Source organism: Methylobacterium endophyticum (genome assembly GCF_050591105.1).
Taxonomy (GTDB): Bacteria; Pseudomonadota; Alphaproteobacteria; order Rhizobiales; family Beijerinckiaceae; genus Methylobacterium.
This window is the reverse complement of the sequence record NZ_JBNHES010000003.1, coordinates 1-221,100: the sequence shown is the minus strand read 5'-3', so window position 1 is coordinate 221,100 and position 221,100 is coordinate 1. Positions and strand designations below refer to the sequence as shown.

Here is a 221,100-nt window from a genome sequence, read left to right as displayed (position 1 = left end):
CGCAACGCAAACTTCTTGAATTCCTCGAGCATGGACGTCTCTCCGCATCGAGCCGTGCGGGGCTCGGATCCGGGCGGACACTAGGAGCGGCGAGCCCTCACCGGCAAGCTGCGCGGGAGGCTATCCACGCCCCATCGCGGCGACGGTCACGACGGGATGTCAGCGGCCGGCGAGGCCGGCACCGGAGCGGCAAGATCCTGCCGGGCCCGGCGCCGATACTGCGCCGCGCCAAACGGGATATAGGCGAGATAGATCGTGCTTACCGCCACCATCGCCTCGAACGGGAAGCTGATGAACAGCCCGAACACGGCGACGCCCGCGAGGAAGATCGGCAGCACCCAGGCGCGGGGCACGCGCTTGCCCATGGTCTTGCCCGAGTAGGTCGGCACCGTCGAGACGACGAGCAGCGCGATGGCGAGCACGTAGACCAGCACGATCGGCGCGGCCCAGCCCTCGAAGGAGAGGCCGAGGAAATGCAGGTAGATCGGCAGCATGGCGGTCAGCGCGCCCGCCGGGGCCGGCATGCCGACGAAATAGTCCTTCTTCCATTCCGGCCGGTCGGGATCGTCGAGCATGGCGTTGAAGCGGGCGAGCCGCAGCGCCATGGCGATGGCGAAGATCAGCGCCACGATCCAGCCCACCGAGCGCAGGTGGAAGAGCGCGAAGCCGTAGAGGATCAGCGCCGGGGCGCAGCCGAAATTGACGAAGTCGGCCAGCGAATCGAGCTCCGCCCCGAAGCGGGAGGTGCCCTTGAGCAGGCGGGCCACGCGCCCGTCGACCCCGTCGAGCACCGCCGCCACGATGATGGCGATGGCGGCCGGCTCGAACTTGCCCTCGAAGGCGAGGCGGATCGCGGTCAGCCCGAGGCAGAGCGCCATCAGGGTGATCATGTTGGGCGCGATCATCCGGAACGGCACCGGCTTGAAGCGGCGCGGCTTCGGCTCGTTCGGATCGGGCTCGAAGGGCGGGAAGAGGTCGTCCATGGCGGACCTCGCGTCAGATGCTGCGGAAGAGGCGCTCGGGGCCGGGCGCGAGGTCCGCGAGCACCGTCTCGCCGGCCACCGCCTTCTGGCCGAGCCCCACGAGCACGCGGGTGCCGGCCGGCAGGTAGACATCCACCCGCGAGCCGAAGCGGATCAGGCCGAAGCGCTCGCCCGCCGCCAGGGTGTTGCCCGCCCCGACGAACCCGACGATGCGGCGCGCCACAAGGCCGGCGATCTGCACCACGCCGACGCGCACGATGGCACCGCCCTGCGGGCTCTCGACCACGAGGCCGTTGCGCTCGTTGTCCTCGCTCGCCTTGTCGAGCTCGGCGTTGAGGAACAGGCCCGGCGTGTAGTGGATCTGAGCGATGCGGCCGGCCACCGGCATGCGGTTCACGTGGCAGTCGAACACGTTCATGAACACCGAGATCCGGGTCATGGGCTCCTGCGGCAGGTCGAGCTCGGGGGGCGGCAGCACGGTGGCGATGAGGTTCACCCGCCCGTCGGCCGGGGAGACCACGAGGCCCTCGCCCACCGGCACCACCCGCTCGGGATCGCGGAAGAAGTAGCAGACCCACAGGGTCAGGATCAGGAAGATCCAGCCGAAGAACTGCGAGAACGTGCCCGCGAGCACGGTGAGCACGATGCCGACCAGGATGAAGGGATAGCCCTCCTTGTGAATCGGCACGAGCACCCGGCGGATCGTCGCGAAGAGGTCGTTCATGAAGCCTCGGCTACTTCGGTCGGCGGCAGCGGATGATAAATTCCGTTTCTGCCGCGCGGATGGCAGTACCCGAAAGGCGCGTCAACCATGCATATGGGTCAGTTCGCTTTCCATAGCGAAGCCCCGCGAACCGATCCGGTCGCGGGGCTGACTCAGCTATGCAGCGAGGGGCGTTTCCGGGCTCCACTCACAATCATCACTCGTGGCGCGACTAGGCATATATACATTGAGATCGCGCGCGCGACGCACTAGATTAAAGTGTATTTCGTCTTTTGGATCGAACATAGTTTGAATTTTCATAGAAAAAAATAAGTGAACGAATTTTTCCATCACCGGTTGAGCTTTGTGTTCTTTCAGCTCCAATTCAGCGACCTCCTCAACCCGCGACAAAACCTCCTGAGGGTCTCTGTGAAAGGTTGCGAAGAAAGCAAAAAGCCGCAGATGCTTTTCGCTGAGCACAGACATGGTTCTAGCCCCAGCCTCACACCGGGAGAAATGCTCAGGAGTCATATCTAGAAATTCTGCAAGCGATCTTGCTTTAACCCCTAGAGAATTTCTGATAAATCTGATTTCTTCGCCATTGAACTTTCTTGGATGGAGCACACGACAACGCACAACGGCACAGATTAGCCCTACTACATCGGGAATTGTGACAATTTCTTCACCTGTCACAGGATCATTTTCCACGATCGCGCTACTGGCAAGCGTCACCTTAAAGGGCGCACCAAGAGTGTCCACGTTGTATTGCGGCACAACACGAACGCTGGTCGCCAGTTCATGCTGCGTCATTGTCTACATCCTTCTTCTCAATCCGCCTCACGTCTCGCACTCGCACGCTCAGCGTCTCCGTCACAACCAATACGATGATGATGAGCGATCGGCCGTCGCAGTCCTCACCCTCAACGACCCATTCGGCGCCGGGCTCATCAAGTTTTTCCGACCGGACCACGCGTCCGACGCGAAAAGCGTGCCTGATGTCAATCAAGCTCACCCGCGCTCGGCGCAAAGCATCTGCCGAATACGAGAACGCTGCCTCGCACGGGAGGTAAGTCCGCGCGTAGTCTTGCAACCATACGGTCTCGATACTGGGCTTGCGTCTGCGCTTCGCCACCATCTCCGCCCTCCTTGTGACACCGGCATGATACAAGACGGCTGGGCTCGAATCAACAAAAATGTTGATCAAAGGTCAAGATTTTACCTCCGGCGCGCCTTGGTGGCGTTTTCACTCAACTCGTCGCTCCCTTGGGACAAAAGCAAATCCGCTGTCACTCTGCCGCCTTTAAGGCCAACCTACTCCGCCGGCATGGTCTCGGGCATGCGCTCATGCCCGACCGGCACCGACGATCCCGAATCCGGCGCCTCCGCCCGCTGGAGCGCCTCCTCGGCCTCCGCCGCCTCGCGCTGGCGGTTCCACATGGCGGCATAGACCCCGCCCTTCAGGAGCAGGCTCGGGTGGTCGCCGCGCTCCACCACGACGCCCTGGTCGAGGACGAGGATCTCGTCGGCATCGACCACCGTCGAGAGCCGGTGGGCGATGACCAGCGTGGTGCGCCCTCGGGCGACGCGGTCGAGCGCGTCCTGGATCTCGCGCTCGGTGAAGGAATCGAGGGCCGAGGTCGCCTCGTCGAGGACGAGGATCGGCGGTCCCTTCAGGATCGTGCGGGCGATGGCGACGCGCTGCTTCTCGCCGCCGGACAGCTTCAGCCCGCGCTCGCCCACCGGCGTCTCGTAGCCCTCCGGCAGGCTCTCGATGAAGCGGTCGATCCGGGCGAGGCGGGCGGCCTCGCGCATCTCCGCCTCGCTCGCCTCCCAACGCCCGTAGCGGATGTTGTAGCCGATGGTATCGTTGAACAGCACCGTGTCCTGCGGGACCATGCCGATGGCCGCGCGCAGGGAGTCCTGCGTCACCGTGGCGATGTCCTGGCCGTCGATGAGGATGCGCCCGCCCTGCGGCTCGTAGAAGCGGAAGATCAGCCGCGAGAGCGTCGACTTGCCCGCCCCCGAGGGCCCGATGATGGCGACCGTCCGGCCCGACGGCACCTCGAAGGAGACGCCCCTGAGGATCGGCCGGTCCGGGTTGTAGGCGAAGCGCACGTCCTCGAATCGCACCGTCCCCGGCCCGACCGCGAGGGGGGCCGCGTCCGGCCGGTCCGCGATCTCGGGATTGCGGTGCAGGATGCGGAACATGTCGTCGATGTCGATGAGCGCCTGTTTGATCTCGCGATAGATCATGCCCATGAAGTTCAGCGGCATGGAGAGCTGCACGAGCATCGTGTTGACGAGCACGAATCCGCCGAGCGTGGTGCGACCGGCTAAGATGTCGCGCGCGGCGAGCCACATCACCGCCGTCATGCCCATGGTGAAGATCACCGCCTGTCCGGCGTTGAGCACCGCGAGGGAGACGTAGGTCTGCGTCGAGGCCTTCTCGTACTTCGCCATGGAGGCGTCGTAGCGCTCGGTCTCGCGCCGCTCCGCGCCGAAATACTTCACGGTCTCGTAGTTCAGCAGCGAGTCGACGGCCTTGGTGTTGGCGTCGGTGTCGGAGTTGTTCATCCGGCGCCGGATCTCGATGCGCCATTGCGTCGCCTTCCAGGTGAAGGCCAGATAGGCGGCCACCATCACGAATACGACCGCCGAGTAGAGCCAGTTGAACTCGTAGGCGAGGATCCCGAGGATCAGCACGAACTCGACGATGGTCGGCACCAGCGTCAGCACCACCAGGCGCGACAATTCCTCGATGCCGCCCCGGCCGCGCTCCAGCACGCGGGTGAGGCCGCCGGTCTTGCGCTCCAGATGGAAGCGCAGCGACAGCCGGTGCATATGCGCGAAGGTCTGGAGCGCGAGCTGCCGCACGGCATGCATCGCCACCTTGGCGAAGAGCCCGTCGCGCACCTGCGTCAGGGCCGCCATCGCCACCCGCGACAGCCCGTAGAGGCCGATCAGCAGCATCGGCGCGGCGAACAGCCCCGTGGGAAGCGGCGCGCCGTCCTTGTTGCCGGTGGCGGCGACGAGGGCGTCGGTGGCCCATTTGAAGGTGAAGGGCGTCACCATCGTCGCGAGCTTGGCGACGAGCAGCAGCCCGAACGCCAGGTAGACGCGCCGCTGGAGGTCGGGACGGCCGTGGGGCCAGAGATAGGGCCAGAGCCGGCGATAGGTCGCGGCGAGGCCGGGACGCTCGGGCGGGGCGGCCTCGCCCTCCGGCGCGGGCGCGGGGGTGGATGTCATGACGCGGGGGTGATCCGGGATGTCGGGCTTGAGCGCTGCATATAGGCCGCCGCGCGCGCCGCCGCACCCGTCCCGCCGTCTCCCCGGCCGCCGCAGCCCGCGCGGCTCAGCCGCGCCCGCCCTTTCCGTCCTTGGGCAGCACGAAGATCTGGCCGGGGAAGATCCGGTCCGGGTCGCGGATCTGCTCCTGGTTGGCGTCGTAGATCACCGTATAGCGCAGGCCGCTGCCATAGACCCTGCGGCTGATCTGCCAGAGATTGTCGCCGCGCGTGATCCTGGCGGTGGCGATCTCGGCGACGAAGGCGCCCCCGGCATTCGCGGCCGGCGTCTCGGCGGCGCCGGAGGCGACGGCGAGGGCATCGGCCGCCTTCGGAGCGGGCTTGCCGGGAGCCGCCGGAGCGGCCGCCTGCCCGGAAGCGCCCGGAGACGGAGCGGCGTGCTCCGGCCTGACGCCGGGGGGCGGCACGGCCGCGACCGCCTTGCCCGCTCCGGCGCGGACGCCCTCCCCGGCCGGCTCGCGCGCGGCGGTGCGGGCCGCGCTCTCGGGAAAGACGAAGGGCACCTCGGCGCGCGTCCTGACCGCGCCCGTGACCGGATCGACCTGATCGACCCGGACCCGGTAGTCGCCGGCCGCCACGCCCTTGCCGATGGTGAACACCACCTTCCCGTCCGGCCCGACGCTCGCGGGCGCCACCAGGGTGTCGTTCAGGTAGAGCCGCACCGTCGCGCCGGGCGCCGCCTGCCCGGTGACGTAGAGCCGGCCGCCCTCCTGCGCGTCCACGCTGACGATCTTGAGGGGCGGCGCCTTCTTCGCGGCGGCGTCGGCACCCGCCGCCGGAGTCTTGCCGCCGGCATCCTTCGCAGCCTGGGCCGATGCGGCCTTGTCCGCCCCGGCGGGGGCCTTCCCGGCCGTCTGCGCGGCCCTCGCTTCGGAGGACGCGCCGGGAACCGTCGGCGCTCCCGTGGCCACCTCCGGCTGAGACAGCACCACGGTCGGGCTGTCGGGCGAGCTCAGCGCCACGAGGGGGCGCGTCTTGCGGTCGGGCGAGACCACCACCGCGACCGATTGCGGGGAGCGCGTCTCGCGGCCCCGCTCGTCGGTGAGGCGCAGCACGATCTCGCTGTTGCCGGGGCCGAGCGCGGGCGGAACCAGCGCGAACTGGCCGTTGGGGTCGGCCAGCGCCCTGGCCACCGGCTTGCCGTTCACCAGCATCTCCACGGCGGTGTTGGGCAGCCCGCGCCCGGCCACCACCGTCTCGCCCGTGGGCTCGACACGCACCAGATCGAAGCTCGGCGCCTTCGCGTCGACGGCCTCCGGCTTCGACGCGTCCGGCTTGCTCTCGGTCGACGTGGTGTCGCCCGGCTTGCCGGCGGAGGCCGAACCGGCATTCTCCTGCTTCGCCGCGCTCCCCAGCGCGGTATCCGCGCGGCTTCCGCCGGGCCTATCCAACTCGGTGGACGGCTTGGCCGTCTCCTGTCCCGCCGGGGCGAAGGGGCGCTTCAGCAGCTCGGCGCTGCCGAACAGGGCGACGATCAGGGCGAACCCGCCGGCGAGACCGACGAGGGCGAGGACGAGATTGCGCCGTAACTCAGCCGTCATCGCCTGCCCATACCCTCGCATCCATCCCGGCGGCCCGCGTCGCAGGCCGCCCTAAATCCGTCGACTGTTCCGCGCATATTACCGTATAGGGCCCAGGCACCAAGCCGCGCGCCGGCCGGCGCAGCCGAATGCCGCGTGAATTCAGCAGTTTGGCACAGGTCTTCCGGGCAGGGCCCCGTGGAGGCCGGTGGCGGATGGTGGAGGCTCGCGGGATCGGCGCCCCATCGCCGCGCGGGCTTGGTATGATGGTTGCTGCTTCGCTCGGAGGAGGCCGGATGGCGCCGGTGAGAACGGTCTGTGTCTATTGCGGCTCCGGCTTCGGCAAGGATCCCGCCTTCACGCGCGCGGCGCGGGACCTCGGCGCGGCCCTGGCCGAGGCGGGGATCGGGCTCGTCTACGGCGGCGGCAATGTCGGGCTGATGGGCACCGTGGCCCAGGCGGTGATCGACGGCGGCGGCCACGTCACCGGCATCATCCCCGACTTCCTGAAATCGCGCGAGCGGATGCTCGACTCGATCCAGGAAACCATCGTCGTCGGCGACATGCACACCCGCAAGCGCCTGATGTTCGAGCGCTCCGACGCCTTCATCGCCCTGCCCGGCGGCATCGGCACCCTGGAGGAGCTGGTCGAGCAGATGACCTGGGCGCAGCTCGGCCGGCACGCCAAGCCGATTCTGCTCGTCTCCACCAACGGCTTCTGGACGCCGCTGCTGACGCTGATCGACCACATGCTCGGCCACGGCTTCATCCGCGCCGGGCTGGAGCTCAACTACCTCGTGGCCGAGAACGTCGCCGACGTGATCCCGATGCTGCGCGAGGCCGTCGCCGGCGCGAAAACCTCACCCGAGGCGGACGCCTTCGTCGCCGGGCGGCTGTGACGCGTCACGCCATCGGCTGCGGCAGCGTGCGCAGATCAACGGGGACCGACGGATCGATCTCGCCGATCAGGGCCGGCTTGAGGTCGTAGCGCTCGGAAACAGATTCCAGCGCCGCCACGGCGTCGGCGTTGACGCCCCAACGGGCCACCGTCGCGACGAAGGCGCGGGTCGTCATCAGGGTCACGGGGAAGTCCACGTCGAGAAAGAGGGTCGCGACCTTGCGGTCCTCGTAGAGCACCACGGCCGAACCGGATTCGGCCGGCTGCCAGTGCCCGACGAACTCGCGCAGCGCCTGCTCGCCGGAATCGCGCAGGGCCGATTTCAGCAAGGCGTCCTCACGCGGTGTCCGCTCTCGCGCGCGGAGCGCCTGGACGCCGATGCCGACCACGGTCTCGACCTTGAGCGCCGCCTCGCCGAGCCCCTCGATCCACGCCGCGATCTCGGCGGCGAAGGGCTTCGTCAGGTCGCCCACAACCTCGTCCTCGACCCGGTCCACCAGCACGATGCGCCGGTTGAACCCACGCAGGGTATCGAGCAACCCCGCCGCCGCCAGCCGGATCAGCGGCCCGGCATCGGCCACGACGATGGGCTGGCGGTCGGCGGGCGCGATCATTTCGCCACCGTCCAAGTGGTGGTGCCGTCCTTGTTGTCCTTCACCGTGACCCCGAGGGCGGCGAGCGCATCGCGGACATGGTCGGAGGCCGGCCAGTCCTTGGCGGCGCGGGCGACCCGGCGCTGCTCGATCAGCGCCTCGACCCGAGCCACGTCCACCCCCGACGCGGCGACCCGCGCGGCGGCGCGGGACGACCGCGTGGGCAGCAGCAGCCCCATCAGGTTCGCGCCGGCCTTCAGGTCGGCGGGGGCGTCGAGGCGGTGCAGCTCGGCCAGCGCAGCCGGCGTGTTGAGGTCGTCGAGCAGCGGCTCCACCAGCGCGGCACCCGCCTCGGGCGCGGCCGCCTCGTCGCCGACGATCTCGTACCAGCGTTCCAGCATACGGCCGGATTCCTCCAGCCCCCGCAGCGTCCAGTCGATCGGCTGGCGGTAATGCGTCTTCAGCATCGCGAGCCGCACGACCTCGCCGGGCCAGTCCTTCAGCACCTCGCGGATGGTGACGAAGTTGCCGAGCGACTTCGACATCTTCTCCCCCTCCACCTGGAGGAAGCCGTTGTGGAGCCAGACATTGGCCATCACGTCCGTGCCGAAGCAGCAGCGCGACTGCGCCACCTCGTTCTCGTGGTGGGGGAAGATCAGGTCGATGCCGCCGGCATGGATGTCGAAGGTCTGGCCGAGATGCTTCCACGACATCGCGGAGCACTCGATGTGCCAGCCCGGCCGCCCCGGCTCGGCGATGCCCGCCGGCGAGGGCCATGACGGCTCGCCGGGCTTCGAGGGCTTCCACAGCACGAAATCGAGGGCCGAGCGCTTGTAGGGCGCGACCTCGACGCGGGCGCCCGCCTCCATCTCGTCGAGCGGCCGCTTCGAGAGCGCGCCGTAATCGGGCATCGAGGGCACGTCGAAGAGCACATGCCCCTCGGCGACATAGGCGTGGCCGGCCGCGATCAGCCCCTCGATCAGCGCGACCATCTCCACGATGTGATCGGTGGCGCGGGGCTCGACGAAACGGGGGCGCTCGCCCGGAACGTTCACGTCCTCGGGCAGCAGCACGCCGAGCGCCCGCACGTCCTCGTGGAAGCTCTTGAGCGTCCCATCCGTCAGCTCGCGGATGGTGATGCCGCGCTCGGCCGCGCGCAAATTGATCTTGTCGTCCACGTCCGTGACGTTGCGGGCGTAGGTGACATGCGCCTCGCCGTAGAGGTGGCGCAGCAGGCGGAACAGCAGGTCGAAGACGATGATCGGGCGCGCGTTGCCGATATGGGCCGCGTCGTAGACCGTCGGGCCGCAGGCGTAGACCCGCACGTTCGACGGGTCGATGGGCGCGAAGGGCGCCTTCTCGCGGGTCAGCGTGTTGTAGAGGCGCAACATCGCGGCCATGAAAGCTCTATCCGTACTCTGACGCCGGGGCGCGTCGCGCAGGGCTGTTGCCCGAAGGCGACGGCCCCCGACTCCGACCTGCGCTACCTCAAATCCGCGTTCATTTCGAGAACGTCGCCGTCCTCACGGCAGCGCGGCGACGACGATCGCCGCAAGCCTTTGTTTACCGAACCGGCGGACTTTCCCTCGAAACACATGAAGCACACGCGCAAGGACGCCCTCATGCGACGCTCGGCCGCCCTCCTCGCCGCCGCCCTGATCTCCGCCCTCGCCGCTCCGGCGACGGCCGCCGACGGACGGACCCCGGCCGCCGGCCGCTCCGCCGTCGAGAAGACCTTCCTGATCCCCGCGAGCGAGGGCTACGGCGTCGGCGAGTGCCTGACGAGCCCCGGCAGCGAATGCGGCCAGGTCGTCGCCAATGCCTGGTGCGAGGCGCAAGGCTTCGCCTCGGCCCAGTCCTTCGGCGTCGCCGCGCAGGACGAGTATACCGGCGCCATCACGCCGCCGCCGGTCAGCGCCCCGCCGAGCGAGAAGCCGCTGAAGATCACCTGCCAGGATTGATTTTTTCCGGCCGCAGCGGGTGCCGTGAGCCGGACGTTGCGGCGCCATCCCGCACCCTCTATGTACAGATCCACGTACACGACGAGGGTGCGGTGACGCAGGTCGGCCTCAGCGAACTCCGGCGCAATCTGGCGAGCTATCTCGACCGGGTCGAGAGCGACCGGGCCGAACTCGTCGTGACGCGGCAGAACCATGAGGACATGGTGATCCTGCCGCTCGCGGAACTCGAGCATATCCGCGAGACGCTGCATCTTCTCGGCACCCCGGCCAATGCCCGCAGGCTGAGCGAGGCCGTCGCCCAGTTGGACGCCGGACGCGGCAGCGAACGCGACCTGATCGAGCGGTGAAGCTGGTCTGGTCCGACGCGGCCTGGGAGGACTATCTGCACTGGCAGGCCGCCGATCCCGCCATCCTCGACCGGGTGAACGCGCTGATCAAGGAAGCCCGGCGCACGCCCTTCGCCGGACTCGGCAAGCCCGAACCGCTGAGAGGAAACCTGAGGGGCTGGTGGTCGCGCCGGATCACCGGAGAGCATCGGCTGGTCTACCGCGTCTCCGGCACCGGCCCCGAACAGGCGTTGGAGATCGCGCAATGCCGCTGGCATTACGCGTGAGGCGCTCAGCCCTTCAGCGCCTCGGCGCATTTGCCGGGCGCCTCGGTGCCCCAGGGCATCAGCGGCACGGCCGAGGTCGAGTTCTTGGGCGAGCCCTGGATGACCTTGTCCGAATAGACCATGTAGATCAGCGTATTGCGCTTCACGTCGCAGCCGCGCACGATCTGCATCGACTTGAAGATCAGCGAGCGGCGCTCGCTGAACACCACCTCGCCCTGCTTGAATTTATCCTTGAACTTCACCGGCCCGACCTGCCGGCAGGCGAGCGAGATGTCGGAGACGTCCTCGGCGAGCCCCAGGGTGCCCTTGATGCCGCCTTTCTCGGGCTGCGTGTACCAGCAGGCCACGCCCTCCACCGCCGGATCGTCGATGCCGTAGACGACGAGCTTGTCGTTGGGCGTCAGCGGACGCCAGACCGTCGACTTGTCGAAGATCCGGTCCGGCTCCTGCGCCGCCGCCGGGCCTACGAGCGCCGCCGCCGCGAGCGCCATCGCCGCCGGCCGCCTGAGACCTCGAAGCCACATCATCCCGTCATTCCCCCGTTCGCGAAACCGGAGCGCATGTAGGGATGCTGATCCGCCGCCACGAGAGCGTTAAAGCAGGATAGGATCACCCGATGCACATCACGGCTGGCAACGGCGAATGAATCGCGTCCTCACGGTCACGTTTTCCAGAGCCCTCTTCCGCGCGCGGACCCTTCTGGGCGCGTTCGCCATGGCGCTCGTCGGTATCGCGGCGGCACCCGCTTCGGCGCAGACGACGCCCGCCCCCCAGGCGCCGAACGTCTATGCCTGCCAGCGCTACAAGGCCGAACTCGCGAGCATCAACAACGAGGCCAGCACCGCCCGCGCCCTGCAAAGCGAGATCGGCCGGCTCGAAGCCTATTACCGCACCCTCAACTGCGAGGGCGGCAAGTTCCTGTTCTTCGACACGCGGCCCCCGCAATGCGGCGCCGTCGAGCAGCGCATCCGCGCGCTCAACGCCGGCTACGGCAGCGGCAGCACGGAGGTGTCCGCCGCGCGCCGCCGCCAGCTCCAGGGGCAGATCGCCGGGGCCTGCTCCGGCGTCCCGGAGGGCGTGAGCGTGCATAACGGCGAGACCTATGCCAGCGGCGGCGCCCAGGTGATCTGCGTGCGCACCTGCGACGGCGCCTTCTTCCCGATGAAGAACCTGCCCGAGGGCCGCTCCGGCGCCGACGAGATGTGCCAGGCCCTCTGCCCCGGCACCGAGGCCGCCGCCTACTCGATGCCCTACGGCGACAACGCCCTGAAATCGGCCGCCACCGTGAAGGGCAGCCGCGCCTATGTCTCCCTGGCCAACGCCTTCAAGTTCCAGAAGGATTACGTACCGAACTGCTCCTGCAAGCGCGAGGGGCAGAGCTGGGCGCAGTCGCTGGTGAAGGCCGAGAGCATGCTGGTGCGGCACAAGGGCGACATCTTCGTCACGCCCATGCAGGCGGAGGCGCTGTCGCGGCCGAACCCGAAGGTGCGCCTCACTCTCGTCGGCCGCGCCGACAAGACCGCCGCCGCGCTGGCCGCCGACGCCGCCGTCAGGGCCGGCGACGCTCCCGCCCCGGCCGAGCCCGCCAAGGCGGCCGGAGGGGAGGGCCAGACCGCCGCCCACGAGCGCGGCGCGGTTCGGATCATCGCCCCCGGCATCGTGGCGACGCCCGCCCGATAGCGCCCCGGCATCCGGCCGCCGCCGGCCTCTCGCGTTTGACCCTCGCGTTTCGGGAACCATATCGGCCCGACGCCGTTCGGCTCGCCCGGACTCGAGACGCGAGATGTACCTGATGCGGACGACCCGCCTGCTCCTCCTCACCGGCACCGTGCTGCCGAGCCTCGTGCTCGGCGCCGGCGCGGCCCTCTCGCTCGGTTCCGGGCCTCATGACGCGATCGTGATCGCGCAGGGCGGCCCCGGCATGGAGCGCGAGCCGCGCGGGGGAGGCGGCGAAGGACCGCATGGTGGTCCCGGCGGCGGCCCGCGCCCGGAGCGCGCCGCCCCGCCCGAGCGCGCGGCGCCCCCCGCCCCTCGCGAGCGGCCCGAACCGCGCCCGGAGCCGCGCCCTGCCCCGCCCGCCGCCCGCGAGCCGGCCGAGCGCCCCGCGCCGCCGGTCCAGCGCGAGCGGCCGCCCGCCCCGGCGGAACGACCCGCGCCGGCCCCCCGGCAGGAGGCGCCGCGCCCGACACCGCTGGCACCCGAGCGTCAGACCCGCGAGCCCCCGGCCGAGCGCCCCGCGCCTCCAGCGGCCCGGCAACCGGCGCCCGAGCGGCCCGCTCCCGCCGAGACGGCACCGCCGCGCCCGGCGCCGGCTCCCCGCGCTGCACCCGAACCGGCCCGTCCGCCCGAGCAGCCCCGCCCGGCGACCCCGCCGGCCGCGAGCGAGAAATCCGCCCCCAACGCCGCGCCGGGCGTGCCCAGTCGCCCGGTCGGCCAGCCGCCCGGCGTCACGACGGGACCGGCAGGTGTGGTCGGTCCGAACGGGCAGGTGCCCGCGGGAGCCCCGCACGGGGATCCCGGCGGCAAGGCCGTGCCTCCGCCGCCGCCCCCCGCGCCGGGCGAGCGCGGCACCGGCCAGCGCGGCGCGCCGCCGAACGCGGCGCCGGGCGTTCCCGGCACGCCCGTCCAGGCGCCTCCCGGCGTGGTCAAGCAGGATCCGAACGCCGGCGCCCCGCCTCCCAAGGGAACGCCCCCCAACATGCAGCCCGGCGTGCCCGGCCGTCCTGTCGGCGAGCAGCCCGGCGTCACCACCGGACCGGCGGGCGTCGTCGGTCCGAACGGGCAGGTGCCCGGCGCCTATCCTCCGAACGGCGGACCCGGCGGCCCCGGCCGTCCCGGCGCGCAGCCGGGCTATCCGCCGGGCCCGCCCGGCGCCTATCCCACGGGCCGGGTCGACGACCGCGACGGCGGCTTCAACCGGCCGGGGCGGCCGGGCTACGTCCCCGGCGGCTTCCGTGACGACGACGAGGACGTGCGCGACTATTCCCGCATCCAGCGCGACCGCCGCGAGTTCAACGAGGACGGCCGCACCTATATCCGCGAGCCCGGCCGCATCATCGTGCGCGACCGCGACGGCTACTTCATCCGCCACGACGAGAACGAGCGTTTTCGCGATATCGACAGGCGCGCCTTCCGCAGCGAGCGGCGCGGCAGCGACACCTACACCTATCTCGACCGCCCCGGCGGCGAGCAGATCGTCACCGTGGTGGACGACGACGGGCGCATGCTGCGCCGCTACCGCCGCTTCCGCGACGGCCGCGAGGTGATGATCATCGACAACGGCTATGGCGGCCCGCGCCGGCCGATCTACGAGGACGTGGTCGACCTGCCGCCGCCCGACATCCGCATCCCGCGCGAACGCTACGTGGTGAACTACGAGGGCGCCGACGAGCGCTCCGTCTACGAGGCCCTCTCCGCCCCGCCGGTGGTGGCGGTGGACCGGCGCTACACCCTCGATCAGGTCCGCTACAGCCCGCAATTGCGGGCGCGGATGCGCAGCGTCGATATCGACACGATCAATTTCGACTCGGGCTCCTTCACGGTGACGACCGATCAGGCGCAGCGGCTCTCGACCATCGCGGCGGCGATCAACCAGGCCGTGCGCGCCAATCCGCAGGAGGTCTTCCTGATCGAGGGCTATACCGACGCCGTGGGCTCGGACGTCGACAACCTGTCCCTGTCGGACCGCCGGGCGCAGTCGGTGGCCACCGTGCTCACCCAGCAATTCCAGGTGCCGCCGGAGAACCTGACGACGCAGGGCTACGGCGAGCAGTACCTGAAGGTGAACACGCAAGCCGCGTCCCGCGAGAACCGCCGCGTCACCGTCCGCCGGATCACGCCGCTGATCCAGCAGGGCCAGGCGCAGGCCGCGCCGCCGCGATAGGGAGCGGGCGACGGGTCGGACCGGCGGGCGGTTGTCACCGGCCGCCGGCCCGAGAATGTTGACCGACGGCGCCGGGACGGCGCATGCCCCGAAGGGGAGCGACGCGGACACGGACCGGGCGATCATGGACATCCCGAGGGACGAGCCCGGCGAGCGGCTGATCGAGGCCGGCACGCCGGCCTTCCGCCGGACCGCCCTGGCGCTCGCCGCCGCCGGATTCTCCACCTTCGCAGTGCTCTACGGCGTACAGCCGTTGCTGCCGGTCTATGCGGATGCCTTCGGCGTCTCGCCGGCCGAGAGCAGCCTCGCCCTGTCCCTACCCTGCGCGATGCTGGCCGTGGCGCTGCTGGTGGTCAGCCCGCTCTCGGAGGTCTGGGGCCGCAAGCCGGTGATGACGGTCTCGCTGTTCGCCTCCGCGCTGCTGACCGTCGTCGCCGCGATCGTGCCCGACTGGCACGGGTTCCTGGCGCTGCGCGCGCTGACGGGGCTCGCCGCGAGCGGGTTGCCCGCCGTCGCCATGGCCTATCTCGGCGAGGAGATGCACGGGCGCGCCATCGGCCTCTCCATGGGCCTGCTCATCGGCGGCAACGCGCTCGGCGGCATGGCCGGGCGGCTGATCGCCGGCATCATCGCCGACCACGCCTCCTGGCGGATCGGCCTCGGCCTCATCGGCGTGCTGGCGCTGCTGGCGGCCATCGCGTTCAAGGTGGCGCTGCCGCCCTCGCGCCGCTTCGTGGCCCATCCGATGCGCTGGCGCGAGGTGCCGGGCACCTTCGGCCAGCATCTGCGCGATCCGGGCCTGCCCTGGCTCTTCGCGGAGGCGTTCCTGCTGATGGGCGGCTTCGTCTGCGTCTACAACTACATCGGCTTCCGCCTGCTCGAGCCGCCCTTCTCCCTGAGCCAGACCGCCATCGGCGCGATCTTCGTGGTCTATCTCTTCGGCACCTTCAGCTCGGCCGCGACCGGCGAGATCGCCAGCAGGCTGGGGCGGCGCAAGGTGCTCTGGCTCGCCATCACCTGCGGGCTGGCCGGCATCGCTATGACCCTGTCGGGCAACCTCGTCGTCATCGTCGCGGGGGTCGTCGTCGTCACCATGAGCTTCTTCGGCGCGCATTCGGTGGCGAGCAGCTGGGTCGGGCGGCGCGCCCTGCGGGACCGGGCGCAGGCCTCCTCGGTCTATCTGTGCATGTACTATCTCGGCTCGTCCGTGCTCGGCACGGCCGGCGGCTGGGCCTTCGCCCATGCGGGCTGGGGCGGGGTGGTGGCGTTCTTCGCGAGCCTCTACGGGCTGGCGCTGGCCATCGCGATCCGGCTCGCGCGCCTGCCGCCGATGACCGCCTGACGGGGACCTCCGCGATGAACGCACGCAGCCACGAGAGCCGGATCGCCGGCCAGTTCGGCCCCCAGGCGCGGGCCTATGTCGAGAGCGCGGTCCATGCCGGCGGCGACGACCTCGCCCGCATCGCGGCGCTGGCGAAGGCCCGGCCGGGCGCGCGGGTGCTCGATCTCGGCTGCGGAGGCGGGCATGTCGCCTTCGCCGCCGCTCCCCACGCGAGGGACGTCACCGCCTACGACCTGTCCGACGACATGCTGGCGGCGGTCGCTCAGGAAGCCGAGCGGCGGGGCCTTGCCAACATCGCGACCCGGCAGGGCGCGGCCGAGCGCCTGCCCTTCGCGGACGCGGATTTCGACATGGTCGTCACCCGCTTCAGCGCCCATCACTGGCGCGACGTTCCGGCGGCGCTGGGCGAGGTCCGGCGGGTGCTGGCGCCGGAGGGGCTCGCGGTCTTCGTCGATCTCGTCGCCCCCGAGGACCCGCTCCTCGACACGCATCTCCAGGCCGTCGAGCTGTTGCGCGATCCCTCGCATGTGCGCGACTACGCGCTCTCGCAGTGGCTCGCGATGCTGGCGGCGGCGGGGCTCGCGGCCGGCACGGTGACGCGGCGGCGCCTGCGCCTCGATTTCGCGAGCTGGATCGCGCGGATGCGCACGCCGGACATCCACGCGGCGGCGATCCGCTCGCTCCAAGAGGGCGCGGCCGACCCGATCCGCCGGCATTTCGCCATCGAGCCGGACGGCACCTTCAGCGCCGACACCGCGACGATCGAGGCGCGCAAGGCCGCGATCGCCTGAAAGCCCGGCCGGCCCGTTGACCGCGGGGCGCGGGGCACCCATCTTCGGGCGGTCCCGTCCCCGACCAGAGGAAGCCCGGCGCGCGAAGCGACCCCGGCTCTGCGTTCCCGCCGAAGTGCTCGAACTCGCCGTCGCCGTCCTGCTGATCGCCCTCAACGGGGTCTTCGCGCTGTCGGAACTCGCCGTGGTGTCGTCGCGGCGCGCCAGGCTCTCCGCCATGGCGGAGGAGCGCCGCTCGGGCGCGGCCGCCGCGCTGGCGCTTTCCGAGGATCCCGGCCGCTTCCTCTCCACCGTGCAGATCGGCATCACCCTGATCGGCGTCCTATCGGGCGCGGTCTCGGGGGCGGCGCTGGGCGAGCGTCTCGCCGTCATCCTGCTCGACCTCGGGATGACCAAAGGCTGGGCCGAGCCCCTGGGATACGGCCTCGTCATCGCGATCATCACCTATCTGTCGGTCATCATCGGCGAGCTCGTCCCCAAGCACATCGCCCTGCGCAACCCGGAAGCCGTCGCCTGCCTGGTCGCGCCGGGGATGCGGCTGGTGGCGCGGGCGGCGCTCCCGGCCGTCTGGCTCCTCGACGCCTCGACGCGGGCGGTGTTCCGCCTTCTCGGCCAGTCCACGGACAGCGCCAGCTCCGTCACCGAGGAGGAGCTGCGCACCCTGGTGGCCGAGGCCGAGACCGCCGGCGTCATCGAGACGGGCGAGCGCCGCATGATCGCGGGGGTGCTGCGCCTCGGCGACCGGGCGGTGCGCGGCGTGATGACCCCGCGCACGGACGTGACCTGGATCGACCTCGGCCGCGACGAGGCGGAGACCCGCGCCCTGCTGCTCAGGAGCCCGCATTCGCGCCTGCCGGTGGGGGACGGCTCCTCCGACAACATGCTCGGCGTCGTGCAGGTGCGCGACCTCGTGGCGATGCTGGCGGCGGGCGAGCGCCTCGACCTGCGCGCCCATATCCGCAAGGCCCCGATCCTGCCCGACACCGTCGATGCGCTGGCCGCGCTCGCCGCCCTTCAGGAGGCCGACGTGCCGATGGCGCTGATCCACGACGAGTACGGCCATTTCGACGGCCTGGTGACGCCCGCCGACATCCTCGACGCCATCGCCGGCGCCTTCCGCTCGGAGGACCCGGAGCCCGAGGCGTTCCGCCGGGAGGACGGCTCCTGGCTGATCGCGGGCTGGATGCCGGCCGACGAGATGGCCGACCTCATCGGCATCCGGCTCGACCCCTCGCGCGACTACGAGACCGCCGCCGGCCTCATCATCGACCGCCTCCAGCGCCTGCCGGAGACCGGCGAGACCTGCGACATCGCCGGCTGGCGCTTCGAGGTAGTCGACCTCGACGGGCGCCGCATCGACAAGATCATCGCCACGCGGCTCCCGGCGGACGCCGACGCGTAGCGGGCGGCATCCGGCGTCACGGCCGACCGGGTTGCCGCAGGGCCGTCAGGCGCCCTTGCCCAGCCCGGCGAGAAGCTCGTCCAGTTGCCCGAACTGCTCGGGGGCTGCGTCCTCCATGCCGACGAAGGATGCGTCGAGCGCCTCCTTCGTCGGATAGAGTTCGCGAAGGACCAGCAGCGTCCCGCTATCCTCTTCCTCGAAGGTCACGGTGGTGACGGCGCCGTCATCGCTCTCGTCGTTGGTCCAGACGAGGCGCGACGGCGGCGTCACCTCGACATACTTGCCGAAGAAGGCCCTCGCATTCGCCGCGTCGTGTCCGAAGGTGATGCGATACCCGCCGCCGGTGCGGACATCCATCTCGCAGGACAGCATGGGCACCGGGCTCGATCGCGGCGCCCACCACAGCTTGAACAGCTCCGGCTTGGTCCAGGCGTCGTACACGAGGCGGACCGGGGCATCGAAGGTCCGCCGCACCACGAGCTCGCGCTCGGACCCGCGTTCGACCGCCGTGCGGCTGTCACCCACTCTGTTGCCCATCGTCCCTCTCCTTCCGTTTCAGAGCCGCGACCACGACATCGAGCGCGTCGAAGCGTGCGTTCCAGATCCGGCGGCGCCCCTCGATCCAGGCTGCCTCTTCCTCCAGCCCGCGCAGGCCGAGCCGACAGGTCCGCACGCGCCCGACCTTCTCCGTCGTCACCAGCCCGGCCTGCTCCAGAACGCCGACATGCTTCTTCATGCCCGTCAGGGTCATGTGGAACGTGTCGGCAAGCTCGGTGATCGAGGCGTCCCCGCTCCCGAGCCGTTCGAGGACGCCGCGTCGCGTGGCGTCCGCGAGGGCGGCGAAGGAGGCGTCGAGACGAGCCGTGCAAAACTGAACCATCCGGTTCAGTTTTAGGGCCGTTGCCGGCGCGGCGCAAGAGGGTGGGGTCGGGCTTCGGGAAGACGGCGTTTGGTTCGTCGCCGATCACTCGACGCGGTGGCAGCAGACGCAGATCTTGTTTCCGTCCGGGTCGCGAAAATAAGCGCCGTAATAGCCGGCGTGATACTGCGGCCGTAGGCCCGGTTTTCCGTCGCAGGTTCCGCCGTGCTCGATCGCCGCCGAGTGACATCGGTCCACGTCGGATCGGTTCTCGGCAAGGAATGCGATCATTTGACCGTTCCCCGCCGAAGCGGGCCGCCCGTCATAGGGGCGCGTTATGATGAAGAGAGGCCGATCGGCCGACGGGGATTTCCAGCCTGCCCAGGTTTCGTCGGCGAATTTCAGTTCCAGCCCCAATACTCCGAGCACTGGGTCGTAGAAGCGGCGCGCGGCAGCCATGTCGGCGACACCGAGGGTTGCATGAGAAAACATCGTCGGCCTCGGCATAGAAGACTATAGGGCAGCTTACGGGCGAACGGGACCGAACGCAGCCGGCACCGAGCCTCGGCGTCCGCCCGTCACGCCGCTTCCCCCGCAAGCCGCCGCGCCGCCCGCTCGCGGCCGATCAGCGGCAGCAGGCCGGCGAGGTCGGGGCCGTGGTCGAGGCCGGTGAGGGCGAGCCGCAGCGGCATGAACAGCGCCTTGCCCTTGGCGCCTGTGCGCTCGCGGACGGCGGCGCTCCAGCTCTTCCAGGTCTCCGGCCCCCAGGGTTCCGGCGGCAGCGTCTCGGAGGCGGCGGCGACGATGGCCGCATCCGCGATCACCGGCGCGACGGGGCCGGCGACGACGCGCCACCAGTCCGCGGCCTCCGCGACCTTGCCGAGATTGGCCCGCACCGCCTCCCAGAAGGCCGCGGCGGCCTCGTCCGGCACGCCCATCGCCGAGAGCCTGGCGGCGGCCTCCTCCACGGGCATGGCATGGAGCAGGCGCGCGTTGAGCCCGTCGAGCTCGTGCGGATCGAACCGCGCGGGCGCGCGCGACGTGCGGGCGAGGTCCACGAGGGCGGCGAGCTCGTCGAGGCCGGCGACGGCGCGGATCGCCTCCGCCGAGCCGGTCAGCACCGCGAGCGAGCGCACGGCGGCGGGTTCGTAGCCGGCCTCGCGCAGGGAGCGCAGCGAGAGGTGGCCGAGGCGCTTCGACAGCCCCTCGCCATCCGCCGTGGTGAGCAGGTTGTGATGGGCGAAGACCGGCACCGGGGCGCCCAGCGCCTCGAAGATCTGCACCTGCACCCCGGTATTGGTGACGTGGTCCTCGCCACGGATGACATGGGTGATACCCATCCCGGCATCGTCCACCACCGAGGGCAGCGTGTAGAGATAGCTGCCGTCCTCGCGGATCAGCACCGGATCGGAGAGCGAGGCGCAGTCCACATGCGATTGGCCCCGCACGAGATCGTCCCATTCGACGGTGCGGTGGTCGAGCTTGAACCGCCAATGCGGCCTTCGTCCCTGCGCCTCCAGGGCGGCCCTGTCGGCATCGCCGAGAGAAAGAGCGGCCCGGTCGTAGATCGGCGGCAGGCCCCGGCCGAGCTGGCGCTTGCGGCGGCGCTCCAGCTCCTCCTGCGTCTCGTAGCAGGCATAGAGGCGCCCCTTCGCGCGCAGCCGGTCGGCGGCCTCGTCATAGGTCGCGACCCGCTCCGACTGGCGCGCGCGCGCATCCGGCACGATCCCGAGCCAGGCGAGATCCTCCTCGATCGCCGCCGCGAAAGCCTCGGTCGAGCGCTCGCGGTCGGTATCGTCGAGGCGCAGCAGGAAGCGCCCCCCGCGCGCCCGCGCGAACAGGACATTCAGGAGCGCCGGCCGGGCGTTGCCGAGATGCAGATAGCCCGTCGGCGAGGGGGCGAAGCGGACGAGCGGTGCCGATGAGGGAGCCATGCGCGCATGTCCTAGCCGATTTTTCTCCGATGACGACGCCGGCGCGGCGCTTTTTCCGACACCCTTGACGGAGCCGCCCCGCCCGCCCTAGAAGGCCGCTGGTTCGGGTGCGTAGCTCAGCGGGAGAGCATTCGCTTCACACGCGAAGGGTCACAGGTTCGATCCCTGTCGCGCCCACCATTCCCCCTCCGGCCGCATATCCCCCAAGCACGGCTCCCCCAAGCACGGCATCATGTCGCGCCGTCTCGGCCATGGCGGCCACATGCCGGAAACATCCCGTTGCGATGCTCCCCTCGTTCCGTGGGGGAGAGATCTCGTGATAGTCTGCGTTCGGTCCGGGGCGTCGTCTCCGCGCGACGAGGTGGGGACGGCCCGTTCATGAAGGCGCAGGATCACGGTCAGGAGATCCCGCCGCCGCCGCGCAAGAGCCCCTTCGTCCTCGCCGGGATCGGTGCGTTGGCGCTCCTCGCCTGGGGCGGCTACGGCCATTGGCGGATGCAGGGCGCGGCGGCCGAGACCCAGCGCAAGATGCGCGACTTCGTGCCGAGCCTGCGCACGGTGGCCGTGGAGCGCACCACGGCCCCCGTCGACCTGACGCTTCCCGGCGAGACCCAGGCCTTCGCCCGCGCCGCGATCTTCGCCCGCGCAACGGGCTACATCGCCGAGCGCCGGGTCGATATCGGCAGCCGGGTAAAGGCCGGCGACGTGCTCCTCAGGATCGCCGCGCCCGATCTCGACCAGCAGCTCGCCCAGGCCCAGGCCCAGCTCGGCCAGATGGAGGCGCAGCTTCTCCAGGCCAAGGCCATGGTCGATCAGGCCAAGGCCAATGTCGGCCTCGCCAACGTCACCAACACCCGCACCTCGACCCTGGCGACCCAGGGCTGGGCCTCCCGGCAGACCGCCGACAACTCCCAGGCCGGCGTGCTGAGCCAGACCGCGAACCTCGCCTCGGCGGAGGCCGGGGTGAAGGTCGCGGAGGCCAACATCAAGGCGCAGGCCGCCACCGTCGACAGGCTGAAGGCGCTCGCCGGCTTCAAGGACGTGACCGCGCCCTTCGACGGGGTCGTGACCACGCGCGGCGTCGATATCGGCGATCTCGTCAAGGCGGACGGCTCCGGCACGCCGCTGTTGAGCATGGACCGAGACGACGTGCTGCGCATCGTCGTCAACGTGCCGCAATATGCCGCGACGGGGGTCGAGCCGGGCGTTCCCGCGACGCTGAGCGTGCCGCAGATGCCCGGCCGCAGCTTCGCCGGGCAGGTGGAGCGGAGCTCGGTGGCGCTGCTCACCGCCTCGCGCACCCTGTCGACGCAGGTCGACGTGCCGAACCCGGACGGCGCCCTGCGGGCCGGGCTCTACGTCTACGTGACCCTGAAGATCCCCCGCCCGCAGCCGGTGGTGACGGTGCCCGCCGAGGCGCTCGTCTTCAACCAGAAGGGCACGCAGGTGGCGGTGGCGCGCGAGGACGGCCGGGCCGAATGGCGCCCCGTCCATGTGAAGCGCGATTTCGGGCGCAGCATCGAGCTCGATACCGGGCTCTCCGGCGACGAGCGCGTCGTGCTCGGGCCGCCGGCGGACCTGCGCGACGGGCAGCGCATCGAGCGCCGGCCCGATCCCCAGGACGGCAAGGCCGTGCACGCCGCCTCGCGCTGAGGCGCGCCCTCAATTCACCCGGACGAAGAGCTTCATCTTCGGGTGGATGGCGCACAGCACCTTGAACAGCCCCTTCTCCGGGAAGGCGATGGCGGTGCGGCTGCCGGGCGCCTGATCGCCGGAGTCGAACTTGAACGTATCCGAATCCACGTAGAGATGGTGCAGCAGGTCGTTGTCGTCGTTGATGATGGTGACGGCCTCCCCGCGCGCGAGGATCACCGTCTCGGGGTGGAAGGCGCGCCCCTTCTGGGAGACGACCTGCCCCTCGGCCCGCAACTGGGTGACGAGCTGGCACCCGGCCAGGATGCCGGCGACCAGGGAGGCGGCCGTGACCGCCGCGAGCCGCGCCGAGGCCGCGCCACGCGAGGATGACCCTTCGGTGTCTCGAGACATGACCCCTCGCGCGCAGGCTCGGATACCGGCGTCCCGCCGTTTCCGGCGTTCGATCGCCCCGGCCGCAAGCGTAATCCGAAACGATGAAGAAAAGACTTCCGGACGAGCGTGACCGTACCGGTTCAGCAGATTCGCGAGCGCCGGCACGATAAGCGCGCCTTAACACATCATGCCTAGCGTGCTCGCTGGCATATCAGGGCAGCTCGTTTCGATGTCACGGGAACGCAATGCATCGAAGGCGGACGACGCTTCGATGCGGCGATGGAGGCTAGGGCGCCCGTTCGGCGCGATCCTCGGGACGATCCGCGGCCATATCCTCGTCGCCTTCCTGGCCATGAGCGCCATCACGGGCAGCGTCGGCGCGCTGGCGACGATCACGATCAGGGAAACGGGCGCACTCGCCGAGCGGACCTACGACCATTCGCTGATGTCGATCAACTACGCGCGGGCGGCGGCGGCGGATTTCGCCAAGATGCGCACCGCCCTCGCGCGCCGCGCCATGACCCAGGATCCCGCCATCCGGGCCCGCCTGGACGACGAGCTGACGGAACTCGACAAGGCGCTGGCGGAGGATCTGGTCATCGCCGTCGAGCGGGCGCAGACGGAGCGCGCGGCGCGGGCCGCGAACGCCGTCCAGGCGGCCGTGCTCGCGTGGGACGCGATCCGCGCCACCGTCACCGCCCATGGCGGCTCGTCCGCCGATTGGGACGCCCTCGACGAGAAGGCCGCCCAGGTCGACGGGCAGATCGACCTCCTGGTCAACTACACCGCCGGAGACGGCTTCCAGTACCGGCAGACCGCCCGCAAGGTGGTGGCCCAGGAGCTCGAGGCGAGCGTGCTGGCGACGATGGTCGCCGTGGCGCTGTCGGGCCTCGTGGCCTGGCTGCTGATCCGCCGGATCACCGGCCCGCTCGCCGCCGCCTCGTCCGCCGCGCAGCGCATCGCCGGCGGCCATCTCGACGATCCCATCGAGAGCGGGCAGCGCGACGAGATGGGCGCGCTGCTGCGCGCCATGGCCGCCATGCGCGACAACATCCGGGCGATGATGGAGCGCGAGGTGCTCCAGCGGCGCAGCGCCCAGTCCCTTCTCGCGGACGCCCTCGAAACCTCGCGCGACGGCGTCGTCGTCGTGGATTCCGAGGGCCGCATCGTGCTCGCCAACGCCCAGGCGGCCGACTTCTTCCCGAACGGCAGCGCGGATGGCGGCGATCCGGCGAAGGGCGTCGCGCTCTCCCTGATCCCGAGCGGCGAAGGGGAGATCCAGATCGCGGACGGCCGCTGGCTGCGGGTCAGCCGCAGCGCCACCCAGGCCGGCGGCTTCGTCGCCATGTGCAGCGACATCACCCTTCTGAAATCGCAGAAGGAGTCGCTCAAGGCGACCAATCTGCGTCTCGACGCGGCCCTGGACAACATGACCCAGGGCCTCTGCCTCTACGACGCCCAGGACCGTCTCATCGTCGTGAACCGGCGCTACGGCGAGATCTACAATCTCGCGCCCGGCACCATCACCTGCGGCATGCACGCGACGGAGGTGGTCGATCTCTGCATCACCGCCGGCAACCACCCCGGCCTCGACGCCCGCGACGTCATCTTCGCGGATGTCGACAGCGGCCTCGGATCGCAGGAGGCCCGCACCTACATCCAGCATCTCGGCGACGGCCGGGTGATCGCCATCGAGAAGCGCCCCACGGACGAGGGCGGCTTCGTCGCGACCTACGAGGACGTCACGGAGCGCCGGCACGCGGAGGCGCGCATCGCCTTCATGTCCCGCCACGACACGCTGACCGACCTGCCGAACCGGCACATGCTGGGCGAGCATATCGAGCAGGCCGTCGCGCAGGCGGGCCGCGACGGCGGCTTCGCGCTGCTGCAACTCGACCTCGACGACTTCAAGCCCGTCAACGACGCGTTCGGCCAGGCCGTCGGCGACGAGCTGATCCGCGCCGCCGCCAATCGCCTGGCGGCCTGCGTGCGCGAGATCGACGTCGTCGCGCGCCTCGGCGCCGACGAGTTCGTGGTGCTCCAGAGGGGCATCGAGCGGCCGGAGGATTCGGCCGTTCTGGCGCGCCGGATCGTCGAGATCCTGAGCGCGCCCTACGCGCTGTCCGATCACACCGTCACTGTCGGCGTCAGCATCGGCATCACCGTCGCGCCGGGCGACGGGATGATCGCCGAGAAGCTGCTCAAGAACACCGCCGTCGCCCTCGACCGCGCCAAGGCCGAGGCGCGCGGCTCGTTCCGCTTCTTCGAGCCCGACATGGACGCCCGGCTGCAAGAGCGCCGGCAGCTCGAGCACGACCTGCGCGAGGCGGTCGCGAACGAGGCGTTCGAGGTCTACTATCAGCCGATCTACGACCTCGGGTCGGAGCGGATCGGCGGTTTCGAGGCGCTGCTGCGCTGGCGGCACCCGGTGCGCGGGCCGGTCTCGCCGGCGGTGTTCATCCCGGTCGCCGAGGAGATGGGGCTCATCACGCCGCTCGGCGAATGGGTGCTGCGCAAGGCATGCGCCGAGGCCACCCGCTGGCCGGAGGACCTGAAGATCGCGGTGAACGTCTCGGCCGTGCAGTTCTCCTCGGCGAATCTCGTCGACGCCGTCTGCGACGCGCTCGGCCAGAGCGGCCTCGTCGGCCGGCGCCTGGAGCTCGAGATCACCGAGTCGGTGCTGGTCGCCAACCCGCACAGCACCACGGCCATCCTGCACAGCCTGAAGCAGCTCGGCGTGCGCGTCTCCATGGACGATTTCGGCACCGGATACTCGGCGCTGAGCTACCTGCGCAGCTTCCCCTTCGACAAGATCAAGATCGACCAGTCCTTCGTGCGCGACCTCTGCGAGCCGGACGGCTCGGGCTTCATCGTGCGCGCGGTGATCGGCCTCGGCGCGAGCCTCGGCATGACCACCACAGCGGAGGGCGTCGAGACGGAGGAGCAGCTCGAGCGCCTGCGCGACGAGGGCTGCGACGAGGTGCAGGGCTATTTCTTCAGCCCGCCCGTGCCGGCCTCGCAGGTCGCAGGCATCCTCGAGCGCTGGAACCGGACCTCGATCCGGGCGGTCGCCTGACGGGAAACCCTGTCAGGACGATTTCGGAACCATCCCGCACGGCATTCCGTTGAACGACGCTTGAGTTCCACGGAGTCGATCGATGTTGAAAGGCGGCCTTTTGTGGCTGATCGGCATTCCCCTGCCGATCATCCTCTTGATCTACTTCTTCACGCCCTGGCTTCACTAGAGTATGTTCAGGAGAAGTGGGTTCCGGTTCTCCGTCCGGACATACGGGAGAACAATGACTGAGAGACTGTCAGGCGTTTCTAAAAGCGCCTGACAGTCTCTCAAAGCAGTCGCGACAGGCCGCGCCGATCTCTCGCATCGGCGCGGCCTTGTTCCGTCGCGTTACTCGGCAGCGTCGAGGCGCGGCCGTTCGATCTGGCCGCGATCGCGCTTGACCAGCTCGGCCGTCAGGAAGGCCACCTCCAGCGCCTGCTCCGCGTTGAGGCGCGGGTCGCAGTAGGTGTGGTAGCGGTCCTGGAGGTCGTCCGCCGTCAGGGCGCGGGCGCCGCCCGTGCACTCGGTGACGTCCTTGCCCGTCATCTCGAGATGCAGGCCCCCGGCGATGGTGCCTTCCGCCCGGTGGATGTCGAAGAACGCCTCGATCTCCGTCATCACGCGCTCGAAGGGCCGCGTCTTGTAGCGCCCGGCGGCGATGGTGTTGCCGTGCATCGGGTCGCAGGCCCAGACCACCTTGCGGCCGGCGCGCTCCACCGCGCGCACGAGGTTCGGCAGGTGGTCGCCCACCTTGTCGGCGCCGAAGCGGCAGATGAGCGTCAGGCGGCCCGCCTCGTTCTCCGGGTTCAGGAGATCGATGAGGCGCACGAGCCCCTCCCCCGTCATCGACGGCCCGCATTTGAGCCCGAGCGGGTTCTTGATGCCGCGCGCGTACTCGATATGCGCGTGATCGGCCTGCCGGGTGCGGTCGCCGACCCAGAGCATGTGCCCGGAGGTGGCGTACCAGTCGCCGGTGGTGGAATCGACGCGGGTCAGGGCCTGCTCGTAGCCGAGCAGCAGCGCCTCGTGGCTCGTGTAGAACTCCGTCGCGCGCACCTCCTGATGCGTGTCCGGGCTGATGCCGATGGCGCGCATGAAGTCGAGCGCGTCCGACATCCGCTCGGCCACGTCGGCGTAGCGCGAGGATTGCGGCGAATCCTTCACGAAGCCGAGCATCCAGCGCTGAGCGTTGTCGAGATTGGCGTAGCCGCCCGTGGCGAAGGCCCGGAGCAGGTTCAGCGTCGCGGCGGACTGGCGATAGGCTTCGAGCTGACGGCGCGGATCGGGAACCCGCGCCTCCTCGCTGAAGCCGATGCCGTTGACGATGTCGCCCCGGTAGCTCGGCAGGGAGACGCCGTCCATGGTCTCGGTGGGCGAAGAGCGGGGCTTGGCGAACTGGCCCGCGATGCGGCCGACCTTCACCACCGGCGACGAGCCGGCAAAGGTCAGCACCAGCGCCATCTGGAGGAAGACGCGGAAGAAATCGCGGATGTTGTCGGCGGAATGCTCGTCGAAGCTCTCGGCGCAGTCGCCGCCCTGGAGCAGGAACGCCTTGCCCTCTGAGACGCTCGCGAGCGAAGCCTTCAGCTTGCGCGCCTCACCTGCAAAAACCAACGGCGGAAAGCTCGCGAGCTGCGTCTCCACGGCGGCCAGTGCAGCGGCATCCGGATACTCGGGCACCTGCTGGATCGGCAGGTTCCGCCAAGTCTTCGGTGTCCAACGCTCGCTCATGACCGACTCCCGTCCACTCCTCGTCCGTATCGCGCGGCGGATCGCGCGGGGTTCCTCCCGGAAAGCGCGGCTTATAGGAGGGATCGCCCCGCGAGGCGAGACCCTATCCGGCATGCGTGGGGCACGGGGCCGGACGACGGCGCGGCCGGCCCCATTCGGCGAAGAAGGGACGATGGCCGGGGCCCCGGCGGACGAGCCCCTGACGGAACCGATCCCTCCGGGCCGCCTCTCAGTTCGGGCGATAGGTCAGGTCGTAGCTCGATGTCACGGTCACGAACATCGTCTCGCCGTTGCCGCCCCGGCTCTGGACGTTGCTCGCGACCCTCACGTTCTGCAAGCGGCAGTCGGTCTTGAAGACCTGCCGGAGATTGTCGCATTCCCTGGCGGCGGCCTGATAGAGCGCCACGCGGGCGGCTTCGATCTGCTTGATCCGATCCTCGGCATCGGCACCCGCCGCGCGCGGCACGTTGAGGCTTATCGAACTCTCCACCCGGAGCGGGGCGATCCGCGCGGGAGCCGGGATTTCGGAGCCGGCGGGCGGTCGAAACCCGTCGGCCTGCGCCCATGCGGCGGCAGACGGGACCGAACCCGCCAGACCTGCGACAAGGCTTGCGATCAGCACCCGGTTGAATCTCATGAGCGTCGGCGTCTCCCGTGACGGGGGCAGGATCGGATCTATCCGTGTCGATCCTCGCAACGCAATCCGGCGCCTTTTACGCAGTCCCGCCGTTCAGCCGCCCTGGCCGTCCTCGACCTCGATGCCGTGCTCGGCCAGCACCCAGAAGATCGCCTCGAGATCCTCCGCCGACACGTCGCGGGGGGGCAGCGCCTCCTCGAGGTCGTCATAGGTCAGCGAGCGCCTGCTCTGGGCCTCGGCCTTGGCGAGAAGGGCGTCGATGGCGCGGCGGATATCGGCCGGCAGGCTCGCATGGGTCGGCAGGCGATAGGTGTAGGCCGGGCGCAGCGCATCGGCCAGCAGGCCGTCGATGACGGCCTGGCGGCGCGCATGCGCGTCGTCGCGCTTTCCCGTCTCTCTCTTGCCCGAGTCGCCCTTGCCCATGAGCCTGATATGGCTCGGCCATTCGCCACGTCGAGCCCCCGATCGGGCGCTTGTCCCTCGGCCGTCAGGCCGGCCGCCTCGGAGCGGACGGGACCTTCATCGTCACCAGTTCCTCGCTCGCCGTCGGATGCACCGCGACGGTGCGGTCGAAATCGGCCTTGGTGGCGCCCATGGTCACGGCGATGCCGGCGGCCTGGATGATCTCGCCGGCATCGTGGCCGACGACATGGACGCCGACCACCCGGTTGCCGGCGCGCTCGACCACGATCTTCATCAGGGTCCGTTCCTCGCGGCCCGAGAGCGTCGCCTTCATCGGCCGGAAGCTCGCCTTGTAGACGTCGATCTCGCCGAACGCCTTCCAGGCACTGTCCTCGTCATGGCCGACGACGCCGATCTCCGGCGTCGAGAACACGGCGGTGGGGATCAGGCCGTGGTCGACGCTGGTCGGCTTGTCCCCGAACACGGTGTCGGCGAAGGCGTGGCCCTCGCGGATGGCGATCGGCGTGAGGTTCGCGCGGTTGGTGACGTCGCCCACCGCGTAGATCGAGGGCACGCTCGTCTTCGAGAAGACGTCGACCGGGATCGCGCCGGCCGGGTCGACGGCGATGCCGACCGTGTCCAGGCCGAGCCCGGCGGTGTTCGGCCGCCGGCCGGTGGCGACCAGCACCTGATCCACCTCGATCGCGCCGCCGTCGTCGAGATGGGCGAGGATGCCGCCCTCCCCCCGCTCCAGGCGCGTGAGATGGCGGCCGAGGCGCAGGTCCATGCGGTGCGCGTAGGCCGCGTCGAGGGCGTCGCGCACGTCCTCGTCGAAGCCGCGCAGCAGCTTGTCGCCCCGGTGGACCAGCGTGGTGCGGCTGCCGAGATTGGCGAAGACCCCGGCGAACTCGACGGCGATGTAGCCGCCGCCGACGACGAGGATGCGCTTCGGCTGCTCTTCGAGCTCGAACACCTCGTTCGAGGTGATGGCGAGCTCGGCGCCCGGAACGACGGGCTGGTGGACCGGGGTGGCGCCGGTCGCCACCAGGATCACGCGGGCGCTCACCCGCGTCCCATCCGCGAGCCGGACCGCGTGCGGCCCGTCGATCACGGCGCGCTGCGGCACGATCTCGACGCCGGAGCGCCTGAGATTGGCGTCGTAGAGCCCTTCGAGCCGCGCCACCTCGGCGTCGCGGCGGCTCTTGAGCACCGACCAATCGAAGCGCGGCGCGCCGACCTCCCAGCCGAAGCCGGCGGCGTCCTCGAACTCCTCGGCGAAGCGGCCGGCATAGACCATCAGCTTCTTCGGCACGCAGCCCCGGATCACGCAAGTGCCGCCGACCCGGTATTCCTCGGCGAGCCGCACGCGGGCGCCGTAGCTGGCGGCGATGCGCGCCGCGCGCACCCCGCCCGAGCCGCCGCCGATGACGAAGAGGTCGACGTCGTAGGGCTCGCTCATCGGATGGTCCCGTCCTCGGAAACGCGCGGGAGGCCCTCCCGCAGCCAGGAGATGGCAGCGCCGAGCCCCGCCGTCCACCAGGCCTGCCATGCGCCGTGCTCGACGAAGGCCACCGCCGCCGCCGCCGCGACCAGCGCGAGCGCCGTCGCGCGGGCGCCGGGCGGCCATCCGGCGAGCGCGCGCAGGGCCAGCATCAGCACCAGCGCCGCGAGCATGGCGCCGGGCAGGCCGAGCTCGGCCCAGACCTGGAGGAAGCTGTTATGCGGGTGGCCGACGGCGAGAAGATCGCGCATCTCCGATTCCAGCCGCTGCGCCACGGGGGCCTCGGCGAAGCGCGCGGATATTCCGTAGCCGGCTCCACGCCAGGGATCGGCGGCCACCGCCGCGCCGAAGCTGCGGGCGATGGCGACGCGGGCACGGGAGGAGGACTGCACCAGCCGTTCATGCGCGGCCTCCGGCATGAAGCGCTGCAACAGGTCGCCCTCCACGGGCGCGAGCGCGACGCAGAGCCCCAGCCCCAGCCCCACGAGCCCGATCGAGAGCCGCCTCGGCAGGACACGGGCGAGCGCGAAGACCGCGAGCCCCGCGACGAGCCCCATCTTCGCGGCGCCGCTGACGGACACCATGATCGCGACCAGGGACGCGACGAGGACCGCCGTCCCCGCGACAGGGCGGCTTTTGGCGAAGGCGGCGAAGGCGAGGGGGCCGGCGAGGACCAGCAGCGTCAGGACCGGGCGGTTGAAGACGAACTCGGCCACCCGCATCCCGAGGGCCTTCTGCACGGGCAGGCCGCCCAGCATCCCGAAGGCCACGTAGAGCGCGGCCAGAGCCGTGCAGAGGGCGGCGGCGGGAACGGCGAAGGACGGCAGGCGCCCCGGCGCGAGACGGGCGAGGAGATAGGCGGCGAGCAGCGTCGGCGTGAATTCCCCGGCGCTGCGCAGCGAGACGGCCGGGAACGGGCTCCAGGCGAAGGAGATCAGGCACCAGCCGAGGAAGGCCAGGACGGCGAGCCCGAGGGGCGTCGTCAGGGGTCGGCGCAAGGCCGCCAGCGTCGCGCGCCGGTCCTCGACCAGCCCGGCGGCCAGGAACGCCAGCGCCGCCAGCCCGACCACGAGGGGGCTGGAGCGGTTCGCCAGCGCCATCGCCAGCGGCAGGGCCGCGAGCAGCGCCGCCCCGCAGGCGCTCAGGCGCGCGGATGCGCTCACGCTCGCGCTCCCGAAGGCGTCGGAGCTCCTACTGCATCTGGTGGCCGCGCTTGCTCATCTCGGCGCGCACGCGGACCATGGCGTATTCGGAGACCTCCTGGGTCCAGGTCTGCATGGCCTGCACCATCTGGTCGAGGACCTGCGGCTGGGTCGCGACGTAGCGCTTGCCCGATGGCGAGCGGAAGAAGGCGGCGATGTCCGAAAGCTCCGCCTCGCTGAGCTGGTTGGCGTAGATGCGCGCGGCGGTATCGATCATCCGCTGCTTCTGGAGCTCCATCTCCGGCTGGAGGCCCTTGAGCACCGCGTCGAGATCGTCGGTCAGCTCCGGCCGCGTCACCGCCTGCTGGCGGATCTGCTGGTCGAAGGTCGGCAGGATCGAATCGAAGGAGCGGGCGAGGCCGGAGCCGAGCATGACCTCCTTGGCCAGCGCGAGGTGGTTGGCGCTGAGTTGCGGGGTGACGGCGGCAGGCGTCGGAGCCGCGGGCTTCGCGGGCGCGGCGGCCTTGGGGGCGGCACCCGGCTTGGCAGTCTCGGCAAGCGCAGCGGGAGCGCCGGCGAGAAGGCCCGCCAGGGTGGCGGCGAGGAGGCGGCGGCGGGACATGACGGATACTCCGGACGGTCTAGGGCAGTTTGTTTCGTCGGCTAGATATCGGAGAGGTCGCCGAGCACGCTGACCTCAGCGGTCCCGCCGACATCGGCGGCCAGGATCGCGGCGGCGGCGATGCCGAGGAACAGGCCGTGCTCGACGACGCCCGGCACCGCCCAGAGCGCGGCGGACAGCCCTTCGGGATCGGGGATGCGCCCGAGCCGGGCATCGAGGATGCGGTGGCCGCCGTCTGTGGCGAGCGGCGCGCCCTGCGCGTCGAGCCGCAGGCGCAGCGTGCCCGTGCAGCCCGCCCGGATGATCGCCAGCTCCACCGCGCGCTGGGTCGCGACGAGCCCGAACGGGTTGACCTCGATCGGCAGCGGGAAGGCGCCGAGGGTCTCGACGCGCTTGGCCGCGTCCGCGATCACCACCATGCGGCGGCTCGCGCAGGCGACGATCTTCTCCCGCAGCAGGGCGGCGCCCCCGCCCTTGATGAGGCGCAGTTGCGGATCGACCTCGTCGGCCCCATCGATGGTGAGGTCCAGCTCGGGCAGCTCGTCGAGGGTCGCGAGCCGGATGCCGGCGCGGGTGGCGGCGGCGAAGGTCGCCTCCGAGGTCGGCACGCCGACCACGTCGAGGCCGCCGCGCACGCGCTCGCCGAGAAGCTCCACGAAGACCGCGGCGGTGCTGCCGGTGCCGAGGCCGAGGCGCATGCCCGGCCGGACGAGATCGAGGGCGCGCGCGGCGCAGGCGCGGCGGAGGTCCGGCCCGCTCATCGCGCCGTCTCGGGGCTCGGTGTCGTCGTCGCTGTCACGGGGGCGGCTCCCTGGCTGAGCGGGCGAGGCCCTAGCACGAGGGCCGCGCCTGGCAAAAGCGGTTTGGCGGCGTTACGGGCGCGCGCCCTGCGCGGGTGTCGCGCTCGGCACCGGACGGCCGGGCGAGGGCGCGGCGGGCGCCTCGGCCGAGGACGGGTTCGCCTGGGGCGTGCAGACGACCACCTCCTCCTTCACCTGCACGTAGCAGATGCTCATCTCGCCGGTGCGGTAGTTGACGCGGAAGACCCCCGCCTCGCGGGTGTGCCGGGAGGCGACGAGGCCGTATTCGGAGGGCGTCTGCGCGCCCGCCCCCTCGCCGGAGCCGAAGCAGAGGGTCTGGCCGATGCCGCCGCTCTCGCGCAGGCCGTACTGGCAGGACGTCACCTCGCCCGTCACCTTGTCGACCCGGTAGACCCGGTTCAGGTCGATCTGCGGGGCCGGCACGAACTCGTAGGACGCGGCGAGCACGGGTGTCGCGACGAGCGCCGCGAGGATCGACGGGACGATGCGCATGGGGGGTCTCGAAGGGTCGGGCGCCTGCTCTGGCCAGGATTTCGGGCATCTCTGGGGCGCCGGGCCGCGCGCCGACGCCCGGCGACGCCGCCGCCTGTTGCCCGGCACGTCCCTCCCGCGTAGCACGGCGGCGACCGCCGCAAAGGATGCCGCATGACGAGCCTGCCCCCCATCGCCGTGTTCGACCTCGACGGAACCCTGGCCGAGACGGCGGGCGATCTCGTCGGCACGCTCAACGTCCTGCTGGCGCGCGAGACCCTGCCGACGCTGCCCCTGGCGGAGGCGCGCGACATGATCGGCGCTGGCGCCAAGGCCCTGATCCAGCGCGGATTCGCGGCGGCCGGCGAGCCCCTGCCGGCGGACAAGCTCGACACCCTGTTCCACGACTTCCTGGAGCATTACGGCGCGCATCTGTGCGACCATTCCCACCTCTATCCCGGCGTGGTCGAGGCGCTGGATGCCTTGACGGCACGGGGCTTCGCGCTGGCGGTCTGCACGAACAAGATCGAGGCCCACGCGGTCGAGCTGCTGGGTGCGCTCGGGATCGCGAACAGATTCGCGGCGATCTGCGGCCGCGAGACCTTCCCCTATTTCAAGCCCGATCCGCGCCACATCACGCTCACCGTGGAGCGCGCCGGGGGCGATCCCGCCCGCGCCGTGATGGTGGGGGATTCGCGCGCCGACATCGAGGCGGCGAAAGCGGCGGGTATCCCGGTCGTCGGCGTGACCTTCGGCTACACGGACCTGCCGGTGGCCGAACTCGGCGCCGACCGGGTGATCTCGCATTACGACGCCCTGGCGGAAGCCGTGCGCGAGCTCGTCCCGGCGGCCTGAGCCGCCGGGGGCCGGGTCAGGAGGCGGGAGCGGCCGCTCGCGGCGCCTCCAGGTAATCCGAGGGCGCCTTCACGTCGCCCCGCCGCAGCAGCGTGTAGAGGAAGGGCACGAAGAGCAGCGTCGAGGGCGTGCCGAACGCGATGCCGCCCATCACCGCGCGGGCGAGCGCCGCGTTCTGCTCGCCGCCCTCCCCCGTGCCGAGCGCCATCGGGATCAGGCCGAGGAACATGGCGCCGGCCGTCATCAGCACCGGGCGCAGCCGGGTGTCGCCGGCGAGGATCGCGGCCTCCATCGCCGAGCATCCCGTCGCCTCGCGGTGCTCGCGGGCGAAGGTGACGAGCAGGATCGAGTTGGCGCTGGCGATGCCCACCGACATGATCGCCCCGAACAGCGAGGGGATCGAGAAGGTCGTGCCGGTGACGAACAGGCTCGCCACGATCCCGCAGAAGGCGAGCGGCAAGGCGGCCAGCACCACGAAGGGGTCGCCCCAGCTCTGATAGTTCACCGCCATCAGCAGGTAGACGGCGACCAGCGCGATGGCGAGGCCGACGCCGAGCCTGAGGAACGCCGAATCCATGTTCTCGATCTGGCCGCGGATGGTGATCCTGTCGGGCGCGGGCAGTTTGGTCTGCTCCTCGGCGACGATCCTGCGGAGTTCCCTGGCCACCGAGCCGAGATCGGAATCCTGCACGGCGGCGTAGACGTTGAAGGTCGGCGAAGTGTTGACGTGGTTGATGACCGTCTGCCCGCCCTCGCGCCGCAGGGTCGAGACGCTGGAGAGGAGGGTCAGCACGCCGGGCCGGTCGGCATTGGCCTGCACGAAGAGCGGCGTGTTCTGGAGGGCGGTGAGCGAGTCGTTGCGGTATTCCGGCGTCTGCACCCAGAGCTGGTAGGGGATACCGGTCTTCGGGTCCGACCAGAAGTTCGGCGTCACCTGGAATGAGCCCGACAGCGAGACGTTGAGCCCGTTGGCGACCTGCTGCTGCGTCAGCCCGAGCTCGGAGGCGAGGCGCCGGTCCACGTCCACGAAGAACTGCGGCGTGTTCACGATCTGGTGGAGATGCACGTCCACCGCGCCGCGCACGTCCTTCACCCGCTGGACGATGCGCTGGGCCACCTCGAGGTCCTTGGCGGTGTTGCGGCCCGAGACCTGGATGTCGATCTGCGCCAGCGTGCCGAAATTGAGGATCTGGGTGATGATGTCGGAGGGCTGGAAGTAGACGGTGAGGTCGGGGAAGCGCTCGTGGAGGACCTCCCGCAGACGCTTGGTGTAGACCGCGACGTCGCCATGCTCCTCCTTGAGGTTGATGAGCATCTGGCCGTCGTTGTAGGCGACGAACGAGCCGTCCGAGAAGGCGAAATTGTAGTTGTTCGAGGGCAGGCCGAGATTGCTCAGCACCTGATCGATCTCGTGCTCGGGGATCACCTCGCGCACCGTCGTCTCGACCTCGGCGAAGACCTGATCCGCCGTCTCGATGCGCATGCCCGGCCGGGTGCGCAGATGCATGGTGATCTGGCCCGAGGCGACCTGCGGGAAGTAGTCCTGCCCGACGAAGCCGAACAGCACCGCCGTCCCCGCGAAGACGACCCCGACGAAGGCGAGCGTGCGCAGGCGCGCCCGCACGACCACATGCAGCAGGCCGACATAGCTACGGTGGAACCGCGCGAAACGCGCCTCGAATCCCCGGCGGAAATTGCCGGCGAGGCGGAAGACGGGCCGCGTCAGGGGGCCGAACGCGCGGGCGATGCGTCCCCGGCGGGCCGGCTCGGGAGGCGTCTCCCCGTGATGCTCGGCGTATTCCTTCGCGACGAGCACGTCGATCAGCACCGGCACCAGGGTGCGCGAGAGGACGTAGGAGGTCAGCATCGCGAACACCACCGCCAGCGCCTGCGGCGTGAACAGGTATTTCGGCGTGTCGGTGAGCGCGAAGACCGAGGTGAAGGCGGCGCAGATCGAGAGCGTCGAGATCAGCGTCGGCTTGGCGATGCTGGCCGCCCCCTCCACCACCGACTCGCGGAAGGGCCGGCCCTCCTCGAACAGCCGGTAGGTGTTCTCGATCGCCACCGTGGCGTCGTCCACGAGGATGCCGACGGCGAGCGCCAGCCCGCCCAGCGTCATCACGTTGATGGTCTGGCCCATCGCCGCGAGCAGGCTCAGCGAGGTCAGGATCGAGAGCGGGATCGAGATCAGCACGATGATCGTCGACCGCCAGGAGCCGAGGAAGAGCAGGATGGTCAGGCCGGTGAGGCAGGCCGCGATCGCCGCCTCGTGCACCACCCCCTCGATCGCCGCCGAGACGAAGACCGACTGGTCGAAGAGCGGCTTGAGGGTCATGCCCTCGGGAGCGGCGGCGCGGATGTCGGGGAGCGCCTTCTTGACGTTGTTGACCACGTCCAGCGTCGAGGCGGTGCCGTTCTTGAGCACACGCATCAGCACGGAGGGCAGGCCGTCGGTACGCACGATGTTGACCTGTGGCGGGCCGCCGTCGCGCACATGGGCCACGTCGCGCACCAGCACGGGCTGGCGGTCGACCACCTTGATCGGGATCTCGTTCAGCGCCGCGATGGCCTCCGGCGTGGCGTTGAGGCGGATCGGGTATTGCTGCTCGCCGATCTTGGCGAGCCCCGAGGGCACCGTGAGGTTCTGGGCCGTCATCGCGTTGGTGACGTCAAGCGGCGTCAGCCCCAGGGCCTGGAGCGCCTGGAGGTCGAGATCGACCATGATCTGGCGCGGCGCGCCGCCGAAGGGAGAGGGCAGCGTCGAGCCGGGCACCTGCGTCAGGCGCTGGCGGATGCGGTACTGCGCGTAGTCGTAGACCGTGGTCAGGCTGTCCTTGGCCGAGGCCAGCGAGAGCTGGATCACCGGCACCGACGAGGCCGAGAAGCGCAGGATCACCGGCGGCTGCACGCCCGGCGGCATGGTCGCGCGGATGGAGTTCGTGGACGAGACCACCTGCGCGATGGCGAGGTCGATGGAGACGCTCGGGTCGAAATAGACCTTCATCACCGAGGTGCCCTGGAGGCTGGTCGATTCCATCCGGGCGATGTTGTTGACGTTGTTCGAGATTCCGTACTCGGAATAGGTCGTGATCCGCGCCTCCATCTCCGGCGCGGAGAGCCCGTTATAGGTCCAGACGATCACCACCACCGGGATGTCGACGGTGGGCAGCACGTCCTTGGGCGCGACGACGATCGCGGCGCCGCCGCCGAGCATCATCAGCACGGCGAGCACGTAGACGGTGATGCGGAACTTCAGCGCGTACTGGACGAGGCCCATGCGGTCTCCGCGGTCCCGGCATCCGCGGAACCTTCGCATCGTCGATGCGTCCGCGCACCGAGCCAGCGGATTGTTGCCACAGGATGTCTCGACGCGGGAGCGGGCGGTGCATGGACGCCGCAGGGGACGGCCGGAACGCCTTCGTTGACCCGACCGCACGGCGCGCATATCGTTACATGTAACGACGCGAACAGAAGGAGGGCGCCGTGCCGACGCCGCTCAGCGAACGGGTCCGCAAGCGTCGCGCGGCATTGCGCGCATCGGGCCTGAGACCTCTTCAGATCTGGATCCCCGATACGCGCCATCCGGGCTTCGCGCAGGAATGCGCCCGTCAGGCGGCGCTGACGGCGGAGGCCGATGCCGACGACGACGGCCTTCGGGACTTCCTGGACGCCGCCCTGAGCGATCTGGATCACCCCGAGGCATGAGGCGCGGCGATCTCGTCACCGTCGCCATGGCCGGTGATTTCGGGAAGCCGCGTCCAGCGCTCGTCATCCAGTCGGATCGGTTCGCGGGCACCGCGACGGTCACGGTGCTGCTGATCTCTGGCACGCTGATCGACGCCCCGCTGATACGCGTGACGGTCCAGCCCGCGCCGGGCAACGGCTTTCGCAAGCCCTCCCAGATCATGGTCGACAAGGCCATGACCGTGAGGCGCGAGAAGCTCGGCGCTCCCTTCGGACGCCTCGACGACGCCGCGATGGTCACGGTCAACCGCGCGCTGGCGCTGCTCTTCGGCTTCGCCTGATCTCCGCTCCCCGGACCGGAGACGGCCCGACCTGACGAACGCCTACAGTCTTTCCCCCTCGGATCGCGGCGCATCCTCTGGCGCCTCGGGCTTCGGCTTGTCCTTGCCCTTGTCCTTCCCCGGCAGCGGCGGGCAGATGCCCCTCAGCGCCGTCCAGTCGGCATCGCTCAGGATGCGGCGCCCGGCCGCGTCCGGGCCCGCGAGCGCCCGGATCGCGGCGGCGCGCTCGCGGGTGAAGGGGTGGCTGCGCAGAAAGGCGCCGGTCTCGCTGCCGTCCTTGGCGATCCGCTCCAGAATCGAGGCCAGCGCCGCGCCGTCGCCGCCGGCCCGGTTCATCATGGCCACGGAATAGGCGTCGGCCGCCCGCTCCGCGTCGCGGCTGTAGCCGGCGGCCAGCGCCGCCTGCCCCACCGCGACGATGACGGTGGAGCCGGTGAGGTCGCCGAGGACCAGGCTGAGCAGGAAGGACGAGCCCGAGGTCTGGATCAGCGCCCGCGTCGGATCGCGCGCAGCGGCATGGCCGAACTCGTGCGCCAGCACCCCGGCGAACTCGTCGGGGGTGCGCGCCTTGGCGATGATGTCGGAGAGCACCACGATCCGCGCCCCCGGCAGGGTCAGCGCGTTGGCCTTGGCGTGCCGGCGCACCACCACGCTCAGTCCGGGGGGCAGCGCCTGTCCCGCCGTCATGCGCGCCACGAGGGCGTCGAGCACCGCCTGGCCGGCGGGCTCCGCGCAGAGCGGCGGATCGCCGAGGATGCGCACCACCTGCCCGTCGACGGCCTCGCCGAGCTTCGCCTCCACCGGCGCGGGCACCAGCGGCGCGATGAGCGCGGCGAGCAGCGGCATGCCGTAGACCGCCGCCGCCAGCACCGAGAGACCGGCGGCGACGGACCACCCCACGATCCGCAGGGTCCCGTGGGTGCCGTCCTCCGCCTTGCGCAGGTCCGGGCAGCGGGTCGGCAGCACGGCGGCGAGCGTCGCGTCCTCGAACTCGACCCGCGCGAGACTGCCCACCACGCCGATCCGCATGAGCGGCGGCAGGGTCTCGGAGGCGCGGATGTCGATCGGGTTCCAGTCGTGGAAGATGCCGGCGCCCGAGATCACCAGCCTGTCGCCGAGCCTCAGGGTGACGGGATGCGGGCGGGCGCTGACGCCATCGAAATACGAGCCGGCGGCGACGATCTCCTGCGCCACCGTCAGAACCCGATCTCGAGGGCGCCGCCGACATCCAGCGCATCGGCGAGACCCTCGTTGAGGCCGCTGCCGGGGCCCCGGCTCGAGGCGAGGATCTCGTTCAGGGCGCCGGCATCCTCGATGACGGTGGATGTCGCCACCGCCGCCCAGAGCCGGGCCTGGATGATGCGGATATAGAGCACCGCGAAGAGCAGGGCGCCGCCCAGATAGGCGACGAAGACGCCAAGCGCGAGAAATCCATGGAAGACGCTGGCGCCGTTCCCGCCCCCCATCCCGGTGGCGACGAGGGCGAGCAGCAGCCCGACGACGCCGAGCATGGCGATGAAGCCGAGGATCGAGAGGAAGTAGAGGATATAGGGCCAGTAGAACTGCCGCGCCTTCAGGGTCGAGCTCAGGCGCACCGGCCCAAGGCTCGCCGCCGCCATGAAGACGCGCGTCTCGCGCGCCCGGTAGAACGGCACCAGCAGCGCGGCGACGGCGGCCCCGATCGGCAGGACGAAGCCCGCGACGACGATCGCCGTCGCCACCGCCGTACCGGCATAGGCGGGGTTCATCGTGAGCTGGCTCGCCTTGCCGCCGGCCTTCGGCACGAACAGGTCGGTCGGGATGCTGAACTTCGTCGCCACGAGGAAGAAGGCGAGGCACGCCACCACGGGCAGCAGCGTCACGGCGTAGAACAGGAGCCAGTAGGGCAGGATCGCGGTGCCCGTCGCGGAGGACGACATCCGGCTGGTGCCGATCAGGGTGTGGCCGATGCGGTAGCGCTCCAGGCTGGCGCGCATGAAGGGGAAGGCGAGGCCCAGCGTCAGCACCGTCAGCAGCGACCAGCCGGCGGCGAGCCCCGCATAGGTCCAGGCCGAGCCGTCCTGGCCGAGCCTTATGCCCCGCCAGAGGGTGCGCCCGGCCCGGTAGCGGCGCCCGCGATAGACCGCGAACTGGCCGAGCAGGAACAGCACCGCGAAGGAGATGACGCCGCCGAAGGGCGCGAGTTTCGGGCTCAACAGCGATACCGCGAAGATCGCGATGTAGATCGGCACCAGGATCGCCAGCGCGACGAGGAAGCCGAGGAACAGCTCCTTGCCGGTGCCGGTATACTCGCCGGGGCTGCCGTCGACGGTGGTGCGGCTCCAGAAGAAGCGCCGCAGGTTGGTGATGTACCAGAAGCGGTAGATCCCGAAGGTGACGAGCGAGAGCAGGAAGCCCTTCACCGCGATGCCGGTGAGGCCCGCGAGCGTCCTGTCGAAGGCGATCACGCCCGTGCGGCCCCCTGGCTGGGCCGTGTCGCCGGATAAGGAATTCATGCCGCACCCCCGCATCTTTCGGGGACACTAATCCGCGATTCCCCGGCGCGGCCAGCCCAAAGCGGCACGCATGGCGGCCGGCGCATGCGCGGCGTGCGGCCCGTCACGCACCGGCGGAGAAGGGCGGGCTCAGCGCAGCAGAGCCCCCTTGTCGACCTTGAGGGCCGCCGCGATCTCGTCGAGCGCCTTGTGCTCGACCTCGCTGATGCCGCCGAAATCGGCGACGTCCGCCGCGATCAGGAAGATGTCCTGCCGCTGGCTGAGGGACCGGTCCGCCACGCCCTCGCAGAAGCGCAGGTTCTCGACCCGCCCGGCGCGGGTCTTGGCGCGGGCGATGCCCTCGTAGAGCTCCTGCTCGATGCGCAGGGTGTCGTAGGATTTCTGGAGGATCGGGTTGGCGCGCATGCCGGCGATCGCCGCCTCGATCTCTTCCTCGTCGACCTCGCCATCCGCCAGGATCACGTTCGCGGCGGCAGAGACCGAAGCCTCCAGGAAGACCGCGTCGCCCGCGTAGGACATGATGGTGCGGCCGAACCGAAGGATCGCGTCCTGAAAGATGCTCATGCCCACCTCCCGTATGGCGGAGGAGTGGCACGGATCGCCACGGTCAAGTCAAGAGCCGGCGCGCCGCCGCCGGCCCGCATCCTCAGGCGATGCGGGCGGAGCGCTCAGCAGCAGCGGAAGCCGCTGGTGTTGCCGACGCCGAAACGGGCGTTCTCCCGGTTGCGGAAGAACTCCAGCTCCGTCATCGGCGCCTTGTCCGGGTGGGTCTTGCGGACATGGGCGGCGTAGGCCTCGTAGTCCCCCTGCCCGACCATGAGCCGCGCGCCGTCGCAGACGCATTTCGAGAACGCCTTCAGCCGGTCCCGGAAGTCCTGCGGCGACGCCATGGCGCTCACTCCGCCGGGACGGCGGCGGGATCGGTCTCCAGCGCCGTCCAGCGCGAATCGCGGAAGGCGCGCACGCAGGCGAGGATGCCGAAGCCCGCGATGGCGAGCACGAGGCCGATGAACATCGCGCAGAGCACGGCGTCGATCCGGTCGTTGAGCAGGATCTGGTTCATCTGGTCCATGGACTTGGCCGGGGCCAGCACCTTCCCCTCCTTGATGGCCGCGCCGTATTTCTCGGCATGGGCCAGGAAGCCGATCTTGGCGTCGGGGGAGAACAGCTTCTGCCAGCCGGCCGTGAGGGTGCAGATGCACAGCCACACGGTCGGGATGATGGTGACGAAGGCGTAGCGCTCGCGCTTCATCTTGAAGATCACCACCGTGCAGAGCGTCAGCGCCACGGCCGCGAGCATCTGGTTCGAGATGCCGAACAGCGGCCACAGGGTGTTGATGCCGCCGAGCGGGTCGGTCACGCCCTGGTAGAGGAAGTAGCCCCAGGCGGCCACGCAGATGCCGGTCGCGAGGATGCTCGGGCCCCAGGCGGTCGTCTGCTTGAAGGCGGGCACCGCGAGCCCGATCAGGTCCTGCACCATGAAGCGGCAGGCGCGGGTGCCGGCATCCACCGCCGTGAGGATGAAGAGCGCCTCGAACAGGATGGCGAAGTGATACCAGAAGGCCATCATCGCCTTGCCGCCGATGGCGGAGGAGATGATGTGCGCCATGCCGACGGCGAGCGTCGGCGCGCCGCCGGCGCGGGAGACGATGGTGGTCTCGCCGACATCCTTGGCGGTCTGGACGATGGTCTCCGGCGAGATCGCGAAGCCGAGGCCGGTGACGGCCGCCGCCGCCGTCTCGGGGCTCGTGCCGAGGAGCGCGCCGGGGGAGTTCATGGTGAAGTACACGCCCGGATCGATGACGCAGGCCGAGACCAGCGCCATCACCGCGACGAAGCTCTCCATCAGCATGCCGCCATAGCCGATGAAGCGGGCATCGGCCTCGTTGCCGATGAGCTTCGGGGTCGTGCCCGACGAGATCAGGGCGTGGAAGCCCGAGACCGAGCCGCAAGCGATAGTGATGAACAGGAACGGGAAGAGCTGGCCGGCCCAGACCGGGCCGGTTCCGTCCACGAACTTCGTCACGGCGGGCATCTGGAGATGCGGGGCGACGAAGGCGATGCCGAGCGCCAGCCCGACGATGGTGCCGATCTTGAGGAAGGTCGAGAGGTAGTCGCGCGGGGCGAGCAGCAGCCAGACCGGCAGGATCGAGGCGACGAAGCCGTAGCCGATCAGCATCCAGCAGAGCTGCGTGCCGGTGAAGGTGAAGGCCGGGCCCCAGACCGGATGGTCGGCGACCGAGCCGCCATAGACGATGGCCAGCATCAGCAGCACGAAGCCGATGATCGAGACCTCGCCGATCTTGCCGGGCCGGATGAAGCGCGAATACACGCCCATCAGCAGCGCGATCGGGATCGTCGCCATCACGGTGAACGTGCCCCAGGGGCTGCCGGTGAGCGCCTTGACCACGATCAGCGCCAGCACCGCCAGCAGGATCACCATGATGAGCAGGGTGCCGATGAGCGCGATGATGCCGGGGATGGTGCCGAGCTCGGCCCGGATCAGCTCGCCGAGGGAGCGCCCGTCGCGCCGCATCGAGACGAACAGCACCATGAAGTCCTGCACCGCGCCGGCGAGCACCACGCCCGCCAGGATCCAGAGCAGGCCGGGCAGGTAGCCCATCTGCGCGGCGAGCACCGGGCCGACCAGCGGGCCGGCCCCGGCGATGGCCGCGAAGTGGTGGCCGAACAGCACGGTCTTGTTGGTGGGCACGTAGTCGAGCCCGTCGTTGTGGCGGACGGCGGGGGTGGCGCGCTTCGGATCGAGGCGCATCACATGCTCGGAGATGAAGAGCGAATAGTAGCGGTAGGCGATCAGGTAGACGCAGACGGCGGCCACCACGATCCAGAGGGCGTTCACCGACTCGCCGCGTTGCGTCGCCACGATGGACAGCGCGGCCGCCCCCAACGCCCCTACCAGGGCCCAGGGCCCGTGCTTCTGAATCGCGCTCATCGGCGTCCCGCTCCGTGTCCCGGCTCTTCGAGGCCGGGATTTCCCCTGTTCTGGCAAAATTTCATCGCCAGGAAAATACGGTATTTCAGCAACATGACGACAGCCGGGGGAAGTTGTCGCGCGGCCCCGTCCGCTGCGCCGCCCCGGTTTGACCCGTCCGGCGGCGGCCCCTAGACCGCGCGGGCCGAGGGCGCGCGAATCGGCCTGCGGGCGATGGAGACGGCGATGGCGAAGGTGGCGTTCCTGGGGCTCGGCGTCATGGGCGGCCCGATGGCGGGGCATCTGGCATCCAAGGGCTACGAGGTCACGGTCTACAACCGCACGGCGTCGAAGGCGGAGGCCTGGGCGGCCAAGCACGGCGGCGCCCACGCGCCCACCCCGCGCGAGGCGGTGCGCGAGGCCGAGATCGCCTTCGCCTGCGTCGGCAACGACGACGACCTGCGCGGCGTGACGCTCGGCGAGGACGGCGCCTTCGCCGGAATGCGGCGCGGCGCGGTCTTCGTGGACCACACCACCGCCTCGGCCGAGGTCGCCCGTGAGCTCGCCGGCATCGCCGACGGCCACGGCATCGGCTTCATCGACGCGCCGGTCTCGGGCGGGCAGGTGGGCGCCGAGAACGGCGTGCTCACGGTCATGTGCGGCGGCGATGCGGCCACCTACGCCAAGGTCGAGGGTGTGATCGCGGCCTACGCCCGCGCCTGCCGGCTGATGGGCCCGGCGGGCTCCGGCCAGCTCACCAAGATGGTCAACCAGATCTGCATCGCCGGGCTGGTGCAGGGGCTCTCCGAGGGCATCCATTTCGCCAAGCGCGCCGGGCTCGACGTCGAGGCGGTGCTCGACGTGATCTCGAAGGGGGCCGCCGGCTCCTGGCAGATGGAGAATCGCGGCCGCACCATGGATGCCGGACGGTTCGACTTCGGCTTCGCGGTGGACTGGATGCGCAAGGACCTCGGCATCCTGCTCGACGAGGCGCGCCGCAACGGCGCCTCGCTGCCGGTGAGCGCCCTCGTCGACCAGTTCTACGCCGAGATTCAGGGCATGGGCGGCAACCGCTGGGACACGTCGAGCCTCATCGCCCGGCTGGAGCGGAAATGATCTGCGCCATCGCGTCGGCGTCCTCGGGGTCGATCCAAGTCCACCCCTCGCCCATCTGGTGGCGGAACCAGGTGAACTGGCGCTTGGCGTAGCGTCGGGTATCGCCCTGCCCGCGCGAAATGGCCTCCTCCAGGCTCAGGCCGCCGTCGAGATGCGCGATCAGCCCCGGCACGCCGTGGGCGCGCATGATCGGCAGCAGCGGGTCGAGTTTTCGCTCGCGCAAGCGCGCCACCTCGTCGAGGGCTCCCCCGGCGATCATGGCGCGGAAGCGCGCGTCGATCCGGGCCCGCAGCACCTCGCGGTCGGGGGCCAGGAAGATCTTCTGGAGCGGCCGGCCGGAGAGCGCTCCGGGAATACGCTCGCCATGGAACTCGGAGATCGGGCGCCCGGTGGCGGCGAAAATCTCCAGCGCGCGCATGATCCGGGCCCGGTCGCTCGGGCGAAGGGCGGCGGCGCCCTGGGAATCGCGCTCGGCAAGCGCCGCGTGCAGGTCCACCGTCTCGCGGCCCTCGCACCAGGCGCGGATCTCGGAGCGGACCGCCTCCGGCACCGGCGGAAGGTCGGACAGTCCCTCCTCCAGCGCGCGGAAATAGAGGCCGGTGCCGCCGACGAAGACCGGCAGGCGGTCTCCGATCCCGGCGAGCAGCGCCGCGACCTCGCGGGCGTAGCGGCCTGCCGAAAAGTTCACCGCTCCGTCGACATGACCATAGAGACGATGCGGCGCCCGCGCCTCCTCGGCTACGTCCGGGCGGGCGCTGAGGACGCGCAGATCGGCGTAGACCTGCATCGAATCGGCATTGACGACGATCCCGCCGTGACGGAGCGCCAGCGCCGTCGCCAGGGCCGACTTGCCCGAGGCCGTGGGCCCTGCGATGAGGATCGCCGCCGGCCTGTCGGCTTGCATCGGGTCGGCTTGCGGCACCAGCGGACAGATCCTCGATGACCCTCGTCGCCGTCCTGATAGCAAACCCCGCGACGCCCGCCATCACCGACGCGGTGCTGGGGGAGGCCCGCGCCGTCCTCGCCACCGCGCATCAGCCGCGCATCCTGCACGGCGAGGTCGCGGCCGAGATCCTGTTCGAGGGCGATGCGGGCGCGGGCGACCGCCTGCGCGAGGCGCTCTCGGGCGAGCCCGTCGACGTGGCGGTGGTGGAAGCCGGCGCGCATCGCCGCAAGCGCCTTTTCCTGGCCGACATGGATTCGACCATGATCGAGCAGGAATGCATCGACGAGCTCGCCGACGTGGTCGGCCTCAAGGAGCACGTCGCCGCCATCACCGAGCGGGCGATGCGCGGCGAGATCGCCTTCGAGCCGGCGCTGCGCGAGCGCGTGGCGCTCCTCAAGGGCATCTCCGCCGCCGTTGTCGACGCGCTGATCCGCGACCGGCTGACCCTGACGCCGGGGGGCCGGACGCTCGTCGCGACCCTGAAGGCGCATGGCGCCCATACCTGCCTCGTCTCCGGCGGATTCGGCCTGTTCACCGGGCCGATCGCGGACAAGATCGGCTTCCACGAGCAGCACGCCAACCGCCTCGTCCTCAGAGACGGGCATCTGACGGGGGAGGTCGAGGAGCCCATCGTCGGCAAGGCGGCCAAGCGCGAGACCCTGATCGCGCTGCGCGACAAGCTCGGCCTAAGCGCCGCCGACACACTGGCCGTGGGCGACGGCGCCAACGATCTCGCCATGCTGGGCGAGGCGGGGCTCGGCGTCGCCTTCCATGCCAAGCCCGCCGTCGCGGCCGCCGCGCATGCGCGGATCGACCACGGCGACCTCACCGCGCTGCTCTATCTCCAGGGCTACGCGGCGAGCGAGTTCTCGGAATAGGGGAGCGGCTCCTACTCCAGCCCCACCGCCACGAAGCGCACGTCGCCGCCGGCGCTGGCCACGAGCAGCAGCACCGATTTGCGGCCCTCCTTCTTGAGGGCGTCGACGCGCTTGGTCACGTCGGCCGGGGTCGAGACCGCCTCCTGGCCCACCTCGACCACGACCTCCCCCGGCTGGATGCGCTTGTCGGCGGCGGTGGAGTTCGGGTCGACGCGGGTGACGACGACGCCCTTCACGCTGTCCTTGATGTTGTAGCGCTTGCGCAGCTCGTCGGTGAGCCCCGACAGGTTGAGGCCCAGCGCCTGGCGCACGGCGCTCTCGGGCTCCGGCGCCTTGGCGTTGGCGACCTGGGTCTTCTCGCCGTCCTCGAGGCGGCCGAGGGTGACGGGCTTCGTCACCTCGGCGCCTTTGCGCACCACCACCACGTCGATGGTCTTGCCGACCGGGGTCGAGGCGACGATGCGGGGCAGGTCGCTCGACTGCTTCACGGGGGCGCCGTTGAACTTGACGATCACGTCGCCGACCTCGAGCCCGGCGGTCTTGGCCGGCCCCTTCTCGTCGACGCCGGCCACCAGCGCGCCGCGCGCGCCGCCCTTGAGGCCGAGCGCCTCGGCGGTGGACTCGTCGACCCCCTGGATGCGCACGCCGAGCCAGCCGCGCCGGACCTCGCCGAACTCGCGGAGCTGGTCGATCACGGGCTTGGCCGTGCCCGAGGGAACCGCGAAGCCGATGCCGACGGAGCCGCCGGTAGGCGAGAGGATCGCCGTGTTGATGCCGATGACCTCGCCGTCCATGTTGAACAGCGGACCGCCGGAATTGCCCTTGTTGATGGCCGCGTCGGTCTGGATGTAGTTGTCGTAGGGGCCGGACTCGATGTTGCGGCCCCGCGCCGAGACGATGCCGGCCGAGACCGAGCCGCCCAGCCCGAACGGGTTGCCGATGGCGATCACCCAGTCGCCCGGCCGCATCTTGTCGGAATCGCCGAAGGGCACGGCGGTGAGCGGGCGCTCGGGCGTCGGCTTCACGCGCAGCACCGCGAGGTCGATCTTCGAATCCTTGCCGACGATCTCGGCCTTCAGCTTGGTGCCGTCGTGCAGGATCACCTGGATGTCGTTGGCGTCGCCGATGACGTGGTTGTTCGTCACCACGATGCCGGAGGCGTCGATGACGAAGCCGGAGCCGAGGGAGTTCGACTTGCGCTGCTGCTGGCGGGGCGCGTCGTTGTCGCCGCGCTCGCCGCCCCCCGGACCGCCGCGCCCGCCGCGCTTGTTGAAGAACTCCTCGAACAGGTCCTCGAAGGGCGTGCCCGGCGGAAGCTGCGGCATGGCGCGGCCGGCCTTGGCGTCCACCGTGGTCGAGGCCGAGATGTTGACCACCGCGTCCGTCACCTGATCGGCGAGGTCGGCGAGGGACGGCGGACCCTTGGCGAAGGCCGGCGTCGTCAGCGCGCTTCCCGCCACCGTCAGCCCGACGGCGAGGGCGGCGACGGCGGAGCGGGCGCTGCGGCCCAAGGAGCGCGCGAAGGGGCGCATGAGGGGGCGCGCGGAAACGGCGCTCGCGAGGGGATTCATGGTCGGCCTCATCAAGGATCGTTCCCGGTTGTGTGTGCCGCCGTCGCCGGTCCGGCGCGGCGATCTTTGCATGTCACGCAAGGCCAACAGGCCGGCGCCGCCCATAGATCGGACGGCGCCGCTCCGGTTCAAGGGCGCGCGGCGTCGGCCGCCGGCTTGGCGCGGCCCTGTGGGTCGTTGAAGTAGCGGAAGAATTCCGAGTTGGGGCTGATGACGAGCCGCGTGTCGGAGCCCTTCAGGCCGGCCTCGTAGGCCTGCATCGAGCGGTAGAAGGCGAAGAAGCCGGGGTCCTTGCCGAAGACCTCGGCGAGGATGCGGTTCTTCTCCGCGTCGCCTTGGCCGCGCAGCTCCTCGGACTTCTGGTTCGCCTCGGCCAGGATCACGGTGACGTCGCGGTCGGCCTTGGCCTTGATGGTCGCTGCGATCTGGTCGCCGTTGGCGCGGATGTCGGCGGCCTCGCGCTTGCGCTCGGTCTTCATGCGCTCGTACACGGCCGAGGAGTTCGCCGCGGGCAGGTCGACGCGGGTCATGCGCAGGTCGACGATCTGCACGCCGAGCGACTTCGCCTGACGGTTCACGTCGTCCTGGATCTCGTTCATCAGCCGCATGCGGTCGGTCTTGACGATGGCGTCGCGGGTCGAGCGGGCGAGCACGTTGCGCAGCGAGGAGTTGGCGAAGCTCGCCAGACGCTGGTTGGCGAGCCCGAGATTGCCCACCGACTGGTAGAACTTCAGCGGGTCGACGATCCGGTAGCGGGCGAAAGCGTCGACCTCGAGGTTCTGGCGGTCGGCCGTGAGCAGCGCCTGCACGGGCAGGTCGAGATCGAGCACCCGCTTGTCGAAGATGACCACGTTCTCGATGAAGGGCCACTTGAAGTAGAGGCCGGGCTTCTCCTCGCCCGTCTGGTTGAGGACGGCGCGCACGCGGCCGAACTGGAGCACCAGGGCCTGCTGCATCTGGCCGACGACGAAGACGGAGGCGTAGAACGCCACCGCCGCCGCCGCGGCGAGGACGAGGAGGCCGGTGCGGAGGGTCTGTCCGTTCATCGCGCCGACCCTCCCTGCGAGGCGCCGCGCTCGAGGAGCGGCAGCACCGGAAGGACGCCGGCGGCGGCCGCGCCGTTGGCGCCCGTTCCGCCCTGATCGATGATCACCTTGTTCACGGAACCGAAGACCTTCTCCATGGTCTCGAGGAAGATGCGCTCGCGGCTGACGGCGGGCGCGACCTTGTAGGAATCGTAGACCTGCTGGAAACGCGCCGCCTGGCCGGTGGCGTCCGCCGTCGACTGCGTCTTGTAGGCTTCGGCCGCCTGGACGACCTGCGAGGCACGCCCCCTGGCCTGCGGGACCTCGCGGCTGGCATAGGTCTTCGCCTCGTTCTGGACGCGCTCGGCGTCCTGCTGGGCGGCGTTCACGTCGATGAAGGCGGGCCGCACTTCCGGCGGCGGGTTCACGCTGACGAGCTGGACCACCTCGATGCGCACGCCCGCGCCGTACTCGTCCAGCGCGTTCTGGGTGATCTCCTTGACCTCCTGGGCCACGCTCGACTGCTCGTTCGTGAGGATCGCCTGGATGTTGCGGCGGCCGACCACCTCGCGCATGGCGCTCTCCGCGATGGCCTTGATGGTGCCCTCCGGGTTCTGGAGGTTGAAGACGTAGTCGGACGCCTTCAGCGGGTTCACCCGCCACTGGATCTCGAAATCGAGGTCGACGATGTTCTCGTCGCCGGTGAGCATCAGGCTCTCCTCGGGCAGGTCGCGCGAGCGCGCCTGGCCGCCGATGCCGGCGCGGTAGCCCACCTGGATGGAGTTCACCTGGCCGACATTCGGCTTGACCACGCCGCCGACGGGCGCCGGGAAGTTGTAGCGCAGGCCCTCGCCCTTGGATCCGACATAGCGCCCGAAGATCGTCTCGATGCCGACCTGGTTCGGGGCCACCGTGTAGAACCCGGTGAGCAGCCAGACGCCGACGCCCAGCGCCGCCACCAGCACGATGCTCTTGCCGCCGCCGAAGGAGCCGCCGGGGAGGACGCCGCGCAGGCGGTCCTGGCCGCGCCGCAGCAGGTCTTCCAGGTCGGGCGGGGTCTTGCCGCCGCCTCCGCCGCCGCCCCAGGGACCGCCGCCGTTGCCGCTGCCGCGGCCCCAGGGTCCTCCCCCGCCGCCACCGCCGCTCTGATTGCTCCAAGGCATTCTTGCCGTCTTCTCCTTAGCCGCAGCGCATATCCGCGAGAGGCGCCTGCCGGCGTCCCCGATGACATCCGCCCCCTGTCCGCCCGCCAGCACGCCCGGACGCAAATCCGGGCCGAAGCGACCGCAATCCTCGTCGAAAGCCGCAGGAAGGACCGTTTCCGGCGCCCCGCACCTGAGTGAGACGGCTCCGTCCTGTCAAGGCGCGGTGTCTCGCGAGGCAAGTGGGCATCGGAACGCCCGGCGGCAACCGCGACCGGACGCCCCTTTTGCCCATCGCGAGCCGGCCTTTCAGCCGACCCTCTCGAGATCGACGAACGAGAAGGCGTGTTCATCCTGCTCGGCGGCCGGATGAGACTCGCGGAAGGTCTCTCGGAAGGCAGCGCGGTCGAAGGCGGGAAACAGGGTGTCGCCCTCCGGCGCCGCGTCGACCTCGGTGAGATGGATGCGCCGCGCGCGCGGCAGCGCCAGCCGGTAGATCTCGGCGCCGCCGACGATCATCAGCTCGGGCGCCCCGCCGCCGGCCGCGAGCGCGCCCTCCCAGTCGTGGACGACCACGGCGTCCGGTGCCGAGAAGGCGGCGTCGCGGGTCAGCACGACGTTGAGCCGGCCGGGCAGCGCCTTGCCGAGGGAAGCGAAGGTCTTGCGGCCCATCAGGATGGGCTTGCCCATGGTGAGCGCGCGGAATCGGCGCAGGTCGCTGCGCAGGCGCCAGGCGAGGCCGTTGTCGCGGCCGATCACGCCGTTCCTCGCGACGGCCACTACGAGCGAGAGGTCCGGCATGGCGCTCATACGGCCACCGGCGCGGCGATCGCCGGATGCGGATCGTAGCCCTCGATGGCGATGTCCTCGTAGCGGAAGGCGAAGAGGTCGCGCACCTGCGGGTTGAGCACCAGGCGCGGCAGCGGCCGGGGCTCGCGCGCGAGCAGCGTCCGCGTCTGCTCGAGATGGTTCAGGTAGAGATGCGCGTCGCCGAAGCTGTGGACGAAATCGCCGGGCTCCAGGCCCGTCGCCCGCGCCATCATCGCGGTCAGGAGGGCGTAGCTCGCGATGTTGAAGGGCACGCCGAGGAAGACGTCGGCCGAGCGCTGGTAGAGCTGGCAGGAGAGCCGCCCCTCGGCGACGTAGAACTGAAAGAGGCAGTGGCAGGGCGCCAGCGCCATCCTGTCCAGCTCCGCCGGGTTCCAGGCGCTGACGACGAGCCGGCGCGAATCGGGGTTGCGGCGGATCTCATCCACCACCTGCGCGATCTGGTCGACGCTGCCGCCCTCCTTGGTCCAGGAGCGCCACTGCTTGCCGTAGACCGGCCCGAGATCGCCGTTGGCGTCGGCCCACTCGTCCCAGATGGTGACGCCGTTCTCGCGCAGCGCCCGCACGTTGGTGTCGCCGGCGAGGAACCAGAGCAGCTCGTGGATGATGGAGCGCAGGTGCAGCTTCTTCGTCGTGACCAGCGGGAAGCCCTGCGCCAGATCGAACCGCATCTGGTGGCCGAACACGGAGAGCGTGCCGGTGCCGGTGCGGTCGTCCTTGCGCACGCCCTCGTCGAGGATGCGCTTCAGGAGGTCGTGATAGGGCTGCATCCGTCTCTCGCGCCTGTCGGAGAGGGCTCTATAGACGCCGCCGGGCGCGGCTCAAATCCGCGCCTCACGGCAGGCCCGGCCAGAGCAGGTAGGCAATGAGCGCGAGGTTGCTCCAGCCGTGCAGGCAGATCGAGGGCCAGAGCCGCCCGGTCCGCCAGCGCAGCCAGCCGAGCATGAGCGCGAGGGGCAGCAGCGAGACCGGCCGGGCCAGCCCGAAAGCGGAGACATGCGCGGCCGCGAACAGGACCGCGGTGACGGCAATCGCGGCGGCCGGAGACAGAAACCCGCGTGCCTGCGCGAAGACCTCGCCGCGCAGCAGGAGCTCCTCCGCGACGGGCGCCAGCACGACGGCGTAGACGAGCCAGGCCGCGACGGTCCCCGGACCGAGCGCGGGCGAGAGACGCACGCCCTGCCCGAAGGCCGCGCCGAAGACCTCCGCCGTGCCGGTCACCCAGGCGATGTGGACGAGGGGCCAGGCCAGGAGAATCGCGAGCAGGAGGCGCGGGCGCATCCCGTTCGGCTCGGTGCGGTCAAGACCGAGACGGCGGCGCCAGCCGGGCCCGTGCCGCCGGAAGGCGACGCCGATGACGAGGGCGACGAGGACGAGCTGGCGCCCGACATCGACGGCGATCTCGCGGGCGGCGAGCCGCGCCATGCCGAGCTGGGGGCGCTGTCCGGGGGCGAGGAAGGGGTCGATCCCGTCGAGGAGATCGGCGCCGATCCGCACCGCCGCCAGCGCGACGAGGCTCGCCGCCCCGAGGGAGGCGACCACCGTCGCGACCAGCCCCGCGAGGCGGAGCGCGACCCTGCCAGGACGGGGCGCCTGCGCGCTTCCGGCAACAGCCGCATCATCGGGCAGGGAGGCACCATGATCGGGCTTCAAAACCGACGCGATCCCCCCTATATTCGTCCTTGCCGGTCGCAAGGCCGGCTATGGCGATAAACGGTCTTCGGAATAAACCTATCGGACCCGGGGGCGGTACCCGGCGCCTCCACCCGAGCCCAGGGCATTCGGACGCGGAACGCGTGTCGAGAATTTGGGCTTCGGCGGGGGCGAAATAGGATCGACGAGGGCGTAAAGGTTGATCTTTCGCTCGGCATGGTTCCGCCGTTATCGGGCCTTTGCAATAGTTGCCAACGACAACTTTGCTCCGGTGGCGGTGGCCGCGTAAGCGGTCCCCAATACCAAATTAAGTCCTAGCGGGTAGCTCCGCATAGGCGGGGTTCGGAGGCACCTGGCAACAGAAGCCTCCACTTCGATTCCCTTACGTCCGGCGCGCTCCACCGCTCGCGGCCCGGCCGGCAGGCAAGACCGGACACAGCGCGACCGCCCATGGCAGACGATCTCATCCGGTACGATCTCCTGGTGCAGGACGCCCTCCGCGGCGTCGTCCGCAAGGTGCTGAGCGACGCGGCCCGCGACGGGCTCGCCGGCGAGCATCACTTCTACGTCTCCTTCCGCACGGAGGCGCCGGGAGTGCGCATCTCGCAGCGCCTGCGCGAGAAGTATCCCGAGGACATGACCATCGTCCTCCAGCACCAGTTCTGGGACCTGTCGGTCGGCGAGCATTCCTTCGAGGTCGGCCTCTCCTTCTCCGGCGTGCCGGAGCGGCTGCTGGTGCCGTTCGAGGCGCTGTCGGGCTTCTTCGACCCTTCCGTCCAGTTCGGCCTCAAGTTCGACCTCAACGAGGGGGGCGACGCCGCCTCGGCCGCCCCCGCCGCCGTGCCGGCCGTCAAGACCGGCCCGCGCGGGGCCGCCTCCGAGCCGAGCGAGACCAAGCCGCGCGGCGCCGGGCTCGCCGCCATCGGCAATGCCGGCCCGAAGGTTGTGCCGGCATTGCCGGCCGCCCAGAACGGCGGTCCGCCGGCCGAGCCGGAGCGCCCCGCCGCCCGCAAGGACGAGGACGGCCAAGGTAGCGAGGCCGGAGCCGAGGTCGTCAGCCTCGACGCCTTCCGCAAGAAGAATTGATGTCTATCGCCGCGTGACCTGCATTCCGAGGCCGTTGGCGGGCCTCAAGGTCACGCGGTGCAGCGGCGTGACCGGCGGATGATCGGCCGGCAGGGCGAAGGCGACGGCGCGCGCCACATGCGCCAGCACGATCACCGCCTCCTGCACGGAAAAGCCCTGCCCGATGCACACGCGCGGCCCCGCGCCGAAGGGCAGATAGGCGAACCGCGCGATTTCCTCGCGCGCCGCGCCGAGAAATCGCTCCGGCACGAAGGCGGCCGGGTCGTCCCAGAGCCGGCGATGCCGGTGGAGCACGTAGGGCGCCACCATCACCACCGAGCCGCGCGGGATCTTGATGCGGCCGAGCCGGTCCTCCGCCTTCGCCTGCCGGCTCAGGAAGGGCACGGGCGGAAACAGGCGCATCGCCTCCTCCACCACCGCCCTGGCGAAGGGCAGATCCTCCACCGCGAACCCGCCCTCCCCCGTGCCGGCGGCATCGACCTCGGCACGCAGCCGCTCCGCCGCCTCCTCGTCCTGGGAGAGGCAGTAGAGCGCCCAGGTCAGCGCGTTCGCCGTTGTCTCGTGGCCGGCGGCGATGAAGGTCACGATGTTGGCCTTCACCTCCAGGTCGGTGAGGCCCTCGCCGGTCTCGGGATCCTGGGCGGCGAGCAGCAGCGTCAGCAGGTCCCGAGGGGCCTCGTCCCGCGCGATCAGCACGCGGCGCCGCTCGATCAGGGCGTCCACCACCTCCTCGAAGAATCGCGCCGCCGGGCGCGCCCTCAGGCGCCCGATGCGCGGCACGAAGGCCGGCACGCCGAACACGTCGAGGGGATCGATGGGGCCGACCGCCTCCAGGAAGCGGGTGATGGCGCGCCCGAGCGCATCGGGATCGCTCGGCAGACCGTGGGTGAAGATCGTCCGCTCCAGCACGTCGAGGGTCACGCGGGTCATCTCGAGGGCGACGTCCACCCGCGCCCCGTCGCGTCGGACCAGCCGCCGGGCGAGGCGGGCGCCGGCCGCGTTCATCGCCTCCGAGAAACCGCGCACCGTGCGCGCAGAAAAGATCGGCGCGAGGGTGCGGCGCTGGAGGCGCCATTCGTCGCCCTCGGCGGTGAGCAGGCCGTTGCCGAGGCCCGGCGCCAGCACGCGGCGCTGGAGGTCGTCCTTGCGGTAGTTGGCGGCGTTCTCGACGAGGACGCGGCGGATCAGCTCGGGATCGCTGACCACGGTGACGCGCCCCATGGCGCCCTCGGCCGCGACGATCGGCGCGGTGAAATGGTCCTCCATCCAGGTCGCCACGGGATTGGCACGCACAGCCTTGAGGAAGGCGAACAGGCCGAGCGGCTCGCGCAGCGGCGCCGGTACCGGCGGCCGGAAGCGGCTTCTCCCCGGAAGCGGTGTTTTCCCCGAAAGCGTCGTGGCGGACATCGGCGCGATCCTTGCCAGTCTCGGGCGGGCGTGGTGCATACATGGCCGGCCGGAGCGCAAGACACGCCGGCCGCTTTGTCAGACGCCGGCAAAACCGGCATCGCGCTTCGCTGACGCCTGCCGTAAGTAGGGCCCACCCGAAGACCGACGTAGAGGCCAAGATGGCGCAGCAGACCACGGCGCAGCAGAGCCCCGAGACCGCGACCCGCACCGAGTCCGACACCTTCGGCCCGATCGAGGTTCCCGCCCACCGCTACTGGGGCGCGCAGACGCAGCGCTCGATCCAGAATTTCCGCATCGGCACCGAGCACATGCCGGCCCCGCTGGTGCACGCGCTGGGCCTCGTGAAGCAGGCCGCCGCCCTCGTGAACAAGGATCTCGGGCAGCTCGACGCCGGGATCGCCGACGCCATCGCGGCGTCGGCCGCCGAGGTGGTCGCCGGGCAGCACGACGACGAGTTCCCCCTGGTCGTCTGGCAGACGGGCTCGGGCACCCAGTCCAACATGAACGCCAACGAGGTGATCGCGAGCCTCGCCAACGAGAGCCTCGGGGGCAAGCGCGGCGGCAAGTCGCCGGTGCATCCGAACGACCACTGCAACCGTGGCCAGTCCTCCAACGACACCTTCCCCACGGCGATGCACATCGCCGCCGCCCGCGAGATCAACGACCGGCTGATGCCGGCGCTGACCCATCTCCACGGCGCCCTCGACGCCAAGGCGAAGCAGTTCGAGACGATCGTGAAGATCGGCCGCACCCATCTCCAGGACGCGACCCCCGTGACCCTCGGCCAGGAGTTCTCCGGCTACGCGCAGCAGGTGGCGCTCGGCGGCTCGCGCATCGCCGCGACGATGCCGGGGCTGCTGGCGCTGGCGCAGGGCGGCACGGCGGTGGGAACGGGCTTGAACGCCCACCCGAAATTCGCCGACGCCTTCGCCGCCAAGGTGGCGGAACTCACCGGGCTGCCCTTCGTCTCGGCGGAGAACAAGTTCGAGGCGCTGGCGACGCACGACGCCATGGTGTTCGCGCAGGGCGCCCTCTCCGCGTTGGCGGCGGGCCTGTTCAAGATCGCCAACGACATCCGGCTGCTCGGCTCCGGCCCGCGCTCGGGCCTCGGCGAGCTGTCGCTGCCGGAGAACGAGCCCGGCTCCTCGATCATGCCCGGCAAGGTCAACCCGACCCAGTGCGAGGCCATGACCATGGTCTGCACCCAGGTCATCGGCAACGGCACCACGGTGGCGATGGCCGGCAGCCAGGGCCATTTCGAGCTCAACGTGTTCAAGCCGGTGATCGCCAACGCCCTGCTGCAATCGGTCCGGCTGCTCGCCGACGTGGCGGTGAGCTTCGCGGACAACTGCGTCGTCGGCATCAAGGCCAACGAGGACAAGATCGCCGACCTGATGAGCCGCTCGCTCATGCTGGTGACGGCGCTGGCGCCCTCCATCGGCTACGACAAGGCCGCGGAGATTGCTAAGACGGCTCACAAGAACGGCACGACGTTGAAACAGGAAGCCCTTCGCCTCGGTTACGTCACCGAGGAGGAGTTCGAGCGGGTCGTGCGCCCCGACACGATGCTGGCTCCGAGCGTGGAGTAGAGACCGACCCGGACGCGCGGCACCGTGGCCGCGCCGCCTCGACGAGGAGGGCAGGCCCATGGCCGAGATCATCAACCTGAAGCAGTGGCGCAAGGCGCGCGAACTCGCCGAGAAGAAGGCTCAGGCCGCCGCGAACCGGGCGACCTTCGGACGTACGAAGTCGGCTAAGACCGTGGCCGAGGCCCGCAAGCGGGCCGAGGCCGCGCGTCTCGAAGGACACCGGCTCGGCGAGGACGATCCGAAGGCGTGACGAACGGGGTCGTCAAGCGGTCGGTGATGATCGCCGGCCATCGCACCAGCGTGTCGCTGGAGGCGCCGTTCTGGGACGCGCTGCGCGACATCGCGACCGCGCGCGGGCTGTCCCTGGCCGCCGTCATCGGCGAGGTCGACGCGGGCCGGAACGGGCAGAACCTGTCCTCGGCCATCCGGGTTTTCGTGCTGGCAGCGGTGCGGGCATCGGTCTGAAGCGAGGGCTCAACGGCGGATTCCGAGCAAGCTGCGCGAGGCCGGCGCACCGAATGTCTTGCGGAAGTCATTGGCAAAATGCGCCTGGTCGGCGAAGCCGGCCCCATGCGCCGCATGCGTGAAGGTGCCGCCCTCGACGATGGCGCCGATGGCGCTGCGCATCCGAGCCCAGGCGCGATAACGCCGGAACGGCACCCCGACCTGCTCGGTGAACAGGTGCTGCATGCGCGACGCGGAGAGGCCCACCGACGCGGCGAGGCGTTGCGCCGACATCGTACTGTCCTGCCGCTCGCGCAGGCGTGAGACGACCCACGCGATCCGGTCGTCCAGGGGACGAACGGCACGGCGGCCGGAAAAGGCCGACAGATCCGCGAGCGCCGCCCCCGCCCATCGCGTCGCCTGTCGATCCTCATAGAGCGCGCGCAGGGCCCTGATCTCGCCACGTTGCCCGACCAGCGCGCCGCCGGTCTCCCGCGCGTCGAGGACCAGCGGCGCCAACGCGGCGGAGCCGTCCGAATCGGGCTCCCGGTAGACCACGCCCAGCGGATCGCCGCCGAGATCGAGTTCATGCGCCACACCGGCCGGGACGAAGGCCGTCCGGCAGGTAATCCAGGGCTCTCCCCGCATGCGGATGCGGAAGCTGCCATAGAGCCCGGCGAGATAGACCGGCGCGCCATGGGCGTGGCTGGCGTTGTAGGCGAGAGGGCCGGCGAAGAGCGTGTGCCCGCCCTCGACATGCCAGAGCGGTCCGAGCACATCCGCGCCGCCGGCAGCACGTTCGTTCAATCCCGCTCTCCCTGCCTCTGCTACGGGCCCATGACGGCACTTTGCCCCGGCCCGATGCTCAAGGGAAATTCGCGCGATGACCCACCTCACCCGCCGCGGCCTCGCGGGCTCCCTCGTCGCCGTGTTGGCGCTCCCGAGCCTCGGCCTGCCCGCATCGGCACACGGGGCGCTGCTCGGCGCGGAGCCGGCGACGCATCATCGCATTCGCCTGGGCGATGTTGAGGTGACGACGATCCCCGACGCGGCGGTGATGATCGACGGCCCCTGGCCCATCGTCGGGCAGGACCGCGACAAGGCCGATGTCGAGGCGCTGATGCGCGAGAACCGGCTTCAACCGAACCGGTTCAAGCCGGGCTTCACGCCCATCGTCGTCAACACGGGCCGGGAGGTCGTGCTGTTCGATACCGGCAACGGCGCCGTCGGCTTCGTGCCCCGCCCGGCGGGCGGGCGGCTGGCGGCGCTGCTGCGCCCGGCCGGCTTCGCTCCCGAGGACATCGACGTGGTCGTCCTCACCCACTGCCATACGGACCATATCGGCGGCCTGATGGAGGGCGACCGGCGGGTCTTCCCGAACGCGCGATACGTGCTCGGCGCCGACGAATACGCCTTCTGGAGCAAGAACGAGCCTCTCTCGGCGCCGCCCGAGGACAATACGTACAAGTCGGCGCTCGTATTCCGCTCCCACCTGCTGCCGCTCGCGGAGCGGACCACCTTCCTGAAACCCGGCGACGAGGTGGTGCCGGGCATCCGCGCCGTCGCCGCCTTCGGCCATACGCCGGGGCATCTCGCCTTCCATGTGGAGAGCGCCGGCAAGCGCCTGCTGGTCTGGGGCGACTGCGCCCATCACGAGGTCGCCTCGCTGGCGCACCCGGAGTGGCACGCCGTCTTCGACATGGACAAGCAGCAGGGGATCGCCACGCGAAAGGCGATCTACGACATGGCCGCCACCGACGACCTGCTCGTCGCCGGCTACCACACCTCGTATCCCTCGCTCGGCTACGTCGCCCGCCAGAGCACGGGGTATCGCTGGATCCCGCTGACCTACCAGCTCGATCCCTGAGAAACTACTCCGCCGCCATCGGGGCGCGCGTCGCCAGCCCTTCCAGCGCCTCGGGCTTCGGGCCGCCGGTCGCCCAGTCGAGCAGCTCGACGGTGTGGACGATCGGGATGGCCGTACCCTTCCCGATCTGGGTGGCGCAGCCGATATTGCCGGTGGCGATGAGGTCCGGCCGGGTCCGCTCGATATTGGCGACCTTGCGGGCGCGCAGGGCGCTCGCGAGTTCCGGCTGGAGGATGTTGTAGGTCCCCGCCGAGCCGCAGCAGATATGGCCCTCGGGCACCTCCTTCACGGTGAAGCCGGCCTGCTTCAGCAGCGCCTTCGGCTCGGTGCGCAGGCCCTGCCCGTGCTGCATGGAGCAGGCGGAGTGGTAGGCGACCACGAGGTCGGTGTCCTCCACCGGCGGCATCAGGCCGATCTCGGTGACGTATTCGGTGACGTCCCTGGCGATGGACGAGACCCGGCGCGCCTTCTCGGCATAGGCCGGCTCGTCGCGGAACATGAAGCCGTAATCCTTGATCGTCGTGCCGCAGCCCGACGCCGTCACCACGATGGCATCGAGCCCAGACCCGTCCATCTCGGCGATCCAGGCATCGATGGCACGCCGGGCGAAGGCGTGGGACGAGTCGTCCTTGCCCATGTGATGCGTGAGCGCGCCGCAGCAGCCCTCCCCCGCCACATGCACCACCTCGACGCCGTGGCGCGTCAGCAGGCGGATCGCCGCCTCGTTGAAATCCGGCCGCAGCACGCTCTGCGCGCAGCCGCGCAGCAGCGCGACCCGCCCTCTCCTGCCGGCCGGCACCGTCTCGCCCTGGATCAGGGCGGAGATGTCGCGGGCGGTAGTGTCTGCGGCGAAGGTCGCCGCCCTGTCGGTGGGGTTGCGGGTGGGGAGTTCGGCGGGGGCGAGGTCGAGCATCGCCGCGAGCCGGTTGCCGACACGCGGGATCGCCGCGAGCAGGGGCCGCAGCGGGCTCCCGAGCTTGGCCCCCAGCAGCGCCAGCCGGAAGCGGTTCGGATAGGGCAGCACCTGCGCCAGCACGGCGCGGAGCCAGCGGTCGGCGAGGGGGCGCCGGTAGGTCTCCTCGATATGGCCGCGGGCGTGGTCGACGAGGTGCATGTAATGCACCCCCGACGGGCAGGTGGTCATGCAGGACAGGCAGGACAGGCAGCGGTCGACATGCTTGACCACCTCGGCGCTCGCCGCCTTGCCCCCCTCCAGCATGTCCTTGATGAGGTAGATGCGCCCGCGCGGCGAATCGAGCTCGTCCCCGAGCATCAGGTAGGTCGGGCAGGTGGCGGTGCAGAACCCGCAATGCACGCAGGTCCGCAGGATCTTCTCCGACGCCGCCATGGCGGGATCCGCGAGCTGCGCGAGACTGAAATTGGTTTGCACTGATCCGATCCCCGGCCACGCCCCTCCCGCTTCCGGGAGAGGGGGTTCCTCATAGTCCCGCGTACATCCGCCCCGGATTGAACACCCCGGCCGGGTCGTGCGCCGCCTTGATCCCCTGCGTCACCCGCATCAGCGGTTCTGGCAGCGGCTCGAACACCGGCACGGCGGCGCGCAGCGCGTCGGGGGCGCGGATCAGCGTGGCGTGGCCGCCATGGGGCCGGATCGCCGCGCGGATCGCCGCCGCGCCGGCATCGCCGGAGGCGTCCATGGCGAGCCAGATCAGGCCGCCGCCCCAATCGTAGAACCAGCGTCCGGCGCCGATGGCCGCCGTGACCGCCGGCCCCTTCGTCGGCGCCACCGAGAGGCGCCAGACCGCCTCGCCGGTGCCGGCGAAGGGCGCCGCGTCGCGCACATGCCGCCAGAGCGCGGCGCCGGCCTCTCCGTCGACGGTCTCGGGAGCGCCGAAGCGCTTCAGCAGGCGCGACAGCTCGCCGAGACGGTAGGTCACGGAGTCCGAGAACCCCTCGATCCGCAGCAGCGTGCGGGCGCTCTCGCCGTCGATGCCGGCGGGCAGATGCGCCGCGCCGGTCAATTCGAAGGGCGAGCCGAGGCCGGCACCGAGCGCCTCCACCGCGCGGGCATCGTCGAGGCCGGAGAAGACCAGCGTCGCCACGCGCTCCTGCACGGGCAGCACCTTGAAGGTCACTTCCGTGAGGAAGCCGAGCGTGCCCCAGGCGCCCGCCATCAGCTTCACGAGGTCGAGCCCGGTGACGTTCTTCATCACTCGCCCGCCCGACTTGATCGCCTCGCCGCGCCCGTTGACGAAGCGCACGCCGATCAGGCTGTCGCGCGCGGCCCCCGCGTTGATGCGCCGGGGGCCGGAATTGTTGATCGCCGCCACCGCCCCGAGGGTCGGCTTGCCCGCCGAGCCCATCAGGGCGCGATGGTCCACGGGCTCGAAGGGCAGCATCTGCCCCTTGGAGGCGAGCAGCGTCTGCACCTCGGAGAGCGGCGTGCCGGCGCGGGCGGAAACGACCATCTCGGCGGGTTCGTAGAGGGTGATGCCGGCGAGCCCGCGCGAGGAGAGGGTCGCCTCGTCCTGCGCCGGGCGGCCCATCCCCGCCTTGGTGTTCCCGCCGACGAGCCTCAGGCGCTCGCCCCGGCCGGCGGCCTCGCGGACGATTCGCGCGGCATCGTCCTCGCTCGCCGGTTCGTAGAGACGCATGGTTTCCTTGCCGCGTTTCCTGCCACGCGGACGCTCGATCGGCACCCGTCGCGCGGGGGATCATGCTGGTTCGTGGAATCGTTTCAAGGGGCCAGGATGCCGCCGGAGCGACGGATCGGGCCGGGCGCCTACTCCGCCGGAGCCGGGTGGGCCGGCCGGAAGCGCGCCTCGATCAGCGAGCGCAGGCCGGCGATGTCGAAGGTCCAGACCAGGGCGGCATAGAGCGCGGCACCGAGCGGCACGCACAGGCCGAGCGCGCTCGCCGGCGGCAGGTCGCGGAAGGGCGAGAGGGCGAGCCCCATGGCGAGGCTCGCGGCGACCGCGCGGCCCATGTCCCGCCAGGGCAGGTTCAGCGGCTCGGGCCCGGTGAGCGCCCGGAAGGCGAGCCAGGCGAAGGCGACGGCGAGCCCGAGGGTCTGCGCCATGGCGATGCCCGCCGGCCCGAACAGCGGCGGCAGCACCAGGAGCCCGATGCCGTTGCCCACGAGACCGGCGAGGGCGGCGGCGATCACCGGCAGGGTGCGGCGGCGGATCTGGAAGATCGGGTTCACCGCGTAGTTCATGATCGCGAGACAGAACAGGCCGGGGATCAGAAGCGCCGCGTAGAGCGAGAACGGCCCGCGATAGGCTTCGGGCACCACGAGCGCCTGGAGCGCCGGCAGCACCGCCCAGAAGCCCACGGCGCAGGGCAGCAGCAGCGTCACCACGGTGGCGGCGTTGCGCCCGACCTGGCGCTCCGCCTCGGCCCGGCCGTGATGCTCCTCGGCCCGCACGGCGAGCTGGAACAGCAGCAGGTCGAGGGCGGTGCCGAGCGTGCTCAGCGAGCGCGAGGTCACGTCGGCGGCGAGCGCGAAATAGCCGGCCTCGGCGAAGCCCGCCTGCGCCGCCAGCGTCCCCCGGTTCACGAAGGGCATGATCTGGTAGATCGCGTTGGCGGCGATGAGCGGCAGCCCGTAGATCATGAACAGGCGCCAGGTCTCGCGCATCCGCACCCGGACGACGGGGCTCTGCGGATCGCGCAAGGGGCGCATCAGGATCGCCACGGCGAGGAGCTGGCTGACGCCGGCCGCCGCGAGCACCCAGGCCGGCTGGGGCAGATACCAGGCGGCGCCGGCCATCATGGCGAAGGACAGCACGTTCTTCACGGCGACGAGGCCGAGATAGAGCCTGCCGTCGAAGCGGGCACGCGCCAGCGCGGCGTGATAGTCGAACACGCCGATACCGAGCGCCGCCGTCGCCGTGCCGGCGAGCACCGCCACGCGGCTGTCCGGCCCTGCCTCGACCCCGAGCCCGGCGCAGAGGAGCGCGGCGGCCAGCAGGAGCAGGCCCAGGGCGAGATAGGCGCGGTCGAGCCCGTGGCGGATCCAGGGCTCGTCGGTGCGCACCCGGCCCGAGTAGAACCGCGTCGCGGAAAGCCGCAGCCACTCGAACAGCACCGTGTTGGCGACGATGGCGCCCGCCGTAGCGAGGGCGAAGCGGCCGAAATCGGCGGGGCCGAGCAGCTTGGCGATCAGCAGGCCGAGGACGAAGCTCAGGCCGGCATTCATGACGAAGGCGGCGATGACGGCCATGCAGGAGCCCCGAACGCCGTCCCGCCGCATCACGGAAGGCGGCCCGGCATCGCCGCTGTGTAGCGGCCGCGCCCAAAGATTCCCCTAATCCGGCCAAAGCGCGGCGTGCCGCCGATGGGATGGAGATCCGGCGCGGAAGCGACCCTCCTCGTCCAAGGCTCGGAGCGCAAATCTGTAATCACGGCACCAAAACGGCCTGAATGACGGCGCTCTTGATTTTTATACAGTATTTGAGATAATGATCCGCGCATCTTTCAATATGCGATCGCGATCCGTCGCGGCATATTCAGTTGACGCGACAGCGAAATCGTGATCGGCGCGGCCGAGATCGGACCGCCCGCCCCCATCGAAGGACGAGACGATGACATCATCCCGGCTCATCGCGATCGGCGCGATGCTTCTGCTCGGCGGCCCCGCCCTGGCGCAGGGCACGGCGGCGCAAAGGGCGGCCTGCACCCCCGACGCGATGCGCCTGTGCGCCGCGCATATTCCCGATGCCGGCGCCATCGCCGCCTGCCTGCGCGGGGCCGGCCCCCGCGTCAGCCCGGCCTGCCGCACGGTCATGGGCGAGGCGCCCGCGCCGGCGGTGGCCGAGGCGCGCCCGCTTCCGCCCCGGACCGCAGCGCGGCGGGAGGCTCCGCCGAGGGTGGGAGAGGCGTCGCCGTCCCGGCGGCGGGCCGTCGCAGGCGGGATCGCCGAGGCACGCGTCCTCCGGCGCCCGGCCGCCACCCGCGTCCGGCGGCAGGAGGGACGCTACGCCGAGCATCGCCCCAGGCGGCGCTTCGCCGGGCTCGGCCGCTACGGCAGCGAGATGGCAGAGGCCCGCTACTGGATGCGCACCCTCGGCGGCATGAGCCTCGGCTCGGCCGTCGCCGGCTACCTGCCCCCCGAGATGAGCGGCCTCTCCATGGAGACGATCGCCGGCATGCTCGAATAGCGCATCGGCCGGCGGATACGGCGTCGGCGCCCTACCGGGCGCCGAGGTCGCGGGCGAGGCGGAAGCCGTTGGCGTAGTAGCGCACGTCGTGATCGTAGCGGAATCGCGCGGAGGAGCGGGCGGCATGCGCCTTGGTTCCGAAGGACCCGCCCCGGAGCACCCGCAGCTCGCACTGGCCGCCGCGCCGGGCCGAGCCGTCTGCGGGCGCGCCGCGATAGCCGGCGTTCCAGCAGTCGTCGACCCATTCCGCCGCGTTGCCGGCGGTGTCGTAGAGGCCGAAGGCGTTTGGCCGGAAGGAGCCGACGGGGAGCGTCGCGCGGGCGGGCGCGGCGCTGCAATCGTCGCAATTCGCCTTGCCGGTGGAGACCGCAGGCCCCCAGGAGAACGGCGTCTTGGAGCCGGCGCGGGCGGCGTATTCCCATTCCGCCTCGCTCGGCAGGCGGTAGCTCTGCCGGGTGCGGGCCGAGAGCCATTTCAGATAGGCCTGGACCTCGTCCCAGCTCACGTCGATCACCGGCCGGTCGCCCCGCCCGAAGCCGTGATCGTCGATATCGGCCTTGCAGGCGCCCGCCGCCGCGCAGGCGTCCCATTGCGCGAAGGTCACCTCGTGGCGGCCGATGGCGAAGGGCTTGGCGATGACGACGCGGTGGGGCGGCTTCTCGTAGTCGCTCTCCGTCGAGCCCATCACGAACTCGCCCTCGGGCACCACCACGAGCTCCGGGCAGGAATCGCAATCGCGGAAGGTCTCGCCGGGCTGCGGGAGGCCGGAGGCGGTCTGCGCGGCGGCCGCGGGTTCGGGCGGCCCCAGGCTCGGCGAGCGGGAGGACGCCTCGGACGCGGCGGCGGCCGGCGCCGCATCGGCCTTGGCCGGCAGGAAGAAGAAGTCGTCGAGGAGCGAGGAGACCACCGAGGGCACCTGCCGCCCGCCGGTCGCCTTGGCGACGTTCATGCGCGTCTGAGCGAAGACCTGCTCGGCCGTGGCGCCGCGCATGTCGAACTGCTTCAGGAACTCGCCCAGGAAGACGCTGGCATCCTCGCCGCCGTCGAGGCGCCGGTCCTGGGCGGCGTTCAGCATGGCGAGGGTGCCGTCATGCAGTTCCAGGGCCGCCGGGGAGCCGCCCCTGCCGCCTCCCGAATCCACGGCGGTGCCGTCCACGATCAGGATCTTGACCCCCACGCCCCGCGCGGTGAGGTCGGACTCGACGGCGTTGAGATCGATGCCGGCCTCGCGCATGGCGTCCCCGCGCGCGAGATCGGCATCGGCCGGCAGGATGACGTTGCTCTGGCCGATCCGCGCCATCGGCCCGTGGAAGAAGACCAGCGCCGCGCCGCCGCGCGGGAGCTTCGCGGTGAAGTCGCGCAGCGCCGCCTTCATCCGCACCCGATTCGGGTCGGAGACGGAGGTCGTCGCGAATCCGGCACGGGCGAGGGCCGCCTCGACGGGCTGGAGATCGAATCGCCGGTCCGCACCGGATGTGGAGATCAGGAGGCCGAAGCGCGGCGCGGCGGCCGTCTGCGCCTCGGCCACGTCCCGGCCCGCCCACAGGCAGCACAGCGAGCAGAGAATCCAGAACGCCCGTCGCGCCATTCCGCACCGTTCCCGATCACGCCGCCACCGCTCCGGCCGGCAGGGTGCGGGCGGGACGGGAGACGGCCCATGCGTCATTCCGACGCATATCGTCTCCGATCCCCGTCGCCGCGCGGTGCCGGCCGCGCGATCTGTTTACAGTCTTTGCGGGCGGGCGGACACTGATCTTGGACATCGGGACGGGAAGGACAACGGCCATGCGCTTCGGTCGGCTGCGGAACCTGATTTCGGTCGGCATCGGTGTCTGCGGGGTCGCGGGGGCGGCCTGGGCCGAGCCCGCCCCGCCGGGGGCGCAGAACTCCTCGCCCCCCGGCGCGACGGTCTATTTCGTCGACGTGAAGAACGGCTCGGTGATCGCGCCGTCGACCACCCTGCATTTCGGCCTGCGCGGCATGGGCGTGGCGCCGGCCGGGCTCGCCAAGGACAATTCCGGCCACCACCATCTCATCATCGACAGCGAGTTGCCGAAGCTCGGCGAGCCGATCCCCAACGACGAGAACCACCTGCATTTCGGCGCCGGACAGACCGAGGCGGTAGTGACCCTGCCCCCCGGCGAGCACACGCTCCAGCTCCTGCTCGGGGACCACAAGCACGTCCCCCATTCGCCGCCGGTGATGTCGGAGCGGATCAAGGTGACGGTGCAGGAGCCCGGCACGCCGGGGGGCGCCGCGCAGCGCCACCCCTCCCCGCCGGGCGCGAAGGTCTACATCGCCAGCCCGCGCGACGGCGGCTACGTCTCGCGCACGCCCCTCATCCGCTTCGGCCTCGTCAACATGGGCGTGGCGCCGGCGGGCTTCGCCAAGGCGAATACCGGCCACCACCATCTGCTCATCGACACGCCGGTGCCGCCCCTCGACAAGCCGATCCCCAACGACGAGAGCCACCTGCATTTCGGCGCCGGACAGACCGAGGCGAAGGTCTCGCTGCCCCTCGGCCAGCACACGCTGCAACTGCTGCTCGCCGACGAGAACCACGTGCCGCACGATCCGCCGGTGATGTCGAAGCCGATCCGCGTCACCGTCACCGCATCGGGCCACGGGCCGCGCGCACGCTCGCGCCGCCACCGGCACTATTGAGCCGGCGGAGGCGGCGATGACCGGGTGGTCGCCAGCGGGACGGGGATGGCCGCGCCTTCTCGGCGCGGCGCTGCTCCTGCTCGCGCTCTGCGCCGCCGGCCGGGCCGCCGAGCGCCGCACCGCGCTCGTCATCGGCAACTCGGCCTATCGCAACGTGCCGACCCTGGAGAACCCCGTCCGCGACGCCCGCGCCATGGCCGCGATGCTGCGCGAGACGGGGTTCGATTCGGTGACGCTGAAGGAGAACCTCGACAGCCTCGACCTCAAGCGCGCCATCCGCTCCTTCGTGATGGAGGCCCGCAACGCCGAGATCGCGGTGGTGTATTTCGCCGGGCACGGGCTGGAGGTGAACGGCATCAACTACCTCATCCCCACGGACGGGAAGCTGAAGACCGATTTCGACGCCGAGGACGAGGGCGTCTCGCTGGAGCGCATCATCACCGCCGTGGAGCCGGCCAAGCGCCTGCGCCTCGTCATCGTCGACGCCTGCCGCAACAACCCGTTCCTCAACACCATGCAGCGCGCCATCGCCTCGCGGGCCGTCACCGCCGGGCTCGCCAAGGTCGAGCCGGCCGTCAGCGACACGCTGGTGGCCTTCGCGGCACGGGCCGGATCGGTGGCCGACGACGGCAGCGGCGACCACAGCCCGTTCACGGCGGCGCTGCTGAAGCACCTGCCGGAGCCGGGGCTAGACATCCGGGTCGCCTTCGGGCGCATCCGCGACGACGTGCTGCGCAGCACGGGAGGCCGGCAGGAGCCCTTCGTCTACGGTTCCCTCGGCGGCTCCACCATCAGCCTCGTGCCGGCGATCGTGGCGCCCGCGCCGCCCCAGCCCTCCCCCGCCGAGGCCGATCGCGAGATCCGGCGCGACTACGAGTTCGCCGAGCGGATCGGGCGGAAGGAAGCGTGGGTCTTCTTCCTCAAGGCCCACCCGACCGGCTTCTTCGCCGAGCTGGCCAAGGCGCAGCTCACCAAGTTCGAGGCGCCCGCCGCCGAGACGCCGAGGAACGACGCTCCCGACCGCACCCGCGTCTCGACGATCCGGCCGCCGAGCGCGGCACCTCCCGCGATCATCGAGAGACCGCCCGTTCCGGTCGAAGCGCCGCCGCCCCCCGAGCCGGCGCCCCTCTCCGGCTGCGAGCGGGAGGGCCGGGAGCTGGCGAGGCTGCGCTCCAACCCGATCCGCGAGGAGATCCAGCGGCTGTCGGGGGGCCTGACCTGCGACGGGCTGCGGGCGCAGGTCGCCCGCCTTCTGGAAAGCGTCGCGCCGGACGACGCCCCCGTGGCGCCGCCGGAGCGGCCGAGCGCGCCGGTGCCGGTTCTGCCGCCGCGCCCCGCCGCCGCGCCGCCAGCCGTCGCGGAGGCCGGCGGCGATTCGCGCTCCTGCCGGGCGGAGGCGCTGACGCTCGCGGAGTTGCGCGCCTCGCGCGATGCCGGCGCCCTCGGCCGGTTCGCGCGGAGCCTGCGCTGCGAATCGCTCAGGCCGCAGGTGCAACGCCTGCGCGAGAGCCTCTCCGACGACTGAGAGCGGCCTTCAATCGCCCTCGACGATCTCCAGGGTCCGCAAGATCGCCATGCCGACGGTCTCGGCATCGGCCATGCCCTCGGCAGTGGCCGGCAGGACGGCGACGGTCTCCAGCTCGCGGAACGCCGCCTTGCCCACCGCCACCTTCAGCACCGCCCCCTGGACCGGATCGTCATGGGCCGCGATCGCCACCACATGGCCGGCGGCCTCGCCGAACACGCGCGCCGGCGGCATCTCGTCCGCCGGCTCGTCCGGGAGAGGGGGCTGGGGCACCGGACGCGTGCCGAAGACGGGACGGATCACGTTGGTCATGCCCGCCTCATACGCCAAGCCGAGGCGCAATGGTGCGGCGGCGGCCGAAAAACCGCGACGAAGCCGCCGCCTCGTCAGGCCCCGCCCGTCGACGGACCCATGCCGATACGGCGCCGGGCCGCGCCGAGAAGCGTCGCGACCGCGATGGCGCAGACGACGCCCATGAGCCCGAGGCAGCTGATGGTCTTCGCGGGCTCGCCCCTGCCGAGGATCACGGCGAGGCCGATCGGCAGAAGGGCGGCGGCGAGAAGCAGATGCATGGACGATCCCCGGTCGATGTCGGGGCGACCCTAGCGGGCAATCGTTAACCATAACTGGCCGGCTCGGGCGCCGATGCGATGGACGCCGCACCGCACGGGTGTCGGCACGCGGCTAGGACCATACCCCAGGCCGTCCGGCAACAGCGCCGCCGCACGCAGCGGCGGCGTTCCGGGTCTTCTGCGAGGCCGCGTCGAGTTTGCGAACCGAAAGACGTGGCCGTCCCTGCCCATCGCAGGGCCAGACCGCTCACGAGGCGGGCGAAACAGCGGCGCACAGGACCGAGGACCGCGCCCAAGGCCGGGATAACGCTGTCGGATGATGGAAGATCGAGAATTGCGCCGATCTGCGCAACAGCGGCCTGCCACAGGCCGGAACCCTCTCAAACCGCGCCGGATCTCAAGAGGGAGGATGGTGGAGCCTAACGGGATCGAACCGATGACCTCTTCCATGCCATGGAAGCGCTCTCCCAGCTGAGCTAAGGCCCCACTCATTCCGCCCGCGGAGCTGGAGTTCCGCGGCCGTTCCGCGCCGTCCGACCCTGGGGGCCGCCCGGCGAGGGCGGTTCTATAGGCGCCTGCCGGCCGGGACTCAACCCCCTTTTTTCAGCCGGCGCACCCAATTTATCGGAGGCGGGCCTTCAGCCCTCCTCGTCGTTCTCCACGTCGCCGTCGATCAGGTCGGCCACGTCGTCGTCGCTGTCGTCCTCCTCGAGGAAGGTGTCGTCGCTGTCGCCGCTCGAATCTCCGTCGCCGTCCGCATCGTCGTCGGAGCCCGTATCCGCGCCGTCCTCCTCGGAGGCCTCGACCTCATCGAGGGAGACGATCTCCGGCCCGGCCTTCTCGTCGAGCTCCTCGTCCTCGTCGTCGGCCTTGGCCGCGAGGGCGGGGGCCGCCATCCGGCCGCCGGCGGCCGCCTGGTAGACCGTTCCGCATTTCGGGCAGACCGCGGGGGAGCGGTCGAGATCGTAGAACTTGGCGCCGCAGCTCATGCATTGACGCTTCAAGCCGAGTTCCGGTCGGGCCACGGGCGAAACCTCTGATAAAGGACGGTCTTTTGGGGAGGGGCCCCGTTAGTCGCGCGGCGCGCCCGTGTCAATTGAGGCGACGGGGCGACGCAGGACGCCGCCCGCCTCCGCGAGCGGACTTGCCGGATCCGATCTCGGCGAAGGACCGACATCCCAGGGCGTCAGTACGCTCGGCGACGAGGCTAGGGAACCGGGCCGGACGAAGGCCCCCGACCCGCACGGACGGCGCTCGGGATGACGCGGCGGGGCGCGCGTGATAACCGGCCCCGACATGCCGGACCGGAGAGGGCGCTCGGGGGCCGCGGGAGTCGTCCCGCGCGCCGCGCGGCCTCCCGCGAGGCCATCGCCGCAACCTCGGACCTGACGAAGAACGCCCGTGTCGCACGATTCCGAGCCGACCCCCCTCACCGCCGCGCCGGGCGCCCCCTTGCGCGGCTCGCTGCGCCCGCCGGGCGACAAGTCGATCTCGCACCGGGCGATGATCCTCGGCCTGCTCTCCATCGGCGAGACCCGCGTCGAGGGCCTGCTGGAAGGCGACGACGTGCTGCGCACGGCATCCGCCGCCCGCGCGCTCGGCGCGTCCATGGAGCGGCTCGGCGAGGGACGCTGGGTCGTGCGCGGCGTCGGCATCGGCGGGATGTCGGACCCGGCCGAGACCCTCGATTTCGGCAATGCCGGCACCGGCTCGCGCCTGATGATGGGCGTCGTCGGCGGCCAGCCCGTCACCGCGACTTTCGACGGCGACACCTCGCTGCGGAAGCGCCCCATGCGGCGCATCCTCGATCCGCTGGTGCGGATGGGGACGCAGGTGGTGAGCGAGGCCGAGGGCGGGCGCGTGCCGCTGACCCTGCGCGGGCCCCGCGAGGCGATCCCGATCACCTACGAGACCCCCGCCGCCTCCGCGCAGATCAAGTCCGCCGTGCTGCTCGCCGCGCTCAACGCGCCGGGGGTGACGACGCTGATCGAATCCGCCGCGACCCGCGACCACACCGAGCGGATGCTGCGGCTGTTCGGCGCCGAGGTCTATGTGACCCCCCACGGCGAGGGCGGCCACGGCCGCGCCGTGATGCTCACCGGCCAGCCGACGCTGCGCGGCACCGACGTGATCGTGCCGGCCGATCCCTCCTCGGCGGCCTTCCCCCTGGTGGCCGCCCTGATCGTGCCGGGCTCCGACGTCACCATCCGCGGCGTGATGATGAACCCGCTGCGCACCGGACTCATCACCACGCTCCTCGAGATGGGCGCCGAGATCGAGCGCACCAACGAGCGCGAGGAGGGCGGCGAGCCCGTCGCGGACCTGCGCGTGCGCACGAGCCGCCTCAAGGGCGTCGACGTGCCCCCCGAACGCGCCCCGGCGATGATCGACGAGTATCCGATCCTCGCGGTGGCCGCCGCCTTCGCGGAAGGCGTCACCCGCATGAACGGCCTGCACGAGCTGCGCGTGAAGGAATCCGACCGGCTCGCGGCGGTGGCCGCCGGGCTCGCCGCCAACGGAATCGACCACGCCATCGAGGGCGACGACCTCATCGTCACCGGCGACGGCTCCGCCCCGCGCGGCGGCGGCACGGTGGCGACCCATCTCGACCACCGCATCGCCATGGCCTTCCTGGTGCTCGGCCTCGCCACGCAGGAGCCCGTCACGGTGGACGACGGCGCCATGATCGCCACGAGCTTCCCGAGCTTCCTGCCGACCATGGCGGAACTCGGCGCCAGGATCGGCTGAGACCGCATGCCCATGGTCATCGCCATCGACGGGCCCGCCGCGTCGGGCAAAGGCACCCTCGCGCGGCGGCTCGCCGCCCATTACGGGCTGCCGCATCTCGATACGGGGCTGCTCTATCGCGGCGTCGCGCTCACCCTGCTCGATGCCGGCTTCGCGCTGGAGGACGAGGCCGCCGCCGCACGCGCCGCCGCCGCCCTCATCGCCGACAGGCTCGCGGACCCGCGCCTGCGCGAGCGGGCCATGGGAGAGGCGGCCTCCCGCATCTCCTCCGTGCCCGCCGTGCGCGCGGCGCTGCTCACCTGGCAGCAGAGCTTTGCCGGCAATTCACTGGGCGCCGTGCTCGACGGGCGCGACATCGGCACGGTGGTCTGCCCCGATGCGCGGGTGAAGCTGTTCGTCACCGCCACCCCGGAGGAACGCGCCCGCCGCCGGCACCGGGAGCTGTCCGCGCGGGGCGAGGAGACGACCCTCGCCGCCATCCTCGCCGACATCCGCGCCCGCGACGCCCGCGACGCGGGCCGCAGCGCCGCGCCTCTCAAGATCGCCGAGGACGCCCATGTCCTCGACACCACGGACATGGATGCCGATGCCGCCTTCGCGGCGGCGAAGGCCGTCGCCGACCGGGCGCGCTCGCATTGACCTGAACTCCGGGGCCGGCGCGGAGGAGCGCGCGGGCGCCATCATGTGCCGCGCGGCTTGGCCCGGCGCGTCGGGGGCTCCGCCAGCGGATCGTCCGGCCAGGGATGGCGCGGATAGCGCCCGCGCATCTCCGAGCGCACGGCGCTCCAGGAACCACGCCAGAAGCCCGGCAGGTCGCGGGTGATCTGGATCGGGCGGGAGGCCGGCGAGAGCAGGTGGAGCACCAGCGGCACGCGTCCGCCGATGACCGGGTGCGTATCGAGCCCGAACAGCTCCTGCACCCGCACCGCGAGCACCGGATCGCCCTCGGCCCCGTAATCGACGGCGATGCGCGAGCCGGTGGGCACCTCGACATGGGTCGGCGCCTCGCGGTCGAGCCGGGCGCGCAGCTCCCAGGGGAGCAGGCCGTGCAGGGCGTGGCCGAGATCGTCCGCCGTCACCGCATCGAGGCCGCCGCGGCCGACGAGATGCGGGGCGAGCCAATCCGTCGCGGTGCGGGCGAGCGCTTCGTCCGACAGGTCGGGCCAGGGCTCGCCCTCCGCCGCCCGCAGGAAGCGCACCCGCGCCCGCCACTGGCTCAGCGCCGGCGTCCAGGGCAGGCGCTCGATCCCGAGACCGGCGACGCCCCGCGCCAGAATCGCGGCGGAGTCCGCGTCGGCCGGCACGGGCAGGGTGCGCTCGCCGAGGCTGATCGCGCCGAGGCGCCGTCTCGCCCGCGCCCGCAGAGCGCGTGCCTCCGGGTCGAAGGAGACCTCGGTGCCGCTCTCGATCCGGTCCGCGAACAGCGCCTCGATCTCCTCGCGGGCGATGGCGGCGGCGGCAAGAACGCGGGCATTGGCGGCGGCGCCCACCACGTCCGCGATCACCAGGAACGGCTCGCGGGCCAGCGCCGAGGCGGGATCGAGCCGGGCGGCGCGGCCGTTCGCCATGACGAACTCGCCGTCGCGGCCGCGCCCCTTGGCGATCCGGTCCGGGTAGGCGAAGGCCAGTAGCGGGCCGATGGCGGCGGGCTCCGCGCGGGCCCCCTCGCCGCCGGCCTGCCGGGCCCAGCCGACGGCGAGGCGGCGCATGTCCTCCGCCCGGCCGCCGCGCTCGCGCCGGAAGCGCTCGACGCGCTCGGCGACGTCCGCCCCGTCGCCGCCGAGCCCGCGCTCCACCAACACCGCCGCGATCTCGGCGGCGGCCTTCGCCCGCCCCTCGGCGGCGGCGGCGATCACCATGCGGGCGAGGCGCGGCGGCAGCGGCAGGGCGCGCAGGCGCTGGCCCGTGGCGGTGAGCCGGCCGTCCGCGTCGAGGGCCGCGAGGTCGGAGAGCATGGCGCGGGCTTCCGACAGGGCCGGAGCCGGGGGCGGGTCGAGGAAGGCCAGGCTCCTCGGGTCGGAGACGCCCCAGGCGGCGCAGTCGAGCAGCAGCCCGGCGAGGTCGGCGGCCAGGATCTCGGGCCGCGCGAAGGCATCGAGGGCGTTGGTCGCCGCCTCCGGCCAGAGCCGCCAGCAGATGCCGGGCTCGGTGCGTCCGGCGCGGCCCCGGCGCTGGTCGACGGAGGCGCGGCTGGCGCGGGCCGTGACCAGCCGGGTGAGGCCGAGGCCCGGCTCGTAGAGCGGCACCCGCGCGAGCCCCGAATCGACCACGATGCGCACGCCCTCGATGGTCAGCGAGGTCTCGGCGATGCTAGTGGCGAGCACCACCTTGCGGCGGCCGGGCGGCGCGGGCGCCACCGCCCTGTCCTGGACCGCCGCGTCGAGGGCGCCGTAGAGCGGCGCGATCTCGATATCCGCCTCCACGCGGGAGGCCAGCCGCTCGGCGGTGCGGACGATCTCGCCCTGGCCCGGCAGGAAGGCGAGGACGGAGCCCGGATCGGCGCGCAGCGCCCGTAGGATCGCGTCCGCCATGGCATCCTCGATCCGCGTGTTCGGATCGCGCGGCAGGTGGCGGGTCTCCACCGGAAAGGCACGGCCCTCCGACTCGATCACGGGTGCGTCGCCCAGAAGCGAGGCCACCCGCGCCCCGTCGAGGGTCGCCGACATGACGAGCACGCGCAGATCCTCGCGCAGGGCGCCCTGCGCGTCGAGGGCAAGCGCCAGGCCGAGATCGGCATCGAGCGAGCGCTCGTGGAACTCGTCGAACAGCACCGCGCCGATGCCCGACAATTCGGGATCGTCGAGGATCATGCGCGTGAACACGCCCTCGGTGACGACCTCGATCCGCGTCCTGGCGGAGATCTTCGAGCCGAGGCGCACGCGCAGGCCCACCGTGTCGCCGACGCGCTCGTTCAGCGTCGCGGCCATGCGCGCGGCGGCGGCGCGGGCGGCGAGGCGGCGGGGCTCCAGGAGCACGATCCTTCGCCCTGCGAGCCAGTCGGCATCGAGCAGAGCAAGGGGCACCCGCGTGGTCTTGCCGGCGCCCGGCGGCGCCACGAGCACGGCGGCGTTGCGCGTCTCCAGCGTGCCGAGGAGGCGCGGCAGCACCGCGTCGATGGGGAGAGCCGTGGGTGAAGGGGGCTTGGGCGGCATGACGGGCGTTGGTGCGATGTCCGGCGGCCGGGAGCAACCGTTTCCGCAACGCCGACGCACGTCGACAGCGGCGGAACAATCCCGCTCGGCCAGGCATCCGGCGATGACGAATTCGTGTCGCCCGGCGACGGAACCCGAAGCCGGCGAAGGGCTTATCGGGCGGACGCGGCGCCCTTCGACGCCGGGCAACGGAAGGATTTCATGACCAGGATCGCCCTCACCCTCGCCGGCGGACTCGTGCTCGGCGGCCTCGGCATCGGCGCGGCGTCGGCCGCTCCGGCCATGCCCGCTCCCGGCATCGTCGGCGGCGACGCCCCCCTGGTGGAGGTGTCCCACCACCGCCGCCACTGGCGCCACCATCACCGCGCGATGCGCCATCATTCCATGCGCGGCAAGATGTTCCACGGCGATCCGAACTCGCGCAACCCGAGCCAGCCGGGCATCGCCCAGCGCAAGGGCACCACCTCGGGCGGCCCGCGCTTCTGAGGGTTTCCAGGGAACCGATCCAGCATCCAGAAGGCCGGTGCCCATGGCGCCGGCCTTCCTCACGGCGAGGACAGGGCGGCGCCTTCTCCCCAGGCGAAATCGGGCCGCCCGCCTGAACCGCGCGCCGGGCTCTGCTATGAGGCGGGCATGGCCGCTCCCGCCGTCCGCATGACCGATACCAAGCCCGCCGCGAACCGTGCGCCGGACCCCGGCCCCACGCCGATGATGGCGCAGTATATCGAGATCAAGGCCGCCAATCCGGGCAGCCTGCTCTTCTACCGCATGGGCGACTTCTACGAGCTGTTCTTCCGCGACGCCGAGATCGCCTCGCGCGCGCTCGGCATCGTGCTGACCAAGCGCGGCAAGCATGCCGGCGACGACATCCCGATGTGCGGCGTGCCGGTGGAGCGCTCCGACGACTATCTGCACCGCCTCATCGCCCAGGGCCACCGCGTCGCCGTCTGCGAGCAGACGGAGGAGCCCTCGGAGGCGAAGAAGCGCGGGCCGAAATCGGTGGTGCGCCGCGCCGTCGTGCGGCTCGTCACCCCCGGCACCATCACCGAGGACCGGCTGCTCGATCCGGCCCGCGCCAACCTGCTGCTCGCGGTCGGCCGCCGCCGGGTCTCGGAGTCCGAGTTCGCCTACGGGCTCGCCGCCCTCGACATCTCGACGGGACGCTTCTCGCTCAACGAGGTCCGCGCTGCGGATCTCCCCGGCGCCCTCGCCCGGCACGACCCGCGCGAGATCGTGCTCTCCGACGCGATCCACGCCGATCCGGCCCTCGCCCGGCTCTGGCAGGAGCTGCCGGCGGCCGTCACGCCGCTGGCCCAGGCCGAGCTGGAGCCGGCCACCGCCGAGCGGCGCATCCGCGAATTCTACGGCGTCGCGACGCTCGACGGCTTCGGCAGCTTCTCCCGCGCGGAACTGGCGGCGGCGGGGGCAGCGCTGCTCTATGTCGAGCGCACCCAGATCGGCGCCCGCCCGGCCTTGCAGCCGCCGGCCCGCGAGGCGGGAGGCTCCACCCTCGCCATCGACGCCGCCACCCGCGCCAATCTCGAACTGACCCGCACCCTCTCCGGCGAGCGCACGGGGAGCCTGCTCGACGCCATCGACCGCACCGTCTCGGCGAGCGGCGCCCGGCTGCTCGCCGAGCATCTCGCCGGACCGCTCACCGATGTCGGCGCGATCCTGCGGCGGCAGGAGGCGGTGGCGTTCCTCGTCGAGGACGGCGCGCTCCGCCGCGCCTTGCGCGACGCCCTCGCCCGCGCCCCCGACATCGCCCGCGCGCTCTCCCGCGTGGGCTTGGGCCGGGCGGGTCCGCGCGATCTCGCGGCCCTGCGCGACGGGCTCGATGCCGCCGTCGCGCTGGCCGAGCGGCTGTCCCTCGCCGCGCTTCCCGCCGATCTCGGCGCCCTGCGCGACACCTTGGGCGAAGCCGATCCGTCGCTGGCGGAAGTCCTGCACGCGGCGCTCGCCGACGAGCTTCCCCTCAACCGCCGCGACGGCAATTTCGTGCGTGCCGGCTACCACCCGGAGATCGACGAGGCGCGCCTCCTCGGCCAGGACTCCCGAAAAGTCATCGCCGGGCTCCAGGCGCGCTACGCCGAGGAGACCGGCTGCCGGACGCTCAGGATCAAGCACAACAACCAGCTCGGCTACTTCATCGAGGTGCCGCAGGCGGTGGGCGAGGCCTGCCTCAAGGGGGTGTTGCGCGAGACCTTCGTGCACCGCCAGACCATGATCGACGCCATGCGCTTCACCAGCGTGGAGCTCGGCGACCTCGAGAGCCGCATCGCCGGCGCCTCGGACCGGGCGACGGCGCTGGAAGCCCAGGTCTTCGAGGATCTCGCCGGGCGCGTCATGGCGCAGGCGGCGGGAATCGCGCGGGTGGCCGACGCGCTGGCCGCCCTCGACGTGGCGGCCAGCCACGCGGAACTCGCGGTGGAGCTCGACTGGTCGCGCCCGCTGGTGGACGACGGGCTCGCCTTCGCGGTGGAGGGCGGTCGCCATCCCGTGGTGGAGGCGGCCCTGCGGCGGCGGGGCGAGCCCTTCATCGCCAATGCCTGCGACCTCTCGGGCGAGGGACGCGGGCGCATCCGGCTCGTCACCGGCCCCAACATGGGCGGCAAGTCGACCTTCCTGCGCCAGAACGCGCTCATCGCCGTGCTCGCCCAGATGGGCGCCTTCGTGCCGGCGTCCCGCGCGCATCTCGGGCTGGTGGACCGGCTCTTCTCCCGCGTCGGCGCCGCCGACGACCTCGCGCGCGGGCAATCGACCTTCATGGTGGAGATGGTGGAGACCGCCGCCATCCTGAACCAGGCGAGCCGGCGCTCGCTCGTCATCCTCGACGAGATCGGGCGCGGCACCGCGACCTTCGACGGGCTCTCCATCGCCTGGGCCTGCCTGGAGCACCTGCACGAGGTGAATGCCTGCCGGGCGCTGTTCGCCACGCATTTCCACGAGCTGACGGCGCTGGGCGAGCGCCTGCCGCGCCTCGACAACGCCACCCTCAAGGTCGCCGAGCACAAGGGCGAGGTGGTCTTCCTGCACGAGGTGGTGCCCGGCACCGCCGAGCGCAGCTACGGATTGCAGGTGGCGCGCCTCGCCGGCCTGCCGGCGGCGGTCGTGACGCGGGCCGGCGCAATCCTCAAAGGTCTGGAGAAGGCCGAGCGCAGCCGTCCGGGACGCCCCAAGATCGACGACCTGCCGCTCTTCGCCGCCATCGCACCCCCCGAGCCGCCGCCGGCGGAGCCGGATGACGGGCTCGGCGCGGCCCTCGATGCCATCGACCCCGATTCGCTCACGCCCCGAGAGGCGCTCGACGCCCTCTACCGGCTCAAGCGCGACCGCGCGGCGCGGGGGTGAAGCCGTCGATGGCGGAAAGCGACTCGCGGCGCCCTGCCCGGCACTCGGCGAGGGCGGCGAGGACGCTCGCCACCACGCGCTCGGAATAGGGCTTGGCGATCACCCCGAGCGCGCCGGCGAAATCGTCCGGGATGCGCTTGGCGTTCGCCGTCATGAAGACCACGGCGATGCGCGGATCGGCCCCGAGCGCGCGGGCGACCTCGATCCCCGTGGGGCCGTCGACGAGATGGATGTCCACCAGCGCCACGTCGGGCACGCTCGACAGGCCGAGCGCCACGGCCTCGGCGCGGTTGCCCGCGACCCCGACGGTCTCGTAGCCGAGATCGTCGAGCAGGCATTCGAGCTCCAGCGCGATCAGGACCTCGTCCTCGACGACGAGGATGCGGAGGGGCTGTGCCCCGCTCATGGCGCCTCCCGGTTCATGGCGACCTTACCTGGGGCGGCCGCACCGGACGGCAACGCACGCGAGACCCTCCGCCGGCACGCTCACGGCGCCTCGTCGAGCGGAATGCCGATCTCGACCCGCGTGCCGGGGCCGGCATCGTGCCAGGCGATGGCGCCGCGCAACTGCCGCACCACCATCTCCACGAGGCTGCGGCCGAAGCCGGCCGGATCGGCCCGGCCCGCCGGCAGGCCGATGCCGTCGTCGGCGATCATCAGGCGCAGATGGCCCTCGTCGCGCCGCGCCGTGATCGTCACGCGCCCGACCCTCTCGCCGGGAAAGGCGTGGCGCACGGCATTGGTGGCGAGCTCGTGGATCATCAGGGCCAGCGGCGCGGCCATCGCCGCCGAGACGGCGATGGACTCGAAGGCCGCCTCCACGGTGGTGCGGCCGCCGTCGATGCCCGCGGTCAGGTCCGCCATGAAGTCGGCGGCGAAGTCCTTGAGGTTGAAGCGGGCGGCGTCCCCGGCCGAGTAGAGCATGCGGTGCGCCGTCGAGAGCGCCCCGACGCGCTCGGCCATGCCGAGGAGCGCCTGGCGGGCCTCCCCCTCGGGGGTGCGCCGGGCCTTGAGCAGCATCAGCGAGGAGATCACTTGGAGGTTGTTCTTGACCCGGTGGTCGACCTCGTGGAGCAGCGCCGTCTTCTGCTCCAGCGCCGCCGTGAGGTCGGCGGTGCGTAGCCCCACGAGACGCTCGAGCTCGTCGTTGGTGCCGCGCATGGCCCGTTCCAGACGGTTCTTGTCCGTCATGTCGGCCTGGGCGGAATAGAAATGCGTGACCGCGCCGGACGCGTCGCGCACCGGGCTGATCGTCATCGCGTTCCAGAAGGGCGTGCCGTCCTTGCGGTAGTTGAACAGCTCGACCTCGACGGGCCTGCGGGCCGCCACGGCCTCGCGGATCCGTTCGAGGGCGGCGGGATCGGATTCGGGCCCCTGGATCATCCGGCAGTTGCGGCCGATGAGCTCGCGACGCTCGTATCCCGTATGGCGGAGGAAGGCGTCGTTGACCCACACGATCGGATGATCGGGCCGGACAGCGTCGGTCATCACCATCGGCGTCGGGCTCGCCGCGAAGGCGGCGGCGAGCGCGTGGCCTTCGAGCTCCTCGGCGTCCCGGCGATCCCCGCTCATTGCTCCGCCGCCGTGACGGCGGCCGCGCGCGAACGGGCGCGACGACGCGGGACAGACCGTCCGCGATACCTTAACCCAACGTCCATCATGCTGCCCCACGGCATCCGTGTCTCACGGGCCCGGCGCGCGCATCGCGATACGGCGCAAGACGGCCACGATTTTTTCGGATCAAGGCGCGTGAGCGCGAGGAGTTCCATCCCATGGCCCTCAAACCGGCAGACGGCGCGACGGTCCGCAAGTTCCGCCTGCGCGACATCGTCGAGGACAAGCGCATCGCGCTGATGCTGGCGCTGGGGTTCTCCTCCGGCCTGCCGCTGCTGCTGGTGCTCGGCACCTTCACGCTGCGGCTCGCCTTTTCCGACATCAACGTGAAGGCCATCGGGCTGTTCAGCTACGTGGCGCTGCCCTACTCGCTGAAGTTCCTCTGGGCGCCGATGATCGACCGGGTCGACGTGCCGCTGCTTAGCCCCCGGCTGGGGCGGCGGCGGGCCTGGATGGTGGCGACGCAGGTCGCGGTGGCCGCCTGCCTGACGCTGATGGCCTTCTCCGATCCGGGCACGAACCTGGCGCTGCTCGGGATCGGCGCCTTCCTGGTGGCCTTCTGCGCCGCGACGCAGGACGTGGTGATCGACGGCTGGCGCATCGACGCGGGCGGCACCGAGTTCCAGGGCATCCTCGCGGCGACCTCGAATCTCGGCTACCGCCTCGGCCTCATCACCGCCGGCGCGGGGGCGCTGTTCATCGCCTCCTCCGGGGGCTGGACCCTCGCCTATCTCATCATGGCGGCGCTGATGGTGGTGGGGCTCGTCGCCGCGCTGCTGGCCCCGCCCTTCGACACCGCGCGGCAGCCGCTCCCCGAGGCGGAAGCCGACGCGACGCCGCATACCCGGCTGTGGTCGATCCGCCGCGCCGTGCTGGAGCCGCTGACCGAGCTGCACGGCCGCATGGGGCCGGCGCTGTGGGGCGTCCTGATCCTGGTGGCGCTCTACCGGATGCCGGATTTCGTCTCCGGGGTGATGGCGAGCCCGCTCTACAAGACGCTCGGCTTCGACCTGAAGGAGATCGCCGCCGTCACCAAGCTCTACGGCATCTGGGTCGGGATCGCGGGCGGGTTCGCGGGCGGCTGGGCGATGGCGCGCTTCGGCATGTTCCCGACGCTCGTGACCGGCGCCTTCCTGGCGGCCTCCTCGCACCTGTCCTTCGCCTGGCTCTCGATGGGGGGGCCGGAGGTGTGGCGGCTGGCCCTCGCCATCTCCATCGAGAACTTCTGCGGCTCCTTCGCGGGGATCGCGCTCATCGCCTACATGTCGAGCCTGACGACGCCGGGCTACGCGGCCACGCAATACGCGCTGTTCTCCTCGCTCTACGCCCTGCCGGGCAAGCTCGTGGCCGGCACCTCGGGCTTCATCGTGGCGGCCTACGGCTATCCGGTGTTCTTCGCCATGACCTCGGCGGTGGGCATCCCCGTGGTGCTGCTCTGCCTCGCGGTCGGGCGCGTCCCGAAGCCGGCGCGGGTGGATCCCGAGGACCACGCGGAGCACGATGCGGGGAACCCGGCGGCCTCCCCGGAGCTTTCTTCCGCCGGATCGGCGGCTGCACCGATGGGAACGCGATCATGAGCGACCTCACCCTGGCCCATACCGGCTCTTCCGTCGCCGCGATCGACGCGACGGCGACGCTGAGCGACGAGGACCTCGCAGCGCTGCGCCGGGCAGTGCGCGCCCTGGAGCAGCCGGGCCTCGCCGCGCGGCTCTCGGCCGCCGCCGGGGCACCCCTCGACCTGATCGGCCGCTCGCTGCCCGCCCCCGTGGCGGACGCCGTCGCCCGCTCCACGGAAGCAGCCATGCGCGGCGCGCTCCGGGTGGCGCTGCGGACGCTGCCGAGGACGCAGGCCGCCGCCGGAGGCACCGAGATCGAGCCGGCCTCCCCCGGCAGCGCGGGGGTGCTCTCGCGTCTGATGAAGTCCAGCGAGGCGAGCCACAAGGCGATGGCGGCCCTGTCGGGGGCCGTCGGCGGCGCCTTCGGGCTCGCGACCCTCGCGGTGGAGCTGCCGGTCTCCACCACCCTGATGCTGCGCTCCATCGCCCAGATCGCGCGGGAGGAGGGCGAGGACATCGAGACGCCGGAGGGCGCGCTCGCCTGCGTGCAGGTCTTCGCCCTCGGCGGACGCGGGGGCAGCGGCACGGGGCTCGCCGAGAGCGGCTATTTCGCCGTGCGCACGGCGCTGGCCAAGACCATGTCGGAGGCCGCGCGCTATGCCGGCAGCAAGGCGCTGCTCGACGAGGCGGCGCCGGCGCTGATCCGCTTCTCGGCGCAGATCGCGGCGCGCTTCGGCATCGTGGTGTCGCAGAAGGTGGCGGCGCAGGCCGTGCCGATCCTCGGCGCGCTCGGCGGGGCGGCGGTCAACACCGCCTTCATGAACCATTTCCAGTCGACCGCGCGAGGACACTTCACCATCCGCCGGCTGGAGCGCGCCTACGGCAAGGAAAGCGTCCGCGCGGCCTACGACGCCGAGAAGGCGCTGCTCGGCATCGCCTGATCGTCCGTAAGCCGCAGCCAAGCGGGAGACGCCTCGCGAAAAATGCTCGGCAACTGGGAAATGGTGGCGCGGCTGACGCTCGCGGCGGTGATGGGCAGCGTCATCGGGTTCGAGCGCGAGCGGCTGCTCTGGGCGGCGGGCCTGCGCACGCACATGCTGGTCTGCGTCGGCGCCTGCCTGATCATGCTGGTCTCGGCCTACGGGTTCTCCGACGTCCTCGGCCAGGCGCATGTGGTGCTCGACCCCTCGCGCGTGGCGGCACAGGTGGTCTCGGGGATCGGCTTCCTCGGCGCGGGCACGATCCTGCTGCGCGGGGAGGTGGTGAAGGGCCTCACCACCGCCGCGAGCCTCTGGGCGGTGGCGGCCATCGGGCTCGCGGTGGGCGGCGGCCTCTACGTGCCGGCGCTCGCCTCGACCGTCCTCGTCATCGCCATCCTGGCGGGGGTGAAGCCCATCGAGGAGCGCTGGCGCGAGCGGATGCAGGGGCGCACCCTGCGGCTCGTGGTGCGGCAGGGCGAGATGTCCCTCGACGTGCTCCACAGCCTCACCGGGGAGCGCGCCTCGCGGGTGCGGCAGTTCATCGTCCGCCCCTCCGGCACGGACGGCATGGAGGAGGTCGTCGTCTCCTTCGTGCGCCTGTCGCAGACGAGCGTCGACGCCATCGCCGCGACGCTGCGCGCGCAGCCCGGCGTCGAGACGGTGGAGAAGATCTAGGCCGCTGTCCCGTTGCCGAGGAACAGCCGGTAGGCCGGGTTGCCGGTCTCGTCGACGCAGGGGTAGCCGAGCGCCTCGATGGCCGCGTCGAAGCGGGCGCGCTCGGCCTCCGGCACCGAGATGCCGGCAAGCACCCGGCCGTAATCGGCGCCGTGGTTGCGGTAGTGGAACAGGGTGATGTCGAAATCCTCGCCGAGCCGGTCGAGGAACTTCATCAGCGCCCCCGGCCGCTCCGGGAACTGGAAGCGGTAGAGCCGCTCGTCCGGCAGGCCGCTGGCGCGGCCGCCCACCATGTAGCGGATATGGACCTTGGCCATCTCGTTGTCGGAGAGGTCCTGCACCCCGTAGCCGGAGCCCGAGAGCGCCGCGATCAGCTCGTGCTTCTCCGGGACGCCGCCGGGCAGGTTCACGCCGACGAAGATATGCGCCTGCGCCCCTTCCGCGTGGCGGTAGTTGAACTCGGTGATGGCGCGGGGCCCGAGCGCGGCGATGAAGGCGCGATAGGCGCCCGGCTTCTCGGGGATGGTGACGCCGAGCAGCACCTCGCGCTGCTCGCCGATCTCGGCGCGCTCGGCGATGTGGCGCAGGCGGTCGAAATTGAGGTTGGCGCCCGACGAGACGGCCACCAGCGTGCCGGTGCCGCCGTTCTGCGCGGCCCAGAGCTTGGCGCCGGCCAGCGCCAGGGCGCCCGAGGGCTCGGAGACGGCGCGGGTGTCGTCGAAGATGTCCTTCACCGCCGCGCACATGGCGTCGGTGTCGACGGTGACGACCCCGTCGAGATGCTGCCGGCAGAGCCGGAAGGTCTCGTCACCCGCGCGGCGCACGGCGACGCCCTCCGCGAACAGGCCGACGCTCGGCAGCGTCACCGGCTCGTTGGCGTCGAGAGCCGCCTTCATGCAGGCGGCGTCGTCCGGCTCGACCCCGAAGACCTTGGTCTGCGGGCGCAGGTACTTCACGAAGGTGGCGATGCCGGCCGCCAACCCGCCGCCGCCGATGGGCACGAAGATCGCCTCGATGGGGGCCGGGTGCCGGCTCATGATCTCCATGCCGATGGTGCCCTGGCCGGCGATCACGTCCGGGTCGTCGAAGGGATGCAGGAAGGTCATGCCGTCGGCGGCTTCCCGGCGTCTCGCCTCCTCCAGCGCCTCGTCGAAGGTGTCGCCGTGGAGCACGACTTCGGCGCCGCGCGCCCGACAGGCGTCGACCTTGATGGCGGGCGTGGTGCGCGGCATCACGATGACGGCGCGGGCCTTCAGGCGCTGCGCCCCGAGGGCCACCCCTTGCGCGTGGTTGCCGGCCGAGGCGCAGACGATGCCGCGCGCGAGCTGCTCGGGGGAGAGCCCCGACATCTTGTTGTAGGCGCCGCGCAGCTTGAACGAGAACACCGCCTGCAAATCCTCGCGCTTGAGCAGCACAGGGCGCTTCAGGCGCGCGGAGAGGCGCGGCATCGGATCGAGCGGGCTCTCGACGGCGACGTCGTAGACGCGGGCGTCGAGGATCTTGCGGATGTAGTCGGTCACGGCATGTCCGGGCGGTCGGGATCGAGCCGGAGATAGACCCTCGCTCCGCGCAATGCGAGCCGGCTTGCCCGCGCCTGCGTCAGAGCAGCCGGTCGATCAGCGCCGCGAGCCAGACCAGCGCGGCGATTCCTTGCGCGAAGAAGGCTCCGGCGGAGGCCAGATCCTTCACCGTGCCGATGGCGGCATGGTGATCGGGATGGAGATGGTCGCAGAGCTTCTCCACCGCCGTGTTGAGGAACTCGGCCGAGAGCATCAGCAGCAGGCTCGCGACGAGCGCGACGCGCACCCACAGCCCCGAGCCGAGCAGCAGCGCCAGCGGAAGCCCGAAGGCGAGCAGGACGAGTTCCAGCCGCACGGCCCGCTCGGTGCGCGCGCCGTGCAGGAGCCCGCGCCAGGAATTCAGGAAGGCGATGTAGAGCGCGTGCATGGAGCTAAGGGCCGTCCGGCGCGGCCCGCGCGATCCAGCGGGCGAGGATCGGGCCGGTGACGAGCACCACGAACAGCCGCAGGGTCTGCACCGCCAGCACGAAGGACACGTCCGCCGTCGAGCCGACCGCGATGATCGCCACCGAATCGAGGCCGCCGGGGCTGGTGGCGAGGAAGGCAGTGAGGAAGTCGATGGGCAGGATATGGGTCAGCGCGACGGCCCAGCCTCCGCAGAGCGCGATGACTCCGAGGGTCGCCGCAAGGATGCCGGGGAGCGCGTGGATCGTCTCGCGCACGGTCTCGCGGGTGAAGCGCAGGCCGACATACCAACCGATCACCGCATAGGCCGCCTCCAGCAGCGGCCCCGGCAGGTCGATGCGGGCGAGCCCGCTCGCATGCAACAGCGAGCCGATCACCATCGGGCCGATCTGCGCGCCGGCCGGCAGCTTCAGAAGAACGCCGGCCATGCCCCCGACGATGGCGACGGCGAGCGTCGCGAGCACGGAGGCGAGCTCCGGGTCGGCCGAGCCGCCGCTCGCCGGCGGGGCCGTGGCGATCAGCCGGGTGACGATCGAGGCCGAGAGCACCACGGCGACGACGCGCACATACTGCATGAAGGCGACGAGGCGCGGATCGGAGCCGTAATCCTCGGCCATGGCGACCATGGCGGCGGCGCCTCCGGGGGACGAGCCCCAGGCGGCGGTGGTGCCGGGCAGGACGCGCAGGCGCGTCAGGACCAGCCCGACGACCGCGCCGGCCGCCACCGTCAGCAGCACCACGACGAGCATCACGGGCCCGTCCGTCACCAGCATCCGCGCGGTGTCGGTGGTGACGGCATGCGCGACGAGGCAGCCGATGATCGCCTGCGCGCCGAGGAAGGCCGGGCGCGGCATGCGCAGGTCCGCCCCCGAGGCGCCGAAGGCGATGGCCGCCAGCATCGGCCCGAGCAGCAGCGCGGCGGGAAACCGCGCCATGGACAGGCCGGCCGCCAGGAGGCCGGACAGGGCGAGGAGGGCGGCCCAGGAGAGGAGGGTGCGATGGGTGGGCAAGAGGCTGTTCGGGGAGACCCGGTGTCGGCTTGGGCGCTACACCGGATCGCTCACGCTGTCACGGCGCCTCGCCCTCGCGGCAGGCGACGGTGCCGGCCGGGGCCTGCCCGCGCAGGAAGGCGGCGAGATGGGAGAGCCCCGCCGCGCGCGGATCGCTGGAGCGCCAGACCAGGGCGATGGTGCGGCCCGGCCCGTCCGCGTCGAAGCCGCGCAGGGCCACCAGCCCGCTCGGGTCGGGTCCCGAGGGGACGGCCAGCGCCGGCAGCAGGGTGTAGCCGGCCCCGGCCGCCACCATGGAGCGCAGGGTCTCGAGGCTGGTGGCATGGCGCCCGGCGCCGTTGCCCGCCCCGCAGGCCGCGACCGTCTGGTCGCGCAGGCAGTTGCCCTCGTCCAGCAGCAGCAGGTCCGGCCCGGCGATGTCGGTGGCGCGCAGCGCGCCTCCCTGCGCGAGGGCGTGGTCGGAGGGACAGGCGAGCCAAAACGGCTCCACGAAGAGCGGCGAGACGCTCAGGCCCGAGGTCGGCAGCGGCAGCGACACCAGGGCCGCGTCGATGCGGCCGTCGCGCAGACCGTCGAGGATCTCGGCGGTGCGCGCCTCGCTGAGCGCCAGGGAGAGCAACGGGTATTCGTCGCGCAAGGGCCGCAGCACCAGCGGGAAGAGATAGGGCCCGAGCGTCTGGATCGCGGCGAGCACCAGGCGGCCGGTGAGCGGCGCCCCCCGGCCCTCGCTGGCGAGGGCGAGCAGGCGCTGGGCCTCGGCCAGCACCGCGCGGGCCTGCCGGACGATGACCTGCCCGGCGGGCGTCAGCAGCACCCGCCGGTTCGAGCGTTCGAACAGCACGAGGCCGAGGGTGCCCTCGAGCTTGCGCACCTGCACGCTCAGGGTCGGCTGGCTGACGTTGCAGCGCTCGGCGGCGCGCCCGAAATGCCCCTCGTCGCAGACGGCCACCACGTATTCGAGGTCGCGCAGGGAGAGGCCGGCCAGATTCATAGGCCATGCCTATCATGTTCTTTGCGACGATGCATTTGCCAGCGATCCGGCGGAGCGTCATAAGGGTTTCCGAGAACGGTTCCAGGCTGGATGCGCGATGGCGCGTCGCCTAGGCGCCGTCCGTCACCTTCGAGGAGAGTTCACCGCATGAGCGAGCATCGCCCCACGCTGACGACCCGGCAGGGCCATCCGGTCCGCGACAACCAGAACACCCGCACGGTGGGCGAGCGCGGCCCGGCCACCCTTGAGAACTACCAGTTCATCGAGAAGATCACCCATTTCGACCGCGAGCGGATCCCCGAGCGGGTCGTCCATGCCCGCGGCGCCGGCGCCCACGGCTATTTCGAGGCCTACGGCAAGATCGGCGACGAGCCGGCCTCCAAGTACACCCGCGCCCGCGTGCTCAACGAGACCGGCGTGAAGACGCCGATGTTCGTGCGCTTCTCCACCGTCGCCGGCGCCAAGGAATCGCCGGAGACCGCCCGCGATCCGCGCGGCTTCGCCGTGAAGTTCAAGACCGTCGACGGCAACTGGGACCTCGTCGGCAACAACCTGAAGGTGTTCTTCATCCGGGACGCGATCAAGTTCCCCGACATGATCCACGCCTTCAAGCCCGATCCGGTGACGAACCGGCAGGAGGCGTGGCGCTTCTTCGACTTCGTGGCCGCGCACCCCGAATCGATCCACATGGTGACGCATCTCAAGTCGCCCTGGGGCATCCCCGCGAACTACCGCGAGATGGAGGGCTCGGGCGTCAACACCTACAAGCTCGTCAACGACCAGGGCGAGGCGGTGCTCTGCAAGTTCCACTGGATCCCGAAGCAGGGCGTGCGCAACCTGACCTCGCCGGAAGCGGCGAAGATCCAGGGCGAGAATGTCGGCCACGCCACGCAGGACCTCTACGACAACATCGCAGCCGGCAACTTCCCCGAGTGGGAGTTCGCGGTGCAGATCATGCCCGACGGCCCGAACGAGCACCTGTCGTTCGATCCGCTGGACGACACCAAGCTGTGGCCGGTGGAGGACTTCCCGCTGCGCCCCTGCGGCCGGATGGTGCTCGACCGGGTGCCGGACAACTTCTTCGCCGATGTCGAGCAGTCGGCCTTCGGCACGGGCGTGCTCGTGGACGGCATCGACTTCTCGGACGACAAGATGCTCCAGGGCCGGACGCTGTCCTATTCGGATACCCAGCGCTACCGCGTCGGCGCCAACTACCTGCAACTGCCGATCAACGCGCCCCAGGCGGGCGTGAAGGTCCATTCGAACCAGCGCGACGGGCAGATGACCTACACGGTCGACGCCCACGGCAAGAACAAGCACATCAACTACGAGCCCTCCACCATCGGCGAGGGGCTCGCCGAGGCGCCCAAGCGCAAGGAGTACCATCAGCCGGTGTCGGGTGAGCTCGGCCGCTACCAGACCAGCCGCACCGAGGACGACTACACCCAGGCCGGCGTGCGCTACCGCTCCTTCGAGGCGTGGGAGCGCGACGACCTGATCGCCAACCTCGTCGACGACATGAAGCAGTGCCCGGAAGCCATCCAGCTTCGGATGGTCTGGCACTTCTCCCATGCCGACGCCGATTACGGCCGCCGTGTCGCGGAAGGCGCCGGCATCGACCTGCAAAAGGCTCTCGCGCTGCCGCCGCTGCCGGGCCGCGCCGCGCCGGGCAAGCGTCTCGTGCAGGAGACCTTCACGGACGGCACGCCCGCCCACAAGGTCGCCGCCGAGTAGGCCTCGCGGCTTTTCGCGAAACACCGTCAGCCCGTCCGGCCTCCTGGCCGGGCGGGTTTTTTGTTTCTTGAGCTTCTCGCGGCCGCCGCGAGAGGTTGGCATTGCCTCGCCCCGGCCGATAGCGCGACCGTATGCTCTGCGGCCGTCGCTACCTTGCCGCCAGCCCCGAAAGCTGGCGGGCTTTTTCATTGCGTCATTGGAACTTGCGCTTCTTGAAGGCCGCAACGTCCACCGCTGTCAGCTTGAACCATTCGCCGTTCGCCCGACGATCTTCAAAGCGAAGATGCCAGTAGGCTTCAATGCCGGGCGGATCGTCGGTTCGGATCGTGTGGAATAATTCGGCCTTGTCGGGCAAAGCAATGGTGATTTGTTTGAAGCGTCGTTCGACGTCGTCGCTGCGGCCGATCTTATAGAAGTCGCCAGATTTAATGAGATATACGAACCCTTCGACCGGCTTCGATGAGAAGCGTGGCGTAGTTGGCATTGAAGCGACCGCAGGAAGCATCGATGCAATGTCAGCGTAAGCGGGGTCTTCGGTCACACGCTTTGCTAAGGCGGCAACAAGTTCGTCGCGTCGTCCGAAATGGCGCTTTATCGTGTTGTCAGGGGGAATTTTGGGATTGGACCGGCGATACAGCATCAATTCGTCGCGCGTCGGCAATCGGCTAAAGTGCCGGATACCCGCAATAACACCATTCAACACGTCGTCGGGATCGAGCTTTCCGGTCCAATCGTTCGGCTCAAACCCGGCTTCCTTGAGCGCATCGCTCCATCGTGCCCAATGCCGACCGCGCCATTGGTGTTCAGTAATGCCCGTCTCTTTGGCGAACAGCTTTTGCCCCGGAGCCTGCCCGCCATTTGCCGAAGCTAACCGTCGGATCTCTTGAAGGATGAAGTCGCGCATACCGAAAAATTAGATCGTAGTTGCGTCGAACGGAACTACGATCTTAACCGTTTCCAGCGCTCGTTCGGCATGGTGTAGGTTGTGGGCAGATTTGCCGATGCGCAAATTTTCTCAATAAAATCAATGTTTTTTGATAGCAGAGGAGGGGGCTCCAGGGATCGCAGCGGCTTCTGGAGGGCTCCTTCGAGGCTGCTTTCGCAGCGCCTCAGGATGAGGTCCAGGATGGGAGAACGAGACCTCTCGGCCGAACTCTGATGGCGGAAATACGAGGCCGCCGACGCGGACCGGAGGGGTCAGGCCGCGCGGCGCGCCGCCTCCAGCGTCAGGCCGATGCCGACGGAGCCGAAGGTGTCGCCCTCGACCACGCGGGCGCCGGGCAGGCAGGCGACGATCGCCGCGCGCACATGCGGCACGCGGGTCGATCCGCCCGTCAGGAACACGGCGTCGATCGCCGCGCGTCCGAGCCCCGCCTGCCGCAGGCAGCCCTCCACCCGCTCGGCGATGCGCCGGGCGAGGGTCTCGGTCTGCGCGGCGAGGCTGGCGCGGTCGACGCCGGCGGCGAGACCCGTCTGCGCGAAATCGAGCGCGATCCCGGCCGTGCCCCCGTCCGACGCCTCGATCTTGGCCGCCTCCACGGCGGCGGCGAGGGCATGCCCGCGCTCTGCCTCCACCACCGCGCGCAGGCGCGAGACGAGATCGGGCCGGGCGCAGTCGCGCACCGTCTCGTCGATCTCGCGCAGGGTCTTGGCGTTGTAGAGCCGGTTGATGCTCGACCAGGTGGCGAGGTCGTGGAAATAGCCGCTCGGCACGTCGAGCTCGCGCCGCTTCATGGGGCTGCCGAGGCCGAGCAGCGGCATCACCGTGCCGAGGCTGAGCTGGCGGTCGAAATCGGTGCCGCCGATGCGCACGCCGTCATTGGCGAGGATGTCGTCGGCGCGCTCGGCGCGGGCGTGGCGCTCGGGCGAGAGCCGCACGATGGAGAAGTCCGAGGTGCCGCCGCCGATATCGGCGATGAGGGCGATCTCCTCGCGCGTCACCGAGCGCTCGTAGTCGAGCGCCGCCGCGATGGGCTCGTACTGGAACGACACCGCGCGGAACCCCACCGCCGCTGCGATCTCTGCAAGCGTGTCCTCCGCCCGCCGGTCGGCCTCGGCGTCCCCGTCGACGAAATGCACCGGGCGGCCATGGACCACGGTGTCGAGGGCCTCCCCCGCCTCGGCCTCGGCCCGCGCCTTCACCGCCGCGAGGTAGCGGGCGATGACGTCGCGGAAGCGCAGGCGCTCGCGGCCGAGCGGTGTCGTCTCCTCGATCAGGCCGGTGCCGAGCACCGATTTGAGGCTGCGCATCAGGCGGCCGGGCCGGCCGTCCACATAGGCCGCCATCCCCGCCCGGCCGATCACCGGCTCGCGGCCCGGCTCGAAGAAGATCGCGCTCGGGATCGTGACATGCGTCCCTTCGAGGCGCGCCAGGGTCGGCACCCCCGAGACGATGCGGCCGAGGGTCGTGTTGGACGTGCCGAAATCGAGGCCACAGGCCGCCATCGGAAAGATCTCTGCCAAGGGTCGAGGGGCGGGTGCCCTACAGGGCCGGAGTCCCGAGGTCCAGGGGCCGGCGTCGCGGGGCACCGTTGCGCGGAGGCGATGCGGGAGGGGCGATGGGGATGGAGCGATGCAAGAGCATTGCCGGGGGCTGGCGAAGCCGGGCCACCGCTCCACCTTGGGCGGACCATCCCGCCAGCCGGAGCCGCCATGCCCCTCGTCGTCCCCGTGATCCTCGGCAGCGTCCGCTCCGAGCGCCAGGGCATCCGCGCCGCCCGCTTCCTCGTCGGCAAGCTGGAGGGCCGGGGGCACGAGGCCCCGCTCGTCGACCCGGCGGAGCTGAAGCTCCCGCTCCTCGACAAGATGTACAAGGAGCATCCGAAGGGCGCCGCGCCCCCGGTGCTCGAAGGGCTCGCGGCGCTGCTGCGGCGGGCGGACGCCTTCGTCGTGGTCTCGGGGGAGTACAACCACTCGATCCCGCCGGCCCTGTCGAACACGCTCGATCACTTCCTCGAGGAGTATTTCTGGCGCCCCTCGGCGATCTGCTGCTACTCCGCCGGCCAGTTCGGCGGCGTGCGCGCGGCGATGCAGCTGCGCGCGATGCTCGCCGAGCTCGGCACCCCGAGCATCCCCTCGCTGCTGCCGATCCCGCGCATCGGCAAGGCCCTCGACGAGACGGGCAAGCCCGCCGAGGAGTGGCTCGGCAAGGCGGCGGGCAAGTTCCTCGACGAGCTGACCTGGTACGCCGAGGCGCTGAAGGCGCGGCGGGCCCAAGGCACCCCCTATTGAGGCACCCCGTATCAAGGGCGGGGCCGGCCTTGGCACCGCGCTTGCCCTGCCGTCGCGACAGCGCGGAGACGACATGAGCGACATCGGCCGGACCGTCCGAACCCTCCTTGCCAGCGTCGTGAAGGCGGCGCTGATGGGAGACGACCGCGCCAGCCTGCTCTGGCGCGAGGAGGCGGTGCGCGCCCTCGATACCATCCGGGCGCAGGCCGGGGCGGCCGCCGCGTTGACATTCGACGGGCTCTGGGTGCTCGCCGTGCGGGAGGCGGAGGCGCCCGAATACGCGGACCAGGAGGGGCGGGTCTCCTTCGGCCTGCCGGTCCAGTGCCCCTTCACCCTGCCCGAGCTGCTGGCCCCCGGCTTCGATGTGGACGCGGCGGTGGAGCGGGTGCGCAAGTCCGCCGCCACGGGATGACGTGGTGCGGGATGACGTGTTGACTGGCGCCCCCGCGCCGTTGCCCGCGAGGCGCGGGGCGACCATGTAGGACGGGCGCGGGGCTCCATCGCATCCGCCCCTCCCCCAACCCAGGCGCGCGACCCGGCGCCGCGAGCGACGGTATCTTGGCCAGACGCATCCCCAAAGGCCCCTCTCTGCCCAAAGGCCCCCCTCTGCCCAAAGGCCCCGCGCTGCGGAAGCGCCGCGCGGCGGAACCCGGCGAGCCGCACGAGGCGGCCCTTCCCACGCGCGAGCAGATCCTCGCCTTCATAGCCGGCGCGCAGGAGAAGGTCGGCAAGCGCGAGATCGCGCAGGCCTTCGGCATCAAGGGGTCGGACCGGATCGGGCTGAAGCGCATCCTGAAGGAGATCGAGGAGGACGGCCTCATCGAGCGCGGGCGCGGCGGGCTCGGCAAGGCGGGGCGGCTGCCCTCCGTCGTCGTGGCCGATATCCGCTCGCGCGACCGGGACGGCGAGTTCCTGGCCTTCCCCGCCGAGTGGGACGCGGCCCACGGCAAGCCGCCGGTCATCGTCGTCTCGCCCCCGCGCGGCGGGCGCGGCGCGCACCGGCCGGCGCCGGGCATCGGCGACCGCGCCCTGATCCGCGTCGAGCCCGATCCCGAGCGCGAGAACCGCTACGCCGGCCGCGTCGTCAAGGTGATCGGCAAGAACAAGGCCGCCGTCATCGGCGTCTTCCGGGCCGGCGCCCAGGGCGGGCGCATCCTGCCGGTGGAGAAGCGATCCCAGGGCAAGGAGATCCTGATCCCGCCCGGCGAGGAGGGCGAGGCGCGCGACGGCGACCTCGTCAGCGTCTCCGTCGAGCGCGAGACCCGCTTCGGCCCCCCGCGCGGGCGGGTGCGCGAGCGTCTCGGCTCGCTCGGCTCGGAAAAGGCCGTGAGCCTGATCGCGCTGCATCTCCACCACATCCCGCACGTCTTTTCCGCAGCGACCCTGGCGGAGGCCGACGCGGTGAAGCCCGCGACGCTCAGGGGCCGCGAGGACTGGCGCTCCGAGCCACTGCTGACCATCGACCCGCCCGACGCCAAGGACCACGACGACGCGGTGATGGCGTCTCCCGATCCCGACCCGGAGAATCCCGGCGGCTTCGTCGTCACCGTCGCCATCGCGGATGTCGCGGCCTATGTGCGCCCCGGCAGCGCCCTCGACCGCGAGGCGCTGGAGCGCGGCAACTCGGTCTATTTCCCCGACCGGGTCGTGCCGATGCTGCCAGAGCGCATCTCGAACGACCTCTGCTCGCTGCGCGAGGGCGAGGACCGCCCGGCCATCGCGGTGCGCATGGTGATCGCCGCCGATGGCACCAAGCGCCGCCACAGCTTCCACCGGGTGACGATGCGCTCGCGCGCCAAGCTCTCCTACGCGCAGGCGCAGGCCGCCATCGACGGGCATCTGGACGAGACCACGGGTCAGTTGCTGGAACCGGCGCTGCGCCCGCTCTGGGCCGCCTACGCGGCGTTGAAGGCGGCGCGCGACAGGCGCGGCCCCCTCGCCCTCGACCTGCCCGAGCGCAAGGTGCTGCTCGGCCCGGACGGCGCCGTCGACCGGGTGATCGTGCCGGAACGCCTCGACGCGCACCGGCTGATCGAGGAGTTCATGATCCAGGCCAACGTCGCCGCCGCCGAGACCCTGGAGGCCGCCAAGCAGGCCCTGATCTACCGCGTCCACGACGAGCCGGCGCTCGAGAAGATGCGCGCGCTCGGCGAGGTGCTGGCCTCGGTGGGCATCAAGCTGCCGAAGGAGGGGGCGCTGCGGCCGGCGCTGTTCAACCGCATCCTCGGCACCGTGGCGGAGACCGAGCACGCGACCTTCATCAACGAGGTGGTGCTGCGCTCGCAGGCCCAGGCAGTCTACGCCGCCGAGAATCTCGGGCATTTCGGGCTGAACCTGCGCCGCTACGCGCATTTCACCTCGCCGATCCGCCGCTATGCCGACCTCGTCGTCCACCGCGCGCTCATCGCCGCCTGTGGGCTCGGCAAGGACGGCCTGTCGCCGGATGTGTCGGCGGCCGAGCTGGCGCAGATCGGCGAGCAGATCTCGGGGGCCGAGCGCCGGGCCATGGCAGCGGAGCGCGAGACCATCGACCGGCTCATCGCCCACCATCTCGCCGACCGCGTGGGCGCGGTCTTCAACGGCCAGATCGCGGGGGTGACGCGGGCCGGGCTGTTCATCAAGCTCGACGAGACCGGGGCGGACGGCTTCGTGCCCATCTCGACCATCGGCGCCGAATATTTCCGCCACGAGGAGGCGCGCCACGCGCTGGTCGGCGAGCGCAGCGGCGAGACGTTCCGCTTAGGCGACCGGGTGGAGGTCAAGCTGGTAGAGGCGGCGGCCGTCGCGGGCGCGCTCCGCTTCGAGATCCTGAGCGGCGGCAAGCCCCGCTCGGGCAAGGGGGCGGGCAAGACGGCAAGCATGCCGAACGCCCGCGCGAAGGGCCCCCGGCCGGCGCCCCGTCCGAGCGAGACCCGCCATCGCGGCAGCCGCCGGCCGAAGGGGCGGTGAGGGCAGCACCGTCAGGATTCGCAATCCGCTCGAATGCAGCGGGCCTGCTCGAATGAAAGGGAAGCGACCACAGTAAAGATCGTCCCGTTCTTGTCAGCGGGCCTTTCCGTCGCGGACGAACACGATGTCGCCCATCCCCTCCTCGTAATGGATCAATCCCGCTTCTCCGGTCAGAACCATCACGCCCGAAGACAGGAAGCCACCTCCGAGCATTTCGACCGTCGGCATATCCCAATCTTCATAGCCGCTCGCAAATTGACGGCGATCGAAATCGCAAACGACGATGCCAGGCATGCCATCGGCGATCACCTCATCGCCGATCTTCATCACCTGCCCCGCAGCATAGTTCATCGGATCGCATCCTGTGGCGGGTGCATGGTCGCATGGAATGCTCCTGCCGGAATACGGAAATCAGCCAATTAAGCCGGCTCGATATCTAAGTCGAAACGGTAGCGGACGCCGTCCTTGACCCTGCCCATCCGGCGGATAAGACGAAACTCCGAGCTGGCGCTAATCGCGAGACGCTTCCCATGCGAGTTCCTCTCGCCGCCGCCCTCGGCGCGCTCGCCCTCCTCGCCGCCGTCCTGCCGGCGCGTGCCGAGGACCGGCGGGACTGGGCGCGCACGGTGTCGGCCCACATCGTGCGCTTCCTGAAATACCCGCGCTCGGAGAGCCGGGAGGGCCAAGCGGGCCGGGCGATGGTCGGCTTCAAGGCCGACCGCGCGGGCCATGTCCACGACGTCGCCATCGCCACGAGCAGCGGCCGTCCCATCCTCGACCGCGCCGCCGTCGCGGCGGTGAAGGCGGCCGATCCCGTGCCCGCGCCGCACTGGCTGAGCGGAAACGAGACCATCTCGCTGGTGCTACCGGTCTCCTTCAAGCGGTGAGACGATGGGCGCCGTGGACAGGCGCCCCGCCGCTCCCTAGGACTCGTCTCCCTAGGAGTCGTGGCCATGACCGAGACCGACGCCCTCCCCCGCAGCGGAATCGTCCCCTCCATGATGCGGGGCTTCCGCTGCCGCTGCTCGCATTGCGGCGAGGGGCGCATGTTCGGCCGTTTCCTCAAGGTGCGGCCGAAATGCGAGTCCTGCGGCCTCGAACTGCGCCACCACCGGGCCGACGACCTGCCGCCCTATGTGGTGATCTTCATCGTCGCCCATATCGTCGGCTACCTGATCCTGGAGACGGAGCTGCGGCTCGACGTGCCGCTCTGGGTCCAGCTCGCGATCTGGCCTCCGGTGACGCTGGTGCTGGCGCTTGCCCTGCTCCAGCCGGTGAAGGGCGCGGTGGTCGGCCTGCAATACGCCCTTGGCATGCACGGCTTCGCCACGCTACCGAGCGGGGCGCGGCCGAACCTGGATGCCGCCGGGGAGGCGACGGGTGCAGCCATCGACGGACGGATCTCGCCGGCCCCCCTCGCCTGACAAGGCGGCCCCGCGCGTCCTGAGACCGCGCGACGCCGCGACCCTCATCGTCATCGACCGGCGCGGACGAAGCCCGAAGATCCTGATGGGCCGGCGCAACCCCGGCCTCGCCTTCATGCCGGGCAAGTTCGTCTTCCCCGGCGGCCGCATCGAGCCCGGCGACCGCAGGATGCCCGTGGCAGGCGCCCTGCCCGAGCGCAGCGAGAGCGCACTCCAGGCGATGATCGCCAAGCCGCCGCTGCATCTCGGCCGGGCGCTGGCGCTGGCCGCCCTTCGCGAGACCTACGAGGAGACCGGCCTCCTCGTCGGCACCACCGATTACGGGCCGCCGGAGCAGGCGCCGGAGGGGTCGTGGCGGGCCTTCCAGGCGCATGGCGTGATGCCGGACCTCGAAGCCCTGCATCTCGTTGCCCGCGCCATCACGCCGCCCGGCCGCCCGCGCCGCTTCGACACCCGCTTCTTCGCCGTCGACCGCACCGGCGTCGCGGCCGAGGCGCCGGGCGTCGTCTGCGACACCGCCGAGCTCGTGGAGCTCGCCTGGGTGAAGCTCGCGGACGCCCGCAAGCTCGAGCTGCCCTACATCACCGGCGTCATCCTCGACGAGCTGGAGGCGCAGATCGCCGGCGGGTTCGCCCCGCACCGGCCGATCCCGTTCCATTTCCAGCGCCACGGCAAGCGGGAGCGGGTGCTGATCTGAGCCCCGTGGACGCCGCGACCGAGATCCGGGCCCGCAATGCCGCCATCACGGCGGCGATCACCTGCGTCGCGGTGGTGGGCATCGGCCTGAGCCTGACCATCCCGCTGCTCTCCATCGCCATGGCGCGGATGGGCGCGTCGAGCACCCTCGTCGGCGTCAACACCGCTGTCGCCGGGCTCGCCAGCATCCTGACCGTGCCCTTCGTGCCCCGGCTCGCGGCGCGCGTCGGCGTGGTGCGGCTCCTGCTGGCGGCAATCGGGCTCGGCGCGGCTTGCCTCGCCGCCTTCCCGCTGCTGCCCTCCCTCGGCGCCTGGTTCGTCATCCGCTTCCTGTTCTCCACGAGCCTGGGGGCGCTGTTCGTGCTCTCCGAGTACTGGATCAGCGAGGCGGCGCCCCCGGCCCGGCGCGGGCTGGTGATCGGCATCTACGCCACCGTGCTCTCGGTGGGGCTCGCGGTGGGGCCGGCGCTGCTCTCGCTGCTCGGCACGGAGGGGGCAACGCCCTATCTCGCCGGGGCCGGGCTGTTTCTCGCCGGGATGCTGCCGCTCCTCCTCGCCCGCGGCCTCTCGCCGGGCATCGCGCACGACCCCGCCCTGCGATTATCCGGCTATCTGCGCCTCGCGCCCACCGCGACGCTGGCGGCCTTGGTCTACGGCGCCGTCGAGACGGGGGGATTCGCCATCCTGCCGCTCTACGCACTGCGCTTCGGCCATGCGCCGGAGACGGCGGCGGGACTGGTGAGCGCGCTGGCGCTCGGCAACGTGGTCTTCCAGATCCCTCTCGGCTGGCTCGCCGACCGTATCGACCGCCGCATCGTGCTGGCCGCGGCCAGCCTCGGCGGGGGGCTGCTGGCGGCGCTGATCCCCCTCGCGGCGGCCTCCGCGCCGCTGCTCGTGGCGCTGCTCTTCGTCTGGGGCGGGCTCGTCGGCACGCTCTACACGGTGGGGCTCGCCCATCTCGGGGCCAGCGTGAGCGGGCCGGCCCTGGCCGGCGCCAACGCCGCCTTCGTGATGCTCTACAATGTCGGGCTGATGCTCGGGCCGCCGGTGATCGGGGGCGGCATGGACCTGATGCCGCCGCACGGCTTCGCGGTCGCCGTCGCCGCGGTGGTGCTCGCCTACGCCGCCGGGCTCGGCGCGGCGCTGGCCCGGCGGCCGCGATAGCTCCCAGCCGGGCGCCTCGGCCTTGACGCAGGCTCCCCGATCGGGCATTGAGCCGCCCGTATTCGGCCGGGCCCTCCCGGCCCTTTTGCGTTTCGCTCTGATGCGGAATGCCGCACTCGCTTCAGGAGCGTCCGCCATGGCCAAGGCCGTCACCGTCAAGATCAAGCTCATCTCGACCGCCGACACGGGTTACTTCTACGTCACCAAGAAGAACTCCCGCACGCAGACCGAGAAGCTTTCCATGAACAAGTACGATCCGGTCGTGCGTAAGCACGTCCCGTTCAAGGAAACCAAGATCAAGTAAGCCGCCCGTCACGCGGACCGGCCGAAGAAAAAGCCGCCCCGGAGACGGGGCGGCTTTTCGTTTGCGCGGATGAACCGGCTATGATGGCGGCCGCTTGCTCGGTGCCGGCGGCCTACTTGCCGCTGGGAGCCGCGCCGCTGCCCGTCGCCGCGTTGCCGCTGTTGTCGCCGCCCGGCGCGCCGGTGGTGGCGTTGTTGTGGCTGTTCGGGGTCGTCTGGGCGAGGGCGGCGCCGGTGGTGGCGACGGCGAGGGAGAGGGCCAGCGCGGCGGCGCCGAAGGTCTTGATGGTCATTTGAAATCCTGTTCACGAGACCGGCAGCGGCCGGCTTGGTGACAGATCCAACCGATCATCGGCGATCCTGTTCCGATATTTTCCGGCTCCTCACCTGACGGCGCGGTCCGGCTCAGGCGGCCTGCGCCTCGACCCGGTTCCGGCCCGCGCCCTTGGCCCGGTAGAGGGCGAGGTCGGCGCGCTTGAGGAGATCCTGCGGGCCGGCATCGCCGGGCTCGCGCACCGACACGCCGATGGACACCGTGACCGGGATGCTGCGGGTGGCGCGCTGCACCGAGAAGGGCTGCGCCTCGATTCGCTCGCGGATGCGCTCGGCGATGACGCGCGCCTCCGCCAGCCCGGCATCGGGCAGGATGATGACCACCTCCTCGCCGCCGTAGCGCGAGACGATGTCGATGCCGCGAGTGAGCAGACGGACCCGCTCGGCGAAGGTGCGCAGCACCTCGTCGCCGGCCTCGTGGCCATAGGTGTCGTTGATCGCCTTGAAGCGGTCGATGTCGAGCATCAGGGCCGCGAGCGGGCGCTGGCGCAGCGCCGCGTCGCCGAACAGCGCGCCGAGATGGCTGTCGAGATAGCGCCGGTTGTGCAGCCCCGTGAGCCCGTCGGTGACGGCGAGTTCCATGGACGCCTGCACGGCGCCGCGCAGCACCTCCGAGAAGCGCTTGCGGCGAACCTGGGTGCGAACGCGCGCCAAAAGCTCGTTCCGGTCGATGGGCCGCATCAGGTAATCGTGCACGCCGAAATCGAGCCCGCGCACGATCCGCGCGCGGTCGTGCTCCTCGGCCAGCATGATGATCGGCACGTTGCGGGTGCGGTGGAGCGAGCGGAGCTGGCTGCACAGGCGCAGCCCGTCGTGCTCCTGCGCGTCGAGGCTCACGAGGATGACGTCGAACTGGCCCTCCGGCGCCTTCATGAGCGCCGCCTGCGGGTCCGCCTCGACGGTGACGGTGTGGTGCTGGCTGAGCGCCGAGACCATGCGCTCGGCGGCCGCCCGGCGGCTCTCGACGATGAGGATGTTGGCGTTCTGGCCCGTCTCGGCGGCGGCGGCGGCGAGCGGATCGCCCATGCCGAAATCGCGCGAGGCCATGGCGCGGCTGCGCAGCTCGTCGGTCATCGCCTTGAGCCGCACGAGGCTGCGCACCCGCGAGAACAGCGCGGTGTCGTCGATGGGCTTGGTGAGGAAGTCGTCGGCCCCCGCGTCGAGGCCCTTGAGCCGATCGGAGGGCTGGTCGAGGGCCGTGACCATGACCACCGGCAGATGCGCGGTGATCGGGCTCGCCTTGAGCCGCCGGCAGACCTCGAACCCGTCCATGCCCGGCATCATCACGTCGAGGAGGACGATGTCGCAGAGGCCCTTCTCGCAGATCGCGATGGCGTCCGGGCCGTTCATGGCCGCGACCACGTCGAAATACTCCAGCGAGAGCTTGGTCTCGAGGAGCTTCACGTTGGGGAAGAGATCGTCGACGATCAGGACGCGGGCGGACATCGAACCTCGCCGTTGGTGCGTGGCCCCGCGTACCGCTCAGCCAGCGTCGCCAAGATACTGGCGAACCGTTGCCAAAAACTTCGCGACCGAGATCGGCTTCGAGAGATAGGCCTGGCAGCCACCCTCGAGGATGCGCTCCTCGTCGCCCTTCATGGCGAAGGCGGTGATGGCGATGACCGGGATGTCGCGGATCGCCTCGTCGTCCTTGATCCACTTCGTCACCTCGAGGCCCGAGACCTCGGGGAGCTGGATGTCCATGAGGATCAGGTCGGGATGGTGGGCGCGCGCCAGCTCGATCGCCTCGACGCCGTTGGCGGTCTTAAGCGTGGCATAGCCGTGCGCTTCGAGGAGATCGTTGAAGAGCTTCATGTTGAGCTCGTTGTCCTCAACGATCAGCACCGTCTTGGGCATGAGGCATTGTTCCAGGCGCGCGGGGCGCTCATCCTCGACGGACATTCCGGCCCGCCGCCCCGTCGTGATACGTGACACATGTTGATGAAACGCAAATCGATTCAAGCCCCTGATCCGGCAGAACATCTGGCGCTCGACGTTCTCAACTGGTTGATCGCCGACGAGGAGCGCCTCGGGAGCTTCCTGAATGCCTCCGGGATCGACCAGAGTAACCTGCGTCAAAGCCTGCGCGCGCCCGGCTTCCTCGGCGCGGTGCTCGACCATGTGATGGGCGACGAGGCCATGCTGCTGGCCTGCGCCGATTCGCTCGGGATCCGCCCGGAGCGGATCGCGGACGCCTGGCGGCGCACGGCCCCGCCCGAGCCGGACGATCCCTTCTGATGCGCCTCTCGCGATGAGGCCGCTCTGCCGGGACTGCCTGTCGGAGCAGGGCGAGGGCGCGCGCCGCTGCGCCGCCTGCGGCTCTCCGCGCCTGATCGTCCATCCCGAGCGCGACCGGCTCGCCATCGCGCATGTGGATTGCGACGCCTTCTACGCGGCGGTGGAGAAGCGCGACGACCCCACCTTGCGCGACCGGCCGGTGATCGTCGGGGGCGGCCGCCGGGGCGTGGTCTCGACGGCCTGCTACATCGCCCGCATCTCCGGCGTGCACTCGGCCATGCCGATGTTCAAGGCGCTCGCCGCCTGCCCCGACGCGGTGGTGATCCGGCCGGACATGGAGAAATACGTCCGCGTCGGCCGGCAAGTGCGGGCGATGATGCTCGACCTGACGCCGGCCATCGAGCCGGTCTCCATCGACGAGGCCTTCCTCGACCTCTCGGGCACCGAGCGCCTGCACGGAGCGAGCCCGGCCCTGACGCTGGCGCGCTTTTCCGCCCGCGTCGAGCGCGAGATCGGCATCAGCGTCTCCATCGGGCTGTCGGACACCAAGTTCCTGGCCAAGATCGCCTCCGATCTCGACAAGCCGCGCGGCTTCTCCATCCTCGGCCGGGCGGAGGCGGAAGCCTTTCTCGCCGACAAGCCGGTGACGATCCTGCCCGGCATCGGGCAATCGGCCCGCGCGCGGCTCGCCGGTCTCGGCATCGTCCGCGTCGGCGACATCCTGCGCGCCGATCCGCGCCGGCTCCACGAGGCGCTCGGCCGCGACGCCGCCCGCCTCCTCGCCCTGGCGCGGGGCGAGGACGAGCGGCAGGTCCGCACGCATCGGGAGGCGAAGACCGTCTCGGCGGAGACGACGCTTCCCGCCGATCTCGCGAGCTTCGCGGCGCTGCGGCCGGTGCTGTGGCGGCTGTGCGAGAAGGTCTCGGGCCGCCTCAAGAAGGGGGACGTGGCGGGCGCCAGCATCACCCTGAAGCTCAAGGACGGCGGATTCCGGCTGCGCACCCGCACCCGCGGCGGCCTGCCGCCGACGCAGCTCGCGGGCCGTCTGTTCGCGGAAGGCGAGGCGATGCTGCGGGAAGCCTGCGACGGCACGCCGTTCCGGCTCGTCGGCATCGGCGCGGGCGATCTCTGCGACGCGGTGCACGCCGACCGGGGCGACCTCGTGGACGAGGGCACCGCCGAGACCGCCCGCCGCGAGGCGGCGCTGGACCGCGTGCGCGAGAAGTTCGGAGCGGGCGCGATCCAGCGCGGGCTGGTCTTCTCGCCCGCGACGGAGGGCGCGGCGCGGTCCTCGTCCGGCGAACGCGCCCCCGAGACCCGCTCACGCTCCTGAAGAGACGCCCCGGCCGAGACTCGACCGGATCGCGGCGGCGAGCGCCCGCACCCCGGCGGAGACGGCCGGCGAGCCGGCGCGGGCAAGCAGCACGATCTCGGAGTCGGGCAATGCCGGAAGCCCGAGCGCCGGGCCGGAATCGGGGATGCCGCCCGACGCGATCCGCCCCATCGGCGCGACGCCGAAGCCGGCCCGCGCGCCCGCCGCCAGGGCGGCGCATGAGCCGGCGACGAACGCCTCCCGCCAGGGGATGCGGGCCTGATCGAGATGGCGGATCGCGGCCGCGCGCACGCCGCAGGGCGGCTCCAGCATCGCCAGCGGCAGAGGCACCCCGGCAGGTGGCGACCAGTCCTCGGCCGCGCGCCAGCCGAGCGGATCGGTCCCGAGCAGCTCGCCTTCGGGGCCGCCGGCCTCGCGCCGCACCACCACGGCATCGAGACGCCCGGCCTCGAATCCCGCATGCATGTCGAGCGAGCGGCCGAGCCGCACCTCGATCAGGGTCTTCTCGGGCAGCACGGCGCGGAGCTTGCCCAGCAGGGGCTCCAGCGAGAGCCCGAGCGCATGGTCGCTCGCCCCGATGGCGAAGCGCGCGGTGGGGGCATCGCCGAATTGCAGGGCCTCGTCATGGGCGGCGAGCAGCCGCCACGCCTGGGCGAGGAAGGCGACACCGTCCTCGGTGGGGCGCACGAAGCGCGGTGTGCGCTCCAGAAGCCGGCGGCCGAGCGCGCCTTCGAGGGATTTCAGCCGCTGGCTCACCACCGGCTGCACCGTGCCGGCCGCTTCGGCCGCGCGGGTCAGGTTGCCGAACTCGGCGGCGAGCACGAAGAGGCGGACGGATTCGAGATCGAGCATGATAGCGTTTCGTTATGGTAGTCACATTCAGCCATAGCGTTCTGCTTTTCGAGCCGCCGCGTCAAGTTGGGCTTCCACGAAACGCAGGAGGCCCCCATGCCCATGATCACCATCCGTTACGTCACGCCCTCGCCCCGGCCGGAGCTGCGCAAGGACATCGCCGCGCTGGCCTCGCGCCTCGGCGCCGAGCGCCTCGGCAAGGACCAGGGCGTCACCGCCGTGCTCGTCGAGGAGGCCGATCCCGCCGGCTGGTTCATCGCCGGGCGTCATCCCACGGAGGCCGGGCTGTCGGCCTTCTGGCTCGACATCAAGATCACCGCCGGCACCAACGTGAAGGGCGAGACCACAGCCTTCGTCGCCGCCGCCTTCGAGGGCATGCAGGCGCTGCTCGGGCCGCTGCACGAGGAGAGCTACGTCCTCGTCCACGCAGCGGACGGAGACGCCTACGGCTATGGCGGGCGCACGCAGAACGGCCGCTGGGCCGCCGCCCAGCCGGGCTGAGCGCCGGGGCGGGCGCTACTGAGCGCAGGGCTGGGCGGGCTTCTGGGCCTTGTCGAGATCGAGGGTCGTCATGTCCCCGACGATGGCGAAATCGCCGTAGTCGAGCTTCAGCGCGCCGCTGACACCGTTCTCGTAGAGGTCGAAGCCGAGGGTGTAGATCGGCGTGCGCTCGCCCTCCCCTTGCGTGAAGTAGCTCAGCGTCACCGGCCAGCGCCGGATGCCGGCCATGGCGCCCTCGCGCAGCGGTTTGTCGCGATCCGCCTGCGCGGCGCTGGCGGGGGCGGCGACCTCGCGGCCGATCACGGCGAGGGTGTCGTAGACCTTGTGGCCGTCGTCGGAGCCGTCGAAGACCTTCAGCGAGAGCGTCGACTGCCCGGCCCGCGCGGCCTGGACCAGCCGGCGCATATGCGCGCTCGGAAAGATCACCTCGCCCGCGTCGCGGAACTGCTCGCGCTTGGGCTCCTTCAGCGTCACCTTGAGCCCGTCCCCGAGGGCGGCAGTGCCGTCCACCGAGGAGCTCGGGGCGCCGTTCACCAGGGTGGTGGTCTTGAAGCGGAAGTCGCGCCCGTCGCCGCCCTCGAAGGTGGTGTTGCGCAGGTCCGAGGTGCGGCTGCCGCCCTCGCCGCTGTCGAGCACCGTGACCTGCCGCGTCTGCATGGTGTAGCCGCGGCAGGCATCCCCCCGGAAGTCGATGACGATGCGCCCGCGCGCGCCGTCGAGGGCGCGGGCGCCGCCGCTGGAGGCGAGCGACAGATCGTAGACGGCCTTGTGGCTCGCCAGCGTGACGGGCTCCGCCTGTCCGGGCGCGGGCGCTTCCGGCGCGGCCGGGGCGGCCAGCGCCGGGCCGGCGAGCAGGACGAGAAGGCTGGCGCAGGCTGGACGCAGGCTCATGACGGCTCCCGAGGCATGCCCCGCCGGACGCTCCCGGCGGATCGCACGACGGACAGGCTGACGATCAAAGCGGGCAAACTTCGGGCCGCGCGCGCCCCCGCCAGGGGCGACCTCCTGTTGATGACCCCGGCGCAGGGGAGGTTCCGGGACGCCCCCCGCATTTGCCGGCGCCGCCGACAGGTCTAGATTCTTGGAGAACGAAGAGTTTTCCGGCCTTCGCGGGCCCTCGGGAGGGCGCATGCTCAGCGGATCGGCCCTGTTGCGGATTTCCGTGCTGCTCGTCACGGCCGGGCTGCTCGCCGCCCTCGTCCAGTATTTCTGGCCGCACGGTGCGGCCGAGACCAGGCCCGCGCCCCCGGCCGCCGTCGCCCCCGCTTCCCCGGCGCCGCGCCCGGAGGTCAAGCGCGTCGACCCGGCGCCGCAACCCGCGCCCGCACCTCAGGCCGCCCCCGCGTCTCCGCCTCCGCCGTCGGCCGTGCCGGCGCCCCCTCCCCCCGTCGCCGTGGCGCCCCCGCCTCCCGCCGCCGAGCCCCCGCCGGACCCGGCCGCGCAGGCGGCCGACGCCGCCGCTCCCCGCGCGGTGGGCCTCGTCGATCTCAACACGGCCTCCGTCGCCGACCTCAACCGGCTGCGCGGCGGCGGCGCCATCGGCCGGGCCATCGTGCAGAAGCGGCCCTACACCGCCATCGACCAGTTGCTGAGCAAGCGGGTGCTCTCGCGGGCCACCTACGAGCGCATCAAGGATCAGGTGACGGTGCAGTGACGGGCCGCCGCGCGACTGGCGCGGGCCCTCCCGCTTGGCCTATGCTGGCGGCAACGCGCGATCCCGAAAGGGACGAACCAAGGACGCGGCCAAGGAAACGGCAATGCTGAACCCGACCGGAAACCCGATCCTGCGCGACGATCTCGGCGTGCAGGAGACCTCCGAGACCGACAACATCGTGCGTTGGGACGGCGAGCGGCTCTATGTCGAGCACGACGTCTACCACAACGGCCAGCTCGTCCACCGCAAGTACCGGCGCAACGTCACCGAGCCGGTGGCCCGCGCGCTGCTGGAGATCGTCAACCGCACCCGCCAGTGAGATCGCGCGGCGCCGGGCTCGGGCTGCTCCTGGCGCTGCTGCCGACGGGCGCCGCCACCGCCGAGACCACCGTCCGCTATGTGGCGCCGGAGCGCTTCACCGACGCCGAGAACCGCTGGGGCTCGGGGCCGAGCCTGCGCGCGACGCTCGCCGAGATGACCCGCCTGCTGGAGGATCTCGGCCGCCGCCACCTGCCGCCGGGCGAGAGCCTCGACGTCACCGTGCTCGACATCGACCTCGCCGGGTTCGAGCGCCCCGCCTTCGGCATGGCGCAGAGCCTGCGCGTGGTGACGGACGCCACCCCGCCGCGCATCCGCTTCTCCTACGTCCTGCGCCGGGGCGGGCGCCGGATCGCCGCCGGCGAGGAGAGCCTGGGCGACATCGACTTCATGCGCGACGCCAATCCGCGCTTCTCCAGCGGCGGTCTCTATTACGAGCGCGCCCTGCTGCGGCGCTGGTTCCAGACCCGCTTCCCCGCTCGGGCCGGGGGCTGAGCCCGCCCGACACGCTACCGACGCAGGACGCTGCCAAAGCTCGGGCCGGATCTCCGCTACACGGATCACCGGAATGCGTGTCGCCCTCGTCGCCAACGCGGCCGCAGGCTCGTTCCCGCCGGGCGGGGCCGACGCCGCCCTGCGCGACCACCTGTCGGCGGCGGGCGTCACCGTCGCCGCCTCCCCCGGCGCCGAGCTGCCCCTGCCCGAGCGCATGCGGGCCGCCGCCTCCGTTCCCGGCATCGACGCGGTGGTCGCCGCCGGCGGGGACGGCACCATGGCCTGCGCCGCCTCGGTGCTCGCCGGCCGGAGCCTGCCGCTGGGGCTCGTGCCGATGGGCACCATGAACCTGCTGGCCAAGGATCTCGGCCTGCCCCTCGACCTGCCCGGAGCGGCGGCGGCGATCGGCGCCGGCCGGGCCCGCCGCATCGATGTCGGCGAGGTCAACGGCGAGATCTTCCTCATCAACTCCGTGCTCGGCATGCCCGCCCGGATGGCCAGGCACCGCGAGGCGCAGCGCGGCCGGGAGGGTCTCGCGGGCGCCCTGCGCATGGCGGCGGGGCTCTTCCGGCATGCCGGCCGCTACCCGAGGCTCGCGGCCACCGTCGCCATCGACGGGACCACGCGGCACGGACGCTTCGGCGCCCTGGTGATCGTCAACAACGATTACGACGAGGCGCCGGGCCGCTTCCTCACCCGCACCCGCCCGGACGGCGGCCGGCTCACGCTCTATCTCCTGCCGCGCCTGTCGAGCTGGCGGGTGCTGCGCCTCGGCGCGGGCTTCGCCCTCGGCGCGTGGCGCGGCCTGCCCGGCCTGGAGCGCCACCCGGTCGAGGAGCTGACCATCTCCACGAAGGCCCGCTCCCTGCGGGTGATGAACGACGGCGAGGTGCTGCTGGCGACGCCGCCCCTGCGCTATCGCATCCATCGCCGGGCCCTGGCCGTTCTGGTTCCTGCGGACGCCGCGAGGGCGGGCGCGGGAGACACCACCGGATGAGACGCATCGCCCATATCTCGGACCTGCATTTCGGCCGGACCGACCCGGCCGTGGTCGAGGGGCTGGTGCGCGACCTCGACGCCGACAGGCCGGACCTGATCGTCGCCTCGGGCGACTTCACCATGGCGGCGCGGCGGGTGGAATACGAGGCGGCGCGCGCCTTCATGGCGAGGCTGCCGAAGCCCTGGATCGCGGTGCCCGGCAACCACGACATCTCGCCCTTCCACCTGATGCAGCGCTTCCTGCGGCCGTTCTCGCGCTACCGGCGCTACATCGCCAACGACACCGAGCCGACCTTCCAGGACGGGGAGATCGGCGTCGTCTGCCTCAACACGGTGCGGAGCTGGGCGCCCGAGCAGGACTGGTCGCAGGGCAAGATCCGCCGCCGCCAGATCGCGCTCGCCGAGGCGCGGCTGCGGGCGATGCCCGAGCACCTGTTCAAGATCGTCGTCGGCCACCACCCGTTCATGCCGCCCCCCTGGGACGAGGAGGCCCGCCTCGTCGGCCGCGCCGACAGGGCGCTCGCCACCTTCCGGCGCTGCGGGGTCGGGCTGACGCTCGCCGGCCACCTGCACCGGCACTACGCCCGCTTCGCGGTGGCCGACGGCGAGGGCCCGGAGCGGGTCGAGGTCGACGCCGCGAGGATGGAGGGCAGCCGCGACCGCCTGCTCGCGGTGCAGGCGGGCTCTGCCACCTCGACGCGGCTGCGCGGCAACGAGCCCAACGCCTATAACCGCATCCGCATCGAGGACGGCCGCGCCACCGTCACCGTCCGGCTCTGGACCGGAAGCGGCTGGGCGGACGCGGGCTAGAGCCGCATCCGATCGCCTCGCGGCAGATCGCGTCTCCACGCCTCTGTCGTGTCGCGCATTCTCGCGCCGAACCGGCGGCCACTTCGGCGGAATGCGCTCTGGCACGCCCTTCGTGGACAGGCGGGCGGCGGGCCTCTATGCGCTTGCCTCCAGATGCCCCCCGCCTCCCGCACCCGCCCCGGCCGATGGGCGCCCTGACCGACCTGATCCGGGCGCTGCGCCCGAACGAGCGGCGCCAACTCGCGCTGATCGCGCTGGGGCTGGCGCTGGCCGCGCTGCTCGAGGTCGTCGGCGTCGCCTCGGTGGTGCCGTTCCTGACGCTGGTCGGCGACCCGAAGGCCGCCGAGCGGGTGCCCTACCTGATGAGCGCGCGCGCCGCGCTCTCGCTCACGGACGACCGCAGCTTCCTCATCGCGGCGGGCGTGGCGGCGCTGGCCGCGATCCTGACGACGAGCGTCGTCAACGCCCTGCTCACCTATCAGCAGCTCCTCTTCACCCACCGGGTCGGCTACGGCCTCGCCCGGCGCCTGCTCTTCCGCTACGTCGGCCGCGACCGGCTGTTCTTCGCGCGGGCCAACAGCGCCGAGCTCGCCAAGAACGTCTTGAGCGAGACCGACCGCCTCGTCGTCGGCGTGCTGACGCCGGCCACCGTCATCGCCTCGCGCGCGGTCTCGGCGCTCGCGGTGATCGCCTTCCTCGTCGCCTACGCGCCCCGCCTCGCGCTGATCCTCGGGGCCGGATTCGGCGGGCTCTACGTGGCGCTCTACCTCGTGATGCGCGCGCGGCTCGGGCGGCTCGGGGCGCGGGCGGTGGCCGACAACGAGCGGCGATTCCGCGTGGTGCAGGAGACCCTCGCGACGCTGACCGAGCTGAAGCTCTACGGCCGCGCGGAAACCTTCGCCGCCCGCTTCGACGCGCCGGCCGGCGCCTATGCCTCGGCCACCGCCGAGAGCCTGCTCACCGGCCAGACGCCGCGCTTCGTCATCGAGGCGCTGGCCTTCGGCGGCGTGGTGGTGGTGGTGCTCTACGCGCTCTCGCAGGGGCTCGACACCGCCGGCATCCTGCCGCTGCTCGGCCTCTTCGCCTTCGCCGGCTACCGGATGCTGCCGGCCTTCCAGAATATTTTTACATCCGTCTCGCTGCTGCGCTTCTATCTGCCGGCGGTGCGGCTCGTGGTGGACGAGCTTGCCGACGAGCCCTTGCCCGCGCCGCGCACGCAAACGCGCCTGCCGTTCCAAAAAGAAATCCGGCTGGAGGGCGTCGGCTTCGCCTACGAGCCCGGCCGGGCGGCGCTCTCCGATATCAGCCTGACGATTCCCGCGCGCAGCACGGTGGGATTGGTCGGCCGCACCGGCTCCGGCAAGTCGACCCTCGTCGGGCTGATCCTCGGCATCCTGGCGCCGACGAGCGGACGCATCGCCATCGACGGCGCCGCCCTCGAGGCCGGCACCCTGCACCCCTGGCAGAACCGCATCGGCTACGTGCCGCAGGACATCGTGCTGGTGGACGGCAGCGTCGCCGAGAACATCGCGCTGGGCGTCCCGGCGCCCGATCCGGCGGCAGTGGAGCGCGCCGCCCGGCTCGCGGGGGCGCATGATTTCGTCGCGGCGCTCCCCGAGGGATACGCCGCGCCGGTGGGCGAGCGCGGCGCGCGGCTCTCGGGCGGCCAGCGCCAGCGCATCGGCATCGCGCGGGCCCTCTACCACGAGCCCGACGTGATCGTGTTCGACGAGGCGACCTCGGCGCTCGACGGCGAGACCGAGGCCGCCCTGATGGCGGCGCTGGCGACGCTCGCCGGCACGCGCACCCTCATCCTCATCGCCCACCGCCTCACCAGCCTCGCCCATGCCGACATCGTGCATGTGCTGGAGGGCGGGCGCCTCGTGGCCTCCGGCCCGCTCTCCGAGGTGACGGCGCGCCTCCAGCCTGAGCCGGCCTGAGCCATGTGCGGCATCGCCGGGCTGATCGATCCGCGCCTCTCCGCCGACGCCCTCGCCGACGCCGCCGGCCGCATGGCCGACGCGGTGAACCGGCGCGGACCGGACGGGCGCGGCGTCTGGCGCGAGGGCGCCGTGGCGCTCGGCCACCGGCGGCTCGCCATCCTCGATCTCAGCGCGGCCGGCGCGCAGCCGATGCTCTCCGCCGACGGCCGCTGGGCGCTGACCTATAACGGCGAGCTCTACGACGCCCCCGACCATCGCCCGGCGCTCGCGGCGGAGGGCCACGCCTTTCGCGGCACCTCGGACACCGAGGTGCTGGTCGAGCTGATCGCCCGGCACGGCGTCGCCGGGGCCCTCGGCAAGGTCGAGGGCATCTTCGCGCTCGCCGCCTACGACCGGGCCGAGGGCCGGCTGCACCTCGCCCGCGACCGCATGGGCGTGAAGCCGCTGTTCTACGCGATCCAGGGGGACCGCCTGCTGTTCGGCTCCGAGCTGGCGGCGCTGGCCGCCGCTCCGGGGCCTGCGTTCGGCATCGATCCGGCGGCGGTGTCGAGCCTGCTGCGCCACGGCTACGTGCCGGCGCCGGGCGCGATCTTTTCCGGCCTGCGCAAGCTCATGGCGGGCCGCGTGCTGTCCTGGCGCCCCGGCGAGGCGCCGCGCGAGGAGACCTATTGGAGCCTCGACGACGCCATCGCCGCCGAGCCCTTCGCGGGCAGCGCGGAGGAGGCGGTCGCGCATCTCGAAACGCTGCTCGGCGCCGCCGTGGCGCGGCAGATGGCGAGCGACGTGCCGCTCGGCGCCTTCCTCTCCGGCGGCATCGATTCCTCCCTCGTGGTGGCGCTGATGGCGGCGGCCGGGGCCAGGCCCCGCACCTTCGCGGCCGGCTTCACCGAAGACCCGCGCTTCGACGAGAGCCCGCACGCGGCGGCGATCGCCCGGCATCTCGGCACCGAGCACACCACCATCCCCATCGGCGAGGCGCAGGCCCTCGCCCTGGTGGAGCGGCTCCCGAAAATCTTCGACGAGCCGCTCGCCGACCCCTCCGGCCTGCCGACGCATCTCCTCTGCGCCGCGACGCGGGAAGCCGGCCTCGCCGTGGCGCTCTCCGGCGACGGCGGCGACGAACTCTTTGCCGGCTACGATCGCTATGCCCTCGCCACCCGCTTCGCCCGCCGGATCGAGCCGGTGCCGCGCCCTCTCCGCCGCCTCGCGGCCGGCACGGTGCGGGCGATGCCGGACGCGCTTGTGCGGGGACTGGCCCGCGCCCTGCCGGAGCCGTGGGGCGGCCCCGATGCCGGCGACCGCCTGCGCAAGGCCGCCGCCCAGCTCCCCGGCAGCGGCTTCGACCTCTACCGCCGCCTGTTGACATTGAACCCGGACGCGCGGGCGCTGGCCGACGGCACGCCCGGCCTGCCGAGCCCCATGGACGAGGCGGGCAACCTGCCGCTGCTCGCGCGCATGCGCCGCCTCGACAGCCTCGCCTACCTGCCCGACGACGTGCTCGCCAAGGTCGACCGCGCCAGCATGGCGGTGGGGCTGGAGGCGCGCGTGCCGCTCCTCGACCGCGCGGTGGTGGAGTTCGCCTGGCGCCTGCCGGCCGACCTGCTGGTGCGCGGGGCCCGAGCCAAATGGCCTTTGCGCGCGGTGCTGGCGCGGCATGTCCCGCCGGCTCTGTTCGAGCGGCGCAAGCAGGGGTTCGCGCCCCCGCTCGCCGCCTGGCTGCGCGGACCGCTGCGCGCCTACGCGGGCGATCTGCTGCTGGCGCCCGATACCGGCGGCGGCTTCCTCGACCGGGCCCTGGTGCGGCGGCGGCTGGAGGAGCATCTTTCGGGAACGCACAACCATGCGGTGGGCCTGTGGCCGCTCGTGACCTTCGAGGCATGGCGGCGATACGGGCTCGGGAACGGAGGGACGAGGGGATGAACGGCACCGTCGAGATCGAGGCCCCCGACGGCACCTCGGCGACCATCGCGCTCCAGGGCGCCGAGCCGGTCTCCTGGCGCGTCGGCGGCACGGAGTATCTCTGGAGCGGCGACCCGGACCACTGGAACCGGCACGCGCCCTGGCTCTTCCCCGTGGTCGGCGCCTCGGCCGGCGGCATCGTGAAGGTCGACGGCCGCGACTATCCCATGGGCCAGCACGGCTTCGCCCGCGACCTGCCCTTCGCCATCGTCGCGCAGCGTCCCGACGCGGTGACGCTGCGGCTCGAGGACGGGCCAGAGACGCGCCGGCATTATCCCTTCGCCTTCCGCCTCGACATCGAGGCGAGCGTGCGCGTCGGCGGGCTCGATTTCGCCGTGCGGGTCGGGAACACCGGCACCGTGCCGCTGCCCTATGCGCTCGGCTTCCATCCGGCCTATCCCTGGCCCTTCGCGGGGGGCGAGCGGAAGGCCGGCGGCGGCTATGCCGTGGTGTTCGAGACGCCAGAGCGCGCGAGCGTGCCGGAGATCGCGCCCGGCGGCCTCATCGCCGCCGAGGAGCGGCGGATCCCGATGGAAGGCGACCGGCTGCCGCTCGATCCGGACATCTTCAAGGAAGCCCTGGTCTTCCTCGACGCCAACAGCCGCAGCTTCCGCTTCGAGGCGCCGGGGGGCGAGGCGATCCTGATGGAGATGGAGGAGTTTCCCCATCTCGCCGTCTGGACCAAGCCCACCGCGCCGTTCCTCTCCCTCGAATGCTGGACCGGCTATGCCGACCGGGCCGGGTTCTCGGGCGCGTTGTCCGCGCGCGCCTCGCAGCGCCTGCTCGCCCCCGGCGCATCCGCCGCGCATGGCGTGCGCGTGAGCCTGAAGGGCTGAGCGCTGACCCGCCGGATCTGGATCGCCCGGCCCGAGCCCGGCGCCTCCCGGACCGCCGGACGCCTCGCCGCCCTGGGCTTCGAGGCACTGGTCGCGCCGGTCCTGCACCTGCGTCACACCGGCGCGGCGATCCCCGATGCGGACTACGCAGGGCTGGTCGTCACCAGCGCCAACGCCGTCGATGCACTCGCTCAGGGCGGCGGCATCGCGACGCTGCGCGGAAAGCCGGTCTTCGCGGTGGGCACGCGCACGGCCGCGCTCGCCCAGGCCGCCGGGCTGACCCCCGTGCACGACGCGGGCGGGGACGCCGCCGATCTCGCCCGGCTGGTGACGTCGCGCCTGCCGCCGGGCGCGGCGCTGCTCCATGCGGCGGGCGCCGAGCGCAAGGCCGAACCGGGGGCGTGTCTCGTCGCGGCGGGATTCTCCGTGACGGCCCTCGTCGTCTACGAGGCCGCCGCCGCCGAGACCCTGCCGCAAGCCGTTCTGGCGGCACTCGAACGGCCGGACGGCCTGCACGCCGCGCTCCACTATTCCCGGCGCAGCGCCAGGATCGCCCTCGACCTCGCGCACAAGGCCGGGCTCGGCGCGCGTTTCCGTCACATCCGGCACCTCTGTCTCTCGCGCGATGTCGCGGAGCCACTGGAAGAGGCGGGCGTACCGATCCATTTCGTCCCGGCGCGACCGAACGAGGAAGCGCTTCTCGCCGGCCTCGCCGACGCGCTATGAGCACCGCCCGGCATCGGGCCTCGCGCGGGCGGGGCTCAGGGTGCTAGGAGGAGAAAAGACCTCGGGCTCCCGTTCAGGGAGCCACCGGGGCGCCGTCGGAGACCGGGCTCGGGCCCGACGACGACGTCCGCCGCCGACAAGGGAGTTCAGGGGCCGTGACACTACCGCCGAGCGACGCCAAATCCCCTGACGCGAAGTCCCCCGACGCCAAGTCCCCTGAGGCAAGGGCTTCCGGCGGGCCGAAGTCCGGCGCCGGGCCGGATCCCAAGGCCGCCCCCAGAGCCGATTCCAAGGCCGCCGCCCCGACGGGCGCGGCACCGAAGGCCGACCCCGCCAAGACCGCTTCCCCGGCGGCGGAAGCCGCCAAGACCGCAACTCCGGCGGCGGAGGCCATGAAGACCGCCGCCCCGGCGGCCGGGGCCGGAAAGACTTCGCCCGGCACGCCCCCCGCCGCGGGCAAGGCGCCCGGACCGGAGACCGCCAAGCCCACCGCCGCCACTGGCCCCGCAGTCTCCGGCGCGGCGAAACCGGCCACCGCCGACGCGACATCCGGCGCTCCCGGAGCGGGCACCTCAAAGGCGGAACCCCGGCTCTCGAACGGCCCCAAGACCGGATTCGTCGGTGCCGGTGCCACCGGCGGCCGGCCGGGCGAGGCGGTGACGGACGGCCCGATCATCGACCTCAAGGCCAAGCGCATCCCCGACCCCGTCACTGCCGCGCCGAAATCCGCGCCGCCGAAATCTCCCGAGCCCAAATCGGCAGAACCCAAGTCGGCCGAACCAAAATCCGCCGAGCCTAAGGCCGCCACCGCCGCGACGATGCCCGCCGCCGAGCCGGCGGCCGGCGGGTCGCGCGGCTTCGGCTCGCTGGCGGCGGCCGGCCTGATCGGCGGCGTCCTCGGCGCCGGGCTGCTCTTCGCCGTGGAGCAGGCGCGCGGCCCCGGCGACGCCGCCCGCTTCGCGGCCCTCGACCAGAAGATCGCGGCGCTCGCTCCGAAGGACGCGCTCGCCGCCCTCGACAAGCGGATCGCGGCGAGCGAGACCGCCCTCAAGCCCCTGCCGGAGGCGGTGCGCAACGCCGACGCCACGGCGAGGCAGGCCCTGGCCAAGGCCGGCGGAAGCGCCCAGCCCGGCGCCGCCGCGCCGGACGGGGCCTCCGCCGAGCAGGGCAAGGCCGCCCCGCCTCCCGCCGACGTCGCGGCCCGCCTCGACAGCCTGGAGCAGCGCGTCGCCGCGCTCCAGGAGGAGCCGGGCAAGGAGCAGCCGGCCGATTCCGCCCTGAGCGCCACGCAGGCGGGCGAGGACGGCAAGGCGCTCGCCACCCTCGACGCGCGGGTGAAGGCCCTGGAAAGCGGCCCCGGCAACGGCAAGCCCGCTACCGAATCCGACCTTCCGTCCAAGCTCGCCGCCCTCCAGAGCGATGCCGAGGCCCGCGCCAAGGCCGATCGGGAGGCCGACGCGGCGCTCGGCCAGCGGCTCGACCAGCTCCAGCAGAGCCTCGATGCCCGCGTGAAGGCGGCGACCGAGGCGGTCGCCACCGCCACCGCCGCCGCCAGGCAGACGGCGGAAGCCGGTCGCAGCGAGGCGCAGGAGGCGGCCAAGGGCGTCGAGCGCCAGTTGCAGGAGCAGCGCGACCGGATCGCCGATCTCGACAAGGCGGTCGCCCGGCGCGCGGACGCCTCGACGGTGCAGGCGGCCCTGCGGGTGGTCGCGGCCGACCGCATCGCCTCGGCGCTGCGCAGCGGCGCGCCCTACGCGGACACGCTGGCGGCGCTGCGCGGCTTCGGCGGCGATACCTCCGGGCTCGATCCGCTCTCGCCCTTCGCCGGCACCGGCGCACCGACCCCGGCCCAGCTCGCGACCGAGTTCCGCGCCATCGCCGAGCGGATCGCGGCCAAGCGCAAGGCCGCGCAGGCCAGGAGCGTCGCCGAGACCGGCGACATCAAGCAGCGGCTGTTCAGCATGGCCGAATCGATCGTGCAGGTCCGCAAGGTCGACACCCCGGCCGCGTCGGAGGCGCAGGCCGGCGGCGATCCCACCGCCAAGGTCCAGGCCGCCCTCGACAAGGGCGCGCTCGGCGAGGCGGCGGCCGCCTTCGATGCCCTGCCGCAGGAGGCGCGCGCCGAGGCGGGCGATTTCGGCGCCCGGCTGAAGGCACGGGCGGCGGCGGGAGCGGCGGCGCAGACGCTCGCCGCGGACGCCTTCAAGGGCCTGAACGCGCCGCCGGCTTCCGAACCGGCGCGCTAGGATGACCGCCCGCCTCCGGCTCTCGGCCTTCGCGAAGCCCTCTCCCCGCGCGAAAACCTCTTCCGCCATGCTCGCCCGCCGCACAGGCGCGGCCGACAGGAGTTCCTGATCCCATGTGGCGCGCCCTCGCCTTCCTGGCCCTGCTTGCCCTCGCCGCCTACGGCGCCGTCTGGATCGCCGACCGGCCCGGCTCGGTCACGATCGTCTGGAACGGCTACGAGGTCGCCACCAGCCTCGCCGTCGCCCTGGTGGGGGTGCTGGTCGCCGCCCTGGTGCTCGGCTTCGTCTGGGCGGTGGTGCGCGGCATCATCACCCTGCCCGAGGGCATCGTGCGCGGCTCCCGCGAGCGCCGGCGCGCGAAGGGCTACTCGGCCCTCTCGCGGGGCATGATCGCGGTGGGATCGGGCGATCCGCTGGCGGCGCGGCGCTTCGCGGGGGATGCCGAGCGGCTGCTCGGGCCCGAGCCGCTGGCGCTCCTGCTGACCGCGCAGGCCGCGCAGATCTCCGGCGACCGCGAGGGCGCCGAGAACGCCTTCCGGCGCATGGCCGACGAATCCGAGACCCGCGTGCTCGGCCTGCGCGGTCTCTATGTCGAGGCGCGCCGGCGCGAGGACGAGGGCGCCGCCCGCGCCTACGCGGCGGAGGCGGCCCGGCTCGCGCCCGCCGTCACCTGGGCGAACGAGGCGGTGCTCGAGGCGCAATGCGCCGACGGCGACTGGAGCGGCGCCCTCGACACGGTCGAGCGGCGCGGCTCGCTCGGCCTCATCGACCGGAGCGTCTCGCGGCGCCAGCGCGCGGTGCTGCTCACCGCCGCCGCCCAGACGCACGAGGCCGGAGACCCGGATGTCGCCACCGAGCGGGCGCTCGCCGCCGTCAAGCTCGCGCCGGATCTGGTGCCGGCGGCGGTCATCGCCGGACGGCTGCTCGCCCGCCGGGGCGACCTCAGGAAGGCGGCCAAGATCGTCGAGACGGCCTGGAAGGCGGGCCCGCATCCCGACCTCGCCAAGACCTACCTATCCCTGCGCACGGGCGATTCCGTGCGCGACCGCCTGAACCGCGCCGAGACGCTCGCCAAGCTCTCCTCCTGGGATCCGGAATCGCGCCTCGCCATCGCGCAGGCGGCCTTCGACGCCCGCTCCTTCGGGCAGGCGCGCGACGCCATCCGGCCCCTGCTGTCGGACCGGCCGACGGTCCGCGTCTGCCTGATGATGGCGCGCATCGAGGAGGCCGAGCACGGCGCCGGCTCCGGCAAGGCGCGCGAATGGCTGGCGCGGGCGGCGCATGCCCCGCGCGACCCGATCTGGATCGCGGACGGCATCGCCTCCGAGACCTGGGCCCCGGTCTCGCCGGTGAGCGGGCGCCTCGACGCCTTCGTCTGGAAGGCGCCCCCCAACCTGCTCTCCGGCCCCGCCGCCGAGGCGGAGGACGAACCGGAGGACGAGGTCGTCACCCATGCCGAGCCCTCGCGGATCGCAGCGGCCCCGGCCGCTCCCGAGCAACCCGCAGCACCGCCGGCCGGCGTCCCGGTGGCGCCCCCCGCCGACATGCCCGCCAAGGATCAGAAGCCCGGCGAACCGCGCAGCTATCTCTACGGCTGAGCCCTCTCGGGAGGAGGGCATGGCGCAGGGCGGGACGCCACCGGCGGGGGAGCCTTAAAGGTCGATTCACCCCGGCCGGGTAAGGCTTCGTTGACCCAGTTCTTGCGTAACCGTGTGCCATGCCCTCATCCGCCGAGGATGCGCCGGACCTGTCCGGCCTCATCGAACTGTCGCGGGTCGAGCATCTCGACCTGAAGCCGGTGATCCTGCGCGTGCGGACGGACCTGTTCCTCCAGGGCGCCCCGCGCGACCGGGACGGGATCGCGGCCTTCGAGGCCCTCGCCTGCGGGCTGATCCCCACCGTCGACGACGAGACGGCCCTGGTGGTGGCGCGCAAGCTCGCCCCCGCGACGGCGACCCCAGAGGCGGTGCTGGCCAGCCTCGCCGAACGCGGCGGCGCCGTTCGCGACACGGTCGTGGCGCTGGCGCCCGCCCTCACGGACACGCTCCTGACCGCCGCCGCCAAGGACGGCACCTCCTTCGAGGCTGCGCTCGCCGCCCGTGCCGATCTCGACCGGACGCGCCAGGGCGCCCTCTCGGCGAGCGGGGGCGCCGCCGTCGACCTCGCGCTCGCCCGCAACACCGGCTTGTCGCTGCGCGCGGACGTGGTCGGGCGCCTCGTCGCCCGCGCCCGCACCGCGCCGGAGCTCGCCGCCGCGCTCCTCGGCCGCACCGACCTCGCCGCCGCCGATCTGGCGCCGCTCTTCCTCCAGGCCGGAGAGGCGCAGCGATCGGCCATCGCCCAGGCCGTCGAGGCGGTGGCGGCGCTGCGCCCCTGCCCGCCGGCGCCGCGCGAGATCGGCGCGATCCTCACCGGGCTGTCGGGCAAGCGCGACGTGCCGGGCTTCGTCTCGGTGCTCGCGGAGGCGCTCGGACTGCCGGGGTCGTTCCTCCAGGCCGTCACCGACGCGAGCGCCCGCTACGAGCTGCTGACCCTGGCGCTGCGCGCGGTCGGGCTGCACGAGGAGGAGGCGGTCTATGTCTTCCTCACCCTCAACGAGGCCGTGGCGCGCTCGGCCGACCGCGTGTTCGCCCTGGTCCGGCTGTTCCGCACCACCACGCGCCCGGCCGCGCGCGATCTCCTCTCGGCCATCTGCGACCGGCCGCTCGCGGAGCGCACGGCGCGGGCGGACGCGCACAAGCCCTACCACGCCCCCGACGCGCAGAAGCCGCGCGCGCCCGAGCGGGCGCCGATGCGCCCGGCCCTGCCCGGCCGCATCCGCCAGCAGGGAAGCTGATCGGCCCCTCACGGCAGCCGAACATCGTACCGCTCCCCGCATCAGGGCGGGGGCCGGCGTCACGATGCGCGCAAGAGGGCCAGGGCGGTCAGCGGGCGACGGATCGTCCCGCCGGGCGCTGCGGGCCCTGCCATCCCGGCAGGCGGTCGGCCTCGCCGAGGGTGTCGCGCGAGGGCGGCGGCTGGCCGGCGAGGACAGCGAGCCCCTCGCGCGCGGCCCGCTCCCGCACCTCCGGCGGCAGAGCGGCGAGGGCGGCGGGCAGGCTCGCGGCGAGATCCGGCAGGCTCCTGGCCACGGCCCGCAGATCCGTGCCGACGCCCGGCACCGGCGTCTCCACCGAGGGCAGCCCGGCGACGAGATCGCGGGCGCTCGGCAGGCCCGGCCCTGCGCCGTTGCGCTGGGCGGCGAGATAGGACAGGGCGCCGATCACCAGCGCGGCGCGCAGCAGGAACGACATGGCCTTCGACCGCGTGGACGGCGTTGCGGCCCGGCGGATGCGGCGGGCCTTCGCCCTCCACCCTGCCCTCCGGGGGTGAAGCGCCGGTCAATGCCGGCGGGTTTCGCGCAAGATGGTGAACGGGACCGCGACAAGTCGATCGGAGGCCGGAGGTGCGTTTGGTTACGGAGCGGAAAGCATCCGGGCAGGCGGCCCATGTCCCGCAACCATCGCTTAAGTCGCCTCTGCGAGGGTCCGCATAGTCGTTCGAAGTCTCGACAGGGGCGCGGACGGGCCGAGTTTCGGGCCCTCAAGCGCCGTGCGTGGTTGTATTGCGTACCTACACCCTTCTCGCAACGCTTCTCGACAGCCGGCTCGCCAGCTTCGTGCACGAGTCGGTGGCCGACGATCCGGCCGTGCGCTTCCGGCATGAGCGCTTCCTGGTCTCGCGGCTCGCCACGGGCGCCGTGACGATGGCCGGCCTGCCGCTCTATCTGGTCTGGCGCGGGGTGCCCTCGGGCATCGAGGCGGTCGGCATCGCGAGCCTGTTCCTGCCAATCTGCGCCGCCGTGCTGCTCTCGCGCACCGGGCATCTCTGGATCGCCCACGCGCTCTCCTCCGCCGGCCTGACCGGGCTCGTGGTCAGCCTCGCCGCGCTCACCGGCGGCGTCAGCTCGGCCGCCGCCCTCTGGATCGTCGCCATCCCCCTCGAGGCGGTGATGTCCGGCTCGCGCCGGGCGACGCTGGCCGCCTCGATCATCGCGGTGGCGGGGGCCCTGGCGCTCGCCTTCAGCGGCTGGTGGGTGCCGGACGTGCCGACCCTCGGCCTCTCGGCGCAGGTGGCGATGCCGGTCTTCGCCATCACCGCCATCGGCCACATCGCCGCCCAGGCCCTCGAGCACATGCGCAGCGAGAGCCGCGTGCGCGCCAAGATGCGCGACAACGAGGCGCGCGACCGCATGCTGCTCTCGGCCATCGACGACCTCGTCACCTGGCACGACCGCAACGGCCGGGTGCTGGAGGCGAGCGCCTCGGCCGCGAAGTTCATCGGCGCCCCGGCCCCGCGCCTGCGCGGCCACGGCCTGCTCGACCGCGTCCACGTCGCCGACCGCCCCGCCTTCCTCCAGGCGATCAGCGACGTCGCGGCGAGCGGCCGGCCGGCCACGGTGCAGGTCCGCCTGCATCTCGATGCCGGCGCCGAGCGGGCGGACGGCGCGCGCGTCATCCATGCCGAGATGCGCGCCCACCGCACCGAGGCCGAGATCTCCGGCGAGCCGTCCTCGACCGTGGTCGCCGTCACCCGCGACGTCACCGAGCACCGCCGCTACGCCGAGGAGCTGGAGCGTGCCCGCGCCGACGCCGAGCGCGCCAACGAGGTCAAGACCCGCTTCCTCGCCAATGTCAGCCATGAGCTGCGCACGCCGCTCAACGCCATCATCGGCTTCTCGCAGCTCCTGGCCGGCGAGGGCGCGATGGTGCTCGGCCCCGAGCGGGCGCGCGAATACGCCGGCATCATCGGCCAGTCGGGCCAGCACCTTCTGGAGGTGGTCAACACCCTCCTCGACATGAGCCGGATCCAGAGCGGCAATTTCGACTACGCCCCCGAGACCGTCGACATCGCCGCCCTGGTGCGGACCTGCTGCGACCTGATGCAGCTGCGCGCCGACGCCGCCGGCATCACCCTGGTGCGCGGCCGCGACGCGGCCCCCGTCGAGATCGTCGCCGATCCGCGCGCCTGCCGGCAGATGCTCATCAACCTGATCTCGAACGCCGTGAAGTTCACCCCCGCCGGCGGCCGGGTGGAGGTCGCCCTCCACCGGACGCGCGCCGGCCTCGAGCTGTGCGTCTCCGACACCGGCATCGGCGTGGCGCCGGCCGATCTCGCCCGGCTCGGCACCCCGTTCTTCCAGGCCGGCGGCGGCTACGGCCGCAGCCACGAGGGCACCGGGCTCGGGCTCTCCGTGGTGCAGGGTCTCGTCGGCCTGCACGGGGGCGCCATCGCCATCGCCAGCGCGCCGGACGAGGGCACCGCCGTCACCGTCTCGCTGCCGGCCGAATGCCGCAAGCCCGGCGGCCTGCCGGCCCCGGCGCCCATCACCACCTCGCCCCGCCGCATCGGCGCCGCCCTGTCGGCGGAGCGCGTCGTGCGCCTGCCGCTGGGGCTGTTCGACGCCGAGCCGGAGGCGGACATGCGGCCGGCCTCGGAAGCCTCGGTTCCGGCGGCGTTCCGGCGGGCCGGATGAGCGGAGAGCGACAGGAAGCGACCATGCGCGAACCGACGAGACCGCGGGACTTCCGGGAGATCAGCCTCTCCGGCGAGACGCGTCCGGCCGTGGCGGCACGGCGCCGGCCGGCGCCGGGCCGGGCGGCCTCCGCCGCCGGCGGCGCGGGTGCGGCCGTCCTCGGATTCCTCGGCGGCACGCTGCGCCTCTGCCGCGCCCGGCCGGGCGAGGTGGTCGGCTCGCTGGCGGCCCTGGCGGCGGTGAGCGCCGTGGCGCTGAACGCCCTCGGCTCCCAGGTCGGCCCTCACCCGGCGCCGATCCTGCCGAAGATGGCCCTGAAGGAGACGCCCGCCCGCAAGGCGCCGGCCGACAAGCCGGCCCAGGCTGCCGCCGCCGAGCCGGCCCCCGCCAGGGCCCTCCCCGCGAAGGAGACGGCTCCCGCCAGGACCGCGCCGCAGAAGCCCGACGCCATCGCCGACCTGCTGCGCGCCGACGAGACCACGGCCTCCGTGACGCCGAAGCCCGAGCGCTCCGTCATCCAGGCGCAGAAGGCCCTGGCCAAGCTCGGCTACGGCCCGCTCAAGGCCGACGGCGTGATGGGCGCGAGCACCCGCGCGGCCATCGAGAAGTTCGAGAAGGACCGCAAGCTGCCCGTGAAGGGCGAGGCCGGCGGCCGCACCCTGCGCGAGCTCGCCGCCCGCGCCGGGCTTCCTCCGGGCTGATCGCGCCGGGCCGATTGCACCGGGCGGCGCCCCGGTGCATGCCGGGCCCATGCCCCGCCTGCGCTCCGATTTCTTCGTCGCCGCCCATCTGCGCCGCCTGAACGGCCTGACCATCCCGGCCGTGCAGCGCCGCCGGGGCTCGCCGGAGGCGGGCGCCATCTTCGTCAAGGTCGACCGTCTCGACGGCACCGCCGACCTCTACGGCCCCGCCCCCCAGGCGCTCTTCACCGACGCGGATTCGGGCGACCGCCGCTTCTCGGCCCTCGTCTCGCGGGGCACGCCCCTCGACGTGGAGGAGCGGCTGGCGAAGGAGATCCGCTTCGACGAGGATCTCTGGATCGTCGAGATCGACGACCGCGAGGGCCGGCACTTTCTCGACCTCGCCGACTGAGCGCGGCACCGCCGTCGGGTTTTACGATTGCGGCGGATGCGTTTGGCGCAGCCCGGCGCCCCTCCCCCCTCTGCGGGAGAGGGTGGCCCGCGAAGCGGGTCGGGAGAGGGGAACGACCTTTCCGGACACGGCGCTCCCCTCACCCGACCCTCGCTCACGCGAGGCCCACCCTCCCCCGCAAAGGGGGGAGGGAGAGACCGTGGAGCGCATCGACCGGAAGCCATTCCTCGCGGCCGGCCCCCTCCCCTGACCTCTGCCTATCGCCGCCCCGCTTGACGGCGCGCATCACCTTGGCTCATTGATATAGCATAAGCTATAATGATGAGCCTGGGAGAATTCCGATGCCCTACCACCCACCGCTCCGGCGATGCAGGGCGCGGCGCGTCCTCGCCCTGGCCGCGCTCTGTCTCGTCGCGGCCGGGGCGGCGGCCGCCGAGGGCCACGCGCCGGGCGACATCGACAGCGAGCACCTGTTCGGCTTCACGGAAGGGTCGGATCTCGGCGCGCCGGGGGAGATCGAGCTCGAATGGGACGTGACCGGACGCGCCGGAAAGCGGGCCGGCCGCTTCCGCGCCCTCGACAGCGGCATCGCCCTGAAGATGCCGCTGACGGCCGATTTCCGGCTCGCGCCCGGCCTCACCTTCGCGGCCCACGACACCGCCCTGGCCGGAGCGCCGGCCCGGACGAGCGGCGGGCTCAACGGTGCCGTGCTGGAGACCCGGCTGCGGCTGCTCGACCGCCGCGCGGCGCCGTTCGGGCTGACATTCAGTGCCGTGCCGTCCTATGCCGGCATCGATGGCGGCTCGGGGCTCGCGGCGACGGGCTTCGGCGGCGAGTTCGGGCTGCTGGCCGACGCCGAGCTGGTTCCGGGGCGGCTGGTGGCGGCGGTGAACGCCGGCTTCGGCCTCTCGGCCACGACCCTCAACGCCACCGGCGAGCGCTTCCCGGTCTCGGGGATCGAGATCGCCGGAGCGCTGGCCTACCGGGCCGAGCCCGGCCTCTTCCTCGGCGGGGAGATGCGCTACGCCCGCGCCTATGAGGGCCTTACCCTCGACCGGCTGGCGGGGGAGGCGTTCTATCTCGGCCCGACCCTCTACGCCGTCCTGTCGCCGAGGACCTGGATCTCGCTCACCTGGAACGTCCAGATGGCGGGACGGGCCGCCGGAGAGCCCGGCCCCCTCGATCTCTCCGTGTTCGACCGCCACCAGATGCGGATGCGGGTCGGCTACACGTTCTGAGCGCCCCTACCCCCAGAGCGCGGCCTGCGGCGGGTGGATCAGGCTGCCCTCGAAGAGCAGGCCCGGCTCGCGGTCGCGGGCGAGAAGCAGCGGGCCGTCAAGGTCGACGTAATCGGCATGGTGGGCGAGCAGCATCGCCGGCGCCATGGCGAGGGAGGTGCCGACCATGCAGCCGATCATCAGCGAGAGCCCGCGCGCGCGCGCCTCGTGCGCGAGCATCACCGCCTCGGTGAGGCCGCCGGTCTTGTCGAGCTTGATGTTGATGGCGTCGTAGCGCCCGGAGAGCGCGTCGAGCCCGGCGCGGTCGTGCAGGCTCTCGTCGGCGCAGATCGGGATCGGGCTGGCGATGTCCGCGAGCGGCGCGTCGGCATCGGAGGGCAGCGGCTGCTCGATCAGGCCGACCCCCGCCGCGAGGCAGGCCGCGAGATTCGCCTCCAGCGTCTCCGGCCGCCACGCCTCGTTGGCATCGACGATGAGGCGCGAGTCCGGCGCGCCCCGGCGCACGGCGGCGATCCGCTCGGGATCGCCCTCGCCGCCGAGCTTCACCTTGAGGAGCGGGCGATGCGCGGCGGCGCGGGCCGCCGCCTCCATGCTCTCGGGCGTGCCGAGGCTGAGCGTATAGGCCGTGATCGCCGGCCGGGGCGCCTCCAGCCCCAGGATCTCCCAGGCCGGGCGGCCGAGGCTCTTGGCTTCCAGGTCGAGCAGCGCGCAGTCGAGCGCGTTGCGCGCGGCGCCTGGCTTCATCCGCTCGGCGAGCTCCGCGCGGGTGATCCCGGCGGCGATCGCCTCGCCTTGAGCCCGGATCGCCTCGGCGACGCCCTCGACGGTCTCGTGGTAGCGCGCATAGGGCACGCATTCGCCCCGGCCCGCGACGGCGTCGTCCTCGATCCGCACTGTCACCACCACCGCCTCCGTGCGGCTGCCCCGCGCGATGGTGAAGGCCCCCGCGATCGGGAAGCGCTCGACGGCGACGACGAGGCACCGGCTCATGCGGCTGTCCCGGTCTCGGGGAACTCGGCGAGGAGCCGGTCCACCAGCCCCTCGACGCCGAAGCGCACCGGGTCGGTGGCGGGCAGGCCGTATCCCGCCTCCAGCTCGGCGAGCAGCGCCCGCGCGGCCGGCTCGTCCAGCGCCTGCGTGTTCACGGCGATGCCGGTGGCGCGGATGTCCGGGTTGGTCAGCCGGCCGAGCTGGACGTTGAGGTCGATCACCTCGCGGATCGTCGGCAGGGCGTGCTTCACGCCGCGCATGGTGGTGCGGGTCGGCTCGTGGCAGACGACGAAGGCATCGGCCTGGGCGCCGTGCAGCAGCCCGAGGCTCACCCCCGCGAAGGACGGGTGGTAGAGCGAGCCCTGCCCCTCGATGAGGTCCCAGTGGTTCGGATCGGCGGCGGGCGAGATCGACTCGACGGCGCCGGAGATGAAATCCGCCACCACGGCGTCGATGGCGACGCCCCGGCCGGAGATGAACACGCCGGTCTGGCCGGTGGCGCGGAAATCCGCATCGAGGCCGCGCGCGCGCATGCCCTTCTCCAGCGCGAGCACCGTGTACTTCTTGCCGACGGAGCAGTCCGTCCCGACGGTGAGCAGGCGCTTGCCCGGCCGCCTGGTGCCCTTGCCGGTGGGGAAGGTCTCGGCGGAGAGCCGCACGTCGTGCAACGCCCGGCCCCCGGCTTGCGCGGCCTCGGCGATGGCCGGCACCGAGCCGAGCCGGACATGCAGGCCGCTCGCCACGTCGAGCCCGGCATGGAGCGCCTTCACGATCTCGTCGACCCAGTGCGGCGGCAGCACCCCGCCGGCATTGACGACGCCGATCACCATCGTCTTGCAGCCCTTGGCGACGGCCTCCTCCAGGGTGAGATCGGGGATGCCGAGATCGGCGGCGCATCCGGGCAGGCGAAGCTGCCCGACGCACCATTCGGGGCGCCAGTCGGCGATGCCGAACGCGGTCTTGGCGGCCAGCCGGTCGGGCACGTCGCCGAGGAACATCAGGTAGGGCGTGGCGATCTGCATGGGTCTCGTCCGTGACCTCGGCGCGGGGCGGGCGGCCCTTTGTATGGGGCGGTGCCGCCGGGCTGGCAATGCGCCGCGGCCCGGCATCAGCCATGCGGGCGCGGCACGTATCGGCGCCCTTGCAAATGCCTTGCCCGCGCCGCCCCCGTCCCGAGGACGGCCTTGCGGCGGCCGGCGAGTTGGGGTGTTCTCGCGGCCTGCACTCCAGGAGACGCTTGCGCGATGAGGATGTACGGCAACTGGCGCTCGGCGGCCGCCTTCCGGGTGCGCGTCGCGCTGAACCTCAAGGGCATCCCCTGCGAGGAGATCTTCATCGACCTCGATGCCGGCGACCAGCACGCGCCCGCGTTCCGGGCGATCAACCCGCAGGGGGCGGTGCCGGCGCTGTTCGACGGCGACGGACCGCCGCTGACGCAGTCGCTCGCGATCCTCGACTATCTGGAGGAGACCCATCCGAACGTGCCGCTGCTGCCGGCCGATCCCCGCGAGCGCGCCCGCGCCCGCTCCCTGGCGCAGCTCGTCGCCTGCGACACGCATCCGCTCTACGTGCCGCGCGTGCGCACCTACCTGATGGAGGAATACGGGCTCCCGAAGGAGCGCATGCTGGATTTCGTGCGCCACGTCTTCGTCACCGGCCTGACCACGCTGGAGACCCGGCTCTCGACGGAGGACGGCACCGGCCGCTTCTGCCAGGGGGACGCGGTCAGCCATGCCGATCTCTGCCTCGTCAGCCTGTGGGTCGGCACCGGCATCTTCGGCGTGGACCGGGGGCCCTTCCCCACGGTGGGGCGCATCGCCGAGAGCTGCCTGTCCCTCGACGCCTTTGCCAGGGCGCATCCGCTGAAGCAGCCCGGCGCGCCGGCGCCCTGAGCGGGGCGCGGGCCGGGGACGAGGCCGGCCTCCCTGGAATCCTTCGGGATTGATGCCTAAGCTCGGAACAGCGCGGGGCAACCGCGCGAGGGGGGAGTCGCGGACGCATGGTACCGGGGGAGAACGAGAGCGGGCTGCATCGCATCGTGGTCGTCGGCGGGGGCGCCGCCGGGCTCCAGATCGCGACCCAGCTCGGCGACAGGCTGGGCGCGAGGCGCAAAGCCCATGTCACCCTGGTGGACCGGGCACGCACCCATATCTGGAAGCCGCTGCTGCACGAGGTCGCCGCCGGCAGCCTCGATGTCGGGCATCACGCGGTCGATTATCTCCACCACGCCCACGAGCATCATTTCCGCTACCGTATCGGCGAGATGACCGGGCTCGACCGGCAGGCCCGCACCATCCAGATCGCCGCGAGCAAGGACGCGGAGGGGCGCGAGGTCACGCCCGTGCGCGACATCCCCTACGACACGCTGGTGATGGCGGTGGGCTCCACCATCAACGATTTCGGCACCCCCGGCGTGGCGGAGAACGCCATCGCCCTCGACACCCAGGAGCAGGCGCTGCGCTTCCACCAGCGCCTCATCAACGGCATGCTGCGCGCCCATACCCAGGCCGGGCCAGTGCGGCCGGGGCAGCTCCACGTCACCGTGATCGGAGCCGGCGCCACGGGCACGGAGCTCGCCGCCGAGCTCCACCGCACCACGCGCCACGTCGCCGCCACCGGGCTCGACAGGATCGACCCCGACAAGGACCTCAAGATCACCCTGGTGGAGGCGGCCGACCGCATCCTCCCCGCCGTGCCCGAACGGCTCTCGGCGGAGGTGATGACGCTGCTCGCCGGCATCGGCGTCGACGTGCGCACCCGCGCCCGCGTCACGGAGGTGCGCGCCGACGGGGTCGCGCTGGCCGATGGCGGCTTCATTCCCTCGGAGCTGGTGGTGTGGGCGGCCGGCGTGAAGGCGCCCCCCTTCCTGCACGAGATCGGCGGCCTCGAGACCACGCGCAACAACCAGCTCGTGGTGACGCCGACGCTCCAGACCACCCGCGACCCGGACATCTTCGCCGTCGGCGACAACGCCTATCTGGTGGAGGCCGGCACCGACCGGGCGATCCCGCCCCGCGCTCAAGCCGCCCACCAGCAGGCGACCTACCTCGTCAGGGAGATCCCCCGGAAGATGGCCGGCGAGCCGCTGCCGCCGTTCAAGTACCGGGATTTCGGCTCGCTGGTCTCGCTCGGGCACTACAGCGCGGTGGGCAACCTGATGGGCTTCATCCAGGGGAAGAACATGTTCATCGCGGGGCTCTTCGCCCGCGTGATGTACCGCTCGCTCTACAAGATGCACGAGCGCGCCCTGCACGGCACCGTGAAGACCGCCCTCGACGCCATGGCCCGCACCCTCACCCGGCGCACGGTGGCGCGGGTGAAGCTGCACTGACGGCGCTCACGCCTCGAGCAGGCCGTCGAGGGAGGCGAGGACCGCGCGCGGGGCGAGGTCCGGGTATTCGTCGGGCGCGCCCGAGCGGTTGATCCAGACGGGGACGAAGCCGAAGGCGGCCGCCCCCGCCACGTCCCAGCGGTTCGAGGAGCAGAACACGACCTCGCCCGGCGCGAGGCCGAGCCGCTGCTCCACCAGGGCGTAGGCGCGCGGGCTGGTCTTGAAGATTCCGGCCCGCTCCACGGAGATCAGCGCGTCGAGGAGGCCGTCGATCCCGGCCGAGGCGGTCGCCCGCGCCAGCATCGGCGCGTCGCCGTTCGAGAGGACGGCGGTGCGCAAGCCCCGCGCCTTGAGGGCCGCGAGCGTGCCCGCGACCTCCGCATAGGCGTCGAGGTCGCGATAGGCGTCGAGCAGCGCGTCGCGGAGGCCGGGGTCGATCCCCGGAAAGCGGGCGAGCGCGTAGTCGAGGGCCCGCTCGGTGAGGGTCTGGAAGCTGGCGCTCCGGCCGGCGAGGCTCAGCACCCAGGTGTATTCGAGCTGCTTGACCCGCCACAGATCGGAGAGCGCCCCCGCCTCCGCGCCGATGGCGGCGGCATGGCGGCCCACCGCCGAATGCACGTCGAAGAGCGTGCCGTAGGCGTCGAAGACGACGGCCGCGACGGAGGACGACAGGACGCTCATCCGCGATGATCCTTCAGCTTCGGCGCAGGCGGAGGCCGAAGGCGGCGAGCGTCCCGGCGAGCAGCGCGCCGTAGACGACCACGCCGACGCCGCCAAGCAGCGCCAGCACCGCCACCTCGCGCAGATGCGGCAGCGCCGGCACGATGGCTTCCGCGAGCCCCATCCCGTAGAGCGCCACCCCGGCGAGCCCGGCGCAGGCGACGGCGACGCCGAGCACGGTGATGCCGAGGCTGCGGCCGGGCGCGGTCCAGTCGCGCTTCCAGGCGAGGGCGACGAGGAGCGCGAGGTTCACCCACTGGCTGACGGCGGTGGCCATGGCGAGGCCCATCACCCCGTAACGGCCAGTGAGCAGGATCTTCAGGAGGACGTTGATGCCGATGGCGGTGAGCGAGGCATAGAGCGGCGTCGCGGTGTCCTGGCGGGCATAGAAGCTCGCCACCGCGCTCCTCACCAGCACCACCGCCGGCAGCGCGATGCCGTAGGCGGCGAGCACGCCGGCCGCGCGCGCGGCGTCCTCCGCCCCGAAGGCGCCGCGCTGAAAGAGCGCCGTCACGATCGGGCCGGGGATGGTCAGGAAGGCCACGGCGAAGGGGGCCGAGAGCGCCAGCGAGAACCCCGCCGCCCGGTTCTGCGCCGCATGCGCGCCCTCGGTGTCCCCGGCCGCGAGCCGCCGGCTCATCTCCGGCAGCAGCACCGTGCCGGCGGCGATGGCGATGACGCCGAAGGGCAGCTGGTAGAGCCTGTCCGCGTAGTAGAGCGCCGAGACCGCGCCGGTGGGCAGGAAACTCGCGATGATGGTGTCGGCGAAGGCCGCGATCTGAAACCCCGCCGAGCCGATCACCGCCGGCCCGAGCACCTTGAAGAAGCGCGTCATGGCGGGGTCGGCGAGCGTCGGGCGGGTCAGGCCGGGCATCACGCCCCGGCGCCGGCAATCCCACCAGAGCAGCCCGAACTGGAGGATGCCGGAGACGGCCACGCCCCAGGAGGCGGCATAGGCCGCGTTCGGGAAGAGCCAGGTCGCCGACAGCGCCGCGAGCATGGCGACGTTGAGCAGGATCGGCGCGGCGGCGGCGGCGGCGAAGCGTCGATGCGCGTTGAGCACCCCGGAGAGCAGCGTCACCAGGGTCATGAACAACAGATAGGGGAAGGTGATCCGCGTCAGCGCGACGGCGAGGTCGAGCCGGGCCGGATCCTCGGAGAAGCCCGGCGCGAGCGCCCGCACCACCCAGGGCATCGCCGGCAGGGCGAGCGCCAGCAGCGCCACCTGCACGATCAGCATCAGGGTGAAGACGCGGTCGGCGAAGGTCTTCGCGTCGCCCTCGGCGCCGGCTTCCGCGAGCCGCGCGTAGGCCGGCACGAAGGCCGTGTTGAAGGCCCCCTCGCCGAAGATGGCCCGGAAATGGTTCGGCAGCCGGAAGGCCACGACGAAGGCGTCGGCCATGGGTCCGGCGCCCATCACGGCGGCCATCACCACGTCGCGCACGAAGCCGGTGGCGCGCGAGACCATCGTCCAGCCGCCGACGGAGAGGATGGAGCGGATCATGGCTGGCCGGTTTCTCCCTCCCCCCCCTGCGGGGGAGGGTACCCTGCGGAGCAGGGGGGGAGAGGGGAACGCCCTCTCTGGATAGCGCGCTCCCCTCTCCCGACCCTCGCCGACGCGAGGGCCACCCTCCCCCGCAGAGGGGGGAGGGACGAGCGCGAGATGGCGGTGTCTGTCGCGATGGAAATGATGACCCGTGCCCCGACCCGAACCGGGTCGGCCCGGCGGCGCGCATCAAGAGCCGGTTTCGGCCGCCGCCTCAAGGGGCAGCCGACCGCGACAGGAAAGCGCCGCGAACCCGATGGCCCGCGGCGCTCGATCACGTCCGAAAAAAACTACTTCGCGGCCGCCGCGTAGAGCTCCTCGACATGCTCCCAGTTCACGAGGTTCTCGATGAACGCCTTGAGGTAGTCGGGCCGGCGGTTGCGATAGTCGATGTAGTAGGAGTGCTCCCAGACGTCGACGCCGAGGATCGGCGTGGCGCCGTGCACCAGCGGGTTCTCGCCGTTCGGGGTCTTGAGGATGGCGAGCTTGCCGTCCTTGACCGCGAGCCAGGCCCAGCCCGAGCCGAACTGGCCGACGCCGGCGGCGATGAAGTCCGCCTTGAACTTGTCGGCGCCGCCGAGATCCTCGTCGATCTTCTTGGCGAGCGCGCCCGGAATGGCGCCGCCGCCGTTGGGCTTCATCCACTTCCAGAAATGGATGTGGTTGTAATGCTGGCCGGCGTTGTTGAAGAGCGCCTGGTTGGTGTTGTAGCTCGCCTTGACGATCTCCTCGACGCTCTTGCCCTTGAGGTCGGTGCCTTCCAGAAGCTCGTTGCCCTTGTCCACATAGGCCTTGTGGTGCTTGTCGTGGTGGAACTCGAGGGTTTCCTTGGACATGTACGGCCCCAGCGCGTCGTAGGCGTAGGGCAGTTCCGGCAGGGTGAAGGTCATCGTCGTCTCCGCTTGAAAAACGTCGGGCGCATCGGGACCGCGCCCCTTGAGGGGGCATCTCGCGGGCGGTCGCGGGGGACGCGGCAACCCGGAGGCGATGGCCCCTAGGTAAGTCGCGCGGCGCGGCCGACAACGCCTCTTGCCGCATGCGGGCGCCGCGCGGAAGCGCCGCCGGAGCCCCGGACACAGGGACTTTATCCACGGGGCCGATTCGGGAATTTTGCAAACGGACGCTTGGGCCTTAGTGTCTCGGGGCGCTGGACCACCGGCCTGACTGTCGAGAGTAGCATGATCGTCGCGCTGTTCGCGCTCGCCGCCGCCATGATGATCGGCGGCATCGCCTCGGTGATCCAGGGATTCCCCTTCGTCCGGCTGGAAAGCGGGCTCGCCATGACCATCGCTGGGGCCGGGGTCGCCTCGGCCGGCGCCGTGCTGTTCGGGCTCGGGGCCGTGGTCTCGGCGCTCAGGCGCGTCGAGGGCGCCCTCGAGTTCCGGCGCCTCGCCGAGGAGGTCCGCCCTCCGGCGCTCGCCGCTGCCAGCACCGAGGCGGCCATCGAGCCGCCGCCGGCCCCCGCTCCCCCGGCCGCCGCCGCGCTGCCCGGTTCCGCCCTGCCGGCGGCCGCGCTCGCCGGCCTCGCGGTCGGGGGGCTCGCCGGGTCGAGATCCGGGCGCGAGCCGGTCTTCGACGGGTCGACCTTCGGCACGCCCGCCCCCGGCGATCCGCCGCTGCCGGATTTCGGGCATCCGCAGCCCGCGCCGGAGGACGAGCTCCATGACGGCGGCGAAATGCAGGACGGAGATATCCGGCGGCAGGCCGCGTCGGAGGCCGAGCCCGAGCTTCCGCTGCCTGTCCCGCCCGAGACCCTGGCGAGCCTCGACATCCCCGAGGCGACGGCCACAGAGCCGGCCGAGCGGGAGGAGCCGGCGTCCGAGCGTGAGATCGCGGCCGAGGAAGACCTCTTCGCCGGCCCCGAGCCGCTGCCGCCCCCCCCCGGCCTGCCGGTCCGGCAAGAGCCCGAGCAGGAGCCGGAGCCGGCCGAGGACGAGGCGCCCGCCCTGCGCCCGTCGCTGATCGCGGAGGAGCCGCGGCCGGAGCCCGCCCCGGAGCCGGACCGGAAGCCGGAGCCCGCGCCGGCCCGCGAGGTCGTCGGCACCTATGCGTCGGGCGGCAACACCTACGTGATGTATTCGGACGGGGCGATCGAGGCGGAGACCCCGCGCGGGCGCTTCAGCTTCGGCTCGCTGGACGAGCTGAAAGCCTTCGTGGAAGCCGGCGGGGAGGCCGATCGCGGCGCCGCCTGAGCGCGCTCACTCAGGCCAGCGGGTTGAGCGCCTCGTTGCGCTCGGGCATCGGCGCCAGCATGGTCAGCCGGAACCCTTCCGGGGGGTAGTCCGTCGTCACCTCGGCCTGGACCTGCGTGGTGAGCACACGCTGGAGCAGGCGCGAGCCGAAGCCCTGCCGGCGCGGCGGCGCCACCGGCGGCCCGCCGCTCTCGCGCCAGTCGAAGCGCAGCGTGCCGTTGGGCCCCCGCGGCAGCAGCTCCCAGGTCACGGCGAGGCGGCCCGCGCGCGCCGAGAGCGCCCCGTATTTCACCGCGTTGGTGGTGAGCTCGTGGATCGCCATGCCGATGGGCACCGCGATCTCCGAGGTCAGGTCGACGGGCGGCCCGTCGAGCCGCACGCGCGCGTCGAGCAGGGCGCCCTCGTCGGCCTCCGCATAGGGCTTCAGCTCGTTGACGAGCAGCCCGCGCAGGTCCGCCGTCTGCCAGGTGTCCTCGGTGAGCACGGAATGGGTGTGGGCGAGCGACATGATCCGCCCGACGAAGGCGTCGTAGAAGGTCTCGATGCTCGAGGCGTTGCGCGCCGTCGAGCCGACGATGGCCTGCACCGTGGCGAGCGTGTTCTTCACCCGGTGGTGCAACTCGCGGATCAGCAGCGTCTGCCGCTCCTCGGCACGCCGCTGGTCGGTGACGTCAGCGACGACGCCGATGAGCCGGCGCGGCAGCCGCCGGGGCGCGTCCCGCTCGAACTGTCCGGCCATGTCGATGACGCGCCAGGCCCCGTCGCTCTTGCGGCGGATGCGGGCGGTGACGTGGAGGATCTCGTCCTCCTTGAGCGCCCGCGAGATGGCGAGCCGGACGGCGGCGCGATCCTCCGGGTGGAGGATCTCGTAGAGGAACTCGGTCTTGCCGACGGTGCCGTCCTCGGGGGAGCGCCCGAAGATCGAGAACATCCGCTCGTTCTCCCAGATCGCCTCGTCCTCGAGCATGTGCCACTCGAAGATGCCGAGCCGGGCGAGAGAGGTCGCCACGCGCAGGCGCTGCTCGCGGCCGGTGAGGGCGTCGCGCGCCTCCACCCGCGTGGTCACGTCCTGGAGCACGCCCACCATGCCGGCGAGCGTGCCGTCCGCCGCCCTCACCGGCTCGCCGCGCGCGCCGACCACGATCGCGCGGCCGTCCTGGGCGCGGTGCATGCGGCATTCGAGGGTGTAGTGCCGCCCCCGCGCGAAGGCGCGGGCGAGGATGCGGCGGACCCGCCTCGCCTCGCCGGGCGCGAACATCGCCCGCAAGGCCGGCCATGTCAGCGAGGGTCCCGGCGGATGGCCGAGGATCTGGGCCGCTCGGCGGGACAGGATGAGGCGCCCGCTCGCCGTGTCCCAGCGCCATTCGCCGAGACCGGCGGCGGTGAGCGCGGCGCGGTTCTGCTCGGCGCGCACCGCCTCGTCGGGATCGACCTCCTCGACCACCAGCACGGCGCCGTTGGCGCGCACCCGCACGTCGAGGGGAGCGCCGTCCGCCCGGCGCCAGGTCTCGATGCCGTTGCCGCTCGCGGGCGCGTCGCGCAGGCTCGCGACGGGGCGGCCGGCGAGCGTTCCCGGCCGGTATCCGAGGAGACCGCAGAGGGCGGCATTGGCGTCGCGGACCGTCAGGCCGTCGACGGAAAGGACGGCGAGCCCCACCGCCGCCTCCGCGAAGGCGGCGCGGTGCAGGTCTTCCGTCGCCTCCGGGTCTCGCTCAGCCCTCTCGCCCAAACCCCGCCCTCGATACGCGTGACGCCTTCGCGGCGGGCCTGTCCGCCACCGAGCTTCCGGCCGCGCCGAACATGGGCGCGTTGCGGGACAGCGGCAAGAAGGCTCGGCGAACGGCTTGGCCTTAAGCATATGGGCTGGCTGCCGTCCGCCGCAGCCGGGAGGCCCCTCAGACCTTGCGCTCGAAGGTCAGATAGGTCGGGCGCCGGCCCGCCGCGACGGCCTTGGCCTCGTAGCGGGTGCCGGGCCAGTCCGGGAACGGCGTCGTCCAGTCCGCCGAGCGGGCGGCGGTCCATACGAGCGCCGGGCAGCGCGCCGTCCGCACCAGCACCCAGCCGGCATAGTCGTCGATGTCGCTCGCGAACCGGAACAGCCCGCCGGGCTTCAGCACGCGCGCGATCTCGGAGAGCGATTCGTCGGAGACGAAGCGGCGCTTGCGCTGCCGGCGCTTCGGCCAGGGATCGGGATAGAGCAGGTAGACCCGCTCCAGGCAGGCATCGGGGAGCGCGGCCAGCAGCGCGGTGGCGTCCTCGTCGTGGATGCGCACGTTGCGCAAGTCCTCGTCGTCGATCCGGCGCAGCAGCTTGACGACGCCGTTGAGGAAGGGCTCGGCCCCGACGATGCCGATCTCGGGATGGGCGGCGGCCTGGGCGGCGAGATGCTCGCCGCCGCCGAAGCCGATCTCCAGCCAGAAGGCCCGCTTCGGCCCGGCGAACAGCGCCGCCGGATCGAGTTTTTCGCCGGCGGGCGGCAATGGCACCCGCAAGTCGGGCAGCAGCCCGGCGAGACGCTCCTCCTGGCCGGCGCGCAGGCGCTTGCCCTTGCGGCGGCCGAAGAAGGCGCGCTCGGTCTCGGCCCCGCCCGTTCCGGGAGGGGTGTCGTCCCCACCCGGAGCCATGGCTTACGAAAGGGCGGACTTGAGGCTGTCGGCGAGGTCGGTCTTCTCCCAGGAGAAGCCGCCATCGGCCTCCGGCGCCCGGCCGAAATGGCCGTAGGCGGAGGTGCGCGCGTAGATCGGTTTGTTGAGGCCGAGCTTCGTGCGGATGCCGCGGGGCGACAGGTCGATGGCGTCCATCAGGACGGCTTCGAGCCTGGCCTCGTCCACGTTGCCGGTGCCGTGCAGGTCGACATAGATCGACAGGGGCTTGGCCACGCCGATGGCGTAGGAGAGCTGGATGGTGGCGCGGCGGGCAAGGCCGGCGGCGACCACGTTCTTGGCGAGGTAGCGGGCGGCATAGGCCGCCGAGCGGTCGACCTTGGTCGGGTCCTTGCCCGAGAAGGCGCCGCCGCCATGGGGCGCCGCGCCGCCATAGGTGTCGACGATGATCTTGCGGCCGGTGAGGCCGGCATCGCCGTCGGGACCGCCGATCACGAACTTGCCGGTGGGGTTGACGTGCCAGACGGTGCCCTCGTTGATCCAGCCCTGCGGCAGCGCCGCGCGGATATAGGGCTCGACGATGGCGCGCACGTCCGCCGAGTCGAGGGACTCGTCGAGATGCTGGGTGGAGAGCACGATCTGCGTGGCCTCGACCGGGCGGCCGTCGGCGTAGCGCACCGTCACCTGGCTCTTGGCGTCGGGGCCGAGCTTGGCGGCGTCGCCCTGCTTGCCCTTGCGGGCGTCGGCGAGGTCCTTGAGGATCTTGTGGGCGTAGAAGATCGGGGCCGGCATCAGCTCCGGGGTCTCGTCGGCGGCGTAGCCGAACATGATGCCCTGGTCGCCCGCGCCCTCGTCCTTGTTGCCGGCGGCGTCGACGCCCTGGGCGATGTCGGCGGACTGGGCGTGCAGGTAGATGGCGACGTCGTTGTTCTTCCAGTGGAACCCGGCCTGCTCGTAGCCGATGTCCCTCACCGCCTCGCGGGTCAGTTCCTCGAGGTCCTTGAAGGTCACGGAATCGGGGCCGCGCACCTCGCCGGCGATCACCACGCGGTTCGTCGTCGTCAGGGTCTCGACGCCGAGGCGGGCCTCCGGCATCGCGGAGATGTAGGCGTCCACGACGGTATCGGAGATCCGGTCGCTGACCTTGTCGGGATGCCCCTCGGAGACGGATTCGCTGGTGAACAGGAAGTCTGAACGCGGCATCGGTGCACCCCCGTTTCGGGCACGCCCCCATGCTCGCGGCGCTTGACCCGGATTCGGCAGCCGGCTTCTCGCACCCACGAAAAGGCCGGTCAAGGCGGAATGCCGAACGCGTCCGGTATAACGGACGCGACCGCCTCAGCCGTTCAGCTTCTGGTCCAGCACCTTCACGGCGGCGGCGAAGTCGCGGCGCGCCTCCTCGTTGAAATGCTCGGCGACGTATTGCGCCACCACCTCGGCGAGGCCCTGCCACTGGCCGCCGGCGGCATAGCTCGCCTGGGCGTCCTCGCCGAAGCCTTCGCAGGCGGCGGCATCGAAGCGGGTCATGCCCTGGAAGAAATAGTCCACCGGCATGCCGGTCATGCGGGCGATGATGTCGAGATGCACCGCGCTGATCCGGTTGGTGCCCTTCTCGTATTTCTGAACTTGGGCCGCGGAGATGCCGAAGTTCTTCGCGACGCTACGCTGGGTCAGCGAGGCACGGCGGCGCTGTTCGGCAATACGCTGACCGATATACTTGTCCCGATCGTCGGGTTTTTGCCCTGCCATTGGACGTCCTGCGTCGGCGCGCCCCCCTCGATCAACATCCGCGTCGATCCGCGCGAGCTGAGCCATATTCTGCGACACGCCGTTTGTCACGCTGCGGGACGGCGGTTCGGTAATGCGCATTGACTCGCGGCGCCTGACCCGCAGGTGAACGCTTCGCGCGGCGCGGACCGGCACGACAACGGGGCCGCCGGACGCGGGCGGCGCGAGGCGGTCACATCCCCCGGTCGGGCACTCTCTCGGACGGATCGCGTCCGTCGTGCCAGTCCCGCAGGGCGGACAGGGTGACGACGCCGCCGGGCCAGGAGACCCCGGCGATGTGGCCATGGGGATGGCCCGGCTCGCCGAGATCGGAGATCGCCGAGAAGGCGCCGTCGAGGCGGTGGCTCGGGGTGTAGCGGCTGCGCGTGGCGATCACCGGCAGGCCGGCGTCGAGGGCAGAGCGGATGCCGGCGGCGGAATCCTCGAAGGCGACGGCCTCGTCCGGGCCGATCCCGAGCCGCTCCAGGGCGAGCAGGAAGATGTCGGGGGCCGGCTTCTTGCGCGCCGCCTCATCGCCGGCCGCGATCACGTCGAAGGGCCGGGCGCCCTCGGGGAAGTTCGCGTCGAGCAGCGCGTCGACATTCGGGCGGCTGGTGGTGGTGGCGATCGCGAGCGCCATGCCCGCCGCCTTCGCCTCGGCCACCAGCCGGGCGATTCCGGGGCGCAGCCGCAGCACGCCGGATTCGACGAGGCCGCCATAGATGCGGGTCTTGAGCCCGTGGATCTCGGGCAGCCGCGCGAGCAGCGCCTCCGCGTCGCGCGGATGCGCCGTCTCGACGTAATGGGCGAAGCGTTCCTTGCCGCCCATCACCCGCAGCAGGTCGGCGTAGAGCGCCGGCTCCCATTGCCAGGGCAGGCCGAGCGCCGAGAAGGCGCGGTTGAACGCCTGCCGGTGCAGGTCCTCGGTCTCGGCGAGCGTGCCGTCGACGTCGAAGACCAGCGCCTTCAGCACGAGAGCGTCCCGCCGGACGCCGCCTCGGCGCCGGCGCGGATCGCGGCGATGCGCGAGACATAGGCCGAGGGGCCGTCGCGGAAGACGGCGTTGCCGGCGACGAAGACGTTCGCGCCCGCCGCCGCCGCCCGGCCGACGGTCTGCGCGTCGATGCCGCCGTCGACCTCGATGTCGACGGCGCGCCCCGCCGTCATGGCGCGCACCCGCGAGACCGTCTCCAGCGCGCTCTCGATGAAGCTCTGGCCGCCGAAGCCGGGATTGACGGTCATCACCAGCACGAGGTCGAGCATGTCGATGAGCGGCTCGACGGCGCTCGCGGGGGTGCCCGGATTGATCGCGAGCCCCGCCCGCTTGCCGAGCGCCCGGATGGTCTGGAGCGAGCGATGCGCGTGCGGCCCGGCCTCCGCATGGACCGTGATGGTGTTCGCCCCCGCCTCGGCGAAGGCGGCGAGGTAGGGATCGGCCGGGGCGATCATCAGGTGCACGTCGAAGGGCTTCTGCGTGTAGCTCCGCAGCGCCTTGATGACCGGCGGCCCGAAGGTGAGGTTGGGCACGAAATGCCCGTCCATCACGTCGAGATGGATCCAGTCGGCGCCGGCCGCGTCCACGGCGCGCACCTCCTCGCCGAGGCGGGCGAAATCCGCCGAGAGGATCGAGGGGGCGATGATCGGGTGTCTCATGGGGTCTTTTCGCGAGGGTTCCGGAGCTGACGGGACGGCGGCTCAGGCTTCGAGGCAGCCCATCGCCCTCGCCACCTGGTCCGGCGGCACCGGATAGGCGATGTCCGTCCGGTAGAAGAAGTCGTCGTAGCCCATCTGAAGGCCGACATAGCCGAACCGGCCGAGATACTCACGCACCTTGGCCTGACGCTCCGGCGAGCAATCGTGCTCGATGGTCATGAGCTTGATCGTGTAGCGGGAGAAGTCGATTCCGGTGAGGATGTCGTATTCCGAGCCCTCGACGTCGAGGGACATGTACTCGATCCCGGAAGGCGCGCCGAAACGGTCGAGCAGGTCGGTCGGGCTGACGGTCTCGACCTCGATCACCCGCTGCGTAGCCTGGGTTCGGACGCGGGCGTTGCTGTCGCCGTCCTTGAGGTGCTCGAAGCTGCTGAGGCCATGGGCGTCGACCATGGTCAGCACCTCGCGCGAGCGCGACCACAGCGCCGAATTCACGCAGATCGCGGTCCGCTCGGCGCAGAGCGTCGGATAGTAGGTCGGGTTCGGCTCGACGCAGATCCCCCGCCAACCGAGCTCGCGCTCGAGATAGAGCGTGTTCGACATGTCCTTGCCGTCGAACGCCCCGAAATCGAGGAAATACCCGCCGCGCTGCCCGGCGAAGACCCGCGCGACCCAGGCGTCCTGGCCGAGGTCGCCGACGAAATGCGGCCGAGCCTTCTTCTTGCGCAGTCCAAACATGGCGTCCCCCCGGACGGTACATTCGCCGCCTCCGACACAACGCGCCGTCCGGTCCGGCGGCATCCTGTCGGTGCGGATTGTCTTGCAAGAACTTGGGCTCCCGTCACGAAATGGGAAGAGCCCTCACGCCAGCCTGCGCCGCCGCTCCACCAGTTGCATGATGATCGGCGTCAGGATGAGCTGCATGGCGAGGTCGAGCTTGCCGCCGGGGATGACGATGGAGTTCGCCCGGCTCATGAAGCTGTCGTGCAGCATCGAGACGAGGTAGCTGAAATCGATGCCCTTCGGGTCGCGGAAGCGGATCACCACCATCGATTCGTCGGCGGTGGGGATCCAGCGGGCGATGAAGGGGTTCGAGGTGTCCACCGTCGGCACCCGCTGGAAGTTGATGTCCGTCCAGGAGAATTGCGGGCAGATCGTCTGCACGTAGTCGGGCATCCGGCGCAGGATCACGTCGGTGACGGCCTCGGTGGAATAGCCGCGGAACGAGCGGTCCCGGTGCAGCTTCTGGATCCATTCGAGGTTGATCACCGGCACCACGCCGATTTTCAGGTCGGGATAGCGGGCGATGTCGACGCTGTCGTTGACCACGCAGCCGTGCAGGCCCTCGTAGAAGAGCAGGTCGGAGCCCGGCGCGAACGCCTCCCAGGCGCTGAAACGGCCGGGCTTCACCCCGTAGAGCTCCCCGTCCGCCCGGCTATGGGCGTAGTGGCGGGTGCGGCCCGTGCCCGACTCGCCGTAGATGCGGAAGACCTCCTCCAGCTCCGGCAGCAGGTTCGCGCGGGGCGCGAAATGCGAGAGCGTCGGCTCGGCCGCCATCATCGCCCGCATGGTCTCGCGGTCGTAGGCGTGGAAGGCGTCGCCCTCGATATAAACTGCGCTCACGTCCTCGCGTCGAAAAATCTGCTCGAAGGTGTTGCGCACGGAGGTGGTGCCGGCCCCCGAGGAGCCGGTCACGGAGATGATCGGGTGGCGTGCCGACATCGGCGGGGGCCGAGGTCAGCCGCGGATCAGGCCGCGCTGGCCGAAGAGCGGCGAGCGGCCGGCGGCGTGGTTGCGCCCGCCGTAATACTTCGCCACGCACTCGACCTCCTCCGTCGAGCCGAACACCAGGGGCGAGCGCTCGTGGATGCCCGTCGCCTCGATGTCGAGGATGCGGCGCTCGCCGTTGGTGGCGCCCGCGCCCGCCTCCTCCATCAGCATGGCGATGGGGGCGGCCTCGTAGAGGAGCCGCAGGCGCCCCTGCGCGTAGCCCTTCCGGGAATCGCCCGGATAGAGGAAAACGCCGCCGCGCATCAGCACGCGCTGCGCATCCGCCACCAGCGAGGCGAGCCAGCGCATGTTGAAGTCCTTGTCGCGCGGGCCGTCCGAACCCTGGAGGCAGTCCTCGATGAAGGCCTTCACCGGCGCGTCCCAATGGCGCGCGTTCGAGGCGTTGATGGCGAATTCCTTGGTGGAGGCCGGCACGGCGAGCGCCGGATGCGTCAGCCGGAAGGCGCGCGCCTCCCGGTCGAGGGTGAAGATCTGCGTGCCCTTGCCGAAGGTCACGACGAGGGTCGTCGCCGGGCCGTAGGTGACGAAGCCCGCCGTCACCTGCGTGCTGCCGGGCGTGGTGAAAGAGGCGATGGGGTTTGCCGCGTCCGACACCGCCGGGCGGATGCCGAAGATGGTGCCGACCGCCATGTTCACGCCGATATTCGACGAGCCGTCCAGCGGATCGACGGCGACGGCGAGCGGCGCGCCCGCGTTCAGCGCCATGACGCCCTCGGCCTCCTCGGAGGCGACCTCGGCCACGGGGGCGGAGCGGAGGGCGGCGGTGACGCGCTCGTGGGCGATGACGTCGAGCGCCTTCTGCACGTCGCCGTCGCTGTTCTGCTCCCCCGTCGCGGCGAGGTCGCCGGCCAGCGCCCCGCGCCCGATCACCTCGCTGATGTCGATGGCGGCCTCCGCGATGGCCGCGACCACCTTGGCCGCGTCGGACAGGCCGGCATCGAGCCCCGCGAGATACGCGTCGAGCTGCGTCCCGAGCGCCAGAGATCCCGTCATCGACCCGTTCCCCTCGTGAGGCGGCCGGCGCTCGGCGGCCGACCTCTTTCCGTCAGCCCTGATACAGGCGAAGCCGGCGCGATGATACCGCCCCGCTCGGCCCTCGCGCCAGGGGCGGCCCTCCCCGTCCGGCGGGAAGGAAAACTGATCCGTCTTGCGGGAACCTACAAAAAAACTAGAACCGCCGGATGCGCAACCTCTCCCTCAAGCAGCTTCAGGCGGTGGCGGCGGTCGCCCGGCTCGGGACGATGACGCGGGCCGCGCAGGAGCTCAACGTCACCTCCGCCGCGCTCTACGCGCGCATTCGCCAGCTCGAGGAGGAGGCGGGGCTGATGCTGTTCGACCGCACGCCGAACGGCCTCAAGCCGACGGATGCCGGCCGCGAGATGCTCTGGGCCATCGACAGCATCAACACCGTGCTGGAAACCTGCGCCGACCGCCTGCGAACCCTCAAGGGCGGCACCGGCGGTCGCGTCAGCCTCGGCGTCGTCTCGACGGCGAAGTATTTCGCGCCGCAGGTCATCGCCGGCTTCGTCGGGCGCTTCCCCGGCGTCGAGATCAACCTCACCGTGGGCAACCGCGGCGCCATGGTGGAGGCGCTGCGCAACTACGAGACCGATTTCGCCATCATGGGCCGCCCCCCGCGCGACTTCGCCATCGAGGCGGAGATCTTCGGACCGCATCCGCTGGTGCTGATCGCGGCGCCCGGCCATCCCCTGGTCGAGCGGCGCGACATCCCCCGCGCGGACCTCGCGGAGGAATCCTTCCTGGTGCGCGAGGACGGCTCCGGCACCCGCACGGTGTTCGAGGAGTTCATGGCCGGCATCATCATCCGCCGGGCGAAGCTCGTCATCGATTCCGGCTCGAACGAGACCATCAAGCAGGCGGTGATGGCGGGGCTCGGCATCGCGCTGCTCTCCGCCCACACGGTCTCAGCCGAGCTGGAGAGCGGCCGGCTCGCGCTGCTCGACGTGCAGGGCCTGCCGATCCGGCGCGACTGGTACGCCGTGCGCCGGGCCGACAAGACCCTCGGCCCCGCCGCCAACGGCCTGTGGGACTACATCGTCGAGGAGGGCGCGCGCTGGCTGCCGCGCCTGACCGTGACGGCGCCGGCCGAGAGCGGCGCATGAGCGGCATCGTCATCGCCGGCGCCGGCCAGGCCGGCTGCCATGCCGCCGCCTCCCTGCGCGAGGCCGGCTATGCCGGGCCTGTCACGCTGGTGGGCGAGGAGCCCTACGGGCCCTACCAGCGCCCGCCCCTCTCGAAGGCCTATCTCGCCGGCAAGACCGACGCCGCCGGGCTGGCGCTGCGCGCCGACGCGTTCTTTTCCGAGCACGCCATCGCGCTCCGGCTCGGCACGCGAGTTTCGGCCATCGACCGGGCCGGACGGGCGGTCGTCCTCGGGGACGGCGAGCGCCTCCCCTACGACCATCTCGTGCTGGCGCTCGGCGCCCGCAACCGGCCGTTGCCCGTGCCGGGCGCGGAGCTTGCCGGCATCCGGCAGTTGCGCGGGCTCGCCGACGCCGATGCCCTGAAGGAGGCGCTCTCGGGCGCTGCCCGCGTCGCCGTCGTCGGGGCCGGGTTCATCGGGCTCGAATTCGCCGCGGTCGCCGCCGCGCGCGGGCTCGACGTCGCCGTGGTGGAGGCCGCATCCCGGCCGATGGCGCGGGCGGTCTCCGCCGAGACCGGCGAATTCTTCCGCGCCGCGCACGAATCCGCCGGCATCCGCTTCCTGTTCGGAGCAGGCGTCGCCGCCTTCGAGGGGCGCGACGGGCGCGTCTCGGCCCTGCGGCTCGCGGACGGGAGCGCGCTGCCCGCCGATCTCGTCGTCGTCGGCATCGGCGTGCTGCCGAACGCGGAACTGGCGGCAGAGGCGGGGCTCGCCGTGGGCGACGGCATCCGCGTCGACGCGATGCTCGCCACGGACGACCCGGCGGTCTCCGCCATCGGCGACGGCGCCCGCTTCCCGAGCCCCTTCGCCGCCGGGCTGAGCGCGGACGGCACGGTGCGCATCGAATCGGTCCAGAACGCCATCGACCAGGGGCGCTGCCTCGCCGCGCGCTTGACCGGGCGCCCGGCGGCCTACACGGCCCTGCCCTGGTTCTGGAGCGACCAGGGCCGCCACAAGCTCCAGATCGCCGGGCTCGGCGGCCCGAACGATGCGAGCGTGATACGCGGCTCCGGGGAGGCGTTCTCCGTCTTCCGGTTCCGGGAGGGTGTCTTGCGCGCGGTCGAATCGGTCAACCAGGCGGGCGACCACATGATCGCGCGCAGGCTCATCGCCGCCGGCACGCCGCTCTCGCCCGAGCAGGCGGCCGATCCCTCCCTCGACCTCAAGGCGCTCGTGCTGCGCCCCCGCTGAGGGAGCTTAACGGTCGTTCTCCGTGGTTAGCGCGGACAGCCGCGTGCCCTCGTCGCCGCCTTCGGGGCGAAGCTGCACCCCCGGCGAGGCGCCCCCGGTGAACACGATGCCCTGCGCCATCAGCGCGCTGCGCAGCACCTCGATGCGGCCCGTGGGCGGATCGCCGGTGCCGGATTCGAAGGCGCGCAGGTCCGCCTCGCTCACGCCCGATCGCGCCGCCAGCTCCGCCTCGCTCCAGCCGAGCAGCCCGCGCGCGGCGCGCGACTGCGCGGCGCTGATCGTGGCCTCCGCCGCCGCGCCCTGTCCGCTCTCGTCCGATCCGGTCAAGCCCGCCTCCTTCGCGTCACGCTGCCCGCCCGCGCGGGATCGCCGGGACAACGGCGGCGCGTCGGGATCGTTTCCGAACGCAGGCTGCGCGAAGGCGAAGCGCGGGAAAACCCCCTTTCCGCACGGGCGCGACCACAATTGTGCTGAAATCTTATCGGATCGGCTTGACCCGCACGCCCCGGTTGCAGGCTCTCCCAAGAGGCCGACGCCGCGCGGTGAGATTCAAGGAAAGAAGGGGGCCGGACCATGAGAGCATACCTGTTCGCGGCGCTGGCTTGCGCCGTCGCCGCCGGGGCGATGACGGCTGCGGGCGAGGCGCGGGCGCAGGGGCTCAACGGCGCGACGGGCTTCGGCAAGGCGAGCCGCCGGCCGGACGAGGAGAAGCAGAAGCAGTACATCCCCGCCACCAAGCCGACGGAGAAGATCTTCCCGCTCGACTCCATCTGGACGGCGGTGAGCATCAACGGGAAGCCCTTCGGCGGCTCCGACCGGCCGAGCTTCATCATCGACAAGCAGTACCGCGCCCGCGGCTACGGCGGCTGCAACACCTTCGCCGCCACCGCCTTCCCGCTGCGCGAGCAGCATCTCGCGGTCGGCCCGCTCGCCCTCACCAAGAAGTCCTGCGACAAGAGCCTTCAGGCCTCCGAGCAGGCGTTCCTGGTGGCGCTGCGCACCGCCGCGCAGTGGGACCTCGTCGGCTCGCAGCTCGTCATCAAGAGCCCCAACGGCGAGCTGCGCTTCGACCGTGCCCTTTAAGGGCGCGTTGACCATGCCGGCATCGGTCGGGGCGGGATTCATCCTCCCTTGACCGTGCCCGGTGCCTGCTCGTCCCGTTCCAAGGGCGAGGCGGCGGATGCGCAAGGTGTTGGGTTCCGGGACCGGGCAGGCACGCTCGCTGGCCGAGACCGCCTATCTGCCGCGCAGCGCCCATACCGGCTCCACCTGGATCGCGCTCGGCGCGCCCCTCGGCGCCACCCTGATCCTCGTGGTCGCGCGGCTTCTCGGCGTCTGAAGCCCGCCCGCGCATGAGCGGGCCCCGGCCGATCCTCCACGTCATCTCCGGTCTGCGCACGGGCGGAGCCGAGACCATGCTGGTGGCGCTCTGCCGGGCGCTCCTGGCCCGAGGCATCCCGCAGATCGTGGTCAGCCTGACGGAGGGCGGCCCGAACGCCCCCGTCCTCGCAGGGCTCGGCGTCTCCGTGCACGCCCTCGCGCCGCGCGGCGTCCTCGGCGTTCCCGGCACGGTCTTGGCGCTCGCCCGGCTGATCCGCCGGGAGAAGCCCGCCGTCGTCCAGGGCTGGCTCTATCACGGCGACCTCTTCGCCGCCCTCGGCCACCGCCTCGCCGGCGCGCCGCGCGCCAGCCTGCTCGCCTGGGGCCTGCGCAACTCCGACATCGACCACGCCCGCTACGGCCGGCTGCTCGCGATCTGCGCCCGGCTCTCGCGCTGGCCCGGCCTCGTGGTCTCGAACAGCCGCGCGGGGCTCGATTTCCATCTGGGCCAAGGCTACCGGCCGCGCCGCGCCGCCGTCGTCGCCAACGGCATCGACACCGCCCGCTTCCGGCCCGATCCGTCCCTCCGCGCCGCTTTGCGGGCGGAGCTCGGGCTGGCGAAGGAGGCCGTGATCGCGCTCCACGCGGCGCGGCTCGACCCGATGAAGGATCACGCGACGCTCCTCGCCGCCGCCGCCACGCTCCCCGAGGTGAGCTTCCTCCTCATGGGCGCGGGCACGGAAGGCTTGAGCCTGCCCGCCAACGCCCAGGCGCTGGGCCGCCGCGACGACCCGGAGCGCATCGCGGCCGCCGCCGACATCGCCGTCTCGTCCTCGGCCTTCGGCGAGGGCTTTTCCAACGCGCTTGCCGAGGGCATGGCGGCCGGGCTCGTGCCGGTGGCCACGGATGTCGGCGACGCGCGGCTGGTGCTCGGGCCTTACGGCGCAGTGGTGCCTGCCTCCGATCCGGCGGCCCTGGCCCTTGCCATCGGCCGGATCGCCCACATGTCGGGAAGCGAGCGCGCTGCCCTGGGCGCGGCCGGCCGGACCCGCATCGAGACGGAGTTCGGCGCCCCCGCGATGGCCTCGCGCTTCCTCGCCGCCTGGGGAGAGTCAGGGGCGCAAGACCTGCCGCGACCAAATTAACGGATCGATTTTGTAGATTTCGACAAATCTCGACGCTGATCCGGAAATCGGCTAGGCGTCGCCTCGTGTGGGCTGACAGCCTCGCCAGAGACAATATCTCAGGAGACCCGACCGCCATGGCCGATACCGCCACGACCAAACCCGGCCACGGCCGCATCTACGGCGCCATCACCGAGACCATCGGCAATACGCCCCTGGTGCGCCTGAACCGGCTGCCGAAGGAGCGCGGCGTCGATGCCGAGATCCTCTTGAAGCTCGAGTTCTTCAACCCGATCGCCAGCGTCAAGGACCGCATCGGCGTCAACATGATCGACGCGCTGGAGGCCTCCGGCAAGCTGAAGCCGGGCGGTACCCTGGTAGAGCCGACCTCCGGCAACACCGGCATCGCGCTGGCCTTCGTCGCCGCCGCACGCGGCTACCGCCTGATCCTGGTGATGCCGGAGACGATGTCCCTGGAGCGGCGCAAGATGCTCGCCTTCCTCGGCGCCGAGCTCGCGCTGACCCCCGGCCCGCAGGGCATGAAGGGCGCCATCGCCAAGGCCGAGGAACTGCTCAAGGAGATCCCCGGCGCGGTGATGCCGCAGCAGTTCGAGAATCCGGCGAACCCCGAGATCCACCGCAAGACCACCGCGGAAGAGATCTGGAACGACACCAACGGCCAGCTCGACGCCTTCGTGGCGGGCGTCGGCACCGGCGGCACCATCACCGGCGTCGGCCAGGTGCTGAAGCCCCGCCTGCCGAACCTCAAGGTCTTCGCCGTCGAGCCGGAGGATTCCCCGGTGCTGTCGGGCGGCCAGCCCGGCCCGCACAAGATCCAGGGCATCGGCGCCGGCTTCGTGCCGCCCGTACTCGACCGCTCGGTGGTGGACGACGTCATCACCGTCTCGAACCAGACGGCCTTCGAGACCGCCCGCCTGCTCGGCCGGCTGGAGGGCATCCCCGGCGGCATCTCGACGGGCGGCAACGTCGCCGCCGCCCTCGAACTCGCCGGCCGGCCGGAGTTCAAGGGCAAGCGCATCGTCACCGTCGCCTGCTCGTTCGCCGAGCGCTACATCTCCTCGGCCCTGTTCGAGGGTATCTGAGGCGAGAGGCGTCGCCGCGGAAGCCCCGATCCCCCGTCGAGGCTCCGCGGTATCGCATGTCGTTGTCCGCCAACTGGTTCTATCGTCTGCGCAGCGCCGCGCGCCGGCCGTGGCTGCGCGTCGCCCTGTTCAGCGTCGGGGGCGTCGTCGCGGCCCTGGCCTCGGCACGCCTCGCGCCGCTGATCCCGCCGGACCTCGCCGGGTCGATCGGCTCGGACGCCGTCGACCAGATCCTCACGGTGCTGGCGAGCGGCATGCTGCCGGTGGCGACCTTCTCGCTCTCGACCATGGTGCAGGCCTACGGCGCCGCGACGAGCAACGTCACCCCACGCGCCGTCACCCTGCTGATGCGCGACACCCGCGCCCAGACGGCGGTGTCGAGCTTCGTCGGGGCCTTCGTCTACAGCGTCGTCGGGCTGATCGCGCTCAAGACGGATGTCTACGGCGCGCAGGGGCGCGTCATCCTGTTCGGGCTGACGCTCGCGGTGCTGGCCCTCGTCGTCGCGACGCTGGTGCGCTGGATCGACACGCTCTCGCATCTCGGCCGCGTCGGCGAGACCGTCGACGTCATCGAGGCCGCGGCAAGCGAGGCGGTGCGGCGGCGGGCCGAGGCGCCCTATCTCGGCGGCCTGCCCTGGACGCCGCCGCCCGAGGGCGCGTCCGTGCTGCGAGCCGTCCAGACCGGGTATGTCGCCCATATCGACGCCGGGGCGCTCGACGCGCTGGCGGAGGAACGCGGCCTCACGCTCCATCTGAGCGTGCTGCCGGGCAGCTTCGTCCATCCCGGCAGGCCCCTCGTCGCCATCGACGGCAGCACCGACGAGAAGGCCCGCGCGGCCCTCGCCAAGGCCTTCGTCGTCGAGGACCGGCGCTCCTTCGACGAGGATCCCCGCTTCGGCATCATCGTCCTGTCGGAGGTCGCCTCGCGGGCCCTGTCGCCGGCGGTGAACGATCCCGGCACGGCCATCGACGTGATCGGCACGCTGGTGCGGGTCCTGGCTCTCTGGGCCGAATGCCGGGCCGAAGCGCCCGAGGCGCGAAAATATCCGCGCCTGCGCGTGCACGGAATCACCGCGCGGGAGTTGTTCGACGACGGCTTCACGCCCATCGCCCGCGACGGGGCGGCGATCGTGGAGGTCGGCATTCGGCTTCAGAAGGCCCTCGCCGCGCTCCACGCCCTCGGCGGTCCCGCGTTCCGCGAGGCGGCCCGCGAGCAGGCCGCCCTCGCCCTCGACCGGGCACGCGCGGCCATGTCCGTCAGGCAGGACGTGGCGGCCGTCGAGGCGGCGCACCGGGCGCTCGCCCATCGGGACGGAGAGGGATGATGACCGACAAGGATCGGACGGACGACGAGACGAAGCCGGGCAAGAAACCGGCGAACACCGCCCCCGACGCGGTCAAGGATCCCAGCGAGAAGACCGGCGGCAAGCCGGGGATGGGTCCGCAGGGCGAGAGGAAACCCGGCGGCGAGGCCGATCCGGGCGGCGGTTGAGCCGCCGCCCTTCGCGGGGCGCCTTACGCGCCCGAGCGCTCGAAGCGCTTGCGCTCGTTGGGGTCGAGATAGGTCTTGCGCAGGCGGATCGACTTCGGCGTGACTTCCATCAGCTCGTCGTCCTGGATCCAGGCGAGCGACTTCTCCAGGGTCATGCGGATCGGCGGCGTCAGGCGCACGGCCTCGTCCTTCGAGGTGGTGCGGATGTTGGTGAGCTTCTTGCCCTTGAGCACGTTCACCTCGAGGTCGTTCTCGCGGTTGTGCTCGCCGACGATCATGCCCTGGTACACCTTGGCGCCGGGCTCGATCATCATCGGCCCGCGATCCTCGAGGTTCCACATGGCGTAGGCCACGGCCTCGCCCTTGTCGTTCGAGATCAGCACGCCGTTGCGGCGGCCCGGCATCTCGCCCTTGTGCGGCTCGTAGGCCTTGAACAGGCGGTTCATGATCGCGGTGCCGCGGGTGTCGGTCATCAGCTCGCCCTGGTAGCCGATGAGGCCGCGGGTCGGAGCGTGGAAGACGAGGCGCAGGCGGTCGCCGCCGGAGGGACGCATCTCCAGCATCTCGCCCTTGCGCTCGGACATCTTCTGCACGACGACGCCGGAATGCTCCTCGTCGACGTCGATCACGACCTCCTCGACGGGCTCCAGCACCTCGCCGTTCTCGCCCTTCTCCAGCACCACGCGCGGACGCGAGACCGCGATCTCGAAGCCCTCGCGGCGCATGGTCTCGATCAGGATCGAGAGCTGGAGCTCGCCGCGCCCGGAGACGTAGAACGAGTCCTTGTCGGCGGCTTCCTCGATCTTGAGCGTGACGTTGCCCTCGGCCTCCTTGAACAGGCGGTCGCGGATCATGCGGCTCGTGACCTTGTCGCCCTCGGTGCCGGCAAGCGGCGAATCGTTGACGATGAAGGACATCGTCACGGTGGGCGGATCGATCGGCTGGGCCTGGATCGGCTCGTTGACTGCGGGATCGCAGAAGGTGTCGGCCACGGTGCCCTTGAGGAGGCCCGCGATGGAAACGATGTCGCCGGCTTCACCCACGTCGATCGGGGTACGCTCCAGGCCGCGGAAGGCCAGGATCTTGGAGACGCGGCCGGTCTCGACCACCTTGCCCTCGCGGTCGAGCACCTTGATCGCCTGGTTCGGCTTGACCGTGCCCGAGGCGATGCGCCCGGTGATGATGCGGCCGAGGAAGGGGTTCGCTTCGAGCAGCGTGCCCAGCATGCGGAACGGGCCGTCCTCGGTCTTGGCCTGCGGAACATGCTCGAGCACGAGATCGAAGAGCGGGGCGAGGCCCTCGGACTGGTCGCCCTCCGGCGTGGTGTTCATCCAGCCGGAGCGGCCCGAGCCGTAGAGGATCGGGAAGTCGAGCTGCTCGTCGGTGGCGTCGAGCGCCGCGAACAGGTCGAACACCTCGTTCACGACCTCGTTGATGCGCGCGTCCGGCCGGTCGACCTTGTTGATGGCCACGATCGGGCGAAGGCCGATCTTGAGCGCCTTGCCGACCACGAACTTGGTCTGCGGCATCGGGCCCTCGGCGGCGTCCACCAGCACGATCACGCCGTCGACCATAGAGAGGATGCGCTCCACCTCGCCGCCGAAATCGGCGTGGCCGGGGGTGTCGACGATATTGACGCGGGTGTCCTTCCAGACGACCGAGGTCGCCTTGGCCAGGATGGTGATGCCGCGCTCCTTCTCGAGGTCGTTCGAGTCCATCGCCCGTTCCTCGATCCGCTGGTTCTCGCGGAAGGTGCCGGACTGCTGGAGGAGCTTGTCGACGAGCGTGGTCTTGCCGTGGTCGACGTGGGCGATGATGGCGATGTTGCGCAGCTTCATGGGGTGTCCGAAGCGAATGGGAACCCGCCATGGCGCATCCGGCGCGGGAAAAGGCCGGCGCGACGGGAAGGCGCGGGTTCGAGAGTTTGCGTTGCAATAGGCGGAAGGGGCGCCCGCGGCAAGGGGCCGCCCGCCAAAGCCGTCGCGCGCGCCCTCAGGCCGTGAGGACGAGGGCGAGCGAGACCAGCGCCAGCGGCAGGGCGGCAAGCGCTGCCGGGCGCAGCCAGGCCGGGCGGTAGGACAGCAGCGCCACGGCCGGGAGCGCCCCCCCGGTCAACGCGCCGATCCACTGCACGGGGCCGAAATTCACGCCCTCGGCCGCCACCGCCGCGACGAGGGAGAGCGCGATCGCCAGCCAGCCGGCGATCCGCAGCATCCGGGCGCGGGCCTTCGGCACGCGGGCGCCGAAGGCGTCGCGGTGATGCCGGTCGAGGCTCAGCGCGAGCAGCGACAGGCCGGCGAAGCTGAGACACAGGTTCAGGGCGAGGACGAGAGGCGTCACGCGCGCAGAGCCTCCTCGCCCGGCCCGATGCGCCGCGCCCCACCCGACGCCCGAGGAGCCGAGACCCGGCGGCCCGCGCGGCCCGCCGCGAAGGCCAGGACCAGCCCGACCACGATCATGGCGGCGTCGAAGCCGAGGAAGCGCGCCCCCTCCGCGAGCACCGCCTCCCCGAGGGTGAGGGCGTCGACCACGGGAATCGCCAGGAACAGCAGCGCGGCGAACCAGAGCCCCTCGCGCCACGCCGCCGCGTGCGGGCGAAGAAGCGCCGCCAGCGCCACCAGCAGCCAGGCGGCGAAGAAGGCGCGCATCTCCCAGGCGGCGCGCTCCGCCAGATCGAGCGGGAGCAGGCGGTTCGCCAGGAAATACGCCGCGAGCCCCACCGGCATGCCGGCGACGGTGCCGACATTGAGCGCCCGGACCAGGCGCAGCCCGAAGCCGGCGCGCTCGCCCGCCTTCGGCAGCCGCGCGACGCTCCACAGCACGAGCCCCGTCGCCACCGTCGCCGTGCCGAGCACGCCGCACAGGAAGAACAACGCCCGCAGAGCCGGCCCGGCGAAATGCGCCTCGTGCAGCCCGACGAAGGCGGTGGAGGCATGCGTCACCGGCAGGGCCGTTCCCGCCGTGCCGGCAACGGCTCCCGTGCCGCCGTCGAAGGCCACCTGCGGGTGGAGATGGGCGAGGCCCTTCGGCTCCTCGAAGAACACCACCACGCGCGCGGCGGCATCGCCCGGATTCTGCACCCCGAGCCCCTCCGGCGTCTCGGGGATGCGCGCCCTCGCCTGCGCCACCATCGGCGCCAGCGGCATGAGCGTGCCCGGCCTGCCGGCGGGGGCCGCCATCGGCGTCGCCAGCCCGGCCTCCGTGAAGAACGTCAGCGCGCCGTCCGGGTAGGCGGCCTGGACGCCCCAGGGCATGTACATCGGCGCCAGGGTGACGAGGCCCGTATAGGCGATCATCAGGTGGAACGGCAGCGCCAGCACCCCGGCGACGTTGTGCGCGTCGAGCCAGCCGCGCTGGGCCGAGCGGTTCCGCCGGAAGGTGAAGAAATCGGCGAAGATCCGCCGGTGGGTGACGATGCCGCTCACCAGCGCCACCAGCATGATCGCGGCGCAGATGCCGACGATCCAGCGCCCCCAGAGCGGCGGCATGCCGAGCTCGAAATGGAAGCGGTAGAGGAAATCGCCGCCCTTGGTGGCGCGCGCGCTCTCGGGGCGTCCGGTCAGGGGATCGAGGCGGGCGTCGTGGAAGGGGCCGTCGAGGCTCTTCCACCAATACACGCCGATCACCGGATCCTCGGGCTTGGGCAGCTCGATGTACCAGCCCGCCGCGTCCGGCATTTTTTCCGTGAGGAAGGCGGCGCCGAGATCGGCGGCTCGCCCGGCGTCGGTCTCGACGCCCTGGCGCAGTTCGGGACGCATCCAGGCGGAGATATCGGAGCGGTAGTAGCTCGCCGTGCCGGTGACGAAGACAGCGAACAGGACCCAGCCGACCACGAGGCCGGACCAGGCGTGCAGCCACGCCATCGACTGCCGGAATCCCTGCCTCATGAGGCCACCGTCGGCAGCATGCGGGCGATCCAGATGCCCCCGCCAAGGAGCAGCGCGGCCCCACCGATCCGCAGCGCCGCGACCCCGAGGGAGCGGGCCGCGAACACCACGATCACGGCGGCGACCATCACGGCGAAGCTCGCGAGCGTCGCCGCCGACACCGCCTCGGAGCGGGGAAGCGGCAGGACGAGAGAAAGCAGCGCCGTCGACAGCGCGGCGACCGCGTAGCCGCCGAGCGTCGCCAGAACGACCCGCCCGGCGACGGCGGCCCGGTAGGCGGGGGATCGTCGCGCGGCCTGCGCCGGAGCCATGCCTGCCTCGTTCTGTGTCGGGAGGCCGCCGCGCGTGGCGACGGCCGGGCATCCCGATTAGCAAGGGCGCCGAGAGCCCGGCAACCGCTATGTTTCAGAACCGTTCCAACGTGGCGCCAACCACTTAGCGGTTTCCCGGCGAGCCCGGCCGGTCCTCGCGGACGCAGGGCGCGGGTGCTTCCACCTGTCGCGAAACGGGTTGACGGCGCTCCCGGACGGCGCACCCGATGGGATTGCGGCGCCTCCCCGTTTCGCGCCACAGCAGCCGCACGCCCAACCCGAGACCCGTCGTGACCCAGACCCGCCCGCCGATCCGCTTTCGCGGCCGCTCCTTCATGGCGATGGTGCTCGCCCCGAGCCTGCCCGTCGCCGACTGGCTGGACGACCTCGACGCGCTCACCCGGCGCGCGCCGGCCTTCTTCAGCGGGCGCCCGGTGCTGCTCGACGTGTCGGGGCTGGGGCTGGCGCGCACGGAGCTCGAAGGGCTCGTCGCCGATCTCGCCGCCCGCTCCGTCACCCTCCTCGGCATCGAGGGCGCCGCGCCGGAGACCCTCGGCCCCGGCCTGCCGCCGCCGCTGACGGGAGGGCGCCCGGCGGCCGATATCGCTCTGCCCGACGCGCCGGCCGTGCCCGCGCCGCCCTCGCCCGCGCGCTCGCTGGTGCTCGACCAGCCGGTGCGCTCCGGGCAATCGGTGGTGCATCTCGAGGGCGACGTCTGCGTGATGGGCGCGGTCTCCTCGGGCGCCGAGGTGATCGCGGGGGGCTCCATCCACGTCTACGGCGCGCTGCGCGGCCGGGCCATCGCCGGCGCCTCGGGGGATCCGGCCGCGCGCATCCTCTGCCGCCGCTTCGAGCCGGAACTGGTGGCCATCGACGGGCTCTACCGGACGGCCGACGACCTCGGCGAGGCGCTGCGCGGCCAGCCGGCCCAGGTGCGCCTCTTCGACGACGCGCTCAGGGTGAGCGCCGTCGACGTTTAGAGCCTCCGTCGCGAGCCCCGATCCGATGTCACAGGATCGGGTCACGGTTCGAGGAAGGTTAACCGGCCGCGTTTCGTTAACCCTCCGGTAACGATCTGCGCTCCCAATGCGGGGGTAAGGAATCGTTCACCGCCGTGACCAGCCCGTTAACATCCCCCCTCCCCCTCTCCCCGCGCGGCCGCGCCTTCAAGGCGCTGGCCCTCGCGCCGGAGGCCCCCCTCGCCGACTGGCTCGCGCGGCTCGACGCGTCGCTCACGCGCTCTCCGAGCCTGTTCGACGGCCGCGCCGTCATCCTCGACCTCGCCGCCTGGACGCCCGAGACGGACGCCCTCGCCGCGCTGGTGGCGGAGCTCTCGGGCCGCCGCATCCGCATCCTCGGCATCGAGGGCGCGGACCCGTCGGCGAACGCCGCCGGCCTGCCGCCCTTCCTCGTCGGCGGGCGGCCGGATCCCCGCTTCGTGCCGCCGCTGCCGGAGCCGCCGCCGACCTCGCTCACCATCGAGGGCTCGGTGCGCTCGGGGCGCTCCATCGTCCACCGCGACGGCGACGTCACGGTGATGGGCTCGGTCTCCTCGGGAGCGGAAGTGCTCGCGGGCGGCTCCATCCACGTCTACGGCGCGCTGCGCGGCCGGGCCATCGCCGGCGCCGCCCGCAACCCCCGCGCCCGCATCTACTGCCGCAAGTTCGAAGCCGAGCTGCTCGGCATCGATCGCCTCGTCCGCACCGCGGACGAAATCGGCCCGACCCTGCGCGGAAAACCCGCGCAGGTCTGGCTCGACGGCGGCGCCCTCAGAATGGCCAGCCTGGATTAAGGAGAGACAAGTGTCGAAGGTACTCGTCGTCACATCGGGCAAGGGCGGGGTCGGCAAGACGACCACCACGGCCGCCCTCGGAGCGGCCCTGGCCCAGGGCGGCCAGAGCGTCGTCGTCGTCGATTTCGACGTCGGCCTGCGCAATCTCGACCTCGTCATGGGCGCCGAGCGCCGGGTGGTCTACGACCTCATCAACGTGGTCAACGGCGACGCCAAGCTCCCGCAGGCGCTGATCCGCGACAAGCGCCTCGACAACCTCTCCCTGCTGCCCGCCTCGCAGACCCGCGACAAGGACGCGCTCACCGATGCCGGCGTCGCCAGGGTGATGGAAGAGCTGCGCGAGAAGTTCGACTGGGTGATCTGCGACAGCCCGGCCGGGATCGAGCGCGGCGCGACGCTCGCCATGCGCCACGCGGACGTGGCCGTGGTGGTGACGAACCCGGAGGTCTCCTCGGTGCGCGACTCGGACCGGATCATCGGGCTCCTCGACTCGAAGACGATCCGCGCCGAGAACGGCGAGAGCATCGACAAGCACCTGATCCTCACCCGCTACGACCCCGCCCGCGCCGATCGCGGCGACATGCTCAAGACCGACGACGTGCTCGAGATCCTCTCGATCCCGCTCATCGCCATCATCCCGGAGAGCCAGGAGGTCTTACGCGCCTCGAATGTCGGCTGCCCGGTGACGCTCAACAACCCGAACTGCGCGCCCGCCCGCGCCTACATGGACGCCGCCCGCCGGCTCAAGGGCGAGACCATCGCCATGAGCATCCCGAGCGACCGCAAGTCCTTGCTGGACAAGCTGTTCATGCGGAGGGCGGCATGAGTCTCCTCAGCATGTTCAGCCGCCGCAACACGGGCGCCGTCGCCCGCGACCGGCTCCAGCTCATCCTCGCGCACGAGCGCGCGGAGACCAGCCGCCCCGACCTCGTGGTGACGCTGCGCGAGGAGATCCTCGCGGTGATCGCCCGCCACGTCGCGGTGGAGCGCGACAAGGTCCGCATCACCCTCGAGCGCGGCGAGGGCGTCACCACGCTCGGCGTCGACATCGAGCTGCCGCTCGCCGCCGCGCCCAAGCGCGCCGCCTGACCCTCAGGCCGCGCGCAAGGTCAGCCGGAACAGCGGCGCCCGGTCGGGCTGGGTCGTCACCACGGCGGCCGGCATCGGCGGCGCGCCGTCGGGCATCGCGATGCGGAAGCGCGCGAGCAGCCCCGCCAGCGCCAGGGTCGCCTCGGCGAGGGCGAAGGAGGCGCCGATGCAGACGCGCGGGCCGACCCCGAAGGGCAGGTAGGCGTAGCGCGCCGGCGGCTCGGCGCCGGGCAGGAAACGGCCCGGATCGAACGCGTCGGGATCGCGCCAGAGCTTGCGGTGCCGATGGATCACCCAGGGCGCCATCAGCAGGATGTCCCCGGCCGAGATCGCGTGGCCGGCGAGGGTGTCCGGCCCCGCCGCCGCGCGCACGATGGCGAAGGCCGGCGGATACAGCCGCAGGGTCTCGTCGATCACCGCCCGCGTGAAGGTCAGGCGCGAAGCGAGCGCCCCCCTCGGGTCGCCGTCCGCATCCGCCGCGCGCGCCTCGGCCGCCGCCCGCTCCTGGCTCTCGGGATCGCGGGCGAGCAGGGTGCAGGCCCAGAGCAGGGCGACGGCGGTGGTCTCATGGCCGGCGAGCAGCATGGTCGCCACCTGATCGCGCAGCTGCTCCGGCGGAAATCCCTCGCCGGTCTCGGGATCGCGCGCGGCCCCCATCAGGTCGAGGAGGTCGCGCTCGGCCCTCGGGGCCGTCTCGGCGGCCCGCGCGGCGATGATCCGGTCGAGGAAGCGCACCCAGCGCCGGCGGAACAGGGCGCGGGGCAGGTCGAGAGGGGCCGGCACGCGCAGCGGCAGCAGCATGTCGAGCAGATGCGGCCGGCCGAGGCGCCCGCTATAGGCCACCATGAGGGCGCGCAGCTCCTCGCCGTGGCGCTCCATGCCCACCGAGAACATGGTGCGCCCGGCGATCTCCAGCGCCATCCGGTGCAGCAGCGGAAACAGGTCCACCGGCCCGGAGCGGGCCTGCGCCTCGATCTCGCGCAGCGCCGCCGCGACCGCATCGGCGATATGCGGGACGAGCTCGCCCGTGGCGCGGGGGGTGAAGGCCGGGGAGAGGGTCCGGCGCTGGTGGCGCCAGGACGCGCCCTCGCTGATGAGCAGCCCGTCCCCCAGCATGGGGCGCAGGATGCGCACAGAGGCCGGGGTGCGCACGTAGTTCGCCTGGTTGTCCATGAGGACGCGGCGGATGCCGGCCGGATCGCTGAGCGTCAGGCTGCGCCGGCCCATCAGCCGCCGCTCGATCACGAGATCCTCGTAGGCGCGGCGCGGCCAGCCGGAGACGGCGTTGGTGCGGATCGCCTTCAGGTAGGCGAAGAGCGGCAGGTCCTCGGCCGGGGCCTCGGGCACCGCCGGCACCGGGCGCGGCGAGGCGAGCCCGAGGGAGAGCGCGTCGGGCGCGGCCAGCGTCGATTCCATGGATGCTCCTCGCGGCCTTCGGTCCGCGCGGGGAGTGCCGGAAACCGGCGGTGCCTGTAAAGCCGGTGCCGCCGCATGGCTCCCGCCCTCTCCGCGCCGGATCGGTCGTCCCTGTGTCCCTGAGCAAGCCGGATCAGCCCTACACCGTCACGCCCGAGGGCCTGCGCCTCGCCGTCCGGCTGACTCCGCGCGGCGGCCGCGACGGCATCGGCGGCGTCGTGCTCGACGCGGACGGGCGCAGCCTGCTTCAGGTGCGCGTCTCGGCGCCTCCCGTCGAGGGCGCCGCCAACGCGGCGCTGATCGCGCTGCTCGCCAAGGCCCTCGGGGTGCCGAAATCGGCCCTCGCCCTCGTCTCGGGCGAGACCGCGCGGGTAAAGATCCTGCGCGTGTCCGGCGACGGGGCGGCGCTGGCCGCACGCCTCGACGCCCTGCTCAGCCCGAGATGAACAACCCGGCGATGGCCGCGCTCGTCAGGTTCGAGAGGGTGCCGCCGAGGATGGCGCGCAGGCCGTAGCGGGCGATCTCGGAGCGGCGCTCCGGCACCAGGCTCGAGAAGCTCGCGAGCTGGATCGCGATCGAGGCGAAGTTCGCGAATCCGCACAGCGCGAAGCAGAGGATCGCGCCGGTGCGCGGATCGAGGCTCCCGCCCTTGAGCACCGGCGAGACGCTGGCATAGGCGAAGAACTCGTTGAACGCGATCTTCTGGCCGATGGCGCCGCCGACGAGCGTCGCCTGCTCCCAGGGCACCCCGAGGAGCCAGGCGAGCGGCGCCAGCAGCACCCCGAGCCCGCCCTCGATGGAGGCGCCGGGAAGGCCGAGATGGCCGCCGAGCCAGCCGACGAACCCGTTCGCCAGCGCGATCAGCCCGACGAAGGCGATGAGCATCGCCCCGACGCCGGCCGCCACCGCGAGCCCCTTCTGGGTGCCGTCGGCGGCCGCCTCGATGACGTTGGCCGCCCGCGTGCCGGCGAACTCCACCCGCGTGGTCAGCACGCGGGTCGGCTCGGTGGCCGGCACCAGGATCTTGGCGTAGAGGAGCCCGCCGGGGATCGCCATGAACGAGGCCGCGATCAGGTAGTCCATGGGCACGCCGAGCGCCGCGTAGCCGGCCAGGATCGAGCCCGCCGTGGAGGACGCCCCGCTCGTCATCACCGCGAACAGCTCGGAGCCGGTGAGCAGGGGCAGGAACGGCCGCAGCGCCACCGCGATCTCGCTCTGGCCGATGAAGATCGTCACCACCGCCGAGAACGACTCGATCGGGGAGGTGCCGAGGATGCGCCGGAGCACGGCCCCGAGGGCACGCGCCAGCGCCTGCATGGCGCCGACATGGTAGAGCACGCCGATCAGCGCCGAGACGTAGAGAATCTGCGGCAGCACCCGGAAGGCGAGCACGAAGCCGCCGCTGCCGAACAGCTCGAACATCTTCGGCTCGACGAGGCCGCCGAACAGGAAGGCCGCCCCGAGATCGCCGTAGGAGAGGATCGCGCGCACGACCTCGGCCACCGCCGTCAGCGCCGCCCGCCCGGCGGGCACGAACAGGATCAGCGCGCCGATCAGGACCTGGAGCGCCAGCGCCCCGGCCACGAGGCGCGGGCGGATGGCCCGGCGGTCGGTGGAGAACAGGAACGCGACGGCGAGAAGCAGCGCGAGGCTCGCCCCCGCATGGAAAACCCGCTCGCCCATTCGCCCCGCCGACCCCGAAGACCGCTCCCCTGATGGCGCGCATGCGCGATCCGGGCCAGCGCCCGGCGCGAACCGCCTGGGGACGGCCGTCAAGCGACGGTTAAGCATGCCCGCGGGAAGGCCCGGCGGGACTCGTTGAGGTTCAGGGATCGTCAAGACGGCCGCTCGAATGTGAGCGGACGATCCCGGCGGAACCCGCGACGATGCCTGCGCTCTCCCCCCTCGCCCACGACCTGCCGTCCCAGGACGAGGACCTGTTCGATTTCTCGCAGGCCGCACCCGCCCGGTCGCATCCGAGCGTGCGCGAGATCCGGCTCCTCGCGGTTCCGGTCGCCCACGAGTCGCCCCCCGGCGCCGTGGAAACCCTTCTGCCGAAGCTGCTGCCCTGGATCGGCGCCCAGGCCGCCGCCGCCGTCATGCTCGCGGCCTGCGTCGCCCAGGCGATGCCGCAGACGACGCCGAAGCCGGAGATCGCCGGGCTGGATTTCGCGCTGCGGCTCGGCGAGGGGGCGGCCTCCTCGCCGCTGCCGGCGGGCCTCGACGACGGCTTCCGCCTGCGGCTCTCGCGGCCGGGCGCGGACTGAACCCGTCACGACGCCGTTCAGCGCTCCTCGGGAGACTTCTCCTTCGACAGGCCGGCGAACCACGCGGCATAGGGCGTGTTCGCCGCCATGCGCCGGTTGAGATCGGGGGCGCCGTCGCTCCACCACACCGGGCCGCGCTCGCCGAGCCCCCGCTTGGCCTCGTCCACCGCCCCGCGCGCCGATGCGACCGCGGCATCGTCGCCCGCCCGGCCGGCATCGCGAACGGCCCGCCGCGCCGCCATGAGGGAGCAGACGAGCCGTTCCCGCTCCTCCGGCGCGAGATCGGGCCGGGACCGGCGCCAGAGCCTGCCGCGAACCACGATGTAGCGGCCGTCCGGCGTCGCAGGCGCTGTCATTCCCGGTCCCTCGCCCCGTTTCCTCGCCACGGTCCACCTGCGCCGGGCCGACGCCGCCCTGGCAGCGGGGGCACCTTGGTGTATATCGCGCCGGTCGTGCGTTCGCCTCGCCGGAGGCGGCGCGGGACGCGAGGCTTGGGAAGGGATCACGCGTGGCTCAGGCGTTTCCGTTGCGCGGCGGCGTCGCGCTGGTCACGGGGGCCGCCGGCGGGATCGGCGCGGCGCTCTCCCTCGCCCTCGCCGGCCGGGGCTGCGCGCTGGCCCTCGTCGACCGCGACGCGGAGGGCCTGGAGCGTACGCGCGCCGGGGCCGAACGGCTCGGTGTCACGGTCAGCACCCATCCCCTCGATCTCGTGGAGGGCGACGCGATCCGGGCGCTGCCCGAGGCGGTGCTGGCGCGGCACGGACGGCTGACGCTCCTCGTCAACAATGCCGGCGTGGCGCTGGGCGGGCGCTTCTTCGAGACCGATCTCGCCGATTTCGAGTGGGTGATGGACGTCAACCTGCGCGCGGCGGTGCGCATGACCCACGCCTTCCTCCCGGCGCTGATGGCCGAGGAGACCGCCCAGATCGTCAACGTCTCGAGCCTCTACGGCATCGTCGCGCCCCCCGGACAGGCGGCCTATTGCGCCAGCAAGTTCGGCCTTCGCGGCTTCAGCGAAAGCCTGCGCCACGAGCATGCGGGCACCGGGCTCGGCGTCACCCTTGTGCATCCCGGCGGGGTCGCCACGGGGATCGCGCGCAACGCCCGGCTGTCGAAGACCCTCGACCCCGAGAAGGCCGAGCGCGCCCGCAAGGAGTTCGAGAAGCTCCTGCGCCAGAGCCCCGAGGACGCGGCGGCGGCGATCCTGCGCGCGATCGAGCGGCGGGCGCCGCGCGCCATCGTCGGCCGCGACGCCAAGGCCATCGCGCTGATCCAGCGGCTCGCGCCGGTGGGCTACTGGTCGGTGCTCGCCCGGCTCATCGGGCAGAAGCGCTGATGGCGAGCCTGCGGGCCCATCTCTACGCCTTCGCGGTCCGGCGCATGGTGCGCCCGCGCCTCGGCGACATGAGCGACCTCGCGAGCGTGCGCCGGGTCTTCGACGGGGCGAGCTTCCCCGACCCCCTCGACGTGACCTATCGGCCGGGCATCCTCGGGGGCATCTCCGGCGAATGGGTGATCCCCGCGCCCTCGGAGCGGCCGGAGACGCGCCTGTTCTACATCCACGGCGGCGGCTTCGTCGCCTGCTCGGCCAGGACCCACCGGCCGGTCACGGGCTCCTTCGCGCGGCGCGGCCTCACGGTGTTCGCGCCCGATTACCGGCTCGCGCCCGAGCATCCCTTCCCCGCCGCCATCGACGACCTCGTCGCCGCCTGGACGGAGTTCGCCGCCCTGGGCCCGGCGGCGGTGGCCGGCGACTCGGCCGGCGGCAACCTCGCCCTCGCCCTCATGCTGCGCCTGCGCGAGGCGGGCCTTCCCCTGCCGAGGGCGGCCGCGCTGTTCTCGCCGGTGACGGACCTCGTCGGCACCGGCCTCTCGCACCGGGCGAACGCCAGACGCGACGCCATGTTCGACCCGGAGGGGCTCCGGCGCCTGCGCCCGGCCTATCTCGGCCCGGCCGATCCGGCGGACCCGCTGGCCTCGCCGCTGCTCGCCGATCTCGCCGGGCTTCCCCCGCTCCTGCTGCATGTGGGCGAGCGCGAGCTGCTGCGCGACGATTCGATCCGCCTCGCGGAGAAGGCGCGGGCGGCGGGCGTCCCGGTGGAGCTGACGGTGTTTCCTGTGGTGCCGCATGCCTGGCAGTTCGCCGGCTATCGTGTGCCGGAGGCGCGCCGTTCGCTCAGCGAGGCGACGCGCTTCCTGCGGAGCCGGCTCGCCCGAGGGGACGCGTGATGACGCAGACAGCGCCGGACCCGGCCCCCCTGCCCTCGGAGACGCTGGCCGTCCTCATCGTCGGCGCCGGCTTCTCCGGCATCGCCATGGGCATCCGCTGCCTTCAGGAGGGCATCGGGCCGTTCCTGATCGTCGACAAGGGCGACGGCATCGGCGGCACCTGGCACGAGAACACCTATCCGGGGGCCGCCTGCGACATCCCCTCGCATCTCTACTCGCTCTCCTTCGCGCCGAAGAGCGACTGGTCGCGGCTCTATCCGCGCCAGCCCGAGATCGCGGCCTACCTGCGGGAGACCGTGGCGGCGAAGGGCCTCGGCCCGCATCTGCACCTCGGCACCCGCGTCGACGCGGCTGTGTGGGACGAGGCGGAAGGGCTCTGGCGCGTCGAGACCGACCGGGGACCACTGCGCGCCCGCGCCCTCGTCTCCGGCATGGGCGCCCTGCACCATCCGGCGATTCCCGCGATCCCCGGCCGCGATGATTTTGCCGGCAAAAGCTTCCACTCGGCGAGTTGGGACCACGGCTGCGATCTCAGGGGCAAGCGCATCGGCGTCATCGGCACCGGGGCCAGCGCGATCCAGTTCGTGCCGCTGATCGCCCCGGAGGCGGACCGCCTCGTGCTGTTCCAGCGCACGCCCCCCTGGGTGATGCCCAAGCACGACCGGCCCATGAGCGCGCGCGAGACGAGCGCCTTCCGCCGCCTTCCCCTGGCGCGCTGGCTCTTCCGGCAGAGGCTCTTCTGGATCCACGAACTGCGCGCGCTCCTCGGCTTCACCAAGGTCTCGAAGCTGACGGCGCAGGCGGAATCCCTCGCCCGCCACCATCTGAGGAAGGCCGTGCCGGACAAGGCGCTGCGGGACAGGCTGACGCCGCGCTACCGCCTCGGCTGCAAGCGCGTGCTCGTCTCCGACGATTATTACCCGGCGCTGACCCGCCCGAACGTCGCGCTCGAGAGCGGCGGCATCGCCCGCATCACCCCCGCCGGCATCGTCATGCAGGACGGCACGGAGCACCCCCTCGACGTGCTGATCTACGCCACCGGCTTCGACGTGGGGGCGAGCCTGTCGCGGGTGCGCACCGTGGGGCGTGGCGGGCTTGCCCTGTCGCAGGCGTGGCGCGACGGCGTGGGCGCCTTCCAGGGCATCACCGTTTCGGGCTTCCCCAACCTCTTCCTGCTGATGGGCCCGAATACCGGCCTCGGGCACAACTCGATGATCGTGATGATCGAGGCGCAGGTCGAGCACGCGATCGGCTGCCTGAAGGCCCTGCGCAAGGCCGGCGCCAAAGCGATCGAGGTCCGCCCGGAGGCGCAGGCGCGCTTCCTCGCGGAGGTTCGCGCCAAGCTGGCCGACAGCATCTGGACGACGGGCGGCTGCACGAGCTGGTATCTCGACGCGCAAGGGCGCAACACGACCTTGTGGCCGGGCTCGGTCCTCGCCTATCTGCGCGGGGCGCGCCGGCCGCGATTGCGCGACTACCGGCTCTCCTGAGGGGAGCGTATCGTCACCATATGACCGGAACGTCGGCGGCGAGTCGTCCGTTGTCGGTGGAAGCTATGCCGTAGCACTGTCCGCCTGCCGGGCCGTCCGGCGCGAGGAGGGTCCCATGAGCCTGATCGGTCGCATCGTCACCAAGATTCTCGGCAACGAGGACCGCCCCGTCGCCCGCGACGACCGCAACGCGAATTCGAGCAACCTCATCGGCCGCATCGTCACGAAGCTGCTGCGCAAGTAGCCCGTAGGAGCCGCCTCCGGCTGATCCGCCGCCCGGCATTCCCGCCGGGCGGTTTTTTTTCCGTGTCCCGCCGCGTCCGCTCGAGGCCGTCAGGCGCCTCCGAAGGCGCCTGACGGCGTCTCGGTCCTTGCGCTTTCAGAAAAAACGGAGAGCCGGAGACCGCGCCTCCTGGACAGGCCCTATTGCGCGGCGGCGGCGACCGTCGCGGCTTTCGTCAGCACCGGCGCGGCGGGCACCGTATGCTCCCAGAAGGTGCCGCCCCGGCCCTTCTCGAAGCCGGCCTGGTAGAGCCGGCGCATATAGGCGGTGTCGAATCCGGCCTGGCTCGTCGTGTTGGGCACGTCCTCGCCGATATAGGTGAGGTTGAAGCCGATGCCGCTGGCGCGGGTGAAGGCGTAGGTGGTGGCGAGCGTCGCGCGGCTGCGGGCGCGGCTCGCGGTGGTGAAGGACCGGCCGACAAGCGACAGGGTGTTGTTGGGGGCGACCGAGAATTCCGGCTCCAGCCGCCCGTTGATGACGACATAGATGTCGGCCTTGCCGCCGGCCGTGCGCAGCCGCCCGTCCTTGAGCAGAAGGGATTGCGGCAGGGTGAACACCGGCGTCACCACCGAGCCGTCCACATGCAGCTCCTGGAACTCGCGGCCCTCGGCCTGCACGTCGATGAGCTGGGGCGGGAACACCGCCGGGATGCTGGCCGAGGCGGTGAGCACGTCGCGGAACAGCGCCACGGCGTTGGGCGCGCCGCTGGCGGCGATGGCGCCCATGTTCCAGATCACCGCCCGCTGCGAGTCGAGATTGGTGGTCACGACGAGCAGGCGGCGGCCCTTGGCGTGCTCGGCGGCGACGGCGGCGAGGAAGTCCGGCGTGACGTAGCGGCCGACGAGATCGCGCAGGCGCTCGTCCCCGAACAGGCCGGAGCCGAACAGCACGTTCACGACGCTCGGGCTCTGCACCAGGGTCTCGGCGACGCCGCTGGTGTAGATCTCGGTGAGCACGCCGTCGTAATGGGGCCCGAGGAAGGCGAAGGGCGCGATCAGCGCGCCCGTGCTCACCCCGGAGACGAGGGTGAACTCGGGCCGGGCGCCGGAGGCCGACCAGCCGTTGAGGACGCCGGCCCCGTAGGCGCCGTCGCCGCCGCCGCCGGAGAGGGCGAGATAGGTGAAGCGCTGCTTGCGCGCCCCCGGCCGCCCGGCGATCTCGGTGATGGTCTCGGCGGAGGCGTCCGCGAAGACGCGCGCGCCGGGGATGTTGGCGACGCTCGCCAGCGCGGCCTCGCCGGCGGTGTAGGGAATGCGCGGTATCGACGAGCAGGCGGCCAGCGGCGCCCCCACGGACAGCGCGAGCAGCGCCCTCATCCACCGCGGTCGGGACGACGTCGTCATGGCGAGAGGTTCCGCTGCGCGTGTTCGGTGAACGGATGACGGCGGTCGAACGAGCTTGGCCATAGTAGCGTTCCCTCCCCCGTCCCGCAATCGCGCCGCCGGGCACGGGTGATGCATGGGCGCCACAGCCACCGCCTTCGCGTGCCTCCGCGAGGCCGCTCGCGGGCCGCTTTCCCGATCACGGTGGAAAAGCGCGCGCCCCCGAGCGGGGCACCGATTCGTCGACTCTTGCGTCTGCCGCGAGCCCTCCTGTAGGGTCTCGCCTGCCGATCGGGGCAGATCTCCCCGGCGGCGGCCGCGACCGGCGGCGCGTAACGGACGGTTTCAAGACGTACGGAGTGTGTGCCGCTGGCTCCTCGAAGGGCCGGATGACGCGCGCTCGGCCGGATGGCCAGTCGAAGGGGGACGAGCATGGAAGCGGGCTTGAGCTGGACCGACGAGCGCGTCGAGCTGCTGCGCCGCCTGTGGGAAGAGGGCCAGAGCGCGAGCAAGATCGCCGCGCAGCTCGGCGGCGTCACCCGCAACGCGGTCATCGGCAAGGTCCACCGCCTCGGCATGGGCGGCCGCATCAAGGCCGGCTCGGACGCTCCGGGCGCCCGCAAGAAAGGCGCCCTCGAGACGCTGCCGGAGGCCGATGCCGTGGTGATCGAGGCCGCCGTGGAGGCCGCCGAGCCGGCGCCCCCGCCGGTGCAGCGCCCGGCGCCGGAGTTCCCGATGCCGGCGGCCGCTCCCGAGCCCGTGGCGCTCGCCGTCTCCGAACGGGTCACGATCATGGAGCTGCGCGAGTCCATGTGCCGCTGGCCCATGGGCGACCCGACGACGCCGGAGTTCCGCTTCTGCGGCGCCCGCGCCATCACCGGCCTGCCCTATTGCACCCACCACGCCCAGATCGCCTACCAGCCCGCCGCCGAGCGCAAGCGCGACCGCCGGGTGGCCGGCTTCCGCTGAGCGGAGCGCAGTCTTGAAGCCAAAGGGCCCGCGCGAGCGGGCCTTTTTTCTTGGACGGCACGAGGAGCACGGCGAGTGACGAATTCCATCGTCACGGAGCGCATCAAGCTGGGCGCGGCCGCGCTCAACACTTTGGCGACGGCATCCGTCACAGTCGGCGTCCTCGCGCCGGCCGCAGCGGCCTTCTATGGCCTCAGCGCCCCGACGGCACCTGCCTGGGAACTGGCCCTCGGTGCCGCTGTTTGGGTTTCGTTCGCCGGCGGGCTACATTATGGAGCCCAACGGCTTCTCGGGAGATTGCCGCCATGATCTCCGCCCAGACCTATATGTTGTTCGTCGCACCATTCGTGATGGGACTGGGCGGCCTCGTGATCTACGCCATCACCGCGCATCTCACCCGCCCGCGTCACCACACCCCGGCCGAATAGGGGCCGACCGCCCCGCGAGCGCGGACCGACGCCGCTACTCACCCAGCTCGAAGGTCTCGTCGAAGGCGTAGCCGGAGCCGCGCACGGTGCGGATCGGGTCGGGCTGGCGCGGGCGGTTGATGGCCTTGCGCAGGCGGCCGACATGCACGTCGACGGTGCGCTCGTCGATATAGACGTCGTGACCCCAGACCCCGTCGAGGAGCTGCTCGCGGGAGAAGACCCGGCCGGGGCTCTGCATCAGGAATTCGAGCAGCTTGAACTCGGTGGGGCCGAGATGCAGCTCGCGCCCGTCGCGGCGGATGCGGTGGCTCAGCCGGTCGAGCTCGATGTCGCCGGCGACGAGCAGGTTGGCCACATGCGCGGGCTTGGCCCGGCGCAGCAGCGAGCGCACGCGGGCGAGCAGCTCCGGCACCGAGAACGGCTTGACGATGTAGTCGTCGGCCCCCGTGCCGAGGCCGCGCACCCGGTCCGCCTCCTCGCCGCGCGCGGTGAGCATGATGACCGGCAGCCGCTCGGTCTCGCGGCGGGCGCGGATGCGCCGGCACAGCTCGATGCCGGAGAGGCCGGGCAGCATCCAGTCGAGGAGGACGAGGTCCGGCACCTGCTCCTGGAGCTTCAGCTCGGCCTCGTCGCCGCGCACGGCGCAATCGACGGAGAAGCCTTCCGCTTCGAGGTTGTAGCGCAGCAGAAGCGTGAGGGCTTCCTCGTCCTCGACGATCAGGATGTGCGTGCTCATCGGGCCTCAATACCAAGTCTCACGGGTCGTGACCCGTGAGGTTCGGCGGGCGGCCGCCGCCCCGCGGCCGCGCGGTCGATCGACGACGGGCGTCCTCGTCGCCGATCGGTATCGGACTTGCGTGCTGATTAAGGAGCCGCCGGCTGCGGCGCCACGGTGGCGTAGTTGGAGGCGTCGTTCTTCGGGCGCTCGCCGGCCAGGTTCTCGCCGGTGACGAGGTAGTGGATGGTCTCGGCGATGTTGGTGGTGTGGTCGCCGATGCGCTCGACGTTCTTGGCGCAGAACAGGAGATGCGTGCAGAACGAGATATTGCGCGGGTCTTCCATCATGTAGGTCAGGAGCTCGCGGAAGAGCGAGTTGTAGAGCGCGTCGATCGCCCCGTCGCGCTCCCAGACGTCGTAGGCGGCCTGGGTGTTCCGGCTCGCATAGGCGTCGAGAACGTCCTTGAGCTGCTCCTGCACGAGGTCGCTCATGTGCTGGACGCCGAGCACGATCTTCTGCGGCTGCGGCTCGTCGATGATCGCGACCACGCGCTTGGCGACGTTCTTGGCGAGGTCGCCGATGCGCTCGAGATCGCCGGAGACGCGGATCGCCGAGATGGTCTCGCGCAGGTCGATGGCCAGCGGCTGGCGGCGGGCGATGAGCAGCACCGCGCGCTCCTCGATCTCGCGCTGGAGCGCGTCGAGCCGCTTGTCGGCGGCGATGACGGCCTGGGCGAGGACGGCGTCGCGGCGCACGAGGGCGTCGCCCGCATCGGTCATCATCTTCTCGGCGATGCCGCCCATCTCGGAGATCGAGCGGCGCAGGCTTTCGAGGTCGTTGTCGTAGGAGGTGACGATGTGGTCGGGCATGGTCCGGTCCTCGCTCCGCTCTTCCGGGATCAGCCGAAGCGGCCGGTGATGTAGTCCTGGGTCTGGGACTTGGTCGGGTTCATGAAGATCCGCGTCGTCGGCCCGAACTCGACCAGCTCGCCGAGATACATGAACGCCGTGAACTGCGAGATGCGCGCGGCCTGCTGCATGTTGTGCGTCACGATCGCGATGGTGAACTCGCTGCGCAGCTGCTCGATCAGCTCCTCGATGCGGCCGGTGGAGATCGGGTCGAGGGCCGAGGTCGGCTCGTCGAACAGGATCACTTCGGGACGCTGCGCCACGGTGCGGGCGATGCAGAGGCGCTGCTGCTGGCCGCCGGAGAGGCCCATGCCGGACTGCTTGAGCTTGTCCTTCACCTCGTCCCAGAGCGCCGACTTGCGAAGGCTCTCCTCGACGCGGACGTCGAGCTCGGCCTTGGGCAGGCGCTCGTAGAGCCGCAGGCCGAAGGCGACGTTGTCGTAGATCGACATCGGGAAGGGCGTCGGCTTCTGGAACACCATCCCGACCTTGGAGCGCAGCTCGTTGAGATCGACCCTGGAGTCGAGCACGTTGCGGCCGTCGAGCATGATCTGCCCCTCGGCCCGCTGCTCGGGATAGAGGCTGTAGATGCGGTTGAAGGTGCGCAGCAGCGTCGACTTCCCGCAGCCGGACGGCCCGATCAGCGCCGTGACCTGGCGGTCGTGGAAGTTGAGGTTGACGTTCTTCAGGCCGTGGAAGTTGCCGTAGTAGAAGTTCAGGTCCTTGACGGCGATGCGCACGGGGGCGCCCTCGTCGGCCTGATGGCGCCCGGTGAGCTGGGCGGAGGTGATTCCGGAAGCGGCGTTCATCGCGTGGCGTCCTTCGAGAGGGGAATGGGGGGAGAGCGGCGGCGCGTCAGCGCGCGCGCTCGCTCTTGACGAGGACGCGGGCGACCACCGACAGCGCCAGGATCGTGACCGTGATGAGCAGCGCGCCGGCCCAGGCGAGCTGCTGCCAGTTCGGGTAGGGCGAGAGGGCGAACTGGTAGATCATCACCGGCAGGTTCGGGATGCCGCCGAGGAGGTTCGCGTTGAACCAGGAGTTGTTGTTCAGCGCCGTGAACAGCAGCGGGGCGGTCTCGCCGGCGATGCGGGCCAGCGCCAGGATGATTCCGGTGACGATGCCGGCGCTGGCACCCCGCCAGGTGATCGAGCGGATCACGACGGAGGGCGGCGCGCCCAGCGCCGCGCCGGCCTCGCGCTGGGTGGCGGGCACGAGGCGCAGCATGTCCTCGGTGGTGCGCACGATCACCGGGGTGGCGATGATGGCGAGCGCCACGCCGCCGGCCCAGCCCGAATAGGTGCCCATGGGCCGCACCATCAGCGTGTAGACGAACAGGCCGATGAGGATGGACGGCGCCGACAGCAGGATGTCGTTGAGGAAGCGGATCAGGTCGGCGAGCTTCGAGCTGCGGCCGTATTCCGCGAGGTAGGTGCCGGCCATGAGGCCGATGGGCGTCGCCACCACGATGCCGATGAAGGTGAGCACCAGGCTGCCGAGGATGGCGTTGGCGATGCCGCCGCCCACCGAGCCGGGGCCCGGCGTCGGCTCGACGAAGAGCATCGGCGAGAAGCCCTTCACGCCCTCGACGATGAGCATCAGCAGGATAGAGCCGAGCACGACGATGCCGATGGCGGTGGCGAGCGTGCTCGACACGATCAGGATGCGATCCGCGATCCGGCGGCCGGGGCGGACCCGGCTGACGGCGGCGGGGACCGAGGCGCGCGCGGCGGGAAGGGTGTTGGTGGCGTCCATGGGGGGCCGGCTTTCCGCTCAGGCGACCTTCACGCGCCGGACGAGCAGGCGCGCGACGATCAGGACGAAGAAGGTGATGACGAACAGGATGCAGCCGAGCGCCATGAGGGCGTTGAGCTGCATGCCGTCGGCCTCGTTGAACTCGTTGGCGATGCGGGACGCGATGGTCGAGCCCGGATCGAAGATCGAGGCCGAGAGCCGGTTGGCGTTGCCGACCACGAAGGTCACGGCCATGGTCTCGCCGAGCGCGCGGCCGAGGCCGAGCATGATCGCGCCGATGATCGACACGGAGGCCTGCGGCACCAGCACATGCCGGATCACCTCCCAGGTGGTGCAGCCGATGCCGTAGGCGCTCTCGCGCAGCACGGTCGGGATCTGGTCGAGCATGTCGCGGGTGATCGAGGCCACGAAGGGCACGATCATGATGGCGAGGATGATGCCCGCCGTGAGCACGCCGACCCCCGAGGGCACGCGGGCATAGAGCAGCGTGCCGACGATGGGCAGGCCCTCGACCACGTTCGATACGGGGGTCTGCACGAAGCGCGCGAAGAGCGGCGCGAAGATGAACAGGCCCCACATGCCGTAGATGATGCTCGGCACGGCGGCGAGCAGCTCGATGGTCATCGAGACGGGCTTGCGGGCCCAGCCGGGGCAGAGCTGCGTGAGGTAGATGGCGATGCCGAGCGAGAGCGGCACGCCGATCAGCAGCGCCAGGAAGGCCGAGGCCAGGGTGCCGATGACGGCGACGAGCGCTCCGTATTGCTCGGTGCCGACGTTCCAGGCGCTCGAGGTCAGGAAGCCGAAGCCGAATTCCTTGAAGGCCGGCCAGCCGCCATAGGCGATGGAGGCGAGGATGCCGAGCAGCATCGCCAGCACCAGGAGCGCCGAGCCGTAGGCGGCGGCACGGAAGAGCGCGTCGGCGCCCTTGCTGGGCCCGGTGCGGGTCGTCCGCTCCGTGCGGGCGATCGCGATCGTTTCGGTCAAGGCCGCCATCCGCTGTTCTCTTCGTTGGGAGGCTTGGTAGCGCGCGGGCTCGCGGGTGGCGAGCCGGGGTTCCATCGGTCGTGCGCACCGGGCGTCCCGCCGGAGACGGGAGCCCGGTCGCGGCATCGGCGCCCCGGTAGCCCCGGCCGTCCCCGAGGGACGGGCCGGAGCGCGGGGCGCCTCAGCGGCTCACATGTTGGAGACGGGCTTTCCGTCCTTGTCCTTGATCTGCTTCCACTCGTCGTGGATCAGGCCGACGACGTTGTCGGGCAGCGGGACGTAGTCGAGCTCGGAGGCCATCTTGTCTCCGTTCTTGTAGGCCCAGTCGAAGAACTTGAGCACGGCGCCGGTCTTGGCGGCGTCGACCGCGTCCTTGTGGACGAGGATGAAGGTCGCGGCCGTGATCGGCCAGGCGTCGTCGCCGGCCTGGTTGGTCAGCGAGATGCCGAAGCCGGGAGCGGCCTTCCAGTCGGCGCTGGCGGCGGCGGCCTGGAACGCCTTGTCGTCGGGCTGCGGGAACTTGCCGGCCTTGTTCTGGATCAGGGCGTAGGCGAGCTTGTTCTGCTTGGCGTAGGCCGACTCGACATAGCCGATGGCGTTCGGGACCTGCTTGACGGTGGCGGTGACGCCCTCGTTGCCCTTGCCGCCCTGGCCGGCGGGCCAGGAGATCGTGGTGGCGGCGCCGAAGTCCTTCTTCCAGGTCTCGGAGACGCCGGAGAGGTAGGTCGTGAAGATGTTCGTCGTGCCCGAGGCATCCGAACGGTAGACCGGGGTGATGGTCGCGTCGGGGAGCTTGAGGCCGTCGTTCAGCTTGGCGATCTTGGCGTCCGACCACTTGGTGATCTTGCCGGCGTAGATGTCGGCGATCAGCTCACCGGTGAGCTTCAGCTTGCCCGGCTCGACGCCGGCGATGTTCACCACGGTGACGACGCCGCCCATCACGGTCGGGAACTGGACGAGGCCGTCCTTGGCGAGCGCCTCGCCCTTCAGCGGCGCGTCGGTGGCGCCGAAATCGACGGTCTTGGCCTGGATCTGCTTGATGCCGCCGCCGGAGCCGATCGACTGGTAGTTCAGACCCATGCCGGTCTCCTTGCGGTAGGCTTCCGCCCACTTGGAATAGACCGGGAAGGGGAAGGTGGCGCCGGCGCCGGTGATGTCGGCGGCGAGCGCCGCACCGGCGAGCTGTGCCGTCGCGAGGCCGAGGGCGAGCGCGTATCGGAAGGGCTTCACATGAATCTCCATCGCTGTCGGGCTCGAACGGCCCGCGCGTCCGCGCGAGGCCCGGCGGTCCCGGCATCGCACGGTCCGGGCGAAGGCCCGGCCGACGCGGCCTTACCGGCCCGACAGTGCCGCCTCTATGACGATGCCATGACAGGCCGATGACACCGCCCTTCGGCGGTGCAACCGCCGGTATTTCGCCCACCGTCGACGCGAGCGATGGCACGAAAGCGGGGCCTCGCGCGTTTGGTCACGTCGTCCCCGCCCCGGCATCCGCGCCGGGCCGCGCGACCTCGAGGAGACCGACGTGCCGATTCCCGGCAGTGACCCCGCCACCGCCCCCGACCGCGCGCCGACGAAAGCGGACGAGGCCCTGCTCGACCTTCACGACGAGCGGGCGAGACTGGAGCGCGGCCTCTCCCTGGCGCAGGCCCGCCAGCGCTTCGGAGCGGACGCGGCCGAGATGGAGCGCGCCCACGAGGAGGAGGGCCGGCTGCTCGCGCGCCTCGACGGCGTGCTCACCCAGATCCGCGCGGCGGAATACCGGCGCCGGCCCGGCGCGCGGCGCTGGTAGGGCGGAGAGCCGGGATCTACGTCTCCCGGACGGACGCTATTCGCCCGACCGGCGCCGGTCGCGCTCCTTGTGGCGCAGGCGCAGCAGCAGCTCGACCTGCTCGTCGGGGAGCGGCTGACGGTCGATGCTGCCCTCGTAGATCGAGCGGAGCGTCAGGCCGAGGCTCTGTCGGGTCTCGGCGGTGAGCGCGCCGGCCGTTCCGGCGTGGCCCTTGGCCGCCTCCGGCAGTCCCGTCCCCTGGCACATCGTTTCCGACCCGCGATTTCCTTGAAGGATCCCGAATCGCATCGGTGATCCTGGGATCACGATCCGCCCGCATGGTTAACGCGGGGTTAGCGCCAAGCTCGACCTGAGGCTCACACCTTCGCCAGGAGATCGTCGGCGGGGGCCGCTCCGGCGATGAGGCGGGCGGCGGCGGCGCGCGCCTCCTCCGTCACCGAGGCGCCGGCGAGCATGCGGGCGATCTCCTCGCGCCGGGCCGCCGTGTCGAGGGGCGCGACGCTGGTCGCGACCCGGCCGGCGCCCTTCACCGCGTCCTTGGCGATGAGGAAATGCGTGCTTGCGCGCGCCGCGACCTGGGGGGCGTGCGTCACCGCCAGGACCTGGACCTGCGCTGCGAGCCGCGCGAGCCGCACGCCGATGGCGTCGGCGACGGCGCCGCCCACGCCCGTGTCGATCTCGTCGAAGATCAAGGTCGGGGCCGAGCCGCGATCGGCGAGCACCACCTTGAGGGCGAGCATGAAGCGCGAGAGCTCGCCGCCCGAGGCCACCTTCATCATCGGGCCGGGCTTGGTGCCGGGGTTGGTCTGCGCCCAGAACTCGACGCGCTCGGTGCCGGCGGGGTCGCGCGAATCGGTGTCTGTGGCGATCTCGGTGATGAAGCGGGCGCGCTCCAGCTTGAGGGGCGGCAACTCCGCCTTCACCGCCGCGTCCAGCGCCTTGGCGGCGCGACGGCGTCCCTCCCCGAGCTTCTGGGCGGCGGCCGCGTAGGCGGCCTCCGCCTGGGCCAGCGTCGCCTCCAGGGTGAGAAGCGCCTCCTCGCCGGCATCGATGGCGGCGACATCGCCCACGAATTTTTCGCGCAACGCCGCCAGATCGTCGGCGGCGACGTCGTATTTGCGGGAGGCGGCGCGCAGCGCGAACAGCCGCTCCTCGACCCGCTCCAGCTCACGCGGATCGAACTCGGTCTCGGCCACCGCCGAATCGAGGACGCCGCGCGCCTCGTCGAGCGCCACGAGGGCGGCGTCGAGGGCCGTGACGCAGGGGCCGACGAGGGCCGGCAACTGGTCCGCCCGCCGCTCCAGCCGGCGCACGGCCGAGGAGAGATGCGGCACCGGCGAGTTCGGGCCGGCGAGGCAGTCGAGCGCGTCGTTCAGCTCGCGCGCGATTTTTTCGCTCTGCTGCATGGTGGTGCGGCGCAGGGCGAGGCTCGCCTCCTCGCCTCCCTGCGGATCGAGCGCGTCGAGCTCCTCGACGGCATGCCGCAAAAAGTCCGATTCGCGCCGGGCCGCCTCGACGCGGGCGCGCTGCTCGGCGAGCGCCGAGCGGGCCGCCTTCACCCGTCGCGACCCCTCGGCCACGGCGGCGAGCGGCTTCTGCAAGCCGCCGAAGGCGTCGAGGATGGCGCGGTGGGCGCTCGGGTCGGCCAGCGCCCGGTCGTCGTGCTGGCCGTGGATCTCCACCAGCGCCGCGCCGATGGCGCGCAGGGTCTGCACGCCGACGGGCTGGTCGTTGACGAAGGCGCGGGTGCGGCCGTCCGCCATCTGGGCGCGGCGCAGGATCAGGTCGCCCTCGGTGTCGATGCCGGCCTCCGCCGCGATGGCGCGAGCGGGATGGTCGAGGGTGACGTCGAAGACCGCCGTGACGCCGCCCTGCGCCTGCCCGTGCCGGACGAGACCGCCGTCGCCGCGCCCGCCGAGAGCGAGGGCGAAGGCGTCGAGCAGGATCGACTTGCCCGCGCCGGTCTCGCCGGTGAGCACGCTCAAGCCCTCGCGGACGTTCAGCTCGAGACGGTCGATCAGGACGATATCGCGAATCGCGAGCTGCACCAGCATGCCGCGTCTCGAAGCCCTTTTTGGCGCTTGGACCGGCGCGATGCGAGGCCGCACCGGCAACCGATCCTCGGGATACAGGCGCGACCCATGCCCGCCCGCCCGACGATATAGAACGAAAGCAGTCCGGCTTCATCCCGAAAACGAAAACGGGCGGGGCGGCATCTGCCGGCCCCGCCCGCGCGATCCCATCGGAGATCGGACGATTACTGCGCCTCGGCGGTGCGGCCGATGACGGAGCGATAGACCTTGCTGAGGAAGGAGGTCTTCTCCTCGCGTGGCTCCAGACCGCCGGTCTGGAGGAGCGCGTAGGCGTCCTTGTACCAGGGGCTGTCAGGGAAGTTGTGGGCGAGCACGGCCGCGGCGTTCTGGGCCTCGGCGGTGATGCCGAGCGCCATGTAGGCCTCGACCAGGCGCTCCAGCGCCTCCTCGGCGTGGCGGGTCGTCTGGTACTTGCTGACCACGTCGCGGAAGCGGTTGATCGCGGCCGGGAAGTTGCGGCGCTCCAGATAGAAGCGGCCGATCTCCATCTCCTTGCCGGCGAGCTGGTCGCGGGTGATCTGGATCTTGGCCTTGGCGTCGGCCGAGTATTCCGACTTCGGGTACTTCTGGACGAGTTCCTGAAGCGCCACGAGGGCCTTCTCGGAGCGGTCCTGGTCGCGGGTGACGTCGGGGATCTGCTTGTACTGCGACATCGCCATCAGATACTGGGCGTAGGCCGCGTCCTTACTCGCCGGATGGCGCTGGAGATAGCGCTTCGAGGCGTTGATCGCGTCGTCGTATTTCTGGCCTTCGTAGTTGGCGTAGGCCGTCATCAGCAACGCCTTCCGCGACCAGTCGGAATACTGGTACTGCTTGTCGAGGCTGTCGAACTTCTTGACGGCGCCCTCGTAGTCGCTGTCCTCCATCTTGGCCAGGCCCTCGCTGTAGAGCTTGTCCGCGGGGACGTCCGGGATCACTTCCGGCTTGTACTTCTCGGCGAAGGGGTTGATCGAATCGAGGGCGTCGCAGCCGCCGAGGCCGAGCCCGAGGACGGCGAGGAGCATGGCCGCCGTCGCAGCGCGGATCGGAGTGGTCACGGGCATCTGCGGTTCATCCCCAAACAGGCGCGTAGGCCGCCGGACATCGACATGTCGGTCCGCCTCCCGCGCCACGGCCTTTCGGGCCGGCGCCTTGGTGACGGACGATTTACCGTGGCGGCCAATTCGGGCGCGAAAACGGCGATATTCGGCGCGCGCGAAGACCGATGGCGCCGTGTGTCTTGCGGGTTACAGAAAGGTTAAGGCCGCTCAGAGGTCGCCGGCGAAGGCGGCGAGGCCGAGTCCGAGCTCGGACAGCGCCGTCTCGCGGCGGGGGGCCTGGGCCTCGACGATCGCGTAGTTGGCACGATCGGAGAACAGGGCCGTGAGCACGCCGACATTCATGCGGTGGCCGCCGCAGAAGGAGCGGTAGCCGCCCTGGAGGGGCAGGCCGGCGAGCGCCAGGTCGCCGACAGCATCGAGGAACTTGTGGCGGACGAACTCGTCCGGGTAGCGCAGCCCCTCCGGGTTCACCACGGCGGTCTCGCCGACGGCGACGGTGTTCTCGAGGGAAGCGCCGAGGGCGAAGCCCGCCTGCCAGTAGCGCTCCACGTCCTTCATCATGCCGAAGGTGCGGGCGCCCGCGATCTCGCGGCGATAGGCGGCGGGGGTGAGGTCCATGGCCTTGCGGCTGCGGCCGATCACCGGGCTCTCGAAATCGATCTCGACGTCGAGGCGGAAGCCCCGGTCGATGGGGCGCAGCTCGGCGAAGGCGCGGCCGATCTCGATGCGCACGGGCCGGAGCACCTTGATCCAGCGGCGCGGCGCGCCGCAGGCGGCGATGCCGACCTTGTCCATGGCCTTGACGAAGGGGAGCGCGCTGCCGTCGAGGATCGGCATCTCGGGCCCGTCGATCTCGACGAGGGCGTTGTCGATGCCGAGACCGTAGAAGGCCGACATCAGGTGCTCGATGGTGGCGACGGCGCCGCTCTCGACGTCGCCGATGACGGTGCAGAGCTCGGTGGCGGAGACGCAGGCGTGGTGGGCCTTGATGATCCGGTCGTTGCCGGTGGGCATTCCGGTGCGGAGGAAGGCGATGCCGTGGTTGGCGGGAGCGGGACGCAGCGTGATCTCGACGGGATTGCCCGAATGTACGCCGATGCCGGCGAGTACCGCGGGGCCCTTCAGGGTCGTTTGCTGGTTCGTTCGCATTCCATAGCCCTCGGCCGCGATCGGGTCGGCGGCGCCTTCGGTGGCGGCTGCCGTCCCTTCTGATCCGTCCGCTGCTTGAAGCCCCTGCGTGCGCCGCCGTAACGAACCGCGACGCCCTTATCGGTCGTGAATTTGGTATAACTGTGCCGCGCGCCGCCGGCCAAATCACGCTTTCTTACGCTCTGTTACAGACACGCTTCCGGCCAGCGATCCGAAAAACGATTTCCTGCCAATGTGTTAACGTCTGGTTAACGAAGCGTGCCGATGGAGGCCGCCCTGTTGCGCAAAAGCAGCAAGGACACAGGCGGGTGGCGAAGCGGGGTATCGGACCGCCCGTTTTTCGCCGCAGCGCACACGCTGAAATTGCATTGCAACAAAGCCTCCCCGGCCGCGAAGGGTCGGGGAGGCGTGTCGTTTCAGGCTCGGGCCGGACGGCTCAGGTGTTGGCCTGCCGGCGCAGGAAGGCCGGGATCTCGAGCTGGTCGTCGTCCATCATGCGGGCCTGCGGGGCGACGCGGCCCTGCGGGTCGAGCTGGCCCTGCGCCGGGCGGTAGGCCGGGGGAGCCGGGGCGCGGGGCGCGGGAGCCGGCATCGGCGCCTGCGGCATCGGGGCGGCGGCGCGCGGGGCCGGGGCGGCCTCGGCCTCCTCGCGGCGGCCGCCGAAGCCCACGGAGGCGAGACGGCGCAGCAGGTTCATCCGCTTCGAATCGACCGGAGCCTCGGCCTGCGCCTCGCCGGGCCGGGCGCGCAGCTGCGCCTGGGCGATGGGGGGCAGCTCGTGGATCTGCGGCATGCGCGGGCCGCGGGCCAGGGGCGCGGCGGCGGGAGCGGCCGGGCGCGGCGGCACGAAGGGGCCGGCGTTGAGGGCGGGCGCCGGGTCGAACTGCGGCTGCGGCGCCGGCGGGGGCGTGTAGGGCGCGGCGGCACGCGGGGGCGCCTGGGTCAGCACCACGTCGTCGCGGGTGACGGCGGGGGCCGGCTCGGGACGCAGCTCGGGGGCGTAGGCCTCCGGCGCGGCCGGACGCACGGGAGCGGCCGGGACGGGCTGGGCCGCGACAGCCTCCGGGGCCGGGCGCGGGGCGGGGGCGGGCGCCGCCGGGGCGGCGGCGCGGGCGCGGGCCTCGGCGCGCAGGCGCTCGGCGACCTCGGCGATGCGCTGCTCGGTCTCGGCGATCTCCTTGTTGTTGGGGGAGTTCGCAGAGATCAGCGCCGGCTCGATGCCGGTAGCGACCACCGACACGCGGATGATGCCGTCGAGGCTCTCGTCGAAGGTGGCGCCGAGGATGATGTTGGCGTCCGAATCGACTTCTTCGCGAATTCTCGTCGCGGCCTCGTCGAGCTCGTACAGGGTCAGGTCGGCGCCGCCCGTGATGGAGATGAGAAGGCCGCGCGCGCCCTTCATGGAGACGTCGTCGAGGAGCGGGTTGGCGATGGCCGCTTCCGCCGCGCGGTTGGCGCGCTTCTCGCCGGACGCCTCGCCGGTGCCCATCATGGCCTTGCCCATGCCGCGCATGATCGCGCGCACGTCGGCGAAGTCGAGATTGATGAGACCTTCCTTGACCATCAGGTCGGTGATGCAGGCGACGCCCGAGTAGAGCACCTGGTCGGCCATGGCGAAGGCGTCGGCGAAGGTGGTCTTCTCGTTGGCGACCCGGAACAGGTTCTGGTTCGGGATCACGATGAGGGTGTCGACGGCGGCCTGCAACTCCTGGATGCCGGCCTCCGCCGTGCGCATGCGGCGCACGCCCTCGAACTGGAAGGGCTTGGTCACGACGCCGACCGTCAGGATGCCCATGTCGCGCGCCGCGCGGGCAATGACGGGGGCCGCGCCCGTGCCGGTGCCGCCGCCCATGCCGGCGGTGATGAAGCACATATGGGCGCCCGAGAGCTGGTCGCGGATCTCGTCCATGACCTCCTCGGCCGCCGCCGAGCCGACCTCCGGGTGCGAGCCGGCGCCGAGCCCCTGCGTCACGCCGAGACCCATCTGGATGACGCGCTCGGCCTTGGAGGAGGTCAGCGCCTGGGCGTCGGTGTTGGCGACCACGAACTCGCAGCCGAGCAGGCCCGATTCGATCATGTTGTTGACGGCGTTGCCGCCGGCGCCGCCGACACCGAAGACGGTGATGCGGGGCTTGAGTTCCCGGATGTCCGGCGCCTGAAGCGAGATGGCCATGATGTCGAGCCCCTTTGACTGTCGCTTGTCTGTGCGGCGCCTCGCGGCGCCGGATCCGTTGGTTCTGGACGTCCTCGCGGAGCGCCCGGTTCAGCCGTCCTAAAAGCTCTCGCGGATCCAGCGTCCGACGCGCGAGATGTACCCGTCCGTTCCCGTGCCGGCGAAGACGCCCTGTCCGCGCGGCTCGAAATGCTCCGCATGCGCCACCTGCGGGTAGACCAGCAGCCCTACCGCGGCGGAGAAGGCCGGCCCCTTGGCGGCCTCGGGCAGGCCGCGGATGCCGAGCGGGCGCCCGATCCGCACCTGTCCCTGCATCACCCGGCGCGTGACCTCGGGCAGGCCGACGAGCTGGCTGGCGCCGCCCGTGAGCACCACCCGGCGTCCGGCCTGCTCGGCGAAGCCCGCCTTGCGCAGCCGGTCGCGCACCAGCTCCACCACCTCCTCGACGCGCGGGCGGATGATCCGCACGAGCTGCGAGCGCGGCACGTGGGAGGGCGCCTCGCCCTCGTCCTCGCCGACCCCGTGGACCGCGATCATGTCGCGCTCGTCGGAGGGGGTGGCGATGGCCGAGCCGTAGAGGGTCTTGAGGCGCTCGGCCGCCGCGACGCGGGTGGAGAGCCCGCGCGCGATGTCCATGGTGACGTGGTGGCCGCCCACCGCGATGGCGTCCACATGGACGAGATGCCCGCCCGAGAAGACGCCGACGCTGGTGGTGCCGCCGCCCATGTCGACGACGCAGACGCCCATCTCGGCCTCGTCGTCGACGAGCGCCGAGAGGCCGGCGGCGTAGGGCGTGGCGATCACCGCCTCGACGCCGAGATGGCAATGCTCGACGGCGAGCATCAGGTTGCGGGCGGCGGCCGCCTCGCTGGTGACGACGTGCAGGTCGACGCCCAGCGCGTCGCCAATCATGCCGGAAGGGTCGATCACCGCGCCCTGGCCGTCCAGCGCGTAGCCGGTGGGCAGGGCGTGCAGCACGGTGCGGCCGGGGGTGACGCCGTGGGCGCTCGCCGTCTCCAGCACGCGCTCCACGTCGGAGCCGGTGACGGTGCCGGTGCGCACGTTCACCCGCGCCTCGTAATGCTGCGAGCCGAGCCGGCCGCCGGACATGTTCACGATGACCGACTGCACCTCGACCTTCGCCATGCGCTCGGCGGCGTGGACCGCCTGGCGGATGGCGCTCTCGGCCGATTCGAGATCGACGATGGCGCCCCCCTTCAGGCCCAGCGAGCGTTGATGGCCGATGCCGATGATGCGGGCGAGATGCGTGCGGCCGCGCAGGGTCGAGAGCGCCTCGGCCGGCTGCAATTCGGCGATGAGGCAGACGACCTTGCTGGTGCCGATGTCCAGCACCGACAGCGTGGTGCTGCGGCGGGCGGAGAGCGGCTTCAGGCGCGGCGTCAGGCCGTGTTGGCTGTGCATGGCGCTTACCGGAGGGAGCTTGCGGGGGCGGGCGAGACGAGCACGGAGCGGTTCGACCGGCTCATGTCGCGGTTCCCTTCTTCTTCGGTTTCTGCGCCTCGGCGCGGGCGGCGGCGGCCTCCTCGGTGAGGCGCACCACCACCCGGTCGTCCATGCGGAGATCCACGGCGATGATGTCCTTCTCCAGGATGCCCTTGTCGCGCTCCAGCTTCACGAGGCGACTAAGCGCCTGCGCGGCGCCGGTCTCGGGCAGGCGGATGTCGACGCCGTCGAGCTTCAGCGTCCAGCGCCGGCCGGAGACGAAGGTGCCGGCCTTCACGCGCTCGCCGAGCGACCCGGCGGCGGCGATCAGCGCGAGATATTCGGGGAGACGGACATTCGCCTCGTCGCCCACCACCAGAGGGAGCGAGGCGTAGCGGTCGTCCCGCATGGTATCGATGACGGTGCCGTCGGCGGCGATGACGGAGATCTCGCCGTCCTTCTGCCAGAGGGCGGCGGGCTCGCGCTCGACCTCGGTGATGACGATCTCGTTGGGGTAGAGCTTGCGCACCGAGGCCGAGGCGATCAGCGGCACGCGCAGCAGGCGGGCGCGGACCTCAGTCACGTCGAGGAAGGGGACGGAGGAGCGCCAGTCGATGCCGGCGGCGGCCAGCACCTCGCGCTCGTACATCCGGGAGATGCCGGAGATCGTCACCTTCTCGACGCCGAAGCCGGCGAGCCGGGCGGCGATGTCGAGGGGGCGGCCCTGCTCGGCCACGAAGGCGTCGTAGCGGCCGCTGGCGACGAAGCCGGTCAGCGCGAAGGCGGCGAGCGCGGCGGAGACCCCGGCGATGCCGACGCCGCGCGGCAGCCGCGCCTCGATCGGCAGGCCGGGACGGGCGCGGCGGATGGAGGCCGGACGCCGGACGAGGCGCAGGAGCCGCGCGAGCGGGCCCGGTGCCTGACCGGAGGGGCTCAGCGGCCCAGTGTTGCGTCCTCCACCATCCATCGGACGAGCTCACCGAAACTCAAGCCCGCATGGGCTGCCATCTCCGGCACAAGGCTCGTCTCGGTCATGCCGGGCTGCGTGTTGACCTCCAGCACGACGAGCGCCCCGGTCCCCCCCGGAGTGTCGTCGAATCGTAGGTCCGCACGGCTGATGCCTCGGCACCCGAGTGCTTGATGCGCCGTTAACGACAACTCTTGGACACGCTGGTAAACATTTGGTTTAAGATCGGCCGGGAGGACGTGGATCGAGCCCCCGGCGGCGTACTTCGCGTCGAAGTCGTACCACTCCCCCGAGGCCGGCTTGATCTCGATCACGCCGAGCGCCCTGTCGCCCATCACCGCGCAGGTCAGCTCGCGGCCCGCAACGTAAGTCTCCGCAAGGACTTCGTCCCCGTAGACCCACTCGTCCGAGCCCAGAATCTGGGGCGGATGGGAGCGCCCGTCGCGCACGATGATGACACCCATCGAGGAACCCTCGGCGACGGGCTTCACCACGTAGGGAGGGGTTAACGGGTGTGACTTCGCCGCATCATGCCGGTTAACGATCCGGCCCTCCGGCACGGCGACGCCGGCCGCGCGCATGACGATCTTGGCCCGCTCCTTGTGCATGGCGAGCGCGGAGGCCAGCACGCCGGAATGCGTGTAGGGAATGCGCAGGATCTCGAGCAGCCCCTGGATGGTGCCGTCCTCGCCGGCGGGGCCGTGCAGGGCGTTGAGGGCCGCGTCGGGCTTCAGCGCGGTGAGCACCGTGGCGATGTCCGGCCCGACATCGACGGGGGTGACGCGGAACCCCTCGCCCTCGAGGGCGCGGGCGCAGGCCCGGCCCGATTTCAGCGAGATCTCCCGCTCGGAAGACCACCCGCCCATCAGGACGGCGACGTGTTGGGACATTCCCGTTCCTCCGATTCGGTGACGCGCCCGGCGGCCCTGGCCCTCAGACGGAGGCCGGCACGCCGATCCGCTTGATCTCCCAGTGCAGCTCCACCCCCGAACTCTCGCGCACCCGGCGGCGGACTTCCTCGCCGAGCGATTCGATGTCGGCGGCGGTGGCGCCGTCGCGGTTGATCAGGAAGTTGCAGTGCATGGGCGAGACCTGGGCGCCGCCCATGGTCAGCCCCCGGCAGCCGGCGGCGTCGATGAGCTGCCACGCCTTGCCGCCGTCCGGGTTCTTGAAGGTCGAGCCGCCGGTGCGCTCGCGAATCGGTTGCGCAGCCTCGCGCGCGGCGGTGACGCGCGCCATCTCCGCCTCGATGGCGTCCCGCTCGCCGGGGCGGCCGCGAAACAGCGCGCTCGTGAAGATCACGTCGTCGGGCGCGTCGGAGTGGCGATAGGAAAACCCCATCTCGGCATGGGTGAACACGCGCAGCGCCCCGCTCCGGTCGACCCCGCGCGCCTCGACCAGCACGTCGGTGGTCTCGCCGCCATGGGCGCCTGCGTTCATGCGCAGGGCCCCGCCGATGGAGCCGGGGATGCCGCGATAGAAGGCGAGCCCGTCGAGAGAGGCCTCCGCCGCCGCCTTGGCGAGGCGCATGTCGGGGACCGCCGTGCCGGTCCGCAGCGTATCGCCGTCGATGGCGACGCTCCCGAACGCCTTGCCGCCGAGCCGGATCACGACACCGGGAATGCCGCCGTCGCGCACGATCAGGTTGGAGCCGAGCCCGATCACCGTGACGGGAATCGCCGGATCGAGCGCGGCCAGCAGCGCGGCGAGGTCCTCCTCGTCGGCCGGCGTGAACAGCACCTGGGCCGGACCGCCGACGCGGAACCAGGTCAGGTCGGCGAGCGAGGGGTTCGCGACGAGGCGGCCGCGCAGGCCCGGCGCCGCCGCGCGGAGGGCCGGCGTGATATCGGGGAAGGCGGTCATGGATGCGCTCCGCCTCTCCCCGCCCGCGGGGAGAGGGCTCTGTCGACCTCGTCGTCGGCAGAGCGAGGCGGCAGCCGAGGGTGAGGGGGCGGCAACGGATCGGGCTCGCCCGGAGACGCCCCCTCACCCTCGCCCTTCGGGCTCGCCGCGCCGACGACGAGGTCGCCGCGGCCCTCTCCCCGCAAGCAGGGAGAGGGAGGGAGGGCCGCCACGATCGTATCGAGAACGGAGTTCATGTTGGTCATCACGTCGGCGTTCCAGAAGCGCAGCACGCGATATCCCTGTTCGGCAAGCCACGCGTCGCGCACACGGTCATGCGCGCTGTCGGCGTGCTGGCTGCCATCGAGCTCGACAATCAGCTTCACTTCCCGACAGGCGAAATCGGCCACATAGCGTCCGACGCTGTCCTGTCTGACGAACTTGAAGCCCGCGAGCCTGCGGCCGCGCAGGCGATACCAAAGGATTCGTTCGGGATCGGTCTGATCGCGCCGGAGCCGCCGACGCAACCGTGTCCCCGTGGCATCGACGGAACGCATTCCGTCTCATCCCTTCAGCGCCGCCAGCTCTCCCGGCAGGGCGTAGGCCCATTGGGTGATGGTGCCGGCGCCGAGGCAGACCACGTAGTCGCCCGGTTCGGCCAGCCCGGCGACGATGCCGGCGAGGTCCTCCGGGCGCTCCAGCGCCCGCGCGTCGCGATGCCCGCGCGACTTCAGGCCGGCGACGAGCCCGTCGCGGTCGATGCCCTCGATGGGCGCCTCGCCCGCCGCGTAGACGGGGGCGACGATCACCGTGTCGGCATCGTTGAAGCAGGTGCAGAAATCGTCGAACAGCGATTGCAGGCGCGAGTAGCGGTGCGGCTGCACGATGGCGATCACCTTGCCGTCCGTGGAGGCGCGGGCGGCCTTCAGCACCGCCTTGATCTCCACCGGATGGTGCCCGTAATCGTCGAAGATCGCCGCGCCGTTCCACTCGCCGGTGCGGGTGAAGCGGCGCTTGACCCCGCCGAAGCCAGCGAGCGCCCGCCGGATCGCGTCGCTCGACACGCCGAGTTCGTGCGCCACCGCGAGCGCGGCGGTAGCGTTCAACGCGTTGTGCTTGCCGGGCATGGGCAGCACGAGGTCTTCCATCTCCATGCGGTAGCCCGGCCGGCGGTCGCGGATCATCACCCGGAAGCGGCTCTGGCCGCCCTTCAGGTCGACGTCGATGAGGCGCACGTCGGCCTGCGGGTTCTCGCCGTAGGTGACGATGCGCCGGTCCTCGATATGGCCGACGAGGTCCTGCACCACGGGATGGTCGATGCACATCACCGCGAAGCCGTAGAAGGGGATGTTGTCGATGAAGCGCCGGAAGGCGTCCTTCACCGCCTCGAACGAGCCGAAATGGTCGAGATGCTCGGGGTCGATATTGGTGACGATCACCACGTCGGCGGGCAGGCGCAGGAAGGTGCCGTCCGATTCGTCGGCCTCCACCACCATCCACTCGCCCTCGCCCATGCGGGCGTTGGTGCCGTAGGCGTTGATGATGCCGCCGTTGATGACGGTGGGGTCGAGGTTTCCCGCGTCGAGCAGAGTGGCCACGAGCGAAGTGGTGGTGGTCTTGCCATGCGTGCCGGCGATGGCGACGCAGGACTTGAAGCGCATCAGCTCGGCCAGCATCTCGGCGCGGCGCACCACCGGCAGGCGGCGCTCGCGGGCGGCGACGAGCTCGGGATTGTCGCGACGAATCGCGGTGGAGACGACGACCAGCGCCGCCTCCTCGACGTTTTCGGCCGCGTGGCCGACGAAAGTCTTCATGCCCTTGTCGGCGAGGCGGCGCACATTGGCGTTGTCGGAGGCGTCCGAGCCCTGCACCGTGTAGCCGAGATTGTGCATCACCTCGGCGATGCCGGACATGCCGATGCCGCCGATGCCGATGAAGTGGATGGGTCCGAGCTTGTCGGGCAGCTTCATGGGAGTGAACCGTCTTCCGGGCAGGCCGGCGCGGCAGGGCGCCGACGGCAAGTCACAAAAAAATCAAGTGTGGGCGGCGGTCTCGATGACGAGGTCGGCGAGCCGCTCGGCGGCGTCGAGGATGCCGGCGCTTTTGGCGGCTGCGGCCGCCGCGGTCAATTTTTCGGGCGCGGAGATCGAATCGAGCAGCTCCGCCGTCAGCCGGTCCGGGGTGAAGGCGCTCTGCGGCAGCGCCAGCGCGGCGCCGATCCGGCTCAGCGTCTCGGCGTTGGCCGCCTGGTCCTGATCGAGGGCGCCGGGCAGCGGCACCAGGATCGAGGGACGGCCGATGGCCGCGAGCTCCGAGACCGTCGAGGCGCCCGAGCGCGACACCACGAGATGCGCGGCCGCGATCCGCGCCGGCATGTCGCGGAAGAACGGCGCCACGTCGGTGCCGGAGAGCCCCAGGGCGAGATACTCGTTCTGGACGCTGGCGAGGTCCTCCGCCCGCGCCTGCTGGACGATGCGCAGCCGCGCCCGGATGTCGGCGGGCAGCTGCGCCACGGCCTTCGGCACGATCTCGCTCATGATCCGCGCGCCCTGGCTGCCGCCGAAGACGAGGAGGTTCACGATGCCGTCGGACGCGAGCGCCGGATAGGGGCTCGCCGCCGCCTCGATCACGGCGGGACGCAAGGGGTTGCCGGTATGGGTGCGCGGCGCCGTGGCCTTCGCCGGCACCCCGCGCACGTCCTTGAAGCCGGTCGCGATCCTCCTGGCACCGCGGGCCAGAAAGGCGTTGGCGCGGCCCATCACGGCGTTCTGCTCGTGCAGGATGGTCGGCACGCGCAGGATCTGCCCGGCGAGCATGGGCGGCACGGTTGGATAGCCGCCGAACCCGACGATCGCGGCCGGGTCGATCCGGCGGATCTCCTTCGCGGCCATGCCGAAGCCGCGCCCCAGCGTCACCACCGCCATGCCGCGCTTCACCAGCGAACGGCCCGAGGGCGTCGCCGAGGCGATGGTGACGATCTCGGAGGCCGGAAAGCCGTCCTTGATCGACTCGACCCGCGCGTCGGTGGCGAGCGCCACCCGCACGCCGCGCGCCCGCAGCGCGTGGGCGAGGCTCTCGGCCGGGAAGAGATGCCCTCCGGTCCCGCCCGCGCAGAGCAGGACGGTCGCCTGCGCCACCGTCACCGCATCACCCCGGCGATGGTGGACGGCGTCGTGCCCGGCGGCTTCTGGCTGAGCATGGTCACGCGCGGGCGCTTGCGGGTGAGCGCGATGAGGAAGCCCATCCCGAGCGCCAGCGAGATCAGCGACGAGCCGCCATAGGAGACGAAGGGAAGCGTCATGCCCTTGGCCGGCATGAGCTGGGTGTTCACCGCCATGTTGATGCAGGCCTGCATGCCGAACAGAGTCGTCAGCCCCGTGATGGCGAGCCGGGAGAAGGTGTCGTCGGTCCGGCGCGCCAGCTTGAGGCCGCGCATCACGATATAGAGGAAGAGCGCCAGCAGGCCGAGACAGACCAGCACGCCGAATTCCTCGCCCGTCACCGAGAAGATGAAGTCCGTATGCGCGTCGGGCAGGTGGCGCTTGGCGACACCCTCCCCCGGCCCGGTGCCGAACCAGCTCCCCGAGCGGAACGATTCGCGCGACCAGAACTCCTGGAAGCTGTCGCCGGAATCCTTGTTCAGGAAGCGGGTGATGCGCTCGCGGACGTGATGCAGGAAGGTGTAGGCGGCGAACACTCCGATGAGCCCGCCCGCGCCGAGCCCCGCCACCCAGAACCAGTGCAGCCCGGCCACGAAGAACAGCGTGCACCAGACGATGGTGATGAGCATGGTCTGGCCGAAATCCGGCTGGAGCACGAGGGGCACGATGGTCATCGGCAGGAGCAGGATGGCCAGGAACCCGCCCGGCATGTCGCGGCGCTGCGCGCCCTCCGAGAAGGCCCAGGCGGCCACCACGACGAAGGCCGGCTTCACGAACTCGGAGGGCTGCAACCCGAAGGAGCCGAACTGGATCCAGCGATGGGCGCCCTTGATCTCCGGGCCGAACTTTCCGGCGAGGATGCAGAGCGCCACCCCCACCACCCAGGTGAAGAGCGCGAGCCGGCGCACCTGCCGGAGCGACAGGAACGAGACTGCGACGATGAGCAGGATCGTCGGTGCCAGGTACAGCGCCTGGCGGTTGAGGAAGTAGAAGGTCGGCAGGCCGATGCGCTCGGCCACCGGCGGGCCGCCGCCCATCAGGAAGACGAGGCCCGCCACCATCAGCGCGCCGAGCGCCGCGAGCAGGCCGCGATCCACGGTCCACCACCAGTCGGTCAGGGGCGTGCGATCCGCGCGGGACATCATCGGCGGCAGGACTCCATGCGCCGCCATGCCCGGATCGGGCGCGGGCGGTCGCGCCGTGATCCTGTGGCGGAATGGTAAACGGATGGTGGACGCGGCCTCGTTCCGGGCGGCGCGACGCGCCGGGCGCAACCTGCGTCGCGGAACGCAACCTCAGAGAATGCAATCTCTGGTTAAGTTTACCGGGGCATGATCTAGGTCGATCAAGACGCCGCTACCCTCCCCGCAGCATTCGGCGGGCGGCCGGTCCGGCGGCGATCATCGGAGACGACCGACGCCATGTTCCCGATCCGCAAGCACTCGGACGCCGCCGCCAAGCTCGCCGCCCTCGACCGCGTCCAGGCCGTCATCGAGTTCGACCTCTCCGGCAATGTCCTGACGGCCAACGAGAATTTCCTCTCCGTTGTCGGCTACACCCTGCCTGAGATCGCGGGCCGCCATCACGGCCTGTTCGTCGATCCCAAGGAGCGCGACAGCGACGCCTACCGCGCCTTCTGGCAGCGCCTGCGCGAGGGCCGCTTCGAGGCGGCGCAGTTCCGGCGGATCGCCAAGGACGGCCGCGACGTCTGGATCCAGGCCTCCTACAACCCGATCGCCGGGCGCGACGGGCGGCCCTGCAAGATCGTCAAGTTCGCCACCGACATCACCCGGCAGAAGGCGGAGGATGCCGACCGCGCCGGCCAGATCGCGGCGATCCGCAAGGCGCAGGCCGTCATCGAATTCGGCACCGACGGCATCATCCTCGACGCCAACGACAACTTCCTCTCGACCCTCGGCTACACGCTGCCCGAGATCCGGGGGCGCCACCATTCCCTGTTCGTCGAGCCGGCCTACGCGGCGGGGGCCGAATACGCCGCCTTCTGGGCCGCGCTGAAGGGGGGCGCCTATCAGGCGGCCCAGTACCGGCGCCTCGGCAAGGGCGGCCGGGAGGTCTGGATCCAGGCCTCCTACAACCCGATCCTCGACGCGGCCGGGCGGCCCTACAAGATCGTGAAGTTCGCCACCGACATCACCGAGCAGGTCCAGTTGCTCGCCAACCTGCGCCGCATGATCGACGAGAATTTCGGCGAGATCGACCGGGCCGTGGACCACTCCTCGCAAGCCTCGCGGACGGCATCGGACGCGGCCGGGACCACCGCCGGCAACGTCCAGGCCATGGCGGCGGCCTCAGAGGAGCTCGCGGCCTCCGTCGCCGAGGTGGCGCAGAGCATGGCGCGCTCGCGCGCCGCGAGCGACGACGCCACCGCCGAGGTGCGCACCGCCGACGGCTACGCGAACCGGCTCTCCGACGCGGCGCGCTCGATGAGCGGCATCGTCGGGCTGATCCAGTCGATCGCGGCGCAGATCAACCTGCTCGCCCTCAACGCCACCATCGAGGCGGCCCGCTCGGGGGAGGCCGGACGCGGCTTCGCCGTGGTCGCCCAGGAGGTGAAGCACCTCGCGGCGCAGGCCTCGCAGGCCACTGAGCAGATCAACGGCGAGATCAACGGCATGCAGGCGATCTCGGCCAACGTCGTCGGCGCCCTCGCCTCGATCCGGGCCTGCGTCGACACCATGCGCGAGCAGGTCGTCACCACCGCCGCCGCCCTCGAGGAGCAGAGCGCCGTCACGCACGACCTGTCGGTGAACATGCAGCAGGCGTCGGGCGCCGTCTCGGACATCGCCACCAGCATCTCGGCGATCTCCTCGGCGGTGACGCAGGTCTCCGGCGCCGTCGCCACCACCCGCGACGCGGCGCAGGTGCTGGCGCGCTAGCCGCGCGCTGCCCGTCCACGATACGGGGACGCGCATATTTGCGCAGGCTTGCCCGGCTTATGGGCACGCCAAGTCCCTGAAGCCGCGCGATGATCCCGGCGTGCATACACGCCAGGAGGTCACATGAGCGCGATCGTTTCGCCGCCGGCGGTCCATCCCGTCGACGAGGTGCTGCCCGCCCCGCGCCTGTTCGCGCTGGGCCTCCAGCATGTGCTGGTCATGTACGCGAACGCGGTGGCCGTGCCGCTCATCATCGGCGCGGCGCTGAAGCTGCCGAAAGAGCAGATCGCGATGCTCATCAACGCGGATCTCTTCGCCTGCGGCATCGCCACCCTCGTGCAGACCATCGGCTTCGGCCCCTTCGGCATCAGGCTGCCGGTCATCATGGGCGTGACGGCGGTCTCGATCTCGCCGATGCTCGCCATGGCGGCGATGCCCGGCGTCGGGCTCACCGGCATCTACGGGGCGGTGATCGTCGGCGGCCTGTTCGGCCTGTGCGTGGCGCCCTTCGTGCGGCACGTCCTGCGCTTCTTCCCGGCGGTGGTCACGGGCACGATCATCACCATGATCGGCATCGTGCTGATGCGCGTCGGCGTGAACTGGGCGGGCGGGGGCGCGGCGGCGGCCGATTTCGGCGCGGCCGGCTATCTTCTCGTCGCGGCGCTGGTGCTCGGCATCATCCTCGTGGTGATCCGCTTCGGCACGGGCTTCCTCGCCAACACCGCCGTGCTGATCGGCGTGATCGCCGGCTACCTCGTCACCGTCGCGCTGGGCTGGACCGACTTCTCCGGCATCCAGGCCGAGCCATGGCTGCGGGTGGTGCTGCCGCTCCAGTTCGGCGTGCCGACCTTCCACCTCATCCCCTGCCTGACCATGTGCCTGGTCGTCACCATCGTGTTCATCGAAGCCACCGGCATGTTCCTGGCGCTCGGCGCCATGACCGGGCGCGAGGTCGGGGCCGAGGACATCAAGCGGGGCCTGCGCGCGGACGCCCTCGGCACCCTGATCGGGGGCGTGTTCAACACCTTCCCCTACGTGTCCTACTCGCAGAACATCGGGCTCGTGGGCGTCACCAACGTCTACAGCCGCTGGGTGTGCGTGGCCGGCGGGATCATCATGCTGGCCCTCGGGATGGTGCCGAAGCTCGCCTTCGTCGTCGCCACCGTGCCGCAATGCGTGCTGGGCGGGGCCGGCTTCATCATGTTCGGCATGGTCGCCGCCACGGGCATCAAGATCCTCAAGCAGGTCGACTACGTGAAGGCGCCTCACAACACGCTGGTAGTGGCGATCTCCATCGGCTTCGGGCTGATCCCGATCGTGGCGCCGAACTTCTTCCGGATCATGCCGGCCGAGCTGAAGCCGATCTTCGGCGACGGCATCATCCTCACCTCGATCGCGGCGGTACTGCTCAACGCCTATTTCAACCGCACGACGCAGGAAGAGGCCGCCGGGGACGCCGTGCTCGCGGCCGAGGGCGCGAGCCATATCTGAGGGAACGAGAGGCCCCGCTCAGCCGAGCGCCCGGACCAGATCCCGGAAGCGGTCCCCCCGGACCTCGAAATTCGGGAACTGGTCGTAGGAGGCGCAGGCCGGCGAGAGCAGCACCACCGGCTCCGCCGCCCCCGACGCGGCGGCGGCTTGCGCCGCGGCCGGCACCGCGACCTCGAGGGTCTCGCAGCGCGTATAGGGCACGGCGCCCTCGAGGGTCGCCGCGAAGGCGTCGGAGGCGGCCCCGATCAGGTAGGCGTGGGCGACCCGGTCGAAGAGCGGCACCAGCGGGAAGATGCCGCCGTCCTTGGCCTTGCCGCCGAGGATCCAGTGCACGTCGCGGAAGGCGGTGAGCGCCTTCTCGGTGGAATCGGCGTTCGTCGCCTTCGAATCGTTGACGAAGAGCACGGCGCCGCGCCGGCCGACCTCCTCCATCCGGTGCGGCAGGCCGGGGAACGAGCGAAGCCCCGCCTGGATCGCGTCGTCGGACAGGCCGACCGCCCGGCAGGCGGCCACCGCCACGGCGGCGTTCTGCCAGTTATGGGCGCCGCGCAGGCTTCCGATGCCGGTCACGTCCGCAACCACCCGGCCCTCGCCGTCGATCACGGTCGCGTCCCGCGCGGTCAGCCCGTCGAAGGATGCCGGCCCCTGGGCGAGGCCGGGGGGCACCACATGGACCCGCACCAGCGGCCCCTCGCGGCGCTCCGCGACGGCGCGGCTCCAGGCATCGTCGATGCCGATCACCGCGAGCCCGGCCGAGGCCACCAGCCGCTCCTTGATCGCGGCATAGCTCTCCATGGCGCCGTGCCGGTCGAGATGGTCGGGCGTGATGTTCATCAGCACGCCGACGCTGGGATCGAGCGAAGGCGTCAGGTCGATCTGGAACGAGGACAGCTCGACGACGTGGACCCGGCTCTCGGAGGGCGGCTCCAGCGACAGGATGGCGGTGCCGATATTGCCGCCCATCTGCACGTCGCGGCCGGCCTCGCGCAGGACATGCGCGATCAGCGCCGTCGTCGTCGACTTGCCGTTGGTGCCGGTGATGGCGACGAAGGGCGCCTGCGGTGCGATCGCCGCCCGCTCCCGGCAGAAGAGCTCGATATCGCCGACGATCTCGACGCCGGCCGCCTTGGCGAGCCCCACCGTCCAATGCGGAACGGGATGGGTGAGCGGCACGCCGGGCGCCAGCACCAGCGCGGCGAACTCCGAGAAATCCGCCTCGCGCAGGTCCGCCGTCGCGATGCCCCTCTCGCGGGCCCGCTCCACCGCCGCGGCGCCGTCGTCCCAGGCGACGACCTCGGCGCCACCCTCCTTCAGGGCGAGGGCGGTGGCGAGGCCGGAGCCGCCGAGACCGAACAGAGCGACCTTGCGGCCGGCGAAGGTGGTGACGGGGGTCATTCGGTACGTCCGCACTCAGGCTTTGCGCATCCTCGGACCGCGGCGAAGGCCGCCGCGGGACCGAACGCGCTTCCTAGCCGGCTCGGAGCGCCGGTGGAAAGAGCAGCCCGCCCTCAGCGCAGCTTCAGCGTGGCGAGGCCGGCCAGCGCCAGGATCACGGCGATGATCCAGAAGCGGATGACGACCTGGGCCTCCTTCCAGCCCTTCTGCTCGAAATGGTGGTGGATCGGCGCCATGCGGAAGACGCGCTTGCCCGTGAGCTTGAAGGACGCGACCTGGATGATGACCGACATCATCTCCAGCACGAACAGGCCGCCGACGATGGCCAGCACGACCTCGTGCTTCGTCGCCACCGCGATGGTGCCGAGCAGGCCGCCCAAGGCCAGCGAGCCGGTATCGCCCATGAAGATCTGCGCCGGCGGCGCGTTGAACCACAGGAAGCCGAGCCCCGCCCCGATCACCGCGCCGCAGACCACGGCGAGCTCGCCGGTGTCGCGCACGTAGTTCACCTGGAGGTAGCTCGCGGTGAAGCTGTTGCCGACGAGATAGGCGATGACGCCGAAGGTGCCGCAGGCGATCATCACCGGCACGATGGCGAGCCCGTCGAGCCCGTCGGTCATGTTCACGGCGTTGCCGGCGCCCACGATCACGAAGCCGCCGAACAGCACGTAGAACCAGCCGAGATTGAGCAGCGCGTCCTTGAAGACGGGAAAGGCGAGCTGGTTCTTCAGCGCCATCGGCGAGTACAGCGCGATGACGATGCAGGCGGAGATCGCGAGCAGCGCCTCGAGCGCCAGCCGGAAGCGGCCGGAAAAGCCCTTGTGCGACTGCTTCGTCACCTTGAGGTAGTCGTCGTAGAAGCCGATCGCGCCGAAGCCCAGCGTCACGGCCAGCGTGATCCAGACATAGTGGTTGCGCGGGTTCGCCCAGAGCAGCACCGCCACCAGGAAGCCGGCGAGGATCATCAGCCCGCCCATGGTCGGCGTGCCGCGCTTCGTCAGCAGGTGGGTCTGCGGCCCGTCCTCGCGGATCGGCTGGCCCTTGCCCTGACGCAGGCGCAGCAGGGAGATGATCCAGGGCCCGAACCAGAACACGAACAGGCCCGCCGTGAACAGCGCCCCTCCGGTGCGGAAGGTGATGTAGCGGAAGACGTTGAGGGCCGAGAGCGTGCCGCTCAGGTCGGAGAGGAGATACAGCATGAGGGCTCTCTGCCGCTGGTCATTCGGGGAAAGCTGATCTTGGAAATCCGGTCTTGGAGCCGGGCTTCGCGGCGACGGCTCATCGCGGGGCGGCGGAGAGCAGCGGGTCGCGCCCGTCCGCCGCGTAGCGGCCCTTGAGGGCCTCCACGATCCCGCCCATGCGGATGCTGTTCGAGCCCTTGACCATCACGGCGTCGCCCGCCCGCAAAGCGCCGGAGAGCGGCTCGACGAGATCGGCGGAGGTCGCGGCGGCGACGCCCCGGCGCGAGACGGGCAGCGCCTCGAACAGGTGGCGCATCATCGGGCCGGCGGTGAAGACGGTATCGATGCCCGCCGCCTCGACCGCCTGCGCCAGCCCGCGATGGTGCTCCTCGGAGGAGGCGCCGAGCTCCAGCATGTCGCCGAGCACGGCGATGCGGCGGCCGCGCGGGCCGGTCTCGACGGCGGCGAGGGTCGCGAGCGCGGCGCGCACGGAAGCGGGGTTGGCGTTGTAGCTCTCGTCCACGAGGAAGGCCTCGCCCTCCCCGATCCTGAGCGCGGTGCGCTCGCCGCGCCCGACCGGCGGCCGCAGCCCGGCGAGCGACAGGGCGGCGCGGGCGAGATCGGCGCCGAGCGCGTGGATCACCGCCATCACGCCGAGGGAGTTCATGGCGACGTGCCGGCCCGGCGTGCCGAGCTGGTAGGTCACGGGGATGCCCATCACGCTGGCATCGACCACCGAGAGGTCGGGCCGCAGCACGATGCGGTTGGCGCGCACATCGGCTTCCGGGTGCTCGCCGAAGCTGACGATGCGACCGGCCTTGGACGCCTGGGCATGGGCGGCAAGCCGCGAAAAACTCGGGTTGTCGCGGTTGATGACCGCGACGCCCCCGGCGGACAACCCGGAAAAGATCTCGCCCTTGGCGTCGGCGATAGCCGAGAGCGAGCGGAAATGCTCGATATGCACGGGCTCGACGGTGGTGACGAGCGCCACGTCGGGCCGCACCTGGGCCACCAGCGGCAGGATCTCGGCGCCGTGGTTCATGCCAATCTCGAAGACGCCGTAGCGGCTCGCCTGGGGCATCCGCGCCAGCGTCAGGGGCACGCCCCAGTGGTTGTTGTAGGAGGCGGCCGAGGCGTGGGTCGGCCCTTGCGCCGAGAGGACGTGGCGAAGCGCTTCCTTGGTGCCGGTCTTGCCGACCGAGCCCGTCACCGCGACGATCTGCGCTTGCGTGCGGGCACGCGCCGCCAGCCCGAGCGCGCGCATGGCGTCGAGCACCGGATCGGCGGCGGCGCCGGGAACCGCGAGCACCGCGCCGGCCCCGGCGAACTCGCCCGCCCGGTCGGCCGCGACCACGGCGGCGGAGGCGCCGCGCGAGAGGGCGTCGCGCACGAAGTCGTGGCCGTCGCGGGCGTCGCCCCGGATGGCGAAGAAGAGGTCGCCCGGCTTCAGCGTGCGCGTGTCGATGGAGGCGCCGGAGACGGGTTTCGGCGCGCCGACGAGCCGGCCGCCGGTGGCGGCCTCCAGGGCATCGGGCGTCCAGAGGGGCGTGTCGATCATGGTCCCACCTGCGCGATTGCCGCGCGGATCACCGCGTGATCCGAGAACGGGAGGACGCGTTCCCCCACGATCTGGCCGGTTTCATGGCCCTTGCCGGCCACCACCAGAACGTCGCCCGGCGACAGGCCCGTGACGGCGGCGCGGATCGCCTCTCCCCGGTCGCCGATCTCGACGGCCCCCGGCGCGGCGGCGAGGATAGCGGCGCGGATGCTCGCCGGCTCCTCGCCGCGCGGATTGTCGTCGGTGACGATGACGGTGTCGGCGAGCCGCGCCGCGATCCCGCCCATGATCGGCCGCTTGCCGCGATCGCGGTCGCCGCCGCAACCGAAGACGACGACGAGCTTGCCCGCCGCGAAGGGGCGCAGCGCGGTGAGCACATGCTCCAGCGCCTCGGGCTTGTGGGCGTAGTCGACGAGGCAGAGCGCCCCGTTCGCCTCGCCGATCCGCTCCATGCGGCCGGGCACCCCTGTGAGGTGCTCGAGCGCGGCGAAGACGCCGGCCGGATCGGTCCTGCCGGCAGGTGTCGCGAGCACGAGGCCGGCGGCGAGAAGCGCGTTCTCGACCTGGAAGCCACCGACGAGGGGCAGGCGCACTATGCGCTCGACATCCTGCTGTGGGTGCCGGCCACCGGGTGTGCGCAGGTGCAGGCGCTGGTGAAAACCCTCGGCTGTTGCCGAGAGCAGCTTCACCGTCTCGCCGGCTCGCCCTGTGGTTCGGACATGGAGCCTGCGCGCGTAGGCGGCCTCGATCACGCGCTCGGCGTAAGGGCCGTCCGCGTTGACGAAGGCTGGAATGCCAGGCTGCGCCAGGGTGTCGAACAGCCGGAGCTTGGCCGCGAGATAGTCCTCAACGGTAGCGTGGTAGTCGAGATGGTCGCGGCCGAGATTGGTGAAGCCCACCGCGCTCAGGCGCACCCCGTCGAGGCGGCGCTGCTCGATGCCGTGGGAGGAGGCCTCCATCGCGAGATCGGTGATGCCCTCCTCGGCGAGCCGCGCCAGGGTCCGGTGGAGCGTCACCGGGTCGGGCGTGGTCAGCGAGCCGTATTCGGCGCCCCGGCTGGTGACGATGCCGACCGTGCCGAGGCTCGCCGACTCGCGGCCGAGCCGGGCGAGGATCTGGCGGACGAAATCGGCCACCGAGCTTTTGCCGCTGGTGCCCGTCACCGCCACCACGATCTCCGGCTGGCGGCCGGCGAGGCGCGCGGCGGCGAGCGCCAGCGCGCGGCGCGCATCCGCGACGGCGATCCAGGCGGTGGCCGCCGGCAGATCGGAGGGCCGCGCGCCCTCGCCCACCACGGCCACGGCGCCGGCCTCCGCCGCCTTCGCCGCGAAGAGCCGGCCGTCCGCCCTGGTGCCGGGCACGGCCACGAAGACGGAGCCGGGCCCGACCTGCCGGCTGTCGGCGGTCAGCCCCGTGACGGCGCGCGAGGCCGCGTCGGGCGCGGCCTCGGGGAACAGGGCGCCGAGGGTCGGCGCGAGGGTCGGCGCGCTCACGGGCCGCCGACCTGGGTGGCGTGATAGGCGCCGAGCCGCACCATCTGCGGGAAGGGGTTCTTCGGCGGCTCGAATTTCGGCGGCAGGCCGAGGATGGGGGCGACGCGCTCGATGACGCGCCCCGTCACCACGCCGGAGTTCCAGGCGGCGGTGGCGTAGCCGCCGCTCTCGGGCAGGCCCTGCGGCTCGTCCATGATGGTGACGAAGAGGTATTTCGGCTTGTCCATGGGGGCGGCGGCCATGAAGGTCGTGAACAGGCGGTTCTTCACGTAGCGCCCGCCGATGACCTTCTCGGCCGTGCCGGTCTTGCCGCCGACGAAGTAGTAGGGAATCGCCGCCTTCTTGGCCGAGCCCTCGACGGCGTTGAGGCGCATGATGAAGCGCATCGCCTCGCTGGTCTGGGGCGAGAGGACGTGGCTCGCCTTGGCGCGGGCCTCCTCCTCGGTGGTCTTGAGGAAGGTCGGGATCATCAGGTCGCCGCCATTGGCGATGGCGCCGACCGCCGCCGCCGCCTGGATCGGCGCCACGGCGAGGCCGTGCCCGAAGGCGATGGTGATGGTGTTGATCTCGGTCCAGCGCGGCGGGACGATGGGGGAGGCGCTCTCCGGCAGCTCCGTGCGCATGCGGTCGAGCAGGCCCATCTTCTTCAGGAAGGCCTTGTGGCCGGTCACGCCGACGCCGAGCGCCATCTTGGCCGAGCCGATGTTGGAGGAGTGCGTGAACACCTCCGGCATGGTGATGAGCCGGTTGGTGCCGTGGTACTCGTGGATCTTCTGGCGGCCCCAGCTCAGCACGCCGCCGCGGGTGTCGAAGGTCGAGTTGACGTTGTACTTGCCCGACTCGAGCGCCATCGCCAGCGTCATCGCCTTGAAGGTCGAGCCCATCTCGTAGACGCCGACGTTCATCCGGTTGATGCGGTCGGGCGAGAGCGCGTCGGCGGGGTTCGACGGGTCGAAATCCGGCAGCGAGACCAACGCGATCACCTCGCCGGTGGTCACGTCGAGGATCATCGAGGCGCCGGCCTTGGCCTTGAAGTGCTCGACGCCCTTGGCCAGCTCGTCGCGCACGGCGAACTGCGCGCGCAGGTCGAGGGAGAGCTGCACCGGCTTCAGGTCGGTCTGCTTCTCGATCAGGCCGAAATCGTTGAGGGCCTTGTTGCCCTGGTTGTCGATGTACTTCTCGATGCCGGCGATGCCGACATTGTCGAGATTCGTCGCGCCGAGGACATGGGCGGCGGCGAACCCGTTCGGGTAGACGCGCTTGTGGTCGGGCAGGAAGCCGATGCCGGGGATGCCCAGCCGATGCACCTCGGCCTGCTGCTTCGGGGTCAGCTCGCGCTTCACCCAGACGAAGCCGGCGCCCTTCCTGTCCTTCTTCTGCGTGAGCTTGGCGCGCAGCTCGGCGGCGTTCAGCTCCGGCAGCACGGCGGTGAGGAGCTCGACCGCCTCGTCCTTGTCGTAGATGTTGCCGGGCTCGGCGAAGACCGAGACCGTGCGGATGTCGGTGGCCAGGATCTCGCCGTTGCGGTCGATGATATCGGGCCGGATGGCGGTGGTCGCGGCGGCGGCGATCCGGTGCTCGTTGCTCGGCGGCTCGCCGAAGGCGGCAACCGACAGGAGCCGCACGGCGATGGCGCCGAACACCCCGGCGAAGGCGAGCCCCACGATGCCGACGCGCGTGTGGCTGCGCTCGATCGCCAGGCGGAACATGGAGCGGGCGAGCCCCTTCAGGCGGCCCTCGCGCGGGGCCGCCGCCGGGGCCTCATGCGGAACGGTTTCCGCGGCGGGCTCGTCGGCGGGCGCTTCGGGATGCTGGGATGCGTCGTCGGACACGGGGATGCTACCTCGAAACCGTGGTCGGGGTGCGGGTCGTCGTCGTGCGCGGGATCGAGCCGGTGGTGCGCGGCTCGGGCCGCTCCTTCGGGGTCGCGGTGGCCGTCGCGGCGAGCAGCCGGCCGATCTCGTCGCCGCGCTCGCGCCGCGCGGGCAGGTCGGAGACGCGCCCGAGATGCTCGGTGCCGATGGGCTCGAGCGCCAGATGCTTGTCGACCGCCGCCTGGAGCCGGTCGGGCCGGGTCAGGAGCTGCCACTCGGCCTTGAGCACGGCGATGGCCTGGCGCTCGGTATGGAGCTGGCTCTTGAGCTTCGAGACCTGACCCGCCTGGTAGAGCGTGTCGTACTTGATCGAGTAGGCGTAGATCGCCGAGGCGACGAGCCCGATGATCGCGAGGAGGTTGAGCAGGCGGATCACCGGCGGCCTCCGGGAAGGGGCGTGTCGCCCGGCAGCGCGGCGAGCGCCTCCAGGCTGGAGAGCGGTTCGGCGGCGGGAACCTCGGTGCGCTCGGCCGCGCGCAGCTTCGCCGAGCGCGAGCGCGGGTTGGCGGCCATCTCCGCCTCGGAGGGCAGCACCGGCCCCTTGGTCACGGGCAGGAAGCTCCTGGGCGCCGGGCGCTCGACGCTCGGCACATGCCGCGAGGCCTGCACCGCGCGGCCGGAGCGGGCCGAGAGGAACTGCTTGACGATGCGGTCCTCGAGCGAATGGAACGTCACCACCGCGAGCCGGCCGCCGGGCTTCAGGAGCCGCTCGGCCGCGTGCAGCGCCCGCACCAGCTCGCCGAGCTCGTCGTTGACCGCGATGCGCAGGCCCTGGAACGTGCGCGTCGCCGGGTGGATGCCGCTGGCGGGATCGGTCCGCACCACGCCGGCGACGAGATCGGCGAGCTGCGCCGTGGTCTCGATGCGGCCGCGCCGGCGCGCCTCGATGATGGCGCGGGCGACCGCGCGCGAGCGCCGCTCCTCGCCGTAATGGAAGACGATGTCGGCGAGCTGGGCCTCCTCGGCCCCGTTGACGATGTCGGCGGCGCTGATCCCGTCGCGCGACATGCGCATGTCGAGGGGGCCGTCCTGGCGGAAGGAGAAGCCGCGCTCGGCCTGGTCGATCTGCATCGAGGAGACGCCGATATCGAGCACCACCCAATCCGCCGGCTCGGCCGCGAGGGCATCGAGGGCGCCGAACCGGCCCGCCGCCAGCCGCAGCCGGCCGCCGGATTCGGCCGCCAGCCCCTCGCCGGCTGCGAGGGCGCCGGGATCGCGGTCGATGGCGACGACGCGCAGGTCGGGGTGCCCGGCGAGCAGGGCGCGGGTGTAGCCGCCGGCCCCGAATGTTCCGTCGACGGCGAGCCCCGGCCGGTCCGCGGCGAGCGCCTCGAGCACGGCGTCGAGCAGCACCGGCACATGCGGCGCGGACGAGGCAGGCGGGGCGGCCATGACGCGGCGCGCGTTCATCGCGAACCGCCCGGCGAGCGGGAGGCGGCGACGGCGCGCGATGCGAATGCGGCGTCCGGTGCGAATCGGATCATGCGGCCCTGCGGCGCGGGAGGAGACGGCGTCCGCCGAGGGGCGTCGGCCACGGCCATACGCGCGAACACGCCCCCAGGTTTCCCTGGGAACGTCCGCCGATCCGCAAATCGCCGCTGACGGTGTGGTGCCGGGTAACATGGGCCTCTGAGCGTCGTCAACGAGATGCGGGCAGGGTCGCCGACGCTGCCGATCAGACCTCAGCAAGGTTAATCGAGGGTAAGCGTTCTCGGGAAAAACCGGCCGCGCCGCTGGCGCCGCGCAGACGCGCGCACACCCTGGGAAGACCTTCGCCCACGAACCGGAGAACGCGGCGAAGTCTTTGGCGGCGCGGGCGAAATGCCTCGCGAAGCGACGGTCGCGGATGGATCAGCCGGCCTATAAGCCGGGTTCTGTAGGGCCCGGCGTGAAACGCCGGACGTGGCGGCCATTCCTCTGGGACGATCGTTGCCGACCGCCTCGAGCAACCAACCCGGACGACGGGCCTGGAGAGCGGGCCTGCTCCTCCTCACGGAAGAAGCGTGTCGTCCCTATTCGGTCTTGCTCCCGGTGGGGTTTGCCGTGCCGTCCGCGTTGCCGCGTCCGCGGTGCGCTCTTACCGCACCCTTTCACCCTGACCCCGGATCGGGTCCGGGGCGGTCTGCTCTCTGTGGCACTGTCCCTGGGGTCGCCCCCGCCGGACGTTATCCGGCACCGTCTCTCCATGGAGCCCGGACTTTCCTCCCCGTGCGAGCACGGAGCGGCCGCCCAGCCGGCTGATCCGCAGTCCGTTTGCGCCGGGCGCGGGGGCCGGTCAAGGCGATCCCGGCGGCAGTGCCCAAGATGCGGGCATGCCCGGATTTTCAGCCGGTGGTTGCGGAAACCCGGCGCGGTGCCACCTCTCCGGTTTCGAGAGGGCCCGCGCCTTCCGGCCGCGGGCCCCGTCACCACACGGAGGAACCCGCCATGACCGCCGACGCCTCGTCCTGGACCTTCGACGCCGTCCGCCAGCTCACCGAGATGGCGCGCGAGCGCATCCCGGTCTCCGTCATCAGCCTGAAGCTCAAGCGGCCGATCGAGGCCGTGTCGGCCAAGCTCGCCGAGCTCGGCATCACCCCGGCGGCGGAGAGCGAGTAAGGGAGCTACCAGCTCCCGGTGTTCTCCATCGAGGCCCAGGGCTCCTGCGGCGGCTTGGCCGCGCCCTTCTGAAGGATCTCGATGGAGATGCCGTCGGGCGACTTCACGAAGGCCATGTAGCCGTCCCGCGGCGGGCGGTTGATGATCACGCCCCTGTCCTTCAGCCGGGCGCAGAAGGCGTAGATGTCGTCCACCCGGTAGGCGAGATGGCCGAAATTGCGCCCGCCGGTATAGGTCTCCGGGTCCCAGTTGTAGGTCAGCTCGACGAGGGGCGACTTCTCCGCCTCGGCCCGTTCGAGGTCCCCCGGCGCGGCGAGGAAGACCAGGGTGAAGCGGCCCTTCTCGTTGTCGACCCGGCGCACCTCCTTGAGGCCGAAGGTATCGACGTAGAAGGCGAGCGCCGCGTCGAGATCGGCCACGCGGACCATCGTGTGCAGGTATTCCATCGCGCCGCGCATCCCCGGAGAGCGCCGCCCAGGGCGGCTCGGGAGCGGTATCTGGCGGCGCAATCCGGCCCGGCAAGGGGCAGGACGAGGGCCGCGCGCCTCACACGAACTGGACGTTGAGGTCGGCGCCGACCCGGCCCTTGAGCTCGCAGGCGAAGCGGCGGCCGTCGTCGTCGATCACCAGGGTGAAGCGGTTTCCCGTCGCGGCCTCGCTCCTCAGGTGAATCCGGGCGCCGCCGCTCGACAGGTTGCGCAGGGTGCAGGGGACGAGCCGGCCGCCCTCGCAGTGGAGGGTGGCGTGCAGCAGCACGCGGGAGCGGGGCTCGGCGCGGCGCTCCTCCATGCCGACGGTCCAGGCATCGAGGCTGGTGCTGATCCGCGACACGCCGCCCGCCGCCTTGCGCATGCTGACCAGGATCTCCTCGGTGGCGTGGCTCTGGCCGGTGGTGGAGGCGGCGACGCCGTCGACATAGCCCCGGATCGTGGCGATCGCCGCCGTGATCGAGGCCAGCGTCTCGGCGACGTCGTCGGAGACGTCCTGCATGCCGGCGATCTCGGCGGTGATCTTGGCGGTGGCCGCCGTGGTCTGCGCGGCGAGCCCCTTCACCTCGGTGGCGACCACGGCGAAGCCCTTGCCGGCCTCCCCCGCGCGGGCGGCCTCGATGGTGGCGTTGAGGGCCAGCAGGTTGATCTGCGAGGCGATGCCGGTGATCATCTCGACGATGCCGCCCATCGCCTGGGCCGCCTCGCGCAGGCGCGCGGTGGAGGCGTCGGCCTGATGGGTGCGGCCGTGGATCTCGTCCACGGCGGATTTCGAGAGCGCCATGCTCTCGGAGATGCCCTGCGCCGCGCTGTTCATGGCCTCGGCGGCATCGGTCACGGCCTGGACATCGTCCAGCGTGCGCTCGGCGGCCGCGACGGCGATGCCGCGGGCCTCCATGCTGCGGGAGACGTCGGTGGCGAACTTCACCACCTTCACGAGCTTGCCGTCGGGATCGAAGACGGGGTTGTAGCTCGCCTGGATCCAGATCGCCCGGCCGCCCGCGCCGAAGCGCTGGAACAGGCCCGCCGCGAACTCACCGTCGCGCAGCCGCTGCCAGAACGCCGCGTAGTCCGGCGTCTTGGCGTAGTCGGGGTTCACGAACATCGCGTGGTGGCGCCCGCGCACCTCGTCGAGCCGGTAGCCCACCGCCTTGAGGAAGTTCTCGTTGGCATCGAGGATGATGCCCGCCGGATCGAAGGCGATCACGGCCTGGGAGCGGTGCACCGCCGCGATCTGGCCGGCGGCATCGGCACTCTCGATCTTCTCGGCGGTGATGTCGGTGGCGTATTTCACGACCTTGAACGGCGTCCCGTCGATGTCGCGGATCGGGTTGTAGGTGGCCTGGAGCCAGATCTCGCGGCCACCCTTGCCGAGACGCTTGTACTCGGCCGCCTTGAACTCGCCCCGCCGCAGGCCGTCCCAGAACTCGGCATAGGCGCGGCTCTCGCCATAGCTCGGCTCCACGAACATGCGGTGATGCCGGCCCACCACCTCGTCGAGCCGGTAGCCCACCGCGTCGAGGAAGTTCGGGTTCGCGTCGAGGACGAAGCCGTCGAGGTCGAAATGGATCACGGCCTGGGCCTTGCCGATCGCCTCGATCTGGCCCGAGACCTCGGCGTTGAAGCGCTTCCGGGGGGTGATGTCGCTGGCGAACTTCACCACGCTGCGCGGACGCCCGTCGCGGTCGAGCACCGGGTTGTAGGTCGCCTGGAGCCAGAGCCGGCCGCCGGACTTCGCCACCCGCTCGAACTCGCCCGATTGCAGCTTGCCGGCGCGCAGGCCCTGCCAGAACGCCTCGTACTCGGCCGCCGCCGCGCCCTCGGGGGTCAGGAACATGCGGTGGTGCCGGCCGACGATCTCGGCGAGGTCGTATCCGACGAGGCGGAGGAAGTTCGCGTTGGCGTTGAGGATCGTCCCGTCCATCGCGAACTCGATGGTGCCGAGCGAACGGTCGAGCGCATCGAGCCAAGCCTGATTCGCGGAGAGCTTGTGCAGAACCTTCAACATGGCCCAATCGTCCCGATAGCGCCGTTCTTGCGAAAACCCTGCAAGATCGTCCGATCTGATAGATTTTCCTGGTTAACGATGCCTCAATGAGACGAAGCTGACCTGTCCGGCGGCAAGCAACTCTCGGTTTCGTGACCCGCCTCTCCCGACCCGCGACGCGCGCGTCTTGCGAAAGCGATGTTGGCGGCGCGCCGGGAGGGCGCTACCCGTCGAGGCGAGACACGCCACCGGAGAGCGACCCGAGATGCGCACCGAGACGCCGCAGACGATCCGGCTCGAGGACTACCGCCCGAGCGATCACCTCATCGACCGCGTGGAGCTCGACATCCGCCTCGATCCGCACGCCACGCGCGTGGAGGCGGTGCTCGCCGTCCGGCCGAACCCGGAGGGCGTCCCCGGCGCGCCGCTGGCCCTCGACGGGGACGACCTCGCCCTCGTCGCCGTCGAACTCGACGGGCAGCGGTTGGCGCCGGATGCCTACGCCGCCTCGCCCTCGGGGCTGATCCTGCACGCGCCGCCGCAACGGCCCTTCGTTCTGCGCGTCGAGACGCGGCTCGACCCGAGCGCCAACACCAAGCTGATGGGCCTCTACCGCTCGGGCGGGGTCTACTGCACGCAATGCGAGGCGGACGGCTTCCGGCGCATCACCTACTTCCTCGACCGGCCGGATGTGCTCTCCGTCTACACCACCCGGATCGAGGCGGAGCGGGCCGAGGCTCCGGTGCTGCTCGGCAACGGCAACCCGGTGGAGGCCGGCGACGTGCCGGGCACCGGCCGCCACTTCGCCGTCTGGCACGATCCGCATCCGAAGCCGGCTTATCTTTTCGCGCTGGTGGGCGGAAACCTCGGCGGCGTGAGGACGACCTTCACCACCATGGAGGGCCGCGAGGTGGCGGTCGGCGTCCATGTCGAGCCCGGCAAGGAGGAGCGCGCCGCCTACGCCCTCGACGCGGTGGTGCGCTCCATGCGCTGGGACGAGGAGGTCTTCGGCCGCGCCTACGACCTCGACGTGTTCAACGTCGTCGCGGTGTCGGACTTCAACATGGGCGCCATGGAGAACAAGGGCCTCAACATCTTCAACGACAAATACGTGCTCGCCAGCCCCGAGACCGCCACCGACGCCGACTATGCGCATATCGAGGCGATCATCGCGCACGAGTACTTCCACAACTGGTCGGGCAACCGCGTCACCTGCCGCGACTGGTTCCAGCTCTGCCTCAAGGAGGGGCTGACGGTCTTCCGCGACCAGGAATTCTCCTCCGACATGCGCTCGCGCGCCGTCCACCGCATCGGCGAGGTGCGGACCCTGCGCGCCCGCCAGTTCACCGAGGATGCCGGGCCGCTCGCCCATCCGGTGCGGCCTCGGCAATACGCGGAGATCAACAACTTCTACACGGCGACCGTCTACGAGAAGGGCGCCGAGATCGTGCGGATGCTCAAGACCCTCCTCGGCGAGGCGGATTTCGGCGCCGGCATGGAGCGCTACTTCGCCGACAACGACGGCCGCGCCGCCACCGTTGAGGATTTCCTGGCCGCCTTCGCCGCGGTCTCGGGCCGCGACCTCGCCGCCTTCGCGCAGTGGTACGAGCATCCCGGCACCCCGAAGCTCGCCGTCGAGGGGCGCCACGATGCCGCCTCGGCCCGCTACACCCTCTCCTTCCGCCAAGACCTGCCGAACGGCCCCGCCCTGCCGATGCCGATCGCGCTCGGCCTCGTCGGGGCCTCCGGCGCCCTCGACGGCGCGGTGTGCGAGCGGGTGCGCGACGGCGTCTTCGTGCTGGAGGGCGAGGCCGACGCGATCACCTTCGCGAACGTCCCCGAGCCGCCGGTGCCCTCGCTGCTGCGCGGCTTCTCGGCGCCCGTCCGTCTCGAGATGGCGATGGACGACGCCGACCGGCTGACCCTGCTGCGCCACGACCCCGATCCGTTCAACCGCTGGCACGCCGCCCAGAGCGTCGCCACGCGCCTCCTGGTGGACGCCTCGGCAACGGCGGACGCGCGGATGGAGGCCGGCCCCTACGCGGAAGCGCTCGCCGCCTTCCTCGACGCGGAAGCCCTCTCGGACCCGGCCTTCGCGGCGCTGGTGCTGTCGCTGCCGGGCGAGGGCGACATCGCCAACGAGATCGCGCGCAACGTCGACCCCGACGCCATCCACCGGGCCCGGACCGGCCTTCGCCGGGCGCTCGGAAGCGCCTTGGGGACGCGCCTCGCCGGCCTGCGCGACAGCCTCGCCGACGCCCCCGGCGCGCCGTTCAGCCCGGACGCCGCCTCCGCCGGGCGCCGGGCCCTGCGCAACGCGGCCCTCGACCTGATCGCCGCCGCCGACCCGGAGGCCGGCGCCGCCCTGGCGGAACGGCAGCTCACGGAGGCCGCCACCATGACCGACCGGCTCGCGGCGCTCGGCATCCTCTCGCTGATTCCCGGCGCGGCGCGCGAGCGGGCCGTCGACGGTTTCGGCGAGCGCTACGCCGCCGAGCCGCTGGTGCTCGACAAGTGGTTCGCGATCCAGGCGGCGATCCCCGAGGAGGCCACCCTGGCGCGCATCGCGCGGCTGAAGGGCCACCCGGCCTTCGCCATGACCAACCCGAACCGGGTGCGGGCGCTGATCGGCGCCTTCGCGATGGGCAATCCGACGCAGTTCGCGCGGGCCGACGGGGCGGGATTCGCGCTGCTCGCCGACACGGTGCGCGCCCTCGACGGCACCAACCCGCAGATCGCGGCCAAGCTTCTGACGGCATTCGGATCCTGGCGCATGCTGGAGCCCGGCCGGGCCGCCGCGGCGCGCGGGGTGCTGGAGGCGATCCGTTCGATTCCGAACCTGTCGCGCGACGTGGCCGACATCGTCGGGCGCACGTTAGCCGGATGAGGAGCGCGGGCGCCAAGCCCTTGAGGGGGCGAGGCAATCGCGACTCGGCAGGGCCAGGATTCGAGTCGGATCGCGCCGCGCGGAGTCAAGGACCGCCCTGAGAAACCCGTGGACAACTTCGCCGGATCGGGGATGATGGATACGTGATTCGAGGCGCAGTTCGTTCCCGCCGCGAAGCGCTCACCGTCCAACACGAGGTAAGGCCATGCCGGAGGCGGATTCCGCTTCCTTCTCCGCGCGTGCGGATTCGCTGCTGACGCTGCGCCGCTCGGTGCAGGCGGACAGGAGCCTGTCCGACCGGGCGGAGGTCTGGCTGCGCGGCGCGGTGCCGGGCGCCCTGCTGATCTTCCTCGTGGGCCTCGTCGGCTTCAGCCTCCTCCACCTGCGGCTCCAGCGCGAGGACATCCTGCGCGCGGCCACGGAGGAGATGGGGGCGTTCACGCGGCTCGCGGCGGGCGCGCTCCAGCTCTCGCCGGAGGGCGGGGAATCGGATTCGGACCGCCTCGGCGCCCTGATGCCGCGCGATGCGGCCCCGGCGGGGCGCCACCTGCTGCTGGTCTCGCCGGGCGACAGGATCGTCGCCGCCCATCCCGCGCTGCCGGGCTCCCCCGCGACCCTGAGCCAGGCCATCGGCGACGCCGAGACCCTGAGCACCTTCGGCGAGCGCGCCGGCGTGGTGCGGCTCGTGCTGCCCGACGGGCGCGAGGCGCTCGGCGCCATGCACCGCCTGCCCGGCGACGAGCGCCGCATCGCCGTGGTGCAGACGGTGGAGCCGCTCACCGCGCGCTGGAGCGAGCACATGCTCCAGCAGATCCTGATGCTCGTCGCCACCGGCATCGTGGTGGTCGGCATCGGCGCCGCCTATGCCCTCCAGAGCCGGCGGGCGCAGGCCGCCGACCGCCTGCGCGAGCGGATCGAGAAGCGCCTCGACACGGCGCTGGAGCGCGGCGGCTGCGGCCTCTGGGACTGGAACATCGCCACCGGCAAGATCTACTGGTCCGATTCCATGTACGGGCTGCTCGGCTACGGCCGGGCCGGGGCCTTCATGGATTTCGGCACCGTCAACGCCATGGTCCACCCGGAGGACGGCGACCTCTACACCCTCGCCCGCAGCCTCGCCGCCAGCCAGACCACCGTCGACCACGCCTTCCGCGTGCGCAACGCCCATGGGGCCTATGTCTGGCTGCGCACCCGCGCCGAGATCGTGCCCGACAAGGCCGACGGCTGCCGCCATCTCGTCGGGCTCGCCGTCGACATCACCGAGCAGCGCGCCCTGATGGAGACCACCGCCACCGCCGACATGCGGCTGCGCGACGCCATCGAGGCGATCTCCGAGGCGTTCGTGCTGTGGGATACCGGCAACCGGCTGGTGCTGTGCAACTCGAAGTTCCGCCATCTCCACGCGCTGAGCCCCGAGGACGCGCAAGCCGGCCGGCGCTATGCCGAGATCATGGGCCGGGGCGTTCTGCCGCAGATCCGGCGCGAATTGCCCGACCGCGAGCCCGCCGGGGCCACCTCCCGCACCTTCGAGGCCGAGCTGGCGGACGGCCGCTGGCTCCAGATCAGCGAGCGGCGCACCAAGGACGGCGGCTACGTCTCGGTGGGCACCGACATCACCAACCTGAAGCGCCAGCAGGACCAGCTCGTCGCCTCCGAGCGCGAGCTGATCCAGAGCGTCAACGAGCTGCGCGCCTCCCGCAAGACGCTCGTGCTGCAAACCCACCAGCTCGCCGACCTCGCCGAGCGCTATCTCGACCAGAAGGCCGCCGCCGAGGGCGCCAACCAGGCGAAGTCGGAGTTCCTCGCCAACATGAGCCACGAGCTGCGCACGCCGCTCAACGCCATCATCGGCTTCGCGGAGCTGATGCAGAGCGAGGTCTACGGCGCGCTCGGCTCCTCCCGCTACTCGGAATATTGCGGCGACATCCGCGAGAGCGGCCACTACCTGCTCTCGGTCATCGACGACATCCTGCACATGTCGCGCATCGAGGCGCGCAAGGTCCGGCTGGACCGCCGCCCGATCCCGGTCGAGACCGGCGTGAAATCGGCGCTCAAGCTCGTCCAGCGCGCCGCCCGCCAGAAGCATGTCGACCTGCTGATCGACCTGCGGCCCGGCCTGACGCTGCTCGCCGACGAGCGCGCCCTCCAGCAGATCCTCGTCAACCTCGCCGACAACGCCGTGAAGTTCACGCCCTCCGGCGGCCGCATCACGGTCCGGGCGCGCTCGGCGGGCGACAATATCCACCTCTTCGTGGAGGATACCGGCATCGGCATACCGGCGAGCGCCCTGCCGGGCCTCGGCCTGCCCTTCACGCAGGTGGAGAACAACCTCACCCGCAGCCACAAGGGCTCGGGCCTCGGCCTCGCCATCGCCCGCTCGACGGCGGAGCTTCACGGGGGGGCCCTGCGCCTGCGCTCGCAGGAGGGCGTCGGCACCATCGCCTTGGTGCGCCTGCCCGCCGCCACCCGCGAGCGGGTCGAGGCCCTGGCGGCGGAAGCCTCCCGGCAGACCGTCGCCGAGATCAGGGTCGCGGCCGGCGCCAGCCTCCCCCGCCCGGAGATCGAGGCGCGGACCTCACCCTAACCCAGCAGCGTCTCGAACAAGGCCCGCACCTCGGCGCGCTCGGCATCGAGCCCGGCGATCAGCGTCCTCGCGTCGGGCAGGCCGGAGGCCAGCGCGAGCCGGGTCGTCGCCACCGGCGACGCGGAAGACGGATCGCCCTCCACCATCAGCCGCTGCCAGTGGTGAACGTCGTCGAAGCGCCGGTAGGCCGCCGAGAGCGTGCCGGCATCGGCGTGCGGGAGCAGGCCGTGCCCGGCCGCCCGCTCGATCGCGCCGGCGGGGTCGAGACCGAGCAGGTCGGGATGGCGGGCACCGTGCGCCAGCAGCAGGGCCTGGGCGAGGAAATCGATGTCGAGCAGGCCGCCCGGCGCGAGCTTGAGATCGAGCGGGCCGCCGTCGCCCTTCTCCGCTTCCACCAGGGCGCGCATCTCGCGCACGCCGCGCCGCACCTCCGCCGGATCGCGCGGGGCCAGCAGGGCCGCGCGGACGATCGCCTCCGTCTCCGCCGCGAGGCTCTCGTCGCCGCAGATCACGCGGGCGCGGCTCAGCGCCATGTGCTCCCAGAGTTCGGCCTCGTCGTCGAGATAGGCGCCGAGGCTGCGCGCCTGCGTCGCGATCATGCCCTGGCCGCCGCCGGGACGCAGGCGCAGGTCCACCTCGTAGAGCCCGCCGCGCCGGGTCGGCGCGGTGAGCGCGGCGACGAGGCGCTGGGTCAGGCGGTTATAGGCGACGGCGGCGTCGAGAGGCTTCGGCCCGGCGCTGCTGCGGTTCTGCGGATCGAAATCGTAGAGCACCGCGAGGTCGAGATCCGATTCCGCCGTGAGCTGGCGCGAGCCGAGCCGGCCGAAGCCGAGCACCACGACGCGGCCCCCCGGCACCGCGCCGTGCTCCGCCGCGAAGGCCCGCGAGACCGCCTCCAGGGAGGCGGCGACGGCCGCGTCCGCGATGGCCGAGAAGGCCCGCCCCGCCCCCTCCGGCGCCAGGATGCCCGAGAGTAGCCGGGCGCCCGTGACGAAGCGCATCTGGCGCGCCGCGTCGCGGCTGCGGTCGAGGAACTCCTCCATCGCGGCCGGCGCGCCGACGAGGCCGCGATACTGCGCGGCGAGCGTCTGCGCATCGGTGGTCGGATCGACGAAGGCCGGATCGATCACCGCGTCGAGGACATGCGGGCTGAAGGCCACGGTGTCGGCGAGCCGGGGCGCGCTGCCGAGCAAGTCGGCGAAGAGCGCGCGCAGGCGCTCATGCGAGCGCAGGATGGTGAGAAGCTCGACGGAGGCCGGCATCCGGCCGAAGGCGCGGTCGAGGGCGGCGAGCGCCGCGTCGGGATCGGGCGTGCCGCCGAGCGCCTGCATCAGGGCCGGTACGAGTTCCGTCAGCACCTCGCGGGCGCGCGGGCTGCGCACCGCCGGGCGGCGGCCGAAATGCCAGCCGCGCACCGTCTCCACCGCCTGCTCGGGCTGGCGGAAGCCGAGCGCCCGCAGGGTCGCCAACGTCGCCGGATCGTCGCCCGAGCCGCTGAACACGAGATCGCCCATGCCCGAGGAGAGGTCCGGCTCGGCCTCGAACAACAGCGCGTAATGGGTCTGGACCGCCCGCGCGTGTGTCAGCAAGTCGGCCTCGAAGGCCGGCAGGTCGGGAAAGCCGGAGAAACGGGCGAAGCGCTCCAGCTCGGCGGGATCGGCGGGCAGGCGCTGGGTCTGCTCGTCGCGCAACATCTGGAGCCGGTGCTCGATCGTGCGCAGGAAGCGGTAGGCGTGGCTGAGCGCGTCGCGGGCCTCGGCGCCGATCCAGCCCTCCTCGGTGAGGCTCCCCAGCATCTCGACGGTGCGGCGTCCGCGCAGGGCCGGGCGGCGGCCGCCGAAGACGAGTTGCTGCGTCTGCACGAAGAACTCGACCTCGCGGATGCCGCCGCGCCCGAGCTTGATGTCGTGGCCGGCCACCGCCAGCGTGTCGTGCCCGCGCACGGCGTGGATCTGGCGCTTCATCGCGTGCACGTCGGCGATGGAGGCGAAGTCGAAATACTTGCGCCAGACGAAGGGCGTCAGCTCCTTCAGAAAGCGCTCGCCCGCCGGGATGTCGCCGGCGATGGCGCGCGCCTTGATGAAGGCGGCGCGCTCCCAGTTCTGGCCCAGCGTCTCGTAATAGACATAAGCGGAGTTCAGCGACATCGCCGTCGGGGTCGAGCCGGGATCGGGACGCAGCCGGTAGTCGACCCGGTGGACGTAGCCGTCCCCCGTGCGGTCCTGGAGCAGGCGCGCGACGCCCTGCGCCAGCCGGCTGAAGAACGGCGTCGGCTCCAGCCCCTCCTTGAGCCGGGGGCTCTGCGAATCGAAGAAGACGATGATGTCGATGTCGCTCGAATAGTTGAGTTCGTGCGCGCCGAGCTTGCCGAGGCCGAGCACCACGAGCCCGGAGTCTCGCTGCGGCTCGGCGGCATCGACGGGCAGGAACCGCCCGGCGGCGGCGGCCTGCGCGAGATGCGCGTCGAGCGCCGCCGAAACCGAGGCGTCGGCGAAGTCGGAGAGCGCCCGCGTCACCGTCTCCAGCGGCCAGACGCCGCCGATATCGGCGAGCGCCACGAGGAGCGCGTGCGCGGCGCGGTTCCGGCGCAGGCGCGCGCCTATGCCGTCGAGGTCGACGGCCTCGCCCGAAGCGGGGCGTCCGGCGGCGGCCTGATCGGTCACGAGCGCCGCGTTCGACTCCTCGGGCGAGGTGTCGAGCAGTCGAGCCGCCAGCTCGGGCTCGCGCGAAACGATCTGCCAGAGGAAGGGGGAATGGTCGGCGAGCCCGAGGAGCAGCGGCGCAGCCCGCTTGTTCCTGCGGAGCGAGGCCGGCAGCTCGGCGAGCCGCGCGCGCGCCGTCTCCGCGTCGGAGAGGACGGGCGCCGCGCTCAGGCGGTCGATCAGGGCACCGCTCATGCCCCCTCCCCGGCGGCGGGCAGCGACAGGACGACGCGCAGGCCCGGCCCGTTGTCGAGGAGCGTCAGGCTCGCCTGATGGAGGCGCGCCACGGCGGCCACGAGGCTAAGGCCCAGGCCGAAGCCCGGCCGGGAACGGGCGTCCTCCAGCCGCACGAAGCGGCTCAGCACCCGCTCGCGCTCCCCTTCCGGGATGCCCGGCCCGTGATCGGCGACGCTCAGCACGATCCTGTCGCCCTCCCTTTTCGCTTCGAGGGCGACGCGGCCGCCCTCGGCCCCGTATTTGATGGCGTTGTCGAGGAGATTGGCAAGCGCCTGCCCGATCAGCTCGCGGCTTCCCCGCACCACGAGCCCCTCCCCGGCGGCGACGTCGAGGGTCAGGCCGCGCTCCTCGGCGAGCGCCTCGTAGAGCTCGCCGACCTCGGCCGCCGCCCGGCCGGCATCCACGGGCGCCAGCGGTCCGGCGGAGGCGCCGGCCTCCAGCCGCGCGATGGTGAGCAGCGCGTTGAAGACGCGGATCAGCCCGTCGCTCTCCTCGATCACGCTGTCGAGGGCGGCGCGCAACGCCTCCGGCGTCTCGGCGGTGCGCAGCGCCTCGTCGGCGCGGTTGCGCAGGCGGGTGAGCGGAGTCTTGAGATCGTGGGCGATGTTGTCCGAGACCTCGCGCATGCCGCGCATCAGCTCGCCGATGCGCTCCAGCATGGCGTTGAGGTTGCCGGCGAGCCGGTCGAGCTCGTCGCCGTTGCCGGCGAGCGTGAGGCGCCCGTCGAGATCCCCCGCCATGATGGTGCGGGTGGTCTCGGTCATGTCGTCGACGCGCTTCAGGACGCGGCGCGCCACGAAGAACCCGCCGAGCACGCCGAGCACCACCACCAGCGCCAGCGACGAGCCGAAGGCCCGCCCGATCACGGCGCGCAGCCGGTCGCGCTCCTCGACGTCGCGGCCGACGAGGAGCCGGAATCCGCCGGGCAGGGTGAAGATGCGCATGATGGCGCGGTGCTCCAGCCCGGTCGCCTCGGCGCCGCGATTGTAGGACGCCTCCACGAGGCCCGGCGAGGACAGCAGCCCCTCCGGCACCTCGCCGACATTGCCGGCGACGTGCTGCCCCTGCGGCGTCGTCACCAGGTAGAGCGAGGCGCCGGGCTCGCGCGAGCGCCGCTCCACCACGGTGATGAGCCGGCGAAGTCCCCCGGCATTGTACTGCTCGGAGAGCCCGTTGATCTCGGCGTCGATGGTCGAGACGATCTGGTCGTCGAGCACCCGCCGCGCGTTCCAGGCGACGTAGCCGAGCGCGAAGAAGGCGAAGGCCGCGAACACCACGAGATAGGCGAGCGAGAGCTTGAACGCCGTGGTGCGGAACAGCTTCTGGAAGCGGGCGAAGAGCCCCTCTCTCGCGCGTCCTTGTGCGATCGCCGGCGCCGTCACGCGCCGCGCGCCTCGTCGGCCCGCACCATGTAGCCGGCTCCCCGGATCGTGTGGATCAGCGGGCGCTCGAAGCCCTTGTCGACCTTCGCGCGCAGCCGCGAGACATGCACGTCGATGACGTTGGTCTGCGGGTCGAAATGGTAGTCCCAGACATGCTCCAGCAGCATCGTGCGGGTGACGACCTGACCGGCATGCCGCATCAGGTATTCGAGCAGGCGGAACTCGCGCGGCTGGAGCAGGATCTCCTGCCCCGCGCGGCTGACGCGGTGCGAGAGCCGGTCGAGCTCCAGCTCGCCGACCCGGTAGGCGGTGGCCTCGGCGGTCCCCGGCGCGACGGCGCGGCGCCGGGCCAGCACCTCGGCGCGGGCGAGAAGCTCGGAGAAGGCGTAGGGCTTGGGGAGATAGTCGTCGCCGCCCGCGCGCAGGCCCTTCACGCGGTCGTCCACCTGCCCGAGCGCGGAGAGGATCAGCACCGGCGTCGCCAGCCCCTGCTCGCGCAACGACCGGATCAGGGAGAGCCCGTCGAGCTTCGGCAGCATCCGGTCGACCACGAGCACGTCGTAGTCGCCGCCCTCGGCCATCGCGTAGCCGTCGAGCCCGTCCAGCGCGGTGTCGGCGGCATGGCCCGCCTCGCGGAAGGCCTTGGCGAGATAGGCGGCCGCCTCCCGGTCGTCCTCGATGATGAGCAGGCGCATGGAGTCGCTCGGCGGAACCCGGTCCTGTGTCCGTGATCCGCCTTGGCGCAAAGAATCGGCGCTGTCGAGGAGAGCCATGAGACGATCCCGGCGGTCGGAGTCCGCTCACTCCCCGGCCGTCCGGGGAGGGCTCCCGAGCCGCGATCCTCGGCGGTCCCCTCTTACGGCGGGGTCGCGGCGGCGTGACGGTTCGGTAATCTCGCCGACGCGTCCGGCTCCAGCGAGGCCGCCGGCGACGGCCCGAAGACCCGGAAGGTCCTGCGGCCGGCGGCCTTGGCGGCATAGAGCGCCGCGTCGGCCTGGACGAACAGGTCGGACGCCGTCGCGGCGCCGGACCAGGCGATGCCCACAGAGCCGCCGAGGCGAAAAAGCCCTCCCGCGCCCTCCACCGGCTGCCCGAGCGCCTCGACGATGCGGCCCGCGAGCGCTTCGGCCGCCCCCGGCGCGAGACCGGGCCCGAGCAGCACGGCGAACTCGTCGCCGCCGATGCGCGCGATCAGGTCGGCCTCCGCGCAGACGCCTCGGAGGCGCAGCGCCGCCTCGCACAGGCACTCGTCGCCGATGGCGTGGCCATAGGTGTCGTTGATCTGCTTGAAGCCGTCGAGATCGACGAGCAGCAGGGCCCCCGTCCCGCCCTGCCCGGCGAGGGCGCCGAGACGGCTCTGGAACTGCGTGCGGTTGGCGAGGCCGGTCATCACGTCGAACTCGGCGAGGTAGCGGGTGCGGTCCGCGAGGGTCTTCTCCTCGGTGATGTCCTGCTTCATGCCGAAGATGCGGACCGGAACCCCGTCCTCGCATTCCACCGTCGCCGTCAGGCGGATCCAGCGGTGCCGCCCCTCGAAGGTGACGATCTCCGCGTCGAGGGTGAAGCCACCGCGCTCGGCGATGGCCCGGCTGCGGGTCCGTTCGAGGAGGGCGCGGGAGGCTTCGGGGTAGCAGGCAAGCGCGCGGCCGCGCTCGATCGGCGCCCCGCGCGGCAGCTCGAAGATGTCGTAGACGCCGTCCGTCCAGCTCAGGGTCTCGTCGGGCAGGGAGCATTCCCAGACGCCGATCCGCGCGGCGGCGGAGGCCCGCTCGAACACCTTGCGGCTATGGGCGAGGGCGGCGGCCTGCTCGGCGATCAGCCGGCCCTGCCGGTCGGCCTGCCGCCGCAGATCGGCGATGGCCGCCGCGTCGCGGCGGCGGGCGAGGAGCAGGGCGGCCTCGCCCGCGAGATCGGCCAGCCGGCGCATCGCCGCCTCCGTCAGCCGCCGCGTGGCGTCGTCGGCGAGGATCAGGATGCCGAGCGGTTCGTCCGGCCGCAGCGCGAGGGGAATCGCGGCGCAGATGCGAAGCGAGGCGGGGTCCTCCCCGTCGAGGCACGGCCCCGCCGCCTCGACGGAGGCGCCCGCGACCCCGATGACGGCGGCCCGGACACCCAGGAGCATGCGGACGCGGATGAGGAACAGGTCGAGCTCGGCGTCGGACGCGGTCACGCCGGGGTCCGCAGGGGACGGCTGCGGCGCGGGAGCCGCGTTCCGAATCCGGCTGCCATCGCTCATGGGATCGGGTCTGACCGCCTCGGAATCGTTTTGGCGACGAAAGCCAAGCTATAGCAGCCGCGCTTTAAGATTTCATAGCGCGGCCGATCTTGATCCACCGGCACTATCCAGAATGCAGGCGGATCGCCGATGGCTCTTCGGTCTCGTGAAACGCGTGGTCCGACAAGGCTTGCGGAAAGCGCGTGCCCCCCATGCGCGGGGATGAACCATGCATCGGATCGGTCGGCCGCACTTGCCTCAAGCCTCGCCGTAAGCCATCATCCCCTCGTCCGCTAAACGCGATGCGGGAGAGCCCAGCCGCTCTTCTTGCAGGAACGGTATGGCGCCGACGGAGCAACCGCCCCCGGAAACTCTCAGGCACAATCACCGCATCGTTGGACAATCTGGAGAGAGGCGCGTGAGCGAGCGCGCCCACCGAAGGAGAAACCTCAAGGGTCTCGGGCCCGTGGGGGAAGCTCTCAGGTAACCGCGACAGATGGGGGTGTTGGCCTCGGGCCGCGTCACAGGCGCGACCGGGGCGGATACCGCCGTCTTGGAGCGCCCAGTGACTACCCATCCCACCTCCGACGAAACGCCGGCCTGCGCGGCCGACGCCCTCGAGCGCACGCCGCTCCACGCCTTCCATCTGAGGCGGGGCGCCAGGATGTGCGCCTTCGCCGGCTACGACATGCCGGTGAACTACCCCCTCGGGGTCCTGAAGGAGCATCTGGCGACCCGTACCGGCGCCGGGCTCTTCGACGTGTCGCATATGGGCCAGATCGCCCTCGTCCCGCGCTCCGGCGACGTGGCCGACGCTGCAAGGGCGCTCGAAACGCTGGTTCCGGCGGACATCGTGGGTCTCGCTCCGGGCCGGCAGCGCTATGCGCTCTTCACGAACGCCGATGGCGGGATCCTCGACGACCTGATGGTCGCGCGTCTGGCCGACCGGCTCGTGCTCGTGGTCAACGCCGCCAACAAGGCGGCCGACGAGGCGCATCTGCGGCGCTCCCTTCCCGAGAGCGTGGAGATCCGGCCCCTCCATCGCGCGCTGATCGCGGTGCAGGGCCCCGGCGCCGAAGCGGCGCTCGGGCGGCTCGCGCCGGAAGCCGCGTCGATGCGCTTCATGGACGCGCGCGAGATCGATGTCGGCGGCGAGCGCTGCCTCGTCTCGCGCTCCGGCTATACCGGCGAGGACGGCTTCGAGATCTCCGTCTCGGAGGGTGAGGTCGAGCGCGTCTGCGAGGCGCTGGTCGATGCCGGCGCGGTGCCGGCCGGGCTCGGCGCCCGCGATTCGCTGCGGCTGGAGGCGGGCCTGTGCCTGCACGGCTCCGACATCGACGGGACGACCACGCCGGCCGAGGCCGCCCTCGGCTGGGCGATTCCCGCCTCCCGCCGGACGGGCGGCGCGCGACCCGGCGGCTTCCCCGGCACCGAGCGCATCCTGCGCGAACTCGCGGAAGGGCCCTCGCGCCGCCGCGTCGGGCTCGCCTCGGAAGGCCGGGCGCCGGTGCGCGCCGGGGCCGAACTCTTCCTGTCGGAGGAGGACGCCGCCCCGGTCGGGCGCGTCACCTCCGGCGGCTTCGGCCCCACCGCCGACGCTCCCGTCGCCATGGGCTATGTCCCGGCCGCCGCGAGCGCCCCCGGAACGCGGCTCTTCGCCGAGGTTCGCGGCCGGCGGCTGCCCGTCGTCGTCGCCAAGCTTCCCTTCGTCCCGGCCGGCTTCAAGCGAAGCTGAGCTCTGAGAAAAGGACTCCTCCCATGCTGCGTTTCACCGAAGACCACGAGTGGCTGCGTCTCGACGGCGAGGTCGCCACGGTCGGCATCACCGCCCATGCCGCCGAGCAACTGGGCGACCTCGTCTTCATCGAGCTGCCGAAGGTCGGCGCGAGGCTGAAGAAGGGCGAGGCGGCGGCGGTGGTCGAATCCGTCAAGGCCGCCTCCGACGTCTACGCCCCCGTCGATGGCGAGGTGATCGAGACGAACGAGGCGGCCGTCGCCGAGCCGGCCTCGGTCGGCGCCGATCCGCAGGGCGAGGGCTGGCTCTACAAGGTCCGGCTCTCCGATCCGTCCGCGCTCGACGCGCTGATGGACGAGGCCGCCTACGCGCAGATCGCGAAATGACGGCGCGGAGGTAAGCCGATGAGCCTCGACAAATACGATCCCTACGATTTCGCCAACCGCCGCCATATCGGCCCGACCAAGGCCGAGATCGATGCCATGGTCGCGGCGGTGGGGGCGGAGAGCCTGCATGCGCTGATCGACGAGACCCTGCCGCCCGGCATCCGCCAGACGGAGCGGATCGACTTCGGCGCGTCCCTCTCCGAGCGGCGCTCGCTGGAGCGCCTGCGGGCGGTCGCGAACAAGAACCGGCTGCTCGTCTCGCTGATCGGTCAGGGCTACCACGGCACCACGATGCCGCCGGCGATCCAGCGCAACATCTTCGAGAACCCGGCCTGGTACACCGCCTACTCCCCCTACCAGCCGGAGATCAGCCAGGGCCGGCTCGAGGCCCTGCTCAATTACCAGACCATGGTCTGCGACCTGACCGGGCTCGCCGTCGCCAACGCCTCGCTCCTCGACGAGGCGACCGCCGCCGCCGAAGGCATGGCGATGGCCCGCCGCGTCTCGGCATCGCAGGCGAGCGCCTTCTTCGTCGACCGGAACTGCCTGCCGCAGACCATCGCGGTGCTGAGGACCCGCGCCGAGCCGTTCGGCTGGGAGATCGTCGTCGGCGATCCGTTCTCGGAGATGGATCCGACCCGCGTGTTCGGCGCGCTCTTCCAGTATCCGGGGGTCGAGGGCGCGATCCACGACTTTTCGGCACCGATCGCGTCGCTGCACGAGACGGGCGCCGTCGCCGTCGTCGCCGCCGACCCCCTCGCCCTGACGCTCCTGAAATCCCCCGGCGAGATGGGGGCCGACATCGCGGTGGGCTCGACGCAGCGCTTCGGCGTGCCCATGGGCTACGGGGGCCCCCATGCCGCCTACATGGCGACGCGGGACGCGCATAAGCGCACGCTCCCCGGCCGGATCGTCGGCGTGTCCGTCGATGCCAAGGGCCAGCGCGCCTACAGGCTCGCGTTGCAGACGCGCGAGCAGCATATCCGCCGCGAGAAGGCGACCTCCAACATCTGCACCAGCCAGGTGCTGCTGGCGGTCATCGCCTCGATGTACGCGGTGTTCCACGGCCCCCAGGGGCTCAAGGCGATCGCGGCCCGCGTCCATCGCGACGCCGTGCGTCTGGCGGAAGGGTTCGAGGCAGGCGGCTTCGAGGTCGCGCCAAAAACCTTCTTCGACACGATCACGGTGAAGGTCGGCGCCTTCCAGAAGCTCATCCTGGCCCGCGCCGTCGAGAACGGCGTCAATCTCCGCAAGGTCGGCGAGGACCGCATCGGCATCACGGTGGACGAGCGCACGCGCGAGCACGTCATGGAGGCGGTCTGGCGCGCCTTCGGGATCGAGCGCTCCGTCGACCTCGACACCTGGCCCGAGCCGAGGCTTCCCGAGCCGCTCCTGCGGACCTCGGAATACCTAACCCATCCGATCTTCCACATGAACCGGGCCGAGACCGAGATGACGCGCTACATGCGCCGCCTCGCGGACCGGGACCTCGCCCTCGACCGGGCGATGATCCCGCTCGGCTCCTGCACGATGAAGCTCAACGCCACGGCCGAGATGCTGCCGATCTCCTGGCCGGAATTCTCCGAGATGCACCCGTTCGTGCCGCCCGATCAGGCGGAGGGCTATCGGGAGCTGATCGCGGACCTGTCGGCGAAGCTCTGCGCGATCACCGGCTACGACGCGATCTCCATGCAGCCGAATTCCGGGGCGCAGGGCGAATATGCCGGGCTGATGGCGATCCGCCGCTACCATCGCTCGCGCGGCGACCATCATCGCGACGTCTGCCTGATCCCCTCCTCCGCCCACGGGACCAACCCGGCCTCCGCGCAGATGGCGGGCATGACGATCGTCGTCGTCGGGGCCCGACCGGACGGGGATATCGATCTCGACGATTTCCGCGCGAAGGCGGAGCGGCACGCCGAGCGTCTGGCGGCCTGCATGATCACCTACCCCTCGACGCATGGCGTGTTCGAGGAGCATGTTCGCGAGATCTGCGACATCGTCCACGGCCATGGCGGCCAGGTCTATCTCGACGGGGCGAACCTGAACGCCCTCGTCGGCCTGGCGCGTCCGGGCGATGTCGGCGCCGATGTGAGCCACCTCAACCTGCACAAGACCTTCTGCATCCCGCATGGCGGAGGCGGGCCGGGCATGGGGCCGATCGGGGTCAAGAGCCATCTCGTCCCGTTCCTGCCCGGCCACCCGGAGACGGGCGGCGAGGGAGCGGTCTCGGCCGCGCCCTACGGCTCGGCGTCGATCCTGCCGATCTCGTGGAGCTATTGCCTGATGATGGGCGGGCGCGGCCTCACCCAGGCGACGCGGATCGCGATCCTTAACGCGAACTACATCGCCGCGCGGCTGAAGGGCGCCTATCCGATCCTGTTCAACGGCAGGAACGGGCGCGTCGCGCATGAATGCATCGTCGACCTGCGGCCCTTGCAGAAGAGCGCCGGTGTCACCGTCGAGGACGTGGCCAAGCGCCTGATCGATTCGGGCTTCCACCCGCCCACCATGAGCTGGCCCGTCGCCGGGACGCTGATGATCGAGCCGACGGAGAGCGAGACCAAGGCCGAGATCGACCGCTTCTGCGACGCCATGCTCGGCATCCGCGAGGAGATCCGGGCGATCGAGGAGGGGCGGATCGACAAGCAGGACAACCCGCTCAAGCGCGCGCCCCACACGGTGCACGACCTGATCGGCCCCTGGGAGCGGCCCTATAGCCGCGAGGCCGCCTGCTTCCCCGCGGGATCGCTCGGCATCGACAAGTACTGGCCGCCGGTCAACCGCGTGGACAACGCCTATGGCGACCGCAACTTGATGTGCTCCTGTCCGCCGCCGGACGCCTATGTCGCGCCGCCGGTGGCGGCGGAATAGCGGATGGCGTGCTTCGAACGGGGACGGAGTCGCACCCGTCCCCGTTCGGAGACTGCGCTGAAGGCTTCCGGCATCTCGGACGTGGCGGCGGGAGGGCGGTGGCCGCCCTCCTCAGAACGGCTTCACGACCACCAGGACGACGATCGCGATGATCGCCAGGGCCGGGACCTCGTTGAGCAACCGCAGGGTGCGGTCCGCATAGGGGCGCTCTCCCCGGCTCATGCGGCGCGCCGTGGCCGAGGCCCAGCCGTGATAGCCGGACAAGGCCACGACCACGGCGAGCTTGGCATGCAGCCATTCGGCTCCGGCGAACCCGTAGCTCAGCGCCAAGGCGAGCCCGAACAGCCAGGACAGGACGAGGGAAGGCGCGAGGATCACGCGCTTCAGGCGCGCCGTCCGCTCCGACCAAAGGCGCTCCTCGCCAGAGCCCGGTGCAGTGGCGGATTGATAGGCGAGGTAACGCGGCAGCGCGAACAGGCCGGCCATCCAGAAGATGACCACCACGACATGCGCGGCCTTCACCCAAGGGTACGCATCGCCCAACCAGCCAACCATCGATCCGTGGTCCTCATATCGCCCCGCCGGCCGAGGAGCAGCGGCACCCGACAGGTTCAATCCGACCGAGGCTTACGCGCGCGTCTATCGCTGGGGCAAGGCGTTCCGGCTGCGGGGCGGACATGAGAAAAGCCGGCCAGGGTTTTCCTGACCGGCTTTTCTTATTCGGTAATTTTGGTTGCGGGGACAGGATTTGAACCTGTGACCTTCAGGTTATGAGCCTGACGAGCTACCGGGCTGCTCCACCCCGCGGCAAGGGTTTGGTCCGGGTTTTGTTGCCTTTGCGGGACATGCTGCGCTTGGACGGTGTTTTGTCCAGTGCGGGCGTCCGGCTTTGGCATCCGGTCCGATCGGTGTCGTGTGAGAGGGAGTGTGTTTTTGGATTTGCGTTGTGCGGGTCTGGCGGCGACCGACTCTCCCGTGTCTTGAGACACAGTACCATGGGCGCTGGTGTGTTTAACGGCCGAGTTCGAGATGGGATCGGGTTCT

The 221,100-nt window shown here is 71.5% G+C and carries 209 protein-coding genes, 3 tRNA genes, 1 rRNA gene, 2 other RNA genes and 1 riboswitch (1 of these 216 only partly in view); of the genes, 94 read left to right on the top strand and 121 right to left on the bottom strand.

All coding sequences use genetic code 11. The features are described 5' to 3' along the window. The 7 genes from mscL to ACP56T_RS05505 all read right to left on the bottom strand — a co-directional run. Nucleotides 1–32, bottom strand: partial view of a large conductance mechanosensitive channel protein MscL gene (gene mscL / locus ACP56T_RS05535; RefSeq protein WP_430911121.1) — the 5' portion only. 397 nt of this gene lie to the left of the window's left edge; only the first 32 of its 429 coding nucleotides appear in the window; the start codon lies at nt 30–32; the stop codon falls past the left edge of the window. 114 nt (nt 33–146) lie between these two features. Next, complete coding sequence (locus ACP56T_RS05530) at nt 147–983, bottom strand: CDP-alcohol phosphatidyltransferase family protein (protein WP_430911120.1); 837 nt, start codon at nt 981–983, stop codon at nt 147–149. Nucleotides 984–996: 13 nt separating this feature from the next. Then, nucleotides 997–1,707, bottom strand: a complete 711-nt coding sequence (locus ACP56T_RS05525) for a phosphatidylserine decarboxylase (RefSeq protein WP_430911119.1) — start codon at nt 1,705–1,707, stop codon at nt 997–999. Nucleotides 1,708–1,863: 156 nt separating this feature from the next. After that, a complete protein-coding gene (locus ACP56T_RS05520; protein WP_430911118.1) occupies nt 1,864–2,496 on the bottom strand; it encodes a hypothetical protein in 633 nt (210 codons plus the stop codon). After that, complete coding sequence (locus ACP56T_RS05515) at nt 2,483–2,821, bottom strand: hypothetical protein (protein WP_430911117.1); 339 nt, start codon at nt 2,819–2,821, stop codon at nt 2,483–2,485. Before ACP56T_RS05515 ends, ACP56T_RS05520 begins: the two co-directional genes overlap by 14 nt. A 176-nt stretch (nt 2,822–2,997) precedes the next feature. Continuing rightward, nucleotides 2,998–4,932 (bottom strand): ABCB family ABC transporter ATP-binding protein/permease, encoded by a 1,935-nt coding sequence (locus ACP56T_RS05510; RefSeq protein ID WP_430911116.1) that lies wholly within the window; start codon nt 4,930–4,932, stop codon nt 2,998–3,000. A 106-nt stretch (nt 4,933–5,038) separates the two neighbouring features. Next, entirely contained in the window at nt 5,039–6,532 is a 1,494-nt protein-coding gene (locus tag ACP56T_RS05505; protein WP_430911115.1) for a LysM peptidoglycan-binding domain-containing protein, read from the bottom strand. A gap of 275 nt (nt 6,533–6,807) precedes the next feature. Here ACP56T_RS05505 and ACP56T_RS05500 point away from each other — a divergent pair, with 275 nt between their 5' ends. After that, entirely contained in the window at nt 6,808–7,410 is a 603-nt protein-coding gene (locus ACP56T_RS05500; RefSeq protein ID WP_430911114.1) for an LOG family protein, read from the top strand. A 4-nt stretch (nt 7,411–7,414) separates the two neighbouring features. On the opposite strand, the gene ACP56T_RS05495 is transcribed toward ACP56T_RS05500, so the two are convergent. Both ACP56T_RS05495 and cysS read right to left on the bottom strand, forming a co-directional pair. Next, a complete protein-coding gene (locus ACP56T_RS05495; protein WP_430911113.1) occupies nt 7,415–8,023 on the bottom strand; it encodes a hypothetical protein in 609 nt (202 codons plus the stop codon). Then, on the bottom strand, nt 8,020–9,402 hold the full coding sequence (cysS, locus tag ACP56T_RS05490; protein WP_430911112.1) for a cysteine--tRNA ligase: 1,383 nt from the start codon (nt 9,400–9,402) through the stop codon (nt 8,020–8,022). Before cysS ends, ACP56T_RS05495 begins: the two co-directional genes overlap by 4 nt. Nucleotides 9,403–9,624: 222 nt before the next feature. On the opposite strand from cysS, the gene ACP56T_RS05485 reads away from it, so the two are divergent. From ACP56T_RS05485 to ACP56T_RS05475, 3 genes are all read left to right on the top strand, one after another. Beyond that, nucleotides 9,625–9,963: a hypothetical protein gene (locus ACP56T_RS05485; RefSeq protein WP_430911111.1), complete on the top strand. Its 339-nt coding sequence runs from the start codon at nt 9,625–9,627 to the stop codon at nt 9,961–9,963. 92 nt (nt 9,964–10,055) lie between these two features. Beyond that, complete coding sequence (locus ACP56T_RS05480) at nt 10,056–10,310, top strand: type II toxin-antitoxin system Phd/YefM family antitoxin (protein ID WP_430911110.1); 255 nt, start codon at nt 10,056–10,058, stop codon at nt 10,308–10,310. Continuing rightward, nucleotides 10,307–10,576 carry a Txe/YoeB family addiction module toxin gene (locus ACP56T_RS05475; protein WP_430911109.1) on the top strand — a complete coding sequence of 90 codons (270 nt, stop codon included), beginning with the start codon at nt 10,307–10,309 and terminating at the stop codon, nt 10,574–10,576. Before ACP56T_RS05480 ends, ACP56T_RS05475 begins: the two co-directional genes overlap by 4 nt. A gap of 5 nt (nt 10,577–10,581) precedes the next feature. Here ACP56T_RS05475 and ACP56T_RS05470 read toward each other — a convergent pair whose 3' ends face one another. Next, a complete protein-coding gene (locus ACP56T_RS05470; RefSeq protein WP_430911108.1) occupies nt 10,582–11,103 on the bottom strand; it encodes a CreA family protein in 522 nt (173 codons plus the stop codon). A 115-nt stretch (nt 11,104–11,218) separates the two neighbouring features. Here ACP56T_RS05470 and ACP56T_RS05465 point away from each other — a divergent pair, with 115 nt between their 5' ends. From ACP56T_RS05465 to ACP56T_RS05445, 5 genes are all read left to right on the top strand, one after another. Then, a complete protein-coding gene (locus ACP56T_RS05465) occupies nt 11,219–12,256 on the top strand; it encodes a DUF2865 domain-containing protein (RefSeq protein WP_430911107.1) in 1,038 nt (345 codons plus the stop codon). A 112-nt stretch (nt 12,257–12,368) separates the two neighbouring features. After that, nucleotides 12,369–14,459 carry an OmpA family protein gene (locus ACP56T_RS05460; protein WP_430911106.1) on the top strand — a complete coding sequence of 697 codons (2,091 nt, stop codon included), beginning with the start codon at nt 12,369–12,371 and terminating at the stop codon, nt 14,457–14,459. A gap of 124 nt (nt 14,460–14,583) precedes the next feature. Further along, the gene (locus ACP56T_RS05455; RefSeq protein ID WP_430911105.1) at nt 14,584–15,801 is read left to right on the top strand and encodes an MFS transporter; all 1,218 of its coding nucleotides are present in this window, start codon (nt 14,584–14,586) and stop codon (nt 15,799–15,801) included. Nucleotides 15,802–15,815: 14 nt separating this feature from the next. Next, nucleotides 15,816–16,592 carry a class I SAM-dependent methyltransferase gene (locus ACP56T_RS05450; RefSeq protein ID WP_430911104.1) on the top strand — a complete coding sequence of 259 codons (777 nt, stop codon included), beginning with the start codon at nt 15,816–15,818 and terminating at the stop codon, nt 16,590–16,592. Nucleotides 16,593–16,707: 115 nt separating this feature from the next. Beyond that, nucleotides 16,708–17,994, top strand: coding sequence for a hemolysin family protein (locus ACP56T_RS05445; protein ID WP_430911103.1), 1,287 nt, complete (start codon nt 16,708–16,710; stop codon nt 17,992–17,994). A 45-nt stretch (nt 17,995–18,039) separates the two neighbouring features. Here the strand turns inward: ACP56T_RS05445 and ACP56T_RS05440 are convergent, their stop codons facing one another. From ACP56T_RS05440 to gltX, 4 genes are all read right to left on the bottom strand, one after another. Then, nucleotides 18,040–18,531 carry an SRPBCC family protein gene (locus tag ACP56T_RS05440; RefSeq protein ID WP_430911102.1) on the bottom strand — a complete coding sequence of 164 codons (492 nt, stop codon included), beginning with the start codon at nt 18,529–18,531 and terminating at the stop codon, nt 18,040–18,042. Beyond that, on the bottom strand, nt 18,512–18,874 hold the full coding sequence (locus ACP56T_RS05435) for an ArsR/SmtB family transcription factor (RefSeq protein WP_430911101.1): 363 nt from the start codon (nt 18,872–18,874) through the stop codon (nt 18,512–18,514). The genes ACP56T_RS05440 and ACP56T_RS05435 overlap by 20 nt, the downstream gene beginning before the upstream one ends. Nucleotides 18,875–18,958: 84 nt before the next feature. Continuing rightward, the gene (locus tag ACP56T_RS05430) at nt 18,959–19,345 is read right to left on the bottom strand and encodes a VOC family protein (protein ID WP_430911100.1); all 387 of its coding nucleotides are present in this window, start codon (nt 19,343–19,345) and stop codon (nt 18,959–18,961) included. Between the two features lie 86 nt (nt 19,346–19,431). Then, nucleotides 19,432–20,787 (bottom strand): glutamate--tRNA ligase, encoded by a 1,356-nt coding sequence (gene gltX, locus ACP56T_RS05425; protein ID WP_430911099.1) that lies wholly within the window; start codon nt 20,785–20,787, stop codon nt 19,432–19,434. Nucleotides 20,788–20,892: 105 nt separating this feature from the next. Here gltX and ACP56T_RS05420 point away from each other — a divergent pair. Then, nucleotides 20,893–20,967, top strand: a tRNA-Val gene (locus tag ACP56T_RS05420). Nucleotides 20,968–21,165: 198 nt separating this feature from the next. Further along, complete coding sequence (locus ACP56T_RS05415; RefSeq protein WP_430911098.1) at nt 21,166–22,440, top strand: efflux RND transporter periplasmic adaptor subunit; 1,275 nt, start codon at nt 21,166–21,168, stop codon at nt 22,438–22,440. A 9-nt stretch (nt 22,441–22,449) separates the two neighbouring features. On the opposite strand, the gene ACP56T_RS05410 is transcribed toward ACP56T_RS05415, so the two are convergent. Continuing rightward, nucleotides 22,450–22,833 (bottom strand): cupredoxin domain-containing protein, encoded by a 384-nt coding sequence (locus ACP56T_RS05410; RefSeq protein ID WP_430911097.1) that lies wholly within the window; start codon nt 22,831–22,833, stop codon nt 22,450–22,452. A 253-nt stretch (nt 22,834–23,086) separates the two neighbouring features. Here ACP56T_RS05410 and ACP56T_RS05405 point away from each other — a divergent pair, with 253 nt between their 5' ends. Continuing rightward, a complete protein-coding gene (locus ACP56T_RS05405; protein WP_430911096.1) occupies nt 23,087–25,891 on the top strand; it encodes an EAL domain-containing protein in 2,805 nt (934 codons plus the stop codon). Between the two features lie 330 nt (nt 25,892–26,221). On the opposite strand, the gene ACP56T_RS05400 is transcribed toward ACP56T_RS05405, so the two are convergent. The 8 genes from ACP56T_RS05400 to ACP56T_RS05365 form a co-directional block, all read right to left on the bottom strand. Then, the gene (locus ACP56T_RS05400) at nt 26,222–27,604 is read right to left on the bottom strand and encodes a class II 3-deoxy-7-phosphoheptulonate synthase (RefSeq protein ID WP_430911095.1); all 1,383 of its coding nucleotides are present in this window, start codon (nt 27,602–27,604) and stop codon (nt 26,222–26,224) included. Nucleotides 27,605–27,833: 229 nt separating this feature from the next. Further along, nucleotides 27,834–28,094, bottom strand: a complete 261-nt coding sequence (locus ACP56T_RS05395; RefSeq protein WP_430911094.1) for a hypothetical protein — start codon at nt 28,092–28,094, stop codon at nt 27,834–27,836. A gap of 240 nt (nt 28,095–28,334) precedes the next feature. Next, nucleotides 28,335–28,664 carry an RNA polymerase sigma factor region1.1 domain-containing protein gene (locus ACP56T_RS05390; RefSeq protein WP_430911093.1) on the bottom strand — a complete coding sequence of 110 codons (330 nt, stop codon included), beginning with the start codon at nt 28,662–28,664 and terminating at the stop codon, nt 28,335–28,337. A gap of 64 nt (nt 28,665–28,728) precedes the next feature. Next, the gene (gene gor / locus ACP56T_RS05385) at nt 28,729–30,102 is read right to left on the bottom strand and encodes a glutathione-disulfide reductase (RefSeq protein WP_430911092.1); all 1,374 of its coding nucleotides are present in this window, start codon (nt 30,100–30,102) and stop codon (nt 28,729–28,731) included. Next, complete coding sequence (locus ACP56T_RS05380; protein WP_430911091.1) at nt 30,099–31,307, bottom strand: O-antigen ligase family protein; 1,209 nt, start codon at nt 31,305–31,307, stop codon at nt 30,099–30,101. The genes gor and ACP56T_RS05380 overlap by 4 nt, the downstream gene beginning before the upstream one ends. 28 nt (nt 31,308–31,335) lie before the next feature. Further along, complete coding sequence (locus tag ACP56T_RS05375) at nt 31,336–31,908, bottom strand: DUF2059 domain-containing protein (RefSeq protein WP_430911090.1); 573 nt, start codon at nt 31,906–31,908, stop codon at nt 31,336–31,338. 41 nt (nt 31,909–31,949) lie between these two features. Then, on the bottom strand, nt 31,950–32,669 hold the full coding sequence (gene rpiA / locus ACP56T_RS05370) for a ribose-5-phosphate isomerase RpiA (RefSeq protein WP_430911089.1): 720 nt from the start codon (nt 32,667–32,669) through the stop codon (nt 31,950–31,952). A 111-nt stretch (nt 32,670–32,780) separates the two neighbouring features. Beyond that, nucleotides 32,781–33,221 (bottom strand): hypothetical protein, encoded by a 441-nt coding sequence (locus ACP56T_RS05365; protein ID WP_430911088.1) that lies wholly within the window; start codon nt 33,219–33,221, stop codon nt 32,781–32,783. A gap of 153 nt (nt 33,222–33,374) precedes the next feature. Between ACP56T_RS05365 and gph the strand changes: the two genes are divergently transcribed. Continuing rightward, on the top strand, nt 33,375–34,055 hold the full coding sequence (gph, locus tag ACP56T_RS05360) for a phosphoglycolate phosphatase (RefSeq protein WP_430911087.1): 681 nt from the start codon (nt 33,375–33,377) through the stop codon (nt 34,053–34,055). 16 nt (nt 34,056–34,071) lie between these two features. Here gph and ACP56T_RS05355 read toward each other — a convergent pair whose 3' ends face one another. Then, nucleotides 34,072–37,332, bottom strand: coding sequence for an efflux RND transporter permease subunit (locus ACP56T_RS05355; RefSeq protein WP_430911086.1), 3,261 nt, complete (start codon nt 37,330–37,332; stop codon nt 34,072–34,074). Nucleotides 37,333–37,538: 206 nt separating this feature from the next. On the opposite strand from ACP56T_RS05355, the gene ACP56T_RS05350 reads away from it, so the two are divergent. Both ACP56T_RS05350 and ACP56T_RS05345 read left to right on the top strand, forming a co-directional pair. Next, a complete protein-coding gene (locus tag ACP56T_RS05350; RefSeq protein ID WP_430911085.1) occupies nt 37,539–37,760 on the top strand; it encodes an antitoxin MazE family protein in 222 nt (73 codons plus the stop codon). Next, complete coding sequence (locus ACP56T_RS05345; RefSeq protein ID WP_430911084.1) at nt 37,757–38,080, top strand: type II toxin-antitoxin system PemK/MazF family toxin; 324 nt, start codon at nt 37,757–37,759, stop codon at nt 38,078–38,080. Before ACP56T_RS05350 ends, ACP56T_RS05345 begins: the two co-directional genes overlap by 4 nt. A gap of 42 nt (nt 38,081–38,122) precedes the next feature. Here the strand turns inward: ACP56T_RS05345 and ACP56T_RS05340 are convergent, their stop codons facing one another. From ACP56T_RS05340 to ACP56T_RS05320, 5 genes are all read right to left on the bottom strand, one after another. Then, a complete protein-coding gene (locus tag ACP56T_RS05340; protein ID WP_430911083.1) occupies nt 38,123–39,274 on the bottom strand; it encodes a M48 family metallopeptidase in 1,152 nt (383 codons plus the stop codon). Nucleotides 39,275–39,276: 2 nt separating this feature from the next. Next, nucleotides 39,277–40,575, bottom strand: a complete 1,299-nt coding sequence (locus ACP56T_RS05335) for a DUF898 family protein (protein ID WP_430911082.1) — start codon at nt 40,573–40,575, stop codon at nt 39,277–39,279. A gap of 129 nt (nt 40,576–40,704) precedes the next feature. After that, nucleotides 40,705–41,139: a tellurite resistance TerB family protein gene (locus ACP56T_RS05330; protein WP_430911081.1), complete on the bottom strand. Its 435-nt coding sequence runs from the start codon at nt 41,137–41,139 to the stop codon at nt 40,705–40,707. 104 nt (nt 41,140–41,243) lie between these two features. Further along, complete coding sequence (locus ACP56T_RS05325) at nt 41,244–41,465, bottom strand: YbdD/YjiX family protein (protein ID WP_430911080.1); 222 nt, start codon at nt 41,463–41,465, stop codon at nt 41,244–41,246. A 5-nt stretch (nt 41,466–41,470) separates the two neighbouring features. Then, nucleotides 41,471–43,528, bottom strand: coding sequence for a carbon starvation CstA family protein (locus ACP56T_RS05320; RefSeq protein ID WP_430911079.1), 2,058 nt, complete (start codon nt 43,526–43,528; stop codon nt 41,471–41,473). A gap of 225 nt (nt 43,529–43,753) precedes the next feature. Here ACP56T_RS05320 and ACP56T_RS05315 point away from each other — a divergent pair, with 225 nt between their 5' ends. Continuing rightward, the gene (locus tag ACP56T_RS05315) at nt 43,754–44,623 is read left to right on the top strand and encodes an NAD(P)-dependent oxidoreductase (protein ID WP_430911078.1); all 870 of its coding nucleotides are present in this window, start codon (nt 43,754–43,756) and stop codon (nt 44,621–44,623) included. On the opposite strand, the gene miaA is transcribed toward ACP56T_RS05315, so the two are convergent. After that, the gene (gene miaA / locus ACP56T_RS05310) at nt 44,598–45,527 is read right to left on the bottom strand and encodes a tRNA (adenosine(37)-N6)-dimethylallyltransferase MiaA (protein ID WP_430911233.1); all 930 of its coding nucleotides are present in this window, start codon (nt 45,525–45,527) and stop codon (nt 44,598–44,600) included. The genes ACP56T_RS05315 and miaA overlap by 26 nt on opposite strands. A gap of 35 nt (nt 45,528–45,562) precedes the next feature. On the opposite strand from miaA, the gene serB reads away from it, so the two are divergent. Then, nucleotides 45,563–46,447, top strand: a complete 885-nt coding sequence (serB, locus tag ACP56T_RS05305) for a phosphoserine phosphatase SerB (RefSeq protein WP_430911077.1) — start codon at nt 45,563–45,565, stop codon at nt 46,445–46,447. An 11-nt stretch (nt 46,448–46,458) separates the two neighbouring features. Here serB and ACP56T_RS05300 read toward each other — a convergent pair whose 3' ends face one another. The 6 genes from ACP56T_RS05300 to ACP56T_RS05275 all read right to left on the bottom strand — a co-directional run bounded on the left by ACP56T_RS05300 (nt 46,459) and on the right by ACP56T_RS05275 (nt 52,666). Further along, nucleotides 46,459–48,018 (bottom strand): DegQ family serine endoprotease, encoded by a 1,560-nt coding sequence (locus ACP56T_RS05300; protein ID WP_430911076.1) that lies wholly within the window; start codon nt 48,016–48,018, stop codon nt 46,459–46,461. A 128-nt stretch (nt 48,019–48,146) separates the two neighbouring features. Further along, on the bottom strand, nt 48,147–49,064 hold the full coding sequence (gene hflC / locus ACP56T_RS05295; RefSeq protein ID WP_430911075.1) for a protease modulator HflC: 918 nt from the start codon (nt 49,062–49,064) through the stop codon (nt 48,147–48,149). After that, a complete protein-coding gene (hflK, locus tag ACP56T_RS05290; RefSeq protein ID WP_430911074.1) occupies nt 49,061–50,206 on the bottom strand; it encodes an FtsH protease activity modulator HflK in 1,146 nt (381 codons plus the stop codon). The genes hflC and hflK overlap by 4 nt, the downstream gene beginning before the upstream one ends. Nucleotides 50,207–50,494: 288 nt before the next feature. Continuing rightward, nucleotides 50,495–50,995: a dihydrofolate reductase gene (locus ACP56T_RS05285; protein ID WP_430911073.1), complete on the bottom strand. Its 501-nt coding sequence runs from the start codon at nt 50,993–50,995 to the stop codon at nt 50,495–50,497. Continuing rightward, nucleotides 50,992–51,783, bottom strand: a complete 792-nt coding sequence (locus ACP56T_RS05280; protein WP_430911072.1) for a thymidylate synthase — start codon at nt 51,781–51,783, stop codon at nt 50,992–50,994. Before ACP56T_RS05280 ends, ACP56T_RS05285 begins: the two co-directional genes overlap by 4 nt. Nucleotides 51,784–51,847: 64 nt before the next feature. Further along, the gene (locus ACP56T_RS05275) at nt 51,848–52,666 is read right to left on the bottom strand and encodes a CPBP family intramembrane glutamic endopeptidase (RefSeq protein ID WP_430911071.1); all 819 of its coding nucleotides are present in this window, start codon (nt 52,664–52,666) and stop codon (nt 51,848–51,850) included. On the opposite strand from ACP56T_RS05275, the gene ssrA reads away from it, so the two are divergent. Next, nucleotides 52,658–53,039, top strand: a transfer-messenger RNA (tmRNA) gene (ssrA, locus tag ACP56T_RS05270). The genes ACP56T_RS05275 and ssrA overlap by 9 nt on opposite strands. Before the next feature lie 77 nt (nt 53,040–53,116). Next, nucleotides 53,117–53,752, top strand: coding sequence for an SspB family protein (locus tag ACP56T_RS05265; RefSeq protein ID WP_430911070.1), 636 nt, complete (start codon nt 53,117–53,119; stop codon nt 53,750–53,752). A 3-nt stretch (nt 53,753–53,755) separates the two neighbouring features. Here ACP56T_RS05265 and ACP56T_RS05260 read toward each other — a convergent pair whose 3' ends face one another. Continuing rightward, a complete protein-coding gene (locus tag ACP56T_RS05260; RefSeq protein ID WP_430911069.1) occupies nt 53,756–55,159 on the bottom strand; it encodes a cytochrome P450 in 1,404 nt (467 codons plus the stop codon). A 161-nt stretch (nt 55,160–55,320) separates the two neighbouring features. Between ACP56T_RS05260 and fumC the strand changes: the two genes are divergently transcribed. From fumC to ACP56T_RS05245, 3 genes are read left to right on the top strand one after another with little or no spacing between them, the layout of a single operon-like run. Continuing rightward, a complete protein-coding gene (gene fumC, locus ACP56T_RS05255; RefSeq protein WP_430911068.1) occupies nt 55,321–56,751 on the top strand; it encodes a class II fumarate hydratase in 1,431 nt (476 codons plus the stop codon). A 58-nt stretch (nt 56,752–56,809) separates the two neighbouring features. Then, nucleotides 56,810–57,001 carry a DUF4169 family protein gene (locus tag ACP56T_RS05250; protein WP_430911067.1) on the top strand — a complete coding sequence of 64 codons (192 nt, stop codon included), beginning with the start codon at nt 56,810–56,812 and terminating at the stop codon, nt 56,999–57,001. Continuing rightward, a complete protein-coding gene (locus ACP56T_RS05245) occupies nt 56,998–57,216 on the top strand; it encodes a ribbon-helix-helix domain-containing protein (RefSeq protein ID WP_430911066.1) in 219 nt (72 codons plus the stop codon). Before ACP56T_RS05250 ends, ACP56T_RS05245 begins: the two co-directional genes overlap by 4 nt. 9 nt (nt 57,217–57,225) lie before the next feature. On the opposite strand, the gene ACP56T_RS05240 is transcribed toward ACP56T_RS05245, so the two are convergent. After that, nucleotides 57,226–58,002 carry a helix-turn-helix domain-containing protein gene (locus ACP56T_RS05240; protein ID WP_430911232.1) on the bottom strand — a complete coding sequence of 259 codons (777 nt, stop codon included), beginning with the start codon at nt 58,000–58,002 and terminating at the stop codon, nt 57,226–57,228. Between the two features lie 76 nt (nt 58,003–58,078). On the opposite strand from ACP56T_RS05240, the gene ACP56T_RS05235 reads away from it, so the two are divergent. Beyond that, complete coding sequence (locus tag ACP56T_RS05235) at nt 58,079–59,062, top strand: MBL fold metallo-hydrolase (RefSeq protein ID WP_430911065.1); 984 nt, start codon at nt 58,079–58,081, stop codon at nt 59,060–59,062. Nucleotides 59,063–59,066: 4 nt separating this feature from the next. Here the strand turns inward: ACP56T_RS05235 and ACP56T_RS05230 are convergent, their stop codons facing one another. The 3 genes from ACP56T_RS05230 to ACP56T_RS05220 all read right to left on the bottom strand — a co-directional run bounded on the left by ACP56T_RS05230 (nt 59,067) and on the right by ACP56T_RS05220 (nt 63,248). Further along, nucleotides 59,067–60,452 (bottom strand): heterodisulfide reductase-related iron-sulfur binding cluster, encoded by a 1,386-nt coding sequence (locus tag ACP56T_RS05230; protein ID WP_430911064.1) that lies wholly within the window; start codon nt 60,450–60,452, stop codon nt 59,067–59,069. 49 nt (nt 60,453–60,501) lie between these two features. Further along, nucleotides 60,502–61,677 (bottom strand): glycolate oxidase subunit GlcE, encoded by a 1,176-nt coding sequence (glcE, locus tag ACP56T_RS05225; protein ID WP_430911063.1) that lies wholly within the window; start codon nt 61,675–61,677, stop codon nt 60,502–60,504. A gap of 128 nt (nt 61,678–61,805) precedes the next feature. Then, nucleotides 61,806–63,248 (bottom strand): lipopolysaccharide biosynthesis protein, encoded by a 1,443-nt coding sequence (locus ACP56T_RS05220; protein WP_430911062.1) that lies wholly within the window; start codon nt 63,246–63,248, stop codon nt 61,806–61,808. A gap of 361 nt (nt 63,249–63,609) precedes the next feature. Here ACP56T_RS05220 and ACP56T_RS05215 point away from each other — a divergent pair, with 361 nt between their 5' ends. Continuing rightward, on the top strand, nt 63,610–64,185 hold the full coding sequence (locus ACP56T_RS05215; RefSeq protein ID WP_430911061.1) for a hypothetical protein: 576 nt from the start codon (nt 63,610–63,612) through the stop codon (nt 64,183–64,185). A gap of 31 nt (nt 64,186–64,216) precedes the next feature. On the opposite strand, the gene ACP56T_RS05210 is transcribed toward ACP56T_RS05215, so the two are convergent. Continuing rightward, entirely contained in the window at nt 64,217–65,773 is a 1,557-nt protein-coding gene (locus ACP56T_RS05210) for an SUMF1/EgtB/PvdO family nonheme iron enzyme (RefSeq protein WP_430911060.1), read from the bottom strand. Nucleotides 65,774–65,970: 197 nt separating this feature from the next. Between ACP56T_RS05210 and ACP56T_RS05205 the strand changes: the two genes are divergently transcribed. Together ACP56T_RS05205 and ACP56T_RS05200 are read left to right on the top strand one after the other, a co-directional pair. After that, nucleotides 65,971–66,849, top strand: coding sequence for a DUF4399 domain-containing protein (locus tag ACP56T_RS05205; RefSeq protein WP_430911059.1), 879 nt, complete (start codon nt 65,971–65,973; stop codon nt 66,847–66,849). Nucleotides 66,850–66,865: 16 nt separating this feature from the next. Then, nucleotides 66,866–68,374, top strand: coding sequence for a caspase family protein (locus ACP56T_RS05200; protein WP_430911058.1), 1,509 nt, complete (start codon nt 66,866–66,868; stop codon nt 68,372–68,374). A gap of 9 nt (nt 68,375–68,383) precedes the next feature. Here ACP56T_RS05200 and ACP56T_RS05195 read toward each other — a convergent pair whose 3' ends face one another. From ACP56T_RS05195 to ACP56T_RS05180, 4 genes are all read right to left on the bottom strand, one after another. Next, nucleotides 68,384–68,686: a hypothetical protein gene (locus ACP56T_RS05195; protein WP_430911057.1), complete on the bottom strand. Its 303-nt coding sequence runs from the start codon at nt 68,684–68,686 to the stop codon at nt 68,384–68,386. Nucleotides 68,687–68,760: 74 nt separating this feature from the next. Further along, complete coding sequence (locus ACP56T_RS05190; protein ID WP_430911056.1) at nt 68,761–68,946, bottom strand: hypothetical protein; 186 nt, start codon at nt 68,944–68,946, stop codon at nt 68,761–68,763. A gap of 410 nt (nt 68,947–69,356) precedes the next feature. Then, nucleotides 69,357–69,432: transfer RNA gene (locus tag ACP56T_RS05185), tRNA-Ala, on the bottom strand. Nucleotides 69,433–69,584: 152 nt separating this feature from the next. After that, on the bottom strand, nt 69,585–69,971 hold the full coding sequence (locus tag ACP56T_RS05180) for a TIGR02300 family protein (RefSeq protein ID WP_430911055.1): 387 nt from the start codon (nt 69,969–69,971) through the stop codon (nt 69,585–69,587). A 376-nt stretch (nt 69,972–70,347) separates the two neighbouring features. Here ACP56T_RS05180 and aroA point away from each other — a divergent pair, with 376 nt between their 5' ends. Continuing rightward, a complete protein-coding gene (gene aroA / locus ACP56T_RS05175; protein WP_430911054.1) occupies nt 70,348–71,694 on the top strand; it encodes a 3-phosphoshikimate 1-carboxyvinyltransferase in 1,347 nt (448 codons plus the stop codon). Nucleotides 71,695–71,700: 6 nt separating this feature from the next. After that, a complete protein-coding gene (gene cmk / locus ACP56T_RS05170) occupies nt 71,701–72,333 on the top strand; it encodes a (d)CMP kinase (RefSeq protein WP_430911053.1) in 633 nt (210 codons plus the stop codon). A gap of 41 nt (nt 72,334–72,374) precedes the next feature. Here the strand turns inward: cmk and hrpB are convergent, their stop codons facing one another. Further along, nucleotides 72,375–74,846 (bottom strand): ATP-dependent helicase HrpB, encoded by a 2,472-nt coding sequence (hrpB, locus tag ACP56T_RS05165; RefSeq protein WP_430911052.1) that lies wholly within the window; start codon nt 74,844–74,846, stop codon nt 72,375–72,377. Nucleotides 74,847–75,047: 201 nt separating this feature from the next. On the opposite strand from hrpB, the gene ACP56T_RS05160 reads away from it, so the two are divergent. After that, the gene (locus ACP56T_RS05160) at nt 75,048–75,332 is read left to right on the top strand and encodes a hypothetical protein (RefSeq protein ID WP_430911051.1); all 285 of its coding nucleotides are present in this window, start codon (nt 75,048–75,050) and stop codon (nt 75,330–75,332) included. 147 nt (nt 75,333–75,479) lie between these two features. Further along, nucleotides 75,480–78,197 carry a DNA mismatch repair protein MutS gene (mutS, locus tag ACP56T_RS05155; protein WP_430911050.1) on the top strand — a complete coding sequence of 906 codons (2,718 nt, stop codon included), beginning with the start codon at nt 75,480–75,482 and terminating at the stop codon, nt 78,195–78,197. Here mutS and ACP56T_RS05150 read toward each other — a convergent pair. Next, nucleotides 78,169–78,603 (bottom strand): response regulator, encoded by a 435-nt coding sequence (locus ACP56T_RS05150; protein ID WP_430911049.1) that lies wholly within the window; start codon nt 78,601–78,603, stop codon nt 78,169–78,171. The genes mutS and ACP56T_RS05150 overlap by 29 nt on opposite strands. Before the next feature lie 80 nt (nt 78,604–78,683). Continuing rightward, nucleotides 78,684–79,769, bottom strand: coding sequence for a PAS domain-containing protein (locus tag ACP56T_RS05145; protein ID WP_430911048.1), 1,086 nt, complete (start codon nt 79,767–79,769; stop codon nt 78,684–78,686). A 200-nt stretch (nt 79,770–79,969) separates the two neighbouring features. Here ACP56T_RS05145 and ACP56T_RS05140 point away from each other — a divergent pair, with 200 nt between their 5' ends. Genes ACP56T_RS05140 through ACP56T_RS05130 form a run of 3 tightly spaced genes read left to right on the top strand, consistent with a single transcriptional unit; the run spans nt 79,970 to nt 83,022 of the window. Continuing rightward, on the top strand, nt 79,970–81,388 hold the full coding sequence (locus ACP56T_RS05140; RefSeq protein WP_430911047.1) for an AmpG family muropeptide MFS transporter: 1,419 nt from the start codon (nt 79,970–79,972) through the stop codon (nt 81,386–81,388). After that, nucleotides 81,385–82,308 (top strand): EcsC family protein, encoded by a 924-nt coding sequence (locus ACP56T_RS05135; RefSeq protein WP_430911046.1) that lies wholly within the window; start codon nt 81,385–81,387, stop codon nt 82,306–82,308. Before ACP56T_RS05140 ends, ACP56T_RS05135 begins: the two co-directional genes overlap by 4 nt. Before the next feature lie 42 nt (nt 82,309–82,350). After that, nucleotides 82,351–83,022, top strand: coding sequence for an MgtC/SapB family protein (locus ACP56T_RS05130; RefSeq protein WP_430911045.1), 672 nt, complete (start codon nt 82,351–82,353; stop codon nt 83,020–83,022). Here ACP56T_RS05130 and ilvA read toward each other — a convergent pair. From ilvA to ACP56T_RS05110, 4 genes are all read right to left on the bottom strand, one after another. Then, nucleotides 83,019–84,542: a threonine ammonia-lyase, biosynthetic gene (gene ilvA, locus ACP56T_RS05125; protein ID WP_430911044.1), complete on the bottom strand. Its 1,524-nt coding sequence runs from the start codon at nt 84,540–84,542 to the stop codon at nt 83,019–83,021. The genes ACP56T_RS05130 and ilvA overlap by 4 nt on opposite strands. A 79-nt stretch (nt 84,543–84,621) precedes the next feature. Continuing rightward, the gene (locus tag ACP56T_RS05120) at nt 84,622–84,969 is read right to left on the bottom strand and encodes a diacylglycerol kinase (protein ID WP_430911043.1); all 348 of its coding nucleotides are present in this window, start codon (nt 84,967–84,969) and stop codon (nt 84,622–84,624) included. 4 nt (nt 84,970–84,973) lie between these two features. Then, a complete protein-coding gene (locus tag ACP56T_RS05115; RefSeq protein ID WP_430911042.1) occupies nt 84,974–86,017 on the bottom strand; it encodes an AbrB family transcriptional regulator in 1,044 nt (347 codons plus the stop codon). Nucleotides 86,018–86,075: 58 nt separating this feature from the next. After that, entirely contained in the window at nt 86,076–87,008 is a 933-nt protein-coding gene (locus tag ACP56T_RS05110; protein WP_430911041.1) for a LysR substrate-binding domain-containing protein, read from the bottom strand. A 147-nt stretch (nt 87,009–87,155) separates the two neighbouring features. Here ACP56T_RS05110 and ACP56T_RS05105 point away from each other — a divergent pair, with 147 nt between their 5' ends. Further along, entirely contained in the window at nt 87,156–88,742 is a 1,587-nt protein-coding gene (locus tag ACP56T_RS05105; RefSeq protein ID WP_430911040.1) for a catalase, read from the top strand. Between the two features lie 193 nt (nt 88,743–88,935). Here ACP56T_RS05105 and ACP56T_RS05100 read toward each other — a convergent pair whose 3' ends face one another. Together ACP56T_RS05100 and ACP56T_RS05095 are read right to left on the bottom strand one after the other, a co-directional pair. Next, nucleotides 88,936–89,646 carry a GIY-YIG nuclease family protein gene (locus tag ACP56T_RS05100; RefSeq protein WP_430911039.1) on the bottom strand — a complete coding sequence of 237 codons (711 nt, stop codon included), beginning with the start codon at nt 89,644–89,646 and terminating at the stop codon, nt 88,936–88,938. A 293-nt stretch (nt 89,647–89,939) separates the two neighbouring features. Further along, a complete protein-coding gene (locus ACP56T_RS05095; RefSeq protein WP_430911038.1) occupies nt 89,940–91,187 on the bottom strand; it encodes an Hsp70 family protein in 1,248 nt (415 codons plus the stop codon). A gap of 207 nt (nt 91,188–91,394) precedes the next feature. Here ACP56T_RS05095 and ACP56T_RS05090 point away from each other — a divergent pair, with 207 nt between their 5' ends. The 3 genes from ACP56T_RS05090 (at nt 91,395) to rnr (ending at nt 94,922) form a co-directional block, all read left to right on the top strand. Further along, entirely contained in the window at nt 91,395–91,973 is a 579-nt protein-coding gene (locus tag ACP56T_RS05090; RefSeq protein ID WP_430911037.1) for an NADPH-dependent FMN reductase, read from the top strand. A 73-nt stretch (nt 91,974–92,046) separates the two neighbouring features. After that, nucleotides 92,047–92,385, top strand: coding sequence for a hypothetical protein (locus tag ACP56T_RS05085; RefSeq protein ID WP_430911036.1), 339 nt, complete (start codon nt 92,047–92,049; stop codon nt 92,383–92,385). A gap of 212 nt (nt 92,386–92,597) precedes the next feature. Continuing rightward, a complete protein-coding gene (gene rnr / locus ACP56T_RS05080; RefSeq protein ID WP_430911231.1) occupies nt 92,598–94,922 on the top strand; it encodes a ribonuclease R in 2,325 nt (774 codons plus the stop codon). A 93-nt stretch (nt 94,923–95,015) separates the two neighbouring features. On the opposite strand, the gene ACP56T_RS05075 is transcribed toward rnr, so the two are convergent. Further along, nucleotides 95,016–95,273, bottom strand: coding sequence for a hypothetical protein (locus tag ACP56T_RS05075; RefSeq protein ID WP_430911035.1), 258 nt, complete (start codon nt 95,271–95,273; stop codon nt 95,016–95,018). 179 nt (nt 95,274–95,452) lie between these two features. On the opposite strand from ACP56T_RS05075, the gene ACP56T_RS05070 reads away from it, so the two are divergent. The 5 genes from ACP56T_RS05070 (at nt 95,453) to rpmG (ending at nt 98,510) form a co-directional block, all read left to right on the top strand. Further along, nucleotides 95,453–95,809, top strand: a complete 357-nt coding sequence (locus tag ACP56T_RS05070) for a TonB family protein (protein ID WP_430911034.1) — start codon at nt 95,453–95,455, stop codon at nt 95,807–95,809. Between the two features lie 66 nt (nt 95,810–95,875). Next, complete coding sequence (locus ACP56T_RS05065) at nt 95,876–96,346, top strand: DUF983 domain-containing protein (RefSeq protein WP_430911033.1); 471 nt, start codon at nt 95,876–95,878, stop codon at nt 96,344–96,346. Beyond that, nucleotides 96,282–97,043 carry an NUDIX hydrolase gene (locus tag ACP56T_RS05060; RefSeq protein WP_430911032.1) on the top strand — a complete coding sequence of 254 codons (762 nt, stop codon included), beginning with the start codon at nt 96,282–96,284 and terminating at the stop codon, nt 97,041–97,043. The genes ACP56T_RS05065 and ACP56T_RS05060 overlap by 65 nt, the downstream gene beginning before the upstream one ends. Next, nucleotides 97,040–98,206: an MFS transporter gene (locus ACP56T_RS05055; RefSeq protein WP_430911230.1), complete on the top strand. Its 1,167-nt coding sequence runs from the start codon at nt 97,040–97,042 to the stop codon at nt 98,204–98,206. Before ACP56T_RS05060 ends, ACP56T_RS05055 begins: the two co-directional genes overlap by 4 nt. Before the next feature lie 136 nt (nt 98,207–98,342). Beyond that, complete coding sequence (rpmG, locus tag ACP56T_RS05050; RefSeq protein ID WP_430911229.1) at nt 98,343–98,510, top strand: 50S ribosomal protein L33; 168 nt, start codon at nt 98,343–98,345, stop codon at nt 98,508–98,510. A gap of 112 nt (nt 98,511–98,622) precedes the next feature. On the opposite strand, the gene ACP56T_RS05045 is transcribed toward rpmG, so the two are convergent. The 3 genes from ACP56T_RS05045 to ACP56T_RS05035 all read right to left on the bottom strand — a co-directional run bounded on the left by ACP56T_RS05045 (nt 98,623) and on the right by ACP56T_RS05035 (nt 100,699). Continuing rightward, on the bottom strand, nt 98,623–98,802 hold the full coding sequence (locus ACP56T_RS05045; protein WP_430911031.1) for a hypothetical protein: 180 nt from the start codon (nt 98,800–98,802) through the stop codon (nt 98,623–98,625). 112 nt (nt 98,803–98,914) lie between these two features. Beyond that, complete coding sequence (locus ACP56T_RS05040; RefSeq protein ID WP_430911030.1) at nt 98,915–100,288, bottom strand: PleD family two-component system response regulator; 1,374 nt, start codon at nt 100,286–100,288, stop codon at nt 98,915–98,917. 36 nt (nt 100,289–100,324) lie between these two features. Next, nucleotides 100,325–100,699 carry a response regulator gene (locus tag ACP56T_RS05035; RefSeq protein WP_430911029.1) on the bottom strand — a complete coding sequence of 125 codons (375 nt, stop codon included), beginning with the start codon at nt 100,697–100,699 and terminating at the stop codon, nt 100,325–100,327. 78 nt (nt 100,700–100,777) lie between these two features. Between ACP56T_RS05035 and ACP56T_RS05030 the strand changes: the two genes are divergently transcribed. After that, nucleotides 100,778–101,080 carry a DUF3572 domain-containing protein gene (locus ACP56T_RS05030; RefSeq protein WP_430911028.1) on the top strand — a complete coding sequence of 101 codons (303 nt, stop codon included), beginning with the start codon at nt 100,778–100,780 and terminating at the stop codon, nt 101,078–101,080. Nucleotides 101,081–101,093: 13 nt separating this feature from the next. Further along, nucleotides 101,094–102,413 (top strand): DNA polymerase IV, encoded by a 1,320-nt coding sequence (locus ACP56T_RS05025; RefSeq protein ID WP_430911027.1) that lies wholly within the window; start codon nt 101,094–101,096, stop codon nt 102,411–102,413. Here ACP56T_RS05025 and ACP56T_RS05020 read toward each other — a convergent pair. Further along, nucleotides 102,402–103,265 (bottom strand): LysR family transcriptional regulator, encoded by an 864-nt coding sequence (locus ACP56T_RS05020; RefSeq protein ID WP_430911026.1) that lies wholly within the window; start codon nt 103,263–103,265, stop codon nt 102,402–102,404. The genes ACP56T_RS05025 and ACP56T_RS05020 overlap by 12 nt on opposite strands. Nucleotides 103,266–103,361: 96 nt before the next feature. Between ACP56T_RS05020 and ACP56T_RS05015 the strand changes: the two genes are divergently transcribed. After that, complete coding sequence (locus ACP56T_RS05015; protein WP_430911025.1) at nt 103,362–103,766, top strand: tautomerase family protein; 405 nt, start codon at nt 103,362–103,364, stop codon at nt 103,764–103,766. 15 nt (nt 103,767–103,781) lie between these two features. On the opposite strand, the gene ACP56T_RS05010 is transcribed toward ACP56T_RS05015, so the two are convergent. Continuing rightward, complete coding sequence (locus ACP56T_RS05010) at nt 103,782–104,657, bottom strand: cell envelope integrity EipB family protein (RefSeq protein ID WP_430911024.1); 876 nt, start codon at nt 104,655–104,657, stop codon at nt 103,782–103,784. 238 nt (nt 104,658–104,895) lie between these two features. Here ACP56T_RS05010 and ACP56T_RS05005 point away from each other — a divergent pair, with 238 nt between their 5' ends. The 12 genes from ACP56T_RS05005 (at nt 104,896) to ACP56T_RS04950 (ending at nt 118,588) form a co-directional block, all read left to right on the top strand. Continuing rightward, entirely contained in the window at nt 104,896–105,420 is a 525-nt protein-coding gene (locus ACP56T_RS05005) for a ComEA family DNA-binding protein (protein ID WP_430911023.1), read from the top strand. Between the two features lie 103 nt (nt 105,421–105,523). Then, entirely contained in the window at nt 105,524–105,739 is a 216-nt protein-coding gene (locus tag ACP56T_RS05000) for a hypothetical protein (RefSeq protein ID WP_430911022.1), read from the top strand. Next, nucleotides 105,736–106,233, top strand: coding sequence for a DUF3016 domain-containing protein (locus tag ACP56T_RS04995; RefSeq protein WP_430911021.1), 498 nt, complete (start codon nt 105,736–105,738; stop codon nt 106,231–106,233). The genes ACP56T_RS05000 and ACP56T_RS04995 overlap by 4 nt, the downstream gene beginning before the upstream one ends. A gap of 73 nt (nt 106,234–106,306) precedes the next feature. Next, on the top strand, nt 106,307–107,230 hold the full coding sequence (locus tag ACP56T_RS04990) for a diacylglycerol/lipid kinase family protein (RefSeq protein ID WP_430911020.1): 924 nt from the start codon (nt 106,307–106,309) through the stop codon (nt 107,228–107,230). Beyond that, nucleotides 107,227–108,042 carry a metallophosphoesterase family protein gene (locus ACP56T_RS04985; RefSeq protein WP_430911019.1) on the top strand — a complete coding sequence of 272 codons (816 nt, stop codon included), beginning with the start codon at nt 107,227–107,229 and terminating at the stop codon, nt 108,040–108,042. Before ACP56T_RS04990 ends, ACP56T_RS04985 begins: the two co-directional genes overlap by 4 nt. Before the next feature lie 185 nt (nt 108,043–108,227). Continuing rightward, nucleotides 108,228–109,982: an ABC transporter ATP-binding protein gene (locus ACP56T_RS04980; RefSeq protein ID WP_430911018.1), complete on the top strand. Its 1,755-nt coding sequence runs from the start codon at nt 108,228–108,230 to the stop codon at nt 109,980–109,982. A gap of 3 nt (nt 109,983–109,985) precedes the next feature. Further along, nucleotides 109,986–111,905, top strand: coding sequence for an asparagine synthase (glutamine-hydrolyzing) (gene asnB, locus ACP56T_RS04975; protein ID WP_430911017.1), 1,920 nt, complete (start codon nt 109,986–109,988; stop codon nt 111,903–111,905). After that, nucleotides 111,902–112,780, top strand: coding sequence for an aldose 1-epimerase family protein (locus ACP56T_RS04970; RefSeq protein ID WP_430911016.1), 879 nt, complete (start codon nt 111,902–111,904; stop codon nt 112,778–112,780). The genes asnB and ACP56T_RS04970 overlap by 4 nt, the downstream gene beginning before the upstream one ends. A 3-nt stretch (nt 112,781–112,783) precedes the next feature. Then, complete coding sequence (locus ACP56T_RS04965; RefSeq protein ID WP_430911228.1) at nt 112,784–113,506, top strand: uroporphyrinogen-III synthase; 723 nt, start codon at nt 112,784–112,786, stop codon at nt 113,504–113,506. 392 nt (nt 113,507–113,898) lie between these two features. Next, nucleotides 113,899–115,752 (top strand): COG4223 family protein, encoded by a 1,854-nt coding sequence (locus tag ACP56T_RS04960; RefSeq protein ID WP_430911015.1) that lies wholly within the window; start codon nt 113,899–113,901, stop codon nt 115,750–115,752. A gap of 113 nt (nt 115,753–115,865) precedes the next feature. After that, nucleotides 115,866–117,350, top strand: coding sequence for a heme biosynthesis protein HemY (locus ACP56T_RS04955; protein ID WP_430911014.1), 1,485 nt, complete (start codon nt 115,866–115,868; stop codon nt 117,348–117,350). A gap of 119 nt (nt 117,351–117,469) precedes the next feature. After that, nucleotides 117,470–118,588, top strand: a complete 1,119-nt coding sequence (locus ACP56T_RS04950; RefSeq protein WP_430911013.1) for a DUF2336 domain-containing protein — start codon at nt 117,470–117,472, stop codon at nt 118,586–118,588. Between the two features lie 88 nt (nt 118,589–118,676). On the opposite strand, the gene ACP56T_RS04945 is transcribed toward ACP56T_RS04950, so the two are convergent. Next, a complete protein-coding gene (locus tag ACP56T_RS04945) occupies nt 118,677–119,045 on the bottom strand; it encodes a hypothetical protein (RefSeq protein WP_430911012.1) in 369 nt (122 codons plus the stop codon). A gap of 302 nt (nt 119,046–119,347) precedes the next feature. On the opposite strand from ACP56T_RS04945, the gene ACP56T_RS04940 reads away from it, so the two are divergent. The 4 genes from ACP56T_RS04940 (at nt 119,348) to ACP56T_RS04925 (ending at nt 123,597) form a co-directional block, all read left to right on the top strand. After that, nucleotides 119,348–121,267, top strand: coding sequence for a sensor histidine kinase (locus ACP56T_RS04940; RefSeq protein WP_430911011.1), 1,920 nt, complete (start codon nt 119,348–119,350; stop codon nt 121,265–121,267). Between the two features lie 23 nt (nt 121,268–121,290). Next, nucleotides 121,291–121,968: a peptidoglycan-binding domain-containing protein gene (locus ACP56T_RS04935; protein WP_430911010.1), complete on the top strand. Its 678-nt coding sequence runs from the start codon at nt 121,291–121,293 to the stop codon at nt 121,966–121,968. A 49-nt stretch (nt 121,969–122,017) separates the two neighbouring features. After that, complete coding sequence (locus ACP56T_RS04930) at nt 122,018–122,359, top strand: DUF1491 family protein (RefSeq protein ID WP_430911009.1); 342 nt, start codon at nt 122,018–122,020, stop codon at nt 122,357–122,359. 341 nt (nt 122,360–122,700) lie between these two features. Continuing rightward, on the top strand, nt 122,701–123,597 hold the full coding sequence (locus tag ACP56T_RS04925) for a hypothetical protein (protein WP_430911008.1): 897 nt from the start codon (nt 122,701–122,703) through the stop codon (nt 123,595–123,597). 6 nt (nt 123,598–123,603) lie between these two features. Here the strand turns inward: ACP56T_RS04925 and dgcA are convergent, their stop codons facing one another. Both dgcA and dgcN read right to left on the bottom strand, forming a co-directional pair. Beyond that, entirely contained in the window at nt 123,604–124,587 is a 984-nt protein-coding gene (dgcA, locus tag ACP56T_RS04920; RefSeq protein WP_430911007.1) for an N-acetyl-D-Glu racemase DgcA, read from the bottom strand. Then, complete coding sequence (gene dgcN / locus ACP56T_RS04915; protein WP_430911006.1) at nt 124,584–125,609, bottom strand: N-acetyltransferase DgcN; 1,026 nt, start codon at nt 125,607–125,609, stop codon at nt 124,584–124,586. The genes dgcA and dgcN overlap by 4 nt, the downstream gene beginning before the upstream one ends. A gap of 222 nt (nt 125,610–125,831) precedes the next feature. On the opposite strand from dgcN, the gene maiA reads away from it, so the two are divergent. Continuing rightward, on the top strand, nt 125,832–126,479 hold the full coding sequence (gene maiA / locus ACP56T_RS04910; protein ID WP_430911005.1) for a maleylacetoacetate isomerase: 648 nt from the start codon (nt 125,832–125,834) through the stop codon (nt 126,477–126,479). Between the two features lie 107 nt (nt 126,480–126,586). Beyond that, on the top strand, nt 126,587–127,918 hold the full coding sequence (locus tag ACP56T_RS04905) for an NAD(P)/FAD-dependent oxidoreductase (RefSeq protein WP_430911004.1): 1,332 nt from the start codon (nt 126,587–126,589) through the stop codon (nt 127,916–127,918). Between the two features lie 6 nt (nt 127,919–127,924). On the opposite strand, the gene ACP56T_RS04900 is transcribed toward ACP56T_RS04905, so the two are convergent. The 3 genes from ACP56T_RS04900 to ACP56T_RS04890 all read right to left on the bottom strand — a co-directional run bounded on the left by ACP56T_RS04900 (nt 127,925) and on the right by ACP56T_RS04890 (nt 131,074). Further along, nucleotides 127,925–128,599 carry a haloacid dehalogenase type II gene (locus ACP56T_RS04900; protein ID WP_430911003.1) on the bottom strand — a complete coding sequence of 225 codons (675 nt, stop codon included), beginning with the start codon at nt 128,597–128,599 and terminating at the stop codon, nt 127,925–127,927. A 13-nt stretch (nt 128,600–128,612) separates the two neighbouring features. Beyond that, the gene (gene murJ / locus ACP56T_RS04895; RefSeq protein WP_430911002.1) at nt 128,613–130,142 is read right to left on the bottom strand and encodes a murein biosynthesis integral membrane protein MurJ; all 1,530 of its coding nucleotides are present in this window, start codon (nt 130,140–130,142) and stop codon (nt 128,613–128,615) included. Between the two features lie 332 nt (nt 130,143–130,474). Then, the gene (locus tag ACP56T_RS04890; RefSeq protein WP_430911001.1) at nt 130,475–131,074 is read right to left on the bottom strand and encodes a superoxide dismutase; all 600 of its coding nucleotides are present in this window, start codon (nt 131,072–131,074) and stop codon (nt 130,475–130,477) included. A gap of 288 nt (nt 131,075–131,362) precedes the next feature. Here ACP56T_RS04890 and ACP56T_RS04885 point away from each other — a divergent pair, with 288 nt between their 5' ends. After that, the gene (locus tag ACP56T_RS04885; protein ID WP_430911000.1) at nt 131,363–132,376 is read left to right on the top strand and encodes a hypothetical protein; all 1,014 of its coding nucleotides are present in this window, start codon (nt 131,363–131,365) and stop codon (nt 132,374–132,376) included. Nucleotides 132,377–132,386: 10 nt separating this feature from the next. Here the strand turns inward: ACP56T_RS04885 and ACP56T_RS04880 are convergent, their stop codons facing one another. From ACP56T_RS04880 to ACP56T_RS04840, 9 genes are all read right to left on the bottom strand, one after another. Next, nucleotides 132,387–134,105 (bottom strand): HWE histidine kinase domain-containing protein, encoded by a 1,719-nt coding sequence (locus ACP56T_RS04880; RefSeq protein ID WP_430910999.1) that lies wholly within the window; start codon nt 134,103–134,105, stop codon nt 132,387–132,389. Nucleotides 134,106–134,271: 166 nt separating this feature from the next. Beyond that, nucleotides 134,272–135,000, bottom strand: a complete 729-nt coding sequence (gene trmB, locus ACP56T_RS04875) for a tRNA (guanine(46)-N(7))-methyltransferase TrmB (protein ID WP_430910998.1) — start codon at nt 134,998–135,000, stop codon at nt 134,272–134,274. Nucleotides 135,001–135,003: 3 nt separating this feature from the next. Further along, a complete protein-coding gene (gene metK, locus ACP56T_RS04870) occupies nt 135,004–136,182 on the bottom strand; it encodes a methionine adenosyltransferase (RefSeq protein ID WP_430910997.1) in 1,179 nt (392 codons plus the stop codon). Between the two features lie 135 nt (nt 136,183–136,317). Continuing rightward, on the bottom strand, nt 136,318–136,848 hold the full coding sequence (locus ACP56T_RS04865; protein WP_430910996.1) for a helix-turn-helix domain-containing protein: 531 nt from the start codon (nt 136,846–136,848) through the stop codon (nt 136,318–136,320). A gap of 91 nt (nt 136,849–136,939) precedes the next feature. Then, nucleotides 136,940–137,719 carry an HAD-IA family hydrolase gene (locus ACP56T_RS04860; protein WP_430910995.1) on the bottom strand — a complete coding sequence of 260 codons (780 nt, stop codon included), beginning with the start codon at nt 137,717–137,719 and terminating at the stop codon, nt 136,940–136,942. Continuing rightward, complete coding sequence (gene rpe, locus ACP56T_RS04855; RefSeq protein WP_430910994.1) at nt 137,713–138,399, bottom strand: ribulose-phosphate 3-epimerase; 687 nt, start codon at nt 138,397–138,399, stop codon at nt 137,713–137,715. The genes ACP56T_RS04860 and rpe overlap by 7 nt, the downstream gene beginning before the upstream one ends. Nucleotides 138,400–138,441: 42 nt before the next feature. Next, the gene (locus ACP56T_RS04850; protein WP_430910993.1) at nt 138,442–139,137 is read right to left on the bottom strand and encodes an FkbM family methyltransferase; all 696 of its coding nucleotides are present in this window, start codon (nt 139,135–139,137) and stop codon (nt 138,442–138,444) included. Nucleotides 139,138–139,260: 123 nt separating this feature from the next. Then, nucleotides 139,261–140,121, bottom strand: coding sequence for a phosphoribulokinase (locus ACP56T_RS04845; protein ID WP_430910992.1), 861 nt, complete (start codon nt 140,119–140,121; stop codon nt 139,261–139,263). Nucleotides 140,122–140,136: 15 nt separating this feature from the next. Then, the gene (locus ACP56T_RS04840) at nt 140,137–141,183 is read right to left on the bottom strand and encodes a class 1 fructose-bisphosphatase (RefSeq protein ID WP_430910991.1); all 1,047 of its coding nucleotides are present in this window, start codon (nt 141,181–141,183) and stop codon (nt 140,137–140,139) included. 188 nt (nt 141,184–141,371) lie between these two features. Between ACP56T_RS04840 and ACP56T_RS04835 the strand changes: the two genes are divergently transcribed. Then, nucleotides 141,372–142,313: a LysR family transcriptional regulator gene (locus tag ACP56T_RS04835; RefSeq protein ID WP_430910990.1), complete on the top strand. Its 942-nt coding sequence runs from the start codon at nt 141,372–141,374 to the stop codon at nt 142,311–142,313. Next, a complete protein-coding gene (locus tag ACP56T_RS04830) occupies nt 142,310–143,545 on the top strand; it encodes an NAD(P)/FAD-dependent oxidoreductase (protein ID WP_430910989.1) in 1,236 nt (411 codons plus the stop codon). Before ACP56T_RS04835 ends, ACP56T_RS04830 begins: the two co-directional genes overlap by 4 nt. A gap of 6 nt (nt 143,546–143,551) precedes the next feature. On the opposite strand, the gene ACP56T_RS04825 is transcribed toward ACP56T_RS04830, so the two are convergent. Then, nucleotides 143,552–143,872, bottom strand: coding sequence for a helix-turn-helix domain-containing protein (locus ACP56T_RS04825; protein WP_430910988.1), 321 nt, complete (start codon nt 143,870–143,872; stop codon nt 143,552–143,554). Nucleotides 143,873–144,118: 246 nt separating this feature from the next. Between ACP56T_RS04825 and ACP56T_RS04820 the strand changes: the two genes are divergently transcribed. The 6 genes from ACP56T_RS04820 to ACP56T_RS04795 all read left to right on the top strand — a co-directional run bounded on the left by ACP56T_RS04820 (nt 144,119) and on the right by ACP56T_RS04795 (nt 148,584). After that, nucleotides 144,119–144,628 (top strand): META domain-containing protein, encoded by a 510-nt coding sequence (locus tag ACP56T_RS04820; RefSeq protein WP_430910987.1) that lies wholly within the window; start codon nt 144,119–144,121, stop codon nt 144,626–144,628. 97 nt (nt 144,629–144,725) lie between these two features. Beyond that, the gene (locus ACP56T_RS04815) at nt 144,726–144,884 is read left to right on the top strand and encodes a hypothetical protein (RefSeq protein WP_430910986.1); all 159 of its coding nucleotides are present in this window, start codon (nt 144,726–144,728) and stop codon (nt 144,882–144,884) included. Between the two features lie 13 nt (nt 144,885–144,897). Then, on the top strand, nt 144,898–146,010 hold the full coding sequence (locus tag ACP56T_RS04810; RefSeq protein WP_430910985.1) for a glycosyltransferase: 1,113 nt from the start codon (nt 144,898–144,900) through the stop codon (nt 146,008–146,010). A 116-nt stretch (nt 146,011–146,126) separates the two neighbouring features. After that, nucleotides 146,127–147,092: a cysteine synthase A gene (gene cysK, locus ACP56T_RS04805; RefSeq protein ID WP_430910984.1), complete on the top strand. Its 966-nt coding sequence runs from the start codon at nt 146,127–146,129 to the stop codon at nt 147,090–147,092. Between the two features lie 56 nt (nt 147,093–147,148). Then, nucleotides 147,149–148,417: a DUF2254 domain-containing protein gene (locus tag ACP56T_RS04800; protein WP_430910983.1), complete on the top strand. Its 1,269-nt coding sequence runs from the start codon at nt 147,149–147,151 to the stop codon at nt 148,415–148,417. Then, a complete protein-coding gene (locus ACP56T_RS04795; RefSeq protein WP_430910982.1) occupies nt 148,417–148,584 on the top strand; it encodes a hypothetical protein in 168 nt (55 codons plus the stop codon). Before ACP56T_RS04800 ends, ACP56T_RS04795 begins: the two co-directional genes overlap by 1 nt. 23 nt (nt 148,585–148,607) lie before the next feature. Here the strand turns inward: ACP56T_RS04795 and typA are convergent, their stop codons facing one another. The 4 genes from typA to ACP56T_RS04775 form a co-directional block, all read right to left on the bottom strand. After that, nucleotides 148,608–150,422: a translational GTPase TypA gene (gene typA, locus ACP56T_RS04790; RefSeq protein WP_430910981.1), complete on the bottom strand. Its 1,815-nt coding sequence runs from the start codon at nt 150,420–150,422 to the stop codon at nt 148,608–148,610. Between the two features lie 154 nt (nt 150,423–150,576). Beyond that, nucleotides 150,577–150,924, bottom strand: a complete 348-nt coding sequence (locus ACP56T_RS04785; RefSeq protein WP_430910980.1) for a DUF3325 domain-containing protein — start codon at nt 150,922–150,924, stop codon at nt 150,577–150,579. Continuing rightward, a complete protein-coding gene (locus ACP56T_RS04780; protein ID WP_430910979.1) occupies nt 150,921–152,471 on the bottom strand; it encodes a PepSY-associated TM helix domain-containing protein in 1,551 nt (516 codons plus the stop codon). The genes ACP56T_RS04785 and ACP56T_RS04780 overlap by 4 nt, the downstream gene beginning before the upstream one ends. Continuing rightward, entirely contained in the window at nt 152,468–152,782 is a 315-nt protein-coding gene (locus ACP56T_RS04775; RefSeq protein WP_430910978.1) for an iron transporter, read from the bottom strand. Before ACP56T_RS04775 ends, ACP56T_RS04780 begins: the two co-directional genes overlap by 4 nt. Before the next feature lie 290 nt (nt 152,783–153,072). Between ACP56T_RS04775 and minC (ACP56T_RS04770) the strand changes: the two genes are divergently transcribed. From minC (ACP56T_RS04770) to minE, 4 genes are all read left to right on the top strand, one after another. Continuing rightward, nucleotides 153,073–153,762, top strand: a complete 690-nt coding sequence (gene minC / locus ACP56T_RS04770; RefSeq protein ID WP_430910977.1) for a septum site-determining protein MinC — start codon at nt 153,073–153,075, stop codon at nt 153,760–153,762. Between the two features lie 134 nt (nt 153,763–153,896). Further along, nucleotides 153,897–154,574: a septum site-determining protein MinC gene (gene minC / locus ACP56T_RS04765; protein ID WP_430910976.1), complete on the top strand. Its 678-nt coding sequence runs from the start codon at nt 153,897–153,899 to the stop codon at nt 154,572–154,574. 10 nt (nt 154,575–154,584) lie between these two features. After that, nucleotides 154,585–155,400, top strand: a complete 816-nt coding sequence (gene minD, locus ACP56T_RS04760) for a septum site-determining protein MinD (RefSeq protein ID WP_430910975.1) — start codon at nt 154,585–154,587, stop codon at nt 155,398–155,400. After that, a complete protein-coding gene (minE, locus tag ACP56T_RS04755; RefSeq protein ID WP_430910974.1) occupies nt 155,397–155,663 on the top strand; it encodes a cell division topological specificity factor MinE in 267 nt (88 codons plus the stop codon). Before minD ends, minE begins: the two co-directional genes overlap by 4 nt. A gap of 3 nt (nt 155,664–155,666) precedes the next feature. Here minE and ACP56T_RS04750 read toward each other — a convergent pair whose 3' ends face one another. After that, entirely contained in the window at nt 155,667–157,079 is a 1,413-nt protein-coding gene (locus ACP56T_RS04750) for a cytochrome P450 (RefSeq protein ID WP_430910973.1), read from the bottom strand. Nucleotides 157,080–157,192: 113 nt separating this feature from the next. Between ACP56T_RS04750 and ACP56T_RS04745 the strand changes: the two genes are divergently transcribed. Further along, nucleotides 157,193–157,525, top strand: coding sequence for a DUF167 family protein (locus ACP56T_RS04745; protein WP_430910972.1), 333 nt, complete (start codon nt 157,193–157,195; stop codon nt 157,523–157,525). Here the strand turns inward: ACP56T_RS04745 and ACP56T_RS04740 are convergent. Further along, nucleotides 157,512–158,762, bottom strand: coding sequence for a NupC/NupG family nucleoside CNT transporter (locus tag ACP56T_RS04740; RefSeq protein ID WP_430910971.1), 1,251 nt, complete (start codon nt 158,760–158,762; stop codon nt 157,512–157,514). The two genes, ACP56T_RS04745 and ACP56T_RS04740, sit on opposite strands and share 14 nt — an antisense overlap. A gap of 203 nt (nt 158,763–158,965) precedes the next feature. On the opposite strand from ACP56T_RS04740, the gene ACP56T_RS04735 reads away from it, so the two are divergent. Next, a complete protein-coding gene (locus ACP56T_RS04735; protein WP_430910970.1) occupies nt 158,966–159,346 on the top strand; it encodes a hypothetical protein in 381 nt (126 codons plus the stop codon). A gap of 17 nt (nt 159,347–159,363) precedes the next feature. Here the strand turns inward: ACP56T_RS04735 and ACP56T_RS04730 are convergent, their stop codons facing one another. After that, nucleotides 159,364–159,702, bottom strand: a complete 339-nt coding sequence (locus tag ACP56T_RS04730) for a hypothetical protein (protein WP_430910969.1) — start codon at nt 159,700–159,702, stop codon at nt 159,364–159,366. A gap of 152 nt (nt 159,703–159,854) precedes the next feature. Between ACP56T_RS04730 and ACP56T_RS04725 the strand changes: the two genes are divergently transcribed. The 4 genes from ACP56T_RS04725 (at nt 159,855) to ACP56T_RS04710 (ending at nt 163,309) form a co-directional block, all read left to right on the top strand. Further along, on the top strand, nt 159,855–160,682 hold the full coding sequence (locus ACP56T_RS04725; protein WP_430910968.1) for an SDR family NAD(P)-dependent oxidoreductase: 828 nt from the start codon (nt 159,855–159,857) through the stop codon (nt 160,680–160,682). Next, nucleotides 160,682–161,575, top strand: a complete 894-nt coding sequence (locus ACP56T_RS04720) for an alpha/beta hydrolase (RefSeq protein WP_430910967.1) — start codon at nt 160,682–160,684, stop codon at nt 161,573–161,575. Before ACP56T_RS04725 ends, ACP56T_RS04720 begins: the two co-directional genes overlap by 1 nt. After that, nucleotides 161,575–163,065 carry a flavin-containing monooxygenase gene (locus ACP56T_RS04715; RefSeq protein ID WP_430910966.1) on the top strand — a complete coding sequence of 497 codons (1,491 nt, stop codon included), beginning with the start codon at nt 161,575–161,577 and terminating at the stop codon, nt 163,063–163,065. Before ACP56T_RS04720 ends, ACP56T_RS04715 begins: the two co-directional genes overlap by 1 nt. Before the next feature lie 115 nt (nt 163,066–163,180). Continuing rightward, a complete protein-coding gene (locus ACP56T_RS04710; RefSeq protein ID WP_430910965.1) occupies nt 163,181–163,309 on the top strand; it encodes a TFIIS helical bundle-like domain containing protein in 129 nt (42 codons plus the stop codon). Nucleotides 163,310–163,488: 179 nt separating this feature from the next. On the opposite strand, the gene ACP56T_RS04705 is transcribed toward ACP56T_RS04710, so the two are convergent. Next, complete coding sequence (locus ACP56T_RS04705) at nt 163,489–164,691, bottom strand: patatin-like phospholipase family protein (RefSeq protein WP_430910964.1); 1,203 nt, start codon at nt 164,689–164,691, stop codon at nt 163,489–163,491. Between the two features lie 411 nt (nt 164,692–165,102). On the opposite strand from ACP56T_RS04705, the gene ACP56T_RS04700 reads away from it, so the two are divergent. From ACP56T_RS04700 to ACP56T_RS04690, 3 genes are all read left to right on the top strand, one after another. Next, complete coding sequence (locus tag ACP56T_RS04700) at nt 165,103–165,639, top strand: GcrA family cell cycle regulator (RefSeq protein WP_430910963.1); 537 nt, start codon at nt 165,103–165,105, stop codon at nt 165,637–165,639. A gap of 75 nt (nt 165,640–165,714) precedes the next feature. Continuing rightward, complete coding sequence (locus ACP56T_RS04695) at nt 165,715–165,948, top strand: hypothetical protein (protein ID WP_430910962.1); 234 nt, start codon at nt 165,715–165,717, stop codon at nt 165,946–165,948. Then, a complete protein-coding gene (locus ACP56T_RS04690; RefSeq protein WP_430910961.1) occupies nt 165,945–166,067 on the top strand; it encodes a hypothetical protein in 123 nt (40 codons plus the stop codon). The genes ACP56T_RS04695 and ACP56T_RS04690 overlap by 4 nt, the downstream gene beginning before the upstream one ends. Nucleotides 166,068–166,101: 34 nt before the next feature. Here ACP56T_RS04690 and phoB read toward each other — a convergent pair whose 3' ends face one another. The 6 genes from phoB to pstS form a co-directional block, all read right to left on the bottom strand. Beyond that, a complete protein-coding gene (phoB, locus tag ACP56T_RS04685) occupies nt 166,102–166,803 on the bottom strand; it encodes a phosphate regulon transcriptional regulator PhoB (protein ID WP_430910960.1) in 702 nt (233 codons plus the stop codon). Between the two features lie 128 nt (nt 166,804–166,931). Continuing rightward, the gene (gene phoU / locus ACP56T_RS04680) at nt 166,932–167,654 is read right to left on the bottom strand and encodes a phosphate signaling complex protein PhoU (RefSeq protein WP_430910959.1); all 723 of its coding nucleotides are present in this window, start codon (nt 167,652–167,654) and stop codon (nt 166,932–166,934) included. A 29-nt stretch (nt 167,655–167,683) separates the two neighbouring features. Then, entirely contained in the window at nt 167,684–168,502 is an 819-nt protein-coding gene (gene pstB / locus ACP56T_RS04675; protein WP_430910958.1) for a phosphate ABC transporter ATP-binding protein PstB, read from the bottom strand. Nucleotides 168,503–168,548: 46 nt separating this feature from the next. Further along, the gene (gene pstA / locus ACP56T_RS04670; RefSeq protein ID WP_430910957.1) at nt 168,549–169,448 is read right to left on the bottom strand and encodes a phosphate ABC transporter permease PstA; all 900 of its coding nucleotides are present in this window, start codon (nt 169,446–169,448) and stop codon (nt 168,549–168,551) included. A gap of 18 nt (nt 169,449–169,466) precedes the next feature. Continuing rightward, a complete protein-coding gene (gene pstC / locus ACP56T_RS04665; protein ID WP_430910956.1) occupies nt 169,467–170,441 on the bottom strand; it encodes a phosphate ABC transporter permease subunit PstC in 975 nt (324 codons plus the stop codon). A gap of 180 nt (nt 170,442–170,621) precedes the next feature. Next, on the bottom strand, nt 170,622–171,662 hold the full coding sequence (pstS, locus tag ACP56T_RS04660) for a phosphate ABC transporter substrate-binding protein PstS (RefSeq protein WP_430910955.1): 1,041 nt from the start codon (nt 171,660–171,662) through the stop codon (nt 170,622–170,624). A gap of 295 nt (nt 171,663–171,957) precedes the next feature. Between pstS and ACP56T_RS04655 the strand changes: the two genes are divergently transcribed. Beyond that, nucleotides 171,958–172,224 (top strand): hypothetical protein, encoded by a 267-nt coding sequence (locus tag ACP56T_RS04655; protein ID WP_430910954.1) that lies wholly within the window; start codon nt 171,958–171,960, stop codon nt 172,222–172,224. 36 nt (nt 172,225–172,260) lie between these two features. On the opposite strand, the gene ACP56T_RS04650 is transcribed toward ACP56T_RS04655, so the two are convergent. From ACP56T_RS04650 to ACP56T_RS04590, 13 genes are all read right to left on the bottom strand, one after another. Next, complete coding sequence (locus tag ACP56T_RS04650) at nt 172,261–172,470, bottom strand: hypothetical protein (RefSeq protein WP_430910953.1); 210 nt, start codon at nt 172,468–172,470, stop codon at nt 172,261–172,263. Between the two features lie 110 nt (nt 172,471–172,580). Then, nucleotides 172,581–174,278, bottom strand: coding sequence for a DNA repair protein RecN (recN, locus tag ACP56T_RS04645; protein WP_430910952.1), 1,698 nt, complete (start codon nt 174,276–174,278; stop codon nt 172,581–172,583). A 203-nt stretch (nt 174,279–174,481) separates the two neighbouring features. Continuing rightward, complete coding sequence (locus ACP56T_RS04640) at nt 174,482–175,360, bottom strand: outer membrane protein assembly factor BamD (protein WP_430910951.1); 879 nt, start codon at nt 175,358–175,360, stop codon at nt 174,482–174,484. 204 nt (nt 175,361–175,564) lie between these two features. Beyond that, nucleotides 175,565–176,506: a UDP-3-O-acyl-N-acetylglucosamine deacetylase gene (lpxC, locus tag ACP56T_RS04635; protein ID WP_430910950.1), complete on the bottom strand. Its 942-nt coding sequence runs from the start codon at nt 176,504–176,506 to the stop codon at nt 175,565–175,567. Nucleotides 176,507–176,942: 436 nt separating this feature from the next. Beyond that, nucleotides 176,943–178,679, bottom strand: coding sequence for a cell division protein FtsZ (gene ftsZ, locus ACP56T_RS04630; RefSeq protein WP_430910949.1), 1,737 nt, complete (start codon nt 178,677–178,679; stop codon nt 176,943–176,945). Between the two features lie 99 nt (nt 178,680–178,778). Next, nucleotides 178,779–180,101 (bottom strand): cell division protein FtsA, encoded by a 1,323-nt coding sequence (gene ftsA, locus ACP56T_RS04625; RefSeq protein WP_430910948.1) that lies wholly within the window; start codon nt 180,099–180,101, stop codon nt 178,779–178,781. A 61-nt stretch (nt 180,102–180,162) separates the two neighbouring features. Beyond that, nucleotides 180,163–181,089, bottom strand: coding sequence for a cell division protein FtsQ/DivIB (locus tag ACP56T_RS04620; RefSeq protein ID WP_430910947.1), 927 nt, complete (start codon nt 181,087–181,089; stop codon nt 180,163–180,165). Further along, nucleotides 181,056–181,979 (bottom strand): D-alanine--D-alanine ligase, encoded by a 924-nt coding sequence (locus tag ACP56T_RS04615; protein ID WP_430910946.1) that lies wholly within the window; start codon nt 181,977–181,979, stop codon nt 181,056–181,058. Before ACP56T_RS04615 ends, ACP56T_RS04620 begins: the two co-directional genes overlap by 34 nt. 43 nt (nt 181,980–182,022) lie before the next feature. After that, nucleotides 182,023–182,952, bottom strand: coding sequence for a UDP-N-acetylmuramate dehydrogenase (gene murB / locus ACP56T_RS04610; protein WP_430910945.1), 930 nt, complete (start codon nt 182,950–182,952; stop codon nt 182,023–182,025). Then, nucleotides 182,949–183,488, bottom strand: coding sequence for an endonuclease domain-containing protein (locus tag ACP56T_RS04605; RefSeq protein WP_430910944.1), 540 nt, complete (start codon nt 183,486–183,488; stop codon nt 182,949–182,951). Before ACP56T_RS04605 ends, murB begins: the two co-directional genes overlap by 4 nt. 6 nt (nt 183,489–183,494) lie before the next feature. Further along, nucleotides 183,495–184,901 carry a UDP-N-acetylmuramate--L-alanine ligase gene (murC, locus tag ACP56T_RS04600; RefSeq protein WP_430910943.1) on the bottom strand — a complete coding sequence of 469 codons (1,407 nt, stop codon included), beginning with the start codon at nt 184,899–184,901 and terminating at the stop codon, nt 183,495–183,497. A 63-nt stretch (nt 184,902–184,964) separates the two neighbouring features. After that, nucleotides 184,965–186,074, bottom strand: coding sequence for an undecaprenyldiphospho-muramoylpentapeptide beta-N-acetylglucosaminyltransferase (gene murG / locus ACP56T_RS04595; RefSeq protein ID WP_430910942.1), 1,110 nt, complete (start codon nt 186,072–186,074; stop codon nt 184,965–184,967). Then, on the bottom strand, nt 186,071–187,237 hold the full coding sequence (locus ACP56T_RS04590; RefSeq protein ID WP_430911227.1) for an FtsW/RodA/SpoVE family cell cycle protein: 1,167 nt from the start codon (nt 187,235–187,237) through the stop codon (nt 186,071–186,073). The genes murG and ACP56T_RS04590 overlap by 4 nt, the downstream gene beginning before the upstream one ends. 276 nt (nt 187,238–187,513) lie before the next feature. Between ACP56T_RS04590 and ACP56T_RS04585 the strand changes: the two genes are divergently transcribed. Together ACP56T_RS04585 and ACP56T_RS04580 are read left to right on the top strand one after the other, a co-directional pair. After that, nucleotides 187,514–188,989, top strand: a complete 1,476-nt coding sequence (locus ACP56T_RS04585; protein ID WP_430910941.1) for a methyl-accepting chemotaxis protein — start codon at nt 187,514–187,516, stop codon at nt 188,987–188,989. A 123-nt stretch (nt 188,990–189,112) separates the two neighbouring features. Then, a complete protein-coding gene (locus ACP56T_RS04580; RefSeq protein WP_430910940.1) occupies nt 189,113–190,480 on the top strand; it encodes a nucleobase:cation symporter-2 family protein in 1,368 nt (455 codons plus the stop codon). 18 nt (nt 190,481–190,498) lie between these two features. On the opposite strand, the gene murD is transcribed toward ACP56T_RS04580, so the two are convergent. The 8 genes from murD to rnpB form a co-directional block, all read right to left on the bottom strand. After that, entirely contained in the window at nt 190,499–191,875 is a 1,377-nt protein-coding gene (gene murD / locus ACP56T_RS04575) for a UDP-N-acetylmuramoyl-L-alanine--D-glutamate ligase (protein WP_430910939.1), read from the bottom strand. Nucleotides 191,876–191,988: 113 nt separating this feature from the next. Beyond that, on the bottom strand, nt 191,989–193,074 hold the full coding sequence (gene mraY / locus ACP56T_RS04570; RefSeq protein WP_430910938.1) for a phospho-N-acetylmuramoyl-pentapeptide-transferase: 1,086 nt from the start codon (nt 193,072–193,074) through the stop codon (nt 191,989–191,991). A gap of 79 nt (nt 193,075–193,153) precedes the next feature. Next, on the bottom strand, nt 193,154–194,614 hold the full coding sequence (locus tag ACP56T_RS04565; RefSeq protein ID WP_430910937.1) for a UDP-N-acetylmuramoylalanyl-D-glutamyl-2,6-diaminopimelate--D-alanyl-D-alanine ligase: 1,461 nt from the start codon (nt 194,612–194,614) through the stop codon (nt 193,154–193,156). Next, the gene (locus ACP56T_RS04560) at nt 194,611–196,107 is read right to left on the bottom strand and encodes a UDP-N-acetylmuramoyl-L-alanyl-D-glutamate--2,6-diaminopimelate ligase (protein ID WP_430910936.1); all 1,497 of its coding nucleotides are present in this window, start codon (nt 196,105–196,107) and stop codon (nt 194,611–194,613) included. The genes ACP56T_RS04565 and ACP56T_RS04560 overlap by 4 nt, the downstream gene beginning before the upstream one ends. Continuing rightward, nucleotides 196,104–197,939 (bottom strand): peptidoglycan D,D-transpeptidase FtsI family protein, encoded by a 1,836-nt coding sequence (locus ACP56T_RS04555; RefSeq protein ID WP_430910935.1) that lies wholly within the window; start codon nt 197,937–197,939, stop codon nt 196,104–196,106. Before ACP56T_RS04555 ends, ACP56T_RS04560 begins: the two co-directional genes overlap by 4 nt. Before the next feature lie 7 nt (nt 197,940–197,946). Continuing rightward, nucleotides 197,947–198,357, bottom strand: a complete 411-nt coding sequence (gene ftsL, locus ACP56T_RS04550) for a cell division protein FtsL (protein WP_430910934.1) — start codon at nt 198,355–198,357, stop codon at nt 197,947–197,949. Then, nucleotides 198,354–199,391 carry a 16S rRNA (cytosine(1402)-N(4))-methyltransferase RsmH gene (gene rsmH / locus ACP56T_RS04545; RefSeq protein ID WP_430910933.1) on the bottom strand — a complete coding sequence of 346 codons (1,038 nt, stop codon included), beginning with the start codon at nt 199,389–199,391 and terminating at the stop codon, nt 198,354–198,356. The genes ftsL and rsmH overlap by 4 nt, the downstream gene beginning before the upstream one ends. A gap of 437 nt (nt 199,392–199,828) precedes the next feature. Further along, nucleotides 199,829–200,222: RNase P RNA component class A (gene rnpB, locus ACP56T_RS04540), an RNA gene on the bottom strand. 186 nt (nt 200,223–200,408) lie between these two features. Between rnpB and ACP56T_RS04535 the strand changes: the two genes are divergently transcribed. After that, the gene (locus ACP56T_RS04535) at nt 200,409–200,579 is read left to right on the top strand and encodes a hypothetical protein (protein ID WP_430910932.1); all 171 of its coding nucleotides are present in this window, start codon (nt 200,409–200,411) and stop codon (nt 200,577–200,579) included. 5 nt (nt 200,580–200,584) lie between these two features. Here ACP56T_RS04535 and ACP56T_RS04530 read toward each other — a convergent pair whose 3' ends face one another. Then, nucleotides 200,585–201,025: a VOC family protein gene (locus ACP56T_RS04530; protein WP_430910931.1), complete on the bottom strand. Its 441-nt coding sequence runs from the start codon at nt 201,023–201,025 to the stop codon at nt 200,585–200,587. A gap of 100 nt (nt 201,026–201,125) precedes the next feature. Further along, nucleotides 201,126–203,075 (bottom strand): methyl-accepting chemotaxis protein, encoded by a 1,950-nt coding sequence (locus ACP56T_RS04525; RefSeq protein WP_430910930.1) that lies wholly within the window; start codon nt 203,073–203,075, stop codon nt 201,126–201,128. A gap of 244 nt (nt 203,076–203,319) precedes the next feature. Between ACP56T_RS04525 and pepN the strand changes: the two genes are divergently transcribed. Beyond that, a complete protein-coding gene (gene pepN / locus ACP56T_RS04520) occupies nt 203,320–205,941 on the top strand; it encodes an aminopeptidase N (protein WP_430910929.1) in 2,622 nt (873 codons plus the stop codon). Nucleotides 205,942–206,146: 205 nt separating this feature from the next. Then, nucleotides 206,147–208,525, top strand: coding sequence for a PAS domain-containing sensor histidine kinase (locus tag ACP56T_RS04515; protein WP_430910928.1), 2,379 nt, complete (start codon nt 206,147–206,149; stop codon nt 208,523–208,525). Here the strand turns inward: ACP56T_RS04515 and ACP56T_RS04510 are convergent. From ACP56T_RS04510 to ACP56T_RS04495, 4 genes are all read right to left on the bottom strand, one after another. Continuing rightward, nucleotides 208,522–211,422: a bifunctional [glutamine synthetase] adenylyltransferase/[glutamine synthetase]-adenylyl-L-tyrosine phosphorylase gene (locus tag ACP56T_RS04510; protein WP_430910927.1), complete on the bottom strand. Its 2,901-nt coding sequence runs from the start codon at nt 211,420–211,422 to the stop codon at nt 208,522–208,524. The genes ACP56T_RS04515 and ACP56T_RS04510 overlap by 4 nt on opposite strands. Further along, nucleotides 211,419–212,846 carry a sensor histidine kinase gene (locus ACP56T_RS04505; RefSeq protein WP_430910926.1) on the bottom strand — a complete coding sequence of 476 codons (1,428 nt, stop codon included), beginning with the start codon at nt 212,844–212,846 and terminating at the stop codon, nt 211,419–211,421. Before ACP56T_RS04505 ends, ACP56T_RS04510 begins: the two co-directional genes overlap by 4 nt. Then, complete coding sequence (locus ACP56T_RS04500) at nt 212,843–213,541, bottom strand: winged helix-turn-helix domain-containing protein (protein WP_430910925.1); 699 nt, start codon at nt 213,539–213,541, stop codon at nt 212,843–212,845. Before ACP56T_RS04500 ends, ACP56T_RS04505 begins: the two co-directional genes overlap by 4 nt. Nucleotides 213,542–213,702: 161 nt before the next feature. Next, on the bottom strand, nt 213,703–215,016 hold the full coding sequence (locus tag ACP56T_RS04495; RefSeq protein ID WP_430910924.1) for a diguanylate cyclase domain-containing protein: 1,314 nt from the start codon (nt 215,014–215,016) through the stop codon (nt 213,703–213,705). A 340-nt stretch (nt 215,017–215,356) separates the two neighbouring features. Further along, nucleotides 215,357–215,461: riboswitch (glycine riboswitch) on the top strand. 165 nt (nt 215,462–215,626) lie between these two features. On the opposite strand from ACP56T_RS04495, the gene gcvT reads away from it, so the two are divergent. Genes gcvT through gcvP form a run of 3 tightly spaced genes read left to right on the top strand, consistent with a single transcriptional unit; the run spans nt 215,627 to nt 220,056 of the window. Next, the gene (gene gcvT, locus ACP56T_RS04490) at nt 215,627–216,796 is read left to right on the top strand and encodes a glycine cleavage system aminomethyltransferase GcvT (protein WP_472853153.1); all 1,170 of its coding nucleotides are present in this window, start codon (nt 215,627–215,629) and stop codon (nt 216,794–216,796) included. Between the two features lie 23 nt (nt 216,797–216,819). Next, nucleotides 216,820–217,182 carry a glycine cleavage system protein GcvH gene (gene gcvH, locus ACP56T_RS04485; protein WP_430910923.1) on the top strand — a complete coding sequence of 121 codons (363 nt, stop codon included), beginning with the start codon at nt 216,820–216,822 and terminating at the stop codon, nt 217,180–217,182. Between the two features lie 18 nt (nt 217,183–217,200). Next, nucleotides 217,201–220,056 carry an aminomethyl-transferring glycine dehydrogenase gene (gene gcvP, locus ACP56T_RS04480; protein ID WP_430910922.1) on the top strand — a complete coding sequence of 952 codons (2,856 nt, stop codon included), beginning with the start codon at nt 217,201–217,203 and terminating at the stop codon, nt 220,054–220,056. Between the two features lie 111 nt (nt 220,057–220,167). Here gcvP and ACP56T_RS04475 read toward each other — a convergent pair whose 3' ends face one another. From ACP56T_RS04475 to rrf, 3 genes are all read right to left on the bottom strand, one after another. Next, nucleotides 220,168–220,611 (bottom strand): CopD family protein, encoded by a 444-nt coding sequence (locus ACP56T_RS04475; RefSeq protein WP_430910921.1) that lies wholly within the window; start codon nt 220,609–220,611, stop codon nt 220,168–220,170. A 175-nt stretch (nt 220,612–220,786) separates the two neighbouring features. After that, a tRNA-Met gene (locus ACP56T_RS04470) sits at nt 220,787–220,863 on the bottom strand. 145 nt (nt 220,864–221,008) lie between these two features. After that, nucleotides 221,009–221,100: ribosomal RNA gene (rrf, locus tag ACP56T_RS04465) — 5S ribosomal RNA — on the bottom strand; the annotation flags it as partial.

Excerpts from the sequence above, each read along its gene's own strand:
- ACP56T_RS05530 (WP_430911120.1), bottom strand. The coding sequence starts at position 983 with ATGGACGACCTCTTCCCGCCCTTCGAGCCCGATCCGAACGAGCCGAAG.
- ACP56T_RS05525 (WP_430911119.1), bottom strand. The coding sequence starts at position 1,707 with ATGAACGACCTCTTCGCGACGATCCGCCGGGTGCTCGTGCCGATTCAC.
- ACP56T_RS05520 (WP_430911118.1), bottom strand. The coding sequence starts at position 2,496 with ATGACGCAGCATGAACTGGCGACCAGCGTTCGTGTTGTGCCGCAATAC.
- ACP56T_RS05515 (WP_430911117.1), bottom strand. The coding sequence starts at position 2,821 with ATGGTGGCGAAGCGCAGACGCAAGCCCAGTATCGAGACCGTATGGTTG.
- ACP56T_RS05510 (WP_430911116.1), bottom strand. The coding sequence starts at position 4,932 with ATGACATCCACCCCCGCGCCCGCGCCGGAGGGCGAGGCCGCCCCGCCC.
- ACP56T_RS05505 (WP_430911115.1), bottom strand. The coding sequence starts at position 6,532 with ATGACGGCTGAGTTACGGCGCAATCTCGTCCTCGCCCTCGTCGGTCTC.
- ACP56T_RS05500 (WP_430911114.1), top strand. The coding sequence starts at position 6,808 with ATGGCGCCGGTGAGAACGGTCTGTGTCTATTGCGGCTCCGGCTTCGGC.
- ACP56T_RS05495 (WP_430911113.1), bottom strand. The coding sequence starts at position 8,023 with ATGATCGCGCCCGCCGACCGCCAGCCCATCGTCGTGGCCGATGCCGGG.
- cysS (WP_430911112.1), bottom strand. The coding sequence starts at position 9,402 with ATGGCCGCGATGTTGCGCCTCTACAACACGCTGACCCGCGAGAAGGCG.
- ACP56T_RS05485 (WP_430911111.1), top strand. The coding sequence starts at position 9,625 with ATGCGACGCTCGGCCGCCCTCCTCGCCGCCGCCCTGATCTCCGCCCTC.
- ACP56T_RS05470 (WP_430911108.1), bottom strand. The coding sequence starts at position 11,103 with ATGATGTGGCTTCGAGGTCTCAGGCGGCCGGCGGCGATGGCGCTCGCG.
- ACP56T_RS05465 (WP_430911107.1), top strand. The coding sequence starts at position 11,219 with ATGAATCGCGTCCTCACGGTCACGTTTTCCAGAGCCCTCTTCCGCGCG.
- ACP56T_RS05460 (WP_430911106.1), top strand. The coding sequence starts at position 12,369 with ATGCGGACGACCCGCCTGCTCCTCCTCACCGGCACCGTGCTGCCGAGC.
- ACP56T_RS05455 (WP_430911105.1), top strand. The coding sequence starts at position 14,584 with ATGGACATCCCGAGGGACGAGCCCGGCGAGCGGCTGATCGAGGCCGGC.
- ACP56T_RS05450 (WP_430911104.1), top strand. The coding sequence starts at position 15,816 with ATGAACGCACGCAGCCACGAGAGCCGGATCGCCGGCCAGTTCGGCCCC.
- ACP56T_RS05440 (WP_430911102.1), bottom strand. The coding sequence starts at position 18,531 with ATGGGCAACAGAGTGGGTGACAGCCGCACGGCGGTCGAACGCGGGTCC.
- ACP56T_RS05435 (WP_430911101.1), bottom strand. The coding sequence starts at position 18,874 with ATGGTTCAGTTTTGCACGGCTCGTCTCGACGCCTCCTTCGCCGCCCTC.
- ACP56T_RS05430 (WP_430911100.1), bottom strand. The coding sequence starts at position 19,345 with ATGTTTTCTCATGCAACCCTCGGTGTCGCCGACATGGCTGCCGCGCGC.
- gltX (WP_430911099.1), bottom strand. The coding sequence starts at position 20,787 with ATGGCTCCCTCATCGGCACCGCTCGTCCGCTTCGCCCCCTCGCCGACG.
- ACP56T_RS05415 (WP_430911098.1), top strand. The coding sequence starts at position 21,166 with ATGAAGGCGCAGGATCACGGTCAGGAGATCCCGCCGCCGCCGCGCAAG.
- ACP56T_RS05410 (WP_430911097.1), bottom strand. The coding sequence starts at position 22,833 with ATGTCTCGAGACACCGAAGGGTCATCCTCGCGTGGCGCGGCCTCGGCG.
- ACP56T_RS05405 (WP_430911096.1), top strand. The coding sequence starts at position 23,087 with ATGCGGCGATGGAGGCTAGGGCGCCCGTTCGGCGCGATCCTCGGGACG.
- ACP56T_RS05400 (WP_430911095.1), bottom strand. The coding sequence starts at position 27,604 with ATGAGCGAGCGTTGGACACCGAAGACTTGGCGGAACCTGCCGATCCAG.
- ACP56T_RS05390 (WP_430911093.1), bottom strand. The coding sequence starts at position 28,664 with ATGGGCAAGGGCGACTCGGGCAAGAGAGAGACGGGAAAGCGCGACGAC.
- gor (WP_430911092.1), bottom strand. The coding sequence starts at position 30,102 with ATGAGCGAGCCCTACGACGTCGACCTCTTCGTCATCGGCGGCGGCTCG.
- ACP56T_RS05375 (WP_430911090.1), bottom strand. The coding sequence starts at position 31,908 with ATGTCCCGCCGCCGCCTCCTCGCCGCCACCCTGGCGGGCCTTCTCGCC.
- rpiA (WP_430911089.1), bottom strand. The coding sequence starts at position 32,669 with ATGAGCGGGCCGGACCTCCGCCGCGCCTGCGCCGCGCGCGCCCTCGAT.
- ACP56T_RS05365 (WP_430911088.1), bottom strand. The coding sequence starts at position 33,221 with ATGCGCATCGTCCCGTCGATCCTCGCGGCGCTCGTCGCGACACCCGTG.
- gph (WP_430911087.1), top strand. The coding sequence starts at position 33,375 with ATGACGAGCCTGCCCCCCATCGCCGTGTTCGACCTCGACGGAACCCTG.
- ACP56T_RS05355 (WP_430911086.1), bottom strand. The coding sequence starts at position 37,332 with ATGGGCCTCGTCCAGTACGCGCTGAAGTTCCGCATCACCGTCTACGTG.
- ACP56T_RS05345 (WP_430911084.1), top strand. The coding sequence starts at position 37,757 with ATGAGGCGCGGCGATCTCGTCACCGTCGCCATGGCCGGTGATTTCGGG.
- ACP56T_RS05335 (WP_430911082.1), bottom strand. The coding sequence starts at position 40,575 with ATGAATTCCTTATCCGGCGACACGGCCCAGCCAGGGGGCCGCACGGGC.
- ACP56T_RS05330 (WP_430911081.1), bottom strand. The coding sequence starts at position 41,139 with ATGAGCATCTTTCAGGACGCGATCCTTCGGTTCGGCCGCACCATCATG.
- ACP56T_RS05325 (WP_430911080.1), bottom strand. The coding sequence starts at position 41,465 with ATGGCGTCGCCGCAGGACTTCCGGGACCGGCTGAAGGCGTTCTCGAAA.
- ACP56T_RS05320 (WP_430911079.1), bottom strand. The coding sequence starts at position 43,528 with ATGAGCGCGATTCAGAAGCACGGGCCCTGGGCCCTGGTAGGGGCGTTG.
- ACP56T_RS05315 (WP_430911078.1), top strand. The coding sequence starts at position 43,754 with ATGGCGAAGGTGGCGTTCCTGGGGCTCGGCGTCATGGGCGGCCCGATG.
- miaA (WP_430911233.1), bottom strand. The coding sequence starts at position 45,527 with ATGCAAGCCGACAGGCCGGCGGCGATCCTCATCGCAGGGCCCACGGCC.
- serB (WP_430911077.1), top strand. The coding sequence starts at position 45,563 with ATGACCCTCGTCGCCGTCCTGATAGCAAACCCCGCGACGCCCGCCATC.
- ACP56T_RS05300 (WP_430911076.1), bottom strand. The coding sequence starts at position 48,018 with ATGAATCCCCTCGCGAGCGCCGTTTCCGCGCGCCCCCTCATGCGCCCC.
- hflC (WP_430911075.1), bottom strand. The coding sequence starts at position 49,064 with ATGAACGGACAGACCCTCCGCACCGGCCTCCTCGTCCTCGCCGCGGCG.
- hflK (WP_430911074.1), bottom strand. The coding sequence starts at position 50,206 with ATGCCTTGGAGCAATCAGAGCGGCGGTGGCGGCGGGGGAGGACCCTGG.
- ACP56T_RS05285 (WP_430911073.1), bottom strand. The coding sequence starts at position 50,995 with ATGAGCGCCATGCCGGACCTCTCGCTCGTAGTGGCCGTCGCGAGGAAC.
- ACP56T_RS05280 (WP_430911072.1), bottom strand. The coding sequence starts at position 51,783 with ATGCAGCCCTATCACGACCTCCTGAAGCGCATCCTCGACGAGGGCGTG.
- ACP56T_RS05265 (WP_430911070.1), top strand. The coding sequence starts at position 53,117 with ATGGCAGACGATCTCATCCGGTACGATCTCCTGGTGCAGGACGCCCTC.
- ACP56T_RS05260 (WP_430911069.1), bottom strand. The coding sequence starts at position 55,159 with ATGTCCGCCACGACGCTTTCGGGGAAAACACCGCTTCCGGGGAGAAGC.
- fumC (WP_430911068.1), top strand. The coding sequence starts at position 55,321 with ATGGCGCAGCAGACCACGGCGCAGCAGAGCCCCGAGACCGCGACCCGC.
- ACP56T_RS05250 (WP_430911067.1), top strand. The coding sequence starts at position 56,810 with ATGGCCGAGATCATCAACCTGAAGCAGTGGCGCAAGGCGCGCGAACTC.
- ACP56T_RS05235 (WP_430911065.1), top strand. The coding sequence starts at position 58,079 with ATGACCCACCTCACCCGCCGCGGCCTCGCGGGCTCCCTCGTCGCCGTG.
- glcE (WP_430911063.1), bottom strand. The coding sequence starts at position 61,677 with ATGCGTCTCTACGAACCGGCGAGCGAGGACGATGCCGCGCGAATCGTC.
- ACP56T_RS05220 (WP_430911062.1), bottom strand. The coding sequence starts at position 63,248 with ATGGCCGTCATCGCCGCCTTCGTCATGAATGCCGGCCTGAGCTTCGTC.
- ACP56T_RS05215 (WP_430911061.1), top strand. The coding sequence starts at position 63,610 with ATGACATCATCCCGGCTCATCGCGATCGGCGCGATGCTTCTGCTCGGC.
- ACP56T_RS05210 (WP_430911060.1), bottom strand. The coding sequence starts at position 65,773 with ATGGCGCGACGGGCGTTCTGGATTCTCTGCTCGCTGTGCTGCCTGTGG.
- ACP56T_RS05205 (WP_430911059.1), top strand. The coding sequence starts at position 65,971 with ATGCGCTTCGGTCGGCTGCGGAACCTGATTTCGGTCGGCATCGGTGTC.
- ACP56T_RS05200 (WP_430911058.1), top strand. The coding sequence starts at position 66,866 with ATGACCGGGTGGTCGCCAGCGGGACGGGGATGGCCGCGCCTTCTCGGC.
- ACP56T_RS05195 (WP_430911057.1), bottom strand. The coding sequence starts at position 68,686 with ATGACCAACGTGATCCGTCCCGTCTTCGGCACGCGTCCGGTGCCCCAG.
- ACP56T_RS05190 (WP_430911056.1), bottom strand. The coding sequence starts at position 68,946 with ATGCATCTGCTTCTCGCCGCCGCCCTTCTGCCGATCGGCCTCGCCGTG.
- cmk (WP_430911053.1), top strand. The coding sequence starts at position 71,701 with ATGCCCATGGTCATCGCCATCGACGGGCCCGCCGCGTCGGGCAAAGGC.
- hrpB (WP_430911052.1), bottom strand. The coding sequence starts at position 74,846 with ATGCCGCCCAAGCCCCCTTCACCCACGGCTCTCCCCATCGACGCGGTG.
- ACP56T_RS05160 (WP_430911051.1), top strand. The coding sequence starts at position 75,048 with ATGACCAGGATCGCCCTCACCCTCGCCGGCGGACTCGTGCTCGGCGGC.
- mutS (WP_430911050.1), top strand. The coding sequence starts at position 75,480 with ATGGCCGCTCCCGCCGTCCGCATGACCGATACCAAGCCCGCCGCGAAC.
- ACP56T_RS05150 (WP_430911049.1), bottom strand. The coding sequence starts at position 78,603 with ATGAGCGGGGCACAGCCCCTCCGCATCCTCGTCGTCGAGGACGAGGTC.
- ACP56T_RS05145 (WP_430911048.1), bottom strand. The coding sequence starts at position 79,769 with ATGAGCGGGGATCGCCGGGACGCCGAGGAGCTCGAAGGCCACGCGCTC.
- ACP56T_RS05140 (WP_430911047.1), top strand. The coding sequence starts at position 79,970 with ATGGCCCTCAAACCGGCAGACGGCGCGACGGTCCGCAAGTTCCGCCTG.
- ACP56T_RS05135 (WP_430911046.1), top strand. The coding sequence starts at position 81,385 with ATGAGCGACCTCACCCTGGCCCATACCGGCTCTTCCGTCGCCGCGATC.
- ACP56T_RS05130 (WP_430911045.1), top strand. The coding sequence starts at position 82,351 with ATGCTCGGCAACTGGGAAATGGTGGCGCGGCTGACGCTCGCGGCGGTG.
- ACP56T_RS05120 (WP_430911043.1), bottom strand. The coding sequence starts at position 84,969 with ATGCACGCGCTCTACATCGCCTTCCTGAATTCCTGGCGCGGGCTCCTG.
- ACP56T_RS05110 (WP_430911041.1), bottom strand. The coding sequence starts at position 87,008 with ATGAATCTGGCCGGCCTCTCCCTGCGCGACCTCGAATACGTGGTGGCC.
- ACP56T_RS05105 (WP_430911040.1), top strand. The coding sequence starts at position 87,156 with ATGAGCGAGCATCGCCCCACGCTGACGACCCGGCAGGGCCATCCGGTC.
- ACP56T_RS05100 (WP_430911039.1), bottom strand. The coding sequence starts at position 89,646 with ATGCGCGACTTCATCCTTCAAGAGATCCGACGGTTAGCTTCGGCAAAT.
- ACP56T_RS05095 (WP_430911038.1), bottom strand. The coding sequence starts at position 91,187 with ATGGCGGCCTGTGGCCTCGATTTCGGCACGTCCAACACGACCCTCGGC.
- ACP56T_RS05090 (WP_430911037.1), top strand. The coding sequence starts at position 91,395 with ATGCCCCTCGTCGTCCCCGTGATCCTCGGCAGCGTCCGCTCCGAGCGC.
- ACP56T_RS05085 (WP_430911036.1), top strand. The coding sequence starts at position 92,047 with ATGAGCGACATCGGCCGGACCGTCCGAACCCTCCTTGCCAGCGTCGTG.
- ACP56T_RS05075 (WP_430911035.1), bottom strand. The coding sequence starts at position 95,273 with ATGAACTATGCTGCGGGGCAGGTGATGAAGATCGGCGATGAGGTGATC.
- ACP56T_RS05070 (WP_430911034.1), top strand. The coding sequence starts at position 95,453 with ATGCGAGTTCCTCTCGCCGCCGCCCTCGGCGCGCTCGCCCTCCTCGCC.
- ACP56T_RS05065 (WP_430911033.1), top strand. The coding sequence starts at position 95,876 with ATGACCGAGACCGACGCCCTCCCCCGCAGCGGAATCGTCCCCTCCATG.
- ACP56T_RS05060 (WP_430911032.1), top strand. The coding sequence starts at position 96,282 with ATGCCGCCGGGGAGGCGACGGGTGCAGCCATCGACGGACGGATCTCGC.
- rpmG (WP_430911229.1), top strand. The coding sequence starts at position 98,343 with ATGGCCAAGGCCGTCACCGTCAAGATCAAGCTCATCTCGACCGCCGAC.
- ACP56T_RS05045 (WP_430911031.1), bottom strand. The coding sequence starts at position 98,802 with ATGACCATCAAGACCTTCGGCGCCGCCGCGCTGGCCCTCTCCCTCGCC.
- ACP56T_RS05040 (WP_430911030.1), bottom strand. The coding sequence starts at position 100,288 with ATGTCCGCCCGCGTCCTGATCGTCGACGATCTCTTCCCCAACGTGAAG.
- ACP56T_RS05035 (WP_430911029.1), bottom strand. The coding sequence starts at position 100,699 with ATGCCCAAGACGGTGCTGATCGTTGAGGACAACGAGCTCAACATGAAG.
- ACP56T_RS05030 (WP_430911028.1), top strand. The coding sequence starts at position 100,778 with ATGTTGATGAAACGCAAATCGATTCAAGCCCCTGATCCGGCAGAACAT.
- ACP56T_RS05025 (WP_430911027.1), top strand. The coding sequence starts at position 101,094 with ATGAGGCCGCTCTGCCGGGACTGCCTGTCGGAGCAGGGCGAGGGCGCG.
- ACP56T_RS05020 (WP_430911026.1), bottom strand. The coding sequence starts at position 103,265 with ATGCTCGATCTCGAATCCGTCCGCCTCTTCGTGCTCGCCGCCGAGTTC.
- ACP56T_RS05015 (WP_430911025.1), top strand. The coding sequence starts at position 103,362 with ATGCCCATGATCACCATCCGTTACGTCACGCCCTCGCCCCGGCCGGAG.
- ACP56T_RS05010 (WP_430911024.1), bottom strand. The coding sequence starts at position 104,657 with ATGAGCCTGCGTCCAGCCTGCGCCAGCCTTCTCGTCCTGCTCGCCGGC.
- ACP56T_RS05005 (WP_430911023.1), top strand. The coding sequence starts at position 104,896 with ATGCTCAGCGGATCGGCCCTGTTGCGGATTTCCGTGCTGCTCGTCACG.
- ACP56T_RS05000 (WP_430911022.1), top strand. The coding sequence starts at position 105,524 with ATGCTGAACCCGACCGGAAACCCGATCCTGCGCGACGATCTCGGCGTG.
- ACP56T_RS04990 (WP_430911020.1), top strand. The coding sequence starts at position 106,307 with ATGCGTGTCGCCCTCGTCGCCAACGCGGCCGCAGGCTCGTTCCCGCCG.
- ACP56T_RS04985 (WP_430911019.1), top strand. The coding sequence starts at position 107,227 with ATGAGACGCATCGCCCATATCTCGGACCTGCATTTCGGCCGGACCGAC.
- ACP56T_RS04980 (WP_430911018.1), top strand. The coding sequence starts at position 108,228 with ATGGGCGCCCTGACCGACCTGATCCGGGCGCTGCGCCCGAACGAGCGG.
- asnB (WP_430911017.1), top strand. The coding sequence starts at position 109,986 with ATGTGCGGCATCGCCGGGCTGATCGATCCGCGCCTCTCCGCCGACGCC.
- ACP56T_RS04970 (WP_430911016.1), top strand. The coding sequence starts at position 111,902 with ATGAACGGCACCGTCGAGATCGAGGCCCCCGACGGCACCTCGGCGACC.
- ACP56T_RS04960 (WP_430911015.1), top strand. The coding sequence starts at position 113,899 with ATGAAGACCGCCGCCCCGGCGGCCGGGGCCGGAAAGACTTCGCCCGGC.
- ACP56T_RS04955 (WP_430911014.1), top strand. The coding sequence starts at position 115,866 with ATGTGGCGCGCCCTCGCCTTCCTGGCCCTGCTTGCCCTCGCCGCCTAC.
- ACP56T_RS04950 (WP_430911013.1), top strand. The coding sequence starts at position 117,470 with ATGCCCTCATCCGCCGAGGATGCGCCGGACCTGTCCGGCCTCATCGAA.
- ACP56T_RS04945 (WP_430911012.1), bottom strand. The coding sequence starts at position 119,045 with ATGTCGTTCCTGCTGCGCGCCGCGCTGGTGATCGGCGCCCTGTCCTAT.
- ACP56T_RS04935 (WP_430911010.1), top strand. The coding sequence starts at position 121,291 with ATGCGCGAACCGACGAGACCGCGGGACTTCCGGGAGATCAGCCTCTCC.
- ACP56T_RS04930 (WP_430911009.1), top strand. The coding sequence starts at position 122,018 with ATGCCCCGCCTGCGCTCCGATTTCTTCGTCGCCGCCCATCTGCGCCGC.
- ACP56T_RS04925 (WP_430911008.1), top strand. The coding sequence starts at position 122,701 with ATGCCCTACCACCCACCGCTCCGGCGATGCAGGGCGCGGCGCGTCCTC.
- dgcA (WP_430911007.1), bottom strand. The coding sequence starts at position 124,587 with ATGAGCCGGTGCCTCGTCGTCGCCGTCGAGCGCTTCCCGATCGCGGGG.
- dgcN (WP_430911006.1), bottom strand. The coding sequence starts at position 125,609 with ATGCAGATCGCCACGCCCTACCTGATGTTCCTCGGCGACGTGCCCGAC.
- maiA (WP_430911005.1), top strand. The coding sequence starts at position 125,832 with ATGAGGATGTACGGCAACTGGCGCTCGGCGGCCGCCTTCCGGGTGCGC.
- ACP56T_RS04905 (WP_430911004.1), top strand. The coding sequence starts at position 126,587 with ATGGTACCGGGGGAGAACGAGAGCGGGCTGCATCGCATCGTGGTCGTC.
- ACP56T_RS04900 (WP_430911003.1), bottom strand. The coding sequence starts at position 128,599 with ATGAGCGTCCTGTCGTCCTCCGTCGCGGCCGTCGTCTTCGACGCCTAC.
- murJ (WP_430911002.1), bottom strand. The coding sequence starts at position 130,142 with ATGATCCGCTCCATCCTCTCCGTCGGCGGCTGGACGATGGTCTCGCGC.
- ACP56T_RS04890 (WP_430911001.1), bottom strand. The coding sequence starts at position 131,074 with ATGACCTTCACCCTGCCGGAACTGCCCTACGCCTACGACGCGCTGGGG.
- ACP56T_RS04885 (WP_430911000.1), top strand. The coding sequence starts at position 131,363 with ATGATCGTCGCGCTGTTCGCGCTCGCCGCCGCCATGATGATCGGCGGC.
- trmB (WP_430910998.1), bottom strand. The coding sequence starts at position 135,000 with ATGGCTCCGGGTGGGGACGACACCCCTCCCGGAACGGGCGGGGCCGAG.
- metK (WP_430910997.1), bottom strand. The coding sequence starts at position 136,182 with ATGCCGCGTTCAGACTTCCTGTTCACCAGCGAATCCGTCTCCGAGGGG.
- ACP56T_RS04865 (WP_430910996.1), bottom strand. The coding sequence starts at position 136,848 with ATGCGCATTACCGAACCGCCGTCCCGCAGCGTGACAAACGGCGTGTCG.
- rpe (WP_430910994.1), bottom strand. The coding sequence starts at position 138,399 with ATGAGACACCCGATCATCGCCCCCTCGATCCTCTCGGCGGATTTCGCC.
- ACP56T_RS04850 (WP_430910993.1), bottom strand. The coding sequence starts at position 139,137 with ATGTTTGGACTGCGCAAGAAGAAGGCTCGGCCGCATTTCGTCGGCGAC.
- ACP56T_RS04845 (WP_430910992.1), bottom strand. The coding sequence starts at position 140,121 with ATGTCGGCACGCCACCCGATCATCTCCGTGACCGGCTCCTCGGGGGCC.
- ACP56T_RS04840 (WP_430910991.1), bottom strand. The coding sequence starts at position 141,183 with ATGACGGGATCTCTGGCGCTCGGGACGCAGCTCGACGCGTATCTCGCG.
- ACP56T_RS04835 (WP_430910990.1), top strand. The coding sequence starts at position 141,372 with ATGCGCAACCTCTCCCTCAAGCAGCTTCAGGCGGTGGCGGCGGTCGCC.
- ACP56T_RS04830 (WP_430910989.1), top strand. The coding sequence starts at position 142,310 with ATGAGCGGCATCGTCATCGCCGGCGCCGGCCAGGCCGGCTGCCATGCC.
- ACP56T_RS04820 (WP_430910987.1), top strand. The coding sequence starts at position 144,119 with ATGAGAGCATACCTGTTCGCGGCGCTGGCTTGCGCCGTCGCCGCCGGG.
- ACP56T_RS04815 (WP_430910986.1), top strand. The coding sequence starts at position 144,726 with ATGCGCAAGGTGTTGGGTTCCGGGACCGGGCAGGCACGCTCGCTGGCC.
- ACP56T_RS04810 (WP_430910985.1), top strand. The coding sequence starts at position 144,898 with ATGAGCGGGCCCCGGCCGATCCTCCACGTCATCTCCGGTCTGCGCACG.
- cysK (WP_430910984.1), top strand. The coding sequence starts at position 146,127 with ATGGCCGATACCGCCACGACCAAACCCGGCCACGGCCGCATCTACGGC.
- ACP56T_RS04800 (WP_430910983.1), top strand. The coding sequence starts at position 147,149 with ATGTCGTTGTCCGCCAACTGGTTCTATCGTCTGCGCAGCGCCGCGCGC.
- ACP56T_RS04795 (WP_430910982.1), top strand. The coding sequence starts at position 148,417 with ATGACCGACAAGGATCGGACGGACGACGAGACGAAGCCGGGCAAGAAA.
- typA (WP_430910981.1), bottom strand. The coding sequence starts at position 150,422 with ATGAAGCTGCGCAACATCGCCATCATCGCCCACGTCGACCACGGCAAG.
- ACP56T_RS04780 (WP_430910979.1), bottom strand. The coding sequence starts at position 152,471 with ATGAGGCAGGGATTCCGGCAGTCGATGGCGTGGCTGCACGCCTGGTCC.
- ACP56T_RS04775 (WP_430910978.1), bottom strand. The coding sequence starts at position 152,782 with ATGGCTCCGGCGCAGGCCGCGCGACGATCCCCCGCCTACCGGGCCGCC.
- minE (WP_430910974.1), top strand. The coding sequence starts at position 155,397 with ATGAGTCTCCTCAGCATGTTCAGCCGCCGCAACACGGGCGCCGTCGCC.
- ACP56T_RS04750 (WP_430910973.1), bottom strand. The coding sequence starts at position 157,079 with ATGGAATCGACGCTGGCCGCGCCCGACGCGCTCTCCCTCGGGCTCGCC.
- ACP56T_RS04740 (WP_430910971.1), bottom strand. The coding sequence starts at position 158,762 with ATGGGCGAGCGGGTTTTCCATGCGGGGGCGAGCCTCGCGCTGCTTCTC.
- ACP56T_RS04735 (WP_430910970.1), top strand. The coding sequence starts at position 158,966 with ATGCCTGCGCTCTCCCCCCTCGCCCACGACCTGCCGTCCCAGGACGAG.
- ACP56T_RS04730 (WP_430910969.1), bottom strand. The coding sequence starts at position 159,702 with ATGACAGCGCCTGCGACGCCGGACGGCCGCTACATCGTGGTTCGCGGC.
- ACP56T_RS04720 (WP_430910967.1), top strand. The coding sequence starts at position 160,682 with ATGGCGAGCCTGCGGGCCCATCTCTACGCCTTCGCGGTCCGGCGCATG.
- ACP56T_RS04715 (WP_430910966.1), top strand. The coding sequence starts at position 161,575 with ATGACGCAGACAGCGCCGGACCCGGCCCCCCTGCCCTCGGAGACGCTG.
- ACP56T_RS04710 (WP_430910965.1), top strand. The coding sequence starts at position 163,181 with ATGAGCCTGATCGGTCGCATCGTCACCAAGATTCTCGGCAACGAGGAC.
- ACP56T_RS04705 (WP_430910964.1), bottom strand. The coding sequence starts at position 164,691 with ATGACGACGTCGTCCCGACCGCGGTGGATGAGGGCGCTGCTCGCGCTG.
- ACP56T_RS04700 (WP_430910963.1), top strand. The coding sequence starts at position 165,103 with ATGGAAGCGGGCTTGAGCTGGACCGACGAGCGCGTCGAGCTGCTGCGC.
- ACP56T_RS04690 (WP_430910961.1), top strand. The coding sequence starts at position 165,945 with ATGATCTCCGCCCAGACCTATATGTTGTTCGTCGCACCATTCGTGATG.
- phoB (WP_430910960.1), bottom strand. The coding sequence starts at position 166,803 with ATGAGCACGCACATCCTGATCGTCGAGGACGAGGAAGCCCTCACGCTT.
- phoU (WP_430910959.1), bottom strand. The coding sequence starts at position 167,654 with ATGCCCGACCACATCGTCACCTCCTACGACAACGACCTCGAAAGCCTG.
- pstB (WP_430910958.1), bottom strand. The coding sequence starts at position 168,502 with ATGAACGCCGCTTCCGGAATCACCTCCGCCCAGCTCACCGGGCGCCAT.
- pstA (WP_430910957.1), bottom strand. The coding sequence starts at position 169,448 with ATGGACGCCACCAACACCCTTCCCGCCGCGCGCGCCTCGGTCCCCGCC.
- pstC (WP_430910956.1), bottom strand. The coding sequence starts at position 170,441 with ATGGCGGCCTTGACCGAAACGATCGCGATCGCCCGCACGGAGCGGACG.
- ACP56T_RS04650 (WP_430910953.1), bottom strand. The coding sequence starts at position 172,470 with ATGTGCCAGGGGACGGGACTGCCGGAGGCGGCCAAGGGCCACGCCGGA.
- recN (WP_430910952.1), bottom strand. The coding sequence starts at position 174,278 with ATGCTGGTGCAGCTCGCGATTCGCGATATCGTCCTGATCGACCGTCTC.
- ACP56T_RS04640 (WP_430910951.1), bottom strand. The coding sequence starts at position 175,360 with ATGCCCGTGACCACTCCGATCCGCGCTGCGACGGCGGCCATGCTCCTC.
- lpxC (WP_430910950.1), bottom strand. The coding sequence starts at position 176,506 with ATGCGAACGAACCAGCAAACGACCCTGAAGGGCCCCGCGGTACTCGCC.
- ftsZ (WP_430910949.1), bottom strand. The coding sequence starts at position 178,679 with ATGGCCATCTCGCTTCAGGCGCCGGACATCCGGGAACTCAAGCCCCGC.
- ftsA (WP_430910948.1), bottom strand. The coding sequence starts at position 180,101 with ATGCACAGCCAACACGGCCTGACGCCGCGCCTGAAGCCGCTCTCCGCC.
- ACP56T_RS04620 (WP_430910947.1), bottom strand. The coding sequence starts at position 181,089 with ATGGATGGTGGAGGACGCAACACTGGGCCGCTGAGCCCCTCCGGTCAG.
- ACP56T_RS04615 (WP_430910946.1), bottom strand. The coding sequence starts at position 181,979 with ATGTCCCAACACGTCGCCGTCCTGATGGGCGGGTGGTCTTCCGAGCGG.
- murB (WP_430910945.1), bottom strand. The coding sequence starts at position 182,952 with ATGACCGCCTTCCCCGATATCACGCCGGCCCTCCGCGCGGCGGCGCCG.
- ACP56T_RS04605 (WP_430910944.1), bottom strand. The coding sequence starts at position 183,488 with ATGCGTTCCGTCGATGCCACGGGGACACGGTTGCGTCGGCGGCTCCGG.
- murC (WP_430910943.1), bottom strand. The coding sequence starts at position 184,901 with ATGAAGCTGCCCGACAAGCTCGGACCCATCCACTTCATCGGCATCGGC.
- ACP56T_RS04590 (WP_430911227.1), bottom strand. The coding sequence starts at position 187,237 with ATGATGTCCCGCGCGGATCGCACGCCCCTGACCGACTGGTGGTGGACC.
- ACP56T_RS04585 (WP_430910941.1), top strand. The coding sequence starts at position 187,514 with ATGTTCCCGATCCGCAAGCACTCGGACGCCGCCGCCAAGCTCGCCGCC.
- ACP56T_RS04580 (WP_430910940.1), top strand. The coding sequence starts at position 189,113 with ATGAGCGCGATCGTTTCGCCGCCGGCGGTCCATCCCGTCGACGAGGTG.
- murD (WP_430910939.1), bottom strand. The coding sequence starts at position 191,875 with ATGACCCCCGTCACCACCTTCGCCGGCCGCAAGGTCGCTCTGTTCGGT.
- mraY (WP_430910938.1), bottom strand. The coding sequence starts at position 193,074 with ATGCTGTATCTCCTCTCCGACCTGAGCGGCACGCTCTCGGCCCTCAAC.
- ACP56T_RS04565 (WP_430910937.1), bottom strand. The coding sequence starts at position 194,614 with ATGATCGACACGCCCCTCTGGACGCCCGATGCCCTGGAGGCCGCCACC.
- rsmH (WP_430910933.1), bottom strand. The coding sequence starts at position 199,391 with ATGAACGCGCGCCGCGTCATGGCCGCCCCGCCTGCCTCGTCCGCGCCG.
- ACP56T_RS04535 (WP_430910932.1), top strand. The coding sequence starts at position 200,409 with ATGACCGCCGACGCCTCGTCCTGGACCTTCGACGCCGTCCGCCAGCTC.
- ACP56T_RS04530 (WP_430910931.1), bottom strand. The coding sequence starts at position 201,025 with ATGGAATACCTGCACACGATGGTCCGCGTGGCCGATCTCGACGCGGCG.
- ACP56T_RS04525 (WP_430910930.1), bottom strand. The coding sequence starts at position 203,075 with ATGTTGAAGGTTCTGCACAAGCTCTCCGCGAATCAGGCTTGGCTCGAT.
- pepN (WP_430910929.1), top strand. The coding sequence starts at position 203,320 with ATGCGCACCGAGACGCCGCAGACGATCCGGCTCGAGGACTACCGCCCG.
- ACP56T_RS04515 (WP_430910928.1), top strand. The coding sequence starts at position 206,147 with ATGCCGGAGGCGGATTCCGCTTCCTTCTCCGCGCGTGCGGATTCGCTG.
- ACP56T_RS04510 (WP_430910927.1), bottom strand. The coding sequence starts at position 211,422 with ATGAGCGGTGCCCTGATCGACCGCCTGAGCGCGGCGCCCGTCCTCTCC.
- ACP56T_RS04500 (WP_430910925.1), bottom strand. The coding sequence starts at position 213,541 with ATGCGCCTGCTCATCATCGAGGACGACCGGGAGGCGGCCGCCTATCTC.
- gcvH (WP_430910923.1), top strand. The coding sequence starts at position 216,820 with ATGCTGCGTTTCACCGAAGACCACGAGTGGCTGCGTCTCGACGGCGAG.
- gcvP (WP_430910922.1), top strand. The coding sequence starts at position 217,201 with ATGAGCCTCGACAAATACGATCCCTACGATTTCGCCAACCGCCGCCAT.
- ACP56T_RS04475 (WP_430910921.1), bottom strand. The coding sequence starts at position 220,611 with ATGGTTGGCTGGTTGGGCGATGCGTACCCTTGGGTGAAGGCCGCGCAT.